Source organism: Pseudomonadales bacterium, from assembly GCA_024234615.1.
Lineage (GTDB): Bacteria > Pseudomonadota > Gammaproteobacteria > Pseudomonadales > IMCC2047 > JAJFKB01.
This window is the reverse complement of sequence record JACKNY010000001.1, coordinates 1,385,243-1,615,928: the sequence shown is the minus strand read 5'-3', so window position 1 is coordinate 1,615,928 and position 230,686 is coordinate 1,385,243. Positions and strand designations below refer to the sequence as shown.

Sequence of the window (230,686 nt, the reverse complement as noted above, 5' to 3'; positions counted from 1 at the left end):
GGTCAAACCTATGGCTGGGGCTATGGATTTGGCTTGGCAGGTATTGGTATGCTGCTTGGACTGTTGGTTTTTATTAAAGGTAAACCGCTACTCGAAGGGAGGGCGGACTCACCTTGTTCTGCGCGCTTAAAAGAAAAGATTTTTGCTGGAATGTCGCGCGAAACCCTTATCTATTTGAGTGGTATCATCGGTGTTTTTATCGTTTGGCTGCTTATTCAAAACCAGGAACTGGTAGGGCAGATATTGATGGGCACGGAAGCTTTGGTGCTCCTGTTTCTCTTGGTGTATGCGTTTACCCAATGTGAGCCAGATGATAGAGATCGCATGCTGGTTTGCACAACGCTGATTGTGTTCTCGGTACTGTTTTGGTCTTTGTTTGAGCAGGCGGGCTCCTCTCTGAATATATTTGCCGATCGCTCAATTAATCGAAATGTCCTTGGCATAGAAATCCCCGCATCGATGTTTCAATCACTCAATGCTTTTTTTATATTCACGTTAGCCCCGTTATTCTCAATTCTCTGGACTTGGTTGGCACGGCGTGGCTGGGAACCGTCGACGCCAATAAAATTTGGTTTGGGTATTTTGCAGGTTGGATTCGGCTTTTTGGTGCTGGTGTTTGGCTCAGAATTTTCTGAAGGAAGAGGGCGGATAGGCATGGTCTGGTTGGTGCTGATCTATTTTTTGCACACAACGGGCGAGTTGTGCTTATCTCCAGTTGGCCTTTCAATGGTCACTAAGCTCAGCTTAAAACGGATTGTTGGTATGATGATGGGCGTCTGGTTTTTAGCTTTTGCCGCCGCTAATTATATTTCGGGGCAAATCGCAATGATGACAGGCGGCTCCGGTAATGCCAGCTTGGCAGTGGATCAGCAATCGTTGACAGCTCATGTTCTGGCTGTGTACGAAAACGTAGGCTGGCTTGCCGTGGGCGTCGCCGCTTTACTATTTTTAATAACGCCCGTGCTAAAAAAACGTATGCACGGCGTGCATTAGAAATTTCATTTCATAAGTAATCCATCGCTGAAGCGTAACCCATCAAAATCTAGCCTAATCCCTCTTTTAAAAGGAGGTTTAGGCTGCGCTCTTCATAAAATTCACCTTTGATCAGTGAGTTTCATTTTTTTATAGTGCCCTCTGAATATTAAAGATATTTAAAGCAATACAAATAATACCTTTAATTAATTGGCATTTCTTTATTTAAGCTAGAAAAATTGCATATAACCCGCCATATAGCTCAATAAAAGTAATTTTTATTATCAATATGCAGCCAATAAATAAATTATAATATTATTGAAATTTATATTTAATGGGGTTAAATTGCGGTTTGTGATGTTGAACTAAAATCATCACTACTCAATGTAGGCCACCAAACATGTGCTTATAAATATAAAGAAATAACTGCATTTAGCAGGTATTCGATAATAGGTTAAAACCATGAGGAGTAATGAATATGAAACCAAAACTATATCTGCTTTCATCAGCAGTCTTTGCTGTTAGCGGGTACACACCACTCATTCAAGCGGAAACGGTTACTCTAGAAGAAGTGGTTGTCACAGCCCAGCGGCGTGAGCAGTCGTTTCAAGATGTTCCTATCAGTATCACCGCTTTTAGTGCTGAACAGATCGAACAGAGTAACTGGAAGGGTGCTCGTGATTTTATCCAAATGACGCCAAATGTTTCTTTTTCTGAGAATGATTCTCAAGGTACAAAAAACGGGGATATTACCATTCGAGGCATTAGTGATCTGACTTCTGGGGCTGGTGAGCGGATTATTCAAACTCGTCCGGCCATAGGCGTTTTTGTGGATGACTTCAGTGTCTCCAGTGTCTCCAGTGGCAGTGCGAATCCGCCGCTTGGAGATGTTGAGAGAATAGAGGTGCTGCGTGGTCCTCAAGGAACCTATTTTGGGCGTAATGCCACTGGCGGTGCAATTAATATTGTGAGTAAGAAACCTAATGAAGAAAAGGAACTCCAGGTCAGTGCTGGATTAGGAAATTTTGGTACCTACTCGCTAGGGGCGGTTGCTAACACACCACTCACAGATAATCTATTTGTACGATTGGGCGTTAGCTATGAGGAAAGTGATGGTATTGTTGAAAACCTTTCACCCACAGGTAACGATGCAGATTATGAGAACACGAACATCCGCTTGGCATTGAGGTGGCAACCAGGCGACTGGACGTTGGATTTAACCGGGCAGTTTATTGACGAGGATGAAGGAAATTTGGGGAAAGTCCCGGTTGATGGCGGTCCAGGAACCTTTCCGGTGTTATTTATTCTTGGATTTGACCCAAATAATCTCAGTGCCACCTGTGGCAAAGGTGAATCTATTAATTTTGCGGATAATGATGATAGAAATTGTGAAAATGCTGATACCTACACGGAAGTAGAAAACAATATCATTACTTTTAAGGCGGAATATGAAGGTGATCGCTTTACCTTCACCTCTATTACCGGTCAGATCGATAGTGATTTCGGGCAATTTGAAGATCTCGATAATACTGGTTTGGACCTGTTTAATCGTCTAAATGAATATGAATCCGAATCATTTAGCCAGGAATTCCGTATCGCTTCAGCAGGCGAAAATATGGTCGATTGGACAGTTGGTGCGTTCTATTACAAGGACGAGTTTGAAGTAAACAATCGTATTATAACTGGGTTTGATACGGTGCCTGGATTTACAGGGTTTCTTACCGTGCCTGGAGACTACCCCAATGAAAATCAGCAATTTGTCGACCGGGAAGGTTGGGCAGTCTTTGCCGACATCGCTTGGCACATTAATGACCAATTAACTCTGAACATTGGTGGGCGATATTCCTATGATGAAGATGAACAGCACTGGGAAAATACCTATGCGTCATTTGCTTGTGGGACGAGAGAGGTTGTTGGCGGCGTTGCAGCACCTCTGGCGCCAGCCTGTGAGCTGCGACCTGATCAAACACTACCCTTACCTGTTTATGAAAGTGGTGGGATGCAGTATGTGACAGGAGGTCGATTACCTCAGCGGTTATTTACACAAAATGATACTGACGACAATGATTTCTCACCAAGGATAGCGTTAAATTGGAAATTTAGTGAAGACCATTCGTTATTCGCCACTATCTCGCAAGGCTATCGTCCGGCTGGGGTAAGAGTGGCACCTGATTCCGATTTTCTTGGGCCAGATGAGCAGTTAGGCTTGGCGACTCCGGTAGATACTCGCTCAGAGTTTGATAAGGAAAAAGTCACTAATTATGAGATTGGCTGGAAAGGGTACTTGAACAACCGCCGGACACGCGTGGAAGTGAGTTTATTCAGGATAGACTGGGAGGATATGCAGGTTCGAGTCGGGCGATTTATTTGCCGTCTGTCAGATGGCACGCCAGTTGATGCATCGTCCTCGGCATCAGTTGGATGTGTCACCGGTGTAACACCCGATAACCGAGTTGATAATGCCGATGAGGCTCGCAGTCAAGGTGCTGAATTGAGTGTTCAGACGCTAATCGGCGATCACATTGAATTAGCGGGTGCTATCGGCTATATGGATGCGGAATTTAAGGATTTCGACTCGTCAGATGGCGATCTGTCAGGCAAAGATTTGCTGAATGCCCCTGAGCTGACCGGTGCGTTATCCGGCCAATATAATTGGAGGTTTAACGATGGTAATGGCTACCTACGACTGGAAGCAAATTTTCGTAAAGGTGTCTGGACCCGACTTGGTGATTTAGTGGCATCTAACGATTTTCCGATGAAAACAGATGATTTTACCGTTGTTAATCTTCGCGCTGGAATTAACTGGTCCAACCAACGATTGGCGCTTAGCGTGAATAATCTACTTGAAGAGGATTATATCCTTGGGATTGATACCTTTGCGCCCAGTGCGGTGATATTACCGCACCCTCGCAGCTACAGTCTGACTTGGTCTATGTCGTTTAAATAACCAACTCATTCCGATGGGACGCCTCAGCAACAGGGGTGTTGTAAAAACGTCCCATCGGTTATCAACCTGTCATCCGTGAATATAAGTTTAGCGAAAACCAAACTTAGAGTAATTACTATGCGGCAATACCGTCTTTTATTGGCATTTTTAATGACTACAATATTGATGGTATTAAAGATGCCATTGTCTAATGCAGCTATTGATGCCCGCTTGCTGCGTTTCCCCGATGTCTCAGCCGATAAAATCCTATTCACCTACGCCAGCGATCTTTGGATTGCTCCGCTCAGTGGTGGCCGCGCCTACCGCTTAACCTCCGATGGAGGGAGCGAAAAACGTGGCAAATTTTCTCCCGATGGAACGCAGGTTGCTTATAGCGCCACCTATCAGGAAAACAGAAATATTTTCACCTTAGATGTTGAAGGTGGTATTCCAAAACAAGTGACTTACCACCCTGATCCAATGGCTATTTTGGATTGGAGCGCCGACGGCAAGCAGCTGCTATTTGCCAGCACCATGTATAGTGAACGTCCACGCTACAATAAATTGTTTCTGGTCAATGCGCGCGGTGGCTTACCGGAGCAATTACCGCTTTTTTACGGAGAAACGGCGGCACTGTCGGCGGATGGGAGCCAGCTTATATACACCTTCTACAAGGATTTTCAGGAAGAATCCTGGAAGCGCTATGAGGGAGGCCGAGCACCGGATTTGTGGTTGTTTGATAAAAACACGGGAATATCCAGAAAATTGACAGATTACGTCGGCCCCGATTCACAGCCGATGTGGGCTGGGGATATGGTGTATTACCTGTCCGAAAATGGTGCGCATCAACGTAGCAATATTTGGGCACTTGATTTAATGACAGGGGCAAAAAAGCAGATCACACATTTTATTGATTATGACGTACGTCATCCATCAATTGGGCCAAGCCATATAGTGTTTCAACAAGCCGACCGGCTTTACTTACTCTCTCTTGCCGACAATCAGGTGAAGCCTATTGATATTGATCTGGTGATTGATCAGCAGAGTCTAACTGAGAAACCCCAGTCAGTGGAAAAGCGTATTACCAGTTCAGCACTATCGGCAGACGCGAAAGCCGTTTATTTTGAAGCTAGGGGAGACATTTTTAAACTCGATGCTGAACACGGGGTTGCAACCAATCTGACACAAACGCCTGGAATTGCTGAGCGTTATCCCAGCCCTTCACCGGATGGTCAGAGCTTGGCTTATTTTTCTGACCAGAGCGGGGAGTATCAGTTGGTGCTGCATCAGTTGAATTCGAGCGCATCAAAAACGCTTACCCATTTCACCCAAGGCTATCGCTACCGCCCACAATGGTCGCCTGACAGCAAAAAAATAGCATTTATTGATAATGAGCAGGTGCTTCGAGTTATCGATGTCAAATCAGCAAAGATGACTGTAATCGATAAAGGTTTGAGGCGGGGCCATTATGAACTGGAGAACTTTCAAGTTTCCTGGTCGGCAGATAGTCGTTGGCTAGCGTTTTCAAGGCATCTGGAAAATTTGAACCAGGCTATTTTTCTCTATGAAGTGGCTTCCCAAAAACTGACGCAGGCAACCAGCGGTGACTACAACGATTTTGATCCGGTGTTTGATCCGCAAGGAAACTACCTTTACTTGCTTTCTCACCGTCAATTTTCTCCGATTTTCGGAGACATCGATGAAACTTGGACTTACGCCAATTCCACGACCATTGGATTGATACCTCTTAGGTTAAACACTTTGTCACCGTTCCATCCAGGTTGGCGCCGGTTGGAAGTATCGTCAAAGGTTGAAATTGATCTTACCGACTTTGAAAATCGCTTAGTGCTGCTACCGTTGAAGGCGGGACGCTACGTCAACCTGAGTGCTGTTCCAGATAAATTGATTTATCAGGAACAGCCAACGCAAGACCCCGATAAAAAGGATGGCGCGATACTTAAGTATTACGACCTCACAACAAAAACCGAGAGCAATATTATTGCTGACGTGAGTGGCTTCGAACTGTCCCATAGCGGCGAAAAAATACTATTACAAAAGGATGAGGTTTATGGCCTTGTGGAGGTTGCTAAAGATCAGGAATTGAAGGAAAAACTAGCGACTGCAAACCTAATCGCTGCACCTAACCTGAAGGCTGAATACCGACAAATGGTGAGCGAAGCGAAACGCTACGTCAGAGATTTTTTTTATGACCCCGGAATTCATGGTTTGGACTGGCCCGCGGTGGTCGATAGTTACCGACGCTGGTTACCCTATGTGAACAACGAAGAAGACATGACAGTGCTGTTGACCGAATTGGCCGCTGAACTTTCTGGGGGACATATTTGGGCGACGGCGGCAGATTCGCGTTGGCGCCCCAAAAACGAAACAGTTGGCCTTTTAGGTGTTGATTTTGAAGTAGCGGATAACGCGTACCGCATTAAGAAAATCTATGCCAGTGGGGCTTACGCCGATGCGCCTGTCTCACCGCTTGCAGCGCCGGGGCTTAATGTTAAGGTGGGTGATTATCTGTTGGCAGTCAACGGCACGCCTTTATCGACCCAGGATGATCCCTGGAAAGCCTTTCAAGGCCAATTTGAAAAAGTAGTACGGCTCTCTATCAGCCACACGCCTAAGCTTGAAGATGCCCGAGAGATTCTGGTCAAAACAATCGCCAGTGAACAAAAGTTACGTGAGCTGGATTGGGTTGCCTCAAATCGCAAAAAGGTGGCCCAAGCGAGTGATGGTAAATTGGGCTACCTGTACCTGCCTGACACCTCGCTGAATGGCCAAAATGATTTGATGCGCCAGTTTCGGGCACAGTTTCACAAACAAGGTTTAATTATTGATGAGCGTTTTAATATGGGGGGAGCGTTAGGTGATCGCTTAGTAGAACTGCTCAACAGACCGCCGTTAAATTATTTTAGTAGCCGTAACGCAATGGATTATGCTTTACCGACGATCGGCCATAATGGCCCGAAATCCTTAATTACCAACGGTTGGAGCTACTCTGGTGGGGATGGTTTTCCTTTCTTATTTAAAACAGCTCAGTTGGGTCCTCTGATTGGCACTCAGACTTGGGGTGGTTTGATTGGTCCAAACCTGCCTCTTAAATTCATCAATGGCGGCGCCATTTCAGCTCCTCCGCAACGGGTATATGACATTTGGGGTCATTGGGCTGAGGGTAATGAGGGAGTTCGACCTGATATTGTCGTAGAAAATGATCCAACCAGATTGTATTTTGGAGAGGACGCACAGCTCGATCGTGCTATTAGCGAAACCCTGAAAGCGCTAGAAACCCATCCAATAATCAAAGTACCTGAATTTCCCAGCGCTCGCATCAGGAGATAATAATATGAAGAATCTGTATATCTGGACACTTAGCTTCTTACTCATCATGACTAGTTTCTTAGGGCATGCCGACCAGTCCCAAGATGTTACCTTAATTTATGCCGGTAAAGTGCTATTAGAGGCGGGCAGAAGTCCCCAGGAAAAGGTCAGTATTCTAGTGGTTGGAGAGACGATTGAAAAAATCATTCCTGGATTTGTTGACCCTGCTGAGCTGTCTGCTGTTAACAAAGTTAAGGTTGTTAATCTTCAGGATAAGTTTGTTCTTCCGGGATTGATTGACGCGCACGTGCATCTTCTCATGCTTTACAAGGGTGATCGTGCGACTACAACCGAAGGACAGAATGCTTTGCATGGTGCTTATAATGCCAAAATGACCCTAGAGGCTGGCTTCACGACTGTACGCGATTTAGGCGCCCCTGACAGTTCAATTTTTGCACTACGCGACGAGATTAATGCAGGACGCATTGCCGGACCGAGAATACTAGCCGCTGGTGCTGCAATCGCTGTAACTGGCGGGCATGGTGACGATACAGGTTACAATGAAGAATTATGGCACGAAACCGCTAGCGGAGGTGTTTGTGATGGTGTTGCCGAATGTCGCAAAGCGGTCAGACGGCAGATAAAACGCAGTGCCGATGTAATTAAAATAACGGCCACTGGTGGTGGCGGTAAGCCCCAAGGGGGACCGGATGCGGAACCAGAATTTTTTGAGGATGAGTTTATCGCTGCTGTCGAAACGGCCCATCGTTTAGAAAAGAAAGTAGCCGTTCATGCGCATGGCACCAAAGGTATTCAACTTGCTTTGCGCGCTGGGGTGGATTCCGTCGAGCACGGGACTTTTTTGGATAATGACACCATCCAGTTATTTAAAAAAACAGGGGCTTTTTTGGTGCCCACGTTGTCGGTGCGTGACAACTTAAAAGCAGATATTGATGAAATGCCTGCTTATATCCAAGAACGAGCGAGATATATCGTTGAGATAACCCCTAAGTTGATGGGTGACGCCCATCGCAAAGGTGTCAAGTTTGCGCTGGGATCAGATGCTGGCGTGGTTGCTCATGGTAACAATGTGAGAGAGTTGGAATGGTTGGTTGAAATTGGCATGACCCCACACCAAGCATTAAAAGCCGCGACTCTTAACGCGGCGGAATTGCTTGATCTGAGCGATAAGGTTGGAAAAATAGCGATTGGGATGTCGGCAGATATGATCGCTGTCGAAGGCGATCCTCTAGCCGATATAACTGCGTTAAGGAATATCAGGCTCGTAATGAAGTCAGGTCAAATTTACCTCCAACACTAATTAGCGGTATCAGGCAGCGCAATTATTTGGAACCAGATCATATAAAGCTGAATTTGGTATTAACAGCGGGAGTAAAAGCAACATGTCGATAATAGCATCGGACAATGTTTTAGCACTTGGGACCGTGCTGTTCGCCTTGGCTTGGTTTGGTTTTTGGATGGATACCAACTCCATTGGCAAGAAGACCTCCGGTGTTATCTGGATTCTATGGGTAGCAATGGCGCTCTCTAATACAAACATCATTCCGCTTCAGGCCCCCACCTATGATTTTGTTGGCGGGACACTCGTTCCTCTAGCGATCCCCTTACTTCTCTTTAAGGCAGATTTACGCAAAATCTTTAGAGAAAGCGGTGTTGTGATGATCACATTTTGCCTTGCCAGCATGGCGACTGTTATCGGTGCAGTTCTGGGGTTTTACTTGCTTGAATTGGGTGATATAGGGCCAAAAGTGGCCGGTGTGTATTCTGGCGCCTGGATCGGAGGCATGGTGAATTTTCTCGCGGTATCCCAAGCGGTTGAAATGACGCCGGATGAGTTTAGCGTTGCCCTCAGTGCCAGTGCCGTAGTGAGTATTCTAGCGCTAATGATGTTGCTCGCCATTCCTTCGGTGCGCTGGATAACTAATCGAATACCCTCTGCCTTATTAGGCGATGAAATACTAGAGGGTGATCATCCTTTAAGTGCTGGAGAGAGTTATGAGGTTCGATTAAAACTGGCTCACGTCTGTGGTGCTCTGGCCATTAGCTTTGCGATCTGTGCGGTTGCTCAGTTGATCGCGCAGGCCTTGAAGATGGAGCATTACAGTATTTTGTTTATTACCGTACTGACGATTTTGGTAGCCAACCTATTCCCCACAATGATGGCAAATCTGGAAGGCGATTTTGAGCTAGGCATGCTGATTATGTATCTATTTTTTGTTGTTGCCGGAGCAAGTACCGATGCAACATCCTTTTTGGGCTCAGCACTGTATCTGTTTTTTTACGGTATGTGCATTATTTTCATCCACCTGGCATTGGTATTGACCGTCGCCAGGCTGTTTAAAGTTGATTTGGCCGAAGCAATTGTGGCATCGGGAGCGGCGCTGGTCGGGCCTGCAGTGACGGCAGCGATTGCAACTTCACGTGGTTGGAAAGACTTGGTTACCCCCGCAATAATGTGCGGAATTTTTGGCTATGTCATCGCCACATTTATTGGCGTAACAGTAACCAAAATGCTTACTTGATGGCAACTAATAACCTTTCTGAAAAAGATAGAAATATTTGATTTTTGAACGGATGGATTAAATGAAAATAGTAGATAGCTCGAAAGAGTCTCTGCGGTCGGCGCCTGAAAAATCAAGCCTGAACTGGCCAGGTGCGGGTACTCAACGCGTAGCCGCAATTGGCGAGTGTATGATTGAAATCACTGAACGTGAGGGCGTTGGGCTTTCCTACGGTTATGCTGGCGATACGCTCAATACTGCGGTTTATCTGGCGCGTGAATTTAACGATTGTGGCCATAAGGTCGATTACGTTACCGCCGTCGGAGATGATGATTTTAGTCAGCAAATGGTCAAACTTTGGATTGACGAAGGTGTTGGCACGGAACTGGTAACGGTTATCCCCGGCGAGCTACCAGGGCTTTATTGGGTTCGTACCGACAATAGCGGTGAACGCAGTTTTTTTTATTGGCGCAAGGAAACAGCTGCCCAAAAATTGATGGAGGCCACTCGCGCCTTCGGTTTGGCAGAACAACTGGCGCATTACAATATAATTTATTTGTCTGGTATTACTCTCGCTATTCTACTGAAGGAAAGCAGGGAATTATTACTCGCCATGCTGGATCAATTAAGGCGATCCGGAGTGCTGATAGTTTTCGATACCAATTATCGCCCCAAACTTTGGGGCTCCAAACAGGAAGCTGCTTTTTGGATCACCCGGCTAGCTGAAATTGCCCATGTCGCTACCGTCAGTTTTGATGATGAGCAAGCTGTTTTCGGAGATGGCTCCACTAAAGATACGATAGCACGCCTACACGCAACTGGCGTGGAAGAAGTGATTGTCAAGAATGGCGCAAAACCATGCATGGTCTCTGATACGCAAACCCTGATTGAAGTGCCGTTAAAAACCATTGTTAAACAGGTAGACACAACCGCAGCGGGAGATTCCTTTAATGCCGGTTATATAAACGCCAGAATTAGCGGTAAAGGACTTCAGGAATCCGTTGAATGTGCTCAAAAAATTGCGGCGATGGTTGTGCAATTTCCCGGTGCCGTCATTCCTAAATAGTATGCATTTCTATGCTTGTCTTTAATAGAACTTAGGGGGTTGTTCAGAGACTCCCAAGATTATTGAGAATTATCCAAAACATGGCTGAAACCGCTAACCTTCAACGCTTTACACTGATCGTAGTCTTAGCGATAACCAGCTCATTCGCGCCATTGTCGGTAGATTTTTTTGCGCCCTCTATGCCAAATGCAACACGGGATTTGGCGGTTTCGACGGAAGCGATTCAAAACACACTTTATCTGTTTTTTATTGGTTACGGGCTTGCGCCTTTCCTCTGGGGGTTGCTTGCAGATCGACTTGGTAGACGCAGGGTGATGTTAACCGGAATATTCGTTTACTGCACGGCCTCTATCGGCTGCTATCTTTCATCAGGGATTTTTGAGTTATCCATTCTCAGGCTGATGCAGGGCATAGGTGCCGCTTGCGGAGTGGTGGTTGCACGCGCAGTACTGAGGGACATACATGGACCCACGGGAGCGACCAAAGCGATTTCCGGTATGTTTCTTATTATGGTTTGGGTACCCATTTTAGGGCCCATCTTGGGGGGTTATTTGGCTACCCATTTTAGTTGGCGGAGCAGTTTTTTGATTATGACACTGACCGCTGGGATTACGATGTTGGGCTGTTTTCTGTGGCAATCTGAAACCCGCCCGGAAAGGGGATGCTCAGATAGGCAGCAACCGAAAAATAACTGGTACTTGGTATTAGCAAATCCAGCCTTTGTTAGACACGCGCTGGCTAACATGTTTTGCGTGGGTACCATGCTTTTATTTATTTCTAATTACAGCTACCTTGCCGAACAGCATTATCAGCTCTCGGCTAGCGCAAATGGTTATGTTCTGGCCGCCTTTAATGCGAGCATTTCTGTCGGCGTTTATCTGGTGCGATGGCTTGCGCCACGGTTGGGGGTCGAGCGAACAATCTACATTGGGTTATGGGTGGCGCTGGCTGGTTGGTCAATGCTCTGGGTGCTCTGTTTTAAGTCCATTCCAGGAGCGATACTTATTTTGTTACCGGTTGTGCTGGCCTGCCTTGGTACCGGTATGGTACTTAGCCTGTCTGTTGGGCAGGCACTGGTTCCCTTTGCTTATGCTGCAGGCGCGGCATCTGCACTTTTTGTTTGCGTGCAGTCGGCCGGTTCATCATTGATTAGTTATTTGGCAACACATTCTTCCGATAGCACTTTATCCGCAATAACAACAGTCTTGCTTATCTGTTCAGCGTTAGCCTTGTTTAGCATGAAATTTATTAATAGCGCAGTAAAACCATGATGACAAACTCAGTGGAAACCGTGGAACGGCCAAATTGCTAACTATGACTGTACTTATTTAAAGGTGAGATACAGCAAAAAAGTTTTTAAATCAGTGTCCTACAGGAGATTAGGCTATGGCGACAATATTAATTACTGGTGGTAACAGCGGGTTGGGGCTGGCGAGTACCCTTGCATTTGCACGTAATGGTGACCAGGTCTATGCCACCGTACGCGACCCAAACAAAGCAGCAGCGCTTCGACAAATCTCCGATCAAGAACAACTGCATATTCAAATTAAAACATTGGATGTCACACAACCAGCTACTTTCGCAGCGTTAGTCCAAAGTATCGTTGAAAAAACTGGGGGTATTGATGTGTTGGTTAATAACGCCGGTATTCTGCGGGCTGGTGCGCTTGAAGACCTTTCTGAAGATGCAATCCGGGAAGTCATGGAGACGAATTTTTTTGGACCAATGCTGTTAACCCGACAGGTATTGCCACAAATGCGCAAGCAACGCAGTGGTTACATTATCATGATCAGTTCCCTGTCCGGTGTTGCAGGGCTAGCCGGCGACGTTGCTTATACGGGCAGCAAATTTGCGTTAGAGGGAGCGACAGAGGCTTTGCGTCACGAGATAGACCGCTGGGGAATTAAAGTGGCGTTGGTAGAGGGTGGCTTATATGCAACCAATATCTTTAGCCCCAATTTATCTCAAAATGCGCTGTTGCCTGAGGGGTACCCACAAAACTCGCCTTACCGACCTTTAATAGAATCCAAATTAAAAGGGGTCCAGGAACGGATTGCTGATGCTTTGGAGCCAAGTATCGTCGGGGATTTGTTGGTAAAAATCGCCAACTCTGATGGTAGTCAGTTACGCTGGCCAGCGGATGATGTGGCAAAAATGGTGATTGGCGCAGTATTTGGCCATAGCGATGCGGATAGGGATATGTTTTTACGTGGCGCGGCCAATGCTGATTGGTGGAGCGAAGGTAAAAACAGCCCTACCGAGTAGATAAAATACCAATAGATTTTCTAACGAGGAGAGAAACAAATGGTAGTGCGACTAGCTCACCTGTGTATTGAGTCGAATAATTTGGAAGCCACCGAAACATTTTATGGATATCTTGGGATAAAGCGTCAGTTTGAATTCCGCAATAAACAAAATGAACTGATCGGTATGTATTTGAACTTTGGTAACGATACCTACTTTGAAATTATCAAGGTGAAAAAGCCGAGAGAAGAAGGGATTATCCGGCATTTTGCAATAGAGGTTGAGGATGTGGCGGCTGTGCGCGAAACCCTTCTAAAGCAGGGTGTAAAGGTAACTGAAAAGCGTCTCGGCGGTGATAATGCCTGGATGGTAACCTGCCACGACCCCAACGGTATATTTATCGAGTTCCATGAATACACTGAAAACAGTATGCAGAAAGTTGGTGGTACTTGCATTATTGATTATCACCCATAACACATTATCGAGGTTTTTCGTTTATGCCAAAACGTATTATCTTTCCGCAGAAAGGACAGGTTGTTTTAGAGGACTTTAGTTTGCCGCCGATGGGGGCAGGAGATATCCGAGTTCGCACTCTCTATAGTCTGATGAGCATCGGCACCGAGAACATCATCCTTCAGCAAAAATATGCGCCAGACACACACTTTGCAAAAATGTTCTCTTTCCCACAGCTAAAGACGGGGGTTCAGGCAGTTGCTGAAGTACAGGCGGTTGGCGAAGATGTCTCGGATTTTCAGCCGGGTGACCATATTTATATGCGCAAGGCACACGGCTCTCACCAAGTGGTTCCTGCCGCCAATTGTTCTCTGATACCAGAAGGCGTTGATCTTAAATCCGCCTGTTGGGCGGGGTTGGCGAAAACGGCATTTCGCGCTGCATGGGCCGGTCGCTTCGAGCTTGGTCAACAGCTTTTGATTATTGGCGCTGGGCCTGTAGGGCAGATGGCCGTGCGCTGGGCGGCTGTATCCGGGGTGGAAATGATTGCTGTGGTTGATCTTTGTGAGGAACGGTTAAAGCATGCGGAAAATGGTGGTGCAACACGGTTGTTTAAAGGGCAAGTATCACAGATGCTTGAAGAGATAAGAGCATTGAATGGTGGTAACGGCCCATCTCTGGTGGTCGATGTCACTGGGAATGCCGAGGTATTTAAGCAGGCGTTAGCGGCAACCGGGCGCTTTGGCAAGGTGATCCTATTAGGGGACAGTGGCTATCCGGCCGAGCAATGTTTGAGTTCGGATGTCATGGTGAAAGGGCTAACCATTCAGGCGACCCATGATAGTCATGACCGCGATGGCTGGACTCAGCGGCGTGTCGATGAGTTGTTTTTTAATTTAGTGCGGCGCAATCAATTCTCCTTATCCAGTTTAATAACACATGAGTTTCTACCGATAGATTGTGAGCAAGCCTACGATCTGGCGAACCGGCACAGAGATCAGACAATGGGGATTTTGTTTGATTGGCATCAGGCGAACTATGTCTAACAACCTCTACAGCATAAAGATAAAACGGGATGATACCTATGGCACTCACTGAAGTGAGCGAGCAACAAGTTGCGATAATAACAGGTGCAGGGTCGGGTATTGGCAGGGCCTGTGCTTTACGTTTTGCTAAAGCAGGGTATCAGGTTCTGGTTGCTGATTTAGATGAAGCGGCAGCAAAAGATAGTTGCCGTGAAATCACCTCACTAGGCGGCACAGCGATCAGTCATGTAACTGACGTGACAAGTTGGCAAAGCTGTGAGTCTATGGCTGAGCGGGCGCTTTCCGAGTGGCGACAAATTGATGCGTTAGTTGCCAATGCCGGTGTCCAAATAGGCGGCAGTTTGCTTGATTCAAAGGAGGCCGACTGGGACAAAATTCTGGGGGTAAACCTCAAAGGCGTGGCTTATTGCTGTAAGGCCGTGCTGCCGAGCATGATTCGGCAAGGCAGCGGTGCCATCGTCATAAACTCCTCGATTAATGCTTTGGTTGGTACGGCGGGAATGGCTATCTACGATATGAGTAAAGCAGGAGTGCTGGCTTTGGCTCGTAGCCTCGCCGTAGCGCATGGCCTCCAGGGAGTGAGAGTCAACGCCGTATGCCCAGGAAACACCATCACAGATTTTCATATCAATAATATGGCGAAACGGGGGATTACAGTTGACCAGCTACGTGAAATGACCCAGGGGTATGCGCTGCTTGGGCGCGCGGCGGAACCTATGGAAATTGCGAATGCGATCCATTTTCTGGCCAGCGACGAAGCCTCTTTTATTACCGGCCAAGCAATTTGTGTCGATGGCGGTTTTTCGGTAACAGGTAGAGGTTAAATTGTATGATTTCAGACAACAACATTCGCTGGGGTATTTTGGGTACAGGCGGCATGGCTCACAATTTTGCGGAGGCGCTAATGGAAGTTGAAGATGCTCAGCTCATCGCTATCGCATCGCGCTCGCAAAGCTCTGCTGAACAGTTCGGCGACCAGTTCAGCATTCCGCTGCGCTATGCCGGCTACGAAAAACTGATTACGGGAAATGAAGTGGAAGTGGTTTATATCGCCACGCCACATTCGCAGCACAAAGATCTGAGTATCCGTTGTCTGCAAGCAGGCAAAGCGGTTTTGTGTGAGAAGCCATTTACGCTTAATCTGCAGCAGGCGCAGGAAGTCATATCTCTGGCAAATGAAAAAAAACTTTTTCTCATGGAAGCGATGTGGACGCGTTGCTTACCTGCCATAACGAAACTAAATGAACTGTTGTCGCAGCAAGTTATCGGGGATGTGCAAATCATGCTGGCGGGTGGCGCCTATATGCCGGATTTTGATGAGGATTACTATCTATTCAATCCTGATCTAGGCGGTGGAATATTGTTAGATGCTGGTGTTTATTTAGTCTCCATGGCTTCGATGATTTTTGGGCCGCCTACAAAAATTCTGGCCGCCGGAGAACTCGGGAAAACCGGTGTGGACGAGCATGATGGAGTCCTGCTGACGCATGCAAAAGGAGAGATTGCTAACCTCTATGTTTCTCATCGCGCGAAAGCATCACCTGATTTAACCTTACTTGGCAACAAAGGAAAAATATACCTTCATCCTCCTGTTTTTTGTCCTTCAAAGATAACTGTCAGTGAAGAAGGCAAGGCGGACAAGGTGTTTGATTTTGCAGAAACGGGTAGTGGTTATCGTCATGAGATTATTGAAGTTAACCGATGTTTGAGGCAGGGGAAAATTGAAAGTGATTTAATGCCCCTTAACGAAAGCTTAACGATCATGCGGACCATGGATGAAATTCGCAGGCAGATTGGGCTTCGGTATCCTGGTGAGACAGCGTAAGAGAGCTATGCTGTCACCATTGCAGCTTAATCAATCCTCAGGCTGCTTAGCGATTTCATCTTCAATAATCGTACGATTTTGATCCAATAACTCAAGCGTAACGGTGCGTGCTTTTTTGGCATCACTGGCGGCAATCGCCCAGGCAATTTTGCGATGCCGTTCTAGGTTGTCTGATGCGGCGGAAGGGTGGTGGGCTACCACGCTGAAGTTAATCTTTAAAAAAGCCGTAATGGCATTTCTCATATTAGCTAAAACTGCATTATGCGTTGCCATTAATATGGCATCGTGGAAGCCGATATCGGCAGCCATGTAATCTTCAAAGTTGTTTTCTTTAACGCTCTTTTCCATACTTTCGTAGGCGGACATGATTTGCGATATATCGTGCCGTTCTGCACGCATGGCAGCCAATTCAGCTGCTTCAGGTTCGATAATGCGGCGCATTTCCGTAAGATCCAGTATGAATTTTGGTGAATTGATTTTACAACTTGCGTACCAGGACAATACATCAGGATCAAGCATGTTCCAGTCTTCCCGAGGTCTGACTTTAGTGCCACTTCTTGGTGCGGTTGACAGAAGACCTTTGCCAGCAAGCACTTTAACCGCTTCGCGCAATGCATTTCGACCAACACCGAGTATGGCCGCAAGCTCTGGCTCAATGGGGAGAGTATCGCCCGAATCATAGTCTCCAGAAATAATTTGCTTACCCAGACTCTGTACGACATAGGGCACCTGTCGGCGTGAATTGGGTTTTGGTTGTGTCTGCATGATGACGAATCCTTGAGGTGTCGGTAAAAAACGGTATCGACAATTAATTATGGGATTAATGATATAGTAACTTTTTGAGTGACGCCATTTGTTTCATGAAATAAGCGCCAATTCTAGCAATCTTGCCGATACGGTTTTGCCTATTCAATCGGTCTTAACTTCAAGTTTTGCGTAAACCCGCATAATTTTTTAGAGACTATTTTTTAAATAATCCCATTAAAAGAGCTTTTCAGGTATTGAATTTATTTAGAATATAGTGATAATATTGCTCCAGGTTTATGATTACGCGCCTTTGGTGGGCTGGTCTTCAAGAAATTTCACTTTTTGAATCCTCCACTAAAATCATCCCATATATTCAAAAAGAAAGCAGTTTACCTATAATTTTTATCCGTGGTGGGTCGAGCTGCTGTTATTAAAGGGTTAATTAAGTGAAAATCGTAGATGCAAAAGTTATATTGACCTGCCCCGGTCGCAACTTTATTACCTTAAAAATTCTTACCGATGAAGGCTTGTACGGCATTGGCGATGCAACGCTAAATGGACGTGAGCTGGCTGTTGCCTCCTACCTTAAGGATCACGTTATTCCCTGTCTGCTAGGCAGAGATGCAAGGCAGATAGAAGATATCTGGCAGTATTTATATCGCGGCTGCTATTGGCGTAAAGGCCCAGTTACCATGAGCGCAATCGCTGCCGTGGATACGGCTCTTTGGGATATTAAAGCCAAGGCAGCCAACATGCCCCTATATCAGTTGTTAGGTGGCAAAAGTCGAGACGGCGTTATGGTGTACGGCCATGCTAATGGCGTTGATATAGGAGAAACCACTGAAGAGGTGAGCAAGTATATTGAGTTGGGGTATAAGGCTATCCGGGCCCAAACGGGGGTGCCTGGTTTGGGATCCACTTATGGCGTCTCACAGGACAAAATGTACTATGAGCCAGCAGATGGAGCGCTACCAACGGAAAATATCTGGTCTACCGAAAAATACCTAGATCATGTGCCCAAACTGTTTAGTCGATTAAGAGAGGAGTTTGGGTATGAGCCGCATTTACTACACGATGTTCATCATCGTTTAACGCCGATCGAAGCCGCTCGGCTGGGTAAATCTCTCGAGGAATATCGCCTGTTCTGGCTAGAGGATGCCACACCAGCCGAAAATCAGGAAGCTTTTCGTCTCATCAGACAGCACACGATGACGCCTTTAGCGGTTGGGGAAATCTTCAATACGATCTGGGATTGTAAAAACCTAATTCAGGAACAGTTAATTGACTATATCCGCACTACGGTAGTTCATGCCGGTGGTATCACCCATCTCAGGCGGATTGCAGATTTCGCTTCGTTATATCAAGTGCGCACCGGCTGTCATGGCGCCACCGACCTATCACCGATTTGCATGGGGGCCGCATTACACTTTGATACCTGGGTACCCAATTTCGGCATTCAGGAATACATGCGTCACACCGAGCAAACGGATGAGGTATTTCCTCATTGCTACAGCTTTAAAGACGGTTATCTATACCCAGGTGAATCAGTAGGGCATGGCGTCGATATTAACGAAGAGTTGGCCGCAAAATACCCTTACCAACGCGCATACCTGCCAGTGAACCGTTTAATGGACGGCACCATGTGGAATTGGTAAACCCAAAATTAAGACGAAAATCTAAAAATACTAGAGGTAGTTGATGTCTGATTATGACGTGATTATTGCAGGAGGAGGGCACAACGCCCTAATTTGCGCCTCTCTGCTAGTAAAAAATGGCCTAAAAGTACTGGTCGCCGAGCGCAATGAATGGGTCGGTGGCGGCGTATTAACCCGCGAACTGACTTTGCCCGGCTATAAGCATGACCCCTTCGGATCATCCCATGTCTGGATTCATCTCAACCCTGATTTTAAAGAGCTTTTACCCGAATTTGAAAAGCATGGCCTCAAGTATATCTGGTCAGAGGATGCGATTACTGGTCACCCAAATAAGTACGAAGGTCAGGGTATTGTTGTTTACAAAAGCGTCGACAAAACCTGTGACACCATCGCTGAATACTCGAAAAAAGATGCCGTTCGTTATAAAGAGATTTACGAAGAATTTGGAGAGATTCAGGATGGTGTGGTTAAGGGCATGTTCGCCCCACCAGCACCGCCAAGCTATATGTACCAGGCTATGGAAAACAGCCCGGAAGGTTTGAAACGATTACGTGATTACCAGTTGAGCTCACGTCAATTTACCTTGGAAAATTTTGAAAACGAGCATGTGCGTGCCTTTATTTTAGGCTGGGCCATGGCTCCGCAAACCCTGCCTGATCAGCTCGGTACGGCGGCTGGCTTCTACGTCATGATTCCCAGTATTCACTATTACGGGCAATCTATTCCAGAGGGTGGTAGTGGCATGCTTTCAGTGGCAATGCAGCGTTATATAGAAGCCAATGGCAGTAAGGTTTTAACCAATGCAACCGTCCGTAAATTCATTATTGAAGGTGATACCTGTATCGGTTTTCGGCTGGAGGATGGCACGGAAATTACCGCTAAGCAGGGTGTGGTGAGTGCCCTCGACCCCTATCAAACCTATTTACATGGCTTCGAGGAAGGGCAGCTTCCCAATGATTTCACTAAGATGGTGAGGAACTTTCAGTTCGGTAATGTCACCATTGCTCGAGTGCATTATGCGTTAAATGAAGCCCCGAATTTTAAAGGCCATCCCGATATCAACAAAACCGCATTTCAGCGTATTTTTGGCAATGTTGCGGATATTGATCGGCAGTACAGTGAAATGGCCCAAGGTCTGGCACCTTCCGACCCTTTTTTGTGGACGGCAGCATGGAGCACCATGGATCCAACACGCGCCCCTGAGGGAAAACATACTTTAATTATGGATACTTTCGTGCCGGTTGACCTTACCAGCGGAGAAAATTGGGAAGAAATCGCACCGAGTTATATACGTAACACTTTATTGAAACAATTGCGCAATTACACCACTAATATGAGTGATGACAATATTCTTGGCGAATACGTTGAAAGTGGGCCCAGCCTAGCACGCGCCAACCTGTGTTTTTATAAAGGCGTCACTACCGGCGGTGAACGTACCTTGGCACAAATGGGCTCTTTCCGGCCATTCCCTAACTATTCCGATTACCGCGGCCCTTTTAAAAATCTTTATATGACCGGTCCGTCCTGTCATCCCGGTGGTGGTATCTGCGGCATGGGTACCATTGCCGCCAATGAGATTTTAGCGGACATGGGTTTGAAGGATGAAGACGATAAATTTGATTTTTAGTCATCAGGTTTCGTCTGATGATAAGTAATAAAGCGTAGACCGGTCCCTCCGATTGGTTGGGTGGGGTGGTTTGATAAATCCTTGAGCCACCTCATCCGATCAATTTTTTCTCGGAGAACAATGAATTGAGCATTTATCAGCTGAAAAGTTAATAAATTGATACGAAGTTAAACACAGTTAATAGGTGAAACACATGAGAAAACGAATCGAACCATACACCGCGCTGATCATACAGCCGGAAGTTACCGTTGCGAAAGATATGGCGGACGTCAGGAAGAATCTGGATCGAGTCTGCAACCTGATCCACTTTGGCGTCGGTTATTTTTGGGAAGTACCGGTTCGTTTGGTGGTATTGCCTGAGTATTTTATGCAGGGTGTAGGTACACCGGGCAAAGGCGAAAGCGGTATCGCCGATCAAATGAAGAAAGCGATTACTGTGCCGGGTCCTGAAATTGATATTTTGGGTGATATTGCCAAAGAGTATGGGCTCTACATCTGTGCTGGCGGCGTTGTTGAGCAGGTGCCTGAATTTCCGGACCGATGGTTTAATGCCAATATCATTGTCGGCCCAACGGGAGAGGTCATTCTTAAATATCACAAATGGCACATTCCAGCGACAGTCGGGTTGGGGACTAGCCCACATGACATTTTCGACGAATACTGTGAAAAACTTGGCGGCGATATCAAAGACCTGTTCCCGGTTGTTGATACCGATATCGGCAAGCTCGGCACCATGACCTGCCATGATGGCTGTACCCCGGAAGTATCGCGCGCACTGGGTTACAACGGTGTCGAGGTGATTTGTCACCCAGGTGCAATCCAGGAGGTGGAAGGGGTGTCTCAACCCTGGGATTTCTGGATGTTTACACGGCGAGCCAGAGCGCACGACAACATGGCCTACGTGCTGGGCTCTAACTGGGGTTCCGTGAATTACGAGTATTACCCCAAAGCCTTTTGTCCGGGGCATTCCTTTGCCATCGACTACACCGGCATGGTGCTGAGGGAAGCACCCTATCCAGCAGAGCAAGTGCTGGCAGTAACCATCGATATTGAAGCGTTACGTCACTATCGCTCGCGCACCAACCACAACACCTGGGTTGATGTGCGCACGGAAGGTTTTAAACAAATTTATGAAAACCCAATCTATCCGGCAAATCAATTCCCCTCTGGCAAGCCACCGCGCACATTGTCCGACAAAATAGATCTTTGCAAAGGCGTTTTTGACGACCTCTATGGTCGCGGGCAATTTACACCGCCAGCGGGTTACGAACCGGAAGAAATGTCAAAACTGTTGCAGGATCGGATAGATTACGCCCAAAAAACCGGTCGCTTGCGCAAGAGTTAGGAATGAGGAATTAGAATGAAAGTCAAAAGCAAACTGGCGGATATCGATTTTCAGTTTGGTGCCTTTGAATATAAAAAGGATCATCTGATTATCCACAGCGCTCCCGAGCAAAGGATGCAAACCAAGGTGTATGTCAGCCCTGATGATGTCGTGTCGGCGGCTGGGAAAGCGCTATCCAATCCCAGGGTATGGCTGTATTTAATAGGCTTCCCGTTTTTCCTGATCCGTTACCGCAAAAGGAAGAAAGCCAAGTTGGCAGCAAAGAAGCAGGGTGCCTGAGCGCATCGACTGAGAGATAAATTTTAAGAGGTGAGTATGACACAAATGACGGGCGCACAAGCCATCATTAAATCGTTACGTAACAATGGTGTTGATACGGTTTTTGGGTTACCGGGTGGTCAGTTAGATCATCTATTCGATGCCATGTACAAAGAAGGCGATGGCATACACCTCATCCACTCACGCCATGAGCAAGGCGTCGCTTATATGGCTTACGGCTATGCCAAATCGACCGGTAAGGTCGGTGTTTATACTGTCGTGCCCGGTCCGGGACTGTTAAATTCTACGGGCGCGCTGTGTACCGCTTGGGGCAACTATTCGCCGGTATTATGCGTATCGGGACAAATCCCTTCGACAGGCATTGGCAAAGGTTATGGTGATCTGCACGAGATCAATGATCAGTTAGGTATGATCCGTCATATCACCAAATGGGCTTCAAGTATTGATCATCCCGCGCAAACACCCGATATTATTCAGGAAGCGTTCAAACAATTGACCACCGGGTGTCCTCAGCCCGTCGAAGTGGAAATGCCGATGGATATTATGGGAATGCAATCCGAGGTTGAGTTACTTCCTGCCAAAACGGATTACCCGAAGCCGCCCATCGACTCAAGCCTGATTGATCAGGCAGTTGAAATGCTGACGAAAGCAAAGAAGCCCATGATCGTCATCGGCTCCGGCGCGCTCGAGGCCAGCGAACCGCTGCTTGCCGTAGCACAAGCACTGCAAGCTCCGGTAATGGCATGTCGTAGCGGTAAGGGTGTTATTTCATCTGAACATTATTTAAGTGCGAACTTCCCCATGGGACATCGACTCTGGGGCGAAGCCGATGCCGTGTTAGCGATCGGGACACGCCTGCACTGGCCGTTAGTGATGTGGGGCAAAGATGACGATCTTAAACTTATTCGCGTGGATATTGATCCGAAGCAAATACAGCGTATTTGCACACCAGAAGTAGGCATTGTTGGTGACGCAGCAGAAGTGCTCAAAGCCATTAGCACCGCACTCCAGAGTAAAGGACACCAGAGTGTTTCGCGTGAAGTCGAGCTCGCTGCGCTTAAGGCTGAAATTGACGCGGAAATTCGCGCCAAAGTAGGTCCGCAAATGGGTTACCTGGACGTGATTCGCGAAGAGCTGCCAAGAGATGGCATATTTGTCGATGAAGTCACTCAGGTTGGCTTTGTATCCTGGTATGGTTTTCCGGTTTACCAGCCGCGACAGCATATCAGCGCAGGTTACCAGGGTACGTTGGGCTATGGCTATGCAACAGCACTGGGGGTTATGGCGGGCAACATGGATAAAAAAGTGATTCAGGTCAGCGGTGATGGCGGCTTTATGTTCACCATGCAGGAGCTGGCAACGGCGGTACAATATCAGTTGCCACTGGTGACCATCATTTTCAATGACGGCCGTTTCACTAATGTACAGCGACAGCAAAAAGAGTGGTTCGATGGTCGAGTGATATGCTCCGACCTGCATAACCCTGATTTTGTAAAAATGGCAGAAAGTTTCGGTGCCGCAGGGTTTTCAGCCCATGATCCGGAAAGTTTAAGATCCGCTATCCGTAACGCCTTTGAGCAGAATGGCCCATCAATCATTGATGTTAAGGTTGATGAGTTTTTCCCGGCACCTTGGCCATTTTTGATGATGCCTCAAAATCGCAAATATTTGTGCAAGTAATATCAATACTATGGTCCCGTATAACAACGACATCACTACGAGGATGTCATTTGAAAATCATCCTCCATGACTTTTTCAATACCCGTTTGTTGGGTGTTATCAGCGATAGCAATTTAGTAATCCTACCGCTGATCAGGGCCGTTGTGTGGTTGAACAAGTAATGATTTTTTATAACAGAGAGGATTGAATGAGTTATCCGCAACCCAAACCTGGCGTATTAAAAATAGGCCGTTATGTTCAAGGACAAAGTGAAATTGCCGGTATTGAAAACCCTATAAAGTTATCCTCCAACGAATCTTCTGCTGGTCCCAGCCCCGCTGCTGTGGAGGCTTATCAACGTGCCGGGCAGCAGCTAAACCGTTATCCCGATGGGGCACAAACCCGCCTACGCCGGGCAATTGCTGACGTATATAATCTTGATGTTGAGCGGATAATCTGTGGTAATGGCTCTGATGAACTATTAGCGCTCTTTATTCGTGCCTATGCGGGTGAGGGAGATCAGGTATTATTGAGTGAAAATGGCTTTGTTATGTGCCGTATACACGCGACTGGGCAGGGTTCAGAAGTGGTAATCGCTCCCGAACGAAATTATCTTATCGACGTGGATGCGCTTTTGGACCGGGTCACCGATAAAACCCGTGTTGTCATTATTGCCAGCCCTAATAATCCTACAGGCACTTACCTGCCAAGTGACGAATTAAAGCGTTTACACGAGGGTTTGCCCAAAGATGTGCTGTTCATTATTGACGGTGCTTACGCTGAATACGTGATGCGTGACGACTATGAAGATGGATTGGCGTTAGTTGATAAGTTTGAAAATATCGTGGTCACACGTACCTTTTCAAAAATCTATGGGTTACCTTCGCTACGTATTGGCTGGGCCTATTGCCCTGAAAAAGTGGTTGATGCAGTGCAGCGTATCAGAACACCCTTTAATACCAATGGCCCGGCACTAGCTGCGGCCGCAGCTGCCGTTAAGGATACTGTCTATACCAAGCAACTCTGTGAGCAAAATGCTCACTGGTTAGAGCGTATTGCAAGTTGTCTCTCTGAACTGGGCTTATTTGTTGTGCCCAGCGTGACTAACTTCTATTTGATTCGTTTCCCCGGCAGTCAGAATAAAACTGCCCAGGGTGCAGCGGCCTATTTGCAAAGCCAAGGTATCATCCCTCGACCTGTTGGTGGAGAAGGCGATAATCATCTACGTATTACCGTAGGTTTAGATCATGAAAATGAAGCGGTCTTACAGGCACTAACTGAGTATATGCAATCATAACCAGGCGAATCAGGGTGGTTAGAATAATGACTTACAATATGTCCCCAAAAATAAAACAACGGCTGGCTCAACCACAGCGGCTTTTAATCGATGGTCAATGGTTATTAGCCTCAGATGGTAATTCCAGTGCTGTTTATAATCCTTCTTCAGGGGAGGTTATTGGCAACGCCGCAAGTGCTACCGTCGCCGATACGGAACATGCGGTCGCCGCTGCTCGCCGTAGTTTTGATACTGGCGCCTGGACGGGTTTAACCCCTGCGCAACGGGGTAAAATTTTGTGGCGAATAGGGGATCTGTTGGAACAATACGGTGATGAAATTGCTGAGCTGGAAATGCTTGATGCAGGAAAACCCTTTAATGGTACGCGTCATGGCGAAATTCCCTTCGCCGCTGATTGCTTTCGCTATTACGCAGGCTGGTGCACCAAAATTGAAGGAACCACTAAACAGCTTTCCACGGTGCCCAACCAGGACTTCCATATTTATACGCGTCGCGAACCGATTGGCGTAGCCGCCTTGATTGTGCCCTGGAATGGGCCATTGGTGCAGGCGGCGTGGAAAATTGCTCCCGCTTTGGCGGCAGGCTGTAGCTGTGTGGTAAAACCCGCCACACAGACGCCCTTATCCACTGTGCGTTTAGGAGAGCTTATGATTGAAGCGGGAGTGCCCGCTGGGGTCATTAATATACTCCTGGGTAGTGGCTCCACCATCGGTCAATTGCTCGCCGAGCATTCTGATGTGGATAAGGTTTCGTTTACCGGTTCCACTGCTGTCGGAAAGCGTATTATTGACGCTGCCAAAGGGAACCTGAAGAAGGTTTCTCTAGAATTAGGCGGCAAGTCGCCGGTGATTATTTATGAAGATGCCAACCTCGATGAGGCAATTGCAGGAGCTGCTCAAGCCATTTTTTCCCATGCCGGACAAGTCTGTGTCGCTGGCTCCCGGCTGTACGTGCATGAAAGTATTTATCAGAAGGTCGTGGAGGGCATCGCGGATATCGCCAGTAAAATGAAAGTAGGGCCGGCTACGGAGCCTGGCTTTGATATGGGGCCCTTGATATCAAAAGGACACCTTAATGGCGTCTTTCAAATGATTGAAACGGGCCGGAAAGAGGGAGCACGAGTTGCTGCGGGTGGACAATTGCTGGAAGGGCGAGGTGGTTATTTTATGGCACCGACGGTCCTGGCCGATACGAGCCACGGGATGAGCGTCGTCAACGAAGAAATTTTTGGCCCGGTGCTGGTAGTGATGCCCTTCAAAGATATGGATGAGGTCATAACCATGGCTAACGATTCGCAATATGGGTTGGCAGCCAGCATCTGGACGCAGGATATTAGTAAGGCCCATAAAACGGCCGCAGCGATTAAAGCGGGTATTCTTTGGATTAACTGTCATGCTATCCCTGATATGGCGGTTCCCTTCGGTGGCTATAAACAGTCAGGCTGGGGTCGTGAAAATGGCTACGAAGCGTTGCTGCAATATACGGAACTCAAGTCTGTGATTGCAAAACTATGAAAATAACATCATTAGAGGCCATACTGAAAAGTGCATATCCGGTAATGCCCGTAATAGTTATCGATGAGCTAAAATCGGCAATACCTTTGGCGCAGACCCTAGTCAACGCAGGTGTAAAGGTACTGGAGATTACTTTACGCACCGAATGTGCGCTTATGGCAATCGAACAAATCAAGACTGCTCTGCCAGAATTGATAGTAGGCGCCGGGACATATACCGAAATCAATCAACTTTCGGCCGTCATCAAGGCAGGTGGTGATTTCGTCGTAAGCCCCGGGATTCATCCAAAACTACTTGATGCTGCTCAGCAGAATGAGATGCCCATTTTACCTGGCGTAATGACGCCTTCGGATATCTTGCTCGCTATTGAATATGGCTTGAATGTTGTCAAATTATTCCCCGCAGCAAGCGCTGGTGGGGTGGACTACTTAAAGGATTTGCAAGGACCGTTCCCAAAATTAAAGTTTTGCCCGACAGGTGGTATCAATAGTAAGAATTACTCTGCCTACCTGGCGCTAGATAATGTGATCTGTGTGGGTGGCAGTTGGTTAGCCCCGTCTAGCTGGATTAAGCAACAGCGCTGGAAAGAGATTGGGCAAATGGCAAAATTAATTGTTGCTGAGTAAGAAATGAAAACGCCCGACATGTAATAGCATGTCGGGCGTTTGGTTTTGTATCTAGATTTTATTAGCTAGCGATTTCAATTAATTTTGAGACTCCAGAAACGCCGGTTAAGCCATCCCAATTATCCTGTCTACCTTCTCGCCACCCCATCAGCCATTGTTGTTTTTCCGGATCTTGATGAAGTGGGCAAGAATCTTTTGCTTTTCCGTGTATTCCGGCTTGATAACCTTTTTTATAGGCACGAATAGTCGTATCTCGTTTCTGTGTCTTCATAGGTGTTGCCTCTTGTTGATTGGAGAAGTTACCTTTGTAGAGTCTGTGTTATGCGATATGTTTCTATCTTTTAAGGTTAAGGGTGTCAGGGAATTGAAGAGTGGTATTAACCAAACTACCAGCTTTTAAGTAAAGCCAAATTAACCAGCATTGTCGACTAATAATTTCTTATATAAGCATGCCTTTTTATATGAATTAGTCATGCCAGCTAACCGATTGATAAATAACAAAAATAATATTGTGCGGCGCATATATAAAATAGATAGTTACAGTTGACAGTTAATGTATAGAGTACAAATAAGTTTGTAACTTAATGATTTATTTATATATGAAAAAATAAATAGGATTGCCCTTAAAGTTGGCTATGGGTGTTCAGATGGAATAGTTCAATATCAACTTAAAAAGCACATTAAAAACGGCTGCGGCTGTACTCCACTGAGCTTGACTGGCACAATTGTTGGTAAATTTTGTCATAGCAGTTAGTGCTGAATATAAAGGTTTATACGTAATAATTGCTAACCCATTGGCAGCGAGCAGGTGACTATTAAAATGGTAGAGTTAGTACAGCAGTTAGTTAATATTGTTGGTGAAAATGCCGTGTTGACTGGCGATCAAGTATCGAGCCGCAACACGAGTTATTGGGATTCTTCACCGATGCGTGCCAAAGTCTTGGTTCGTCCTAAAAGTACTGAAGAAGTGAGTGCGGTCTTAAAACTTTGCCATGAAAATGTTCAAACGGTGGTTACTCATGGGGGGCTGACTGGTACGGTTGAGGGCGCCAAGGCGACTGAGCAAGATATTGTGTTATCGCTAGAGCGCATGAACCAAATCGAACATATCGATCCGTTGAGTCGGGTGGCTACGGTACAAGCGGGCTGTGTACTGCAAACCTTTCAAGAAGCCGTCGAGAAGCATGGTCTGTTATTTCCGCTTGACCTAGGTGCGCGAGGTTCCTGCACAGTCGGAGGCAATGTCGCTACCAATGCCGGAGGCATTAATGTTATTCGTTATGGGGTGATGCGTGATCTGGTCTTAGGCCTCGAAGTGGTGCTGGCTGATGGTACAGTGCTATCTTCCATGAATAAAATGATCAAAAATAACGCCGGTTACGATTTAAAGCAGCTCTTTATTGGCTCAGAAGGCACTCTGGGTGTGGTAACCCGCATTAATGTTAAACTTAAGGAGCTGCCGGTTAGCGCCAATAGCGCACTAGTGGCGATGGATAGCTTCGAGCAGGTTGCTGACCTGCTTAAATACCTCGACAAATCCTTCGGTGGTCATTTAACCTCTTACGAGGTCATGTGGGGTAACTATTTTCGCTGTGTGACAGAGCCGGGGTGGCATGAAGCACCGCTTTCGCGAGACTATCATTTTTATGTCGTATTGGAAGCAGAAGGCGTTTCCCCAGAGCATGATAATATTGAGTTTGCACGGATCATGGAGGAAGCTTTCGAAAACCAATTAATGGTGGATGCGGTGATCCCCAAGTCAAAATCGGAAAGGGACAGGGTTTGGGCAATCCGAGAAGATTTTGAAGCAATGCTCCAGCACAGCCCTAAGTTCGTTTATGACGTCAGTTTGCCGATTAAGGATATGGATCAGTACGTCAAAGGACTGGAAGAGGCATTTGCGCAACGTTGGCCAGAACATTATTTTTATGCGCTGGGACATATTGGCGATGGAAACCTACACTTCTTCGTCTCACCGCAAAATCAAAATGATATAGATTTACACCACCAAGTGAATCAGATTGTGTATCAACCGTTAGCAGCCCTGGGTGGTTCAGTTTCAGCGGAGCATGGTATTGGCCTGGAAAAGCGGGCTTATTTGGATATCGCCCGTAACACAACGGAAATTGAGCTAATGAAAACTATCAAGCGTACCCTTGACCCTAAAAACTTGTTAAACCCAGGAAAGATTTTTTCAGTTTAAGCGCTTGGTTGCGCTCGGGTTTTCGCAGAAACAGTATCAATTTTCATAAATTTATGATTAAATTTACGCTTAAATTACACATTGACGCGTTATGGCTAGGCAGCGCAGAAGCATTGTCATTCCTATCGTTACGCTGAAATGCTAAAATGTTAAGCCCATTTTGTAGCAGGAAGAGCATCAGCCACGATCAAATGATTGTTGTTTGTTGCAGAATAATGAAGCGAAATTCATGAACCAATTTACACACCTAGATGAGCAGGGCAAGGCGCAGATGGTGGATGTCGGGGACAAGCCAGAAACCATGCGAGTTGCTGTGGCTGAAGCCTTTGTGCGGATGCAGCCGGAAACACTTAGGGCAATTTTAGAAGGTGGTCACAAAAAAGGCGATGTATTTGCCACAGCCCGCATTGCCGGCATCCAGGCGGCAAAAAGATGTTGGGAACTAATTCCACTTTGTCATCCTCTTATGCTGACATCTGTTAAAGTCGTTCTAGAAGCTGTCCCCGAAGAATCAAAAGTTCGGGTTGAGGCCACCTGTAAAGTAAACGGGCCAACGGGAGTCGAAATGGAGGCACTAACTGCGGCCTCTGTTACCGCCCTGACAATTTATGATATGTGCAAAGCGGTAGATCGTGGCATGATTATCGAACAGGTACGCTTATTAGAAAAGAAAGGTGGTAAATCCGGCCACTGGCAAGCGCAGGAGGTATAGCGCTTCATGATTAAAATTCTTTATTTTGCACGCTTACGCGATCAGCTTTCATGTGCAAATGAAAGTTATGAACTGTCCACAAATGAAAGTTCCGTTGCTGAAATCAAACAACAGATCGCCTCACGCGGGGAACCCTGGACGGAGGTGATGCAGGATGCAAACTTGTTGGTCGCGGTTAACCAGGTTATTGCGACGCCTTCGACGCGAGTGAAGGCTGGTGACGAGCTGGGCTTTTTCCCTCCGGTCACGGGCGGTTAATCCCTATGATCAGCATCCAGCAGGAAGACTTCAGCCTAGTTGTTGAGTATGAAAAACTAAAAGCTGACGCACCCAAGATTGGAGCCATTGTCACTTTTACCGGTTTAGTACGAGATTTGAATGACGATGAAGAGGTAACGGGTCTGTTTCTGGAACACTATCCTGGTATGACCGAGAAGGTATTGGCGCAACTGATCGAAGACGCCAAACAACGCTGGCCGATTCTTAACGCTCGTATTATCCATCGGGTCGGGGCATTAAAAGCGTCTGATCAAATTGTTTTTGTAGGCGTTAACAGTGAACATCGCGAAGCCGCTTTTGCTGCCTGCGAATTTTTGATGGATTTCTTAAAAACTAAAGCACCATTTTGGAAAAGAGAACAGAGAGAAAGTGGTGATACCTGGGTGGATGCTAAAACCACTGATCAAGAGAGAGCAACACGTTGGCACAGTTAATCGATCGTTTTGGTAGAGAAGTAACCTATTTGCGCATGTCGGTCACAGACCGCTGTGATTTTCGTTGTGTCTACTGTATGTCAGAACACATGACGTTCCTGCCACGTGCTCAGGTGCTGACCTTGGAAGAGCTAGCTTTTATTGGCGAGACCTTTGTTGAACTGGGCGTTAAAAAAATACGTTTAACGGGTGGTGAACCGCTAGTCAGACATAACGTAGAACAGTTGTTTGATCACCTCGGTGCGTTGGCAGGCCTCAACGAACTCACCTTTACCACCAACGGTTCTCACCTAGCCCAGTACGCAGAGCGCCTTAAAAATGCGGGCGTGAAACGAATCAATATTAGTCTGGATAGCTTAAAACCGACACTTTTCAAAGAATTGACACGCATTGGCGAATTGAGTCAAGTTCTGGCTGGCATTGAAAAGGCCCGAGAAGTTGGTTTTCAGCGAATCAAACTGAACGCCGTTATTTTAAGTGGGCGTAACGATAATGAAGTGTTAGATTTATTACGTTTTGCATTGGAACGAGGCATAGATATTTCCTATATCGAAGAAATGCCGCTAGGCGCCATCACTGAGCATAGCCGTAGTGAGGCGTTCTGTTCTAGCCAAGTTCTACGCGACCGAATCAGTCAGGAATTTGAGTTATTGCCTACTAGCGAAAATACCGGCGGGCCCTCAAAATATTGGCGTATTCCCGGTTATGATTCCAGAGTGGGTTTTATATCGCCGCATAGCGAAAATTTTTGTAGCACCTGCAATCGAGTACGTCTGACAGTGGAAGGGCGTTTGCTGCTCTGTTTGGGGAATGAACACTCCATCGACCTACGTTCTGTTATTCGGAGTCATCCCGGTGATAAAGAAAAACTTATCGAAGCCATTATGCAAGGCATGAGCATTAAGCCAGAAAGACATTATTTTGAATTAGATAATGATCCACAAATTTTGCGTTTTATGAATACTACCGGTGGTTAAAATAGAACTCACACTAATTATTCAAACAATAAAAAATGAGGAAATAATATGAGCGACCACGTTTATAAAAAAATTGATGTCGTTGGGTCGTCCAAAGTCAGCGTCGAGGATGCAATTCAAAGTGCTGTCAAAAAAGCATCCCAAACGATTGATCATGTAGAGTGGTTCGAGGTTGATGAAATTCGCGGGCATGTAGTTGATGGTGAAGTCGGACACTATCAGGTTGTTATGAAAATCGGATTTCGGTTGGACGATTAGTAACGCTCAATATTGTCAATATTTGCCATGAAGGGTAGGCCTCAAAGCATAAGGATCTCATAGAGGCAATGGTAGCAACAGCTCACTCAGAAGCTGAGAGAATTTGATGATGGAATGTTGAATCGGGCTGAAGCAACTATTGCTTCAATATTGCTCCAACCCTTGAATCGAGTAAATGCCTAGGGATTTTGCAGTTTGTATATCACGCTTCGAGCAATAGAATTGGCATATTCTTCAGCGTTTTCATAGTTCTTCTTTTGTGCGTAGGCGACCAAGTCAGCGACCATTTTTCGAGTTTCGGCAACTTCGGCATGGGTTCTGCCACAGCCTTCACAGTTGGTGCCTTGGTCGGTGCATTTTCCGTTACAGGGACTAAATATCATGGGCTTTCCTCTCTTTAATTAATTAATCCGAAGACAGAACCCGAACCATCAAGCAAACAGTAATAGAAGACTATTCGGATTCATAAAGTGCGCGAATTATAAATAGCACAAGTTGCCAATAGCAAAGCCTAATCGGGACAGCCGTGACCAGGATCAATCAATTGTTGATTATTCGCGTATTTACCTTCACGTTACCTGCTCGAAAAATTTTAAATATTAAACATCTAGTTATGTAAGATCAGTAAGCGTGCTGTTATCCTTAACATTTGCCAAATTTACATTGGGATTGGTCAATGTTTTCAGAAAAACAGCGTGGTAAGCCTTCTCACCCCGGCAAAGGTAAAGGTCTTGCGCGAAAATATAATCGTGGTAGGCAGGTCGATACTGCGGCATTGAACGAGGTAAAAGCTCTCCTCGCTGATCGCTCACGACAAAGAGACTTGTTAATCGAACACCTCCACCTGATTCAGGATAAGTATCACCATATTTCAGCGCGCCATCTTGCCGCGCTCGCTTTGGAAATGAACATACCACTGGCCGAGGCATACGAAGTGGCAACCTTCTATGCTCATTTTGATATAGTTAAAGAAGATGAGCCTGTACCACCCGCTATCACGATTCGGGTCTGTGATAGCTTGAGCTGTGAGCTGCAAGGTGCAGCTGACCTACAGCAAGCGTTAAAGCAATGCGTGGATCCGAAGCAGGTTCGCGTGGTGCGTGCTCCCTGTATGGGACGCTGTGATACCGCGCCGGTCGCCGAAATTGGACATCGGCATATTGATCTGGCAACAGCCGATAAGGTAATGGCAGGGGTTTCTGCTAAAGACTTTTCGCCTAAAATCCCCGTCTATCAAAGCTATCAGGAGTATCTTGATAAGGGTGGTTACCAGATTTATAAAGATTGCCTGAATGGTAAAAAAACCTACGAACAGCTGAATAGCATTTTGGCAGAATCCGGTTTGCGTGGGCTTGGCGGCGCCGGCTTTCCCACTGCCACCAAATGGAGCTTTGTCCGTAAGGAAGCAAAACCTAGGTTGTTGGCAGTCAACGCCGATGAGGGTGAGCCAGGCACCTTTAAAGATCGCTATTACCTGGAGCGCAAGCCTCACCAATTTCTCGAAGGTATGCTGATCAGTGCGTGGGCGGTTGAAGCGGAAACAATCTATATCTACTTGCGCGATGAATACCCGGCGATACGAGAGATATTACTCAAAGAAATTGCGCTGCTTGAAACCGAACAACTGATCACTCCAGGATATATTCGCTTGCGACGTGGAGCTGGCGCCTATATCTGCGGCGAGGAATCCGCCATGATCGAATCGATTGAAGGCAAGCGAGGTTATCCGCGGCAACGGCCACCCTACGTCGCACAGGTTGGCCTGTTTAACCGGCCAACTCTGGTGAATAATGTGGAAACACTTTATTGGCTGCAGCCGATTTTAGAGCAAGGCCCGGAATTGTTGACCAAAGAAGGGCGTCATGGGCGCACCGGGTTACGTAGTTTTTCAGTTTCAGGACGTGTGCAAAAACCCGGTGTCAAACTGGCTCCGGCCGGCATCACCATGAAAGAGCTGATCGATGAATACTGTGGTGGCATGGCACCAGGGCATCAATTCAAAGGCTATTTGCCCGGAGGGCCATCCGGCGGCATTTTGCCCGCGCATATGGATAATATTCCGTTAGACTTTGGCACTCTCGAAGAGTACGGCTGCTTGATTGGTTCGGCGGCGATTGTGGTGCTTTCCAACCAAGATAAAATCCGTGATGTCACCCTTAATTTACTGCGCTTTTTCGAGGATGAAAGCTGCGGCCAATGTACACCCTGTCGAGTTGGCACTGAAAAAACCGCGCAATTACTGGAACAGGATACCTGGGATGTCGAACGTCTAAACCAACTGAAGCAGGTCATGTGTGATGCCTCAATTTGTGGTCTGGGGCAGGCCGCGTCGAACCCGGTGAGTACGGCATTGAAGTACTTTAACGACGAGATTATTACAAGGGGTTAAGCAATGGACGAAGCACGCGAAACCATTTCCTTTACCTTGGATGGTAAGCCAGTGGAAGCGCTGGTGGGAGAGAGCATTTGGCAGGTTGCCAGCCGTCACCAGGAGCATATTCCACATCTTTGTTACTCTCCTGAGCCGGATTATGAAGCGAACGGTAACTGTCGCGCCTGTATGGTAGAAATTGCAGGAGAGCGTACTCTGGTGGCGTCCTGTATGCGTAAACCTACTGCGGGAATGAAAGTGAAAAGTGCCTCCTCCGAACGCGCCCAGCAGTCTCGCAAGTTAGTGCTTGAATTGTTACTGAGCGATCACCCTGTTCGAAACCAAGCACATGACAAAAACGCTAAAATTTGGCATTGGGCCGAACAATTGTCAGCGCGACCAGGACGTTTCCCGGCTAAAGCGAAAATTAAACCCGATACCAGTCATGCTGCCATTGCGGTGCATATGGATTCCTGTATTAGCTGCCAACTCTGTTTGCAAGCCTGTCGCGACGTTCAGGTTAATGATGTCATTGGCTTAGCACAGCGTGGTGCACGTACGGAAATCGTCTTTGATTTTGCCGATCCTATGGGGCAGAGCACCTGCGTTTCCTGTGGCGAATGTGTACAGGCTTGTCCAACGGGCGCCTTAACGCCTGCGAAAACACTGGACAGCTCCGGAGTAGGTATATTTGAGCCAGAGCAGAAACCCGATCGCCAGGTGAGTAGTGTTTGCCCCTATTGTGGCGTCGGCTGTCAGCTCACCTATAACATCAAGGACGACAAGATTCTTTACGTCGAAGGCGCGAATGGCCCCGCTAATAAAAATCGACTGTGCGTGAAAGGGCGCTTTGGTTTTGACTATATCGACCATCCAGATCGTATCACCACGCCGTTAATCCGCAAGCAAGGCAAAGTAAAAATAGCCAATGACGAATTTGACCCGGAGAACCCCTATACCCATTTTCGAAAAGCCAGTTGGGAGGAGGCTTTAGCTGTTGCCTCGCAGGGTCTTTTGTCTATTCGAGATAATGCGGGAGGCTCAGCATTGGCAGGCTTTGGCTCAGCAAAATGCTCCAATGAAGAAGCCTACCTGTTCCAGAAGTTAATACGCACTGGTTTTAGAACCAATAATGTCGATCACTGTACTCGACTTTGTCATGCTTCATCGGTTGCTGCATTACTTGAAGGTGTTGGATCCGGCGCGGTTTCTGCTTCCTTTATGGAGGCAGACAATGCTGAAGTCATCGTTGTCATCGGCTGCAACCCGGCCTCCAACCACCCTGTTGCAGCAACCTTTTTTAAACGTGCGGCCAAGCGCGGCGCCAAACTGATTATTATTGATCCGCGCGGGCAAGTGTTGAAACCTTATGCGACGCACATGTTGCAATTTAACCCCGGCAGTGATGTCAGTTTGCTGAATGCCATGATGCATGTGATTGTCGAAGAGAAACTGTATAAGCAAGATTATCTTGATCAGATGGCTATTGGCTTTGATAAGCTCAAGCAACACCTGCGTGAATATCGGCCTGAAGAGATGGCCGCCATTTGCGGGATTGATGCTAATACGATTCGTGAAGTCGCCCGGCTTTACGCTAAAAGTAGCGCGGCAATTATCTTTTGGGGTATGGGCGTTTCTCAGCACATACATGGCACCGACAATGTCCGTTGCTTAATTTCCTTAGCCTTAATGACCGGGCAGATCGGCCGACCTGGAACCGGCCTACACCCGCTGCGCGGTCAAAATAACGTCCAGGGTGCGTCCGATGCCGGTTTGATTCCGATGATGTATCCAGACTATCAGAAGGTTTGCAGTGAGCAGGCTCAAACTAAATTTGAGCAGCTCTGGCAAACCGAATTGAATCCGCAACCCGGCTTAACCGTAGTCGAAATTATGGATGCCGCTGCACAGGGTAAAATCAAAGGCATGTACATCATGGGCGAAAACCCGGCCATGTCTGACCCCGATATTAATCACGCCAGGGCTTCGCTGGCGGGTCTTCAGCACTTGGTGGTACAGGATTTGTTTTTAACCGAAACGGCAGTCTATGCAGATGTGATTTTGCCCGCCTCAGCCTGGCCGGAAAAAAGCGGTACGGTGACCAACACCAACCGTCAGGTACAGATGGGACGGCAGGCCGTGCCGCTACCGGGTGAGGCTAAGCACGATTGGTGGATCATTCAACGGATCGCTCAAGGCATGGGGTTAGATTGGCATTATCAGGGCCCACAGGAGGTTTTCGAGGAAATGCATCAAGCCATGCATTCGCTGAGCAACATTAGCTGGAGTCGCCTGCTCAGTGAGAATAGCGTGATGTATCCCTGTCATGCGCCGGATCAGCCGGGTCAGGACGTCGTTTTTACCGATAAATTTCCAACTGAATCGGGCAAGGCCACAATCGTACCCGCAGCCATAGTCCCGCCTGACGAGCAACCTGACAAAGACTATCCAATGATTCTTTCGACCGGCCGGTTATTGGAGCATTGGCATACCGGTTCAATGACTCGGCGTTCAGATGCTTTGGATGACCTGGAGCCGGAAGCCATTATTACAATGAATTCCAGAGATATGCGTAAGATGGGTATTCAGGCGGGCGACCATGTCCGTGTATCAACCCGACGCGGCGCCATTAACGTGAAGGTGCGACAAGATTCCGATGTTGCCGAAGGGTTGTTATTTATGCCGTTTTGCTTTTCCGAAAGTGCTGCCAATTTTTTAACCAATCCAAAACTGGACCCTTTTGGTAAAATTCCCGAGTTTAAATACTGTGCCGCTAAAATCGAAAAAATGCCGGTGACGGAGCTCTAGCGGGTTATGATGCTCGAAGATATAAGGCCGATAGTCGGCGTGGTCATGGCGGGAGGATTATCACGGCGGATGGGCGGCGGCGATAAGTGTCAGCTCATGCTAAAAGATAAAACCCTGTTAACCCGAGTGATTGAGCGCGCCAGCCCGCAAGTCGATACCTTAGTGCTCAATGTGAATGGTGACTCAAATCGCTTTCAATCCTACCGATTACCTATGGTTGCAGACAGCGTAGAAGGTTACGCCGGGCCGCTTGCCGGCATTTTAACCGGCATGAAATGGGCAAAAGAAAATTCTCCCGATTGCCAGTGGCTAGCCAGTTTCGCAAGCGACACACCTTTTTTTCCGCTGGATTTGGTCGAACGTTTAGCCCAAGCAATAACGGATCAAAAAGCTGAGCTAGCCTGCGCTAAGAGTGGCGGTCAAAAACACCCTGTGTTTGGCTTGTGGCCCATCCGTTTATATGAGGATTTACATCGTGCGCTGGTGGAAGAGGAGCTGCGAAAAATGGGGGCTTGGTTAGATCGCCACCGCTGCGCTGAGGTGATTTACGAGACGGAGCCCTTCGATCCATTTTTCAATTTGAATAGGCCAGAGGATCTAGCACAAGCAAAGAGGTTAGTTTAGTGGTGGCAGAGGGGAATAGTTCTTTTCTAGAGATAGTATTATCACTTTTTCAATGGCACAGTCAGCTGTGGGATATGATATTAATATCTTTACGCATTAGCCTAGTTTCACTGGCGATCGCGGCTTTCATCGGACTGCCGTTAGGTGGTATGTTAGCGGTGAAACGATTTCCTCAAAGACCTGCGCTACAGCGATTGCTTAACGCTTTTTGCGGACTACCTGCAATGATGGTTAGTCTGGTCATTTATTTGCTGCTGTCCCGGCTTGGTTCCTATGGGATTTTTGGCCTACTTTACCAACCAACCGCGATCATTATTGCACTATCTATTCTCATTACGCCCATTATCATGGCGCTATCCATCGAGCACATAGAATCCGAGTGGAAACGCTTGCAACCACAACTACGCTCCTGGCGAATGAATGCACAGCAAGCGTTGCCTACTTTATTTTGGCGTGCGCGGATAGCGCTGATAACGGTAATTTTGGTCGGATTTGGGCGAACGACAACAGATATCGCGCTAGTCTTGCTGGTCGGCGGTAGTCTGGAATTTTTAATCCCGGCAATGTCAGCGCCAGTTCCCTTTATCATCAATCAGAGCCATTTGCCGTTAGCTCTCGTTCTAGGGCTGATTTTTTTATTAATATCCCTTGTGACAATTGTTCTTGCGCGTCTTGCAAGTCCAAACAGGATCGGCATCTTTCAACACTAGTAGACGCTTTGCCCGAGCAGTATAACTTTCCGGTTGGCTCTGGTGCCAAACGATTACCAAGATAGACTTTAAATGCAACGGTGTTTTGGCCTTTGCGTAGCGGAGTTAATGTATAATGAGGTCTGTTCTTGTTAATGCTCAATAGCTAAGTTTCTTCCAGGTAAGTTCTATTCCGCGAGTAAAAAGACTTTATGAAAAAAGTATTCGGTATTACGGGTTGGAAGAATTCCGGTAAGACCACCTTGGTGGTGAAGCTGGTTGAGCACTTCAGCGCGCAAGGGTTAAAGGTCGCTACCATCAAACATGCGCATCATGATTTTGATATCGATATTCCAAATACCGACAGCTACAAGCACCGTAAGGCAGGTGCCGCAGAGGTTATCGTCACCTCTGATCTGCGTTGGGCCTTAATTCATGAACTTGAGGGCAAGCGAGAGCCCAGTTTAACGGAACTGATTGAGAAGTTAAGCGACGATGTCGATTTGATTCTGGTCGAGGGCTATAAGATCGAACAGCACCCGAAAATTCAGGTTATTAGAACTGAAAATGAGAAATCAAATCAGCCGATGCCTGATAATATTCCCAGCATCGTTGCATTTGCAGCAGACCAAAAACTCGACCCTCTCAAATACGGCAGAGACTGTCCTTTACTGGATTTAAACGATACTTCACAAATTGCGGATTTTATTTTGCGGTATTTAGAGTCTGCCTAAAAATAACCACTTGATTAGAGGTAAGCATAATGGACAAACAAACACAGATTGAACTTGAAGCGGCGGCGTTTCGGCGTCTTGTTCAACATCTTGACGAACGTAAGGATGTACAAAATATTGACCTAATGAATTTGTCGGGCTTTTGCCGAAATTGTCTTAGCAAATGGTATCTTGCTGCGGCGCAGGAAAAAGGGCTGACCATGGATTACGACCAAGCCCGCGAAGCTATTTACGGCATGCCGTATGAGCAATGGAAGGCAAAATATCAAACCCCTGCGAGTGTGGATCAGCTGGAACAGCTGCAACACAATCACGATTAGTGTAGAGGAATGGCAATGATCCAGGTTAGCGGTCTATTTATTTATCCCGTCAAAGGGTTGCGTGGCACCACGCTCAATCAGGCGACCCTAACCCCAAGGGGGTTGGCCTATGATCGTCACTGGATGGTCGTGATGCCGAATGGACGGATGGTGACACAACGCCAAAAACCGATGTTAGCCACGCTGGTGCCGAGCATAACTGCAGACGGCTTAACCATTTCAGCGCCGGGGCATGAGCCGCTTCATATTACCGCCGAAGGAGCCAAATTAGAAAGCACCGAAGTCAGTGTCTGGCGTGATCAGTTTGTTGCCCTTGATGAGGGTGAAGCGGCGTCAGGTTGGTTAACGGAAGTACTGCAATCGAATTATCCGTTACGGCTGGTCAGAATGGACGACAACGTGTTGAGACCACAATCGAATCCTGGTTTGCTGGGTGAACACTGCTCAACACAGTTTGCGGATGCGGCACCATTTTTAGTCACTAATGAAAACTCACTTGCTGATCTCAATGAAAATCTACTCCGACAAGGACACCAGACCATCGGTATTGAGCGATTTCGCCCAAATATTTTGCTCAGTGGTATGGGTAAATACGAAGAGTACTCGAAAGCCTCACTGCAAGAGGAAGGTGGGCGCTATTCAATCAGACTATGCTATCCGAGCGAGCGCTGCGTGGTGGTCAATACGGATCAAATTAGCGGCAGCGTTAACAAGGAGTCGCAACAGCCGCTGAATACACTCAAAGAATTAAATACGGCTCCCGCTCTTAAGGGCGCCTATTTTGGACAGAACTCGGTGCTAGAGCGGGGGCAGAACAAGCTAATAAAGATAGGCGACCGGTTATTGCTGCTAAACGAGTAAATTATTTGTCTTTTTTAGCAAACTGAGTCGGGTCGAGAAACATTAACTTTTGTCCGATAACGCCTGCTGCTTGTTGTACAACACCGAGCACCAGGATGTTTACCTGCCCATCGTTTTCGACAAAGCCTGGAATATGGAACACCAATTCACCGTTATCTTCGTTGGTGAAAATATTAAGGTCTTCTTTTTTGTTGATCTTGTCAGCGATGCGCTTAACCATTACCTCAAGTGCAGCACGAAACGCGCTGTAATTTATTTTGCCGACAAACTCAGTTTTATCCAGACTCAGCTTACCTTGAATTTCCTGGCCGTTGGCTATTTTCATCACATAAAGCGAACAGGTTTTACCCTTTTCCAGCTCTTTGAATATTTGCTTGGACTGATCTCTGGCGGTTTCAAAAAAGGTCTTATACAGCGCTTGTGCGGAGATCGAAAGGAGTTGTTCGGGTTTTAACGATACAGATGCTTTGCTTGTCATAGCGCAAGAGTTTCCATGGCACAGTTTAATTCGCGGCCAAGTATAGAGCTTTCTCCAATGGCTGACCAGCGTTCAACAACCCGCTATAACATACAATCGAGTAGCTTGGACTGCTACTCATCCGAGGCATGATGATGCCGAGGCGAAATCAACTCAAAATTTATTGGCTCATTTATTAAGTTAGTAAAAAATATTTGCTATGATTTACGCCTTCGCATCGGAAGCTAGATAATTCTATAAAAATAATGAGTTTTCCTAATGTTAAAATTCACCTGTAAATACCTGACCTTCTCATCTTTAACGCTATTACCAAGCCTGGCGTGCGCAGAATCAATAGATAGTTTAAATTCGGGTAATAGCGCTTGGATTCTCACCGCTACAGCACTGGTGTTATTTATGACGATACCAGGTTTATCGATGTTTTATGGCGGATTAGTACGCTCTAAAAACGTGCTGAGCGTTTTAATGCAGTGTTTTGCAATTACTTGTCTCGTATCAATCCTTTGGTTTGTCTGTGTATATAGCCTTGCCTTCAGCGAAGGTAGTGGGCTTATTGGTGGTTTTGACAAATGGTTCTTGCAAGGCGTATCTGTCAACGCCATGAGTGGCGATATACCTGAATCTACTTTCTCTATGTTTCAGCTCACATTTGCGATTATAACGCCAGCTCTGATCGTGGGTGGGTTTGCGGAAAGAATGCGATTTTCTGCAGTACTTGTTTTTTCGGCCCTGTGGGTCATTTTGGTTTATGCCCCTGTCGCTCATTGGGTCTGGGGTGGCGGTTGGCTAGGACAGCTGGGGCTATTGGATTTCGCCGGTGGAACCGTGGTGCATATTACCGCAGGCGTGGCGGCAATTGTGACGGCAGTAGTGCTCGGAAATCGCAATGGTTTCCCTACCCAGGCAATGCCGCCACACAATATGACCATGACCGTCATGGGCGCAGGTATGCTCTGGGTTGGTTGGTTTGGCTTCAACGGAGGCAGCGCTCTTGCCGCCAATGGTAACGCCGGAATGGCCATGTTAGTTACTCATATCTCCGCTTCCGCTGGTGCGCTTACCTGGATGTTCGCCGAGTGGGTTCGGTTCGGCAAGCCTAGCGCTTTGGGCATTGTTACTGGCATGGTGGCTGGACTCGGCACTATTACCCCTGCATCCGGTTATGTTGGTCCGGCGGGCGCTCTAATTATTGGTTTAACTGCCGGATTCGTTTGCTTTATTGCAACCATCTGGATTAAGAGGGTATTAAAGATTGACGACTCCCTCGATGTTTTTCCAGTACACGGTGTTGGTGGTATTCTGGGTACGCTGTTTGCCGGTTTTTTCGCGTCAGATCAATTGGGTATTTTTAGTGGCCAAGGCTTCGCTGAAGGTATGAGCATGAGTAAGCAGCTTGGAGTGCAGGCAATTGGGGTTATATCAACACTGTTCTATACCGCTGTAGTTACCGTCGTTATTTTAAAACTGATGGCGCTCGTTATGCCGCTACGTGTGAGTGGTGAAGAGGAAAGGGAAGGTTTGGATTTAGTTTTGCACAATGAACGTGGTTACGATTTATAGGGTGCTTTGCATAAAGAATTTCAAATCATAAGCAATTAACAATAGCCTGGATATTTCCGGGCTTTTTGTTGATTAGTTCAAACTTATCTATTGCGTTCAATTTAGGAAACCGAATGCTGAATAGCCAGGTCCTGTTCACCGTCGATCCAACGTACTAACGAGTGCCACTGAATTGAATCTTTTTGCGCGCTTTTATGGGATAGTTCCTGAACGCCTAGGCCTTCTTCCGCAGCACGCACATAGTTTTGGGTATCTCTCAAGCTTGTTAGAAAGGGGATATTGAGATCTTCTAAAAATTTTTGCAACTTAGCGTAGGCTTTAGTGTTTTTTCTGACGCGATTACCCAGCACAGCAATTCTACGATCAAGACGCCTAAATTCCGAGTCCTTCATTAAGCTTTCAAGAAACTGAGTTGCAGCGCGTATATCTATTGCCGAGGCTAACACGGGAATCAAGATAGTATCCGCCTCTTTGATCAATTTCGACGCGGTAATGGTGTCAAGGCGGGCGGGGGTATCAACAACAACGCGGGTGGTCCCCTGCGGAACATTCAGCTGCCAGGTTCGGGTCATTTGGCCTTTATGTTGATAAGCAGAAATACTATGAATTGATGGCATGTGGGCAGGTCTTGCCTCCAGCCAACAGGTACTGGAAGCCTGGGGGTCATAATCAACTAACGCTGTTATTTGATTCTCTGTAGCAAATTGGCAGGCTAAGTTGGTTGCTATAGTCGTTTTTCCGCAACCACCTTTGGCATTTAAAATAAGAACTCTATGTGCTTTTGTATTTTTGATTATTCTCATAGTGAATGAATCTTTATAATGAGTTAAAGCATCCTTATTTTCAAAATTCCCTCTAGTAAGATGAGCTGCTAACTATTAACCTTAGGCTCATTTGTAGTAGCCATTTCGCAAATCGTTTAAATTCCACTAAAATGGAACGATATTCTAAACAGTTATTTATGAAAATACCATAACTTGTTAATTCTTGAAGAGATTTAAAAAATCAATCTCTAATTAGAAATTTTACATTTCAATTTGGCTATTGCGAATCTGTTCAATTAGTCATACCAGATAAGGAGACAGTTCAATAATGAGCCAAACAAAAGTCGCGGTTCTCGGTGGCGGAAGTTTTGGGACAGTGCTAGCCAATATCGCCGCAGAGAATGGCCATCAATCTCAGCTTTGGCTGCGAGATTCCGCAACAGCGCAACAAATAAATGAGCGACATGAAAACAAACGCTATATGCCCGGCTATTCACTGAAACCTGGTTTGATAGCAACAACAGATTTGAAAAAAGCGATTGTCGATAGTACGGTCATTTTCGTCGCTATCCCCAGTAGTAGTTTTCGTTCGGTTATCCAAAGGATTAAGCCGGATCTACAGCCAGAGCAAATACTGGTGAGCACTACTAAAGGGTTTGATGCTGACGGTTTCATGCTGATGAGTGAAATTATTGCCGCCTATACCGATAACAAAAAAATCGGTGTGCTGAGTGGGCCAAATTTGGCTAAAGAAATTTCCCAACGTGTTTTAACCGGCACAGTAGTCGCCAGTGAATATCCAGAGGTTAGGAATACCGTACAATCGCTATTAGCCAATGAGTATTTCAGAGTGTACAGCGGCAGCGATATGTATGGTGTTGAATTGGCTGGCTCACTTAAAAACATCTATGCGATTATTTCTGGTTTGGCGGCAGCGCTTGGCATGGGTGAGAACACCCGGAGCTTGTTAATCACTCGTAGTTTAGCGGAAATGAGCCGCTTCGCCGTATCCTTAGGCGCAAATCCGTTAACCTTTATTGGCTTAGCTGGAGTAGGTGATTTAATCGTTACCTGCATGTCACCCTTAAGTCGCAATTATCGTGTAGGCTATGCCTTGGGAAAAGGTGAGTCACTAAAGCAAGCTATCGCAAGCTTGGGTGAAGTGGCGGAGGGCGTCAAAACCCTCGAACTAGTAAAACACAAAGCAGATGAAATGGCTGTGTATATGCCTTTAGTGAATGTGCTCTATGACGTAATATATAGTGGCCTTTCCATCAGTCAGGCCATTAAAACACTGATGATGGGAGCCCAAAACACAGATGTCGAGTTTGTATTGTCCGATAAGCTGAAAGTTAATTCATAAAGCGGGAGCCAACCATGAGTGATATAAATGAAAATATAAAATCGGAAAAGCAGTGGCTGCGAGGGTTGTTCATGATTCTTTTCTTGGTCGTTTATGAAATCGCTGAAATGGTTCTCGTGGCGGTAACGCTAGTTCAGTTTTTGTTTTCAATTATCACTGGAAGCAATAATGCTAATTTGAGGCAATTCGGAGACAGCCTCGCGCAGTTCGCACAACAAACTATCGCTTTTCTGACCTATAACAGTGAAACCAAACCCTTTCCCTTCGCTGACTGGCCGCAAGCGAGCAGAAGAATTGCTGAAGATGAGCAAGATGAGCAGCAAGCACCGCCAACAACGGGCTCTTAACTTTCTCAATGAGCGCCTTCAACTTCTACCTATGGCTGTTTTACCTGTTATCCGCATCTGGACTACTGTACCTTTGGTGGCGATTGATGCGCAGACTGAATCAGTTTTTTATTCGTGATGCCTTGTTAGGCCTACTCATCATATTGCTATTTACTCCTTGGTTTGCCCAACCGGAACAGGCCGAAATTGCACCTGCTATTTTCGTACTGCTGCATGAGTTGCTATTTAATGGCGCCGATAATACTTCGCGAGTGCTGATTCCGCTTATCTTAGGGTATTTGTTATTTATATTCTTGCTCACGCTCAGTTACTGGATAGTTCGTCGATTCCGACTAAACTCTAAACAGCCAAAGACAATGGATGACACAGCTACAGTGCAGGATCAGTAAAACTAACGCTAACAGTTAAAACAGGCCACTGTTTCTTCTTTCACATACCCACACGAATACCAAAATGCGTCAGATACTCCCATCATTTTTTTTAGCGATTTTACTTCTCAGCGGTAATCAGCTTGCACTGGCAGAGAGTGAACCGCTTGACCTGCGCATCCTTATCGACATATCACGAGAAGTAAAAACAGCCCAGCCTAGTGCTCAATATCTCGACGCGCTCCATCTCTTCGTTACCCAACTACCAGAAAACAGTCGGGTCGGAATTTGGACCTATGGAAAATACGTCAACTATTTGGTCCCGCAGCAAAGGATCGACTCATCGTGGCATGACAATGCCATCAGCAAAATTCAATCGATTCGACCAGTTGCTGCGAACCGCAATATTGGCTTAGTACTACGCAAAGCCAGTTACGATATAAAACTGGAGGATCAAGCACCTCGCTCAATATTACTGATTAGCGCGGGGGGGGTATCTACCGATGATGAAGCAGGGGGCAATGAACGAGAAAGTCGTCGGATTAAGGAGACGCTCATACCAAAACTGAGAGAAGCAGGGTACCTTATTCACACCATCGCACTCTCCAAGACGGCGGATACGGGTCTATTAACCACGCTGGCAAAAGAAACTGGCGGTTTTTCTATCATATTAAACCAAGCCGATGACATATATTCTGCTCTGGAGTTGCTAGCGCAACGGATACAACAGTCCAACAGTACGCCCATCCAAGATCAGCAATTTGCCATTGACGTCGGCGTCACCGAATTCATCGCACTGCTAAGACATGAGCAAGGTCTGACGATGAGCCTGCAATCACCAAGCGGCAATGATATTAATCAACACAATGCCGCTACGAATAACCAAGTTCAATGGATACAGGGTAAACAATTTGTCCTAGTTAAAGTGTCCAACCCCGAATTAGGACGCTGGCGGCTTTCTGATGGCTTTCATGAGGAAAACAGAGTCTTTATTCGAGGCACGCCATTAATCAATCTGAATAAATTTCAGAACGATTACTTCGCTGGTCAAAACCTCGAACTGAGTGTGGCTTTGCAAACATTGGAGGGTTCGAGTAATCCCCGCGTTAGTGTTGAGCTAACAGAAAGAGAATCTTTCAATTATGAGTTAGAAGCACAACCAGACTCGAGCGGACTCTATATTGGTCAGATTAACGGCTTTTATCAATCAGGCCTATACAAAATCAAAGTGGTTGCTGAAGCGCTTAATTACACACGTGTACTTGAACTTCCATTTCAGGTGCATGACCTACTAACAATGCATATCAGCAAGCAGCAAGGTGAGAACAGCGACGAATACTTGGTCACCATAGAGCCAATGGATGATGATCTTGACCTGAATCAGTCAACCATTGTCGCAACCATTACAGACTCTACGGGTGAGTGGACGGTGAGCAGTGTTAATCTTAATGATGCCAATCAGTGGGAACTGTTAATCAAGGATGATGGTAAAAGTACAGAATACCAAGTAAAACTGGATTTTAAAGGTGTGACTCAAAGCGGACGGCAGCTACATTTTCAACCAAAACCACTGGTCATTACAGCCTCTCGAAAAGACATTAGTACAGAAAACAAACTCATTGTCCCTTTTCATAAATCGATTGGCGAAAATACCAAAAAGGCGCCGATTCAACCTCATGTTGAAACACTTGAGAAAGGTGAAAAGCCGCTAACCCTTATCATCGTTGCGATAACCAGCGTAAGTCTAGGCCTGCTTTTACTTGGGCTGTCTTTCTTCAAAAACTATGGTAAAAAAGAGCCTCTCGCACTCTCGACTCAGGAAGCCAAGACAACAAAATCTGTCGAGGCTGAGGATACTTTGTCAAGCCCAGAAGTAGTCGCTATCCTCGACCCTGAAATTCCCGTTGTTGAGCCCGCTCAGGTAACAGCTCTTGACGAGGAGGGCGATACCAGAGAAAAAGACAGCGCTGATATTGAAATTAAACTTAATCTGGGTGATAAATCAAAACGTAGCGAAGCTCCGGCATTGAGCGAGCCTAAGGAGCCTGCAGCCAATTCACCTGACGCTAATGATCTTGATTTGGCCTTGGATGATGGTAGTCCTTCCGAAATCGAAATCGAACTAGATTTTAATGACGAGGCAATCGTAGAAGGAACCGAGCTTGCTCCGGAATGGAGCGAGCTGGATGCGAAAAGCAATATAGAAGCGCCGGTTAAGAATGCTGGAGTAAATCACGGTGAGGCCGAAATTGAGTTTGAGTTCGATGATGATGTTATCAACGAAGCAGAAAAAAAGTCGGACTCGCAGGACACATAAACAGAATTCTATCTGCGTAAAGTGCTGCTAATTTTGGCTAAGCCTGCATACAAAATATCCTTCGCCAGCAAAATGATTGTTCTTAATCAAGGCTTAGCAACAGCGCACTTTACCTAAACTCGCTGCCACGTTACTCTAGATATTACTCAAGTGGAAACCCAGCCAGTTAGCGCTTGCCTAGCGGTAGTGGGCAGACCTCTGCACAACAATTTATTTTCGGATTTAATTATGAGATTTAATGGCACCGACGAATACGTCACCACTGACGACCTTACCATGGCAGTAAATGCCGCAATTAACCTCCAGAGACCTCTGCTGATTAAAGGCGAACCAGGCACTGGCAAAACCATGCTAGCCGAGCAAGTGGCGAAATCGTTAGGGCTTAACCTCATCCAATGGCATATCAAATCCACTACCAAGGCACAACAGGGCTTGTACGAATACGATGCGGTTTCTCGTTTGCGGGACTCACAGTTAGGTGATGAAAAAGTACATGACATCGCCAACTACATTGTCAAAGGCAAGTTGTGGGACGCTTTTGAAGCCGACCAGCCGACCGTACTGCTGATTGACGAAATCGATAAGGCAGATATCGAATTTCCTAATGACCTGCTATTGGAGCTTGATCGCATGGAATTTCATGTCTACGAGACGCAAAAAACCATCAAAGCTAAACATCGGCCAATTATTCTAATCACCAGTAACAACGAGAAAGAATTGCCCGATGCATTTTTACGCCGTTGTTTTTTCCACTATATTAAATTTCCTGACGCGGCTACGATGAAGGAAATTGTCGACGTGCATTTTCCGAAAATCAACCAAAAACTAGTCACTCGCGCATTGGAAACTTTTTTCGAAGTGCGCGACGTACCGGGACTAAAGAAAAAACCTTCCACCTCAGAACTTATCGATTGGCTCAAACTACTCATGGCCGATGATATTCCCGAAGACATACTGCACGATAAAAATAGTAAAAATGCGATTCCGCCGCTCTACGGCGCTTTGTTAAAAAATGAGCAAGATGTTCATCTATTGGAGCGCTTGGCCTTTATGAACCGTCGTGAAGCTTAACTGAAACGGATCAGGCCATGTTAATAGGTTTTTTTCAGGAACTGCGAGCAGCTAAGGTGCCCACAACACTAAGAGAGCTGTTGGATTTATTGGCGGCCCTAGAGCAGGATATGGCCTTTGTTGATATCGATGCGTTTTACTACCTCAGCCGGACAATTCTGGTCAAAGATGAAAAATATTTTGACCGTTTTGATAAGGCTTTTGGTCGATACTTTAATGGTCTTGCCGAGTTTGAGGACTTGCTGGCAGCAATTATTCCGGAAGATTGGGTTCGCGATGCTTTTATTTCCTCGCTTTCCGAGGAAGACAAGGCGAAGATTAAATCTATCGGCGGTCTTGAAAAACTTTTGGAGGAGTTTAGAAAGCGGCTAGCGGAACAGAAAGAAAGGCATCAGGGCGGTAGCAAGTGGATTGGTACTGGTGGCACTTCGCCTTTTGGCGCCGAGGGCTATAAGCCGGAAGGGATACGTATCGGACAAGACGGTAACCGTAATTTTAGCGCGCTTAAAGTGTGGGATAGACGCGACTACAAAAATCTGGATGACTCGGTAGAATTAGGTACACGCAATATCAAAGTAGCTTTGCGTCGGCTCCGACATTTTGCGCGCACAGGAGCGCAGGATCAGCTAGACATGGATGACACCATACGTTCGACCGCGAAAAATGCCGGATATCTCGATATCAAGATGGTGCCTGAACGGCATAACGCGGTTAAGGTTCTATTGTTCATGGATATCGGCGGCTCCATGGATCCACATGTTAAACGTTGTGAGGAGTTATTTTCCGCTTCGCGCACTGAGTTCAAACACCTGGAATACTATTATTTCCATAACATGGTGTACGAATCTCTTTGGCAAAACAACGAGCGACGCTGGTCAGAAAAAACACCAACCTGGGATATCCTGCATAAGTACGGCAGTGATTATCGTGTCATCTTTGTCGGCGATGCCAGTATGTCCCCCTATGAGATAAGTTCTCCGGGAGGTAGTGTTGAGCACTGGAACGATGAGGCAGGGAATGTCTGGATGAAACGCTTTAAAGAAACCTTCGATAAAGTGATTTGGCTGAATCCGAAGCCACGTGAAAGTTGGGATTATAGCCAGTCAATCAAAATAGTTGATCGACTGGTAGGCGGGCATATGTACCCACTCAACATAGAGGGGCTCGAAGCGGGGATGAAGTACCTGAGTAAATAAGTCCATAGAACAAAGCTAAAAGGCTAAGGAATATCCCTCAGAGACTCGCGCGGGTAATATCGACATAAAGCTTTAACGATTGCCCAGGTTGTAAATATTTATGGCGACTAATGCCATTCCAGGATTCGATGCTAGCAATACTCACATTGAATTTCTGTGCTATGCGAGCCAATGAGTCGCCCTGTCTCACGCGATAACCTACCTGACGGATAATTTCGCGATCAGCGGCGGGGGAGGCACTAGAGGCTGTCAGCTGCGGCTTCTGCCAAATCACCAGCTTTTGCCCGACACGCAGTTTGTCGGTGGTTCCCATACCATTCCAGCGAGCTATTTCACGCATTCCCGCACCATATTTTCGGGATAGGTCCCAAAAACTATCACCCGCTCGGACAGTATGTACCTGCTTGGTTTTGCCACGAGCAGCCGGGCGCTCTTGCTTTGCCAATAATCGCTGAGCTGCACTTAGCGCATAATGTTCAGAGCCTTTACTCGCAACCGGAATAAATAGAACATTTCCTGCGCGGATATGATTGTTTTTTAGCTGGTTAATCTGACTCAGGGTCTTGGTTGTTGTCCGGTGATGTTGTGCAATAGTGCTAAGAGTATCACCACTTTTAATTTGGTAGCGTATCCAACTGACCCGTTTCTCGGGTGGCAACTTTGCTAAGTTAACTTGAAACTCAACTGCATTTGACATCGGCACATTAAGTCGATGAGGACCATCGGGCGATGTTGCCCACTGATTGTAGCCTGGATTGAGTAAATATAACTCATCCAAATGAATATTAGCCAACTCGGCAGCCTGCGCCAAATCAATCTGTGAGCCAATCTCAACTTGTGCAAAATATGGCAGGTTAGGCAGGGGAGTTAAACTAATGCCATAGGATTCTGGGTCAGCGATTAACTGCGCTAGCGCAATTAATTTAGGCACATAATCTCGTGTTTCTTGGGGTAAATCGAGCGACCAAAAGTCTGTGGGTTTATTGTTTTTCAGGTTCTTTTTAATTGCATTCCTGACGTTGCCGCCGCCCGAATTATAGGCGGCTAAGGCTAACAACCAATCGCCATCAAAGCGCTCATGGAGGTAAGACAGATAATCTAAAGCCGCAGTGGTCGAAGCCACCACATCACGTCGCCCGTCGTACCACCAGTTTTGTGGTAAATTAAAGCGCTTGCCGGTTGCGGGAATAAATTGCCACATACCGGATGCCCGTCCATGTGAATAGGCGAACGGGTCGTACGCGCTTTCCACTACCGGGAGCAACGCCAATTCCAAAGGCATTCCACGCTCTTCGATCGCATCAATCACATGGTAAAGATATCTATTTGCCCGGTTCGTGACACGCTCGATGTACCGCTGATTATTAGCATACCAATTACGCTGAGCCCGAATACGTTTGTTATGAATATCAATGTCCAGGGTAAAACCTGAGCGCATCCTGGCCCATAAATCAATGATAGGGACTGGCTTTTTAGTGTATTGAGGAATATCAAAGAAAATCAGCTCAGGTACAGTAACCACCTCAGCCGTCGCCAATTGGGATGATTCGGCATTAGGGGTTTGTATGGCATTGCCGACTATGTGTTGTTCCTTCTGCGTATTAGGAATGCTACAGCCAATAAGCAGCAGGCTTACCAGTAGATTAAAATATACAGTTTTTAGGTTAAAAAGTGCTTTTAACATCTTGTTTTATCTTTATTTATTTTTTTAATAGGCATGTTTATCAACCAAAGTTCAAGAGAGATAGAAGTGAGCCTTTTCAGCTAACAGAGTAGGTTGCTGCACAAATCAGCCGATTATCGAAGTAAAGTACATTACTCTAATATAGCCGTTAAAAATTATCTTTCCATTCTCTTGTTACTCGAAACACCTCGACTGGGTCGTCTAACTGCTCTCCAGAATATGCTTCCGCTGCCGCTTTCACGCTTGCCTGCTTACTTCTTAAAAAGGGATTGATGTCAAGCTCCTTGGCGATGGTTGATGGCAGTGTCGGAGTATTCTGGCGGCGCAGCTCTTCACATTCAGCAACATAGCTCTCGAGTGCTTCACGCTCGGGCTCAACCACCTGTGCAAAACGTAAGTTCGACAGACTATACTCATGTGCGCAGTAAAAGACGGTATTGCCAGGAAGGCTCGCTAATTTACTCAAGGATTCGTACATTTGAGCCGCAGTTCCTTCAAATATTCTGCCACATCCCGCAACGAATAATGTGTCACCACAAAATAGAGAGGGAGCGGGCGTTTGATCTGTATAGAAGGCAATATGGTCAAGAGTGTGTCCGGGTACCTCAATGACGTCAAAACCAACACCCAAGACTTCCAGACGGTCTCCTTCTTTTACGTATCGTGAGATATATGGAATTTTATCGTTATCAGGCCCGATCACTGAAACCCCCATACCTGCATAGTCCAATAATTTTTCCACGCCACCTACATGGTCGGGATGATGATGGGTGAGGAGAATGCCCGCCAGGGTTAATTGATGCTCTTCCAAATACCCGATTACCGGGTCAGCGTCACCGGGATCAACGACAAAGGCACGCCGGGACGCATGCGCTGAGCTGGTAATCAGCCAAATATAGTTATCGCTAAAGGCAGGTATTGGGACAATCGACAACATTTGTATCTCTCACTCTAACAACGAAAGGGCTATAATAAACCAAGTGACACTTATACGGCTAGGTTAAGCCGATGAATGACAGCATTGTCATTCAAGCCTTGCTTCTTTTTAACCAGAGGAAAAGCTCTCGTTATGGGATTGTTTTCAAAAAAAACACCCTCGATTATTCAAAGTCAGCATGAATGGAGAAAATGGGAAGCGTCTAATATCGCGCATCACTTGGCAGCCCTTGAACAGGCGATTATCGATCCTCTGATGGAACGAACATTCGGCCATCAACTACTTCAAATTAGCATTGCTGGATCACCGTCGTTGCATCAAAATTCTCCTATCGCCAATAAAGCCATTTTACACTTTAGCTACCCGGTCCAAGGACTGGGGCATGCTCTTATTTCGGAGCCAGAGTATTTGGCCATAGCAAATGAACACGTAGATGTTTTGATATTGCACCATGTCTTAGAGTTTTCAAACAACCCGCACCAAGTGCTCAGAGAAGCTCAGCGTGTATTGTCTGCTGGCGGATACTTGTTTGTTGTCGGGTTTAATCCCTGGAGCCTATGGGCGCTTAAAAAAGCTTTTGCACTAGCAAGGAAAGCACCCTGGAACGGGAATTATCTTTCCTACGGAAGAATTTCCGACTGGATGCGATTACTGGATTTTAACCTTCAAAATACCCAGTTTGGTTTCTTTAAGTTCCCAGCTAGCAACGAGCAATTTATGGCCAGTTGTGATTGGCTTGAGCAAGCCGGGCAAAAATACAATTGCTTTTTTGGCGGATTTTATGTCATGGTGGCGCGCAAGCAAATTTTGGGCGTGACTCCGTTAAGAAGCATAAAGACTAGGCGTCGAATTATCCCTTTCCCAGTAACCGAACCAACAACCCGGAGTAGCCGATTTAGTGACTGAAAAAGTCGAAATGTTTACCGATGGAGCCTGTAAAGGAAACCCGGGGCCTGGCGGTTGGGGCGTGCTATTGAGATATAAAAATAAGGAAAAAACGCTTCATGGCGGCGCCGCCAACACCACCAATAATCGCATGGAGTTGATGGCCGTTATCGAGGGTCTGCGAAGCCTAAAACGTTCCTGTGGTGTTGTCATTACCACTGATTCTGTCTATGTAAAAAGTGGTATTACTGAGTGGATACAGGCCTGGAAAAAACGTGGCTGGAAAACGGCAGCAAAAAAACCCGTGAAAAATGAAGACTTGTGGCGACAATTGGACAAGGAAGTCACTCAGCATGATATTGAGTGGTGTTGGGTTAAAGGGCATAGTGGACATCGTGAGAATGAAATTGCGGATGAATTAGCCAACCTAGGCGTTGCGCAGTATTTAGCAAAACACCAGAGCTAGAAGGGTATTATGCGTCAGATTGTTCTTGATACGGAAACGACAGGACTAGAGGTCTCTCAGGGTCACCGCATTATTGAAATTGGCGGTGTGGAACTGGTTAATCGCCGTTTAACCGGCAGGCATTTCCATCAGTACATCAACCCGCATCGAGATATTGATGCGGGCGCCATGGAAGTACATGGCATTACCAGTGAGTACCTGGCTGACAAACCGAGCTTTGCCGATATTGCCGAGCAGTTTCTCGATTTTATTCGCGGTGCTGAGTTAATCATTCACAACGCTCCTTTTGATATTTCATTTATCGATAACGAGTTCCGGCTGGTTTCTAAGCAATATCCGGGTACCCGCAAAATTTGCTCTGTGATCGACACTCTGGTGACGGCACGGAAAAAACATCCTGGGCAAAAGAATAACCTAGATGCTTTGTGCAAGCGCTATGCTGTAGACAACTCACAACGGGATTTACATGGGGCGCTATTAGATGCCGAAATATTAGCGGACGTTTATCTGGCCATGACAGGTGGTCAAACTGCGTTAAGTTTGGGCGGCAAAGAAGAAGCCAGCAATAACCAAGAAAGCCTTGCCATACAGGCCATTAGCCCAGATCGAAAACCGCTTAAAATCCTATTTGCAAATCAAGAGGAAATAACTGCCCACAACGAGCAGCTACTTCGTATAAAAAAAGCGAGTGATGTCTGTATTTGGCTAGATAAGTATCAAGGGTTATCTGATTAATTCTTTAAAGAGTCATTTGATTAAAGCAAATAGCTCACACCGATATACCCCATACCCCCTAAAACGACAGTATAGGGTAATGCCATAATGACCATGCGCCCATAAGATAATCTAATCAAAGGCGCAATAGCCGAGGTTAAGAGGAATAGGAAGGCTGCTTGTCCATTGGGCGTTGCAACGCTAGGGAGGTTAGTACCCGTGTTAATCGCAACTGCCAGAATATCAAAATGTTCTCTGGATATATTGCCTGCATCCAATGCAGTTTTCACTTCGTTTATGTATACAGTGGCGACGAAGACATTGTCACTGATCATGGATAAAAGCCCATTTGCAATAAAAAACATACCCGGCTGTGCATCCAGTTCCATGTTCAACACATAGTCAATGACCGGGTTAAACAGGTGTTGCTCATGAATAACAGAAACAATAGCAAAAAATACTACCAGTAGCGCCGTAAAAGGCAATCCCTCTTCGAAGGATCGGCCAATTTGATGCTCGTCTATAACACCATTAAAAGCAGTTTGCAGCACGATAATGGTTAAACCGATCATGCCAACTTCCGCGACATGAAATGCCAATCCAAGCACAAGAAGTATGGCGACAATACCCTGTATGATTAAGCTCGCTACCTGCTTGTGTGTCCTTTCTTTATCGTGGGTTTTATCGACATCCTCAAGAATTTTCCTAACCTGCTCAGGTATTTTCTCCCCATAACCGAACCAGCCGGTTATTTCGAGCAACAAAACTGTCAATAGACCGGCGCACAGCACCGGCATGGTGACAGGCGCCATGCGTAAAAAGAATTCAGCAAATTGCCAACCGGCAACCTTAGCAATCAGTAGGTTCTGCGGTTCACCAACTAGGGTGCAGACGCCACCCAAAGCGGTGCCAACGGCGCCATGCATTAATAGGCTACGTAAAAACGATCTGAATTGATCCAGATCTTCGCGATGGAACTCGTGAATACTCGAGTCGCTGCCATGATCATGTTCGTTCTGTACCGGCTTACCTGAAGCCACTTTATGGTAGATAGTATAGAACCCGATGCTGACGCTAATCAGCACGGCGGTTACCGTTAAAGCATCCAAAAACGCAGAAAGAAAAGCTGCTACGAAGGAAAATAGAAGTGAAATAGCTATTTTAGATTTGACTCGAATGAGTATTTTGGTAAAGACATAGAGCAGCAGATCCTTCATAAAATAGATGCCAGCTACCATGAACATCAATAGAAAGATCACCTCAATATTATTAATCGCTTCCGTAAATACCGCATGGGGAGAACTCATGCCTAAAAGAATCGCTTCAAGAGCCAAAAGCCCACCGGGTTGGAGAGGATAGCATTTCAAGGCCATTGCTAAAGTGAAAATGAATTCGAGAATAAGGAGCCAGCCCGTAACAAAGGGTCCTAATGAAAAAAGAAAAATCGGATTAATTATGAGAAAAAGGATGATAGTTTGCTTATACCAACTAGGTGCAGCTCCCAAAAAATTATGCGCGAACGCCTGAGCAATACTTCGTGACATTATTTATCCCTTGGTATTTGGCCTAAATAGAAAAGGCTCTGTATTATTGGACTAGGTAGAAAATCCGACGTTTTATTATCGGCAAATCTTCTCTTTTCGGCCCGCTAATATAACCTAGCCGATTAGCTGGGTGCAATCTAATCGGGAGCCTTCAATATTTTAATTTTGTTGCCTCAATAAATCCTGGTAGAGCCCCACCAATATTCCCGCCGTGACACCCCAAATATGGTGATGTTGATAATAGGCCGAATAATATCGCCGCCGGAACTCAGCATACTGATGTTCTTTAAGCTGGAACACATTGGGATCCATAAGATAATTTAATGGCACATGAATTATTTCTGCCACCTCCGAAGGGTCGGGAACGAGGGATACTGGCGATCGAATCAAACCTATCACCGGTGTCACTCGAAATCCACTTATCGTATAGTAGTCGCCCAATTGCCCAATCACATCTACCTGTTCAATCGATAAATTAATTTCTTCCTGAGCTTCTCTAAGAGCCGCCTCGACGCATGTCTCGTTTGGCCCTTCCAAGCTACCGCCGGGAAAGCTAATTTGGCCAGCATGACTGCGTAAATGATCTGCGCGACGAGTAAGCAACAACTGGAGGCCCGTAGGCTTTTCCAGAATCGGAATCAGCACAGCTGCTGCTTTATTAGTTTTTTCGCACATACTTTTGAATAGTAAAGAGTCGTCTTGATACTGAGGAAGAGGAGAGGGATTCTGCCTACCCAAAAAATGCTTCCGCAGAAACGACAAGGACAGTTCCGGCACAGGGCTCTGATTATACCGGTGATCGCTCACTTAACGACTCCGTTACTCTGTAGCACGTTAAGAAGGTTGCTGACTTTAATATAGCTCTCCTGGTATTCGTTATCGACATCAGAGCCAGCCACAATACCACCTCCACCCCAGCAATAAATGCGCTGATTGTGACAAACCAAGGTTCGAATGGCGATATTGGTATCCATATTACCGTTAAAATCCAAATAACCAATACTGCCACAATAAGCACTGCGGCGTTGCGGTTCAAGCTCTTCAATTATTTCCATGGCGCGACGTTTTGGTGCACCCGTTATTGAACCACCGGGAAATGAATCGCGTAAAAGATCGGCTGCATCGCGCCCGGGTTTAAGATTACCTCTGATCGTGCTGACAAGATGATGCACATTGGAATAACTTTCGATGGCGAAGAGTTCGGGCACTGTGACACTGCCCAGTATGCAGTTTCTACTAATATCGTTTCGCATCAGATCAACAATCATTAAGTTTTCCGCTTGATCTTTTGAACTATTGCGTAGTAATTGAACGTATAGCTGATCCTGTTGCGGAAGCACTCCACGCGGTCTTGTACCCTTAATGGGTTTTGTTTCTACCTGATTATCGCGTACCAGAATAAATCTTTCTGGCGACAAAGAGAGTAGGGCATAATCCTTTGTCTGCAAGAATGCACTGAAGGGAGCGTCGGTATGGGCTCGCTGCATTAAGTAAGCCTGCCACGGATCCCCTTCATAAGGCGCATCAAATCTCTGTGAAAAATTGATTTGATAACAATCACCTGCATAAATATATTCAAGTATTTTTGCATAAGATTCAGCATACTTTTCCGCACTTGTATTCGACTTGAATGGTTCTAGTAATTTAAAGCAAGCTGTGTTGTTACGATCTAAATTTGTTAAGATTAGCGTCAGAATTTCATGACAATCAAGCTCAGTGCATTCCGGCCTGGCGATAAAGTATAACTTCCGATTAGCATGATCACGGATAATCGCCCATAGATAAATTCCAATATCCATTTCCGGTAAATCGATATCACGTACAGCAGTTGTTGGGAGTTGGCTTATTAAACGGCCAAGATCGTAACTAAAAAATCCGATTGCACCACCGGTAAAAGGCAACAATTTATCATTAGCGCAGGGCGCATAACTTTTAAGCTGTTCTTTTAATACACTAAAAGGGCATGTTTGCGTTGCAGTGCTTTGATCAAATGACGCCACCGTTGTTGTTTTACCCGAAGTCGTGATAGTCATGCAGGGTGCCGCTGCAATGATGTCAAAACCTATATTATTAAAATCAGCGTTGCTATCTAAAAATACCGGTCTTCGGAGATGCCTAATACGCTCAAAAATTGTTTGATTTGAAATTTCATAAGGAATTGGTTCAATGGTAAGCGGCAAACTATTCATTAATATACTTTAGATAAAACACATAACTAATTGTTTAAAAGGGTTTTAATTGTTTGTTTTTACCGGATCGATGACGTTCTCGCATTTCAACGTCAATATACTTATCCGTGATAGCGCTGGAGCCGTGACCCGCATCATCGCGCACATGCTCACGCGGTCTATGCTTAACATCATCTGAGATGCCCGTGTGTCGGAGCCAGTGAACAGTTGCTGCCTTTAGAAGCTCGGCATCCTGTTCAAAACCGTCCTTAAAGAGGCGCTCTACAGCCGCGTCGAAACATTTCTGTACAATATTACGAATCTGTCGTGTGCTATTAATTGCTCCGCGACCTCGTGTTTTCGAGATAAGCGGTAAAGATTCACCTGGTGCCGGAAGAGGTGATAATCCAGAAAACTGGCGATAGCGCTTAAAAGCCGTCAGCATTGCATCACTAACAGAAATATCCCGCTCCTTATTCCCTTTGCCGACTGTTGTGAACCACCAATTACCATCCATATCCATATGAAAATCACCCATTTCAGGGGTCCAACGCGGACTTGCGGCCAGCTCTGAAATTCGTAAATACATACCATACAAAGCCTGAATCACGAACAGAGTGCGCTCGTGTTCTTCAGGATTAAGCTGAGCTAATAGTTCCGCTGTATCAACAACATAGCTCCATTGTAATTCTGTCAATCGTCTAATTTTTGCCTTTTGCTGATGCTTTCTCAAGTACTTACTTTTTTGTCGAATTAGCGCTATGGGATTGCTATCTATGTATTCTTCCTGAACTAAATAAGTAAAAAAACTACTCAAAATAGAGAATACCGCCTGTAGTGCTTTAGACGAAAGACTAAAATCTTTTTGCCTTGGCTCATTCGCATGCAGACTTGATTTAACGATATAAGGACGCCAAAGTGGATTAACAACCCGTAAGCCATCTTTATTCAAATACCTAGGTACCGTTTTGACGCCAATCCATTCCAGCGGTGGTTTTTGACAAAAATCGATAAAGTGCTCTATATCTAGGCGTTTTAGTTGGCTCAGGCTGGTTTTGTTGATAAACCAAGACCACTGCAATAGTCTTTCAACTTCTCGTCGGTAGGACGCAAATGTATCTTTGCTGCCACGATAGCTGTAGAGAAACTCAAGTGCGTGTCGATAATCCTCTTGCGCTTTGCCAATTCCAGAAGAAAGAATGTATAACGATATCTGATTATTAGTTTGTCCTAAGGTAATTTTTAGATTATCCAAAGTATCAAATAAAGGTTGTGGTGGTAGTATGTTATTCGACATAGTTAAGTGTTTACTTCAAGCTAAAATGATTATTTATTATTTCCTGTAATAAAGATTACAGGAAATAAGGTAATGTACACAACCCTGTCCACAGTATTATTAACATCACATTTTTATAAACGTGAATCCCACTGGGACAATAACGAATCAATATCATCTACATTGGCATCAGTCAAAGCCCACGATCTCCTCAAATGTAACAACGTATTCAGTAGCTGCTCTTTGCTTGCTTTGTTACGATTAGCCAGCCACCAGTGTACTACTGACAACAACATCCCTATTTCTGCGCGAGCGCCAATTTCGGGATGGATGCCATGATTGATGTGCCCGTCTTTAATACCCTTTTTTAGCTCCGTCATACGAATGTCAATCAGAGGCTTAAAGAGATCTGACTTATCAGAAGAATCCGGTGCGGCCGTGTCCAAAGCAATACGCAGATAGTCTTTATTCTGTTCGGCAAACTCAATTACTGCTTCGATTTCCGCTCTATCCGAATTACCCTGCCCGCCGTTATAGTTGTGCGCAGCAAATATACTTGAAGCTAACTTGGCTGTGGCTAATCTTGCGATTTCGTTATAGAGGGCTTTTTTATCCTTAAAGTGGAGATAATAAGTTCCGTTTGCGACACCAGCATCCCTAGCGACAGCAGCTATTTTCATTCCATGGAAACCGAATTCCGAAAACGCTCGAACACCGGCGTCAATTATTCTTTGTCTAATCTCATCCTTTAGTTGTCCCTTAAGCGGCTTTTTGTCTTCGCTGTAGTCTATGGCCATATGACATCCTATAAATAATATTCTTTATATGAGGGAGGTCTCATATTATGAAAAGTGTCTCATCATTATTAGATGAGATTTCTCTCACAAAATATGATATCTCTCATTAATAATCAATAAAAATTACTGGTGTGAGTATTTACTATGGTTATATCTTAAGATTGGTAAAGTTTTAAATTAAAGAAATTATCTTAGAAAAATCGCACGAAACGCTGCGCAGCGCTATTTTGTCGTGTTATATCGGATAATATTGAGAGATACTTTTCCTCGCACACACAAAAAGAAAACATAGTAGCGAATGAAGGTTTACAGCTATCGACGTGCATCGGTATGTGCAATCACTTAAACTGATCAGCAGTAGCTAATGTACGAGCAAAGGCTACTGCCCTCCTGGTTTTAAATTGAGTAACGGAACAAAGTGTAGCTATGGGATTAGAATCAATTACCTTTTCTTTCTTTTTAATTTTTACTGGGGCAGCAATATTGGCTTCACTGGCGCTTTATACGCGACAGCCTCTATTGGTTGCCTATATTGTACTTGGTGCTTTGTTAGGCCCTTCGGGGTTTGCATTTATCAACAATACCGATCTATTGTCGGATATTTCACATATCGGCATTATCTTTCTGTTATTTTTGTTGGGGCTGGATATGCAGCCTAGCAATTTGTACCACATGCTAAAGAAAGCTACTTTTGTCGCACTGATTAGTTCCGCAATTTTTGCTCTCATTGGCTACGGTATTGCCATAATTTTTGGGTTTTCACACCCAGAAAGCCTGGTAATAGGTATTGCCATGATGTTTTCCAGCACTATCATCGGCATAAAACTCTTGCCAACAACAGTATTGCACCATCGTCATACGGGTGAGTTGGTCGTTGGACTACTGCTGCTGCAGGATTTGATTGCAATTTTCGTGCTTTTAGTACTCTATACCAACGAGACTGGTGACGCGTCTTTTAAGAGTTATGCGACGACAATCCTCGCTCTTCCCCTTTTGATATTCTTAGCAATCGTGTTTGTTCGCTTGATACTGTTAAGGCTCATCCAGAAGTTCGATCGTTTTCAGGAGTACATCTTCCTCGTGGCTATCGGTTGGTGTCTCGGCTTATCTGAGGCAGCTCAACTCATGGGCTTATCTTCAGAGATTGGTGCGTTTATAGCCGGCGTCACGGTAGCGACCAGCCCTATTGCTCAGTTTATTGCCATTAGTCTTAAGCCGCTTCGAGATTTTTTCCTTATTCTCTTTTTCTTTTCTATCGGGGCAAGCTTTAAATTAGCATTACTCGATGAGGTATTGGTCCCCGCGTTAATTCTGACGACGCTGATGCTAACCTTAAAGCCCACTGTGTTTCGATTACTGTTGACGAGAATCAGTGAGACCAAAGATCTCGCCTGGGAGATTGGTTTTCGACTTGGCCAAATCAGCGAGTTCTCGTTGCTAATTGCCTATATCGCTACCGGCATCCATATGATCGGAGAAGAGGCCTCACATTTAATTCAGGCAACCGCTATTCTTTCTTTCTTGTTCTCGTCGTACCTTGTCGTGCTGAGGTATCCGACACCCATTGCCGTTTCGGATAAATTAAGAAGGGACTAAAGGCAAGTCACGAAAACCCAAGCTTAATCTATTCTTTATCAATGCGTTAGGAGTAAAACTTAAAGTTAGACAACCTTTCCCACCAAGTTAAAATCAGCCGGTCACAGGCTGAATGTGCCGCCATGGATAGGCGATCCTGCAAGGTCTTCTTGTGTACATAAGTTACCTTATAGACCTCAGCTTGTGCACATGCCGACATTAAATAGTCATCACTTGTACCCAACTCATCAATCAATTTTTTAGCCAATGCGCGTTTGCCAAACCAAACTTCTCCGGTTGCCACTTCATCAATATTGAGCTGAGGTCGATTCTCAACAACAAATGCCTTGAACAGACTGTGAGTGTCTTCCAATTCTTCCATGAATTTTTCGCGTCCTTTGTCCGTGTTTTCGCCAAAGAGTGTTAGGGTGCGTTTGTATTCACCCGCAGTCATGAGTTCGAAATCAACGTCGTGCTTTTTGAGTAATCGATTAAAATTGGGTAATTGCGCAACCACACCAATCGAGCCGAGAATAGCAAAAGGCGCTGCGATTATCTTATCCGCAATACAAGCCATCATATAACCACCGCTGGCCGCGACTTTATCTACACATATTGTTAGAGGTATGTCCCGATCACAAATGCGTTGAACCTGGGAGGATGCGAGTCCGTAAGTGTGTACCATGCCACCACTACTGCTCAGCTTTAGCACCACTTCATCCTCTTTTTTTGCTATGGACAAAATACTGGTGATTTCTTCACGTAAAGACTCCACCGCAGAGGCCTTGATGTCCCCTTCAAAATCCAGCACATAAACTCGTTTCTTATGGCCACCCTCCTTCTCCACCTTAACTCGGTCTTTCTTTTCCTGCTTGGCCTGTTTTTTCTCATTCTTCAGTTCTTGTTTAAGTACATCCTTATCCAAAGCGACGCTTCGAATTGCATCCGTCATCTCCTCCAGTTCATGGTTTAAATGGGTCACTTCAATATGGCCCGCAGCCCCCTTCTTGGTGCGCATTCCAGCGGACACGATAGTACCAATAATTATCATCGCAGCGACGACGATAGTGATTGCTTTGGCCAAAAATACGCCATATTCAGCTAAAAATTCCAACGTCCTATGCTCCCTCGAGGTAATAAGTGGTCGCTATGATAATTCACTTGACCAAAGAGGGGTAATTTTTGTTTGATCAAGCCAAGCAAAATGGGCGATCATGCACTAATATTACTAATCTTGCTTTTACTCGTTTCAACGAACGCCAGGGAGATAATCAATGCGGATTGGGGCCAGTTTATTAGGAATATTTCTGCTATCTATAAACCTTGCTGCACCTGCGGCTGAATCCTATCAACGTAAGTGCGAAGTAGTTGATGGTGTAGTCGTCTGCCAATCCCTCGCCGACGAATTGGCTAACTTACCCGCAGAGGAAAAAGGTACTCGCCTTTACCAAGAGGCAGATAAACGTCACGGTCCTCTCATGGGATATGGCAGCCCCGGCTATGGCGATAGCCAGTCAAAATTTATTGCGGTAATTAAAGAAGCTGACGGCACCCAGAATACCAGAGAGATTCGCCTCAAGTATCTGGAGAACTCTCCCGACGGCAATAAACGACTGATGATTTTTGATAAACCGAAAGACCTAAAACGCCATGCTATGCTAACTGTTTCGCACAAAGATGGCGCAGATGAACAATGGGTATATGACCCGGAAAATAATCAGGTCAAGCGTATTCTCTCCAATAACGCGTTCACACCTTTCTCCGGTACTGAAATCACTTTTGAGGATATCAGCTCTCAGGATATCACTAAATATGACTATCAATATGAACGTGATGCACAACTGGATGGCACGCCTTGTTACGTCATTAACCGTTTTCCCAAAGGCAAATATTCAGGCTATCAGCGCTTAGAGACCTGGATTGATAAAGCCACTTATCTAGTGAAAAAAATTGATTACTATGACCGCGGAGGCAAACTATTAAAAACCTTGGTCATGGGTAATTACCAACAATTTAATGATAAATACTGGCGCGCAGGTGAGATGCTTATGGAGAACCACCAGAGTGGCAGAAGTACCCAGCTGGTCTGGTCTGAGTACCGTTTTAATACCGGCTTAACTGAGGCAGACTTTAGTTTGAATAGTTTAAAGAATGTAAATTGAGCATCAGCGTAGTTGGAACTGATGGGGTTATAGAGGCTAACTTTTTCGTGACAAGTTATTAATATTTTCGAGAGATAAGTCTTATCTAACGGGTATCATCCTTCATTTTCCGGGCTGCTCCGTTTCAGGCAAAGTTTCTGAATTACCCAAAACATAACCCTCGGGAATATCGGATAAACGCACAATACGACCTCCATGCATTTCGACAAACTGGTTTGCCTGTGCACCTTCACGAAATGGAAAAGCTTCCATCGCACCCATGCCTCCACGCAGGTTACTGTCAATAACATAGAGTGCCCAGTCAGCCTGAATCCAGGCATCAGGGGACATTTCAGGGTGAGCTAAATTAAACTCTGTCATGGTATCAATCGCAGTGACATAAAGCATCGCAACGCCTTGGGATTCTTCCGGAAGTTTGGTATAGGCTATGCCATCTCTCACCGTGGTAAACCATAAGGGCTCGGATTTCCCGCTAAGGTGAATTTGGCTTTTTGGTCCCTTATGCTCATTAACCAGCATATTACAGAAATAGCCGACCGCTTCTGCTGTCGGTAACTGTGGTTTTGGCGGTGCTGTTTTTTTGTCGGCTTGGCATGCCACCAGGAGTATGATAACTCCCAATAAAAGAATACCTTGCAGGTTACTTTTCATGTCATAGCTCCTTACGGCTAAACAGGTATATGGCGGTTGATAGAAGTAACATTACCCATCCGCACATCAAACCGAGCAGAACATTGGCGTCGAAAGAGTTAGCCATGTTGGTGACACCAGACACCATGCTTGCAGCTTCGGATCCGGCCAAGTTATAAAGTCGATAAGCGTCCGCAGGATTAAGTAACACCAGCACATCAAAAATCGCTGGTAATAATTGTTGCTCTTTATCCGCCAATATCAGTCCTAACAGAATGAGATCATAAAGTACTAACAAAAACAGCCAAACCCCGACCGCCGCCCCAATGGCACTCGCACGTACTTTGCTGAGCAAACTAATCAGGCATCCGATGCTAATGAATACTGCTCCTAGCAAGAGCGAACTGCCCATCATTTGGCCGTAGCTAACCCAGTCGCTTAATACCGAACTTTCTAAGCTCGCCAAGTATATTCCTGCGCTTCCGTAGCCCAACACAATGGCCAACATAAGCACAGCTAAATGGCCCACAAACTTACCCAATATAATTTGCCAACGCGATATCGGGTAGGTCAATAATAGTAATAAAGTACCCTGCTCCTGCTCACCAACAATGGCGTCAAAGGAAATAGTCAGCGCCACCAGTGGAATAAGATACAGGCTCAAACTGGAAAGGCTAACGGTAGTAATACTCATTAGGCTGGCGCGGGAATCACCGATTGGGGTAGAGCCCAGGGCAACTAAAGAGAAGGCTAAACTTGCAAGCAATATCACTGATGACAAAGCCCAGCGGTTACGTATAGAGCGCTGAAATTCGGCGAGAACGATAGTGATAATTGCGTTCATCCGCGACTTTCCTTACCCACAAAATGGGAATACAGGTCATCCAGCCGTGGTGGAATAATTTGTACATCCTTAATGTTGGCTTGTTGATCCATAATCTGCTGCATTAATTCCATTTTTTTATCTTGTTGGCATTGGAAGGAAAAGGTATTAAAGCTATCTTTACCATTAACAGCATAACTAGACTGCTGCTGAAACGCCTTAAAGGCAAGCTCTTTGCCAGGCAAGCTAATCACGCGAATTTGGGTGGGTAACTTCGCCGCATCACGCAGTTGTTCTAAGCTTCCCTGAATAACCACAGCCCCCTGTTTCATGATTAGGATTTTGTCGATCTCCCCTTCTATCTCTGACAGTGCGTGCGAAGATATCAAAATAGCCGTTCCCTGAGCCTGACAGCCACGTAATATTTGATAAAAGTGACGTCTGAGAAAAGGGTCCAAGCCAGTTGTCGGCTCATCCAGCACGAGTAATTTTGGCTGTCCAAGCAGCGCCTGAGCTAAGCCCAAGCGTTGTCTCATGCCTTTTGAATAGGTTTTGACACGAGCATTAGCCGCTTCGCTTAAACCCACTAGCTGCATTAGTTCAGCACATTGGTTTTGTGACGCGTGCTTTAACCGGGCATAGAACCTCAGCACTTGGTTACCTGTCATCTCCCCTTGAAAAGATACGGTTTCCGGAAGAAAGCCAATATCGCTATGTGGGTTTTTACCGGTTTCTGTTGAAATATGCAGTATTCCGGAACTGGGTTGCGCCAAACCTAGAATAAGCTTCATCAGGGTGGTTTTACCGGCTCCGTTATGTCCGATAATCGCCACACTTTCACCAGCAGATACGGATAAATCCACTTGCTGGACAACGGCTTTGTTACCGTAATATTTGCTAACCTGGGAAAGTTTAATCATAGTGTGCTTTTTAGGGTGTCATAGCACATGGCGGCGCATGAGAGGCGCACTGTCTTGCACGCCACCGGGATGCAGCGCGGGGAATTGAGATTGCGCCCATTGCAGCAATTGCAAAGCCGGGCTATTCAACAGAATTTTGGCTGCCGGGTGGCGCCAGATAATTTGATCAACGATGGTATTTGGGCGATAGGGTTTGTCAGCGATGCCATCACCATTCATATCAAAAGCCAGATGATCACTCCAAAAATTACCTTGCTCTGCTTTTGACCACTCCAATTCTCTGGTACCCACGTATTTCACCTGAGTTCGGTTAGCTACAAAATTATTGCCCCAGATTTCGTTTTGCTCTGACCCGGCGGTGAAATGAATACCTATCAAACAGCCTTCGAAATGATTTCCAACTATTTGATTCATATTTGAATTATAAATAAATGCACATTTTTCGGCACCACCTTCAACGCGGTTGTTGGTAATCTCTGAGCTGTTCGCAAAATTAAAAAAAATACCGCGGTCTCTGTCGCTTTTAGAAACGTTGCCCTTTACGACTAAGTGCGAAGAGTACATCAAAGCAAAACCAACATGGTTGCCCTCAGAGATATTATTCGAAATTTCACTGTGATTGGTATACATGTAATGTACGGCAAATCTCAAATCACTAAAATGATTATTGCTGAACCGATTATCTTTGCTGGTGGTGGCAAAGATACCATCCCTGCCAGACTCTATACGATTGCCAATAACGATAGACCCCGGGCTGTTCCAGAGCTGAACACCATTACCTCTTTCGTTAACTCTAAGGCTACTCAGGCCAACAATACTGTTTGAGACCACCTGAGCATTTTTTGGTCCCTTGAGATAAACGCCAATCAGATTATTCTGCAAATGGTTGTTGCGTATTACCGCATCACCTGCTTTTTGAGTGATAAAGATACCGCTGTGCTCTTCCGAGAGCAGCTGTCCCGAATTTTCAATCCTAAGACCTTCTATGCTAACCGACGGCGCATCAACCAAAATAACGTGGCCTATACCACCACCATCAATAATTGCACCCGGTTCTCCTTTGAGCGTAATTGATTTTTTGATGATTATTGGAGCTTGATAGCGTCCGGCGCTTAGTTCAATGGTGTCACCATCCTTCGCTGCCGCGATACTATCCAGCAATACATCAGCCTTCGGCATTAACCGGTAGGTTTTTGCTTGGCAATGACCACTTGCAAAGGACAGCGCGGCGGAGAGAAACCCCACCGCCGCACAGTTAAAAGATATCATATCGCTAAGTTTAACCTAGGCAGGCTTCACCAGCATACGTCCTCGCATTTCCATGTGCAGCGCATGACAGAACCATTGACAGTAATACCAATGGACACCAGGACGATCAGCCTTAAAGGTAACCGAAGCCGTCGCTTGTGCGGCAACCTCAAAGGCTACACCGTAGTTCGCCAGTGTGAAGCCATGGGTCAGGTCATCGATCTGATCTATGTTAGTAACGAAGACTGTTACTTCGTCACCCTGGTTAACAGTAAAGTCACTCATGCTGAAAGACGGCGCCATTGACCACATATAAACGCGAACCTTATTGCCATCACGTATGACCTTGCTATCAGATTCGAGAGTAACACCATCTTTCTTGGCCCAAGCACGAGCATCGGCGAATATCGGGTCGTCCCGCGTCCAGACCTTGTTTGGATTCACAATGTCTCCGCGCACAATAATACAGTCGTGCGGTTCGGCAAAGGTCGGTCCGTCATGTACTATTTTCATTTTGCTACCGGCAATATCAATGAGCTGATCATTTTCAGGCTTTAACGGGCCGACATTAATGAAACGGTCTTTGGAAAACTTATTCAAAGATACCAGCCATTTACCATCCGCCTCTTTAGTTTCACCCATTGAGGTGTGGTTATGCCCAGGCTGATACTGGACATCGATTTTTTCAATAATTGGATTTACTTTTTCACCGTTATAAGCACGAACAGCTTTGTCTATATTCCACTTCACTGCCTGGCTATCGAGGAATAATGTTGTGAAAGCGTTGCCTTTGCCATCAAAAGCCGTGTGTAATGGGCCAAGACCAAGTTCAGGTTCAGCCACTACAGCATCTCTCGGTTTAATCTTGTCTTTAAACATATCCGGGAATTTTCTCACATCAAGCACAGTTACCGTGGGTGACAACTTCCCGTTAACCACAATGTATTTGCCGTCAGGAGCGGTATTACAACCGTGTGGACTATTTGAGACAGGGATATAACGCGTGTACTTAGAGCCTTTGCGGCCATCCAAAACAGGAACTCCGGCAATGCGCTTGAAATCACCTTTTTTAACGCCGGCTTCGATCGCTTTGATATCAAATACAACCGCCCAATCCTGCTCGCTAGCGGTCATTTCTGCCAGGGTTACCCCGCCTTCACTGTTGTAACAGGTTGAAACAGCGTACAAACCTTGATAATCAGCATCGCAATTATCCAGGTTGCCATCCACCATAACCTGCCAAGCCACTTCCATTTTATCGCCATCAATAGCGCTGAAAATCGCATGATATTTATCGGGTTCGTCCAGTATAGAACCGTCATTTGGGATTGGAACCCGATGCTCACCGTTGGCGAACACATAACCGGTACGAGGATATTTTTGTGGCCGTAGGCCGTGAATATCAGAGGCGTTGGGAATTTCAATAATTTTGTCACATTTCATTACATCAATACGAATGCGGGCCACACGCGTGTTCGCTTTATCGTTGATAAACAAATAGCGGCCATCATAGGTGCCATCAGTAAAGGACATGTGGGGGTGGTGTGCGTCGCCGTTATGCCAAACACCGCCCTTGTCTTTGAGGAATTCTTTGGTTTCAGGCAGTAAGCCTTCGGTTAGTATTTTGATACTTTCATTGGTTTGGCCCCAACCGGTTGCGCTACAACGATTAAATACTGGAATACGCATTAATTCGCGCATCGAAGGAACGCCCATAATGCGCACTTCTCCCGCCTGACCGCTACTCCAAAAGCCATAGTACTCATCCAAATCGCCCGGCACCACATGAGCATTATTGTCACTGGCAGCATTGGCCGTTTGCGGCGTCAGCGCGGATAATCCACCCATAGTGGCAGCGCCTAAACCAGCAACTGTAGCAATACCGGCGGAGCGCGATAACAGCTCACGCCGAGAAGAGCCCTTAGGGTCAAGTAGTTCAGCTGGTTGATCTTTTTTCTCACTCATTATTGTTCTCCTTCAAGATAAGGGATATGCCTGTTGGATGTCCCAAAAATACCAGCATTAGGCGTTAAATGCGGTTTAATGCCTAATACCTTATTTACCTTCTTTTTCTTCACGAATATCGATCAGAATCTGTTTAGCAAGTTCGGCAGAATTACCTGAACTCATTGCTTGTTGGCGCTCGAGGCGGCCACGTTTTTTAACGACAACAGGACACACCTGGTCGTCATAGTAACGTTCCTGACAGTGCAGGCAATAAAGGCATTCATTCGGATTAATCTGCCCTTCCGGATGAATAGCCTGCACCATACACTCGTTAGCACAAACCTGACAGGGGTTGCCACACTGCCGTCGGTAGCGTTTCAACCAATCAAACATGCGAATTCGTGCGGGTATTGCCAAGGCTGCGCCCAATGGACACAAATAACGACAATAAAAACGCTCGACAAAGAGACAAGGTGCTAACAGCGCTAATGCTAATAGCACATAAGGCCAGTCACGAATAAATTTAAGCACTATGACTGTTTTAAAAGGCTCAACTTCCGCAAGTCGCTCCGCCAGCTCCAGCGAATGTAACGACACACCAAATAAAATCAGAAAGATTATATATTTGATTGGCCACAGCCGCTCATGTAAGCCCCAGGGCAAAACCCATTGAGGGATACCCACTTTTTTGGCGAACCGTGTAATAAATTCTTGTAATGCACCGAAAGCACATAGCCAACCACAAAAGGCACCCCTCCCCCAGAATAGCAACGCCATCGCAACACTACCCCAAAGGATAAAAATAAAGGGTTCCATTAGGAAGTATTCCCAGCTAAAACCACTGACCAGCGCATTAAATACCGTTAAAATATTGACCACAGAAAGCTGTGCGGAGGCATAGAAACCTATACCAAACAGTGTGAATAGTAAAAATCCTGTTCTAATTCGTTGTGACCAAACCGGGCGTCTGACCAACCAATCCTGAAAAAAGAAAATCGCTGTGAGTATGCCTAATGCAGCAAGTAGGATTGACGACTCAAGCCACTTGTCCTGCCAAAGCTGTTTCCACAAAACAGGCTGCTCGTAGTTATCCACTGCATCGATTTCTGTTGCGCTGAGAGCAGGTGCGGCTTCAAATTTAAGGTAGTGCGCGGGAATTTGATAATCCAAGTGAAAGGTTCTAAATACTTTTTCCAGTGCCTCAAGTTCACGTCCAACCAATAATTGCAGTTTCCAGGGCTTTGCCGGATCAAGTGTGCTGTCACCCGGAATCATGAACAGATCGACTTCCTTGAAATCTTCTGGCGCACCCTCGGCATTAATTTTTCTCAGTTTTTTGTGGTGCAAATCCCGGAAGCGGATAATATCGTCACCCTGGACTAACTCAAACCGGTCAAAAATACCGCCTCGCACATAGCCCGAACCTTTAAAAGAATATTCGCCCTTAGCAGCCACCATAATAGCCTGCTTACCCGGTTTAAGTTTACGCGTTAGGTTTTGGTATTCCGCTGCACCTAACAGACTGACGCCAATACTGGGCACCGATACCTGTGCGACATACAGGTCTATAAAAGTATCATCGGAATGAATCGTGTTAGACTGTGTTCCGTCTTTGAGTTGCGATCCAGCAAAGGCTTTATCAATTTGCCCGGCTGTCAATTTCAGTCGTGTTACTGATTTTTCGGCAACCAGATCAGTCCAGTCTTTTAGCTCCTGTTGCTCCGTATTAACCGAGGCTTTTGGCCCTGCAACCTGGGAGCGCACACCACCCAAACCATAAGCACGTGCCACCTTGATTGCTGAGCGAATAATGCTGTCATCAATAACTCGAATGGTGACTGTAGCACCGCTAATAGCGTCAAAACGGGGATTATCATTTGGTTTTTTTAGAAAAGAAATCAAATCAAAACCAATGTAACCATCCATTAATTGCGTGATTTCTGACTCAGGGATACCGATAAGCACAATGGGTTCTGAATGCTTTATCAACCGAACTGTCTTGATAATCCCTTCAGTATCCAAGCCAACCAAAACATGGATCGGTTTGCCTGAATAGCCAACGGAGTTCACCAACTCTGAATTAAGGAATAAAAATCCGAGACGCTTGTCACCCTGATAAACAGGCACCGCAGAAGTGGATGGGTCAATTTCTCCGTATCGTGTCGAACCTTCAAATAACTCAGCACTAGAGTGCTTCTGGATAAGCTCAAGCAGTGTCACATTCGCTTGAGCACTATTGAGTGTTGCAAAAAATAAAAAGGAGAGAAGTAGAGCGACTCTGAAGAACAGATAGCGAGTTTTAAAGAATAACTGATGGAACGTTCTGACCCTTTGAACCACTGGAAGGGTATACATTAAATATCCTTAAAAATTACCGAGTAATTATACCTTGATCTGCGGGCTATCTTATTTGATCTGTCCCATTCATTCAACAGGCGTAGATGGGATCGGCCTTGATGCCTAGAAATCCCCACTACCTTTTGCGTTGCTGATTCCATTACAATGACGTTTCTTTTCAAAGGAGCGCTTCGTTGAACACAAAAAAATTTATTAGTGCGGAACAACTGCTCCAAGACTCATTCCAGCTCGGTGCCGCTATACTTAACAGCGGTTTTACTCCAAATTTCATTGTCGGCGTCTGGCGCGGCGGCACACCAGTTGGCATTGCCTTGCAGGAACTATTGGATTACTGCGGTGTAACGACAGATCATATCGCTATCCGCACCTCTTACTATACTGGCATCAACCAAACAGCCGAGCATGTTCAAGTGCATGGGCTAAACTATATAGCCAACAGAGTTACCAACAAAGACCGCTTACTCCTAGTCGACGATGTGTTTGACACTGGCGCCAGTATGCAACAAATAATCCTTCATCTTCGTCGTGAATGTGGTGAAAATATTCCTGAAGTCCGCATTGCAACGCCTTATTTTAAGCCGGAAAACAACGTGACTAATTTAATCCCTGATTACTATTTATACGAAACCAGCCAGTGGCTGGTATTCCCCCATGAGCTGAAAGGTTTAAGTAAACAGGAGCTATTAAACGAGAAGCCCGGGATAGAGGCGATCAAAAATTTATTGTTAGAACATTTACATAGCGCTACTTAACGCCTTATCTATGCCTGAGTCCGAGAGATATAGCATCATTTTTAATGGTAATTTGCATGCCGGAACGCGACGCCACGAGGCTTTGCAGCAAATATCTTTGATGACTAATGTCGATGTTGACGAATTGCTCGATGCTCTATTTTCTGTTAAGCCCGTCATTATCAATCAGGTGGAAGACCGGGTGCTTGCTGAAACCTACCTGGACGCGTTTCAAAAAGCTGGCCTAGAGCTTTACATCGAACTCTATTGTGCTGAGCATGACGACATCACTAATGCCGAAATTTTATTTAGTCATTACGCTCCCATTGCCCGTCAGGACGTTGAGCCCAACTACTTGCTTGACGACCCGACACAAAAAGAACAACCCATTAAAACCACCGCTGACGTAGTATCCGAATCAAGCCACTATATAATTTTTAATGGTCGGCTGAACCCTGGTGTCACTAAAAATGAAGCCATAGAGAACATTTGTAACCTTACCAAATCAGAACCAGAAGAAGTCATTGAGCAAGTATTTTCAGTGGTGCCCGTCATCCTGATTGAAACCACGGACATCAATTTTGCACAGGCTTGCCAAAGGGATTATACACACTGCGGACTCCAGGTGGTATTTAGCGAAACGCTGGAAAATAAAGAGACATTGGCGGTAAGCCAATTGCGTGTGCGCGAAGATATCCCCCCGTCAGCGCCGAAAAGAAAGGTGCCTGGCTTTGTCTTGCTACTATTATTCTTAACGCTACTCGGCACGCTGTTCTGGAGCACCATTTATCTGTTTAATAAAGGCTACTTTGAACAGGACAGCGTCCAAACCTTGGATATCAAACTCGAATACGCAAAAGTTGCACCGGTTAAAATAACAGCACCGAGCCAACCTGAACAATTTGCTAAAGATGTTATTCCTAAGCCAATCAAGGAAATTATCCCTCCGAATATTAGGAAAAAACCCATTGCGCCACAGCGCAAAGAACAATCTAAATTGCCTGAAGAACCAGCATTTTCTGAGCCAATACCAACGGCTAAACCCAACGCCAACCAACAAAAACTTCCAAATAAAGAAGTAACAACGCACTTGCCCCCCTCCCAGCTGGCACAGCTCGAACAGGACTATTTTTTACAATTACTAAATTGGTTCGCTCGTCCTGAGCACCAAAGCTACGACAAGGAAACTCGCGGACAAAATCTTGAGGGTGAAATAAAAGTTAAAATTAGCATCTATCGCAATGGCAAAATTAAGGACGTTACGATACTGAGCAGCAGCTCAGAACAACTGACTCAAGTGACACAACAAAGTGCCTTCAAGGCAAGTCCCTATCCGCCGGTTCCCAAGGAAATCACAGGCGAAAACTATAGCTTCACATTACCACTGAAATATACTTTGGAAGGTAAATGATGTGACGGAAAAAACGCTTATCCCTGGATGCTGTTATTCAACAAGTCTTGGTTCCGATGCCGCAACGAACCCCCCGTTAGCATTCAAACGAATCGCTTGCGTCGCGCCCATATAGTTGCGAATCTTTAAACTATGGCCGCGGGCCTTAAGTTCCTCTTGTTCAGCCTTCGGCATCGAGGCTTCGGTCAATAACACATCCGGCCGCCATTGGTGGTGCACCCGTACGGCGGCCAATGCTGCAGGTAATTCCATTTCAAGATCAACAGTATTAACCAGCGCTTGAACCACTTGCGTAATAATCGTTGGTCCGCCAGCAGCGCCTAAAGTCATCACTGGCTTATCATCCTTTAGTAAAATGGTTGGGCTCATACTTGAAAGTGGTCGCTTTCCTGGTTGAATGCTATTTGCTTCAACCCCTACTAGCCCGAAAGCATTGGGTACGCCGGGCTGTATACTAAAATCATCCATTTGATTATTCATCACTACTCCCGAGCCAGGAATGACCACCTTTGACCCGAAAGAGGTATTGACCGTAGTCGTAATGGCGACCCAATTACCATCTTTGTCCGCCGCGGCAATATGGGTTGTATGTTTACCGAAAAAATCTGTCTCGACATTTGGCGGGGTGCCCTGTTGAACCACTGGATTTGATTTACTCATCGTAATTTTTGCCGCCAGACTTCTTGCATACTCAGTGCTAGTTAAGCCTTTCGGTACGTTAACGAAGTCAGAGTCCCCTAGCCAATAAGCGCGATCAGCAAATGCCAACTTCATCACCTCAACAAGCAGATGATGGCGGTCAACATCGGAGAGCCTGCTCACTTCGAACGACTCCAACATATTTAAAATCTGGGCGACATGAATTCCTCCAGAGCTTGGTGGTGGGTAACCCACCAGGGTATAACCACGATACTGAGTAAGTAGCGGCTGCCGAAATTTCAATTGATAATTTGAAAAATCCTCTCGGGTAATGATGCCACCGTTCGCTTTCATCCAGGCATCAAGCTGAGTAGCAAACTCCCCCTGATAAAAATAGTCTGCGCCCTGCTTTGCCAGTTTACGGTAGGTCGCTGCCAAATCTTTTTGTACGAGAATATCCCCAGCCTGAAGTGTTTTTTTCTGGTTATTTAAGAAAATTTTTGCAGAAGCGGGGAATTGTTTTATGCCAGCACCAGCCCAATTCAAACGCTGTGCGTAGAGCTTATTGACTTCAAATCCTTTCTCCGCGAGCAAGGTGCCCGCTTGTAATGCCTGCGCCAGCGATAGTTTGCCACCCTTTTTGATGACGTAATCGTAGGCGGCGACCGAACCAGGAATGCCGATAGCAAGCGCACCCACTTTACTCAGGCTTGCATCAACAGCACCATCGCGTAGATACATATCACGATGTGCGGCGGCTGGCGCCATTTCGCGACCGTCAATCGCCTCAATCCGACCATCAGCCCAACGTATCAGGATAAAGCAGCCACCACCAATACCGGAGTTATAGCCGTCTACTACACCCAAAGCAAGTGCTGCGGCAACGGCTGCATCTATGGCGTTACCGCCCTTTTGATAAGCTGTCAATGCTGCTGCTGTAGCTTCTTGATTAACTGTTGCGATGGCCCCTTTGCCGTCTTGGGTAACCGCAGAATAATTGGTTGGCGCTGGTGAAGCCGTCGCTAAACCGACCAACAACGCCATACTAATGACAATTATTTTTAATATTAAAAGCGGACAATTCATAGTCAACCAACACTTTTTCAAAGCAACAAAACCGCAAACCCACTGACAGGGCGAGCGGCACAAAACCAGCATGTTACCTGCTCCGCGACCAGGAAGCGAGCCCATAAACAAGCCTACGTTTACTTTGATTACGTTTTAATAATCTTCATTACCCCCCCCCATGGGGGAAGTGATATCTGGGTATACTGATATCTTAATTCAGATACTAATTATGCGATCTACTAATTTTTTTGAATTTGTGGTTCTCATCGAATTCGATACAAAAAGAACCATTGATGCCATTGTGGCTTACGAAAGGTCTTAGAATTTTGGCCGGGAAGCGTACCGTTCTGCCGCTGCGGTCTTTTGCAACAACGTCTTTTGCAACCCCTTGATAGAGGGCCAGATAGTCATGTGAAGAAATGACAAGGTCAATGAAAATTTCTGACATAAACGAGCCGAGTTGTATTCTGTGCCGGTTTATCATTATCCGACCGAAGTCGAACCAGCCTATGCCGGCCCGACTTGCCGCGAACGGTATTACTCTCCTTGCTCCATACGCATCAACTCCCTGATGGCTACGGTGAACATAGCAGTATCCACCTGCGGCGCATCACGCAGCTCTTTTTGCATGGACTGCCAACGACTCAATAATTCCTGATGTCCACTGACCCAGAAATCAACACGAGCTGCAGGTTCCTTAGGTGCTGCAGAGCCCATTTTTATAACTGCTTTGGTCAGATTGCGCAGCTGTAAATCCAAGTCATCACGGAAGGTGTCTCGTACAGCGGCATGCCAGCGATTATCGACATCAAGCAGAATGATTTGTTGTCGGAACCAATGCAGGTTAAGACAGTTAGCGAGGTTAAAGAAGATGTTGGCGACCTGCTCTAATTTAGTTCCAGTAGCCGCGGTCGCTTCGATAATGTCCAGTGCAAAGTAAATCGCACTGCAGCTCGCGATATCAGCCGCCAGAGATTCCGGTACGCCGGCTTTTTGAAGCTGCTCATTTGTTGCTTGCCACTGCTTAAGTGGTTCACCACAGAGTATCCCCGGCATGCCTTGACGCAGCTTTTCAATACCTGGGCCAAAATGTTCGATGACGGATTTAACATCACCATAATCGCGGCGATGCCGGATCAACCAGCGTGCGCCATGTCGTACTAACCGCATCAACGAGAACATCATATCAGTTTGCACCTTGGCGCTGACTTGGTTATCCAATGCTTCGATGGCTTTCCAGATTTTCGGCATCTGAAAAACGTCGCGGGCAATCACATAGGCCATGGCGATTTGTTCATTCTGCGCGTCGGTGGAATTCCGCATGCGGTTAACAAAGGTAACGCCCATGTGATTAACAATGTCATTCGCCAGCTGTGTAGCAATAATTTCTCGGCGCAGCTGATGCTTATGCACGGCACTTTTATATTTCTTCGTGAGAATTTTCGGGAATGCAGTCTCTACCGCCTGCGATAGATAGTTGTCGTCTGGGATACTGGTATTGACAAGTATCTCTTTCAATTCGGCTTTACTGTATGAAACCAGAATAGACAGCTCAGGCCGCGTTAAGCTTTTACCCTGCTCATCACGCTGTGCTAGTTCTTCATCTGTTGGCAAAAATTCCAAGGCTCGATTAAGTTTGCCAGTTTCTTCCAGGTAACTGATGTAACGGCGGTATTCGTTCATGTATTCATCGGCACGCGATTGCGCAATACTAATTGCCTGCACCTGCTGGTAGTTATTTTCCAACACCAGTTCCGCCACATCGTTGGTCATGGTGACCAGTAGTTTATTGCGTTGTTTCTCTGTTAACTCACCCGTCGCGACCAGTTCGTTCAGTAAAATTTTGATATTGACCTCATGGTCTGAGCAGTCCACACCGCCTGCGTTATCAATAAAATCCGTATTGCTTGCGCCGCCCTTCAATCCAAATTCGACTCGACCCAGTTGCGTCATACCCAGATTGCCGCCCTCGCCCACAACCTTAGCCTGCAAGTCGGCACCGTTAATGCGGATGGCGTCATTGGCTTTATCACCAACATCAAGGTGCGATTCCGATTTTGCTTTGACATAAGTGCCAATACCTCCATTCCAGATCATATCTACCGGTGCTTTTAGCAGTGCCGTTAACAGATCATTCGGGGTCAGGATAGCCGCTTTAATCGCAAAGCGTTGTTTCATTTCGGGAGAAATAGGGATAGCTTTGACGCTGCGCAGAAAAATACCACCGCCTTTGGAGATTAGTTTTTTCTCGTAATCCGCCCAGCTGGAACGTGGCAGTTCAAACAAGCGTTTACGTTCGACGAAGCTCTTTGCCGCATTAGGGTTGGGATCGATAAAAATATGCATATGGTTGAATGCCGCGACCAGCTGTATGTGCTCCGACAGCAACATTCCATTACCGAAGACATCACCCGCCATATCACCAATACCAACGACAGTAAAATCGCTAGTCTGCGTATCATGACCCTGTTCACGAAAGTGTCTTTGCACCGACACCCATGCGCCGCGCGCGGTAATGCCCATACCCTTATGGTCGTAGCCTTGGCTGCCGCCGGAGGCAAAGGCATCGCCCAGCCAATAGCCATACTCCTTGGCAACGGCATTGGAGATATCAGAAAAAGTGGCGGTGCCTTTATCTGCCGCCACCACCAAATAAGGGTCATCTTCGTCGTAACGCACCACTTTCTGAGGCGGAACAACTTTACCTTTCACTAAATTATCGCTGACATCCAACAGACCACGGATAAAGGTTTTATAACAGGCGATCCCTTCCGCCATATAGGCTTCTCGATCCGTTATTTCAAAGGTCCGATGGGCAACAAAACCACCCTTCGCTCCTACGGGTACAATCACCGCATTTTTAACTTGTTGCGCTTTGACTAAGCCCAGCACCTCAGTGCGGTAATCTTCCGCTCGGTCAGACCAGCGCAAGCCACCACGTGCAACCTTACCACCACGCAGGTGTACGCCTTCCATACGATTTGAGTAGACAAAAATTTCGTACATCGGGCAGGGCAAAGGAATATCCGGTATTTGCTTAGAATCAAATTTAAAGGAGATGTATTCTTTTGACTTACCCCGCGCATCGGTCTGAAAAAAGTTAGTGCGCAACATAGCTTTGTTGAGCTCAAGATAGCGACGCAACACGCGGTCTTCGCTCAAACTCTCAACCTGATCCAGCATACTCAGGTACTCGCTTTCAATTTTATCGAGGTCTGTCTGCCGGGCTTCACTACTGAGCTTAAGTTCAGGATCAAACTTGGTGTTAAAATATTGAACAATCAAACGGGTAAAGTCCATGTGCCTAAGTAACGTGTCAGCAACATAGTCCTGACTTAAACCCAACCTGATTTGTTTGAGATAACGGCTACAGGCGCGTAAAAAAGTAATGGCACGCCAATCCAGCTGTGCTGCTAGAACGAGACGGTTAAAGCTATCGTTCGCAGCCAAACCCCGCCAAACACTATCAAAAGTCTGGGTAAAGAGTTGGTTCGTACTTTCGGCATCAACTTCGCCATCAAGGCGGTAGATCAAGTTAAAATCATGATTCCAAGCCACCTGCCCTTCTTTATCCACTATTTTATAGGGGTGCTCACCGATAACTTTTAACCCCATGTTTTCCAAAATGGGGATGATATCAGATAAAGGTAATGGCTCTTCGCGATGATACAGACTGAAGTGAACCTCCTCCTCGTCTTCCGCGTACTGATAAAACCAAGTGGTCATCGGATTGTCATCGGTCAGCGAGAGAATATGGTGCACGTCGGTAACGCCGACCCGGGGCGGGAAGTTGTCACGAAAGCTGGATGGAAAGGCATTATGAAAACGTCGTCCGTAGAGAATACCGGCTTCTTCACCGTACTTATCCACCAATCCTTGTAATAACTCGTCCTGCCAGGAACGGGTTACATCAACTATTTCTTGCCTTAACGCCTCTAAATCATAGTCGTAAGTCTGATTGGGATTTGTGCGTAAGACGAAATGTGTTCGCACCAAAATGGATTCACTGAAATAAGTGGTAAATTCAACATTGAGTGCTTTAAAATTTTGGCAAAGAATTGCCTGAATTTTCTTTCTTGTGTCCGTGTTATAACTTTCCTTCGGCATATAGACAAGACAGGAAAAAAACTTGCCGTAATGGTCTTTGCGCACAAACAACCGAGTCTGCTGGCGTTCTTTAATTTGGGCAACACGGGTAATAGTGTGAAAGAGTTCATCAATATCCGTTAGAAACAGTTCTTCACGGGGAAAGGTATCGATGACTCGTGCTAACTGTTTACCCTCGTGACTATAGGGGTACAATCCCGAGCGTTGAATAATCTGCTCAACTTTCTTTCGCAGCACCGGAATTCGTTGTGCTCTTTCGGTATAGACCGGCAAACTATAGAGGCCTAAAAAGCCATGTTCACCAATAACTTCACCCTTGTCGTTAAATTCTCGCACCGCAATGTAATCGGGGTAAACCGGCCGATGCACACGTGCCATGCTGCCGGATTTAGCGAAACTAAGAAGCTGTGGTTTTTCAATATAGGATTGCAGGTCGGGGCTGAGTTCATCGAGGTATTTATCCGTCGAAGATTTACGCTTGCGCTTCACCAACCCAAGTTCTTCACTCTCCAAATATTTAACTAATTTCTTGTTGTTATCACCAATTAAGACGTACTTTTTATAGCCTAAAAAAGTAAAATTCTGATCTAACAGCCAGGTTAAGAAGGTTATAGTTTCCGCCAGTTCGTCAGGGTTGATCGGCGGAGGGTTATCCGTTAAAGAAGTAATAATGGTGCTAACCCGTGCTTTCATCGGTTCAAAGTCATCGACCACCGCAGCGACATCACCCAACACGTCTTCCAAGTCCGCTTCTAATTTGGTCAGGGCCGCTTTGTCCGCCATACGATCAATTTCAAAGTACATTAAGGCTTCGGTTTGATAGCCCTTCATATCGATGCGGCAGCCATCCTGATAATTACAAATCGAACGATCCTGAAAAACTCCCTTAGCATTGCGCTTTACCTGCGAAACAATGCTTTGTACCGCATGAATATTGATCTCTTGGTGAGACAGTTCCATTCGCACCGAATCTACCAAAAAAGGCATGTCGGATTGCAATACCATGACAATGGTATGGCTGGACTGCCAAAAGTGCTGTTCATAATCGGGGTTAAAGACCTTAATTTTGGGTTTTTTAGCATTGAAATCCTGAATGAATTTCCACGCGCTAAGGGTTTGTCCGTAGACATCCGTGACATTTTTTCCAGACAGATCGTCAACGGGTACATTCTGAAAGTAATTGCGCGCAAAGGTGGTGACTTTTTCCAACTGAGTTTTACTCAGTTTGCTCTTAAATTCCTTTTCCAATTGCAACATACATTTATTCTTATCGGCCAGCATGACGCCTTTCATTTATGCGATCCTTTGAAATTTGGTGAATGATTAACCCTGTTCAATGCCTTATCCTGTGCAAGTGCTTTACAATAACCTAATTGTTCAACTACCGATAAGTATAGTTAAGAAAAAAATAGCATGACGCTTTCAGCCCCTGAAAATCAGCATAAAATATTAAAAAAATGGCAATTTTGGGTAGATCGTGGCGGCACCTTCACCGATGTTGTCGCGCGAACACCCGAAGGCCGAATTATTACTCGAAAACTGTTATCTGAAAATCCAGAGCAGTACGCAGATGCCGCGCTTCAGGGGATCCGCAATATTCTCAAAATTAAGTCTGCTGATGTCATTCCTCACGAGCTGCTTGAATCTGTAAAAATGGGTACTACCGTGGCGACCAATGCGCTGCTGGAGCGGACAGGCACACCGACAGTGCTCGCGATCACCCGCGGTTTTAAAGATGCGTTGCGTATCGCTTACCAAAATCGCCCCAAGCTTTTTGAACTGGATATTACCCTCCCACAATTGCTTTACCAGGACGTGGTAGAAATCGAGGAACGCGTCAGTGCTCAGGGCGATGTTCTAGTGCCTTTTAATAGCACTGTCGCAACAGAACAATTAAAACAAATTTTTAATCGTGGCATTCGCGCTATCGCTATCGTGCTGATGCATGGTTATCGTTACCATCATCACGAACAGCAACTAGCCGAGATTGCAGCGGAAATTGGATTTACACAAATATCTCTCAGTCATCAAACCAGTCCGCTAATGAAGTTGGTCAGTCGCGGTGATACCACTGTCGTGGATGCCTACCTGTCACCCATTCTGCGTCAATATATCGATCAGGTTGCTGCCGAACTGGGTGGTACACAACTGATGTTTATGCAGTCTAATGGCGGACTGGTCAGTGCCGATTTATTTCAGGGTAAGGACAGCATCCTTTCCGGGCCTGCCGGTGGTATCGTTGGGGCAGTAAAAACCTGCCAGCAGGCAGGTTACGGACGTATTATCACTTTTGATATGGGTGGCACTTCTACTGATGTTGCCCATTTCCAGGGTGAGTATGAGCGCACCTTCGATGCACAAGTGGCCGGTGTTAGAATACGTGCTCCTATGATGCAAATTCATACAGTGGCTGCTGGCGGTGGTTCCATTCTCAGCTTTGCTGGCGAGCGGTTTCGCGTCGGCCCAGAATCTGCAGGTGCTAACCCGGGCCCCGCCTGTTATCGGCGCGGCGGGCCACTGACAGTAACAGATTGCAACCTGTTATTGGGCAAACTCAACCCAGACTTTTTCCCAAGTGTTTTTGGTCAAAATGCCGACCAACCATTGGACAGTCTGGTTGTTGCACAAAAGTTTGATCAAATGTCTCACGAAATTGAACAACAGACAGGTCGTAAGCTAACGCCATTTACCATCGCTGAAGGCTTTCTCAAAATTGCCGTCGATAATATGGCAAATGCCATTAAACAGATATCTACACAACGCGGATATGACGTCACTGATTACACCCTTTGTAGCTTTGGTGGCGCCGGTGGTCAACACGCCTGCTTGGTAGCGGACGCTTTGGGTATGAAAAAAGTAATTCTGCATCCTTTCGCCGGAGTACTGTCTGCTTATGGCATGGGTTTGGCGGATATGCGCACCATCCGTCAGCAGGCGGTAGAACGCCAACTATCAGCCAGTCTCATGCGTGCCCTACAATCAAATTTAATCGAGATGGAAATCGACGCTCGTAACGAACTTATACAGCAGGGAGTCACCAAACAGACAATTCAATTTCTACGTACCGCCTATATTAAATACGAGGGCACCGATTCGAGCCTGCCGATTCCTTTTCAAAAATACGAGGAAGAATACCAGCAGATTATTGCCGCCTTCGCGTCAGCACACCACCAACAGTATGGCTTTAGTGTATCCGCTAAAGCACTGGTTCTGGAATCCATCTGTGTTGAGGCAATGGCTCCGGGTTACAATGAGGACAGCACTCCTCCAACTTTTAGCAACAGACCAGATGGCTTGAGTTCTATTGCACAAAGCTGTTTTTTTAGTGACGGCCAACATCATACTGTGCCGGTCTATAACCGATGTCATCTTCGCCCCGGCGATTATATCGACGGCCCCGCCATGGTTATTGAGGATACTGGCACTAATATCGTCGAAGCGGGTTGGCAGGCACACCTGAGTAAGCTGGGTAATCTGATGCTTGAACGTGTTGTCCCATTGCCCGACCGCGTCACTATCGGTACTCAGGCGGACCCTATTATGCTGGAAGTGTTTAATAATTTGTTTATGTCCATTGCGGAGCAAATGGGAGCGGTTTTAGAAAACACCAGCGCTTCGGTCAATGTGAAGGAACGCCTGGATTTTTCCTGTGCAATTTTTAATGACCAAGGGGATCTGGTCGCAAATGCACCACATATGCCTATCCATCTGGGCTCAATGGGCGAGAGCGTTAAAGGCATCATCGCCAAGTTTGGACAAGAGATTTCGCCCGGTGATAGTTTCATCAGTAACGCGCCCTACAATGGCGGCACTCATCTGCCCGATATAACGGTGATCAGCCCGGTATTCAATCTGAGTGATAGCGAAATACTTTTTTTTGTCGCATCCCGCGGACACCATGCCGATATCGGTGGTATCAGCCCTGGGTCAATGCCACCCAACAGTGTCACAGTTGAGCAGGAAGGAGTGTTGTTCGATAACATTCGCCTAATACAACAGGGTGAATTCAGCGAAAGCTTAATACGCAGGCTATTAACTACTGGCCATTATCCGGCACGTAATCCAGATCAGAACATTGCCGACTTGAAAGCCCAGATTGCTGCGAACAATAAAGGCATCAACGAAATGTGGCGCATGATCAAACACTACGGCGTGGCTGTGGTTAAAGCCTATATGCAACATGTGCAGGATAATGCCGAAGCCTCCGTACGTAAGGTTATAGCTGGTTTAAAAGAGGGTGAGTTCAGCTATCAGATTGATGATTTCGCCACCATCAAAGTCAAACTGACCTTGGACCAAGTCAACGCCAGCGCCGTGGTCGACTTTACCGGCACCTCAGCGCAACTGCCAAATAACTTCAATGCTCCATCGGCGGTATGTAAGGCTGCGGTACTCTATGTCTTCCGTACGCTGGTCAAAGAAGATATCCCCATGAATCAAGGTTGCCTCAAACCGATTCAGATCATTATTCCGTCAGGCTCAATGTTGAATCCATGCTACCCGGCGGCAGTGGTCGCTGGTAATGTGGAAACGTCCCAGTGGATTGTCAATGCGCTCTATGGCGCACTGGGTGTGTGCGCAGCGGCACAGGGCACGATGAATAATTTCACCTTTGGCGATGACACCTACCAATACTACGAAACCATTGCCGGTGGCATGGGAGCTGGCGCTGATTTTGATGGGGTGAGTGCGATACAGTCACACATGACAAACTCACGATTAACAGATCCCGAAGTGCTAGAATGGCGTTTTCCGGTGCTGGTGGATGATTTCTCCATTCGCAAAAATAGCGGTGGCCAAGGCAAACATTGCGGCGGTGATGGGGTGGTTCGCAAGATCCGATTTTTAGAACCTATGTCGGCGGCGATATTGTCGTCCCACCGCAAAACGGCACCCTTTGGATTGGCTGGTGGCCAGCCGGGGGCGCGGGGTAATAACTACGTGCAACGTGCTGACGGAGAGAGAATAAATTTAGAAGCAACTGCCCAAGTGTCGGTAAAAGGCGGTGACACCTTCGTGATAGAAACGCCCGGCGGTGGCGGTTTTGGTCTATCGACAGAGCAATAATGAATATTTTTAATTTGAGCCAGCATGATTTCTGAGCAGGAAATTATTCTTACCAAACTTCTTCCGCCGACCAACAGTGGACGGATGATCCATCGACCACAGTTCGACCAGCTGATAAGTCAACCGCCGACATGCCCGGTAACGCTGATTTGCGCTCCTGCGGGTTATGGCAAATCCACACTCATGGCGGAATGGCATAAAAACCTGAGTGAGCAAAACGAGGTCACCTCATGGCTCTCGCTGGAACAGGACCAAAGCAGTGTTATCGCATTGCTTACCTACTTGATTAGTGCGCTAACCCAGGTGAACGCGATTTCTGGCGCATTGACTCGGGGCCAATTGGTGAACTGGAGTATGGATAGGTCTGCGGCGATTATTGCCACCCTGATGAGGGAGATTGCCGAGCAACCTAAGGCCACGATGCTGTTTATCGATGACTACCACGCAGTTGATACACCTGACATCGCCCAGATTATGGAAATGCTGATCAACCTATTGCCGGATAATCTGTCGCTCATTATTGCCAGTCGCAAACGTCCGCAGTTTTCCGTAGGCAGTTTAAAGGTTCGCAACCGCCTTAAGGAAATCAACACCAACAATCTCAGGTTTAGCGAGCGCGATGTTGCAGCGTTTATCGGCCAACAACTAGGCATAGAGTTCGATGACTCGACTATCCTCAAAATCACACAACAAACCGAAGGCTGGCCGGCAGCAATTCAACTAGTCACTCTGGCTTTGTTGGGAACGTCGAATCACCAGGAAATTCTTAATAAAATATCCGGTAACGTGCTCGACATTGCAGATTATCTTGCTAAGGATGTGCTGGGAAATCTGGCACCTGAAATGCAGCAGTTTTTATTAAATACCTCTGTGCTAAACCGCTTTCAGGCGGAACTCTGTGACGCCATTAATCCAGGGCAAAATAATCGTCAACTCATCAATCAGTGCTTACAGCAAAACCTATTCCTAATCCCCCTGGATCAAACCCGGGGCTGGTATCGTTATCATTATTTGTTTCGTGAATTTTTACTCAATCAACTGGCCATTAATTATCCTAAAAAATTACCAGAACTACATCGATATGCCAGTCGTTGGCTTGCTGAGCAGGGACTGATTGATGATGCCGTATCGCATGCTATCGAAGGTCAGGATTTCCCTTTCTTGGCTGAATTGGTTGAACGCCACGCTAAAAAGTTCATTACCCGTGGTCATATGACCCAAGTCCTGGAATGGGCTCGTCGTATTCCTGCCGAGTTGATTGCTGATCGACCCACTATTCCAGCCTATAAATGCTGTGCGCTCTTTCATATGCGACGACCGACGGAAGCCGCGGAAGCTTTACGCGAAGCCGTACAACGACTGGATGCGTTGGAGGCGCGTGGTGAATCCATCCCTGGGCTGCGCGGCGAACTAAATGTTTATCGTAGTGGCACCGCTGTTGCTGCTGATGATGTCGCTAAGGCGAAAGCTATTGCCATGGAGCCATTAGGTGCTGATGTTGAACCCTTCATCCATGGCGCGCAACAAAATATCCTTGGTTATTGCTATTTTGCCGAAGGTGAATATCAGTTATCACGAGAAGCGCTGGCGCGCGCAAACCATTACCACGCGCAATGCAATTCCACCTACGGCGTGGTCTATTCGCAATGTTTTTCTGCCTTGGTAGAAATGGCTATTGGCGATTTATCCCGGGCCGAGCAGCTATTCAGCCTAGCGGAAAAAACTGCTGAACTGGAAGAAAGCTGGCGCAGTTATATCTCCGCCGAGCCCTCACTTTATCGTGGCTGCATTTTATATGAATGGAATCAAATAGAGGATGCGCGTGAACTACTCGAACAAAATCTCCCCTACGTGGAGCAATGTTCACAGGCCAGCGCGCCGATACTGGGTCATATCGTCATGGCAAAATTGTGCTGGCGTGAGGGAAATCGCTCCGAGGCCTATGCCCATCTGGAGCGGGCACAATCAATCTGCCAATCCGCCAATCTGAAGTATCAACGTCTGCTGGTGGCAAATGAGCAAATTCGATTATTGATTGTAGAAGGACAGATTTACCGCGCTTTGGCAACGGCCAATCTGCTGGGTATTCAGCCCCATTCCGAAACGCCCGATTTAATTCCACAACGCTGGGAACGCGAATCGGGTTTTAAATTGCTGATCAAATCCCGGCTGCTTGCTGGGTTGGGCGAATATACGGAAGCATTGCTCCTGATTGATCAGCTATTAGCCTTGGTGGAGTTAACCGAGACACGCAGGCCGCAGATACTGCTACACATCATGAAAGCACATGCGCAATTGATGTTAAAACAGCAACAACAAGCCCGTCACAATATTTATATCGCCATCGAGAAAGCGCAAAGCGGCCCCTATTTCAGCTTACTTTTAGAGGAAGCACCCTTTGTTTTTGAGCTGGTTAATGGCCAGGAAAACCCAGATGAGCTTTCAAACGATGCACGACACTTTCTGAGCCTGTTAAAAAATCCAAATATTATCAACGAGAGTATTCCCAAGGCCAGTTCTGAATCGGAAAAGCTGAGCAGTCGGGAAATCGAAATCCTGCTACTAATTTCGCAAGGGAAAACTAATCACCAAATCGCGGAGATATTATTTATTGCTGACAATACCGTGAAATGGCATTTGAAGAATATTTTCGACAAACTCAAGGTACGCAACCGTACTTCAGCTGTGTTTGTTGGCAAGGATATGGGTTTAATCAAATAATTATCCATGCTGAACCGACACGAGAGAATAACCTTATTCGGATTGAAACAGCTTACTGACAATAAACCACTTACCTGCCGTTTTTAATAGCTGAAAACTGTTGGTAAAGTTCATCCCCCAGTAGTTCTTTTCCTTGAGGATAACCGTTGCGGTTTGCTCAGTCGTTGCCGCAGAACTGAGTTCGGCTTGATAAGGTTCTCCTGATGATGCCGGACTAGGCGCAGTCGCTACCGCCTGATAAAAGATATCCGGTGTCCCGGTCATCAACTCTCCGTTTAAATAGCCGTACATGGCTGCCTGCTTATGAAATAGCTGCCGAAGGCCTTCAACATCCCCCTGTCGGCAGCACTCGACGTAGGCATCAATGGTGGCCGTTGGTGAACTTTGATCGATCATAAGAGTTTTCCTGTATAGCATACTGGGTTAGCGTTTCGACATATTATGCCGTTAACAGAGTTTATTCACCAATTGTTGAGCCGCTGCGATCACCTGTTCCTGATGTGGTTGTAATTGTTGTCCACCCAGCCCTGCCATCATCTCTAAAAAAGGATCTTCAACTGACGTGCGAATACCACTTAACTCTTCCAGTATCGCCAGCCCCATGAAAGGTAGGGTATCGTCATCATAGCCGCCTTCATGACACATTAAAATACGACCGCCACAAACCTCATCCGCAACACTCATTAACTTTTTAGTTAAAGAACGATATCCACCACTGTGCATCTGCATTCGTCCCAGCGGATCATAAGCCCCGGCATCTAAACCGGAGGGAACGATTATCAACTGTGGTCGATAAGCTTTTAATGCGGGAATAACGACCCGATCAAAAGCCGCCTCATAGGCGCCCACCCCGGAACCGGCGGGTAACGGAATATTGATATTAAACCCTTCGCCCTCGCCTTCACCGTTTTCATGCAGGTAGCCAGAGTTTGGCGGGAAGCAACAATCTTGGTGTATGGAGATAGTCAGCGCGCGGGGATCGTTATAGAAGCCACTTTGTGTACCATTTCCATGGTGGACATCCCAATCGACGGTGGCAATACGTTCTAAGCCATAAGACTCTAACGCATGTTTGCCAGCGATGACGGCATTACCAAAAAGACAGAAACCCATACCCTCATTAGCGAGCGCATGATGGCCCGGCGGGCGCACCAAGGCATAAGCATTGCTCACTGCACCGGACATAATGGCTTCCAGCGCTGCTAGCAGGCCGCCCGCAGAGAGACGCGCAATCTCATAGCTACCGGCCCCCATGGGGGTATAAAATCCGGCATCACCACCACCGCTAGCACTGAGTGCTTTTATTTTTTCCAAATAATCACGGGTGTGAAAGCGTAGAATTTCCTCTTCTGTGGCCTCCCGTGCTGTAATTGGCTGTAACTGCTTCAACAGCCCAGACACTTCCAATAAATTACGAAAACGCCGCTTGGTTTCCGGGTTTTCCACATGGGTACCGGGTTGCACTGGATTGCCATAGGGCATCACACCGGCATAATTGCCCGTGTTATGCCACATATAAATTTCGTGCCATACAAAACCTGTCTTTTTACTGCTCATAGGTATTCTCTTTTATCAACAATGGGGCCGCTGTGACGACATTGTAAAAACTGCTTAATTTTATTCTACCCGCTGGTAGACAGCTTTACCTCTAAACAATGTCATTTCAACCTGAGTATCACTAATTTTTTCAGCTGGAATCTCAAACAGGTTTTGATCCAGCACTATCAAATCAGCCAATTTTCCTTGCTCGATAGAGCCAGTCTCATTATCCAGTCGCAATGCTTTTGCGCCACCGCGCGTATAGATTTCCAGGGCTTGGGTAAGAGTGATTGCCTGTTCCGGCCAAAATGTACCCGGAAACTCATCGCGAGGGTCGGCACGGGTTATCATGGCTTCGATACCCACCCAGGGATCCATCGTCGGCACAGCCGCAGGCCAATCGGAACCGGCCGCCAGCGGTGCGCCGGATTCGACCAAGTCTTTGATCGGCCAATACTGTTCACCGCGCGGGCCTACAGCACCTAGTACCGAATCAATAATGGGTGATGGATGCCACAAATAGGGTGATAGATCGGCAACGGCATTAAGCTCAGCAAATCTGGGCAAATCGACTTCATCAATATAACCGGCATGCGCTAACTCATGACGCAACCCACTATCGCCATTGGCTTTCCTAGCCTGCTCGATGGCATCAAGGGTAACTTGCACCGAACGATCCCCAGCGGTATGTATCTTGACGGTAAAACCCGCTTTATCCATTGCCGTAATCATCTCAGCCAGTTTTTCCAGATCAAAATGAAGGCCGCCATTATGGCTATGACCGCCACTTCCGGCGGGCAGATAATTGGCTAACATGGCTGCCGTACGCGAGGATGTCGGCACACCGTCCATAAATATTTTCACAAAGCGCGTATCAACTTGATCAGCACTGTATTTATCTCTTAACGCCTCTAGCTTGGAAACATCAAATACAGCTTTATCAAGCCCATACTTGACGTCGATTGCAGCGGCCAAATGTAAGGTCACCGCGTTGGCGTCTCCCAGTGCTTTAAACGCAGCCAGCGCACTTTCTCCGGTCCAGGCATCCTTGAGGCCGGTAATGCCATACTGATTGGCGGTTTTCATCGCATGGATTGTGGCTGCTTTATACTGCGCCAAAGACCAGTCTGGCACTAGCTGTTCAACCAACTGATTAGCATGCTCGAGCAGTAAACCGTTAGGTTCCCCGCTGACAGCATCACGCCCTATCACGCCACCCTCGACTGCCGGGCTGTCTTTGTTAATTCCCGCCATTTCCAGAGCTTTGCTGTTGGCCCAGCCATCATGCCCAGAGTCTGAACTCAACAACACCGGTTTATCCGCTGATACGGCATCCAGCAGTGCTTTCGGAGAATCTATCGGATACTTAACAAAAAGATCACTGTCCCACTGGCCGCCGATAATCCACTCAGCATCGGGATTATCCTTCACGCACTCGGACACAGCCGCAACAATTTCTTCGGGGGTTGCGGTAAAGGGAAATACGCATTGGTAGAGCATCTTTAGTCCGCCCATTTCCGGATGTTGATGGGCATCGTTTATTCCCGGCATTGCCATCTTACCCTGCAGGTCAAACAACTGGGTTCGCTTGCCTCGATACTGTTCAGCGGCTTTCATATCGCCAACATAGAGATATTTGCCATCCTTAATAGCCACGGCTTCTGCCCATGGCTGTTTAGCATTGAGCGTGTAAATTTTACCGTTAACCAGTAGCGTATCAGCAGTGTCGATACTCGCCTTCTTGTGTACTGACGACGAGTCACAGGCTGAGATTAATAATGTGAACAATATGAGGAAAGCTGTTTTTTTAATCATCTTAGGTTACTCGCTGACAGGCTCATTTGTTAATAAATAATCGGTTGTTTGGACAACCTTGGTTAAGGGTGAAAAAGGCCCGGCAAAACCGGGCCGAATCGACTACGACAGAGGGAGTCTATTTGCCTAGAAGTTGTAGTTAACGGTGACACCGTAGGTTACTGGCATGCCCATACTGCGGACGTAAGGGCCATTGCCTCCGGCGTAAGCTGCCGGATAGTAATCTTCATCCGTGATATTGCGTCCCCAAAGCAAGGCACGCCATTTACCATCGACGTCTTTAATGCCGATGCGCGCGTTGTAAATGCTGTAGTCGTCCGTTGCATCTTCGGGTTTGGCGCCACCGGAGGTTTCATCGGTAAAGTTGAAATCGGCACCCACTTCCATCATTAGCGCATCTCCTAGCGCCCATTCATAATGAGCCATTGCGTTGTATGTCCACTCCGGCGATTGTGCTAATTCACGGCCAGAAGCGTCAAAAGTAACGATGGTTGGCCAAACGCTGGTATTTGAGGTGGCGTTCCATTTTTCAACTAACGTATCCAGGTACGCAACCCCAAGGTTGATGGTCAAACCCTCCAGCGGAACCCACTGCATATCCAACTCAGCACCGTTAATGCGCGACTCTGGCACATTGGTTAAACCGCCGATATTGCCGACGAAGGCGACCGCCAAATCCTGCTCTTGTTTATCTTCATAGTCATACCAGAACGCCGCAAAGTTCATTTGCATCGAGCCATCCAGCAAAGTGCTTTTAATCCCGATTTCTAAGGCAGTTACCTCTTCCTCTTTGTAGGGTTTGAGCTGTAACGTGGTGTTCGAATTGGCACCATTAAATCCACCAGATTTAAAAGCGTTAGAGTAGGTCGCATAAACCAACAGGTCTTCTGTAATGGCGTAATCAATACCGAGTTTGCCCATCCATTTTTCCGTGCTGATACTGTCCTTGTAAACGTGGAAAGCGTCGTTGACATTGGGCCCGCCAATCAAAGCAAAGATATAGGTCGGCGAATTCGGATCATCATCGATGGTGCCACAGTCTCCCGCGCCGACAGTGGTGCCAAACTGGGCGTTTAAAAAGCCCGCTAGACTGCCGTCATTAGCAACAAAGGTACAACCCTGCCAATCGCGCTCTTCTTCGGTATAACGCAAGCCGACAGTTAGGCGCATTTTGTCGGTGAACTGCCATTCAACATGCCCAAACACTGCTTGTGACTCTGTTTCCTGAGAGTATTTGGTGTCCAGTTCCAAAATTGGCGTGCCTGCAAAGAGACCAACTCCCCAAGGGATCGAACCTAAGCCAAATACCGAATCCGACATGAAGTAATGGTAGTACTCATCCATTTCATCTTCGGAGTAATACAGCCCGGCGATCCAAAGTAGTTTATCGGTCTGGCCTGACAGGCGCAGCTCCTGCGAAAACACCTGTAAATCCGTAGTGTTAATATTGCTAGAATCATTAAAGAAACCGCCATCCCAATCGTTCGATTCTTGGCGCTCAAAATCGTCATAACCCGTAATTGAAGTGAGCGTCATATTCCCTAAGTCCCATTCCAGTTTCAGCGACAGCCCTTTCAGCTCATTGTCGCGTTGTGGCCGGATGTCCCAGGTTTTACCGGTGACTGGGCTGGTATAACTATTGGTCCAGTCCGCTGCCCGGTTGTCCCCGGTGGAATACCAAGGTGGTGTTTCACCAAAATTCGAGCCGGTCGGCAGGAAATAATTCTCCAACGGTGTATAAGGATTATTAAATTCCGCGAGACCAGACAGCGTACCGTTATAGGCTGTGTTTGCCTTGTTGTCGGACTGATCTTCCACATAATGCAAGTTGAGTAAGGCACTTAGTGTATCGGAGAGATTAAAGTTAAACATCGCCCGAATAGCATTGGTGTCTTTTTCGCCCAGCTCATCATTTCTGGTCTGGCTTTTCTGCCAGCCTTCACTGGATTGGCTGGTTTTAAAGGCGACGCGTGCCTGCAAGGCATCCGACAAGCTGCCATTGATGAAACCCTCTAAATCCAACTGATCGAAACGGCCATAGCTGGCAGTCACACCGGCGGCGAATTCTTCCGTTGGCTTCTTGCTGATAAAGTTAATTTGCCCGGCGGTAGTATTACGGCCATAGAGATCCCCTTGCGGTCCCTTTAATACCTCAATGCGCTCCACATCGAATACCACCCCTCGGCTCATAACGGTGTAGGGAATCGCCACTTCATCAAAATAGAGACCTACGGTCGAGGACGCGGCAGTTGAGTAGTCCTGAAAACCAATGCCGCGAATCGTGTAGAGCGGTACACCGGTCGCCGCCGTTTCATTAACCGTCAGACCAGGGGTAAATTGCGCGATATCTTCAGCTGAAGCGACACCAAGATCCTTTATAACTTCTCCGGAGAAGGCATTGACGGTAATACCTACGTCATTGATGCTTTGCGCATGCTTTTGTGCGGTGACAACAATTTCCTCTAATACTTGGGCCGCATCGGCTAAAGAGACTAAACCAAGACTCAACGAAGCAACACTCACCGCCGATAACAGCGCATTTTTCTCGAACCCTTTAGACATTATTTTTTTCATCACTCCCCCCTTCCACTTATTAGTTATTAATGTGAAATAAATAGTAGAGAATACGCGTACAAATAATAACCGCGCGAAATAAGTGTTTTGATTCACCCGCTACCCACCCGAAAGTAGGGGTGTAATAATTGGGCTGTAACGTATTTTGAAAAAGGTTCATTGAACTTTATTTTTTATTATTCTCTAATAGCCTGCATGCGTTCAGCCATAAAAGGATATCTGCTATGTCAATAATCGGTTTTAAAACTACCCTGCATTCCACGTTAATTGCCTTTCTGCTCTCCATTGTTTTCCAAAGTACTGCCCTGCAGGCACATAGCGACAATAAAGAGCTCTTAAACCAAATCATCAATGGCGACCATCGCGACCCTAACAATAAAGCTCGTGACGCTGCCAGGCACCCATTGGAAACCCTCATGTTCTTCGGCGTCACCCCGGAAATGACAGTGGTTGAAATTTCTCCCGGCGGCAGCGGTTGGTATATGGAATTGCTCGCGCCCTATCTGCGAGATCATGGTAAATACTATGCCGCAAGCTACGATCAAAGCTCGAAAACTGATTACGTGGTACGTAACTTGGTCGCTTTTAACAAAAAAATTAAGGCACGCCCAGATGTCTACGATCGAATTAACGTTACGGAATTTTCACCACCGACAAAAGTTGCTATAGCCCCTGCCGGCAGTGCAGATATGGTGCTGACATTTCGCAATGTACATAATTGGGTCGGTAGTGGCTCCGCCGATGCGGCCTTCACTGCTTTCTATACTACCTTAAAACCAGGTGGTATTTTGGGTGTGGTAGAGCACCGCGCCAGTAACGATCAACCTCAGGACCCCAAAGCGCAAAGTGGTTATGTGCGTGAAGACTATGTGATTGCTTTGGCAGAAAAAGCTGGCTTTAAACTGATTGGACGATCCGAAATAAATGCCAATCCTAAAGATACCAAGGATTATAAAAAAGGCGTGTGGTCGCTTCCTCCTTCGCTGCGAGCCGGTGACGGCAACGAGCAGAAATATCGGGATATTGGTGAGAGTGATCGCATGACATTAGTCTTCATGAAACCCTGATTATCTATGAGCGATATTTGGTGTCAGTGTTAAAACTCTGAATGTCAACGGCAAAAGCACGGCAGTGCTTGCGTCTAAATGGCTGGATTTTGCACTGCCTCCAAATGTCCTTGGATCGACTCCTCCGCTTCGACAAGTTATTCATCATAACAATTGCTCAGCCTTGCACTCCCACTATTACGATAACTCAGTTCTCGTAGCAAAGAACCTAACGCAATTGGTTTTACTATTCGATGATATTAGCGATTTTTATGCCTTTCCCTGTCTAACCAGCGAACTTTTAGACAGCGTTTGTATCTATAATCGCTTCAATACTGGACGAAACTTTCTGGTTAGATAAAATCACCACTTTTCAAAAGGCTACCCTCTCAACAAATGGATACGAAATTAGCATTTCAACAATTAAAACAGGGCTTATCGCAGCAAATCATCGGACAGGAGCATTTGGTTGACCGCTTGCTGATCGCACTACTAGCCGATGGCCATTTGCTGGTGGAAGGTGCGCCAGGTTTGGCCAAAACCCGTGCCATCAAATGTTTATCCGAAGGTATAGAGGCGGATTTTCACCGCATTCAATTCACCCCGGACCTGCTACCCTCTGATATCACCGGTACAGAGATTTTTCGTCCTGAAGACGGTAGTTTTAATTTTCAACAGGGCCCTATTTTCCATAATCTGGTATTAGCGGATGAAATTAACCGGGCCCCAGCCAAGGTGCAGTCGGCTTTACTTGAGGCCATGGCAGAACGCCAGGTGAGTGTTGGCCGGGTAACTTACCCTTTACCTGAATTATTTATGGTGATGGCTACCCAAAACCCGATTGAACAAGAAGGCACCTACCCTTTGCCAGAAGCACAGCTCGACCGTTTCTTAATGCATGTAACTATCGATTATCCGGATATAGAGACAGAGCGCCGGATCTTAAAATTAGTCAGAGGCGAAGCCTTGGCGCAAGCCATCACAGGAAGTACAACCGTACTCTCCCAGGAAAGCGTTTTTAGCGCGCGCAAAGAAGTGTTGTCGATCCATATGTCCGAGACGGTTGAGGAGTATATTGTGCAGCTGGTGATGGCAACGCGCGAGGCGCAGGCCTATAACCCGGAGTTGGCGAATTGGATCGAATATGGCGCCAGTCCACGCGCCACCATTTCCCTGGATCGCTGTGCACGAGCCCATGCCTGGTTGCAGGGTAAGGATTTTGTGACGCCTGATGACGTACAAGCCATTGTTCACGATGTGATTCGGCATCGCATTATTCTCAGCTTTGAAGCTGAAGCTAATGGCTATCGCAAAGACAGCATTATTGACTCGTTATTAGATTCAGTTCCCGCGCCTTAAGTTATGACACCTGAAGCAGCACTGCATAACGCTTCCGATGAAGACAGCAATGTCTATGCGACGTTAGAGAATCTGCTGCGCTGCCGGTTAATGGCGAGAGATTTAAAACTATCAAAGCAACGTAAAATTCTCAGCTTGCAGGCGGGCATGCATTCCTCAACGTTTAGGGGTCGGGGTATCGATTTTGCCGAAGTGCGCGCCTACCAGGCCGGTGACGATATTCGCACTATCGATTGGCGCGTTACCGCTCGTACCGGGCGCCCCCATACCAAGCTCTATACCGAGGAACGCGAACGTCCGGCACTGGTAATTGTGGATCAGAGCCAATCAATGTTTTTTGGCAGCCACGTTGCCTTCAAATCTGTTGTTGCTGCACGCGCCGCAGCCCTACTCGCTTGGTCCGCCCTAGCACGCGGTGATCGGATTGGCGGTATTGTTTTTGCCGATGCCCAACACCGTGATATTAGGCCTAGGCGCAGTTATCATACGGTGTTGCAGCTGACAGAAACACTCCTTGAATACAACCATGCGCTAAACCTAAAAAATACACCCAAGGTTAGTTATACTCTCGCGGACAGCTTGCAGCAGGCACGTCGGATACTTAAGCCTGGCAGCGAGTTATTTGTCATTAGTGACTTTGCTGATTTTGATGAACCTTCCCGAAGTCATCTCTATCAGCTCTCAAAACATAACGATGTCGTCTGTGTATTGATCTACGACCGCTTAGAGGAACAACTGCCTCCACCAGGTACCTACGCTATTAGTGATGGAGCTCAGCGCGCGCAAATTAATCTACACGACGAGCAGGTCAGAGCAACCTATGCACAAATTTTTGGAGGGAAAATCAACCTGCTTCAAAGCCGGTTAGATCAGCTCAAAATACCTTTAGTCAAACTACGCACAGACCAAGACCTATTAACCGGCCTGATGTCGGGGTTAGGTATTAGGGAGCCTTTGAACAAGCCATGAATCCGACGGATCCACTTGCGCAGCTCAGAGAGATACATCTGCCGGCACCAGTCTCCTTTTGGCCTCCCGCGATAGGTTGGTGGATACTGGCTATTTTTGTGCTGTTTTGCTTAATTGCTCTGGCCTATTTCATACACCGCCAAGTCATAAAAAAACAGTATCGTCGACTTGCACGCAAAGAGTTAAACCGTATTTACTTAGAGTATCAAAGCCAAAAGAATACAATAGAGTATTCAAAAAAAATCAATAGGTTATTAAAACAAGTTTCGGTAGTTTGTTATGGTAAAAATTCAGTGGCGCGCTTAACCGATTCTGCCTGGTTGGCGTTTTTGGATGAGCGTGGAAATACACAAGCGTTTTCCCAAGGAGTAGGCAAAGTGTTGATTTCCGCCCCTTATAGCCAAGAGCTGTCGTTTAGCGATAGGGATGCGAACGAGCTCCAGCAATGTGTTGCTCAATGGATAAGGAAGCACCAATGATTGAGTTAGCCTGGCCATTAGCATTATTGCTGCTGCCCTTACCGCTACTGGTTTATTATCTACTGCCAGCAGCGCGAAGGGATGATGCCGCTTTGCGCGTACCCTTTTACCAACAGCTGGCCAGTCTTGCAAACGGATATTCCCCAACAAACAAGGGTATTAAGCGGGCCTTCAATATTGTACATATTTTGCTTCTAAGCGCCTGGGTTGCCTTAATTATTGCGGCGGCAAGACCAGAGTGGATTGGTGACCCCGTCAGTTTACCGACCAGCGGTCGCGATCTAATGATAGCTGTGGATATATCGGGCAGCATGAAGCGCGAAGATTTAACTCTCAACAATAAGCCAGTGACGCGCTTAGACGTAGTTAAAGAAGTTTTAGGAGATTTTATTGCGCAGCGCAAAGGTGATCGTCTCGGGCTGATATTGTTTGGCACGCAGGCCTATTTGCAAGCACCCCTCACCTTTGACCGGCACGCAGTTGAAACCCTCCTAAACGAATCTCAGATCGGTTTTGCCGGTGAACAAACCGCCATAGGCGATGCCATTGGGCTGGCCACCAAGCGGCTTCGTAACCGCCCTGAAACCAACCGGTTACTGATTTTGCTTACTGACGGTGCGAACACAGCGGGTCAAATCACACCAGAAAAAGCCACTGAAATTGCCCTCTCTGAACAGGTAAAAATACATACTATCGGCGTCGGTGCCAGTGAAATGGAGGTATCGAGTCCCTTCGGTGGATTATTTGGCCGTAGAACGATGAACCCCTCAGCAGATTTAGATGAGGCTATGTTGCAACATATTGCTAAGCAAACTGGTGGCCAGTATTTTCGTGCTCACAACACGCAGGAACTGCAGCAGATATACGCCCTATTGGATCAAATCGAACCTATTGAACAAGAAGCCGAAACATTTAACCCAGTGCGCTCTCTATTTATCTGGCCCTTATCCCTGTTTCTGCTGTTAAGTCTGGTTATTAGCCTGATTAAATTTTACCCTCTTGTGAAACACAAATTAGGGAAACCCTCATCAGAGGGGGTGCTCGATGTCTGATTTTATTGTAGAACTATCCCAGTTCCACTTTCTACGACCGTATTGGCTGCTATTGCTACTGCTGGTTCCGGTCATCTATCACTGGTCAAAACATTATCACGAGCAAAGCTCCAGTTGGGCGCAGGCAATCGATCGGCACCTGTTAGGCTACCTGCTCGAACAACAAAGCGTGAAAAGCAGCCGGTTACCCTTCTATCTCGTTATTATTAGCCTTTTGTTGACGGCCATTGCTCTGGCAGGGCCCGTGTGGAAAAAAATTCCGCAGCCTGTACACAAGAAAGAAGACGCGCTGGTGATTCTGCTGGATTTATCACTCTCCATGCAGTCTAACGATATTCCACCCTCACGGTTGATAAAAGCACAGCACAAGTTAATCGACATCCTGGATCAAAGAGATCAGGGCCAAACGGCATTGGTTGTCTATGCCGGTGATGCCCATATCGTTGCGCCGCTCACCGACGATACCCACACCATCAAGGCCATGGTGCCAGCGCTTTCGCCCCTGCTCATGCCAGCCCTTGGCAGCCGCCCTGACCTTGCTCTCAAGCTCGCGCAACAATTGCTAAAAGATGGTGGCATTAACGAGGGGCGTATTCTTTTGATCACCGACGGCATCAGCAGTGAAGACGCCAATGAGCTATCCGATATATTAAAGACACATCATTTGAGTGTGTTGGCGGTAGGCACCCCAGAGGGTGGGCCAATTCCCATACCCGAACAGGGGTTTTTGAAGCAGGGCCAGGAAATCGTAATTGCAAAAATGGAGTTGGAACCCATGCAAGAACTCGCCAGAATGACGGGCGCCCGCCTTGCTCAGCTGCAAATCGATGATAGCGATATCCATTATCTGCTGAAGAATGAAATCCTTAACCTTAATGCCACCTCCCGTCAGGTCGAGCGAGAATTCGATCAGTGGCAAGAAATGGGGCCCTGGTTACTGTTACTGCTCGCGCCGCTGGCAGCACTATCCTTTCGGCGCGGCTGGCTATTATCTATAGGTCTTATCTTTTTGATTGACCCCTCCCCCGCCTTTGCCTTTGGCTGGAATGATCTCTGGCAAACACGCGATCAACAGGGAGCCGCCGCATTACACGAAGGTGACGCAAAACGCGCTGCTGAATTATTTGATTCCAAGGCCTGGAAAGCAAGCGCTGCCTACCAAGCGGGAGATTATCAAAACGCTGCTAAAAATTTTGCCACGCAAGATACTGCCAACGGCCATTACAACCGCGGCAACGCACTGGCAAAAGCGGGTCAGTTAAAAGAGGCGATTGCGGCGTATGAACAGGCGTTAGAAAAAGCACCGCAACATGAAGACGCCCGGTTCAATAAAAAGCTGGTGGAACAATTGATACAACAACAGCAGCAAAACCAGGAGAATGGGCAAAATTCTGAAGATGATCAACAAAACCCGCAGGATCAAGCAGCTAATGATCAGCAACAGGGAGCTCAAAACTCCCCGCAGCAGTCTGACCAAGATCCGCCAAACTCAAGCCAACCTCCAGAACAGCAAAATGCTGAGTCAGGCGAAGACACTCAAAACTCAACACAGCAAGCTGATTCATCTAGCCCAAACGATACTGAATCAACACGAGAAAATACAGAGAACTCCGCTAAACAAAGCCAAACGGAAAAGCAACCCGAAAGCGCACAAACTGAACAACCAGAGGCCGAAGCGGATAAAACCGCAATGATGCAAGCTGACGCCCAATCCGATGAGCAACACCAAGCGATGGAACAATGGCTGCGCCGAATACCGGAAGATCCCGGTGGCTTGTTGCGTCGTAAATTTAATTATCAGTACCAGCAACGTCAGCTGGAAAATCAATTTCAACCGCCACAGGAAAATCAACCTATATGGTAGTACAGGCTCGCTCGCTACTAACTCAACCCCAGCTCAGAGGGTTTATATGTTTGCTAACGCTGGTGGCGGCATTTTTGGCACCCTTAGCACAGGCAAAAATTACGGCATCGGTGGATAGAAATACCATTTCGGAGCAGGATATTATCAGCCTCACCTTACGTTCCGATAGCGGCTCTATTCCAGACAACCTTGACTTAAGTGCATTGGAGCGGGATTTTGAAATTCTTAACCGTCAGCAGAAAAGCGAAATCAGCTTTATTAATGGCCAACGTAGTGCTAATTACGACCTTATTTTTGTGATAGCCCCCAAGCGGGCTGGTAAGCTTACTGTGCCTTCGTTCCTGGTCGATGGAGAAACAACCACCCCTATTCAAGTAAGAGTAACGCCGGGGGCAACGGACCCGCGTGCGGCCAAGAGTGAAGTTTTTCTCGATAGCGCAGTCAGCAAACAGGAAGTTTATGTACAGGAGCGCTTTCTCTACCGCTTAAAGGTCTACCATTCGGTCGGCTTGGACAATGCGAATATTACCCCAATCGATATTGAAAATGCGCTCGTTAAACAAATTGGCGGACAACAAAAATATGAAACCATTATTGATGGGGTGAGATATTCCGTGATCGAAATCAAATACTCGGTGGCACCGCAAAGTAGCGGGCGGCTGATTATTCCCGAGCAGGTTTTGACGGCAACCGCACTGACTTTACACGGCAGTATTTTTCGCTCCGATAATCGTAGAATTCGTAGTAAGTCACCCACTCAAATCATCAATGTACTCCCTAAACCGGCCAACTATCCTGCTGATCAACCCTGGTTGCCGACGGAACAACTTACTCTGGAAGATTCCTGGGCGGACAGAAGCATTAAACTCCATCTTGGCGCCCCCCAAACCCGTACTATCAGTATTAAGGCGATAGGATTAGACTCCGCACAATTGCCTAGCTTCGAATACCCAGAAAGCGAAGGTTTAAAAATTTATCCTGACCAACCGGTATTAAACGATCAAGAAACCAGTACGGGGGTTAATGGCGAACGCAGCCTGTCAGCTGCCTTGGTACCCAACCGGGAAGGGCCGGTTGAACTACCGGGTTTTGCTGTTACTTGGTGGAACACTAAACTGAACCGCCTGGAAACGAGTCGGATTCCTGCAACCACAATGTCAGTCCTTCCGGCAAAACAGCCGAGCAGCAACAACCTTTTGCCTCCGCTTACCATCGATGACACGCAGAGATCATCCGAAGCCCGACAAGCCATTTCTTCTCCCAATCCAATTTGGCCATGGATCAGCGCCCTCTTCGCACTACTCTGGATAGTGACTCTATGGCTATGGTGGCAAGCACGCAAAACTCAACCCAAGATCAGCTCGAATAAAGCGGAAGACAATTATAGAAACCGGATTGAATCACGATACCAAGCTCATAAAGCACTACAAAAGGCTGTCAAAGCGCATGATCCGGCGGCGGCTCGCCCTGCGCTGATAGCCTGGTTTAACGCCGTCTTTCCTGACCGTTCTATTAATAATTTGGATGAGATTCGTCAGCTCAATTGCCACCCGGAATTAAACCCTTTGGTGTTGGAACTGGAAAACCGTCTTTACGGTAAATCTGCTGATGCGGCAAGCTGGCAAGGTGAAGCTCTGCTGCCCCTGTTAGAGCAAATTCGTCGTGCCCAGAAACGGCAAACAGTAGCGCCCAAAGAATCGGTATTAAAGCCGCTCTATCCGCTTTAATACGGTTTGATAGCGGTATCTTCCTTCTCATCTTTAAAGCTGAAAGCGAACTTTACCAAAGCTCCTGTTGGGCATTAAGTCAGCTAGGTGCTTTAACCAGTGACAGCATATTCTTTTTGACGCTTTTACAGAGCTCATGCAATTTTCGAAACTGAGCATTATTCTTCAGGTAGAGATTTAAGGGTTGTAGCGGTAAGCCTGCGTAAAAACCAGGCTTAGTAATGTCTTTGGTGACTCCAGCGCGGTGAAGCAATACCGTATCACTACAAACATTAACGTGATCAATAATGCCTGTTTGCCCACTCGCCATGACCCTGTCCCCCAGTTTGCTGGTGCCCGCAATACAGAACATAGAGGTTAACAGGCAGTTCTCGCCAATCTGTACATTATGGGCGAAATGACAGAGGTTGTCGGTTTTAGTGCCAGCACCGATACGTGTCGTTTTATAAGTCGCTCGGTCTATACAATTATTTGCACCAATACGAACCGCTGTTTCAATCACTACATTTCCGGTGTGGGGAATGCGATAGCTTTTACGGTTTTCGTCCTGTGCGAAGCCAAAACCCTCAGAGCCAACAATCGTACCCGCACCGATATCCACAGCATTTTCAATGACACAATTGTAACCAATCACCGCATTGGAGTGGATGATGCAATCATCGCCGATCTGCGCGCCTTCTTCGATGACAACACCCGCTAGAATGCGAGTGCGCTTACCGATAACCACTTTCTGCCCGATAGTAACGTTAGGTGAAATAAAGGTATCTTCGCCAATGACTGCGGATTGGTGAATAATTGCAGAGGGATGTATCTTGCCCCATTGTTCGTTGATGAAGTCGCGGTCAGAATAGGCTTGTTTTATGACGGCGTGTGCAAGCAATACATTTTTAGCGATGAGGACACCAACGCCTTTTTTAGATAAGAAATCACAAGCTAATGCTTCTGTTGTAATAACGCAGAGAGCTGCGCTATGTAATGCGGGTTCAACAAATTCCTTCGAAGCGACAAAAACCAAATCACCCGCGACTGCGCCCTCAATAGAAAAAATCCTTTGGATTTCCGCATCAACACCAAGTTGATCCGTGATTAATTCTGGAAAAGCCTGCTGAATACTCGACAGTTTCATTGCCAGCGTCATATTAGATTCTCACTATATTGGTTTAAGGAACCTTTGCCACGCTCCTCAATTGGGTTCATAAACGATCAAATGACGCAATCTCCGCTACTGCAGCGTAGAAACTTATGGATAATCGACTTTGTACAAATATACGCGATTGATTGCTTTTTCGCATTAGCTTTATAGTTGGAATTCACTATACAAACTCCTGCGTTGATTAGATTTGTAATTTAAGCGAGTATGGCGTTTTACTATTTTGATACCATTCCGATTTCGACACTTTGATGATAAGGAAACGCAAGAGAACGCTTTCGCAAAATATCTATGAATAGTTCCATTCAAACCATTCCTTTGATTAACCTCGCTATTTCATTTGCACCGGTATTAATTGCGCTATTAATTCTTGTTAAATGGTCGCTCAATGCTGTTAACGCCTTGTACGGTGTTGTCAGAATGCTAGCTCAACTACTCTTGATCGGTTATTTTTTAGCCTTCATCTTCGAATCCGATAGTGCGCTATTCATCCTCGTCATTCTGGCCGTTATGGTATTCGCCTCCAGTTGGATCGCGCTGGGTACCGTAAAGACTCGTCAGCGTGGCTTATACACCCGAGCTTTTGCATCAATCATGCTCGGCGGTGGGTTGACTTTAGCCCTAATAACTCAGGCGGTCCTCAACCTCGACCCCTGGTATCGGCCCCAATATATGATCCCTCTGGCAGGTATGATTTTTGCGAACTCCATGAACAGCGTCAGCCTCGCCGCAGAGAGGTTTTATGCTGAACTAGCGCGCAATGTCCCCTATCAAGAGGCCCGTAACATTGCCTTCCAAGCCTCATTAATTCCAGTGGTTAACTCTCTGTTTGCAGTCGGTTTAGTTTCCCTGCCCGGCATGATGACCGGACAGATTCTTTCCGGGGTATCGCCATTGATCGCCGTGCGCTATCAAATTGTGGTGATGTGCATGATTTTTGGATCGTCGGCCGTCACTACCGCTTGTTTTCTTATCTGGATCAAACCACTTTACGACAAATATCAGGTACAGCAATAACCATGCTCAGCATCACCGTTCTTAATTTAAAGCTACTTTATATCTTCATCTGGCTTAGCGGCGGCCTAGTGCTGTTAGCAAAAAGTTATGCGCTATTCACTGCCGCCAGTAAAATTCAACCTGATACTCTGAACATAAGCGTTGCCGTTGCGGCAGGTTTGCTCATTGGATTACTGAAAATTATTTTTATTTTCAGTAATAGCTGCCGACGTAATCTCAACCGAATTGAGACTCTGACTCAACCAAAAGTTTGGCAGGTTTTAAGACCAGGATTTATGCTATTTTTAATTTTGATGATTATTTTGGGAAGTACTGCTTCGCACTTCGCCTTAGGAAAATATGTTTGGCTAGTTACCATCGGTATCGTCGATCTTTCTTTGGCTGTTGGGCTCTTAGGCAGTAGCTATGTGTTTTGGCAGAATAAAGTCTTCAAATAGAAACAACCCTAATTACTCCTTTAGTTGATATCCCGCTGCTATGATCCAATCTACCAAACCCAGCACTCACCAAGCCATGCAGCAGATGATCAATGATGCCAGAGCAGCTATTCCATTCGACCTCACTGAAGCAGAACTTTGTTCTGGTATATGCCACGGCTGCTCAAAAAAATTGTTGAATTTTCTGGAAATGGAACTGCAAAGCTGGGAGTACCGACTCAATCAAGGTGAAATCCCTACTTTTGGCGATCTGCAGCGTCTCGCCAAAACCAGCCGGAAGATCTTTACTGCTTTATCTAAAAGTGGACTAATTGAAAGCCGCCCTTAGCGCTTTGGATCATGACATTGCGCACAGCTACGCAGCGGCCCCGCTTTTTCTCCTTTGTGTCTTTCCTCTAGATGACAATCGCGACAGAAATCATGAAACATTTCCTCCATATGCAGGTTAATGTCGGGGCTGTACTTATGACATGAATAGCAAGTGCCACTACCGGTATCATCCGTAAAGTTGTGATGACATTTTGCGCAAGCAACTTCTTTGTGGTCCATGTGTTTAAAAATGACAGGCAGCATTGGCTGCTGCCGGATGGCGGCCGGACGATAACCTAACGCGAAATAGCCAAGTAAGACAGCAGCAACAAACAAACCGACAAAACCTAGCAGAGTTAACTTACTCATTTGCCGTTAAAACACCTGTTAGCAAAACCAACAAAAGAGACGCAATTAACATCACAAGTGATATGCCAAAGCTTAGCATTACCGAAGCCGAGGTATTCCCTCTCTCTCGTGGCATCTCCTTTGAACCATAATATTTAGGCTGTTTTCTATTTATCCCGTAGTGAACCAGTACAGAGCACCCGGTCAGAATAAGCAGTAACTGTTTCCAAAGACTATTGATGTAATATCGACTGCCTAAGAGATGGATAAACAGGAATAGAATAACACCCAGCGAAATGAGTAAATGGCGCTGACGAAAGATGCGGTAATCAGGCCAAATTTCTTTACGTAGATTCGGTAGGGAGGAAAATACCAGCGCCAAGAGTAAAATTGCAGCCACTAAGCCAGACAACATATACCAAGGTGCTGTTGGTTTCAGGTGTTCTATTAAAAGTGGTTCGTCAATCAACAAGACGCCAATGTGGATAGCCGTAAAAATTAACGCCAAATAACCCAGATCACGGTGCAAGTTGATAAAAAACCGACCGTTAAAAGCTGGAACTGGCTGAGGTTGACCCCGATAGAGAAAAAGTAAAATTAACAATGCAGCGGCAAGATAACCGACTGCATTGGCCCAGTCCCAAAGAAAAGTTGCCGTCGGCAGAGGCGCTATTCCCCAGAGCAGAATTAAGGGCGCCGCGAGATAAAGGCAAAGGCGCAAAAACAGGTGGTTAATCGAGCTTTCGGCTACCCTGCTGCGCCGCGTGAAAAGGTTTGTTCTCAATGGTAACCTGGGCTGATGCACATCATTACTCGATGCCGCCAAGCAGGTATTCTATTACGACTGGGATACCTATCCGTATTTTTGGGGCCATTTTAGAGTGCGAAAATCTTTTAAACGCGCTCGAAGATAGTTGCTATTCCCTGCCCCAGTCCGATACACATGGTGGCCAGACCAAGAGTAGCATCTTGGTTTTCCATAATATTTAACAAGGTGCCGCAAATTCTGGCCCCTGAACAACCTAAAGGATGTCCCAATGCGATTGCCCCGCCATTCAGATTGACTTTTTCATCAAAATCATCGGCTAATCCTAAACCCTGAATCACGGCAAGTGCTTGCGCCGCAAAGGCCTCGTTCAGCTCTATCACTTCAATATCTGCCATATCTAAACCAGCTTTGTGCAGCGCTTTTTGTGTTGCCGGCACCGGGCCGTAACCCATAATCGCTGGGTCAATTCCGGCCACAGCCATCGCTCGAACCTTCGCTATAGGCTCCAAACCCAGTGCTTGTGCTTTGGCGGCTGACATCACCAACATGATAGAAGCGCCGTCAGAAAGTGCCGACGAGCTACCCGCAGTGACGGTGCCATTGACAGGGTCGAAAGCCGGTCTCAGCTGTGCCAAAGCTTCAAGGTTAGCATCAGCACGGATAACTTCATCCGCTTCTATCAATGTTTTAAAGCCCTGTGCATTATGTCCCTCAATGGGAACCAATTCATTACGAAAGCCACCATTGGTTGCTGCCTGATGGGCACGAAGATGGGAGCGAAGACTAAATTCATCCTGGGCTGAGCGAGAAATTTTATGCATTTTCGCGAGCAGTTCTGCAGTGAGCCCCATCATGGCAGAGCCCTTGGCGACATATTTATTTAACGCGGGACTAATATCTGCCCCGTGCGCCAACGGCACATGTCCCATATGTTCAACACCGCCGACAATAAAACAATCGCCATTATCAGACTGAATCGCCTGTGCAGCAGTATGCAAAGCTGCCATAGATGAGCCACAGAGTCGATTGACGGTTTGCCCGGGACAGCTATGGGGCAAATTTGCTAACAAAGTGATCATGCGGCCAATGTTAATACCCTGTTCCAGGGTTTGGTTAACGCAGCCCCAGATCAGATCATCAATCAGATGAGGATCAAAATTAGGTTGGCGTTGCAGCAAAGCATTCACCAGATTGGCAGACAAGGTCTCCGCCCGCACGTTCCGAAAACCACCATTTTTTGAACGTCCCATGGGGGTGCGCGCGCAATCAATCACAACTGCATCTCGTGGGGATAAACTCATACTTGCCTCCAGTCTAATCGGCCTGTAATTCAGTTTGCTTTAAAAGTATTTGCTTCCATTTTGGCTCATTAATCTTAAGCCTTTTGGTACTTCATACAACTTACCCAATGCTGCGTATTGATCGGCTAATGCACAAAATTTATCTGCCCCGATAGTATCGATATAACGTAAAGCCCCACCCCTAAATTTTGGAAAACCTAGGCCCATAATCAACGCCATATCAGCTTCTGCAGCAGAGGCCACAATACCTTCCTCCAAACAGCGCGCCACTTCCAGACACATAGGAACCATTAAGCGAGCAATAACTTCTTCCTGACTAAACTCCTTCGTTTGTGGCTGAATTTTGCCGATGAAGCCGAGAATATCCTCATTAAAAGTTTTTGCCGGGCGACCTTTGGCATCCGGTTCATAATGATAAAAACCTTTGCCATTTTTCTGACCATAGCGAGAGGCTTCATAAAGAAGATCAAGAATAGAGGTTTCTGCAAACTTCATACGCTCTGGAAAACCTTCTTCCATCACATCAATGCAGTGGTGACAAGTATCAATACCCACCACATCCTGCAAATAGGCCGGCCCCATTGGCCAACCGAAACGCTCCATTATTTTATCGACTTGGCGAAAATCAGCGCCATCTCTAATCAGCAAATTAAACCCTAGAAAATAAGGAAACAGTACGCGGTTTACTAGAAAACCAGGGCAATCATTAACGACTATGGGTGTTTTTCCGATAGCCGTTGCATAGGCAACCACCGTAGCAATAGTTTCGTCACTTGTTTTTTCACCACGGATAATTTCCACCAAAGGCATTAATGGAACCGGGTTGAAAAAGTGCATGCCGCAAAAGCGTTCAGGATTTTTTAGAGCCGTGGCCAGATAATCAATAGAGATCGTTGAAGTATTGGAGGTGATTATGGCACCTTCACCGACCGTATTCTCCACTTCCTCCAAAACCGCCAATTTGATTTTGGGGTTTTCTACGACAGCCTCAACCACGACATCAACCGTTTTAATATCACTCATTTCCAGCGTGGGTTTGATGCTACCCAGTATTTTTGCCATCTCTGCCGGTTTCAAGCGGCCCTTTTCTACACTTTTGTTAAGCTGCTTGGTCGCCTCAGAAATGCCTAAATCCAGCGCCTTGTCCGCAATGTCACGCATGACCACGGGGATTCCTTTTAAGGCGGATTGATAAGCTATACCACCACCCATAATACCAGCACCAAGCACAGCACTTTGCTTAACTGGTTTCGCTAACTGGAGCGCGGTGCCAGCAATTTTTTTCAATGCCTGACTATTGAGGAACAACCCAACCAACGCTTTACAGACATCCGTTTTAGCGACCTGAATAAGGGTTGCGGCTTCAACCTGCAATGCTTCAGCCCGCGCCATATGCGCCGACTTTTCAATCGCCTCAATTGCCGCAAAGGGGGCTGGATAATGCGGCCCTGCCAGTTTCATTATCATGCCTTTGGCGGATTCGAAGGCCATCGTTCCCTCAATGGGACGTAAAGTCAGGGGAGACTTTTTTGCTTGCCGATTGCTAAGCTGATCCAGCTTTCCAGCATGACATTGTTGCAACAGATCGAGCGCAGATTCACGTAATAGAGCGGCATTAACCACGCTATCCGCCACGCCCACTTGCAAGGCGGCATTTGCGGATTGCGATTTACCTGAGGTAATCCACTCTAAGGCATTTTCAGCACCGATTAATCGTGAAAGACGAACACAGCCGCCAAAACCCGGAATAATTCCCAGATTAACCTCAGGCAACCCTACCTTCGCATTGTCCGCTATAACTCGAAAATCTGTGCTTAGTGCAAGCTCAAAGCCGCCACCTAGTGCCTCACCATTAATTGCGGTGACCGTTGCATAGGGGAGATCTTCAATATCGTTAAAAATGCTATGGGTGAAATTGAGGTTGGCCAGTAGTTCTTCATGCGGCAATGCAAATTTGGTGAGAAATTCGTTGATATCGGCACCCAGAATAAAGCTATCCTTAGCACTGCTTATTAACAAGCCTTTGATATCACCTTGACTCTTAATGGCATCGACAGCAGCACGTAGCTCCTGAAGCGCACCTGTATTGAGTATGTTGACTTTGCTTTCTTTTGCATCGAGAACCAGCTCGGCAAAACCCTGGTCCGTTTTTTCGACCTGAATGGTATTACCCTGAAAAATCATTTTTTACTCCAATTAAACTTCATGCAATAAAGGGCGCGTTAACTACCTTTGTTTTGAAATTCCGTGAAGCGGAACTTTGGTCGATCTAAATACATATGTCAATGCTGATAAAGTCAGTTAATCAAAGTTGCTGCACAGACTCTAATACCTGGAATATAGTTTCAACATCTTCACTCTGGCCTTTTTCACGCCAATAAACGCTGACAGCTCCTGGTGTTAATTCAAGCGCAATCGCATCCTCTGGCAAACGTGCTAGCAACGGTTTCAAACCTTCCAAATACCTTGTTTCCGGCCTGGGTGCTCGCGCGCCAAAGCCCCAGCCCCCAATTTCAGGATTTCGCGTAATCGTTTTCCCATAAAGCAACCAAGATTTAGCACCTTTTTCAACCTGTCTGTGTGGTAAACGATAGGCAACACAGTGTATTTTCTCGAAAGGATTACTCGGGTCCTCCAGCTTACTTAGTTGCACTTGAATACCCATACGCATAGCCTGTCTGCGCAACACTATTTGTTGCCGCTCTTTCGCGGAAGGCAGCACCCAAAGCATGGAACCTAACACTAGGCAAACCGCCAAAACAATGACCAATATAGACATTGGCAAGCCCTATAATACGCCAACGATCAGGCGCTAATTTTTAATTGCCTTCTATCATATAGATACTGCTTGGGCTATGCTATTGAGAAATTGCGGTAAAACTGAGTTACTCATCTTAAGCCTACCAATGACAATATAAGGGGTCTTAACCTATGGCTAATTATCAGCATATTTTACTTGCGGTCGATCTTACTGAGGAATCAAAGCCGATTGCGGATAAAGCGGTCGCCCTAGCGCAACAAACTGGTGCTAAATTAAGCATTATCCATGTCATAGAGCCGATTAACTTCGCATACGGTGGTGATATTCCGATGGATTTGACCGCCATTCAAGACCAGCTTGACGAACATGCTCGACAAAAACTCATTACGTTCGCTGAGCCCTACTTGATACCCTCTGAACGACAGCACACGGTTATCGGCTTGCCGCAAAATGAAATTCATCGTATTGCACAGGAACAAGATGTTGATCTCATTGTTGTTGGTAGCCATGGGCGTCGTGGCCTGTCGCTATTATTAGGTTCCACGGCAAATGGCGTGCTACATGGCGCAAAATGCGATGTGTTAGCTGTTCGTGTGGGGTGACACCAACTAGGTCAGGAGCTTTTCATCCACGCACATCACTATCAAATTTTTCATTATTGCTTGAACACCGAGGTAATTGTACATGACGCGTAATCGCCTGTGGCGGGTCTGTGTAATTGGGCTGATATTTTCCTATTTACCCATTCAGACGCTATATGCAAGTTCGCCATCCATTACGCAAGACCCTTGGGTCGATGCTCGTAGCCAGTACGTTGAGGCGCTGAAAGCGTTAGAAAGAGGTCAAACAAAACAATTCAACCAGATTAGAGAACAACTCAAGGACTATCCGCTCTACCCCTACCTCGATTATGCCTATCTTCGTGTCCAAATGAAGCGTCACACGCCAAGTCAGGGTGTTGCTGAGTTTTTGGCCGAACACCCCAATACTCCTCTCGCACCACAACTTAAACATTACTGGTTACGCACACTGGCTAAACGAGGTCAATGGCAACGATATCTGGCGTTTTACGATGATCAGATCAACAGCGTTGAGTTGAAATGCTATGCTCTTTGGGCCGAATACAAAACGCTTGATACCGCTGAGGCGCTAGCAAAAGTCGAACCATTATGGCTAGTTGGGTATTCTCAGCCGAACGCCTGTGAGCCTATTTTTAAAGTCTGGCGCGAACAGTATTTAACTGATGAATTAACTTGGCGGCGATTCTCGCTGGCAATGGCGGCGAGAAAAACCCAGTTGGCACGATATCTGATTCGCTATATGTCACCGGAATTACAAGCGCAAGCGAAGCTTTATCGCGAAATCCATTTCTATCCTGAGCGCTTACAGCGTAAAAATTTTGAGGAACTGGATGCTAAAAGTGAAGAAATATTACTCCATGGTATTAAACGGCTGGCCAGGAAGGACGCTTTGCTTTGCCATTCAATGTGGGAAGCATTCCGAGCAAAGTTCAATTTCAGCGTAGCCATCAAACAAGAAGTCAACCACAGCATTATTCTCAATCTTGCCAAACAGGGCCACACCGTCGCCTTTTCTCAGGCTTTAGCCGACTACCCCTACCCCAATGATACGGCTCTGCTTGAAGCTGGCGTTGAAATGATGATTCGTCAGCAACGATGGGAAGCGGTTATTCAGCTCATCGATTTACTGCCCGCCCCATCTCAGCAAATGCCACAGTGGCAATATTGGTATGGCCGTGCCATGCAATATGCGACTCCGACGGTAAAAGATATTAGCAGTGAAGCAATATACACCCAGCTTGCAAAAACCCGTGATTATTATGGTTTTCTCGCGGCTGATCATTTAAATATCGACTATGAGTTAAGCGCGCAGAGCTATTCGTTGAAAAACAATTTTATTGAGCAATTAAATCAAAGTCCGGGAATGGTGCGCGCGAAAGAATTATTTCTATTGGGCTATACAACAGAGGCTCGACGCGAATGGGTTTGGGCCAGTAAAGCATATGACGCTGACCAACATTACGCAGCGGCATACTTTGCACAGCAATTGGGTTGGAACAGCCAAGCAATTCAATCCGCAATTAGTGCTGAGAGATGGCATGATCTCAACTTGCGCTTTCCTTTAGCGTACCAGGAAGCAATGGACAATGCCGCCACTGACCGTCAGTTGGATGTTAACTGGTTGCTAGCAATAGCCAGGCAGGAAAGCGCGATGAATAGTGATGCTCAATCACCAAAAGGTGCTAGCGGATTAATGCAAATAATGCCGTCGACCGCAAAAAGTTTAAGTAAAAACCACGGTATCAAGTACCGCTCGACTTATGATCTTCTCAATCCGATGAAGAGTATTGAGCTAGCCAGCGCATACCTCAAAGACTTGTTGGTTCAATTTAAGGGTAACAGTATTTATGCGACTGCCGCCTATAATGCCGGCCCTCATCGTGTCAGCGGATGGCTAAAGAAAAACAGTGATCAGCCAATTGATATTTGGATAGAAAGCATTCCCTTTGCCGAAACCCGCCAATATGTTAAAAATGTCCTGGCCTATTCGGTAATTTTTGCTAAGTTAAGACAAGAAGAAGGGTTTCGAATGGCAACAGCGCAATATCTCTCTAATCTATCGCCTCAATTGGCGGCAACGGCAACAAAAACCAATTAAGTAATGCCAAGAGCGCATAGCTTCAATTAAGGAATTTTAATAACCCGCAGGGGTTTATCATCCAAGGAATTTATATAGGCTCATGGCTAGAAAAGACACACTGCTCGCCCGACAACCCATCTATGATACGAGACTAAAAATCTTTGCGTATGAACTACTCTTTCGAGCAAATCACCAACTGAAAGGCGAAATTGATGGCGATAGTGCAACTTCGCTGGTAATGCTTAATGCTTTTTCCGAAATAGGCATGCAAAATCTGGTTGCAAATAATAAGGCCTTTATCAACTTCACCAGAAACCTCATATTAACGCCACCGCCCTTCAGTAGTGCGGATGTGGTGGTAGAAGTGCTTGAAAATATTGAGCCTGATACAGAAGTCATCGAGGGCTTAAAAAAGCTTCGTCAATTAGGCTATACCATTGCTTTAGATGATTTTGTCTACGCGTCTCGGCTGCTACCAATGATAGCGCTGGCAGACATTATTAAAGTCGATGTACTAGCATTCTCTGACCAGCAGTTGGAGGCGCAAGTAAAAACTCTGAAACAGCATCCCGTTAAGTTATTAGCTGAAAAAGTTGAATCACAGGAAATGTATAATCGTTGTAAAGACTTGGGCTTTGACCTTTTTCAAGGTTATTTTCTGTCCAAGCCCGTCATCGTTAAAGGTCGAGTGACGCCCGCAAACAAGTTGGTCGTGATGCAACTGATATCCGATTTACAATCACCCGAAACCAGTAATCCTGAAGTTTTACACAAAACCATTTCTCGTGATCCCAGTTTAAGCTTTAAATTGTTACGCATGATAAATTCCGCCGCCTTTCGGCGGCTCAATAAAATTGAATCGCTTTATCGAGCGATTTTGCTCATCGGTCCCAAAAATATAAAACATTGGGCAAGTCTATTAGCACTTTCCAGCATGGATGATAAACCCCATGCCTTGCACGAACAAACCATGCTACGGGCTAAAATGTGCGAATTTTTAGGTGAAAAAATTCGCGCCGAGCAAAAAGACCTGTTTTTTACCGTTGGCATGTTTTCTATGCTTGACGCCTTTTTTGATACTCCCATGAAAGACTTGCTTGCCTCCATCTCCTTATCCGATGAAATAAACAAGGCATTATTAACGCAAGAAGGCGTTCTCGGTATCGTGTTACAGCTCTCCATTGCCTACGAGCAGGGTCGCTGGGGAGATATCGACTGGCAAGGCATGTCCAAACACGGTCTTTCTATCGAAGATGTAAAAGACGCCTATCTAAAAAGTTTGCGCTGGTCTATGGATGCAAGCAATGCCCTGTTGTCGTCAAAATAAGTCTGTAACGATACTATGCTCGATATTGGCGTAAACCTCACCAGCTCAGCGTTTGATAGTGATCGCGAGCAAGTATTAAACCGAGCCTGGCAAGCTGGTCTAACGGCACTCATCATCACTGGATCCAGCGTTGAAGATAGCGAGAATGCCCTTCAGCTATCTCGCATCCACCCTAACTGTTTTTGCACCGCAGGTGTACATCCCCACCATGCCAGCACCTTTGGCAACAAGACATTAATCCAGCTGAGCCAGATTCTCGAAAATAAACAGGTGAAGGCCGTAGGCGAAACCGGACTGGATTTTAACCGTAATTTTTCTTCAGAAACTGCGCAAGTGCACGCTTTTGAACAGCAATTACAACTCGCTTGCGAAAAGCAATTACCCATTTTTTTGCATCAGCGCGATGCTCATGCCACCTTCTATCCAATGATAAAAGCCTATCGAGACCAGTTGCCTAATGCAGTGCTTCATTGTTTTACTGGCAGTAAAGAGGAGTTGTTCGACTATTTAGACTTGGACCTGCACATAGGCATAACCGGTTGGATTTGCGATGAGCGCAGAGGTGAGGAACTTCAATCGATCATTACAGAAGTCCCGCTCAATCGATTAATGCTGGAAAGTGACGCTCCTTACCTGCTACCGCGCAATATGTCGCCGCGGCCAAAATCACGTCGCAATGAGCCTGCTTATCTGCCATTTGTGTTGGAAAAAGTATCGGAATGTCTGAGTTTGCCGGCTCATCAAATTGCCGAAAAGACAACCAAAACAGCTAGAATTTTTTTTAATATAGATAATTAAACTATTGATTTATCTATCTGATTTTAAATGCTAATTTATCAGCAAGCATTCATGATTTTTAAGTTTTCGAATGGATGCTGTAATAGCAAGCGCCTCGCTTCCGTTTCGGGTAGTGGGTGACTGAAAAAGAACCCCTGCATTTCAGCACAACCTTTATTACGCAAATAAGCCACTTGAGTTTCGTTTTCTACGCCTTCGGCAATCAAATTTAATTTTAGCCCCCGCGCCATCGCGATAATGGCATTAACAATACAGGTTTCATCATCAGCATTTTTTATTTCGTGCACAAAAGCACGATCAATTTTCAGCGTATGGATAGGGAGGCGTTGCAAATAACTCAGCGATGAGTAGCCGGTGCCAAAATCGTCGATAGCAATTTTCACACCGCGATCACTGAGTTGCACCAGTTTTTTAATCGTGTTCTCCATATCTTGCATAATAAGATTTTCAGTGATTTCAACTTCTAGATTATCACCTATCAAACTGTGTTCTTTAATGACTTCCATAATGAAGTTAACAAAATTCTTATGTTCTACCTGTAGCGCGGAAAGATTAACCGCCATCCGGATATCGATTAAACCTGCGCTTTGCCAAGCTCTTAGAGTTGCACAGGCGGTACGCATTACCCACTCACCAATTTGTAAAATAAGCCCTGTCTCCTCGGCAATACCGACAAATTCAGAGGGTAAAATTAAACCGCGCCCTGGTTGTTCCCAGCGCACCAGCGCCTCCATTGCGACGATTTTACCCGTTACCGCATCAACCTGAGGTTGGTAATGCAAGACAAATTCGTTGTTATCCAGCGCCTTGCGCATGTCTCTTTCCAGGGACAACCTGCGTACAGACACTTCATTCATATCATTTGTAAAAAACTGATATTCGTTACTACCACGGCCTTTTATACAGTACATAGCGATATCCGCATTTTTAACCAAGGCATCCATGGTCGTTCCATCATGCGGATACATAGAAATTCCTATGCTAATAGTGACATAGAGCTCATGACCCTCAATAAAAAATGGATCTCGCATTTTAGTAATGATCTTTTTCGCAATTGCCTCAGCATCCTCCGGCCCGTATATCTGTGGCAACAGCAACGTAAACTCATCACCACCGAAGCGCGCCAGCGTATCCCCTTCACGCAAACAATCTTGCAGCCTATGGCTAACGGCCTGTAGCAACTCATCTCCGCAAATATGACCTAGCGTGTCATTTACCAATTTAAATCGGTCCAAATCCAGAAACATGACAGCAAGCCGCTGCCCGGAGCGTTTAGTCTGCGCAAGGGCGAGATTTAATCGATCTTTAAACAGTGCACGATTGGGCAATTGAGTTAATAAATCGTGGTAGGCCTGAAAATTAATAGTGCGTTCCGCTTCTTTACGTTCGGTCATATCGCGCGCAACACCGTAAGTCCCTAAAAATTCTCTATTTCCCCCCTGTTCCTCACTATAAATACCCGTTGCGCTAAGCTCTATTGGAATAGTGTTTGTTTCAAAATGTTTCGGTGCGCGATCAGCATCTTTACATTTAAGACGCAACTCCACATTACGCGGTACTCTATTGTCGGTACGACGCTCATTGAAAACATAACGAGCTTGCTCCATATCTTCGAAGTAGACAATTTCAGAATGATGTTTGCCGATCAACTCTTCTTTTACATAGCCTAAAAGCTGGACAATACGATCATTCACAAAGGTAAAACAGCCTTTCTCATCAAGCATATAGACGATGTCAGGCGAACTGTTCACCATATAGCGATGGAGTCTCTCAGAGGATTGTAACTTATTGTAAATTTCCCGATTTTGCTGCTGTAGTCGACGCTGATCTAGCGCATTCTCGACCGTTTGTAAAAGCTCATCCGGCGCGTAGGGCTTTTTAATATAGTCATAAGCGCGACGTCTTAATACCTGTGACATGGAGTCAAAAGACGTTTCACCGCTCACGACAATCACGGTTGTTTCAATTCCTTTTTCATCAAGATAGTCCATTACCTGATGACCGCTGAAGCCAGGCATTTTAAGGTCAAGCAACATCAGATCAACCGATAAAGTCTTTAACCTCGTTACTGCTTCCTGCCCGCCTAACGCAGTAACGACTTTGTAGCCACTTGCCACCATTAGATCCCGCAGGCTTTGCAGCATGCGGGGTTCATCGTCAACGAGTAAAATGGTTGGTTCTACGAGTTGCTTCATAGTATTCCTATCTGATTTGGTCTTAAGCCAAATTTAATCAAGTCTTGTTGCCCACATTTTAATTATCTATAGCTCGAGGAATGAGTATCTCAAAACGCGTTCCGCTTTTAGTGCCGCTCCGGCAGCTAATCGCACCACCCATATCATCGAGCAAATTTTTGACAATGGTTAACCCCAGACCAGCGTGCCCCTGCCCTTTAGTTGTTTCAACGGGTGAAAACAATTTGGTCTTGATTGCATCTGGAATACCGGGACCATTATCAGCAATTACAATTTCGATATAATTTTTACCGTTGTGGTTTACCAGCCTCTGTGTGCTCACACTAATACGGCCCGACTCTGGCATAGCTTCAGCCGCATTTTTAATGATATTGGTAACAATTTGTTTAAGCGCATTTCTGTCAACAACGATCGGCTCCATCTCTTCGTCAAACTCCACCACCGATTCTATCTGGTGAGTGACGAACAATGAAGAACGAAACACACGTAACAAATCAGAAATCACTGTATTGACATTGACTAACTCATCACCTGCGGAAGTTGTTTGTTTTTCCGCTATGCCCGGCAGTCTCAGCAAAATATTGCCGGCACGCTCCAATTCTTCCTTAATAATGCTGATATCGTCCTGCACGACATGCGATTCATCCAGCTTTGTACTAAGAATATGCACATAATTATTGATGATGCTTAGTGGGTTATTGACTTCATGCACAATTTCTCTGGCGCGCGAGTGATAATACTCCCTATTTTCTTCCTTTCTTTGCTCTTCCGCTTCAGCACTTTGCTGATGAATTAGCATATGGTTAGCCGCTTCATTGGCAAACATACGAAATAAGCGTTGTTGTCTGTCAAGACGCTCCTGCGCGATTTGATCAAAGCCAATAACCAGAACGCCAAGCTCATGCTTGTCGATGACCAGTGGCAAACATAGTATGCCGTCATTGCTCGTCAAGTTGATGACTTGTCGATCAACGACACTGGCGGGCTCGTTTTCATCCAGTCGGAATGAGCTTATGACCTCTCTATTATTAAAACAACGAGCGATCAAACTAGTATCTGAACCTATAGGAATATTGAACTCTTCAATTTTTAAATCTGGCTCTCCAGAAGCTTTACCAGAGAGAGCATTCTGTTTTTGATTTAATAGGAAAAAGAAGCTAGTGCGGGCAGAAAACAAAATATTCAGCCCCTGCTTAATGGTCTGTAGCACCGCTGCTTCGCTTGTCGCCCGTGTTAATTGCTGACGTATGCCATCCATTAAAGCGACATTTCTGACTCGATCCGCTAGCTCCACCTGTTTGATTTCATCGGCGCTGAATAGTTGATCTTGATTAATTGCGGCATCGAGCGGCTCTTCGTCGATTTCAATATCCATCGCCTTCGCAGCTTCTCGCACTTCTTCATGCGCTTTACTCACCACATCCTTCACCAAAGCTTGGTCGAGATCGAAAAGTCTTTCGGCAGTAAGCAGGGCTTGATCATCTGGACGGTCAACAAAATCACAGAGTTGATTCGATAAATAAATAATTTTGACCAAATGATGTGCGTCTATTATTTGATCAACGCTTTCGGACTGATACATGATTGCGTCAGCCATAAAGGAGTCAATTCCCCAGCCGGCAATTAACCAAGCACCCGCCTGGTAACGGTCTCCACCGAAGCGTTCACGCTCTCGCAGAGTTTGGGCTTCTTTGCTTTCTACATCCTCTATAATGGATGTGTATTCTTCATGGAAGTTATTAACAAAAATAAGCTCACCAATGTTGTGCATGAGACCAGCGAGATATGCCTCATCACCATAGGCATAACCGGTCAGCTTAGCAATGGATTTAGCGATAATCGCGCAACTCAGTGAGTCATGCCAAAAGTGCTTCAGACGCCGTGAGCTAGCGGAGTCAAAGCGAGAAAAAAACTGCTGTACAGAGGCTGTGATTGCGATTGTTTTAATCGTGTCCAGCCCCAAGAGCACAAGAGTACGCTCAAAGGTAAGGTTCTTACCCTGACCACCATAATAAGCGGCATTAGCAGCTGATACGACTCGGGCAGCCAGCGCAGCATCCTTTTTGATTAAATCGGAAAGCCGGTCAAAGGCAATAACTTCCGTGTGTGAAGCATCGAGCAGCACTAATAAAACATGCGGCAACGAAGGGAGTTTATCGGCATCGACTTCCGCAAATAGAGTATCAAGCGAATTGGACATTAACCCGTCTTTTGGTGAATTTATTTGTGACAATATACAACCGTCGCTCAGTTAAAAATATCAATAACAAAGCCCATCATCCTGCCGTTTCCCTTATTAAAACCACTCCTTAATTTTGACGAGGGAGTCGAGACCGATTCTTTTTATTACCCTTAAGGAAAAGTGGTAGATTAACTATAGCCACAACAACGCCTTTGTCAAAGCGAAAAAGCGGCAAATTACACATAGACAGCAGATTGCAATGAAGCTCATAAGTTAAAATAAAAGCCATAATTCCTCTTCTGAAAAAAGAGAAAATTTTCGCTTACCTGGAAACTCGGCTATGATTGCAAAATACATTTTTATGTGTCGAAAAAGGACTAATTAGGTTGGTAATGAACAACATTAGAACAACAGATAATGAGGATAACGGACACGAAGACAAAGATATTCCGTCACATCCAGCCATTACCATTGCAATAAGCAGTGGCAAAGGTGGCGTCGGGAAAACCAATATCTCCACAAACCTTGGTATTGAATTAGCTAAAACCGGCAAGCGGGTTTGCATTTTTGATGCAGACACCAGCCTTGCAAATATTAATATTTTATTGAATCTAAATCCGACCCACACGCTCGAACATTTTTTCCGTGATGACTTAAGCATCGATGAGATTATGATGACAGGGCCGGAAAATCTTAAAATCATCCCGGCAGCAACCGGTATTGCGGACTTTATATTACTGGACCAGAAACAACAGACCAAACTGGTCAAGGCATTGGAAAGTCTGGAAAGAAGCTTTGACTACCTGTTAATTGATACTGCAGCCGGCATTAGTGATTCCGTCATACAGTTTATTCAGTCAGCTCAATACGCAGTCATTGTCATCTCCCCAGAGCCGACTTCTCTGACGGATGCCTTCTCTTTAGTGAAAGTGCTAAAACGCAAAGGGCATAAACAGCCTATCTATGTATTAGTCAATATGACCGACAACTACGCGCATAGTATGGAGATTTACCGACGCTTCGCACATGCGGTCAGTAAATATATTCAGACCAAGGTTCGCTACCTTGGCTACATTCCTACTGACAAAGCAGTGCAAACGGCCATTTTGTCACAAATACCCCTCAGCATATCCGCACCTGACTCTCCCGCTGGGCGTTGTATCACGTTATTAGCCAGTATCTTAGTGAAACATTTCAGCCCGGATAAGGCGGCAACACATAAAATAAGCCATTTTTGGCGCTCCATAGCACAGCTTGATGATGTTTCTACTGAGAATCATTCTAAAGATACGGCAACGCCAACCACAGCAGCAGAAAATACCGATGTCACTGAAAGACAAAAGACACGCATAATAGATGAAACAATGACGCAACAAGAAGCGGAGTCTCTATTGGCGGATTTAATTCAATTTTATCTTGGTGAATTTGGCACTTTACCGGAACAGGCAATAGACCTGATAATGCAAGCTTATGTGCAGGAACAGCTTTCAGATACGAGTTTAGCGCTTTTGCAGCAACAGACTTTGACCAGTGACTCCAGTGCCAATAATCAAAGCAACCCGTCGTCCCAACCGAGTAACCTCAAAAAGATAGAAGCCCAAATCGACAGTCTGGTAGCAGACGCAGAACAAACAAAGCAACAATTAACTAAACTGGCAGATCATCTGAACACCAAATTCCGCCAAATATACAATCGTGATATCAGTGTTTCCCGCTCAACAGTTCGCGCCATTAACAGCCAAAAAAAACACCAAGAAAGCCTTAATATTCAAAGGGATGCTGACTCTTTATATCAAAGCTCATTATATGCCGCAGCTGTTGATAGACAGCCTGATAACTCCTGAGACTAAAGTGATTTTGGGTCAAAGGCTTCCTGAATAATTTTGCCTTGATAAAAATCCGTCAACGCCAATGCAAATGTCTGCGCACGGCCGGGCATTCCTACTTTTAAGTAATTAAGAACCTGCTTAGATAGATTGTTAGCAAATAGCGGTCGATTAAAAGCCTCCCCTCCCAGGTTATCAATGCTCATGTGAAATCGGTGCTTAGCAGCAACTGAAAAAATCCATTCTAAAGCCTGGGGTTTGATTTCGACCTGTTCGAATTGCATTTGCTGGGACTCGGAACGACCGTCCGGCAAATACCAATAACCGTAATCGAGCTGGGCTCGTCTTTGCTCCCCTGCAATACACCAATGACTAATTTCATGTAATGCGCTTGAGAAATAACCATGTGCGAAAATTATTTGGTGGTACGGTGCATCCGACCCCGCTGGAAGATAAAGCGGCTCGCCACCGCCTTTTACTAATACGGTATTGTAGGTGTCGCGAAAGAGGTTGTTAAAGAGACGAATAAGATCGCTATACCGATGTAACTGTCCAGTCATTAAAACGTTATCACTTTTTAAACATACTTAAAATTCTGCAAATACTGACGTCGGGGCCATAACAATCCATACTGACCAAAAAGAACGATCTCCGCACGAGCAGGTCTGACTTTATATGAAACATTAAGCTTATTGCAAAACCAAAAACTACCAGGTTAGTTGATATGCCTAATAATATTTCGAAAAAAACCTCAAATGTTATTGATATTTTAAGTAAAAAACCTGTTATAAAAAATTATAACTTACAGTTGATTCGTCTTGCACAGGAAACAGATGGTGTTGTGATGCTCTATGCTAACGACGCCAATCCCGGCAAATTATTTAGTCTGAAAATTATGGGATGGGGACTACAATCGAATGGTGAAGTTGTTGGCTTAGTGCCCTGGCTCAATGAGGTCGTAACCTGCCCGGAACTTAGCGACCCCCTCAACGGCCATTGGGAGGGTTACTTCAACCAAACAACTGGCGATGTATTTTATGTCGCACCGGATCACAAAGCTGTCGAATTAAGGGCTGCTCAGCAATATTATCAAGCGCTGCCAGAGGCCAGCAACCCAACTTATGTACAGGAAATACCCGACGCCATAGGGACTCATGCCATTCTTGCCGCTACCGACGGCAAAAGTTTAGAAATGGCCGAAATATTTAGCTGGCGTCTCACCCCAGAAGGTGACATTCAGGCCATGCTGGTCAATCCTTCGAAGGTTAAAACAACGCCAATACTATTGGGCGATGAGAGTTTATATCCGCTTCAGTCTGAACCCTCATTTAAGTACTATTTTCAATATCGTATTGCTAACAGAATTAAAAACGAAGACCCTGACGCGATAAAAGCGATTGCACTACTGATGGGTCATTAGCACCCGCTAATCAGCGCCTTTGCGTATCAGATAATAAAACTTACTATCTTGCTCTATGGCTTCAACTAAATCATGCCCTAAAAAGCGGCAAAACTTTGGTACATCGCGTTGGGTAGAGGGGTCTGTGGCCACTAAGGATAATAAATCCCCTATCGCAATTTCTGCCATTTTATTATGCAGTAGCATCACCGGCTCTGGGCAATACAATCCACAAGCATCCATATAATGATCGGCTTGTATATTTAAACTCATGGTCACCAAAAACAAAGTATCAATTTAATGGGCCGCAAGTATAGCACCTTCTCGAACGAGGCCAAGACTCTGACTCCGCACGCCATTAAGCCTAAAGATTGATTTTAACTCAGTTTCGCACTGCAAAAAATTGTTGATGGTCTGTAAAATTGGGTTAAACTAGCGCCGTTTTGATTTAAATCAATTGTTACAATTGTAATCAACTTATATCATTTTCAATTCACTTTTCCGTCAAAAAATAATTGGGCCTTTCATGAGTAACGCTATAGATCATCCTACTTACAATTACGACGTCGTACGAAAATTCGCTATTATGACGGTTGTTTGGGGAGTGGTCGGCATGTTAGTGGGTGTGATTATCGCCTCTCAACTAGCCTGGCCGAGCATAATGTATACGGATTTGCCTTGGCTAACTTTTGGTCGGCTGCGTCCCTTACATACCAATGCTGTCATCTTTGCTTTTGGCGGGTCGGCTTTGTTTTCCACCTCATACTATGTAGTACAGCGAACTTGCCACACAACATTGTTTGCCCCGCTGTTAGCCAAGTTTACCTTTTGGGGCTGGCAGCTTGTCATCGTTTCTGCTGCCATCACTCTGCCCTTAGGATTCACATCTTCCAAAGAGTATGCCGAGCTGGAATGGCCTATCGACATCCTTATCACCCTGGTTTGGGTTGGTTACGCAGTAGTATTTTTTGGCACTATTGTTAAACGCAAGACATCCCATATTTACGTCGCCAATTGGTTTTTTGGCGCGTTTATCATAACAATCGCTGTGTTACATATATTCAACAATCTTGAGATACCTATTAGTCTATTTAAATCTTACTCTATCTACCCAGGTGCTATCGACGCGATGATGCAATGGTGGTACGGGCACAATGCGGTAGGATTTTTCTTAACAGCAGGATTTCTCGGTATCATGTATTACTTTGTTCCCAAACAAGCGGAACGTCCTGTCTATTCCTACCGGCTGTCAATCGTCCATTTCTGGGCACTAATTGCGATCTATATTTGGGCTGGACCACACCATTTACACTACACCGCGCTACCCAATTGGACCCAAACTCTGGGCATGGTGATGTCACTTATTCTGTTAGCGCCGTCCTGGGGAGGTATGATCAATGGCGTCATGACTTTATCCGGCGCCTGGCATAAGTTACGCACCGATCCGATTTTAAAATTCCTGGTGGTCTCTCTTTCCTTCTATGGCATGTCGACCTTTGAAGGTCCGATGATGGCGATTAAAACTGTAAACGCCCTCTCTCATTACACAGACTGGACAATAGGTCACGTGCACTCCGGCGCGTTGGGTTGGGTCGCCATGGTGTCTATTGGCGCAATGTATCATTTAATTCCTATTATGTACGGACGTAAATATGGTGACATGCATAGTATTCGCCTGATTAACGTTCACTTCTGGCTGGCAACTATAGGTACCGTACTTTATATCGCCTCAATGTGGGTTAACGGCCTCATGCAAGGCTTGATGTGGAGAGCGTTCAATAACGATGGGACCTTAACTTATAGCTTTGTCGAATCGGTAGAGGCTAGTTATCCCGGATACATAATTCGCGCAATTGGTGGGGCTCTTTTCCTGATCGGCATGTTAATCATGGCTTATAACACATGGAAAACGATGAGAGCTGATGCCCCCGCTGAATTAACCGCCGTTGAACAACCAGCCTAAGGACTAACGCCATGAATCATGACATCGTAGAAAAAAACCTGGGTATCATGTTTGCTTTGATAGTCGTTGTTATCTCCTTCGGCGGATTAGCTGAAATTGTCCCTTTGTTTTTTCTTAAACAAACGACTGAGCCCGTAGCCGGATTAAAGCCATTAACAGCGTTACAGTTAGAGGGACGTGATATCTATATTCGTGAAGGCTGCAACACCTGTCACAGTCAAATGATACGTCCATTTCGCTCAGAAACTGAGCGTTACGGACATTATTCAGTCGCTGGTGAAAGCGTTTACAATCATCCCTTTCTGTGGGGTTCCAAACGCACCGGCCCTGATCTAGCGCGTGTGGGTGAGCGTTATAGCGACGAATGGCACCGGGCGCATCTCTACAACCCTCGCGATGTAGTGCCAGAATCCAACATGCCTAAATTCCCTTGGCTATTTGAAAATAAACTGGATGGTAAGTACACCGCTAAAAAATTGGCCACATTACAGCTATTGGGTGTTCCCTATAGCGATGATGAAATCGCGGCGGCATCTGCGCAGGTACAGGGAAAATCTGAAATTGATGCCCTCGTCGCCTATCTTCAGCAACTGGGCACTGTGCTAAGAGATAAACGCTAATATGAGCATTGTTGATATCCGCGGTATTGCCACACTGCTCGTCATGATAGCATTTATCGGTGTTTGTATTTGGGCCTTTAGCTCAAAACGCAAAAGCCGCTTTGACGAGGCAGCCCAGCTACCCTTCAGTGACGAAGAGCCACCACAAAAAGATACCGGTAAGGAGAAGAAACATCATGAGTAGTTTCTGGAGTATTTGGATTATTATCATCACGCTCGGGTCAATTTTTGCGTACTGGTGGTTGTTACAATCCAACAGCAAAAGTGAAGCCGGCACTGATGGCGAAGCTCCGACAACCGGGCATGTCTACGACGGTATTGAAGAGTACGATAATCCTCTGCCTCGCTGGTGGTACATAATGTTCATTGTCACGATTGTGTTCAGCTTAGTGTATCTAGCCTTGTATCCAGGGCTTGGTACTTTTAAAGGCTTTCTAGGCTGGTCGCAGGAGGCCGCATGGGAAGAGGAAACACAAAAAGCCGATGAAAAATACGGGCCCATCTTTACTGCCTATGCCGCTACCAGCATCGAAGACCTGCAATCGAATAAAAAAGCCTTGCTCTCTGGACAACGCATATTTGCTAACAACTGTGCGGTGTGTCATGGCTCCGCCGCCACCGGTAGCTATGGTTTTCCCAACCTGACCGACAACGATTGGCTCTACGGCGGTGACCCGGCAAACATCAAGGCAACTATTCTAAATGGTCGCAAGGGCGCCATGCCTGCGTGGGGTGCCGTATTAGGTGAGGATGGCGTTAATTCGGTCGCCGAATATGTAATGAGCTTAAGTGGGCGCAATGTTAACCAAAACCTGTTAGCCGAAGGCAAAACCAAATACGATGCCACCTGCGCAATGTGTCATGGTGCCGCAGGCGAAGGGAATATGGCCTTGGGCGCACCAAACCTGTCTGACTCTACTTGGCTATATGGTGGATCCCCTGAACTAATCAAACACTCTATTCGTAACGGGCGAAATGGCGATATGCCTGCTCACAAAAATGTACTTGGCGAAGATAAAGTCCATTTGGTTGCAGCTTATGTCTATAGTCTCTCTACCAAGAATTAAACCATCGCAACTATAATTTGTATGCGCGAAGGTTTGAGTTGAACTGTCAGGATTTACATATCTAAATTTTACTGTTAAATTTACCTTTAAATCTAAAGTATATTGTTGGATTATATCAGCTTTGGCTTGGCACGATTAATTCAGGGCACCATATTCTGACGCAAAAGAGTCTCGATTACGTAATGAGTGACGAAATTCCAGTAAAAAATCTAGCCCAACCCACCGACGACTCGGTAGAGGAAGCGCGACCGGAGTCTTTTAATCTTTATCAAAAACGCGAAAAAATATATACCCGCAAAATTGAAGGCTTTTACCAGCGCCTGAGGCTGTTTACAGGATGGCCTTTACTGATTGGATACTTTTCTCTTCCCTGGCTGAATTGGGACGGACGACAATCAGTACTTTTTGATCTCCCGAACCGGCAGTTCCATATTTTTGATATTACATTTTGGCCGCAGGACTTTATGCTGCTGGCCTGGCTTCTCATCATCGCCGCCTTCGGCTTATTTTTTGTGACGACATGGCTCGGAAGAATATGGTGTGGTTATAGCTGTCCGCAGACAGTCTGGACCAGCATCTTTATGTGGGCCGAACAGGTCACCGAAGGGGATCGGAATGCCCGTGTCAAACTTGACCGTCAACCCTGGAGCATCAATAAAGTCATCAGGAAAACTTTAAAACATGCCATCTGGATTGGTGTTTCTGTCTTCACTGCCCTCACTTTCGTGGGTTACTTCACTCCGATCAAAGAGCTTGTTGTCAGCCTCGTATTTTTTACGCTTGGCCCCTGGGAAGCCTTTTGGCTATTGTTTTTTACGCTAGCAACGTACGGCAATGCTGGTTGGCTGCGCGAACAGGTTTGTATGTACATGTGTCCCTATGCGCGTTTTCAAGCCGCGATGTTCGACCAGGACACCCTCATCGTTTCTTATGACCCCAAACGCGGCGAACAGAGAGGCTCTCGTAAAAAAGGCGCCGCATATAAAGAAGAAGGGTTGGGCGATTGTATTGATTGTCAGCTTTGCGTACAGGTATGCCCAACCGGCATTGATATACGTGATGGCTTGCAGTACGAGTGTATTAACTGCGCTTTATGCATCGACGCCTGCAACAGCATGATGGACAAAATGGAATATCCGCGCGGCTTAATACGCTATACCACTGAGCATAAACTCGAGCATGTAAGTGGCGGGATCATACGCCCAAAGTTGATTGGTTATGGTTTGGCATTGCTGTTGATGAGCCTGGCCTTCTCCTACGCCATTAGCAACCGTACCCCTTTGCAACTGGATATCATCAGAGACCGCAATCAACTTTACCGCGAAACATCTGAGGGTTTAGTAGAGAATACCTACACATTAAAAGTACTCAATATGAGCCAACAAAGTATGCGCTATAGTATCAGCGTTGCAGGGATCGATGACTTAAGGCTCAAGGGGGATACCGCAATAGAATTGGCTGCAGGCGAAGTATTAGCCGTTCCTCTTCGCGTAGAAATAGACCCCGCATTACTACAGAATATCAATATGCAAATTGAATTCAGAGTGGTCGCCACAGACCAAAGTGTTAGTGCTTCAGAACAAACCCGATTTTTAGGGCCTCGAATCCATTAATCAAGGAAATTCAGTATGCATGAGGCCGGTTTAATTAAACCTTGGTATAAGCAATTTTGGCCCTGGTTTCTAATAACCCCGCCGCTTACCGCCGTAATTGGGGGCATAATTACTATCTGGCTCGCCGTGAATAACGATGCCGAGCTCGTCACCAATAATTATTATCAAGACGGCCTGGAGATCAACCAGCGACTCAAGAAGGAGCAGGTTGCGGTAGATATGAGTATTCACGCAACGCTACTGTTTTCGGACACGGATCAGCAGCTGACTCTTTTTTTACAGGGCAATATGCCTGTTCCTAAGTCCCTGGTGCTCAAATTAATGTCGCCACTCCAACAGAAAAAAGATATTTCCTTCCGCCTTACCAAAGTAAATCAAAATCTATTTCGGGCCGAGTTTATCAAGCCGTTAGCGGGACGGTTTTACATTGATTTAGCCCCAGAAAATAGTCTCTGGCGTCTGAAAGGTGAAACTAATTTACCGAATAAAGAAGCCATCGTTATTTCCAGTACGAGTCACCTGACACGTGAATAGCTAGCTACCCCATGCAGCAATCAAGAGCCTGCTATCATTGCGGTTTACCGATACCCAAAGGCGTAAATTATGAGGTATTGATTGAAGGTTCGGCGCAACCTATGTGCTGTCCTGGCTGTCAATTCGTGGCCAAAACCATTATCGAAACAGGTTTGGCAGACTACTATCGCTACCGAACAACTCCCGCCATGCCCGCCGCCCTGATGAAAGAAACCCTGGCAGAGGAATTACGGCTTTACGATCGAAAGGACATACAAACCGATTTCGTCGCTTATTCAGAACAGGATAAAGCTGAGGCAATATTAATTATCGAAGGTATCACCTGTGCGGCCTGTACTTGGTTAATTGAGCACCATGTCAATAAGTTGAATGGCCTGCAAAGTTGCTCAGTAAACCTGAGCAATGGTCGCGCCCGTGTGGTCTGGAATACAGACAGCCTAAACTTGAGTGATATATTGCAAACTATTTACCGGATTGGGTATCAAGCCCACCCCTACCAACCGGCAAAACAAGATGCCATCATCCAGTCCGAAAACCGCCATTTTATCCGCAGGCTAGGTGTTGCTGGCATCGGGATGATGCAGGTAATGATGTACGCTATTGCTCTCTATGCTGGTGCATTTGATGGCATGGCGATTGAGCATCGTAATTTTTTACGCTGGGTTAGTTTGCTAATAACAACACCAGTTGTGCTGTATTCGGCACAACCTTTTTTCTCCTCTGCTCTGCGCAACCTAAAAGCTCGACATCTAACGATGGACGTTCCAATCAGCCTCGCAATAGCTACCGCCTATAGCGCTAGCATTTGGTCGACCATTAGTGCAGGTCAGGATGTCTACTTTGATTCCGTCTGCATGTTCACCTTTTTCTTGCTTTTGGGCAGGTTTTTAGAGTTTCGAGCACGTCGTAAAATGGATCAGGTCAGCCATGCGCTAAACCAACTATTACCGACCAGCGTTCTGTTGGTGAAAACATCCGGCTATGAAGTTGCTTCACTGCGGGATATTAAGCCAAAAGATCATATATTAGTAAAAGTCGGCCAGACAATCGCCGCAGATGGGATGATCATTACAGGGCAAACCAGTATTAACGAAGCGCAGATTACTGGCGAATTTCTGCCAATTCGAAAACAACCCGGAGATCGGGTCATTGCCGGTAGTATTAATATTGAAAATCCCATCACAATTGAAATCACTGAGGTTGGTCAACAGACTCAGTTATCTGCCATCTTGCGCATGCTCGATCAGGCCAGAGCTGGCAAGCCTCCTATCACTCTGCTTGTCGATAAAGTGGCACAATATTTTGTCGGGCTGGTATTGCTGCTCTCAGTTATAGTGGCTGTCAGTTGGTACTTTGTCGATCCTCGTCAAGCCTTTTGGGTTACGCTATCAGTGCTAGTCATCACCTGCCCATGTGCGCTTTCGCTAGCAACACCTACAGCCCTGACAGCTGCCACCAGTTTTCTGCTTAAGCGTGGTTTTATGATCACCCACAGCCACACACTGGAAGGCTTAGCCCAGGCTACCCATATTGTTTTTGACAAAACTGGCACGCTCACTCAAGGTCGTTTTGTGTTACAACAAGTGATACCTATTAGTACCATATCCAAACATCAATGCCATAGTATTGCAGCTGCTTTAGAGACTCATTCTGAACACCCGATTGCACAAGCCTTTGAGACCAGCTTCCTCAGCGCAACTGCCGTTCAATGTGCAACTGGTGCCGGGATTGAAGGTAAGATTGGAGATGAGGTTTACCGAATAGGCAATCCAGCCTATGTTATGGATCACTCAGGTCAGCAGCTTAAAGCAGTATTGCCGCCTGAGACTCTATCGATAGGACAATGGGTTTTGTTAGGCAACAGCCGAGAATTGCTGGCCTGGTTTCAACTGAGCGACCAGCTTCGTCCAGACGTGATATCAGTCATTAGAGAATTAAACCACTTGGATTTAAATATTGAGTTGTTGAGCGGAGATTATGCACCAAATGTGCACTACCTAGCTCAACAACTCAATATCGATAAAGTTATTGCCGGCGCATCCCCTGGCGACAAGCTAGAGCACATCAAACAACTACAGGCCGCCGGAGCAAAAGTCATCATGGTCGGCGATGGTATTAACGATATACCAGTACTAGCGAGCGCCGATGTATCCATTGCTATGACCAACGCATCCGATCTGACTAAAACCACAGCCGATGCCGTGCTTATGTCGGGCCAGTTAGGGCATCTAATCGACGCTATACAGTGCGCCCGCAAATGTCGTCTTGTGATCAAGCAAAATATCAGCTGGGCCTTATTCTATAACCTCATGGCTCTACCTCTAGCGGCCTTTGGTTTTGTGCCACCCTACTTAGCGGCTATCGGAATGTCTACCAGTTCGCTGCTTGTGGTTTTGAATGCCTTGCGTTTAAATACTGCAACTGATACTAACCTGGAAACTTCTCACAACTAATGGATGTTATTTATTTACTTATTCCGATTGCCCTTGTACTGCTAATAATCGGATTAAGCTTATTTTTTTGGGCTGTAAAAAACGATCAATTTGAAGATTTAGACGGCCCTGCCCACAGCATTTTATTTGACGACCCCGAGCCTAAATCCCCACCAACTCCGCCGCGCACTAAAGCTGAGCAGCAGGATGAGCCATGATGCATGAGCCCATCAGCTACTCTGCTGCATTTCTAATTGGCCTACTCGGTGGCGCACATTGCATCGGGATGTGCGGCGGCATTATGGGCGCGCTGGCTTTCTCTGTTCCTATCAATAAAAGACCAATAACTAAGATAGTTCCGATACTGCTGGCTTTTAATCTGGGGCGAATATTGAGCTATACCTTGGCGGGTGCATTCGTCGGCATTTTAGCTTGGTTAGTGACAGATCAGTTTCATCAGGCGAGTTTGATATTGCGTTATCTGGCCAGCCTAATGCTCATTCTACTTGGGCTCTATTTGGCAGGCTGGAGCGGTCTCCTGAGACGCCTTGAGCATATCGGCGGTAAACTTTGGTCACTTTTACAGCCAATAATGAAACAGCTAATGCCCGTAAACACCCCGCTACAAGCCATACCTATTGGCATGCTCTGGGGCTGGGTGCCCTGTGGTTTGGTCTACAGCACACTGATCTGGGCTGCTACCGCCGAAGAGTGGCGACAGTCCGCCTTGATCATGTTTTTCTTTGGTTTAGGAACACTACCAACCTTAATGACAACTGGGTTGTTATTGGAAAAAGTGAAATGGCTTATGCAGTCACATGGATTTAGACGCAGTGCTGCTGTCTTGATAATTATTTTTGGTATTTGGACGATACCCATTCACTGGCGAGACAGCGGGGAGCAACCGATAACTCCCCACATGCATCACTCTTTAAAACCTGCGCCGGATTGGGATACAATACTTAGCGTCTATTCGAGATACCAGGACACCCAACCATCAGGTTTGTGGCAACACTTGGCCTTTGTTCGTGTTCTCGATAAGGGAAAAATGCACAAATAAATGATGATTAATTATTGGCTGCCGTAACAATAACCATGGGTGATATCCGATATTTCATGCTAGCCACCGCTTGTTTTATTGGTATAGCGGGAATAAACTGCTGCAGACAGCGCAACGAGTTTATACAGAGGTAGGCGTCGCATTGAATAAATCAGAGTCTCAAGGCATAAAACTTCACTCATTTCGTGAAACTACCTGTCAAAGTTGTAGCTTGCGATCTCTCTGTCTCCCGTTATCATTAGATTTTAGTGATATTGACCGCTTGGACTCCATTATCAATCGAGGTCGACCACTTAAAAAAGCCGATTTTCTTTTTCGCCAAGAAGAAAATTTTAAAGCGCTTTATGCCATTCGTAGTGGTTGCATTAAAACCTATTCCTTGACGGCTCAAGGGGAAGACCAAATAACCGGGTTCTATTTGCCCGGTGAATTGATCGGTCTTAGCGGCATCGCTACACAAAAGTATCCTGTGAGTGCGGTCGCTATCGAAACGACTACGATTTGTGAAATACCCTATTCTCGCTTCGAACAGCTTACCGACCAAATGCCGGACCTAAAGAGACAGTTTATTAAATCTTTAAGTAAAGAAATCCGTAGCGATTTACAGATGATGCTGTTGCTCAGTCAAAAGAATGCCGAAGAGCGCGTTGCCAACTTTTTGATGGATCTATCTGCGCGCATCCAACGTCGCGGTTATGCCGCTGACTTTATCTATCTGACTATGTCTCGTAATGAAATTGCTAATTACTTAGGTCTTGCGGTTGAAACGATCAGCAGAGTGTTTTCACGACTGCAAAAAGCAAACATTATTTCCGTTAATGGTCGTGCCGTTGAAATAACCCATCCAGACGCCCTCGAAGAAGCCGCAGGTGCCTGCGTCATCAGCGCCGCGGACGGGACTGCGAACTAAAAAGCTTCCGCCCTCCCCATTAGCCCTTTGATTAATATTTACAATAGTCTGCTAATCCTGTACAAAGCGCGGGTCTAAGCTTAGTTGATTAAGCCAGCAACGAAATCGATAGGGCTCACCATGCAGAATCTTGCCAGAAAAGAAAAATTAGAATTCAACAAACTACAGAAAAGATTACGCCGAAATGTCGGAAATGCGATCGTAGATTTTAATATGATTGAGGCTGGTGACAAGGTGATGGTCTGTTTGTCCGGCGGCAAAGATTCTTACACCATGCTGGATATTTTACTTAATCTACAAATCCATGCCCCAATTCAATTCACTCTTGTTGCGGTTAATCTAGATCAAAAGCAACCTGGCTTTCCAGAGGATGTGCTACCAAGATATCTTCAGCAACTTGGTATTGAATACCATATTCTTGAAAAAGATACCTACAGCATCGTCCAAGAGAAAACCCCCGAAGGCAAAACCACCTGCTCGCTTTGCTCACGCTTACGCAGAGGTAGTCTCTATGGTTTTGCCAGTGAAATAGGCGCGAACAAAGTCGCTTTGGGGCACCATCGTGATGATATTATGGAAACGCTTTTTTTAAATATGTTTTACGGCGGCAAACTCAAAGCAATGCCACCGAAGCTGTTAAGCGACGATGGCGCCAATATACTGATTCGTCCCCTCGCTTATTGTAAGGAAAGCGATATTATCAAGTACGCCAAAACTAAAGACTTTCCCATCATTCCCTGCAACCTATGTGGTTCGCAGGATAACCTGCAACGTCAGGTCATTAAAGAAATGCTACAAAGCTGGGAAAAACAAAATCCAGGCAGGCTTGATATCATTTTTAAAAGCATCACCAATGTGGCTGCTTCCCATTTAGCCGATACCCGTCTGTTTGATTTTGCCAACCTGACACGTCGAACTACGGGAGATCATCGTAGCAACCAGGTACGGCTGGTAAATCTATAATTCTTAGTTACTTAAAATGGATTCTGAAATTTCAAAATAGCCAACCTCGGCAATTAACCTTTACTTGGCATTAAAAATCCCAGCCGATACCAAAAATATAGGATGAGTCTTCCTTCTCCGCATTATCCGCCGGAGTTTGATCCCAATCAAAAATCACTTTCGCTTCCACAAAAAGATGACCATTTAATTGGGTACGGATACCTGTCGTCGTCTTTACTAGCTGATCTTCGGCGTTCTCTAAACTTGGAATCCATTTCCCCTGATGAATGAAGGTGGTTGCCGGTGAAAAGGCATGGCTATAACGCCAGCCAAAACGGGCCGCTATGTAGTCGTTGTCTTCAGACTGGTCAGAAAAACTTTCATTAACCCAACTCAAGCCGGTTTCAATATCGAACTGGGTCACATCCGTATTGATCCAGCGATAACCGCCACCCGCACCAATGGTCAGCCTGAGGTCAAGGTTTGCGGTAGATTCCTTCTCAGCATTGGTATCGCCATAGACGTAATATTTTGGTGATAGGAAATAATCATAATGCGCGCTCAGGTCATAACGGCGTTTGCTGGTATTTTCCTCGCCGGTGTCAGGATTGGTTTCACGTTTTTCGATAAAACCCAAATCAAGAATAATACGATCGGTCTTCGTCTCGCGGCTAGTATTCACCAGCATTTGCATATCCTGTGATTCACTATTGCCACGGTCAATAACAATCCCACCAGAAACTCTCCCTTTCCATTCTACCGGCGCTTCCGGTGGTGGGTTTATTGTCGTCAGTTGCGACAGCGGCACCGTTGCGGCATTAACCACCGCGCTTGGCTCTAACTGGATTGCGCGCCCCTCAGCCAGTTGGACTTTTTGCTTAAGCACCGTGCCATCTTTAAAATGTAGCTCGGCACTATCATCGACGGCAAAGCTATCCACCTGATCCAGTGCAATGCTGACTTCTCCCAGCACACTAGAGTCTAATTTCATTACGCCATTTTGCATGGAAACTATCCTTCCCTGTAATTGATCACCGTTTTGAAACTTGACGATGTCCGCCCAGCTAAGTTGTGATAAAACAAATTGTGAAGAAATTAGCGCGCAAAAGAGCGGTAGGCTTCGTGGTTTGAACATAAAAAACTCCCCATGACAATACGTATCCAGGCAGCAGGCCTAGCCATGCTAACGAACTGAAAATGAGGGGCAAATCTACAGAATTACTTAATTATAATCAAGAAGGTAGTCGCGACTGCCTACCGTAAAAAGCTTTAAACGTCGTATTTTTGAATAATGGTTGGCGGGGCTCACGGGCGTATTAAATAAATAAATCCTGCCAGTCCCCCCAATCAGATTCTTCGCCGTTATCAATCAGTTCGACACCACAGATAAAATCTTCACCATTCGCACGACACCATTTCACCTTGCCGGTAAGCAAAAATTTTCCTGGGCAGCCTCGGATTTCAACCCATAATTCTAGCAAAGTCCCCGCTGGCACCTCTCCTGACAAAACTAGGCGCATCCCGCTAGCTGAAACATCTAAAGTGGAGCTGGATAGCGTTGTGTCCGTGACTTCTGGGTTAACCTCACAATCCAGCACTTTCACGAATAGCCGTTCTTCTCGAACACCTCGTAATTCTCCCCTGCGTTCGTCAGCACTCATGGCATCATCTCCCCACAAAATTAATCGTTAGTTGGCTGGATATTGGGTTAAATAAACTCCCACAAGCTCCCCACGTTAAGCCCCCTATCCACGGGTTAATATTGAACTTGTGTTGAGGATATATCAACCGTAATTACTAACACGGCCATTACCAACCCATTATCTCTTTAATAAAGGGAATCGTTAGTCTTCGGTGACTGGAAAGCGATGCTTTATCTAGCCTAGAGAGTATCTCTATCAGCCTTATCACACTACGTTCTGCGCGATTTAGAATATACAGCGCCGATTCTTCAGAAAGTTCAAGGCCCATTTCCTTAGCGCGTTGCTGTAATAGAATTTTTTTTCCATTATCACTGAGCGCCTGAACTTGATATATCATGCCTGATGCAAGCCTTGAAACTAAGTCTGGCAGCTCAATGCCTATTTGTTGTGGTGTAGAATTGGCGGCAATTAGGAGGACTCCATTATTTTGCTGAAGTTGGTTAAAGAGAAAAAATATCGCCTCTTGCCAAGACTTGAGGTTATGGATAAGTTGTATGTCATCAATACAAACCAAGTCTAGAGTCTCAATACCTTTCAATAAATCGGGATTAAAATTGACAACCTCCGTCATCGGCAGATAAATAGAGGTTGCGCCTTTCTCTGACGCGTGCTGACAGGCGGCTTGTAACAGATGGCTCAAACCGACACCGGATGTCCCCCAAAGGTAAATATATGGTTCACCACTATTGGTAAGCTGATTTTTTAAACCGCTCACCACATGCTGATTACCATCCTCCACAAAATTCGCGAAAGTGTCATCTTTTCGAATTTTAATATTCAGTGGCAGCTGCGGATGTGAAGTGCGATAACCCACGGTATCCTTTCCCATATTAATCTTGATGATACGCGGCAATCGCCTTACGCCCCCATCTAATGACATAATCCACGCCACTGACTGAGCTAACAACAAATACTAACCAAATACCACCGGTTATCAATTGATCTGGAATATTAACCAAAGCCAAGTCCAATAGCCTAAGAAGCACTAACACGAACTGCAAAGAAGTGCTCAGTTTGCCAAGCAAGGACGGCGCGAATTCATATTCTCCAAATAAAATATGGTAAGTGGTTGCGCCAGCGACAATGACCAAATCTCTACCAATAACAATGCTGGCCAACCAGATTGGCAGATGTCCCGTGTACGCCAGCAGTATAAAAGTGACCATCAATAGGAGCTTGTCCGCCACTGGGTCAAGAATAGCGCCGAAACGACTAATCCAATTGTAACGTCGAGCTAAGAACCCATCCACACCATCGGATATACTGGCGATAGCAAAAATAGCCAGGGTCCAGCCAAACTCATGCTTTAGAATAGTAACTGCCACAGGTACCACCAACAATAACCGCATGAGTGTAATTAGATTAGGGATAATGGCTAATTCCAAGTGATCTCCATGTGCTTTATTTTCGCTCCCGTCAAAGGAAGATAGCTTCACTTCAGCACGCCGTGCCCAGCGTGCTAGCGCTGATACCACCGATAGTATAGCTTGCTAGCAGCTGCAGTTTGATCGGTTTTTTGGCGGGGAATTAACCTGTGATCCAGCGCGATAGCTTCCACCAGTTTTTCCACTTCGCCTTCAACCATTAACGCTAGGGTTAGCCTATCCTGCTCGACCGCAACTGTCTGTACGCTGCTGACTGAGGTTAAAAGCTCTAGGTAGGCTGTTACTTCTGCATAGGCTTCAAGGGAATGAATGCCATCAACTTGAAACAGAACTCGTCCCGCATCGACTGTATCCGTATTTACTGCATAATAACTGCCCAGCTGATCAGCCGCATAGTCAATTGCCGATTCGGCGTAGGACGTCAAATCAGGTGCGTTGGTATTAAAGCTCTGTACCTGCCCATTAAAAATAAATTGCCAACGCCCGGTCCATTGCTCATTTGCATCTTGATAAAGGCGTCCGGCAAGTATCGCTTCTGGTTGATACCTTTTTGACGCGTTTTGCAGTGGTTCCTTAAACATCGCCCAGGCTTCTACAATTGGCAGTGCCACCTCATCATCCAAATCCATCAATGGGAACAGTACCGGAAGGCCTCGAAGCTTGGCATGATCAATAATGCTTTGACGCAGCAGCGACTCTTCTGTTGCGCTGATAATATGTCGACCCTGCCCATCATCTATTGTGATCCAAAGCAGTAAGTTTGGCCGATTATGCCCCCAGATCGGTAAGCGTGCTTGCCTGAGCAAATCATTAATCAAGGTCGGATCAAAATACATCTGTAACACTAGTTGATCAACAGTGTCGCCATTGACCCTTTTGATTTCTCGTGTTTGATAACTAAATTGCTGCAGGTACTTATCAGATTTCTTTAATGCTGCTTGTATATTTTCGTGTTTAAGCACCTGCGGTGTTCCCGACACTCGCACCAGAACTTCCTGCATCCCCAGCCGCATTAGCTTTACTTTATCGCTGAGGCCTGCTTCTTGCACCAGCGCTTCAACTTGATAGAGGCCTTTGACTTCCACCGCAGGCAGATCAAGGTTTACAAGAGAGCACAATATCATCACAAGACTTCTAAAAATTGGTAACCCTTGAATAGCCAACGCCGATGGATTTTTGCGAAAAGTCTTTAGACAAAAACGTCTGATGTGCTTTGAACTAACTAAAATTGCGTCTGACACAAAAATTATTTCCAACAGATAGAGAGCCTTTTGCAGGTAGCTTATTGTATGAATGAATGCCAAAAATGGCCAGATATTATGCCTGTTTTCATCAATGTCATCCTGCCCCACAACTTATTTCTCTTGTTCAAAATTATTAGTTAACAGGTACAACCCCCTGCTGTAGAATAGCGCCCTCAACGTTAAAGACCGCTAGACAATCTCTGAATAAGCCATGCGTTGTTCAGCAATTGCCTAGGCATAGCGTAATTTTATTACTGACTTATAGGACATTTCCGTGTCATCCAACTCAGCCAAGCCAACAGCTCTTAGTTATAAGGACGCAGGCGTCGATATCGACGCAGGAAACCTCCTGGTAGAGCGCGTTAAAGGTATCGCCAAAGCCACTCGTCGCCCAGAGGTCCTGAGCGGTCTCGGCGGGTTTGGTGCCCTCTGTGAGATTCCCAAAAAGTACAAGGAACCAGTCCTGGTTTCTGGTACTGATGGCGTAGGCACCAAATTAAGGCTGGCAATGGATTTAAACTTGCATAGCAGTATTGGTATAGATTTGGTCGCCATGTGTGTCAATGATTTGATTGTCGGAGGCGCAGAACCGCTATTTTTCCTAGACTATTACGCAACAGGAAAACTTAATGTTGACGTGGCTGCCGATGTTATTCAGGGTATCGGTGCAGGTTGCCGCTTAGCCAACTGTGCATTAGTCGGCGGTGAAACCGCAGAGATGCCCGGTATGTATAACGGCGAAGATTATGACTTAGCAGGCTTTTGCGTCGGTGTTGTCGAAAAATCAAGCATCATTGACGGCAGCAAAGTTAAGCCTGGTAACCAACTGATCGCTCTCGCTTCCTCCGGGCCTCACTCAAATGGCTACTCCCTCATACGTAAGATAATCGAAGTCAGCGGTGCCGACCTGCACGCTGATTTTCATGGGGAGACTTTAGGGAAAACGCTGCTCGCCCCTACCCGTATTTACGTTCAACCTTTGCTCGGCCTGATGGAACAAGTCGACATTTTAGCAATGAGCCATATTACAGGCGGCGGCTTTATCGAAAATATACCCCGTGTCCTGCCTGAAGGTGTTTATGCCAAAATTGATCTTAGTAGCTGGCAGATACCCCCTATTTTTCAGTGGCTACAGCAACAAGGAAATATCACCGAGGCAGAACTTTTTCGAACCTTTAATTGTGGCGTCGGCATGATTCTTTGTGTCTCCGCTGAGCAGACCCAAACGGCTTTAGCTTTCCTCAGACAGGCTGGTGAGCAAGCCTGGTTAATCGGTTCTGTCGAGTCAATGGATGCCGATCAAGCAAGGGTCATGCTATTAAAATCTTAAGGGTATCTCTAACAACGATCTTTTTCCGCGATTGCTGCGACAGCTCCGCGCTGGAATCGTCCACGCAATGAGTTCTGCCACCCCTCAAAAAAACACGACCGACAGAAAATTTTCTCTGGTGGTGCTTATCTCTGGTGGTGGAAGTAATTTGCAAAGCATTATTAATGCCTGCCAAACCAACCAAATTCCTGCGAAAATAAGTGCCGTCATTAGCAATAAGGCAGACGCTTTTGGCCTGGAGCGCGCAAAAAAAGCAGGTATTCCTCAGCATGTCATCAAACACCAGGACTTTAATAGCCGTGAGGCCTTCGATACTCAATTGGCTATGACAATCGATCAATACCAACCTGACCTGGTAGTGCTAGCCGGTTTTATGCGTATACTTTCCAAATCCTTTGTGGAAAGATACCTTGGTAAGCTCATCAATATCCACCCCTCTTTGCTCCCTCGTTACCCAGGACTCCACACGCATCAGCGCGCTCTTGATGGTGGTGATACAGAGCATGGCGCCAGTGTTCATTTTGTTACCCCTGAGTTGGATGCTGGCCCCGTTATTATTCAGGGAATTATCGCCATCACTGCGACCGATAATCCTGAGTCGTTGGCAGAGAAGGTTCTTATCAAGGTAGAGCATCAGATTTACCCTCAAGCGATAGAGTGGATAGCAAAAGGCCGCATTGAGTTGAAAAATAGATTAGTATACCTCGACCGGGAACCTTTACCCGCCTGCGGGCATCAAACTCACTATTAAGCGCCCCTACAACGATAACTCTATTGACAGGCTAAGCATATGAAGAATAGTCGCAAATATTTATGGGGGCTGGTTTCCTACCTGATACTTTTTCCTCTTTGCCAATCTCTGTACGCTGCCGACTCCTTCATTAAACCTTATCGCACAGCTTACGAAGCCAACTATCGCTTTCTTTTACCCTTTAGCGGCTCCGCAACCCGTGAACTAGTCCAAACCGAGGATGGCCAATGGCAGCTCCTGCACAAAGTCAGTTCTCCCATGATCAAACTTGAAGAGTCGAGTTTATTTTCATGGATCGACAATCAAGCCAAGCCCATCAGCTATCATTACCGACAAAGCAACCTCACTAAGAAGCGCGAAATTTCTTTAACCTTTGATTGGCCAAACCTGCAAGCCATTAGCGCCATCACTGATGAGCCTATTCAAATTGACATAAAGCCAAACTGCTTTGACCAGCTGAATTATCAACTCCAATTGCGTTACGATCTGCAAGTTCTTGGCAAACCCAATCCCTATGACATTGTTGACCGCAAACGGCTCAAACAATACCGCTTTGAACTTCTCGGAGAGGAGCTGGTTGAAACGCCAATAGGCAAGTTAAACACCGTCAAACTTAAACGCTTACGCAAAGAAGGCTCGCCGCGAGAAACTATTATTTGGCTGGCAAAAGATTGGGATTTCCTATTAACCAAAATACACCAAAAAGAAAATGGCAAATCCTATGAGATTGTTTTATCGGAAGGAGAGTTAGCCGGTAAACCAATTACCGGCTTATAAGAGTATTCGCTTTAAGTTTTCGGCAAAGTAACGCCGGTTTGACCCTGATATTTTCCACCACGATCTTTGTAGCTGGTAGAGCAAATTTCGTCCGATTCAAAAAATAACATTTGCGCCACACCCTCGTTAGCATAGATTTTGGCAGGCAGCGTCGTGGTATTCGAGAACTCCAAAGTGACGTGCCCTTCCCACTCCGGTTCTAGCGGAGTGACATTTACTATGATACCGCAACGCGCATAAGTCGATTTACCCAAACAGACGGTCAATACCGTGCGTGGAATGCGGAAGTATTCTATCGTACGCGCCAATGCGAAGGAGTTAGGAGGAATAATACAAACATCTCCTTTGACATCGACAAAACTTTTTTCATCAAAAGCTTTGGGGTCTACAGTCGCCGAATGAATATTAGTAAATACTTTAAATTCATCGGAGCAACGAACATCGTAGCCGTAACTGGAGGTGCCGTAGGAGATAACGCGGTTATTTCCGTGCATCCTCACCTGCCCTGACTCAAAGGGTTCGATCATCTGATATTGCTCCGCCATACGGCGAATCCAATTGTCCGATTTAATACTCATTTAATAGATATCCAGTCACTTTTTATCATAAATTAATCGGCCCGCATCCTGCCATAAGTATGCAAATATCGCCAGATATTTTGTTGGCTTTTCTCCAGCAAGTGTTGGGTTACTTTATTAACGAACCAGCAAAACCGCCCTAACTATTTGTTAGGTGAAATTTTTGATACTCCGAGCCTCTATAATCAAAACTTCACGCAGACGGATCACTGAGAGGACTCCAGACAAATCGACAAGGCAATTATTATTATCGGGATGGGCAAGGTGGCGTCGATGGCGCCACCGCAAAAAGACAATATAAAGCGAGATGGCGCCCTGCTTGATGCTGTTATGACCGAGAGTCAGGAACTGTTACTTAAAGTGGCGCCCAAGCCTTTGCAAAAGAACTACCGTACTGTTCCATTGCAACCAGTCCAACAAAGTCAATTTCTTAATCGCTGTACATGACTATATTTGGTTTCTTGAAACCTTGAGATTTATGCTTTTTGTCCAATTCGGCCGCCAATTTACGCGCCAGATCACGATAGATTGCAGCAATATCACCGTCTGGATCGGCCGCGACAGTTGGCAGTCCATTATCCGCCTGTTCTCTAATGGATAGATTGAGCGGCAGCGATGCAAGCAACTTGGTATCATACTGAGCAGCAATTTCCTCACCACCTCCAGCGCCAAATAGATGCTCGACATGGCCGCATTCAGAACACACATGGACGCTCATATTTTCTACAACACCTAACACCGGTATCTCAACTTTCCGAAACATCTCGATACCTTTTCTAGCATCGAGTAGAGCGATATCCTGAGGTGTTGTTACAATCAGAGCACCAGCTACGGGCACTTTTTGTGATAAGGTTAGCTGTACATCCCCTGTGCCAGGCGGCATATCAACGATTAAATAATCAAGGTCATGCCACATGGTTTGATTGACCATTTGCTGTAATGCGCTACCCGCCATAGGCCCACGCCAAACCATGGCCGTATTTTCGTCTACCAAGTATCCCATCGACATTGATTGTAGGCCGAGGGCTTTGACCGGCATCCAAAACTGCTCGCCTTTAACTTCAGGGCGCGTACCCGGAGCAATGCCCAGCATAATTGACTGACTTGGCCCATAGATGTCAGCATCCAAAATTCCCACACTCGCGCCTTCCGCTACCAGAGCCAAAGCCAAATTGACGGCCGTCGTTGATTTGCCAACACCGCCTTTACCAGAGGCCACCGCTATCACATTTTTCACGGTAGTAAGATTTTCAACATCTTTTTGTGCGGCATTAGCCGCTATCTTCCAACCAACATTGACGGTTATGGAACGGCCACCCGCTACCGAAGATAGCTGCTCTGTGATCGCTTGTTGAATTTTGGTTTTCACTCCGGCCGCGGGATATCCCAACTCTAGATCAACATTAATGCTCGCGTCATTAATGTTGATAGCTTTAACCGCTTTTGCCGCGACATAATCAGTTTCTAAATAAACATCTTGATAGCCAGCGATTGCCTGCTCGACTTGTGCTTGTGTTAATTCTGACATCGGAATTCCTCGGAATTGAAATACTCCCCTATTATGGGGATATCTGTTCAAAAACAAAGGGACGATAGAGTAATTTCATTAAATAATTAGTTGTATACAGACATTTCCTTTGCTTAACAGTAAATTTGACTGAGATGCCTATCGCATATTGCGTTATTGTAAGAAATAGCGCTGAACCCTAGAAAAACACTGCAAAAAACCGGCACCTACTGTTATAGTTGCTCGCTTATTATTGACCTGGCTACTGTTTTATCTGACATGACAAATACTGCAAAAAAAGCTCCACGAAAAATTCTCGTCACTAGTGCACTCCCCTACGCCAATGGCCCAATTCACTTGGGGCATATGCTTGAATACATCCAGACTGATATATGGGTTCGATTTCAAAAACAGCGTGGTGAAAATTGTATTTATGTTTGCGCTGATGACGCCCATGGCACCGCCATTATGCTTAAAGCCGAGCAGCAAAACATCACTCCTGAAGCGCTGATAGCGCGAGTGCACAAAGAGCACCTCGAAGATTTTGAGAACTTTAGTATCGATTTCGATAATTATTATAGTACCCATTCTGAAGAAAATAAGGCCTTAAGCCAGCAAATCTACTTAGCCTGTCGTGACCAAGGTTTTATCGCTGAGCGTGAAATCACCCAGGCATTCGATGCCGAAAAGAATTTGTTCTTAGCGGATCGCTTTATTAAAGGAACTTGCCCACGTTGCAAAACACCAGACCAATACGGCGATAACTGTGAAGCCTGTGGTGCCACTTACACCCCGGCTGAACTTATCAGTCCACAGTCCACACTATCTGGCGCTACACCTGTAGAACGCCAATCGACTCACTACTTCTTCAAATTACCTGAATTTGCAGACATGCTAAAAATCTGGACTCGCAGCGGCACACTGCAAGAGCAGGTCGCGAACAAGCTATCCGAGTGGCTCGACGCAGGTTTACAGGAGTGGGATATTAGTCGCGACGCCCCCTACTTTGGTTTTGAAATCCCCGATGTTGAGGGAAAGTATTTCTATGTTTGGTTAGACGCTCCAGTCGGCTATATGGCTAGCTTTAAAAACCTTTGCAGCCAACGTACCGACCTCGACTTCGATGAGTATTGGGGTAAAGATGCCAGTACCGAACTCTATCATTTCATCGGTAAAGATATTATTAATTTCCACGCATTGTTCTGGCCAGCAATGCTATCTTGCGCCGGTTTTCGAACGCCTACGGCGATATACTCCCATGGATTTGTTACCGTTAACGGTAAAAAAATGTCGAAGTCGCGGGGTACTTTTATTCGTGCCGGCACTTATCTCAGCCATCTCAATCCAGAGTATTTGCGTTATTACTTCGCCGCAAAACTAAACAACACCACAGAAGATCTGGATTTAAATCTGGATGATTTTTTGACCCGAGTTAACTCAGATTTAGTTGGTAAAGTGGTTAACATTGCCAGTCGCTGCGCCGGCTTTATCAATAAAGGCTTCAACGATCAGCTATCCGCTCAATGTTCCAATATTGAGTTATTTGAAGAGTTCGTTGAAGCGGGAGAACTCATCGCTGAACACTTTGAAAACCTTGAAATTGGCAAAGCAGTTAGGGAAATTATGGCGCTCGCAGACAAAGCCAACCAATATATTGATGAACATAAACCCTGGGTACTAGCCAAGCAGCCGGATAAAAAGCTGGAAGTGCAGTCAGTTTGTTCTGTCGGATTAAACTTATTTCGTGTTTTGATGGTATACCTGCGACCGATCATACCCTCAACCGTTAGCCATGCTGAACGGTTTCTCAACGTGCCGCCCTTAACCTGGGATATACGCGGGCAACTGCTGCTGGACCACCGGATCAAAAAATTCCAGCCTCTCATGTCACGTGTAGAACAGGATAAAATCGACGCCATGTTGGCAGCAACAGCTGAAGAAGTGGCACTGGAGTCTTCGAACACAACATCGACCACTCAAGCTGCCAATGTAACCACCGCCACACCAGACTCAGTCCAGACTGCTGTAACAAATACGAATCAAATCGAATTAGAAGATTTCACTAAAGTGGATCTGCGCGTCGCCCGAATTTTACAGGCAAAGGAAGTTGAAGGTGCTGATAAGCTGCTACAACTCACGCTCGACCTCGGCACAGAGTATGGCCCAGACCATATACGCACCGTTTTTGCCGGTATTAAAGCAGCTTATAAACCTGAACAATTAGAGGGTCGTCTGACCGTGATGATTGCAAACCTGGCCCCTCGTAAAATGCGCTTCGGGATCTCTGAAGGAATGGTGCTAGCGGCGGGACCGGGAGGTTCGGACATTTGCCTGTTGACACCGGATGAAGGTGCCCGACCCGGTATGCGTATCAAATAAATTCGGCTTCATAAGCATATGCAATAAGATACTAATGGTCTTAAGTTTTAGATTATTTCTTTTGATATAATTCGTGGGCTCAAACAAACCTTTCTTGCTCCGATGGACCTATAAATGACTGAGTATATTTTTATACTTTTGAGTACGATTCTGGTTAACAATTTTGTTCTGGTTCAATTTCTCGGCCTCTGTCCCTTCATGGGCGTCTCCGGAAAACTGGAAACCGCCATGGGCATGTCGCTGGCCACCACCTTCGTCTTAACCCTCTCATCGGTTTGCAGCTACCTGGTTTACACCTATCTGTTAACGCCTTTTGAATTGGCCTACCTAAAAACCATTACCTTTATTTTAGTCATTGCGGTCATGGTGCAATTTACTGAGATGGTGGTGCGTAAAGTAAGTCCCGTATTGTACCGAGTACTGGGTATTTTTCTTCCACTCATCACCACCAACTGTGCTGTATTAGGCGTTGCCTTACTCAATCTAAAGAAAGACAACGGGTTTATCGATTCCTTATTTTACGGATTTGGCGCCGCACTCGGGTTCTCGCTGGTGCTTATTCTTTTTGCCGCATCGCGAGAACGAATAAATGCTGCCGACGTCCCCAGGCCATTTAAAGGTTCCGCAATAGGGATGATTACAGCCGGACTTATGTCACTAGCCTTTATGGGCTTTACCGGTCTTGTACCTAATTAACTCCGTGAACCTGAGGCCATCACTGAAGTGTCTGTACTAAGCGCCATTCTTATTCTTTTAGCCCTCGCGCTGATTTTTGGTGCGGTGTTAGGCTTTGCCGCGATTCACTTCCGAGTGGAAGAGGATCCTATCGTTGACCAGATCGATAATTTACTCCCGCAAACTCAATGTGGCCAATGTGGTCACCCTGGATGCAGGCCCTATGCTGAAGCCATCGCCAATGGCGAAGCCATTAACAAATGCCCCCCTGGCGGAGAAACAACTATTCATGCTCTTGCCGATCTGCTCGGCAGGGATTTTGTTCCCCTCGATGCAGAGCATGGGGAAGAGCAAGCAAAAACTGTTGCCTATATCCGCGAAGATGAATGCATCGGCTGTACTAAATGCATCCAAGCCTGTCCGGTTGATGCCATTTTAGGTGCTGCAAAACTAATGCATACAGTCATCATCGACGAGTGCACGGGTTGTGATCTTTGCGTTGAACCTTGCCCGGTTAACTGTATCGAAATGGTGCCATTAGAAAAAACTGCGAAAGACTGGTATTGGCAAATACCTGTAGTCGACATGCAAACTCCCCACGCTGACATCATCGTTACCGATCGTCCCAAAAATACCACGGATAAGGATGAGGCAGCATGAGGCGTAAAGTCTGGAATTTTCATGGCGGCATCCATCCCCCTGAAAACAAGAAAATCTCGACACAAACACCCATTGAAAAAGCGCCCATGCCGAGCAGACTGATATTACCTTTGCAGCAGCATGCGGGACAGCCTGCCAATCCAATTGTCGAGGTTGGCGACAGTGTCTTGAAAGGTCAGCTAATTGCCGAACCTTCTGGCTACGTTAGCGCCGCTGTCCATGCGCCGACCTCAGGAATTGTGATAGAGATTGGCCAAAGAAATATTCCCCACCCTTCCGGGTTAACCGGGCTCTGCCTAGTCATCGAGCCAGATAATCAGGACAAATGGGGTGACCGTCTTACCCCCATTGACTACGAAAAAGCCGAACCCGCCGAGCTATTGCAACGTATTCGTGATGCCGGCATTACTGGACTTGGTGGTGCGGGATTCCCTACCTCCGTCAAACTGAACCCCAGCACTGAAAATACTATTGTTACCCTGATTATCAACGCCGCAGAATGTGAACCTTACATCACCGCCGATGACATGCTAATGCGTGAAAGAGCTGAGGAGGTGATTAAAGGCATACAAATTATTGCGCACATGCTAATGCCCGTTGAATGTCTGCCCGTCGAATGTTTGATTGGCATTGAAGACAATAAGCCAGAAGCGATTGCTGCGCTTGAAAAGGCAACACAGCAGCTCGATACCGAACATCAGATAAAGGTCGTTGCCATTCCGACCAAGTACCCCTCTGGTGGAGAGAAGCAGCTAATTCAAATCCTGACAGGCAAAGAGGTTCCCAACGGCGGCATCCCGGCAGATATTGGCATCGTTTGCCAAAACGTTGGAACGACAAGCGCAGTATATCGTGCAGTAGTGTTGGGAGAGCCTTTAATTTCTAGAATTACCACGCTGACGGGAAATGCGCTAGTTGCACCGAAGAACCTGGAAGTCCTGCTCGGGACGCCACTGAATGGACTGTTGAACTATTGCGGTTTACTTGACAGCAAACTCAATCGTTTGATTATAGGTGGCCCCATGATGGGCTACACACTGACCGACTTAGATGCACCCATTATTAAGTCCACCAACTGTATTCTTGCCGCAACGGAAGAGGAAATACCGACTCCAGCACCTGAACAAGCCTGTATTCGCTGTGGCATGTGTGCGGAGGCATGCCCTGCAAGTTTACTGCCGCAACAGTTGCTTTGGTATAGCAAAACCAAAGATTTTGACAAGGCATTAAAATACAACTTGCTCGACTGTATCGAGTGCGGCGCCTGCTCATATGTCTGTCCCAGCAACATTCCTTTGGTGCAATACTACCGCTTTGCCAAAGGTGAAATTCGCGCACTGGAACACGAACATACCAAATCGGAACATGCACGGCAGCGGTTCGAATCACGTCAACAACGACTCGACGCCGAAGCGGCTGAAAAAGAGGCGAAGCGTCAGGCTCGTGCCAAAGCAGCTGCCGAAAAGCAGGGGAAAAAGCTAGCCGCTGAGACAAGTAAAGATGATTCAGGAGGTTCGACAGAAACCGATACCGCAGACACTAAAGCCGCCGTTATCCAAGCTGCTTTGGCAAGAGTCCAGGCCAAGAAAGAAAAACAACAAGCTAACGCGGTTAAGGTCGAGGCGACGATTTCCGAGCCCATTTCCTCTAACAGCGATAAAGGAGAGTAACAACCAATGGCATTGCTTAGGGTAACTTCTCCCCACCTGATCCGCCCGGGTAAAACCGGTGACGTTATGCTCTTGGTCATTCTCGCCACTTTACCTGGGTTGACCATGCTGACCTATTATTTCGGCTGGGGCAATCTCATCAATATCGTCTGGGCGGCAATTGTTGCTCTATCAAGTGAAACCATCGTGCTTAAACTGCGTGGCCGGCCGCTGGGATTTTATCTCGGCGATTACAGTGCCCTCGTAACAGCAGTTCTTTTGGGGCTGGCACTACCGCCCTTCGCACCTTGGTGGCTAACGTTGATTGCCACCAGTTTCGCCATTGTGATTGCGAAACATCTCTATGGTGGTTTGGGCAATAACCTTTTCAATCCAGCCATGATTGGCTATGCCTTGGTGCTGATTGCATTCCCACTTGAAATGACCTCTTGGTCCGCGCCAAAATCCCTTGCTGCATTACCTGAAGAAATCCCCAGTTTTATTGACAGCTTAGTAACGATTTTTCCAATTTTTAAGACCAATGGTTTCGACGCTATTACTATGGCAACGCCTTTGGATGCCTTTAAACATAAGGGGGCATTAAGTGCTCTTGAATTGTGGGCTAAAGATCCGATACTCAGCCCTAAGTCCTGGCAAGCCTGGCAATTTATCAGCCTTGGTTATTTCATTGGCGGCTTATATCTCCTCTATCGCAAGATTTTTACTTGGCACGCGCCCCTCAGCATGCTGGCTAGCATTGCCATAATGTCCGCGTTATTTTGGTGGTATGACCCTAACCAATACGCATCTCCACAACTGCACCTGTTGGGTGGAGCCACTATGCTTGGGGCCTTCTTTATCATCACCGATCCAGTAACCTCAGCCACCAGTATCAAGGGCAAACTATACTATGGTGCGGCCATTGGTGTTCTGGTGTATACCATCCGCACCTGGGGTAATTATCCGGATGCGGTAGCGTTCTCAGTATTGTTAATGAATTTCGCCGCACCCTTTATTGATTTTTACACACAGCCGCGCACATACGGCCACCAGACCGGTAAATAGGCAAGCATATGCTAGGACAGTCCATACGTCAGAACACTCTGGGTTTAGCTCTTTTTGCAGTGATGACTGCCGGTTTGATTGCCTTTACCCAACTCGAAACTAAAGCACGTATTACGGAAAATGTACGATTGGCTAAATCCCAGGCTTTACATGAAATTATTACTCTCGACATGCACGACAATGAACTGCTTGATGATACAGTTAAAGTCGAGGACCCTCGATTAGTGCTTGATGAAGGTCCACAGGATGCTTATATCGCACGTAATAAAGAAAAGGCCGTTGCCGTCATCTTGCCTACTATTGCGCCTGACGGCTATACCGGCAAAATCAAAAGCATTGTTGGCCTGTCCGCTGATGGCACGATTATCGGAGTTAGGGTGCTAGAACACCAGGAAACTCCTGGCCTGGGTGATAAGATCGAAATCAAAAAATCAAACTGGATAAAACAGTTTAACGGTAAGTCTTTAAACTCACCAGTGCACGAAAAATGGGCGGTAAAAAAAGACGGCGGCTATTTCGATCAAATGACAGGTGCAACTGTTACACCTAGGGCCGTGGTTAAATCGATACATCAAGCACTGATATACTTCGAAGAAAAGCGAGCAATGCTGCTCACCGACAAAGCTCGCAACGACTCAATTCCGAAAGTAACGTCGACGCAACAGGGTCAACAAGATGAACACTAAAGGTTACATTGAAATCACTAACGATGGTCTTTGGCACAATAACCCTGCGTTAGTACAACTGCTCGGCCTCTGTCCTATGTTGGCTGTTACCGGAACTGTTGTGAATGCATTGGGGTTGGGTATGGCGACCACGCTGGTGTTAGTTGGTTCAAACTTATCGGTTTCGTTGATCCGCAATTTTGTGCCCGATACTGTACGCTTGCCCGCCTTCGTTATGATTATCGCTGCTCTGGTTACCTGTGTTGAACTACTCAGTCAAGCCTTTACTTATGATCTCTATTTGTCTCTCGGAATTTTTATTCCCCTGATTGTTACCAACTGCATTATTCTCGGTCGCGCCGAAGCTTTTGCACGAAAAAACCCCATTCTACCCTCCATACTAGATGGCCTGATGATGGGCTTGGGTTTCATGTCCGTGCTGCTCATTCTAGGTGCGATGCGTGAAATTATCGGTCGAGGTACGCTGTTTGCCGATATGCACCTTTTACTGGGTCCAGTTGCCAGCACCTGGGAAATCACCCTGATTCATGATTACCGTGGATTTTTATTTGCCATACTCCCTCCTGGTGCTTTTGTCGGCATGGGTTTATTGATCGCGGCCAAAAGCGTCATCGATACCCGAATCAAAGAACGACAGGCCGCTCGCACAGAGAAAACAGAATCTCGCAGCAAGCGCGTCAGGGTCACAGGCGAAATCAAATAATTCACCACGTCCCAACCAATGAATGCCAAAAAGCGTTTTCAGATTTTCGCTCGCCTTCGAGCACAAAACCCTGAACCTACGACAGAGCTTGCCTATCAATCACCCTTTGAGCTACTCATCGCTGTCATACTCTCAGCACAAGCGACCGATATCGGCGTAAATAAGGCAACGGCAAAATTATTTCCGATGGCAAACACCCCAGAAGCGATTTATGCGTTGGGGTTGGACGGCCTTAAGCAATACATTCGCACCATCGGTTTGTTTAATAGCAAAGCCGATAATATTATTAAAACCTGCCGTATCCTTATCGACAAACATCAGTCGACAGTGCCTACCACTCGTGAAGCCTTGGAAGCGCTGCCCGGCGTCGGCCGAAAAACCGCTAACGTAGTGCTCAATACTGCTTTCGGTCAACCCACAATGGCCGTCGATACGCATATTTTTCGGGTGTCGAATAGAACAAAACTTGCGCCCGGTAAAAACGTGCTTGAGGTCGAGCAAAAATTACTCAAGCATGTGCCTAAGGAGTTTCTTCATGACGCTCACCACTGGCTCATTCTGCACGGTCGCTATATCTGTGTAGCTCGCAAACCACGTTGCGGCGCCTGTATCATCGAAGACCTTTGTGAATATTCAGAAAAAGCCAGTGACTAACCCCTCAGCAAAGTCACTATCAATAACCACCGCCATGCTGGATTGGGATCAAGACGGGATACCTGTATCAAGCCAGTTTGGAGATATTTATTTCTCAAAACAAAATGGCTTGGCGGAAACCCGTTATGTCTTTCTCGAAAAGAATAACCTTAGTAAGCGACTGAACCAGTTAGCTCAGACCCCATTCCCACGCCTTTGTATTGGCGAAACAGGCTTCGGTACTGGTCTTAATTTTTTAAGCGCTTGGCAATTACGTGATGAAATTGTTCCAGAGTGTCGGCTTCACTTTGTCAGTGTTGAAAAGTATCCCTTAAGCCGGGATGACCTAATTAAAGCCCTTTCTTTCTGGCCTGAACTCAACATTTATGCTGAACGCCTAATCTCAGATTATCCAGCATTAACCGCTGGCTGGCATCATGTCAGCTTTTATGATCACCGGGTTGAACTAAATCTCTTTTTAGGGGATGCGCTGGAGGGCTACTCAGACTATCAAGGCACCATTGATGCCTGGTTTTTGGATGGTTTCGCGCCAGCAAAAAATCCTCCTATGTGGTCTAACACTTTGTTTATGGAACTCGCCCGCTTGAGCCATGAGGGCACTAGTTTTAGTACCTTTACTGCGGCTTCGGCTGTGCGCGAAGGACTTAAGAAGGCGGGTTTTGAGGTTAATCGAACGCGAGGTTTTGGACGTAAGCGTCATATGCTAACGGGAGTTCTGCCCGTCTCGGCGCAACCACATGAAACCCAACTTAATACCAGACAAGTTGCTGCACCCTGGTTTGCAATCAATAAGAATCGTCAAAGCGACATTGGCAACGCAGTGGTAATTGGTGGCGGCCTTGCAGGAACATCCGCAGCAGTTAGTCTTGCGCGTCGAGGATGGCAGGTGGTCTTGTGCGAAGGTAACCAACAACTGGGAAATGAAGCATCCGGAAACGAGCAGGGCATCCTTTATAACAAACTGTCCGCCGAACCAAGCATCAGTTCAGACTTTTATACCGCCGGTTATCTTTATTCACAACGACAATTCACGCAGCTTCAGACAAACCACGAAAAGTTTTGGCACGCCTGTGGCGTGTTACAACTGGGCTATAACGCCGAAGAGGAACGACGTCAAGCTAGATTCATGGCAGGTAACCCGCAGCCCCGCTCCATGGTTGTGCCAGTGAATTCGCAACAGGCAAGCAAGATCGCTGGAATTACGCTCACCACCGGCGGACTGTTTTTCCCTTCCGGCGGATGGGCCGCGCCAAATGTTATCTGCAAGCAACAGGCCAGTCATGCCAATATCGAACTTAAACTCGGCGTACAGATAGCGCAGATTCGGCGAGATAATGATGCATGGCTATTGTTTGATGACCACGAACAACTCGTCGCTAGCACCAAAGTACTCATCGTCGCCAACGCCCACGGCGCAAATCGATTTGAAGTCATTCAAGAATTACCCCTCAAGGCTATCAGAGGCCAAACAACCAATATTCCTGCAAACCCAAATATCAGTTTGAACACTGTACTTTGCGGTAAAGGCTACATTGGACCAGCCATTGCGAGTCGCCACCACATGGGGGCTACTTTTAATCTTGATTGCGCTGAGAAAGAATGCCGGACAATTGACCATCAAACCAATCTTACACAGCTTGCTGAATTGGCCCCAAGCCTAGCTGCTGATCTAAATCTGTCGGCATTGAGCGACCGGGACATAAGTGGCCGCGTTGGCTTTCGCTGTACAACACCTGATTATCTTCCCCTCGTTGGCCCAGTCCCTGACCGCTCTGCTTTTCTTTCCGATTACGCTTCATTGCGCAAGAATGCCCTGTTTCAAACCACAGTAAGAGGCACCTATTTGCCAGGTCTTTATCTTAGTGTGGGACACGGCTCTAAAGGACTTACCTCCTGTCCTTTGGCTGGCGAGTTAATTGCCGCTTATATCAACCAGGAACCGTTCCCAATTTCCACACAACTCACGCACGCATTAAACCCTGGGCGCTTTCTGATTCGAAGTTTAAAACGAAATAAAATCTAAGAAGACTCTTCTAATGTTGTTTTTAACCTGACTTCGCGCAGTTGCTTTGATTCAGCGCGACGTTCTCTAGCGGTCATTAAAAACGAACTGAGCACAACCATACCTGCACCATAGAGGGTGTAGTTATCTGGCACCTCTGACCATAGAAAGTACCCTAATAAGATTGCCCATATCATTGAAGTATATTCGAAGGGTGAAACCACGGATGCTGGAGCGTAACGAAAGGCTTGTGTAATCGCCCAAAACCCTGCCAATCCAAACAATCCACAACAAACCAACAAAGTCCAATCGAATATATCCGGGCCGACCCATACCTGTGGCGCCATAACCCCCGAAGCAACAATGGAAACAGGCAGCATATAGAAAGTTAAAGAAATACTATTTTCAGTTTCCGAAAGCAACCGCGAAGAAACTGCCACTACCGCATAGAGAAAAGTCGACACGAAAACCACCAGCGCTGCTGGATGAAAGGCCTCCGAGCCAGGCCTCAATATTACCCAAACACCCGCCAAGCCAACCAATATAGCTAGCCAGCGCCAAGCATCAACTCGTTCTCCTAAAAATAAAATAGAAAGTAACGCAACCAAGCTCGGCGCGATAAAGGTAATCGCCAACACATTGGCTAATGGTTGATTGGCGAGAGCATAAAAGAATCCAAAATTAAGTAAAAAGGCAAGCACAGAGCGTACGAAATGCCAACCTTTCCGGCTGGTTTTCAATTGACCAAATTGATTACGGAACGCCAGCAGAATAAAAACAACGCCCATTGCAACTGAATTACGAATAAAAAGAACCTGATACACGCTGTATCGTGCAGACAGCCATTTGACGAGTGCGTCCAGACAAACCATGAAGAACACTCCCGCCAGCATCCATAAAATACCTCTGAGCTGACGATTTATCATTGGTGGCCATATCTATTTAGCGGTTTATACCTAGTCATTTTTTAATTGTATATCACAGGTTTCCAACTTCTCATCATAGCGAATTACCGCTTCTCCCGAAGCGAGCTTTAACTTCACTTGCCTCACTTTTTCTTGCAGGCTCACTTCGGTATCGCCATAGTCGGTACCATCGCGCGTTACTAACTCTTGGATGAGGTTATTTAACGTATCAGGACTCAATGCTTGATAGGGTATTTCCATTAGAAAAGTCCTGTCATGAAAACAGCCGACGCAACCAGCCGGCATCCAACTTCTTTTTGCATGAGTTATATTGAGCGCCGTAGCGGCTAGCGCGAGAATTCACCTTCGCCGCCACTGAGACTAACCATGTTTTCTTCTTATAGGTGCCACGACGATAACCACCCCAACCTTCATGATAGTTTAGGTACTGCGCGTGGGCATCCCATTTGGAAACCTTATTCACTTTATGGGTCTTATAGATGAACCACCCCATGAAATCGATAGCATCGCTGAAATTATCCCTGTTTGCCCAACGATTACCCGTTTCCCGAACATAGTCGTCCCAGGTCCCTGTTTTTGCCTGAGAGTAACCAAACGCAGAACTTTTACGGCCCCACGGAATAACACCCAAGATATAATTCTTCGGTGGCTTGGCATTACTAACAAAACTTGATTCCTGATACATCATTGCCATCGGCACCTGGATTGGCGCACCCCATTTTTTCTCTGCATGCTTGGCTGCCTTATACCAATGCCGCTTTTCTTTAAAAATTTTACAAAGATTATCCACCTCCTTTGGCGGCTGACTTGCACAGCTCATCAACACACAGAATATCGTCGGCAGGAGTGAAATTTTGAAGATATTTTTTCCACATTTTCTGTGGATAAGTCTGGGCATATAATTTGGGTAAATAGCTAAAATAGCGCCATACTTGGCGTTGGTAGCAAATTGCTTAAATTTTGAGCAAAAAATATTTTTTTTATTCATTTCAGTACGTTACAACTTGTCAATAGGCTTTGGGGGGTTATATTGACTATTTTTTTAATGTGCAGTGCAAAATTATAACTCTTGTGCATAAATCGCCAATACCTTGACGCTTGTCAACGCGTCAATAAACCGAATCATATCTGTTTAGCCTCAAATAGCTAGCTTAGCTTATTAAAAAAATGTCTTAATTAGATTCGTTAACCCCTTTAATTCCCAGCATTTTTAGTCAACTCCTTTCCCCCAAACTAGAGCAGAGCCTACAATAAGGTTATTGACAGCCTGAAATAATCCCCCTAAGTTTGCGCCCTAGGTTACATTTTAGATCGACCTATTCAACCTTATATCTTGGTGCGAACAATTCATTCTATATTCGGTCTAAATTGTTGTCCGTGACTCAGGGAAAAATATCTGTGAAATACTTACCCATTTTTATTGCCGTGGTTTCGTTACTGTTATCAGCGCCATCGCAATCAGTACAGCCACCACAAATCTCCAGTTTAACTGCCGAGGAAGAGTCTAGGTTAGAGCGCCAGCGTACTGTCGTGGCAAATATAATTCGAGATAGCTTCGGCTACGTACGACTCGAAGGTTCGCTTTCGGAAATATATTACCTGCAAAAGATTATTGATCGACAGTTAATCCCCGAAAGTGAGAAGTTTGATCTACAGGCGCTGGGTGTAGTACTAGGAGATATTATGGCTCGAAATTTAGGCCTGAGATGGGTGAAAGTCGAGGATCGTTATGGCCATAGCCGAGCATTACAGTTTGAAAATACCCAGAATTTATTTTTCCCGGTCACGATGATTTCTCGTCGGATCAAATCAGGAACCCCCATCAGCGTACAAGCACTTTACGACGACACCGAAAAAGGTGTGAAAGCGCTAATCTATGAACGCAGTAAATATCGACAGCTACCAAAACCAAAATACACCTACTAGCTTGCATAGCAAGCTGCCAGCCCACTAGCACATATCAGAATAAGGGTTTGTCAAATCCAGATTGATGGCATTTTGATAACCTTGAATACGTATCTCCCGCTGGCTTAAAGAGATATCCTCATCCTGTTTAACATTCTCGCCGAAATAATAAATAGGCAATGCCTGCCCAGTTAAACAGGCTTGATCATAAGCGTTTGCTTGCTCAACTACTTGCTCATTCGCTTTGGTATAGGATGCTAACTTATTCGCACCATGTTTTTTTTCTAACATCGCACGCACACAATGCGGCGCGAGAATACTTGCTGAAGCATTGTTGCCACCAAAGCCCTTGGAGTTGATGATGGCAGCATTCATCCCTTCTCTACCAACCTCAAGATGATCCATCAGAATATTTAGATGACTGGCCTCTACGTCTTCCGCAAGATGATCTATGGTTTTGATACCGGGAATATGGCCGTAACGCCATACCCCTAAACTGGCAACGAGCTGATCTGCCGCTGCGGCACCGATGGAATGCCCAACATAGCTCTTTATCGCCGCTACCGGCCATTTCTCAAGTCCAAAAGTTTTACTCACTTCATTGAGAATACGCGATTCCGTAACCCTATTTTGTGGTGTGCTGGTGCCATGTGCTTGTACATAGGTATTACGAAGTGCTTGCTCTCCAAGAATCGCACGTGTCGCCGCCACAGCTTTCGCCATCGTCACATAGTTTCCCACACCCGGACTCGAAATCGATTTCTTAAAGCCATCGGCATTGACAAACACATCGCCAACTCCGCCGTAGATAGTCGCACCTAATTCTAGTGCTAAAGTATCATCGAAAAGCACTACATAGTGCGCCGCCTCCGCAAGGGTAAAGCCGCAATTATTAGAAAAAGGCCGGCAGGCTCTTCTAAAATCAGGAGCCACTGAACCAGCCTCTAACGCTAATAATTCGTCATCCTGAGCCAAAGCGCCCATCGTCCGATAACCCTCTATCACTTCCGGTGTGATCGGTGCTTCACTGGCACCAACAATGACTACACGCTTGTGGCCATTTCGAATATCTTCCATACCCTGTTTTAGGTTATAGAGAAAAGTGGCGCAAGCGCCAATATTGGCTCCAGTTCCGCCCACACTACCAATAATATAGGCATTAACAAAATCAGCAGGCATTTCTGCAAAACCTAGTGGGCACTGTTTAGAGGTGACGCGCTTACCAAGCAGACTGGCTTGTAGCATACCGCCTGTGCCATTTTGATCAAGTTGACTCATTGCCGCGCTGGAATAGACCCCAATTTGATCAGGAGAGACATGCGACATCACCTCTTGCCAATCAATCCCTATGGACTTGATAGCATCAGATGCGGCATACACCGTCATTTGTAAGCCACGAGGATGATTGCGCGAGGGATAAAGTTGGCCCGGCCTAAACCCACTAGGCAATTGTCCTGCGGATTTGACCAATGATTCACGCACATCAGGCAGCAGCGCGATTAAATCACCGGTTATAAATACTTTAACCTTACTTGAGTCATCCGCGAGCGTTTGCACTGACCAGTTTTCAGGAATACTTTCTGGCAGATGTCGAGAACTCACGATAAAACTCATCGGCTCTCCTGCCACCGGAGACATTCTTGACAAAAGGTGTTTCGGTATGGCGTAAGGGTCAAACAGATTATTTTCTAGCTTTCGAACCAGCGTTTTTAGATTAAGCTGTTGTTTATTCGATGTGAGCCAATCTGACAAGTCTAAAGATTCGCCGTCTGCGGTGCTATAAATACCATTCTTGTAGACCAATAAATTCATTAACATTGACAGGTCAGTATAGGTTTCCCTTGCACTCACCGTATCCAACACATCGACGACCATACGCCGATAGGAATGGTGAAAGGATGACCTGCCAGCGGGATTAATCCCGCCAAATCCAACAATAACCGGTAATGAAGACAAAATGTTCCCCTAATGACTTTTAAGCGATGACGGACTACCTAAAGTAGATGTCTCCAACTGCTCTTGGCGTACATAAGTATGGCAAATGTTACCGTTTTAACCTTGACACAATTAGAGTATATTAGCCATTTATATTGATTTTTTAGCCAAAACAAGCAAATAAGTGACCAATGAGACATGTTACCGTACTTGCTATCCCGCGTGCGCTTGGGACCAGCATCACTTTACCCGTAGAAATGTTGAATGCAGCCGATACAATCATGCGCATGCAAAGTCCAATTCATACGAAACTAGAAATCGAAATCGCCAGTATCGACGGTAACCCCATTGAGATAACCGGAGGAATTGAAATAAGACCTCACAAAAAGCTGGATGCGATACAAAAAACCGATTTGGTAATGATCCCAGCACTATGGGGCAACCCAAAACCCGTGATTCGTCGCTACCCCTTTATTATCGAGTGGATTAAGGCTCAGCATGAGAATGGCGCACTGATTTGTGCTACCGGCACCGGTTGTTGTTTCCTGGCGGAAACGGGGCTGTTAGATAATAAACCAGCGACGACGCATTGGTATTATTTCAAACAATTTAAAAAGAACTATCCGAAAGTAAAGTTGGAGACGAAAAGGTTTATCACCAGCACAGACAACCTATTCTGCGCTGGACGTATCAACTCTATTACTAATCTCATGATTCATTTCATTGAACAGTTTTACTGCCAGGATGTTGCCCGACAAATCGAACGGCATTTTGCTCACGAAATTAAGCAATCCTATGAGAGCATATTTTATTCTTTTGATGAGCAGTCGGTACATCACGACGAGGCTATCATTCAGGCACAACAATGGATGCTTAGAAACTACCCCAATGAATTTAAACTACAGACAGTTGCTGACCAGTTTGATATGAGCCTAAGGACGTTCAATCGACGCTTTAAGCTGGCTACGGGCAATACGCCAATAGCGTATCTGCAAAAAATCCGGATTGGCACAGCAAAAGATCTATTACGGGAAAGCAACCTAGATATTGCAGAAATTAGCGTGAAAGTTGGCTTTAATGACCCTGGATACTTTGCATCGTTATTCAAACAACGTGTATCATTGTCGCCGCGGGAATACCGCAAGCTCGTTCGTGCAAAGCTGTTTAGCGTGACTCGCCCCTAAACCCATTTAACCTTTCTCCCTATTGACGGGAAAATCTATTCGTACATGAACCGTTTTATTAAAGGCTACAAACGTATTTCCCGTTACTCAACTATTGTTCTCGCCGTAGCGACTTTTGCGACAGGCGCTTATGTCTGGACAACTCGAACGAAAATATATTATGAAAGCTATTGTAAGGAACCTACCGAATTGGTATTTGAGCAACGCTATGAGAATAGCAACGAGTGCGATACGGCGATATTTAATTATCTTTCCGAACCAGAAAATAGTTGTGTAAAAGCGGGTTGCCGGCGCGTCATAGAGTAATTATAGAGGCCTCTGCTTAAATATCTTTGGTCAGATCACCCCAGGCGGCCCGCAGATAGACAAACATCGACCAAAGTGTCAAAACGACCGCCAAGTAAAGTAATACTAAGCCAAGCTTGGCGACTAATGAATTCGGGTCATCCAGCAACAAAACAATAATAGCGGCCATTTGCAAGGTGGTCTTCAGTTTGCCGACAAAGGATACCGCAACACTCGTGCGTTTACCCAGTTCCGCCATCCACTCGCGCAACGCAGAGATCACAATTTCGCGGCCAATAATCACCATTGCGGGAATGGTTAACCAAATCGATGCATGTTCTTCAATCAACAGGATCAGTGCAACCGCCACGATTAGCTTATCTGCGACAGGGTCAAAAAAGGCACCGAACTCAGTATGTTGGTCCCACTTACGGGCAATATATCCATCCAACCAATCAGATATACCCGCTATGATAAAAACTAGAGCTGCCGCCAAGTGTCGCCATTCGAAGGGCAGATAAAAAATCAACACCAAAACGGGAATGAGGATAACCCTTAGACTGGTGATGATATTAGGAATACTCATACAGGCTTAACCAAAACTAGCAATAACAAAAAGTGCATCATGATACTGGATAGCTCATGATTATTCGAGCCTTTAGCTGCCTTCTTCAGCTATATTCTAGTCACTATGCAAACTGGTATAAATTTCTTCCGCCATGGCTTTGCTAATAGTCGGGACGCGCGCGATTTCTTCTGTACTTGCGCGCATGATTTCCTGGAGCCCACCAAAAAAGCGTAATAATTCTCGCCGCCGTTTTGGGCCTACGCCGGGGATCCGTTCAAGCATCGAAGTGGAACGCTTTTTCCCACGGCTTTGGCGATGACTACTAATCGCAAAACGGTGTGCTTCATCGCGAATATGCTGTATTAAATGCAAGGCAGCCGAATCGTTCGGCAGTACAATTTCGTCACCGCGACCCGCGACAAATAGAGATTCCAAGCCAGGCTTTCGCGCGGAACCCTTCGCTACTCCGACTATCATGACGCCTTCGATTTTCAAATCAATTAAGACATCTTCTGCCATGCGTAATTGCCCTTTACCACCATCAATAAATAAAATATCGGGTAGCTTCCCCTCTCCCCTTTTTAAGCGTTCAAAGCGACGCTTAATGGCTTGAGTCATTGCCGCGTAGTCATCCCCGGCGTTAACATTTTCAATATTAAAGCGTCGATAGTCGCTACTGAGCGGGCCCTTCCGATCAAACACCACACAGGAAGCAACAGTTGACTCTCCCGATGTATGGCTGATATCAAAACACTCCATTCTCTGTGGCAAACAATCTAAATTCAGTGCTTCCTGTAAAGCCTGCAAGCGACCTTGATAATCTAATTTTCCGGCATGATGACCAAGCAAATTTTGATCAGCATTTGCCATCGCTAACTTCAGCCAGTGCGCGCGCGCGCCTCGCACATTGTTAGTGATTTTCACCTGCTGTCCTGAATGGAGCGTCAACGCTTCAGCGATAAGTTGTTGCTGTTGGAGCGATTCATTGAGAATAATTTCTTTAGGTATCGGATGAAGAGAACCCTGAGTCAGATAAAATTGGGGAATAAATCCAGAAAGCAACTCTTCTAAAGAAACGATCATATTCACTTTTGGATAATAGGTTTTACTGCCTAAAACTCTACCCCCCCGCACAAATAAAACTTGAACACAAAACCCTATGGGTTTCACCAGCCCCGCAAACACATCGACATCGCCACTCTTTCCGGTGATATGCTGCTGCTCCTGTATCCGTCGTAAATTCACTAACTGGTCTCGAAGCTCGGCGGCTCTCTCAAAAGCTAGCTGCTCTGAGGCACGATCCATTTCAAGCTGTAGCTCCGCAATAATTTCATCACTTTTTCCTTCCAAAAACATTTGCGTATGTCTCACGTCTTCCGCATAAGCTTGCTCAGAAATAAGCTTGACACAGGGCGCGGCGCAACGATGAATTTGGTATTGTAGACAGGGCCTAGTACGATTACGAAAGTAACTTTCATCGCACTGCCGCACACGAAATGATTTTTGCAGTAAATTAAGCGTTTGACGTACCGCCAGACCACTTGGAAACGGCCCATAATAGCTCACCGCTTTTTTTCGGGCACCTCTATGCATTCCCAAGGCCGGAAATTGCTCGGCGGTGGTCAAGTAGATAAAAGGGTAGGATTTATCATCCCGCAGTAAAATGTTATAGGGTGGCTTTTGGCTTTTTATAAGGTTCTGTTCAAGCAGCAGCGCTTCCGTTTCACTACCGGTAAACGTCACTTGAATATCAGCCACCTTTTCCATGAGTGATGCATTTTTTATGCTAAGCGAACCAGCACGAAAATAGCTAGCAACCCGGCTACGCAAGTTTTTCGCTTTACCCACGTAAAGCACCCGTCCAGTATTATCTAGCATTTGATAAACGCCTGGACGCTGCTTTAAACCAGCTAGAAAATTTTTATGATCAAAGTCAGACAAAACGAAGGTTACTAAGAAAAACTGACAGCGTTCGCCAACTCGCTTCAGCCTGAAGAAGGAAGAGAAACCGCTTCGGAGGCATCTAAAAGGCCATAGCGCACTGCCATTAACACTAACTCCACATCACTATTAATACCCAGCTTATTAAAGATACGGTAGCGATATGTATTGACCGTTTTCGGGCTTAAACACAGACTTTCGGCAATTTCATTTACTCTATTACAACCCATGATCATCATCGATATCTGTAGTTCACGTTCTGACAACTGATCAAACGGCAATTTATTTGAAGCCTTACCGAATGATTTTAACGCCAATTTTTGTGCGATATCGGGGCTAATATAACGCTTCCCAGTATGCACGGTTTCAATGGCCTTTAACATTTCTTCTACATCAGCCCCTTTCGTTAAATACCCAGAGGCGCCAGCATTGAGTAAACGCGATGGATAAACATCATCATCACAAGCCGTCACTGCAATAACTTTAATTTCCGGGTCAAAATGGTGAATCCGACGCGTAGCTTCTAGGCCACCCATACCTGGCATCAGTACGTCCATTAAAATTACGTCTGGTTTAAGCTCTCGTGTTAACTTAACCGCTTCTTCGCCACTAGCGGCTTCACCGACAACATTAATATGCGGCATATCCGCCAGAATTCGCGTCAACCCATAACGAACAAGGTCATGGTCGTCAACGACGAGAGTATTAATCATCCAAGCAATCCTCTGCTATTTATCTTATTTATTCCTAACGCTTATCCATGACTAGGATGTTGAGCAATCTCCAATACAGCCCGAAGGATATCCCTCTGGCTAATCTGCCCTACCAACCGACCATCCTCAATAACGGGGAAACGCCGTTTTCTCTTTTTATTAAAATCTATGGCAATATCAATTATATCTTCATCAGGCCCAATAGTTTCCACCTCCGTACTCATATACTCTGAAACCCTACCTCCGGCTTCTTCGTAATAAATATCTTTGATGATGGCATTCAGGCAATCTCCCTCCGATAGCACCCCAATAAGGTGGCCATTTTCATCCACAACCGGCGCACCAGAAATACGGTTTTTTTGTAATAGAGATATCGCCTCAAAAAGCTCCATATCAGGTTTTAATGTAATTAGCCCCCGAGTCATATAGTCCCGTACTTTGATTGATTTTAACATTACCTTTATCCCTTATTATTCTTTAATTACTGACAGGTTTTTACGACAACTCCACTTTTACCCCTATTGATCTAACCAGTCAAGTCAGTCAATCAACGTGTCTTGGGCATATCTATTTGTCCATTAACAAAAAATTGCCTGCCGACTTTTTGTTCATTAGTTTTGCAGTGCCCCTTGAAAGGCATTATTCGCTCTTTGATTGCTATAAATCAACTCCAAAGACCGCATATTCTTCATTTATTACACCAGAATGTTTTCAAGTAGGAGCACATAGTTTAATCTATTAAACCAGTTCGTTTTATTCTGAAATTAGTTTGTAGGGCTATTTGATATGTCAACATTGATGAAAGTATTCGCCATTATCGACCCAACCAAAGACAACCAGTTGGTTTTAAAAAGAGCAGAGAGAATTGCAAAGATAAGGGGTGCAAAAATCTTGGCGCATTGCTGCATCTATTCAAATGCAAGCTGTGAAGACCCAGAAGCGCTCAAACGTGCAGAAACAAAACGCTATGAGCTTTGGCTGGAATACCTGATTGCGCCACTTAAAGCTGCCGGTGTAGATATAGAATATCAAGTGCAATGGGATCCGGAGTGGCGCGACAATTTAGGAATAGCCGCCAATGAGTCGGGCTGCGATCTTATTATCAAAGCCAGCAAAACAAAAAGCCTGCCTGGTCGTTTACGTAAAACTGCCGATTGGCAGTTGTTACGCACCGCCAATGCCCCCGTGTTTTTGATGAAACGACAAGAGTCCCTGGAAACAGCCAAAATCCTTGCCGCTATCAAATCCGATGAGTCGGACGCCATTCATAGAAAAATGAATGACAATATCATGAAGCTAGCGAATGAAATTGTCCGACCTTATGAAAATGGTGAAGTCCACGTCGTCAGGGCTTATAAGGATTGGGAAAACTTTATTAACCCCGCTGATTTGGCGAAGAGATGCGGTGTCGAGCGCACACATGCACACAGCGCAACAGGTGTCCCAGAAGAAGCCATTCAGGAGATCGCCAATGAAATTGGAGCTGAACTAGTGGTTATTGGCGCAGTCGCTTCTACCGGTGTTAAGGGTAAAATATTCGGCAACACTGTTGAACGATTGCTGGACAAATTGGAATGTGACGTTGTTACATTCCTCGCCACAAAATAGCTGGCTCACACAACAGCAATCGTTTGATTTTCAGACGATTGCTGTTTCTTTTAGCGGATAAAAGCGAAGTAGATGTACAGTAGCGCAAAGCCAGCCAACAAAACCATTCCAGCCAAACTCCAATAATAAAGAAACCTACCCGGTTTTGCCTCAACGCCTACCTCTGCACTGAACATCGCCCGATGATTGAGTATTGCAAACAAAGGCGCCCCTAAGAAAGCGGCAGTCGCTCCAAAATCTACAAAGCTCTTAAATTTTCCTTGGAAGAAAGCAAGAATAACCAGTGCTCCCAACACCATGACCAGCATTGCTCCCCAGTAGTATCTATGGCGTCTCTTAGCTAAGACAACATCCTCATCAACAACTTCCTCTCGCCCTTGCAGCAAAAGGAGAAAGTTAGCGAACCCTCTGGGATAACCGTCAAAGATCGCAAGCAAGGTTGAAAACATAACGGCAATCGCAGCAACGCCGACAATAGAACCACTCCACTTACCCAATGCCTGCTCGTATAAACCAATAACCTGTGCTGCGAATGCCGCCGGACTCGCCTCGAAGCCGTTGCCAGAACTGTGCATTACCGCAGCACCTAATATCACAAAACAGAAGGCTAACAGTAACGTGGATATATAACCGACATGGAAATCGAGATTAGCCTCGCTCAGGTGAGGCTTATAACCAGTATCGCGAATCTTCGCAACCGTCCACTGCGATTGCCAAACAGAAACATCCGAGGGTGTCGGCATCCAGCCCACCAAGGCAGCTAAAAACAAAATGGTCACCAAATCAAACTCAGACGGCCACCAGACACCCGAAATGGTCCAATCAATCATCGGTAAAGCCATTAAAGTCGCGGCAATAGTCGCTAGGGTTAAAAACGCCATAAGCACCCGCATCACAATATCCAACCAATGATAATGCCCCGCCACCAGCAAGCTCATACCTACCGCACTGATAACAGCAGCAACGCCCACCGGACTGGTATCTAACTCAAATACCGCCATTAACAATCCTGAGGTGACCAACAGATTCGCAGCGGCACCAATAAACATGCTCACAATAGTCGAGAGTCCGTAAAATCCCATCGCAAACCATCCCTGTTGACGATAGCTGGCCAAGACCGATCTACCAGTCGCCGCTGAATAACGAGGCGCAAACAAAAAACTGGGATATTTTGCAACAAAGGCTGCGATGATAAAGATTACCAGTGCCATACCATACATCGCACCAGCTCGCGTGGATTGTACTAAGTGAGATACTCCTACCGCCGAACCGGCAAACAGAATACCTGGGCCAATAACCTTGGCCAAAGAATTAGGTCTTTGCGTCACAGACACCTCGTTCGTTGTTATTATTGTTCTTTGAAGTTGAGCATACTAAACGAATTGATGAGTGAGGTTCAATGTCAGCAACGAAAGAAGCATAAACAGTCATTGGAAAGCGGTATTAAACCAGTGAAAAAGGAGGAAATTGTTATGCCTGGCTAACTCTTTGATTTTATTGGTGGGCCGTCAGGGGGTCGAACCCTGGACAAATGGATTAAGAGTAAGCTCAGGAAAATTATTTTATTTATTTATCAATAGGTTATATGGACGTTCGTAGCGGCTTTTGTATAACTCAGCATAACGAAGTAGTACACAACCACGTAAAAATCACGCAGGCTAAGATTTATTACTATTAGTTCGTCCCTCTGGACTTGGCAAAAACAGTGGCAATATCACGCTGATATTGGAAGTTTGTCGGGAAATTATTCCCACTTCAGCCAATTGGTTAGTTACTAACTGATTCTAGTTTTACGAATTCTTATTTAGAGTTATTGGGAACGCTGAACAACAAACTAGCACTTCCTACCTGGCCGCTGAAGCCGGATATATTTACCGTTAGAACATGCTCGCCCGGGCCGAAACGCCTAGGATCGAAATTCCACGTAAAGGGAACGTAACCCTGCTCTTCTTCTGAAACAAATTCTCCATCCACGAAGAAACCGACCTCAAAAAGACTCTCTTCTAATACTTTTTTATCGGCTTTTGGTATATCAACCATGACAGTGGTCATGTCAGTGGCAAGCCCCTGGTATTGTAGACACCTGATAGCGTTATAATAAACGCAAAAATAAGGTGTCAGATATGAGCAGTAAACGCTATCCAGAAGAATTCAAAATAGAGGCCGTTAAACAAGTTACTGATCGTGGCTACAAGATTGTAGAGGTTGCCGATCGATTGGGGGTTACGACAAAAAGCTTACATGATTGGATCAAAAAATACGGTGATCAGGGTTCCCAGTATCAGACGATTACTGGCCAACAGGAGGAACTCCGTCACCTAAAAGCGGAGCTACGCAGGGTGACAGAAGAGCGAAATATCTTAAAGGAAGCCGCGGTATTTTTCGCCAGCGAGTCAAAGAAAAATACAGGTTCATAAAGTCACGGCTCAAGAAGTACAGGGTTGCTGCTATGTGTCGGGTGTTAGAGATACACCCCAGCGGTTTTTACGCCTGGCTCAAACAACCACAAAGCCGCCGGGCTATTGAGGATAAACGTTTACTAGGACAGATAAAGCAGTTTTGGATGGAAAGCGGTTTTGCTTATGGCTACCGTAATATCACGATGGATATGAAAGATCATGGTGAAACCTGTGGCAAGAACCGGGTTCATCGAATTATGAGAGAAGCAGGCATACGCTCACAGCGCGGATACAAAAGACACCGAGGCTTCAAGAGTGGTGAGCTCAGTCACGTTGCTCCGAACGTCTTAGATCGAGAGTTTGAAGTTGACCAACCCAACCAGTCATGGGTGACCGATTTTACTTATATCCGTACCCATGAAGGCTGGCTATATCTCACAATCGTGCTGGATCTGTTCTCTCGCCAGGTAGTGGGTTGGAGCATGAAAAGCAGCCCTAAGGTAGATTTAGTCATAGACGCCTTGCTGATGGCTCTCTGGCGGCGAAAGCCGGAAGGTAAGGTGTTGATACATTCAGATCAAGGTGTTCAATATACCTGTTCTGACTGGCGCAAGTTTGTTAGTGCTAACAATTTGGAGTTAAGCATGAGTCGCCGGGGAAACTGCCATGACAACGCTGTGGCTGAAAGCTTCTTCTCCTTACTCAAGACAGAGTGGATAAAACGCAGGATATTCAAAACCAAGAATGAAGCGAGATCAGAGATTTTTAATTATATCGAGTTCTTCTACAACCAGACTCGCCGTCATGGTAATAATGGAGGCTTGTCACCAGTTGAGTATGAAAAACAGTATTTTAAGAAGCTATTAAGTGTCTAGAGAACTCGGGGCTTGCCACCCTCTTAACTCAGTTCGCCTAACACATTTGTAACTATGCTAGGAGTTTCTCTATAACAATCAACCATATGATTGATATAATCATCTACAGTTTCAATAACTAATGATCCACTATCAAGTTTTGTTAACGTTTTACGATTTGCAACATCTCGAATATCATCTAGTACAACATCAAATTCGTTCCTCTTAAATATCGAAACAGATCTTGATTCGAAATCTTTACTGAACGACATTTCCCCTCTCAGCGTTTCAACAGGAATCTTAAAAATCTGAGAAAGCCGCAATAACGCCTTTTGACGAATAGACTCATTAATATTATCCATCTATCACCTTTAACTAAGTTTACTCTGCCCCAAAATACTTCTCTAATTTATGGGGGGCCAAGATTTGCTTTAAATCTTTACGCCACTCTTTCCACGAAACACGACCTGTTTGCGCAGGAGAATCTGGCCACTTCGTTGATTTTGCTATAGAAATCAGCCTTGCTAATTCGGCTTCCGCGATAATCTGATGCCCAAGCATAGAGTATATTTTCAGTTTTTCACTTGAGAAGAAAAGTTTTGCCGCCACTGGCTGGCCAAGATTAAAAAATCTTTTCCAGCTTTGCTTGTAACACGACGGCATAAACCATAACGTCAGTGTTTCTCTTGCAATATTACTATCATGCCATTGCTCTTCATCATCTTTCCATTTTAAAGAAACTGGCATCCCGCCTTGTAGTACAATCTTGTAACCGCGGACTCCCTCATAATTTAAATTCCAGTAATGCCCATAAGGTATTTCTTGCTCTTTTTCCATAGATATGTGCCACTCTTTGGGAAGACTACCGTGAAGTTCCTTCACGATTGAGTTCTTAATACTATGTAAGTTATCCATTTCTAGCTTTTTACATTCCGCCACACAAAGCGAGCTAAATAAGAGTACTGTGTGAAAAAAGATATATTTCACAGGAATATCTTAGTGAGGTTTTCCAAATCGTCCACCTGGTGCTCCAGGATAACTCACATCCGAGTTTTTGACCGCATCCTTTACTGCATTATGACAATCATTTAGCATAGGTATCCACACACCGTTATTTTTATTCTTAGCCAAGAAATCCATAATCTCTTTTTCTTTACCCTTACTTCCTTCAACAACATTACATGAATCTCCACTTGGTCCTTTTTCGCCTGAACCATCAAGACCTTTACGTGAACTACCACGCATACTATCTGAAGTGTTCGTCGATGAATCCCAAGCATAAGCGTGGTTACCAATATACGGAAAACCACTAACTTTCCTGTTACAAACGAAGATTTCTAAGCCCAATGGATCGAAATACCCAACAGGGTTTTGGAACACATAACTATAAGTATTCAACCCACCCAACAACCCAATCGGATCACTCTGTATATACCTGCCGGTTATCGGATCATAATCCCTAAAGTAGTTGTAATTCAAATCCGTCAGATCATCCAGATACTGCCCCGGAAAACAAATCTTGGTGGCTTTAACCCCCGTCTCACTTTCAACCATCCCATAGGGAGATCGTAATTGACTCCAGACTTCTGCGCCCCCTTTTTCCCAGCGTCCCTTTTCTTTCTTTTCCTCTACCTTTTTTCTGAAGCATAAACTATAAAATCAGGGCTATTAACCTCAGAGTCGGTAAAATCCTTAAAATGTTCGTGCTCCCAATCCTTATCAGTAACCATTTCTTGTGCACATTCAATCAAAAAATCTGCAAGCTTTTTTAATTCTTCGGGGGAACCCTGAAGAGTTACCTCGTTTAGAAGATAAAGATCTTCTGAACCAAATTTATATCCAAATATCTTCATAATATTTACCCAAACTTTATACCTGATTTTCTCCCTAAGCTAAGGGGCATTGGTTATTCTCTATGATACACCCAGGAGCATATGGATTTTGCTCACAGTAAGACTTCCTAACTTTTTCATAAGGAGGAATTATTGTGCAAAGTGGGCATCGTAAGTTAAACCCTCTCTTCTTTAGAAAATCTTTAACTTTTTTATTCATGTTATCAAGGCTTCCTTTATTTTTATGGCTTTGTGTACCATCTAGATTTACGACACCTTGGCCTTTAGGTGTTTCAAAGTGGCCATGTTTTTGCTGTCCTGGCACATGAGGATTATCGATCCTTACTTTGGTACCCCCACCTAAATTCGTCGTTTCTCCAGCTAAACCATAAGGATCAAAGTAAAAGAGAGGATTGCTTTCAACATAAGTATAGGTATTCAACCCACCCAACAACCCAATAGGATCACTCTGAATATACCTGCCGGTTATCGGATCCTATTTTCCCAAAAGCGGACAACTAATGTGCTATAAAACCGGACAGTTCTATTTGCTACCAACAGCAGTCAATTAGACAGTTGCTTGTATACCCTAAACCAATTTAGCTCACGTTGACCGAATTCAAATTCAAAGCCAGAGGTAACGTCAAATATCTTATTTTTCTCTGTGCTTGTTTGGTCTTCATATCTGTACGCATAAAACGATTGACTATGAAAAGTTGGACTACCAAGGTTTTTCTTAACATCATCAATATTCAAATCCAACGACAAGCCATTAACTTGCATTTTCTTACGATCAACCAATGTAGACTCAGCGCATTTCGATTCATTAACAAAATTGGCTTTTCCAATCCAAATTGCGGTTACAATTTTCCATCCGCCCAAAGGTCCAGACTGAAAAACGACAGTAGTGTCATCATCTACTGACTTGTAACAAAGTAAATTTGGAGAGTAGTTCTTTTTATCAGGCTCATACAATGTAGACTTTCCAAAAATACCCACAATCTGATCAAACGTCGTAACTCCTATAGTGACCTCAGATAACGTCAAATAGCTATCGTCTACAATTTTCTTTTCGCTCGAATCCCACCCTTTTTCTGAAAATGGAAATGTTGCACCCGCAATAGTTCCACAAGAGATTAGAAACAAAAATAAAACGCTTAATATTTTTTTCATCAACTCATCCACTTATTGAACCGTTAGAGTACCACCACCAGCGGCATCAATCGTATTCCGAGTATTTCGCGAACAGATTATGCAGCCCTGCGAAGCAGACTGATTACCTTGAGAGTTGTCTCCATGCATTAAGAAAGAGTTTGGATCACGCGTATTAGGGAACTGATTGTTGTTAGCGGTTGGAATTAAAGGTAGCGATTGTGGTCCAGTTGACCTGCTCCCCGAATTGACTACCAGGTTGATCTAAGTAAAGTCTGCTTTCAAGAGGAGAAAGCAGCAATGAAAAAGCGTTATAGCGAAGAGCAGATTATCGGTTTTTTGAGAGAGGCGGAGTCAGGGATCCCGGTCAAGGAATTATGTCGCAAACACGGTTTTAGCAATGGTTCATTTTATACTTGGCGCAGCAAATACGGCGGCATGGATGTCTCAGAAGTTAAACGCCTCAAGACCCTGGAGGATGAGAATGCTCGGCTAAAGAAGTTACTAGCCGATACAATGCTGGACAAGGAAGCGCTGGAGGTAGCGTTAAGAAAAAAGTACTAACCCCAACAGCAAAGCGTGAAGCCGTAGATGAAATGCTGGCGTATACTGCCGTTTCAGAACGCCAAGCCTGTCAGCTGGTGGGGATCTGTCGTAGTACCTATCGCTATCAGTCAAAGCGGATCGAAAAGGATGAGATGCTATCGTACCGAATCATTGAACTGGCGCAACAAAGGCGCAGATTCGGTTACCGGCGCATTCATGCCCTGTTACGTCGGGAAGGCCATGAGGTGAACCACAAGAAAGTGTACCGACTTTATACGGAAGCCAAGCTGGCGGTAAAGCGCCGAAAGCGGCGTAAAGCCTTGGTCGTACCCAGAGAGTCGTTGATTTTACCGACACGGCGTAATGAGGTCTGGTCAATGGATTTTGTCATGGATGCTTTAGCTAGTGGTCGACGGATAAAGATCCTGACGATTGTCGATGATTGCACCAAGGAGTCGGTTGATCTGATTGTGGACTTTGGTATATCGAGTCGATATGTCACCCGGATACTGGATCAAGCCGCTCGATTCAGGGGCTATCCGAAAGCCATAAGGACAGATCAAGGTCCAGAGTTTACCGGAAAAGCATTGGATCAATGGGCTTATGAAAACGGGGTTGAATTAAAACTTATCCAGGCTGGTAAGCCGACACAGAATGCATTTATTGAATCATTCAATGGCAAGTTTAGAGATGAATGTTTGAACGAACACTGGTTCCATTCTTTGGCGCATGCAAGAGCGATTATTCGTGAATGGAGAAGAGTTTATAACGAGTGTCGGCCACACTCAATGCTGGGATATAAAACCCCAGTTGAAATGGCTGAAGAATTAAACCAACATGCAGACTGAACTCAGATGCTGTGGTAGTAATACTGGGGGCAGGTCACCGGCGCACAAACGAGCTGAAGACTTAGTGCTGGTACGTACAAACGGATTCTGAGAACGAACAACTCATGGGGAAGGTAGCGCTGCATCCATGGGTGTAGAGATACTTTCCTTATCCATTCTCTAAACTTCAGCTAACTAAACTGGAAAGGAATGCTACCCTCCTCAGAAGTTATGTCAATATTTTTTACACTAAATTTTTGTTGCAACTCGCCTAAGCGATTGTGTAGCTTGGTCAAAAAATCTGACTTAAAGCAGCCGGAAGAGACCGTCAAGTTTGTGCTGCCAGTCCTCCCACCGACCCAACGCTTTGACTATGATGCGTGCAGTCAACCGATGCCGGTATTTGCTTGCTGGTGTTATGGTATGGATATGGATATTGAAGTACCACTCTAAGTGGCTTAGACGATACTGGTAAGGCCCCACCTGAAACTGCCTGTAGAGTGCATCTGCTATTTGTAGCGCTCTTTTCGTATGTTCTTTGACCTTCGTAGCACGACGGCCAGGAATTTTTCTGCCGAGTAGTTTTCTCATTTGCTGCTGCGCTTGCTCTGAATTGGCCGGGCGCATGCTATTTTGCTGATCCAACGTAGGCTACTAGGATATTTGTTCGATTGTGGCCCAGCTCAAGGGCGATAATGGCACGTGCCTGGCGATCCAATGCTTTTGTGGCTACCCTGCTTCCCGTAACCACTGGTGCCGGGCTGCCGGTAATTTGTTGGTAACGTTCACAGGCATAGGCCGCTCGCAGATCGTGAAATCCCTTGATGCCCGTTTCTGTTGTGGCTAACCGCCACTGGCTATAGGCGTGGTTGCGCCATTGGATATAGTTGTTCTGTGTTGGAATCAGGTTCTTGCGGCTACCGAGTTCTCGGTGTATGCGTGTCAGTAGTTCTGTTCCTTGTTGCGTGACGGGTACCCAACGATCCGCATGTTTACCTCTACCGCCTTTGGTACCAGCAGTGATATTGATCCGCCCGTCTGTTCTTGACTGTTTTAGTGCTCTGGGAAGGTTTAATAGCGAGGCTTCCTTAAAGCGCAGTCCAAATTCCCGACACAGAGAAGCGAGTAACAGGACGCGCCTTTCATTTTTTGAAGCTAGGTTATCGAGCACCTTGGAGAGTTGGGTTTGATCGATTGTTTTGGGGCTGTGTTCACGAACCACTGTTCGTTCTCCCACTAACTGGGACGGTGAAACGGTCAGTTTGGTATCTCCCCGTAAACCAGAGAGTACGACATTAATGGATGAGAGTAGATTTTGTGCGTAGGCCACTTTCATGGTCTTTGAGTCGACCTGTTGTTTTAGCTGATTAGCGTAGCGCTTAACGTGCTCTACGGTGACATCACGCGCATCTTTAACGCCTTCTTCAGATTTCAAATAACGGACAAAACAGTTCCAGCGCTCCAGATGGGCGGCAACGGTGCCATAATGACCCGCACCATAGCGATCATTTAGCGCATTCTTGCCTGCCCATGCGAGTTTCTTACCGTAGCCATAATTTCTTCCACCACCGACTTTGCTCATCCTGAAAACCCTGAAATTGGTTAGTATTACAATCGAATAGAGCGTCGACCGCGCTTGACGAGTGCGTCTCGTCCAACGGCTCCCTTAAAAGGAGCTGAGCAAATCACTGTTAGTACTCGGCACTTCTGAACTGACAAGGTTTTCTTGTCAGCGGGTTAAGTGCGCTCAAACATGACGACAAATGAGTCTTCTTGATTGAGCAGTACCGACAGTTTGTAGCGGTTTGCAGCAGCGAATCCGACCGTAAAGGATTGGCAGGATTGGCATTCGTCCTGGCTGCGGGTTCGCGTCTCTGTGTAGCTGACGCTAAGACAGAGACACGAACCTTCCTGGTTATTACCTTTGTTTGGGTGGCATCACCTCCTGGTTTTGCGTTTTACTGCTGGGTTAGTGTTGTGGCTGTGCCTGGACCTTTGAGGGATCCTGGCACGGCCGCCCGTATAAGTGCTTCGTCATTGCGATGACTCCACACTTCTGCCTTTATCGATAACACGGATAAAGGGCCTTGCTTTTGCGACTAGGTCTGCAGTCGCCACAGAGATTGCGGCCACTACATCACAACCGATAAACCGGCACGATAAAAAACCAATCCAAGTGGTGCAGTGGTTTTTTTGTGCACTTTTTATTCAAGCAGATTATGTCTTGGTTTTTTGCAGGGTGCTGACAATGTCAGCACTTTGAAAGCATGACACTGTAGTAATGCTTTCGAGGGAATTCCCGATAAAAAGGCAATAACTGATAATCGGATTATTGGTTGTTTCCATTACTTTGCTTAAAAGTCATCTAAAAATTCTTTGTTCTGTGTACGCTTTTAACCTTTTTTAATTTTTATCCCGTCTTAGCATAAGCGCCAATGACACATTCTGGAAAAGGCCCTTATAAACCACCGGTCGCGCAACCGCGATTGATTCGGCTGCGCGATGCGCCCGCTTATCTAGGTATGGACAAGAACCGCTTTAACTGTGAGGTCAGGCCGAAGTTGATGGAAATACCTATTGGAACACAGGGAATTGCTTTTGATCGACTTGAAATGGATGCCTGGGTGGAGCACTATATCTCGTGCTACGGACGTCCCAATCAGATTAAAGGAGAATTGATATGGGACAGAAAAAAACACCAGGGCTCGTCAAGCGCAATAGTATCTGGCACGTCGACAAATGCATCGACAGACGGAGAATTTGCAAAAGCACTGGAAGTGCTCGCCTTGAAGAGGCGGAACGCTTCCTTGCAAGATTAAGGGAAGAGGCCCGGCAAGCTGAGATATACGGCGTACGACCAACACGGACGTTTGAGCAAGCCGCAACAAAATATGTTCTGGAAAATCAGCATAAACGTAGTATCGACAGTGATGTAGGAAGGCTTAAGCAATTGATTCCCTGGATTGGGTCGTGCCCTTTGGAGCGGTTACATCGAGGTTCGCTTGAAACCTGGATTGAGCAACGAAGAAAGGATGGCGTATCCATAGGCACAATCAATCACGGGCTAAAGGTGGTCAGGATGATCATGAATCTGGCAGCAGCAGAATGGATGGACGAACATGGTTTGACCTGGATACAGGCTGCGCCAAAGTTCAAGTTGCTGCCTGACGTGAATAAGCGACAACCTTACCCCCTATCGTGGGACGAACAGGCACAGTTATTCAAACTGTTGCCGGATCACCTTGCGACGATGGCGTTATTCACTGTCAATACCGGTTGCCGGGATAGCGAAGTCTGTAATCTTCAGTGGGATTGGGAAGTTGCAGTTCCCACAATGGAGACTTCAGTCTTTATTATTCCAGCTACCCGAGTTAAAAATGCTGATGAACGACTGGTTATCTTAAACTCCGTCGCTCGCTCAGTAATATCTGAGCAGCGCTGCAAGCACCCGAAATACGTATTTGTATACCGGGGTAAGCCTATTCAGCATATGCTGAATAACGGATGGAGAAAGGCCAGAGAAGCCTTAGGCTTACCACAGGTTAGAGTGCACGATCTAAAACATACCTTCGGCAGGCGATTACGAGCTGCGGGTGTGAGTTTCGAAGATCGGCAGGATCTGCTGGGGCATCGGTCAGGACGTATTACGACGCACTACTCCGCAGCTGAACTACCCCGACTGATAGAAGTGGCTAAGATGGTCTGTGAGTGTAACGGAAACAAACCTGAGCTTGGGGTTCTGCAGCGGCTAAATATTGCTTAAACTCCCGCAAAATTCACGCAAAGAAAAAGAAGGAAACTGTTAGGCCAAGCTAACTCTTTGATTTAATTGGTGGGCCGTCAGGGGGTCGAACCCTGGACAAATGGATTAAGAGTCCACTGCTCTACCAACTGAGCTAACGGCCCGGGCCGCTAGGTTACCAAAGCTCATCCTCGAGTGCTAGCTAGCTTTGGTATTTAATAACCAAGAATTCAGTGCGCCATCCTTATCGCAAGGTTTCTGCAAGACAAGTACTATTCTCGATTACTAAAAGGCAAGTCATAAAATTGTGGTTCAGTTATAAAACAACAATATCCCAGTGAAATACGTTGCTTCGGCGACACCGCTTAGCCATTAATAAATAAAGAATCAAATCACCACAAACCAACAAATATTGGTGATTTAAGTCAGCCATCGCCACCGCCAAACAGTAAGATAATGCTGTCCGGCAGATATCTATCTGCGGACTATATTGCCGCCAGGCCGCGAGATAAGTCCACTTTAATATCTTCTATATCTTCAAGGCCAACGGCAACTCTGATTAGGTTGTCGGTAATGCCGCTAGCCAGCTTTTCCTCAGCGGTTAATTTTCCGTGAGTCGTGGTTGCTGGGTGTGTAATCGTTGTTTTAACATCACCGAGATTAGCCGTAATCGACAGCATTGCTGTTGCATCGATAAAGCGCCATGCCGCATTTTTATCTCCAATCACCTGGAAAGATAATACGCCACCAAAGCCGCGCTGTTGTTTACTCGCTAAGCCGTGCTGCGGGTGACTAGGCAATCCGCTATAGTAAACCTTCTCAATCGCTGGCTGCGCCTCAAGCCAATGTGCTATGTTCAGCGTATTATGGCTATGGGCGTCCATCCTCAATTTTAATGTTTCAAGGCCCTTTAAGAAAACCCAGGCATTAAAAGGGCTCATACTCGGACCGGCAGCCCGTAGAAACCCGAAAATTTCTTCCGCAATTTCGTTCCGAGCCAGCACTGCTCCACCAACACACCTTCCCTGCCCGTCTAAGTATTTAGTTGCCGAATGTACGACGATATCTGCGCCAAATTTAAAAGGTTGTTGCAGTGCTGGCGTACAGAAACAATTATCCACTACCAACAATGCGTTTTTGCTGTGCGCAAGATCAGCCAGCCACTGAATATCGGCCACTTCACACAAAGGGTTTGAGGGTGTTTCGACCAGCAGCAGTTTAGTTTCTGGGCGCAACGCTTGTCGCCATTCTTCCTGAGCGGTTAATTCCACGAATGTGGTAGTAACGCCGAATTTAGACATAAATTTATTTAGCAGCGTAAAAGTTGTACCAAACACACTACGAGAACAAACCACATGATCGCCGGATTTCAGCAAGGCCATACAGGTGGACATAATAGCTGCCATACCGGAAGCAGTGGCGACGCATCGTTCTACCCCTTCCAGCGCAGCCAAGCGTTGCTCAAAATTTCTGACGGTGGGATTGGTAAAGCGCGAATAAATATTTCCCGGTATGTCACCAGCAAATTTTGCTGCTGCTTCAGCGGCACTGGAAAATACGAAGCTCGAAGTCGGGAAAATCGGTTCACTATGCTCCTGCTCACCAGTGTGAGGATGACCACTACGTATCGCTAAAGTCTCTAATCGATAACTTGCCTCAGCAGTTTCTTTTAATGTGTCTTGCTCTGACATAATGGAATTTACCTACAGAATCATTTATTGTTGTGCAAATCGATGGCAATATTATCATCATGCCGCGAGTCGCTAAGTTGTAATGGTTTTTTAGCTTGATCACTGCGCATCGCGTCTAGTCTATCCAAGTAGGCCTGATCGATATCACCAGTTACATAGACACCATCGAATACTGAGCATTCAAACTTCTTAATTTTTGGATTGCCTTCGCGCGCGCTCTCCACCAAATCTTCAATATCCTGATAAACCAGCCAATCTGCACCAATTATTTCAGCAATCTCTTCGTCCGTACGGTTGTGTCCTATTAGTTCATTTGCGGTTGGCATATCGATGCCATAGACATTGGGATAACGTACTGCTGGTGATGCTGATGCAAAATAGACTTTATTGGCGCCAGCTTCACGCGCCATATCAATAATTTGCTTGCAGGTGGTGCCGCGAACAATGGAGTCATCCACCAGCAGCACATTCTTACCTTTAAACTCCAACCCAATCGCATTGAGTTTCTGCTTGACTGATTTTTTACGTTGGCTTTGTCCCGGCATAATAAAGGTACGACCAATATAGCGATTTTTAATAAAGCCTTCACGAAACTTCACGCCCAGCAGATAAGCTAATTGAAGTGCCGAGGTACGGCTGGTATCAGGGATTGGAATTACGACATCAATATCGTTATCCGGATACACGCGCAGAATTTTTTCTGCCAGTTTTTCTCCCATCCGCAGCCGTGCCTTATAAACGGAAATGTTGTCTATGATGGAGTCGGGACGCGCCAGATAGACGTGTTCGAATATACAGGGAGATAACTGTGGATTTTCAGCACACTGCTGAGAGTGCAAATTACCCTCGACATCAATATAGATCGCTTCACCCGGCGCTAAATCCCGCTCAAGCGTATAACCCAGCGCATTTAATGCCACACTTTCAGAAGCAATCATGTACTCAACGCCCTGATCGGTATCTTTTTTACCAAACACAATAGGACGTATGCCATTAGGGTCCCGAAAGCCGACAATACCATAGCCCGTAATCATCGCGATAACCGCATAGCCGCCACGGCAACGTTTGTGGACACGCTTTACGGCAGTGAAAATATCCTCCGGGGCGGGCTGCAATTTACCAAGGCGATGCAACTCATGAGCAAATACGTTAAGTAAAACCTCCGAGTCAGAATTGGTATTAATGTGGCGCAAATCCGAAGTAAATAACTCTTCTTTAATCTCTTCAACATTGGTGAGATTACCGTTATGCGCCAAGGTAATACCATAGGGAGAATTAACATAAAAGGGCTGCGCCTCGCTAGAACTAGCTCCACCGGCCGTTGGATAACGGACGTGGCCGATACCCATATTGCCCACTAGCCTTTCCATGTGCCTTTGGCTAAAGACGTCGCGCACCAAACCATTATCCTTACGCAGTACGAACCGTCCCTCATGACAGGTCACCATTCCGGCAGCATCCTGACCACGATGTTGTAATACGGTTAACGCATCATAAAGCGCTTGATTGACGTTTGATTTCGCAACAATACCGACTATACCGCACATGCGTTATTCTTCTCCCCATAATTGAATTGGCATTGAAAAATCTGTAGCTACCGACCGCTAAAATTTAACAAATAATTTGCCCACTGCTTAAATAAATTAAATGACCATTCTTCCAGCATTAAAAATTGCGGTATCAAATAGGAGTCCCGCCACCATTGATCAGCTGTCACGGGGGTATGTTTCACCAGAGCTAACATCACTACGATAATGAGTCCGCCACGCGCGAGACCAAACACCATCCCCAATATTCTATCTGTGCCACTCAAGCCCGTGGCACGCACCAAGGCGCTGACCAAATAGCCAACTAACGCCCCCACAATCAGGGTTGCCGCAAAAAGAAGAGCGAAGGCTGCAGCCAGCCTGACAGACTGCAGTTCTATGTATTCGACGAGTAGTGTCGCCATACTAAAACTAAAAGTACGCGCAATAACAAAAGCCGTTATCCAAATAAAAAGTGACAACGCTTCTTTAACAAAGCCTCGTTTCACACTTATTAAAGCGGAAAGCGCAATAATACCAATGATCAACCAATCAGCCCAGTTCATGAGGGAATCACATCCATTGTTAACTGGCTTGCTGTATCAATATTTTCCATCGTACGCATTAAGGTAAATATCTCACTATAAAACCTTCGAGTTTAAATTCCTTTTTCAGCGCCACCGCGAGGCGCTCAACCTCCTTGCGATCCAGTTCCGGCCCTACTAGCACTCGCGCCATCGTATCTGTCTGATCTGGACGATAAGCTACGTAGGATTTATATCCCGCCTTGCGCAATCGATCACGCAACGCCTCCGCGTTTTTGGGTTCTTGAAAACTTGCTAACTGCAGCACCCAGCTGACTGGCAGGTTCCCAGGCTCTTGCTCAGTTACCTCTTGCTTTACATTAACACCTGCCACCTCTTCAACGTTTAAACTTGGCTGGGTTGGCTTAATCAATTGCGGTGGAGGGGGTTCTGGTCGAGCGGGAATATCTACCAGGATATCGCCTGCCGGGTGATCGGCATCATTGAATATCATCGGAATAAAAATAATGGCTGCTGCGACAATAATAATTGCCCCGATCAATCTTTGCTTAAGCCCATCATCCATGGATTAGCCCCTTGATTCCAAATAGGTTAATGCTTCGCTGACCGTATAAAATGAGCCGAAAATCACTAACAGATCCTCCTGTGTAAGCGTTTCGCAGAGATGTCCGAGGGCGCTGGATACGGAAGAATAGGATTCAACCGCGGCCCCCTGTTGTTGAATGACCGAGGCAAGCTTTTCACCGCTTAGTGCACGCGGTGTAGGTAAGTCGCTGACAGACCAATAGTCAATTATCGGTATCATTACTTGAACCATTGTGTCGTAATCTTTATCGGCCAAAATGCCAACCAATGCATGCACACAGCCTTTTACCGACTCCCTTTTCAATCGCTCTGCTAAATAGGAAGCCGCATGTGGATTATGGGCTACATCCAAAATAATTGGAACGGGCTTGTCAATCCGCTGATAACGTCCGGGCAATCTGGTTCGTAATATTCCTTGCCGTAAATGCACCTCGTCAATAGGCAGCTGCAGCCGCATTAAGGTCTGAATAGCGGTTGCAGCATTCTCTATCGGTATTTCAGGAAGAGGTAGACCGAAAAACTTTATTTGTTCTTTATTATTTTGCCCCCACCAATTCCAGGATGTTACTTTGCCATCCTCACTACGGGTAAGCTCATATCCAAATTCCCGTCCGCTGCAATCGAGATTAACAGCCAGTGACTCTGCATACTGCAATAGCGACAAAGGTGGATTTGGATCACCGCAGATGGCAGGCAATCCTGGCCGCATTATGCCTGCTTTTTCATAACCAATCGATTCCCTGCTATTACCAAGCCATTCTTGATGATCCAAGGCAACAGAGGTAACTACCGCAATATCTGGATTCAGAATATTAGTGGCATCCAAGCGCCCGCCTAAACCCACCTCTAACAATACAATATCTAAATTGGCTCTGGCAAAAAGGTCGAACGCAGCCAAAGTGCCAAATTCAAAATAGGTTAAAGGTATATCTCTGCGCGCTTTATCCACTCGGACAAAAGCATCGCACAGCGCCTGATCTTCGACAGGTAGCCCCTCAATTAGCACACGTTCGTTATAGTGGTGAAGATGCGGAGAAGAATAACAGCCCACTTTCAATCCAGCATTTGATAAAATATTAGCTAACAATCGAACCGTCGTTCCCTTGCCATTGGTACCCGCGACGGTAATTACTCTATGTGCAATCTTCGTTACCGGTAGCTGCTGTGCTACTTTGGCTACACGCTCTAACCCCAACTCGATTTCTTTCGGATGGAGCAACTCTAGCCGTTGTAACCACTCACCCAGATTCATACTGCGCACTTGGAAGGTGACGACAAAATCTATGGTGCTCTGATAACGTCAATTACTCTGTCACTTTGCTGGAGCTTAAATCGATTTGATTGCTTGCCAACTCCAATTCACATTGATTGGAGGCATTGAGGTGTGAACTTGACGGGACTAATTTCGATAGAATATCCGAAAGCCTATCCCTCATTTCGTAACGATTGATGATCATATCAATGGCCCCATGGTCTAATAAAAACTCGCTACGCTGGAAACCTTCAGGTAATTTTTCACGAACGGTTTGCTCAATCACTCGAGGTCCGGCAAAACCAATCAAGGCGTTAGGTTCAGCAACATTCAAATCACCTAGCATCGCAAGGCTGGCAGAAACACCACCATAAACCGGGTCTGTCAGCACGGAGATATAGGGAACGCATTTACGCTTCATTCTTTCAATGGCAGCACTAGTTTTCGCCATTTGCATTAGCGAAATTAAAGCTTCCTGCATACGCGCACCACCACTGGTGGAAAAGCAAATCAAGGGTAACCTTTGTTCAAGACAAGTATTAACCGCCTTTACAAAACGAGCACCAACAACAGCACCCATTGAGCCGCCCATAAAGTTAAACTCAAAACAAGCGACAACCACTGGAACCCCTTTCACTGCGCCTTTCATTACGATCAACGCGTCTTTTTCTCCGGTCGCCTTCTGAGCGGCAGATAATCGATCTTTATATTTTTTTGAATCCTTAAACTTGAGCTTATCTTCCGGTTCCAGCTCTGAGCCAATTTCTTCTCGTTGATCCGGATCGAGAAACAAATCCAGTCGCCGACGGGCACTAATGCGCATGTGGTAATTACACTTAGGGCACACATCATGATTATTCTCTAATTCAGGACGGTACAGTACGGCGTCGCACTTAGGGCATTTCTCCCACAAACCTTCTGGAACGCTACTGCGCTTCTTTTGGTTGGAGCGAACGACGGAAGGAACAATTTTCTCTAACCAACTGCTCATTTTTTGTATAACCCTTATCTGATATCAAGAAACTCAACAATGCCTCGGAGGCTCTTGCAAGAACAGCCGTATTGTACCCATATCAGCTCATTGCGTCGCCTAAGGATACAATTTTTTTAGTCTCGCTAGAGCAAGAAGGGTAAGTCGATAGTTGATTTGGGGATTGCAAAATGTTCTGGATAATCGATAGCCACTAAATACAGGCCGCATGCCGGGGCGGTTACACCGCCAAGTGCTCTATCTCTCGCTGCTAAAACCTTTTTCGCCCAGGTTACATCTTCCTTGCCGCAGCCAATCGCCATAAGCACGCCTGCAATATTGCGCACCATATGGTGTAAAAACGCATTAGCATGGATATCCATGGTGACCAGTTCACCACGCCGTTCTACTACAATGCGATGAACTGTCTTGACCGGACTCTTTGCTTGACAATGCACGGTACGATAAGAGGTGAAATCGTGCTCTCCCACTAAACTCATTGCGGCAATTTGCATTTTTTCCACATCGAGCGGCTGGCATTGCCAACTGAGTAGAGACGACATAATAGCAGGTCGTACAGCCCTATTATCAATAACATAGCGATAACGTCGTCCCGTGGCACTAAAACGTGCATGAAAGTCTGAACTGACAAATTTAGCCCAGCGAACACGAACATGTTCTGACAATTGCGTATTGGTGCCCAATACCCATGCGCGCTCATTGCGTGGTTCTTGAGTATCGAAATGTATTACCTGCGCCGTTGCATGCACACCAGTATCGGTTCGACCTGCGCATATAACACGAATTTGTTGCGCAGCAATTTTAGAAAGAGCACGTTCTAACTCCTGCTGAACAGTTTTTGCATCGTGCCCTTGAATTTGCCAGCCGTGATAGGCACTACCATCATATTCAATACCCAGTGCGACACGCACACCCAACTCGGTTTTAGTCTTTATCGTGGAATCGGGGGTAGTGAAATCAGGAGCACTCAAGAGATTTTTGCCGATAGTAATGAATTACTGATGATTAAAATTGATGAGGCGCCCATTGGACGCCTCAGTTGTCGCTAGGGTTTATCCCAGCATCCTGTCTTCAAAATTGATTTTACGCAATGCTCTCTAGCAGTTTTTTTGCCTCATCTCTTTGTTCTTCATTGCCGCTGTCTATTACTTCGTTGAGAATTTCTATTGCTGCATCCTTGTCCGCCATATCGATATACGCACGCCCCAATTCTAATTTTGTCGCCGCTTCATCGGTATCACCAAGAAAATCCAAATCATCCACTGAGGACGCTATGTCGTCGGCAACATCTGCTTCGTTCTCATCAGATCCAACGTCGTCAAGCGTAAACTCAATGCCCTCTTCCAAATCAGTATTTTTCTCTTGTTCCTCAATGTTATCGACATCATCATCGGCAAGATCAAACTCGGTTTCTTCGACGTCGCCACCAGAATCAATCGCATCAGCCTTGGCAACGGCTGTTTCTGCTTTGAGTTCCTCTAGTTTTGACAATGCCTCATCATCTCCGATGGCTTGTAAATCGGCCTCTTGCTGAGACAACCCCGCCACATCACCCGTAGCGAGGAATACTTCCACCAATTTAAGACGCAAGATAGCATTGGTCGGATTCTTATTCACCGCAGGACGCAACATTTCCAACGCGCGCTCATAGCGGCCATACGCAATATAAATATCAGCTTCTTCCACTAATTTACGGATTTCTGCTTCATTTTGAAGTGTCGCTGAGTCCTGTTTCGGTTGCTTTTGCTGGACTGCTGGCTCGACCGTGACATCGTCTTCAAGCTCGCTTTCCAAATCCTCCGGCAATTGCACATCCGGCTGAGTATTACCACCGATGGCTCGTTGAAGATCCTGCGGATACTCAGTCTCCTCGTTTCGTCTTCGAGAAACCGCACCCAGAATAACCAAACCAACCAAAATCAACAGAATAATCAAACCAATATAAATAGGATTATTCAGCAAAGTCGCAATGAGCCCTTGTTCTTGTTTTGGCGTGGATGGGTTCGTCTGCTTGCTATCGCTTTGACTCGCTGTCACAGAACCCTCATTTGATGTGCTGAGAGCCGCGGTATCTTGGTTTGTAACACTTAGCCCTGCAGCGGCTTGATCTGTACCAAATGCACCACCTGTGCTAGCGGTTTTCGCCTGTAGTATAGCTAACTGTTGATCCTTTAAGGTTAACAGCCGTTTTAAACTGTCAATCTGTCCTTGTAAATCATCAACATCCGTAGAGGAAATATTCGAAGAGACGCCATTATCCATATCGCTGAGTTCACCGGATAGTGCAGAAACATTATTGGATTCGCTTGCATCGTCATCACTATCACCCTCAAGTGAAGCACCAGAAGCATTTGCTGCCAATTCATCCGCAGATTCTGGTGCATCATCCGTTAGCAGTTTTAATTGGCCTTGGGGGACTGGAGTGGGCTCTTCTACATTGTCTTCAGAATGAATAGCTGAATCTTCTTCTTGGGTAGCATCTATGGTCCGGTTACCACGCCAAGCTTCATTTTGTCGCGCAATTTCCTCCTGCACCTCGGTTGCCGAAAGTGCTCGGATTTGACTGACATTGGGAATTTTTAGAATCTGACCAGCTTTTAGTAGATTGATATTATTGCGGATAAAGGCTTGTGGATTATGCCGTTGAATCGCCAGCATTGTTTGTCGAATAGTGACTTCGTTGCTGGGCCTGTTCTCTTTCGCTATACCCCACAGCGTATCGTTCTTTTTTACACGAACAGGGCTCCCATCTGTCCCTGAACTTGTACGAGTTTCACTTGTTACTTTTGATCTTGAACTTTCGTAGGAAGGCCTATTAACGCTTATTTCAGTCTTTTTTTTAGAGTTTGGTTTTGGGCTGCCGGATCCGTCTTGAGATCCGGCCGAAGCCTGACGTACGTTACTTGCGGGAGCCTCGGAAAAGATAGGTGGGTCTAGCAGTACCGTGTATTCCCTTAAAATACGACCACTTGGCCAATGCAGCTCAACTAAGAAATTGAGAAAAGGCTCACGAACGATTGTATCCGTTGTAACCTTAATGTAGGCATCTCCATTCTTCTTAAAACGGACTTCAAACTTCATTCCGGTTAGGAAAAATACACGTTCGACACCAGCACGGGCAAAATCTTTGTGATTTGCTAGATTTGGCAGAAGTTCATTCTTGGACAAATCGCCCACATTCAATAATTTGATTTCAGCTTCAAATTTTTGATTGAGCGCCGAATTAAGCTTTAACTCACCCAAACCCACAGCGTTCGCTAAGTTACTGCCCAGAGCGCCCATAAAAACTAACGCCACTGCAAGCTTGCGCATCATAAGACCCATCCTTTTTCTCCGTTATTGAGCCATGCCCACATACAAATCAGCTCTGGCCAAGATGATTCCCGGCTCATAATCGTACAATTCTGATTATTGGAAAGCTTAGTCTAATCTATGCAGAGTTCCAATAATTAGATCACAATTTATCCGCTATTAGCATTTCTGCAATTTGGATACTATTAAGTGCCGCTCCTTTGCGCACATTATCGGAGACAACCCAGAGATTTAGGCCTCTTGGATGTGAAATATCTTCACGTATACGACCAACGTATACAGGATCTTTGCCTGCTGATTCCGTGACCGCAGTTGGATACCCACCGTTTGCTCTCTTATCCATTAATTTAACACCCGGCGCCTTTTTCAATAATTTGTGGGCTTGTTCAACACTGATTTTTTCCCGTGTCTCAATATGCACGGCCTCAGAATGACCATAGAAAACGGGCACGCGGACACAGGTTGGGTTGACATCAATAGCATCGTCGGCAAATATCTTTTTAGTTTCCCACACCATTTTCATTTCTTCTTTGGTGTAGCCGTTTCCCATAAACACATCAATTTGCGGCAATACATTAAAAGCAATTTGCTTCGGATAAACACTCGATTTTGCTGGCTGTCCATTTAATAAAGCGGCAGTCTGGGTTGCTAATTCTTCAATTGCTTCTTTACCCGTACCCGATACGGCCTGATAGGTGGCAACATTAATACGCTCAATACCAACCGCATCATAAATAGGCTTGAGTGCAACCAACATTTGTATTGTCGAGCAGTTTGGATTGGCAATGATATTGCGTTGCTTATATTGATCCAGCGCCCAAGCATTAACTTCAGGTACGATCAGGGGTATATCGTCGTCATAGCGAAAGTGCGAAGTATTGTCGATAACCACACACCCTGCGGCTGCGGCTTTAGGTGCAAATTCTTCGGAAATGCTGCCACCAGCAGAAAACAGTCCTATTTGAGTTTGGTTAAAATCAAAATCTGCAAGATCTTGAACACTATATGACTTGTTTTTAAAGACAACCGTTTTCCCAGCCGAACGACTGCTCGCCAAAGGATACAAATTGCCCACCGGAAAATTACGCTGTTCCAGAATTTCGATCATTGTTTCGCCGACAGCGCCAGTTGCGCCAACGACTGCCACATCATAAAGTTTTGTCATATTTTAAATTACCCGTAAAAAATTCTGCCAGCAATACCGTACAGAAATATTCAATACACTCAGGAATTCACCTTTTACCTGAACAGCCTACCGCCCTTTAGCTGGATAGCAAGCAATTCATTACGAATGACTAAAGTATTCGCCGTTTCTTAAATATTTCTATAACAATTTGAATAAAAACAAACATCCGGGCGCTTGGAAACAGCGCTCGCAGCTGCTTATCATGAGATCGATTTTAGAGCAAAATGATTAGAACAATAAACAGTTTTGTACAAACTTTTATTGTAGCGCTTTAACAACCGCATCGCCCATCGCCGCTGTACCAACTGTTTCACTCGCAGCACCGACAATATCTGCCGTTCGATAGCCCTGATCCAAGACACTGTTGACGGCCCCTTCAATGGCATCAGCGACATCGGCACGATTAAAGGTGTAACGATACATCATTGCAACCGACAAAATGGTAGCCAGGGGGTTGGCAATACCCTTTCCGGCAATGTCCGGTGCTGTGCCATGAATAGGCTCGTACATACCTTTGTTTTGGCTGTTGAGTGATGCTGAAGGCAACATGCCGATTGAACCGGTCAGCATGGCAGCCGCGTCCGATAGAATATCGCCGAACATATTACCCGTCAGCATTACATCAAACTGTTTGGGAGCTCGCACTAACTGCATGGCGGCATTGTCCACATACATATGAGTCAACTCAACGTCGGGATACTCCGCCGCAACTGCCGCAACAACTTCTCGCCAGAGCACGGTAACTTCTAAGACATTCGCTTTGTCAACAGAGCACAAGCGTCCGCCACGCTTTTGCGCTGCTTGAAACGCGACATGGGCAATACGTTTGATTTCACTTTCAGAATAGACATAGGTATTGAAGCCTTCACGCTCTCCATTTTCGAGCGTGCGAATACCACGTGGTTCACCAAAGTAAATGCCGCCCGTTAATTCTCTGACAATCAACATATCCAGGCCGGCGACCAATTCTGGCTTTAATGAACTGGCTTCGGCAAGCTGGGGGTACAGCCTGGCGGGGCGAAAATTTGCAAACAAATCCAACCCTGAGCGCAATCCCAACAACCCCTTTTCAGGCCTGAGTGAACCATCAACGCTAGACCACTTGGGGCCACCGACAGCACCGAGTAAAATTGCATCCGCCTCTCTTGCCTTTGCCATAGTAGCATCAGGCAATGGTGTCCCCGTCGCATCAAAGGCAGCCCCACCGATTAACGCTTCGGAGAGCTCAATATCCAATCTGAATTTAGCTTGAACCGCAGCGATTACCTTGAGCGCTTCATTTATAATTTCCGGGCCAATACCATCGCCCTTTAAAACCAGTATCTTTTGTGGCATAAATCATTCCAATCAAATAGTTAGCAATAAAAGTTAAACATTTTTATTAAAAAGCCAGGGAGAGGTCTGCTTGCGCTTTTCTTCATAGGCACTAATGGTATCAGCATCCTCCAAGGTAAGACCTATATCATCGAGCCCATTGAGCAAGCAATGTTTGCGAAATGGATCGACCTCAAAGAGATATGACACTCCCGATGGTGTCATCACGCTTTGTTTTTCAAGGTCAATGGTTAGCTCATAACCAATTTTGGCTTCCACTTCTATATGCAGCTTATCAACTATATTTTTTTCTAAAACAATAGGTAACAGTCCATTTTTAAAACTATTATTAAAAAATATATCGGCAAAACTGGGAGCAATCACACAACGAATCCCGTATTCTAAAATCGCCCAAGGCGCATGCTCACGACTCGAACCACAGCCAAAATTGTCCTGCGCCAATAAGATACTTGCGCCTTGGTAGCGTGGCTGGTTAAGCACAAAATCCATGTTTAGCTGCCTCTTGCTGCTGTCTTGGCCGGGATAACCCTCATCCAAATAGCGCCATTCGTCAAATAGGTTAACGCCAAAGCCCGTGCGCTTTATCGATTTTAGAAACTGTTTAGGGATAATCTGATCGGTATCCACATTGGCTCTATTAATGGGAACAACAAGACCTCTATGCTGAATAAATTTTTCCATTTTCTTTCTCTTATATTGCAGATATCAAATAGTATTTTGAGTGACCGATACTAGTTATTCTTGTTGTTGCGACACATCAACAAAATGCCCAGCTATCGCCGCTGCCGCAGCCATCGCAGGGCTAACCAAATGAGTTCTCCCCCCCATACCCTGGCGACCTTCAAAGTTACGGTTTGAAGTCGAGGCACAGTGCTCCCCCGCGCCTAATCTATCCGCATTCATCGCCAGACACATAGAACAACCCGGGGCACGCCATTCAAACCCTGCGTCTATAAAAACCTGATCCAAGCCTTCTTCTTCCGCCTGCTGTTTAACCAGCCCCGAGCCAGGAACCACCAACGCCTGCTTAATAGAACTGGCTACTTTGCGTCCCTGAACAACCGCTGCCGCAGCGCGGATATCTTCAATCCGCGAATTTGTGCACGAGCCAATAAACACACGATCAAGCCAGATGTCAGTGAGCGGCGTATTCTCCTTTAACCCCATATACTGTAATGCTCGCGCATAACCCGTTTGTTTAATAGGGTCATCTTGCTGAGCCGGGTCGGGAATCAACTGATCAATAGGTAACACCATTTCCGGAGAAGTACCCCAGGTTACCTGAGGCTTAATATCATCACCGCGTAAGACGATAGTTTGATCAAAATGAGCATCCTCATCACTAACCAACTGACGCCATGCGGAGACGGCCTGTATCCATTCATCACCTTTTGGTGCAAAGGGCCGACCCTGAATATAGTTGATGGTAGTGTCGTCTACTGCAACCATACCAGCTCGAGCACCTGCCTCTATCGCCATATTACAAATAGTCATGCGCCCTTCCATGCTCATATCGCGAATCACCTCACCCGCAAACTCTATCGCAAAGCCGGTGCCACCGGCGGTGCCAATCTTACCGATAACCGCTAGTACAACATCCTTGGCGCTGACACCGGGTCGTAACTTGCCGTCAATTCGAACCAGCATGTTCTTCATCTTTTTCTGAATAAGGCACTGTGTCGCCAGTACATGCTCCACCTCAGAGGTACCAATGCCGTGCGCCAAACATGCTAACGCGCCATGGGTTGAGGTATGGGAATCACCACAGACTAAGGTCATACCGGGTAAAGTCGCGCCCTGCTCCGGCCCGACCACATGCACAATACCCTGACGGATATCACGAATTTTGAATTCTAATATGCCAAACTCGTCACAATTATCATCTAATGTCATGACCTGGATTTTTGAGACAGGGTCTTCAATACCATCAATTCCCTGCTCACGCCCTGTCGTAGGCACATTATGATCAACTGTGGCTAAATTGGCATCGATTCGCCATGGTTTACGACCAGCCAAGCGCAGCCCTTCAAAGGCTTGCGGAGAAGTGACTTCATGCAGTAAATGCCGATCAATATAAATCAGCGCAGTGCCATCGGCGCGCACTTTTACCAAATGATCCTGCCAAAGTTTATCGTAAAGGGTTTGACCCGCCATGCATTCTACTCCTATCTAATGCTTGATCCGTCCGCGAGAAACCAACAAGCCTATTTCACACAAGAAATACATATGCTACATTCCAACTTCAGATAACACAAATTCATATTTTTTATAGTTTTGATTCCAAATAGGAATTAAATTATTTATACAAGCGAAGAACCGAAGAGAGAATCTAACACCACATGGATATTCATACTCTCAACGCCTTTATTCAGGTCGCCGAAACCGGATCTTTTTCGCTAGCGGCTGATCTTCTCCACATTACCCAACCCGCCGTCAGTAAAAGAATCGCGATGTTAGAAAATCAACTCGGTCTGCGCCTGATAGACCGGATTGGGCGTCGCGTCGCTCTGACGGAAGCAGGTGCCAACCTACTACCTCGCGCCATTACAATTTTAGCTGACATTGAGGATGCCAAACGCAGTCTAACCAATCTGTCGGGCACAATAACAGGCGTATTAAATATGGGAATCAGTCATCATCTGGGGCTGCACAGACTACCGCCCGTGTTAAAGCGCTTTTCTGATCTATACCCAGAGGTCAGCCTAGATATCCGCTTTCTAGCGTCAGAGACTGCCTATGACGAGGTATTACAAGGCAAAACAGAGCTCGCTTTGACCACGCTTGCGGAGGAGCCTGTTGATAAGATCAAAACACAAGAGGTCTGGCCCGATCCCCTGTATTTCGTTGCTGCTCTGGATCATCCTTTAGCAAAAAAGCAAAAAGTAACGCTCAGAGACTTTGCGATGTATGGCGCTATTCTCCCTGAGCTGAACACCTTCACAGGTGCTATGACAAAAACACTATTTGAGGAAAACCACGTCCAGCTAAGGGTTAGTATGTGCACTAATTACTTGGAAACCATCCATATGATGGTCAGTATTGGCTTGGGCTGGAGTCTGTTACCGCTTACCTTGGTCGACTCGAAACTGAAAATATTGGAAGTAGAAGGCGTTTCTCTATGCCGAAACCTAGGCGCCATCTACCACCGAGATCGCACCCTCTCCAATTCAGCTATCGCTTTTTTGGAACTCTTGCGTTCGGAAACTGATGAAAGCAATGACTAACGCTAGCAGACAAACCGCCGTTGACATAGCAAAGGTTCCTCTTGCCCCCATATTCGCCCATAAGTAGCCACTTAACACAGCCCCAACCGCCGCACCAGCACCGAAACTCGAGGAGCTATACAAAGCTTGTCCCTGCCCTTCATGACCTCCGCCGAAATAACGATGCACCACTTCGATGGCGGCCGCATGCAAAGCGCCAAAACTAAAGGCGTGGGCGCATTGCGCCAGAATCACTAACCCTAAATACTGGGTGCAATAAGCAATGATTAACCAACGCATAGCGGTAATAAAAAAACTAATGAGAAAAATAGTGCGTAGGCTGTAGCTCCGCATGATTCGGTGCATATAAATAAATATCACAACTTCTGCCAACACCCCCAAGGCCCACAATTGCCCGATGAGTGCGCGGCTGTAACTATATTCCTCTAAGTGGATACTGAAAAAGACATAATAAGGCGCGTGTGATATCTGCAACAAAAATGAAACAAGAAAAAATGCAACGACCGCCGGTTGCTTAACAATTTCCCACAACCCCTGAGTTGCTTCCAAATCAGTCTGAGCCGGTCTCTCTTTTACCCAGACTGTACTAAGCCAAATCATCAGCATAAAAAAAGCAATCGCGTGGGGTAAATACCTAATATTAAGGTAGTCAAAAATAACGCCCATCAACGCAACAGCTCCAATAAAGCCAATAGAGCCCCAGAGCCGGACATGGCTGTAAGTGCTGCGCTTATCAGCCAAGTGTGTCAAGGTGATCACTTCGAACTGAGCTAATATGGCATTCCAAAAGAAACTGTAGCAAAAGATAACTATGGCTAACCAAATAAAACTATGAGAGATAAAAATGCCGAGGAAGAAAAGAAACCCTAAACTGGCACCAACACGAATGATGTAAAGCCGTTGATTAGTTTTGTCGGCCAGCCAACCCCAAATATTTGGGGCCACAATACGCGTACAGGACATAACGGCGATCAGCCACCCAATCTGTTTCGCATCAAAACCTAAATCTTTGAGAAACAGGCTCCAATAAGGCAGCATTGCACCAAGAGCCGCGAAGTAAAAAAAATAAAAGCGGGAAAGCGGCCAATAGGGCACCTTGTGCCCTGTGGAGGAGGCGTCACATCCTGGCATGAGTTATTGATCGGTTGAGGACGGAATAACCGGTGCGCCTGGCGTTACATCGCTGTTTTGCCCTCTATTGCGAAGCAGGTGGTCCATCAGCACAATAGCCAGCATTGCTTCAGCAATGGGAGTGCCACGAATGCCGACACAAGGATCATGGCGTCCTTTTGTGACGACTTCAACGGCATTGCCATTGAGGTCAATGGTGCGACCTGGGATGGTGATGCTGGATGTCGGCTTTAGGGCAATGTGAGCGACGATATCCTGACCTGTCGAAATTCCGCCTAAGACACCTCCTGCGTTATTAGACAAAAAGCCTTGCGGCGTCATTTCATCTCTGTGCTCGGTGCCCTTCTGCGCTACCGATTTAAAGCCCGCGCCCAGCTCCACGCCTTTCACCGCATTAATGCTCATGAGGGCGTGAGCGATATCGGCGTCAAGGCGATCAAATACCGGCTCGCCTAACCCCGGAGGTAAACCGCTGGCAATGACCGTAATTTTTGCGCCCACAGAATTACCTTCACGGCGTAATGCATCCATATATTTTTCTAACTCAGGAATTTTATCGGCATCCGGGCAGAAAAAAGGATTGGTTTCAACTACACCCCAATCCACCTTATCCATTGTGATAGGGCCCAACTGCGATAGATAACCACGCACGCTAACGCCTAGTTTTTCGGCCAGATATTTTTTCGCAATGGCTCCAGCGGCAACACGCATTGCCGTTTCTCGTGCGGAGGCACGACCACCGCCTCGATAATCCCGAAACCCATATTTTTGTGTATAGGTGTAATCGGCGTGACCAGGGCGAAAACGATCCATTACTTTGGAATAATCAGCCGAACGCTGATCCGTATTTTCAATGACCATCCCTATCGGTGTTCCTGTGGTTTTACCCTCGAACACACCAGATAGAATTTTTACTTCATCAGCTTCTCTGCGCTGAGTCGTAAAACGCGATGTACCTGGTTTGCGTCGATCCAAATCCCGTTGTAGATCTGCCGCTGAAATTTCCAATCCAGGTGGACAACCATCCACAATGCACCCTAATGCAGGACCATGGCTTTCACCGAAGCTGGTTACTGTAAATAATTTACCTATCGTATTACCGGACATAGATTTCCAAAACTATTTGCTGATACTGTTTGTTAAAAAAGTGACTTATATTGTTTTAATTGAGCCGCCGTGAGCACAAATACACCATGCCCTCCCCGCTCAAAATCCAACCATAAAAACGGCACACCTTCACAGGCTTTGCGCAATGCGGCCTCAGAGTTACCTACCTCTGCAACCAAAACGCCATATTCGGTTAAATAGTCACCAGCTTTTCTTAAAATTTCTCGAATACAATCCAAGCCATCAGCGCCAGCAGAAAGACCGAGCTGTGGCTCGTGTTTGTATTCTTCTGGCATGTCGGCAAAATCCTGTGCGTCCACATAGGGCGGATTACTAACAATTAAATCATAGCCTTTCAGAGGAAGCTCATTAAACAAATTTGACTGGTAAAGCGACACGCGTTTTTCCAGATGATGGTTGCGGATATTAATTCCGGCCACCGCGAGCGCATCCTCAGACACATCGGAAAGGTCAACCTCAGATTCTGGGAAGGCCATGGCACAGGCAATTCCGATACAACCGCTACCGGTACAAAGGTCCAAAATCTGGTGTACCTCATCACCACATAACCAAGGCGTAAAACCACGCTCGATGAGTTCCGCGATGGGCGATCGCGGAATCAACACCCGCTCATCAACATAAAAGGGCAAGCCAGCAAACCAGGCTTCATTGGTCAGGTAAGCCAGTGGTATTCTTTCGTTCACTCTTCTTACGACAACACGACAGATATTTTCTTTTTCCTGCCGTGTCAGTCGCGCATCCATCGCCGTATGATCTGTGTCCCAAGGCAGGTGCAAACAACCAAACACTAGCAGAACCGCCTCATCCCAGGCATTATCAGTGCCGTGCCCAAAAAACACCTTCGCCTGATTAAAATAACTAGCGGTCCAGCGAATATAATCACGCAAGGTGTGGAGTTCATCGAGCGGGAAATTTGGTTGATTTTTTGTCAGGCTCACTGGGCATCCAAGGTAAGAAATGTCCAGCAATTCTAACCAATCTCGTTACAAATATCCTGCTTATTGCATGCAAATTAATAAACAATCGAAATAAAGCGCTTTACCTGCCTGCTGCCATGTCGTAGGGTAATATTTTTGACTAAACAGGATTTATTGATGGAAGAGCATTTTGCAAAAATCATCGAGTCAATAGGCGAAGACCTAACGCGAGATGGCTTAAAAGACACCCCCGCCCGAGCAGCAAAGGCCTTCGCCTTTCTCAACCGCGGCTATACCCAAAATATTACCGATGTGGTAAATGGCGCGTTATTTGACTCAAATTCCGATGAAATGGTGATTGTACAGGATATCGAGCTTTACTCTCTGTGCGAACACCACCTGCTGCCCTTTATTGGTAAATGCCATGTTGCTTACATCCCACAAGGAAAGGTGTTGGGACTATCGAAAGTAGCACGCGTGGTTGATATGTTCGCCCGCCGTTTGCAGATTCAGGAAAAGTTAACCCAGGAAATTGCAGAAACAATCAAACAGGTCACGAATGCTAAAGGTGTTGCGGTGATTATTGAAGCCCAACACATGTGTATGATGATGCGTGGGGTTGAGAAGCAAAACTCTGTCATGAAAACATCTGCGATGCTAGGCGCTTTCAGGAATAATGCGTCGACTCGCAGTGAATTTCTCGCTTTGATCAGCTAACCGTCTAATCGCCTTGTAACACTAACTCAATACGGCTGGGCTCTTTAGCGGCATTGCCCATTGGCGCTAACGGCCCGATGCCGCGCGCTTCTAGTCTGGCTTCTTCGATACCCAGACTCGTCAACGCCTGCTTCACTGAGACGGCACGTTTGAGTGACCTTGCCACCAAGGTATCCAGCGTTCCGGTTGAATTGAGGTGTCCGACCACATAGAGCTTCAGACGAATATTTTTATTCAACGCTTTAACCAAGGTATTGAGCGATGCAACTGACTCCTGTTCCAACTCATCCTGTTCATTAAATACCAATTCGACAAGGGATAGGTGTTTGTTTTGCCGTAGACTTTTTAACAACGCATCCGGATTGATACTCAAATCTTGCGTTCGGTTTAATTTTGTTTCTAACAAATCCAAATGGACATAGACACGCTTATTACCGCGCATAATGCTATAGAGAACAACCAACAACTCTTTATCATCCAGCTTAATTCTGAAGACCGAGTAATGCTGATCATGATCAGGCCCATAGAGTATTGAAATTTTAAAAATCTCATTTGCCCAGTAACTGCTGCTTCCACACTCTCTAGCAGCGCAATTAAACAACAGTTCCGCTGACGCCAGTTGACTGGCGTAATACTGAAAGGCCGCCAGTGACGAGTATCCTTCTGGAATTCTATAAGTGATTCGGGTAAGTCGTCCGTTAAGATGTTTGACATACTCCGGTGCTAATTCATTGTTCACCCTTTTTAATTTGCCCAATACCAAAGCGTAATTAACCTGCTGGGAGCTGCTATACTGCTCAATTTTAGCGCCTGGGTAGCGGTTGATTCCTGCATAATCTGAGGCCCCGGCCACATCTTCGGACAGGTCAAAAGCAGCCAACATTTGATGAAAGAATAAACCAATGAGAGAGATAACGAGTCTAACTGCGAGCGTTTTTGTCATAGTAGATTAAATTGCGCCGATGTTGCCAAAGTTCATGACGCATTTCTAACACAGATCGCAGCGATAACCAAAGACTAGAAGAAAAAACCGCATATTTTATTGAAATCTATCCAGACATCCGCGCACTAAAATCCCAGGAAGTAAGCCAAGTCGGCTCTATCCGGATGGCAAGCTCCTGATCAACACGGCTTAACAGCCAATTTCTGAGTTTCTGGTTCTTTTCAGCCAAATATCTATCAATCAAATTTGGCAGCACAATGCCAGCTTCATCGTGCAATAAACTCACTACCCCTTGACCACGAACGCCTTTATAGGGCATTTCATTTGACGCTACTTCAAACGCACACTTGGCATTGTAAGAAAGTAATTTGCAGACTTTTGAGTTTTTATGAACCGCGCACCAGAAATAACCATCGCGATAGAGATACCAAAGCGAACACACCAGTGGAAACCCATCCCGATCATTACAAGCGAGCCTGATTGGAATAACGGCTGAACTCAAATAGGACTGAATTTTATCGATAGCCCAGGCGCTGGTATGACAAAGCGGAAGCGGATGTTCTCTGTGCATTGCATACTCCTATTTTATTAGTCTCTATATTAATCGCTAAGAATATTTCAGCTCATCAGGGACGTAATACTGCTTTAATGACCTTACCCTGTTCTGAGTCAGCAACCGCCTGATCTATCTCTGCCAATGAGTAAAAACTGATTAAGCGATCAATCGGGAAAACACCTTCAAGATACAGCTCCACCATTTTAGGTATAAACACATCAGGAATACTATCTCCTTCGATAATTCCTTTCACGGTGCGACCAAACATAATGCTGTTCATATCGAGAGAAACTTCCGTCCCCATCGGCGCGGCGCCAACTAATCCACAAACACCTGTCACACACAGACAATCCACGGCCTGCCGGAAAACCTGCGGGGAAGCGGTGCATTCGAGTGAATAATCAGCACCACCGTTAGTAATATCAACAACTTTTTCGACTACATCAACTTGCATTGGATTAATGCTATGGGTTGCCCCCAAGGAGAGCGCTAAAGCGAGTCTTTCTTCATTTAAATCCACTGCAATAATCGGTTCGCAACCCTCTATTTTTGCCGCCATTACCGCCGACAAGCCAACTGAACCACAGCCAAAAACGACCAGACTCTCCCCTGCTTCCGGTTGTAGCGAATTCATCACCGCGCCCGCGCCGGTCTGAATGCCGCAGCCCAATGGACCAAGCAGTTCCAGAGGTGCAGTTTTATTAACCTTAATGGTGTTCGCTTCAGTTGCTAAGGCGTAACTCGCAAATGAGGATTGCCCAAAAAAATTGCCGTGCAAAATTTCACTACCCTTATGCAAAGTACAGGAACCGTCATCACGCGTACCAGAAAAATTACATTCGAATATTCTTAGACAATGGCTGGGATCGTCCTTCTGACAATTACGGCACTCACCACAGGAGCGGTAACTTAAAACCACATGATCTCCGGGTTGTACCTTAGTCACATTTTCGCCGACGGCCTCAACAACACCGGCACCCTCATGCCCGAGCACCGAAGGGAACGGCACCGGATACATTTGATCGCGGCAGCTCAAATCCGTATGACAAACGCCAACACCCACGATACGCACCAGCACCTCATTGGATCGAGGTGCTTCAATTTCTAACGCCTCCACTTCGAATGTTCCAGACTTTTCTCTGACTACTGCTGCCACGATCTCCATAAATCCTCCTCAAGGTGTTATGCGATAAACATCTCTCGCATTGATAAAAGCTACGCCTGACACAAGAGAAAACTGTGCTTGCTGAAGCCAATATATTACTGCCAGACTAAAACATCATCCCAATGCACCGATATCAAACTCACGCCAACACTAGCCCAATTCCGCAAAAGATTGCGTTTTGGTAACGATTATTGCATCCTTTTAGGCTACACCTCTACCAATAAGGGATAGAGGAGGTTAGGATTATGACGATTAACCTAGATTCATCAGCCCTCGCACAAACACCCAGCTTCGAGATCAATGATCCCGCCAGCATTAGCGCTTATATGTCAAACGCTTTTCGTCCTAACCAAAGTATCGTTCGAGGGAAAAGTCTTCCAGTTGCCTTCCGGCACAATAGCCTGCAATTCGGTACCACCACCATCAATCTAGTACGCTACGGAACGGCAGCACGTGTGGAGGCGCCACCCGCAAAAGAAATATTTCTCGCCATGTTTACCCTTGCCGGAAAAGCTCGGGTCGATCAAGGTGACCGACAGTTTATTGCGGATTCAGGTACCTTCTGTGTGCTGAATCCAAACCGGCATTTAAACATCGAACTTTCAAACGACTTTGAGCAATTAACTATAAGGATTGCTGATGATGCCGTCCGCCGCTCACTGTTACAGCTAAGTCATCGCGAATTAAAGCAACCGTTGGAATTCGCTCCTGTCGCTTATTTGATCAATGGCCAAGCCGCAAGCTTCGCCCGTTTAGTAAAAACCATCTGTGAAGATATGCGCAACCCCTTACAGGGCTTAGCTCATCCGGCCGTATCGAAACACTTGGAAGAAGCCCTGGTTAACCTCCTGTTAACCGAGTTCAACCACAACCATTCTGACAAGCTTGAAAGTCCCCTTGACAGGCTTACGCCCTATTTTTTAAAACGCGCCCAAGAATACATTCATGCTAATCTTGAACAACCTATCAGTATTTCGGAGATAGCTACCGCCAGCGGAGCAAGCGTAAGGTCTTTACAGAATGCCTTTAAACATTATCTCAATACCACCCTCACCCTCTATCTTCGTCATCAGCGTCTTTATAAAGTCCGGCACGCCTTGCTGAGCGCCGCTGCCAATGGTTTAAGTGTCACCGATATCGCTCTTGCCCATGGCTTTACTCACCTCAGTAAATTTTCCCACTACTATAAGACATTGTTTGGTGAATCGCCTTTACAGACAAAAACAGGACAACGTTAGCTCAGAGGCTCCCTCTTACAAAGGCTTTATCGCTTCACCTTTAATCATGTATGCGGCAAAAGGAGGCGACATTTTAGGGTTTCGGTATCGCTCAATATTTTTGAATTCAAAACCCGCTTTACTGAAAACGGCTTCCGTATCTCTATTTAGGTGACAACCACAACCGAACACCTTCCAGGCAGGATTAATAAATTCCTGTACCCGCTGCATTCTGCCTTCCGGAAATCGGACATGCTCAAAAAACAGTAATTTCCCACCCGGCTTAAGCACCCGAAAGACTTCTTTCGCAGCGCTCTCAGCATCGGGAATGGTACAAAAAACTAAACAGGCGATTGCCGTATCAAAGCTGTTATCCTCAAACGTCATACTTTCACCACCGCCAATCACAAACTCGTAACGATCAACAGCGATTTTTAAATTACCCTGATCGGCAATTTTACCGAGTCTTTTTTTCGCTTTCTCAACCACCGCCACACAGGGCTCTAAGCCAACTATTTTTTCCGCTGCTTCTGTATAGAACGGCAAATTACTACCGTTGCCAACCCCTACCTCTAATACCTTCCCTGTAGCACGCCTGACCATCTCTTCCCGCTCTTCCTTAAGACCGGCAAGCGCGATGTCCATAATCGCGGGTAATATGTGATCTTCATGAATACCCATACTTTTGTTCTCCTCAATCCACAGTTCTATTATGATTCCTCAACCGTTATTAACCGCTTCACGAGACAGGAATATAACTAATATTACCGTAAAATTATAACTATAAACAAAAAAGGCAGCCGAGGCTGCCTTTTTTGGATCATAAAGGGTGCTGATTGTTACCAGCCAGTTATCTCCGCCAAAGCGTCACCAATTTGCGCTAAGCTTCTGACGGTTTTAACACCAGCATCTTCCAACGCTGCAAACTTTTCGTCGGCGGTACCCTTGCCACCGGAAATAATAGCGCCTGCATGGCCCATGCGCTTGCCCGCAGGAGCGGTAACACCGGCAATATAGGAAACCACTGGTTTGGTCACATTGGCTTTGATGAAGGCTGCCGCTTCTTCCTCTGCGGTGCCACCAATTTCACCAATCATCACGATTGCTTCGGTTTTATCATCGTCCTGGAAGAGCTTCAAAATATCAATAAAGTTAGAGCCTGGAATTGGATCGCCACCAATACCGACGCAAGTAGATTGCCCGAAGCCGTGGTCTGTGGTTTGTTTCACTGCTTCATAGGTCAGTGTGCCTGAGCGCGAAACAATTCCGACCTTACCAGGCAAATGAATATGGCCAGGCATAATTCCGATCTTGCACTCTCCGGGTGTAATGACGCCAGGACAGTTAGGGCCAATCAGGCGCACGCCCAACTCGTCACACTTAACTTTGGCATCTAGCATATCCAGAGTTGGAATACCTTCGGTAATACAAACGATCAATTCAACGCCAGCATTAGCCGCTTCCAAAATAGAGTCTTTACAAAATGCAGCCGGAACATAAATCACAGACGCGGTGGCACCAGTACCAGCCACGGCTTCACTTACTGTATTGAACACTGGTAAACCAAGATGTGTCTGGCCACCTTTACCGGGCGTCACACCACCTGCCATTTGCGTACCGTAGGCAATGGCTTGTTCTGAGTGGAAGGTACCCTGCGATCCAGTGAAACCCTGGCAAATTACTTTGGTGTTTTTGTCGATTAAGATACTCATTATTAATTCCCCGCTGCTTTCACGGCTTGCTCAGCCGCTTCAGTTAAACTATTCGCAGCAATAATATTCAAACCACTTTTTGCCAAAAGCTCCGATCCTTTATCGGCGTTATTGCCTTCCAAACGCACAATAACCGGGACTTTCACGCCTACTTCTTCTACTGCACCGATAATGCCTTCGGCAATCAGATCGCAACGCACAATACCGCCAAAGATGTTGACTAGCACCGCTTTAACATTGTCGTCTGAAAGAATGATTTTGAACGCCTCAGTGACCCGCTCCTTAGTCGCACCGCCACCAACGTCTAGAAAGTTTGCGGGAAACCCACCATGCAGCTTGACGATATCCATAGTCCCCATCGCCAAGCCAGCACCATTGACCATACAGCCGATGCTGCCATCCAAGGCCACGTAATTAAGATCCCATTTGGCCGCATTGGCTTCTCGCTCATCTTCCTGACTGGGGTCGTGCATCTCTTTGATCTTTGGCTGGCGATACAGCGCATTGCCATCCACATTGATTTTAGCATCCAGACAGTGCAGATTACCTTCTGTAGTAATGACTAGTGGATTTACTTCGATCAGCGCTAAATCTTTTTCTTTAAATAATTTGGCAAGGCCCATAAAAATCTGGGTGAACTGCTTAATCTGAACACCTTCAAGACCAAGCTTGAACGCTAATTCTCGTCCTTGGTATGGCTGAGCACCAACTAACGGGTCGATAACGGCTTTTAAGATTTTTTCTGGCGTTTCATGCGCAACTTTCTCAATTTCCACGCCACCTTCGGTCGACGCCATAAATACGATACGGCGGCTAGCACGATCTACTACCGCACCAAGATACAATTCCTGCGCGATATCAGTACAGGTCTCCACCAAGATTCGGCTTACCGGCTGACCATTGGCATCTGTTTGGTAGGTTACCAGTCGGTTACCTAGCCATTTACGTGAGAATTCTTCGATTTCTGCTTTGCTGGTCACCAGCGCCACACCGCCAGCTTTACCACGTCCACCGGCGTGAACCTGGGCTTTAACCACCCATTTATCGCCACCGATAGTTGCCGCTGCCGCTACGGCCTCCTGAACAGTTTCCGCTGCTATACCCTGAGATACAGGCAAGCCATATTCGGCAAACAGTTGCTTGCCTTGATACTCGTGTAAATTCATATTTCTCTACCAAGTTTAATTAACACTAATGAAAATCCTAGCTGATTGCGAGCTGATGATTAGCAATACCTTTGCCTACACCATCCGCAAGCTTGAAAATTCAACCTCTAAAAATACTTATATTACAGAACGTTACAGAAAATACTTAACGTTTTTTACGATTAGGCATATGAATCGCATGTCCGTTCGCTGCGAGCGCTGCCTCATGTACCGCTTCAGATAATGTCGGATGCGAGAATACCATTAAACCAATATCTTCCGCGCTAGAGCCGAACTCCATGGCAATAACACCCTGCTGAGCCAAATCACCTGCACTGGGCCCCAAGACATGCAGACCAAGCACACGATCTGTTTCTTCATGAGCAATTATTTTCACCATGCCATCTGCATCGTTGGCGGCAAGCGCTCGACCACTAGCCGCAAATGGAAACACGCCTACTTTATAGGGCACGCCTTCCTGCTTCAGCTGTTGTTCCGTCTTGCCAACCCAAGCGACTTCGGGGTGGGTATAAATCACCGAAGGAATCAGGTCATAGTTGATCTGGGCCTTTTTACCCGCGATCAGCTCCGCCACCATAACCCCCTCTTCCGAGCCTTTATGCGCTAACATCGGGCCTCGTACCACATCACCAACAGCATAAACACCAGCGACTGCAGTTCTACATTGTCCATCCACAACCACAAAACCACGCTCGTTCAGCTCAACTCCAGCATCTTGCGCAAGCACATTCGTGGTAAACGGACGACGGCCGACCGATACGATTAACTTATTAACGCTTAATTCCTGCTCACCCTCAGCATCGGTGTACTGAATCGTAACAGAATCCTTACCCGCTTTGGAGCCAGTAACGCGAGCACCCAAACGAATATCCAACCCCTGTTTTTTACAAATTTTTAGTGCTTCTTTGGCGATTTGTTCGTCGACCAAAGGTAAAAACTCCTCCATTGCCTCCAGGATAACCACCTCAGAACCAAGTCGCTTCCACACGCTGCCCAACTCCAGACCGATAACTCCCGCCCCAATCACACCGACTTTGTCCGGCACTTCCTGGAATGCCAGTGCGCCTTCATTATCAACAATAGTATCGCCATTAATAGGTGTTGGCGGTATTGCCACCGGCACAGAGCCCGTGGCAATGATGATATTCTCCGCTTCCAGAATCTCAGCATTACCTTCATGCGGTGTAAATTCGACTTTTTTGTCCGCTAACAGTTTTCCGGTACCGGCCAGACTAGTCACCCCGTTGGCTTTAAACAGGCCACTAATACCTGTGGTGAGGGTGCTAATTATTTTTTCCTTGCGCTTTATCATAGCGGGCACATCAATAGTGACGTCCGCTGTACTAATCCCATGTACCTGCAAACCGACTTTGGTCTCATGATATTTATAGGATGAGTCCAACAGCGCCTTCGAGGGTATACAGCCCACATTTAGGCAAGTACCACCCAAAACTGGTTTACCCTTTGCATCTAACCATTTATCGATACAGGCCGTGGACAACCCCAACTGGGCAGCACGGATCGCACTGACATAGCCAGCTGGCCCACCACCGATAACGATCACGTCATACTTTTGTGACATTAGAAAACTTCCTCGATTTCTGTTTTAGACTTGTAACAAGATGCGTGCTGGATCTTCCAGCAGTTCCTTAATCGTGACTAGGAACTGCACCGCTTCACGCCCGTCTATCATACGGTGATCATAAGACAGCGCCAAATACATCATCGGTAAAATTTTAACTTCACCCTCTACCGCCATAGGGCGTTCTTGAATTTTGTGCATACCAAGTATCGCGGTTTGCGGTGGATTCAGTATCGGTGTCGACAACAAAGAACCAAATACACCACCGTTTGAAATGGTAAAGGTACCACCAGTCATTTCATCGATTCCCAACTTTCCTGCCCGGGCTTTTTCTCCATAGGCGGCAATACTGGCTTCAATATCTGCCACTCCCATGGTTTCAGTATTGCGTAATACTGGCACCACCAAACCCTTTTCAGTAGAAACAGCCACACCGATATCCTGATAACCATGATAGACAATCTCACTGCCATCAATCGACGCATTCACCGCAGGAAAACGTTTCAAGGCTTCCACCGAGGCTTTGACAAAAAACGACATAAAACCTAGCTTGACGCCATTGTGCGCCTTTTGGAATTCGTCTTTATATTTTGTCCTAAGCGCCATTATCGGTTGCATGTTAACTTCATTATAGGTGGTCAACATCGCCGCTGTTTGCTGCGCCTGTACTAGCCTAGCAGCGATGGTCGCACGTAGACGCGTCATAGGCACACGCTTTTCCGGACGTTCACCTTGCGGCTCGGCAAGTGCTTCCGATGCGCTCGTTTGCGGCTGGTTTAAATGAGTAAGTACATCTTCTTTGGTGATGCGTCCAGCTTTGCCCGAAGCAGAGATACTGGAGGGCTCCAAGTTATTCTCACTGATTAATTTACGTGCAGCGGGACCCGCAACCGCTTCATCAATGCGTGCTTCGCTCTTAGCGACTTCCGGCGTTACTGCAGCGGCAGCGCTAGCCTGCACTTGCGGCGCCTCCGATTTCGCTGCACCTTCACCCTTGGCAAATTCGGCGATCACTTCGTTACTTAATATCGTGTCACCCTCTTCTTTAAGAATTTTTGATATTTGCCCATCGGCTGGCGCTACCACTTCCATGACAACTTTGTCCGTTTCTATATCAACAATCAGTTCATCTCGATTGATCGCTTCGCCAGGACGCTTGTGCCAAGTAGCTATCGTTCCTTCAGCGATGGATTCGGGAAAAGCGGGAGCTTTAATTTCAATAGTCATTTTTAGTTCGTCCATTCTTTAAATGTTTATTAAGACCTAAGTGCATCAGTAATCACTTTTTGTTGTTGCTGCTGATGTAGCGACATATGGCCAACAGCCGGCGAGGCTGATGCTTCACGGGCTACCTTAGTCAACTCAACATCATTCTTGAGCACATCGATGACATTACGCATGTGGTGATTACAGTTGTACCAAACGCCTTGATTCAATGGTTCTTCTTGCACCCAGGTCAATTCATTTAAGTTCGGATACGCGGAAAGTGCCTCAGCCAAATCATCTTCAGGAAATGGATAAATTTGCTCCACCCGCAAAATCGCCACGTCATCTCGACCATCTTCCTGGCGTTGATTGAGCAGTTCATAGTAAATTTTACCGCTACAGAGGATTACCCTTTTTACCTTTTCAGGATTAAGTGCCTCAACTTCCGGCAAAATCGTTTGGAAAGTACCATCAGCCAGCTCTTCTAAGGAAGAAATAACATGCTTGTGTCGCAACAGACTCTTTGCAGTCATCACGATCAGCGGCTTACGTAGCGGGCGTATAATCTGTCGACGCAGCATATGGAATACCTGGGCTGGTGTCGTTGGCAGACAAACCTGAATATTATGCTCGGCTGAGAGTTGTAGAAAACGTTCCAAACGCGCCGAGGAGTGTTCAGGCCCTTGCCCTTCATATCCATGCGGTAAGAACATGGTAAGCCCGCACAAACGACTCCATTTGTGCTCGCCGCTGGTAATGAATTGGTCAATCACCACCTGTGCATTATTCGCAAAATCCCCAAACTGGGCTTCCCAAATGACTAAACTCTTCGGCGAAGTCGAGGCATAACCATACTCGAACCCTAGCACCGCCATTTCAGAAAGTAGCGAATCGTATATATCAAATACCGGCTGACCCTCAGCGATATTCTGCAACGGCACATAAACCGCACCATCCTTTTGCGAATGCAACACCGCGTGGCGGTGTGAGAAGGTGCCCCTGCCCACGTCCTGCCCAGTCAGACGAACCGGGTGCCCACTATTGATTAAGGTTGCATAAGCCAGCGCCTCTGCACAGCCCCAGTCAATCAGGATTTCTCCTTCTATCATTTGCATACGATCTTTATAAATTTTCGCTACCTGACGCTGTACCTTGATGTGCTCCGGCACAGTATTAATCAGCTTGCCTAGCGCACGCAGGCGGTCTATATCGACGCGCGTATCGTGCTTCGCGGTCCATTCTTTATTGAGGTAGGGGGTCCAATCGACAAACTTAGCGAAATCCGGCTCACTCACCCAGTGCTCTACCAAATGACCACCGGCATCCAACGTATTGCGATACTGCTCCATCAAAGCATCACTTTCCTCCACAGAGACAACACCTTCTTTTGCCAATCGCTCGGCGTAAAGCTCTCTGGTAGTCGGGTGCTTTTTGATAACTTTATACATCAGCGGCTGCGTTGCGGATGGCTCATCCGCTTCATTGTGCCCACGCCTCCGGTAACAGATAAGATCGATAACAACATCTTTCTTAAATTCATTCCGGTAATCCATGGCCAACTGCGTAGCAAACATAACCGCTTCTGGATTGTCGCCATTCACATGAATAATGGGCGCTTCGATCATTTTCGCCACATCGGTACAGTATTCTGTTGAGCGCGCATCTTCGCGCCGACTGGTGGTAAACCCAACCTGATTATTTAAAATAATATGAACGGTACCACCGGTGTGATAGCCGCGTGTTTGCGACATCTGGAAAACTTCCATTACCACACCTTGGCCGGCAAAAGCAGCATCACCATGAATCACGATGGGGACAACCGCAATTTTATCCAAGTCTTCACGGCGATCCTGACGCGCCCGCACCGAGCCTTCGACAACCGGAGAAACAACTTCAAGATGGGATGGGTTAAACGACAGCGCTAAATGCACCTCTCCACTTGGAGTAATCCAATTGGAGGAAAAGCCTTGGTGATACTTAACATCGCCTGAGCCATTTATTTTTGACTTACCTTCGAACTCTTCGAACAGCTCTGCGGGTTTCTTGCCAAGAATGTTCACCAGTACATTGAGCCGCCCACGGTGGGCCATGCCAATCACAATTTCCTGCGCACCATAGGCAGCACTACGATTGATCATTTCCTCAATCATTGGTATCAGGCTTTCACCACCTTCAATACCAAAGCGTTTGGTACCGGGATAACGGGCCCCCAAATACTTTTCCAGGCCCTCAGCCGCCGTTAGCGAGAAAAGGATATCTTTTTTGACTTCATGACTGTACTCAGGCTGGCCACGAACCGGCTCAATACGCTGCTGAAACCACCTTTTTACACGAGTGTCGACTGCGTGCATATACTCAAAGCCGATGCTGCCACAGTAGGTTTTTTCGAGATCACGTACGATTTCATGCAAAGGCGCAACGTTGGGGCCAAAAAACAAAGAACCTAAACGAAAGCCGGTATGGTGGTCGTCGCTGGATAAATCATGGAAGGCGAGATTAAGATCAGGTACCTCTTCCCGGCGCATCAACCCCAAGGGATCAAGGTTTGCTCGTTGATGACCACGAAAACGATAGGCGTGTATCATACTTAATACCCGTACCTGCTTCTTTTCGTGCTCTATGCTGACTGAATCAGTAATTGCGCTGCCAGCGGCGCGCGTCTGTTTACCGATCGCAAGAAACTGTTTTTCGATGGTCGCATAAGAAGGTTCAGGCTGAGCCGAACCATTCGTCTTAGGCAACGCATCAAAATAGTCACGCCACTCTTGCGAAACAGCCTGGGCATTTAACAAATAGGCCTCGTAGAGCTCCTCCACATAAGCCAGATTGCTGCCCTGCATATGTGCGGATTGCCACATACGCTTCATATTTGTGTCGTGCACGGATCACCCCTGTCGTAAATATTTATCGTTAGCACATAGACTAGTACATCTACGGCCTCCCCACCACTAACGACGATACTATCAATCGCGCACCTATGAGAGATCTTTATTTTTATTTTAATTTGACCGGCTTGTTATTTTTAAAAGGTTTCTAAACACCCAATTTAAATATTCCATATTTGTTGCGAATACTTTTTTCCGAAACCCTAGGTTGCCTGATGCAACAACATTTCACGGATATGCCCAATCGCTCGTGTCGGGTTTAAACCCTTTGGGCAGACCGCCACACAATTCATAATTCCTCGACAACGGAACACGCTGAATGGGTCATCCAAATCAGCCAGTCGCTCCTGCGTTGCGGTATCGCGGCTATCAGCCAGAAAACGATAGGCTTGTAACAAACCAGAAGGCCCAACAAATTTATCTGGATTCCACCAAAAAGAAGGACAGGCAGTTGAGCAGCAGGCACAAAGGATACATTCATATAATCCATCCAGCTTCTCGCGCTCTTCTGGCGACTGCAGTCTCTCGATGGCTGGTGCCGGTGTATCGTTAAGCAGGTAGGGCTTAATCTTCTCATACTGTTTGTAAAAGATAGTCATATCAACCACCAAGTCTCTTACCACTGGCAAGCCTGGTAGCGGTCGCAATACCAACTTATTATTCTTAACCGTTTCTGACAAGGGTGTGATACAAGCTAAACCGTTTTTGCCATTCATGTTCATGCCGTCAGAACCACACACGCCCTCGCGGCAGGAACGCCGGTAAGCAATGGTTTCATCCTTCGCCTTTAACAATTCGAGCACATCCAATACCATCAGGTCCTTACCGCCGGTATCCAGCTGGACATCCTGCATGTAGGGCGCGGCATCAGTTTCAGGGTTATAGCGATAAATACTAACTGTTAACATAACAATATGTTCCGATTATAAGTCTGCTTAGACTGGCTATAAAAGTTTCGATTAATAGGTACGTTCTTTCGGCTCAAAAGGTTCTACTGTTTTCGGGGCAAAGTTAACCGCACGTTTGGCAACAGTTTTCTCTCCAGGGAAGTATAACGAGTGGCACAACCAATTTTCATCATCTCGCGTTTGGTAGTCATCACGAGCGTGCGCACCGCGGCTTTCTTTACGCTCTTCAGCAGTAATAGCCGTTGCTTCCGCCACTTCCAATAAGTTTTGTAATTCTAATGCTTCGATCCGTGCGGTATTGAAAGCATTACTCTTGTCACTGAGCTTGACATTTTCGATACGCGGACGCAGGTCAGCCAGCTTCTGAATACCAGCCTGCATAAACTCACCCTTGCGGAACACGCCAAAATGATTCTGCATAATGGATTGCAGTTCAGTGCGCAAACTCGCTGCATTTTCGCCATCATTGGTATTATTCAGTCTGTCTAAACGGCTCAGGGCTTGCTCGATATCTGACTCGCTGGCATTACGCAGCTCGATACCTTCGCGCAATGCTTTTTCAATATACAAACCGGCAGCACGACCAAACACCACTAAGTCCAACAACGAATTACCGCCTAAACGGTTGGCCCCATGCACCGAAACGCAGGCCACTTCGCCACAGGCGAACAAACCATCAATTACCTTATCGTTACCATTACCGTCCGGCGCCAACGCCTGACCGTTTACGTTAGTAGGAATACCGCCCATCATGTAGTGACAGGTGGGCACAACCGGAACAGGTTCCTTAACCGGATCGGCATGGGCAAAGGTTCGTGACAACTCACAAATACCCGGCAAACGGCTTTCCAGGACTTCCTCACCTAAGTGGTCGAGTTTGAGATAGACGTGATCCCCATTGGGCCCACAACCTCGGCCTTCGAGAATTTCCAGCACCATGGAGCGCGCTACCACATCACGGCCAGCCAAGTCCTTCGCATTGGGTGCATAACGCTCCATAAAACGTTCGCCATCTTTGTTAATGAGGTAGCCGCCTTCACCGCGACAGCCTTCCGTCACTAATACTCCTGCGCCATGAATACCGGTCGGGTGGAACTGCCACATTTCGATATCCTGCACGGGGAAACCAGCGCGCAACGCCATACCCACGCCGTCACCGGTATTGATATGCGCATTGGTAGTGGAGGCATAAATACGCCCTGCACCACCGGTAGCCAGCACCGTTGCTTTAGATTTGATATAAGCTGTTTCGCCGGTTTCCATGCAGATAGCAATAACACCGATCACCGCGCCGTCCTGGTTTTTCACCAGATCAGTGGCATACCATTCGTTTAAAAATACCGTTTCATTCTTTAAATTACCCTGGTAGAGCGCATGTAGCAACGCATGCCCCGTTCTATCCGCTGCCGCGCAGGTACGTGCCGCTTGGCCGCCACGGCCGAAATCTTTGGATTGCCCACCGAAAGGACGCTGGTAGATTCGGCCCGTTTCCGTTCGGGAGAAAGGCAAGCCCATGTGCTCAAGCTCGAAAACAGTCTCCGGGCCGACGCTGCACATATATTCAATGGCATCCTGGTCACCGATATAGTCAGACCCTTTAACAGTGTCATACATATGCCAGCGCCAATCATCATTCGGGTCTGCACTGGCTATCGCACAGGTAATCCCGCCTTGAGCCGACACAGTATGAGACCGTGTTGGAAATACTTTAGTAATAACCGCTGTTTTATAACCCGATTGTGCCAACTGTAAAGCCGCACGCATGCCTGCACCGCCGCCGCCGACAATAACGCCGTCATAACTGAGTGTTCTTATATTTGTCATGTATTAATTACCCCACAAAATATCGATACCCCAAACCAAATAGACAAACAGCGTGATGACACAGGCGCATTGCACCAGGAATCTCACAGCCGTTGCGTATTTGCCCAAGGACAGCGGCGTCAAATAGTCTGTTGTTATCGTCCACACACCGACCCAGGCGTGTGTAATCAGTGAAAGCAGCGCCAACAGTGAAAAAATGCGCATGCTAGTACATTGGAATAACTCACTCCACTGCTCATATTGAACCTGTGGATGCTGCGCAAACCAATAAACCAGAAACAAGGTATAGACGGCTAAAATGACAGCGCTGACTCGCTGAACAACCCAATCGGACAGCCCGCTACGACCAAAGCTTGTTACGTTAGTTACCATATCGTTACCCCTGCCAAAATAATTAAGGCCGCAGAGACCGCGATGGTGATTTTCGCGCCCATCCGTCCTCCCTCTAAGGTCTCGCCAATTCCAAAATCCATCAACAAGTGCTTAACTCCAGCCACCAGATGATAAATCAAGGCTGACAAAACAGCCCAAACAACAAATTTTACAAACCCGCCGGAGAGCGTTTCCTGTAACGACAAGAAGCCTTCTTTGGAGCTTAACGACTGATCCAAGGCACAGATTAACAGCGCTGCAAAAATAAAAAGCAGCAACCCAGAAATTCGGTGAATAATGGAAGCTATCGCAGGAAGGGGTTGTTTAATAGTAAGGAGATCAAGGTTGACCGGTCTATTATCTTTCACGGTTAATTTTGCCTTAGCTGGTTATCGGGAATTGACTACTCAATCGGTTTACGGAAACCACTGCAAACGGGGCATGTATTGTAGTGAAGCACTAGTCAATGCTCAAGCGTATTATCGGGCAATTGATCATATTAAAATTGTTTCTCCCAATAATTCCGTACAATGTGAGCGGGAAAGCCTTTAAACGCTGATCTTCGCCATGTATTCAAGCAACAAATAAGCATTGTTTATGTCAAACATTCACTTGAGTTATTAAGGGTTACCTACAACAATAACGTCTTGTAATTCTCAGCATAAAAGACAATAGAATTATTGCCGCCGATCAATTAATCCCGCTTCTAGGTTTGACAAATCAAACTGGGCCAATTAACTTGTTCACCCGCGAATTGATACCATCTATCTCCGCGTCCGTTTTACTAATCCAAGAAAAACAATGTACGCAGATATGAAAGAGAGAACTCATTTATGACTGACAAGAAGGCCTACCTTACTATTGAGGGTCAAGACCCTATTGAGCTGCCAATTTTATCAGGCACACTCGGTGCCGATGTAATTGATATCAGCAACCTAGGCTCGCATGGTTATTTCACCATTGATCCAGGCTTCACCTCCACCGCCGCCTGCGAATCTGCCATCACTTATATTGATGGCGCCAAAGGCATATTGCTGCATCGTGGCTACCCAATCGAACAACTTGCCGAAAAGTCTGATTTTCTAGAGCTTTGCTACCTGCTATTTTACGGCGAATTACCAAATGCCGAAGAAAAGAAAGAGTTCATTACAACCATTGGCACCCACACCATGGCCCATGAACAGCTGAGCTTCTTTTTCAGAGGCTTCCGTCGCGATGCCCACCCAATGTCAATTATGTGTGGGGTCGTCGGAGCTCTATCCGCCTTCTATCATGATGCGATGGATATTACTGATGCTCGGCACCGTGAAATTACGGCCAACCGCCTGGTTGCGAAGATCCCGACACTGGCTGCGATGTCTTATAAATACTCGATAGGCCAACCTTTCGTTTATCCCCGCAACGATCTCGATTATGCCTCAAATTTCTTACACATGATGTTTGCGACACCCTGTGAAGAATACAAGGTCAGTCCAATTCTGGCGAAAGCCATGGATCGTATTTTTATGCTACATGCGGATCATGAACAAAACGCCTCCACCTCTACGGTACGTTTAGCTGGTTCTAGCCAAGCCAACCCCTTCGCCTGTATTGCAGCGGGTATTGCAACGCTTTGGGGCCCGGCACATGGCGGCGCCAATGAGGCTTGCCTGCAAATGCTCATGGAGATTGGTGATGAGTCTCGCGTCGATGAATATGTAGCACGAGCAAAAGACAAAAACGATCCTTTCCGCTTAATGGGTTTCGGACACCGTGTTTACAAAAACCACGACCCACGCGCAGTCGTTATGCAGAAAACCTGTGACGAAGTGCTAGCGGAATTAGGTATCGACGATGAACCACTTTTCCGAATTGCCCGTAAACTCGAAAAAGTAGCATTGGAAGACCCTTACTTTATTGAGAAGAAGCTCTACCCGAACGTAGACTTTTATTCAGGCATTATTCTTCGAGCAATAGGCATTCCAACCAGCATGTTCACCGTAATCTTTGCACTGGCGAGAACAATTGGCTGGATCAGCCACTGGAACGAAATGGTCAGCGAGCCCTATCGTATTGGCCGCCCACGCCAGCTATACACAGGGCACCCACAGCGGGATTATCCTGAAAAATAGCCGCCTGAGTTAGGCGCAAACATAAAAAGGCCAAGCAATTGCTTGGCCTTTTTCGTTCAACCCGACAACAGCGTGAATGGCTACTAAAGCCGGGATACCTGATACCTGTCCTGATCTTTTAACTTACTCACCTGATCCGTACCGGTAATAATGGCAACACTCGCCTTTTCCGGTATTAAATAGGTTGAACCAACACGTAACAGATCATCAAGCTTCACTTCCAAAATTCTCTGACGAAATGCCACTCGTTGTTCCGGCGTTCGACCAAACAGCGCATTATGGAACGCCTGCTTCGCCTCGCCAGCCGGAGAACCCGGTTTATCAATAGCGCTGACTACCCCTAATATGGCCTCCTCCAACAATCGAGCTTGGTGCTTTTCATTCATCAACCACTCCAGCGCAGCATCCATATCATCTAAGGTTTCTTGCAAACGAGGGTCACGATACGAACTAAAACGAAAGGCTGCGATCGCAGAATCCTGGTTTGCACTAGAACCATAAGCACCACCCTGCTCTCTGATAGTGCGATGCAAATAACCATTCTTCAAATATTCACCCAAAACGGTTAGTGCAACCGCATCCGGATGTTCAGTTGGTACTGTCGGATAGGCTTTCGCACAAAAATTAACCTGCGTGCTGGTAGTCCATACTTGATGCACCTGCTCACGCATTGACGGCAAAGCTAGCGCTACACTTCTATCGGCGGAATGCCTCTCCTTGCCTCCCCAAACCCGTGCAATATCTGGCAAAAATATCTCATCCGCACCAGGTTCCCCAATCAGCAAAAATTGTTTTGGCGAAGCGGCTATCTGCTGGTGAATTTGCGCTAATTGATCTGCTAACGTCTGAATCGCCTGTTTTCCCTGTGCGCCACCTTTAAAACTCTCATCTAGCGCTTTCAACGATTTTATCCCCGCCAAGCCGGATAAGCGATGATTGAGCGCAGCAACCGGGCTCATGCCACTACAGGCGGCAGCCATTGCCAGCATATGCCCACTGCCAGTAACACTTTGTTCAGCATGCGCCCGTTTTTGCGCGACGATATCTTGAATACGATCCAACTCATCAAATCGTGGAGTCTGCAAGGTTTTATAAACCAGCTCGCAAAGCCCAGCATGATTACGAGTCAACGCCTTTGCCGACAAGGTAAAATAGCCTGTTACAGTTTGCTCGTCATCAACTGCCCCACGTATCTGACTATGTGCATGAATACCGCCGGAGACACTTGATTGCCATTCTTGCACCTTGAGGTAATCCAGCTCACCACAACCCAGCTCCGTGAGGCAGCTGGTGTAATAGGGAACCAAACTTTGTAATCCTTGGTCCAGTTGTGGCAAATCATAAATCACCTGCTGATAGACCAAACCATTGGTACCCTGCGCATAATAGGTCAGCGGTTGCCCCGTAATTTTCGACGTCTTTACCGGCCTGGGAATTTTCATGCTAACCGGAATATCCGCAATCCCTACTTTTGGCAAAATCTCCGCACTATCTTCCTGCACTTGGCGCTCCGCCAGAGCGGCGGTTTGGTCAATAATGGCTTGTTTTTGCGAGTCGCTCAGGCTCGCCTTGATGCCTGCCAAACGCGTTGCTTCGGCCAACTGCTTGCGTTGGCTCAACTTCATGTCTGGCACCAGAGACAAACGTACGCGGTGATAATTATCCAGCAATAACTCTTTAACCAATCCCTTTATATACTCAGGATCTTTAATTTGCTCACGAAGACTTTCAAGCACTGGATCCAAATTTAGAATCGCAATCGGATCACCGCGATGGATCGCAGTCGGCAATCCGGAAAGAATAAGCTGTAAACCATAGGGAAAACCATCACCACGGACCTCGCGTTGACTCAGCTCAAGCTGATGCAGCACGGCTTCAACACGGTCTTGCGCTACCCCATGCTCAGCCACATCCAGCAGCACATTTTCGACCAGCTGCTCAAACTCCTTAGCTTTGTCCGCCTCGCTTCCTTCCAAGCCGCAGACAAAACACATCTCACGATTAGAGTCTTCAAGCCCACACAGAGGAGAAGGCGCACTGCCGATATCCGTAGTTTCCAGCGCCTTTCGCAACGGCGACGCACTATCATTGAGCAAGACATTGGATAACAGGTGTGCCTCCAATTGCTTCTGCAGGTCGATACTCTGCCCTAACAGCCAACCCAACACTAGGTGAGTTTTACCACCTTCTTCCTCATCCGTTGCATAACGCTCTTCCACCACAACTGGCGCGTGATAGCGCTTTTCATCCAAGACGCCGATGTGCATATCCAGCGCATCAAAGCGCTTTAAGGCGCTATCATGAATACGTTGCTGCAATTCAACCGCCGGAATATCACCATAGGTCATGAACACCGCATTACTCGGATGATAATGGGTGCGGTAAAAGGCCATCAATTGGTCGTAACTTAAATCGGGAATATCGTCCGGTTCTCCACCGCTGTTGAAATGATAGGTGGTGGTTGGATAAAGATATTTCGATAAGGTCTGCCATAAAACGGATACGGGAGAACTCATGGCCCCCTTCATTTCATTGAATACAACCCCTTTGTAAACCAAGTCAGAATTGACATCACCTGCCTCAGCAAACTCGATACGATGACCTTCCTGAGCAAAATCCAAGGGATCCAGGCGTGAAAAAAATACAGCATCCAAATACACATCCAGCAAATTGTAAAAGTCTTTCTGGTTTTGCGAAGCGAAGGGATAGGCCGTCCAATCGGAACTGGTAAAAGCGTTCATAAAGGTATTAAGTGAACGCCGCAACATCATAAAGAAGGGGTCGCGCACAGGATATTTTTCACTACCGCAAAGCGCTGTATGTTCTAAAATATGAGCCACACCGCGAGAGTCCATCGGCACGGTACGTAGCGCTACGAGAAACACATTTTCGGGGTTGTCCGCCGCTAAATGGTAATGTAGAGCGCCGGTTTTTTGATGCTCAAATGCCTGTACTTCCAAATTTAACGATTGAATATGTTGATTACGCAGCCAGCGAAAGGATGAATGTGCGGCTGGCGCTTGTATGGCGTTATTCTGCTGAGTTGTCATTACGTGGTTTTACTTCCTTTGCGTTTTGGTTATCACAGTGTGTCATCGTCAGTCTGTTTCTGCTCAGGCTCCAACACCAATGATGCAGAATTAATACAATAGCGCAGCCCCGTTGGTTGGGGGCCATCCTCGAAAACATGTCCGAGGTGAGCATCGCAGGTATTGCATAGCACCTCAGTGCGCTGCATATACAAACTACTATCATTTTTTTCCGCCACATTAACCGTATTAATCGGTTGCCAAAAACTGGGCCAGCCTGAGCCCGAATCGTACTTAGTCGCGGCATCAAACAATTCGGCTCCACAACAGGAACAGCGGTATATACCCGGCGTTTTGCAGTTATTGTATTTACCTGAAAATGGCCGTTCAGTGCCCTTTTTGCGGCAGATATTAAATTGTTCAGAGTTTAATTCGGCAGCCCACTCTTGTTCTGACTTAATGATCTTATCCATCTTTTCCCCTGTTTAGGTTCAAAACTATATCAGTCGCATACGGCTTCGACCATAGTCTGCATAAAACGATCGCTAGATTAGTTTGTTCGACACTTAGGGAACCTCTGAATAACTCCTTGATATCTCTGGCTCACAGAGCGTTTGTAGATCAAGGCGGCTTTGTGCAGAAATGTCCAGACCTTGCAAACAAAGCCAACTCAGAGCTACGAATGCTCTGTAAGCCCCGCAGGGCAAGGCCTGAAAGCTTCATCTGCGGCGTTAGAAACTTTGCTAAGGCAATAAGCATTAGCGGCAGTTCCTGCCTTGCAGCTAAAGCTTTCAGGTCTCGCAGAGACATTAAGGAGTTATTCAGAGGTTCCTTAGCTTGCAGTTAGATCACCGGATCAAATTTATAGTGCAAAACTTTTAACGCTCGGTCGGAATCAATGTCGGCAAACTCTTTAGGGTTCTCAAGCCGCTGTTGGAAAACCAGCTCGTCGGCGTTAGTTTCAACCATCTCTTTCAAATAGACTTCTCCTCTGGCCGGATCATTAAGACAAAATAGCACCTCTGCCCCCTGGGTTAGCATATCCGGTAGCCGCCGGACTATGCGAGCATAGTCATTTTCTGTTACGAAACTACCAGGCTGATAGGCTGGCGGATCGACCACCACCAAATCATAAGGTCCTTGACGTTTAAGCTTGCCCCAGGAACGAAAAATATCGTGAGCCAGAAAAGATACCCTGTGCAAATCCTGCTCATTCAAACGATGATTCTCCCGCCCTCTCGCTAACGCCCTGCTGCTCATATCAATATTAACAACAGAGAGCGCTTGGCCAGCCAATCCGGCGATGGAAAAAGCACAGGTATAGGCAAACAAATTAAGTATCCGTTTCCCAGCGGCGTGCTCACGCAACCACTGGCGCGCGCAAGCCATATCTAAGAACAGCCCGGTATGCATACCCGGGTTAAAAGCTAGCTGATATTTAAGATCGCCTTCCTCAACGACCAAGTAATTCACAGGAGCGCCAACCACTGTTTCAAAAACGGCAGGCTTGCTAAAACGTCGCTGCACGACAACAGACGAAACCCTGTCGTTTGAGCAGACAACAAATTCATCAATTAACTGCCGCAAAGTGAGTTCTTCCCACTCTTGGTAAAGGGTGATAAGAACTACTGGTGGCAGCCAATCAATGCTGATTGTTTTTAGTGGTGCTTGACCCTGTCCACGACCATGAAAAATCCGGCGAGGCTCCCTAGCAGACCAATCGAATTTCTGTATAATAGCAGACAACATATTCAAAATATTAACAATACAATTATAACAAAATCAAATAGTTATAAATTTAAATTAATCTAAATTAGATTTTATTTTAACTTATTTTTGTTCAACGACTGATTACGCACTATACTTTTCATGTATCTATTTTTTTGTCACTTTCCGGATTGCTCTAGCTATGACGCAACAAAATAAAGACCATCAAACAAAGGAAGAAGCCGCACACGAAACCGACTTCAATGGCGCCGCACTGATAGACGAAAACGGCAATGAAATCCCCATTACCGAAGAAATGATTCAAAGCGCCTGCGAAGAACTCGATAGCACTGACAAATAAAACTATTGAAGGCCTAGCACCTCAAGCTTTAGTCTTAGCTCTGGCTGGATGGCACTACTGATAATTTTGGTTTGATTGAACTCTCGACGCAGGGGATATACCTTTCTTAATCGATCAAACTCAACACCTATCTGCTCCGGGCTATATTGTGTTAACGATTTAAGAGCTGCACTATCCCGGCCAATATCGTAACAAGCCAACATCATGCGATAAACTATTTCCTCCCAACTTTCATCCTGTCCCGCTACAAATAACACTTCTTTATATGGCGGAAAGAGATTGATAAATTCTTGCTGCGGATAACCGAAAAAATCACAGGCGCCCCGGTACACCATAGCAGTGCCTTGTAGCTTGCCCTCTAGACTGTAGCCCGCAATATGCGGTGTCGCTATTTGTACTTGTTTGAGTAAATCCGGCGCAATTGTCGGCTCCGACTCCCATACATCCAACACGGCGCTGATATCCCTGCGCTCCTGTAAAAGCTGACTTAGCGCCTTATTGTCCAACACCTCACCACGCGCACTGTTAATCAAAATAGCATTATGTTTAATCTGAGCAAGACTCTTGCTATTAAGCAAATGATAAGTGGCATCCTCACCGTCGAGAGTTAAGGGGGTATGCAACGAAATAATATCAGCTTTCGCTATCAGCTCAGCTAGCGGTATGAGCCCTTTCTGCCCCTGTCGTTGCAATATCGGGTCGCAACAAATACAAGTCAGCCCTAAGGCTTCAGCACGTATTTTCAGCCGACTTCCCACATTGCCAAGGCCAACAATGCCAAGTGTTTTAGTCGCCAAACAAATACTCTGCTCCAACGCCAGCGTAGCCAAGGCACAGAGTACGTAATCTACTACCGCATTGGCATTGCACCCCGGTGCGCTGGCGAAGCCAATGCCTTGACTCCGCAGGTAGTTTTGATCAATATGATCCATACCAATGGTGCAGGTGCCAACAAACTTAACCCTACTCCCAGCCAACAAGGCTTTATCGACTTTGGTTACCGAGCGGACCAATAGCACATCCGCTTCTGCCACGGCGGCGGTATTGATTACTCTGCCTGGCATAAGCTGGACGTCACCAAAACCAGCAAAAAACTCTTTAACGTTACTGATATTTTCGTCAGCAACTATCTTCATCGCGTTACCTTAGTCATCGTTGACAGCCCTTCCATCGTAATATTTGGTTGCTTAATAGCCCGAGGGGCTGCATCCTCGACGGGACACTAGCATCCTGGCAACGAGCTGCCTAGTATTGCGTGATAATTTTTCTCAACCGCTCAGATAGGAAAATAGCTGGGCTAATAAAACACCTCAGTATGAGTTCCGAATCTGGCTAGTTTTTGTTCTCAAACTTATTACAATGCGCTTATGATTGACGCACAACAAAGTGATAGTTATCAAAAAGCACGCCTATCCCGAGATGCGCGATTCGACGGTCTTTTCTTTATCGCAGTTAAAACCACCGGCATTTACTGCCGCCCAATCTGTCCGGCATCCCCACCAAAGGAGCAAAACGTTGAATATTTCCACACCGCTGTACAGGCGGCAACTGCCGGTTATCGCCCCTGCTTGAGATGTCACCCGGATAGTGCGCCAAACTCCAATCGTTGGCAGGGCGCTAAAACATCTTTCCAGAGAGCGATAAAGCTAATTGACCAAGGCGCACTGCAAACCGGTTCCATTGAGCAACTGGCGGATCGACTAGGCATCTCAGATAGATATCTTAGAAATTTATTCCACAAGCATTTGGGTATTTCACCGAAAAGCTATGCGCTCTACCAACAATGCTTATTCGCCAAACAACTACTGCACCAATCTCATTTATCTGTCACAGAAATTGCGTTGGCATCTGGTTTTAACAGCCTTCGCCGTTTTAACGACTGTTTTAAAAACTCGATGGGAATGGCACCCTCAAAGGTACGCCGAAGTAACGAGTCATTGCTCCCACCGGAGCTTACACTTAAACTATATTTCCGCCCTCCCTTCAACTGGCAGCTGTTGTTGCAATTTTTACGGCAAAGACAAATCGAACAGCTAGAGTGGTGCCACGAAAACACCTACGGCCGCACCATCGAACTCGGTACCAGTACAGGATATTTTGAAATTTCTCCGCAACCTACTGTGCACTACCTTAATTTAAAACTGCATCTAAACGCTTACCAAAACCTGAATATTTTACTGCATCAGATACGACGATTATTTGATCTCGACACCAACAGCCAGCAAATCGACCAACAGCTTGAGCCTCTTTTTTTTGACCCGTTCACCTATCACCATGGACTGCGACTGCCGGGCATATGGACCCTATACGAAGCTGGAGTACGAGCGATTTTAGGACAGCAGGTTTCCGTCAAAGCGGCCACTAATTTGGCCACTGCTCTCGTCTCTAATTTAGGCCGCGTGCTAGATCAGAATAAACGACTATTTCCATCCCCTGAATCCATCGCCAACAGCGAATTGGCCTTTCTAAAAATGCCACAATCTCGCAAGGACACCCTGATTCGCTTCTCGCAATGGTGGACGCAAACTTCAAACCAGGAAGATTTAGAGCAATGGCTAAGCATCAAAGGTATTGGGCCGTGGACCGCCGATTACGCAAGAATGAGAGGTCTCGGTGATCCTGATGTTTGGCTTGGTTCAGATCTTGGCATAAAAAAACAACTTAGCGGACAACCCTGGCAGACAGAAAAAGCCGCACCCTGGCGTAGTTATATGACCTTACAACTTTGGCATCAATAGGAACCAGTATGTATCAAGATTATTTTGAAAGCCCTATCGGAATAATTGAGATAAAGGCGAGCGAAAACAACATCATTGCACTCGATTTCTGCGAAACACCCAGTTCATCAACACCCAGTCCAATTTTGGATAGCGCTAAATTTCAGCTTAATGAATACTTTAAAGGAACAAGGCAACTATTTGATTTAAAAATAAAATTATACGGCACAGATTTTCAGAGATCTGTTTGGAAAAAATTGTTAAACATTCCCTATGGGCAAACCTGCTCGTACCATGATATTGCCAAACACATTAACAATCCCAAAGCCGTGCGCGCTGTCGGCGCGGCCAACGGCAAAAACCCCATCGCACTCATTGTGCCCTGCCACCGGGTCATAGGTAGCAATGGCACTCTCACCGGCTACGCAGGAGGTCTTGAACGAAAGGCTTGGCTACTAGCACATGAAGCAACTTACGGTTATCAAAACCCCAACCCTCAGTTATCAGGCTTTTAACAACCCAGAGGGCTATTTTTCTTCCTATTTCTGTATCTAAATTTTACATATCGCATGCCTAGCAGCTTGATGCTAAAACATTAGGTAATTTTATCTAATTGAAAAATAAGGATAATTTTGTTTTTCAAAATGTTGGCTCGGGTTTTGCTTTATTAAGATTCGAGGGTATTGTTAGGATATTCTTTTTTGTGGGATAAGAAATTCCAAAATGAATCAGTCCACCTCAAATTAATTAACTTGGAAAATTCGGAGAAATTCAAATGAGAAAAATTACCTTAATCGCAGCAGCTGTTGCTATGGCGGTGGGCTTCACAACTGAGGTGAATGCTGGAGCTAACGATACCGCTAAAATTAATGCGACTGTACCTCCTTCCATCACTATCGGTGGTGGTTCTACTGGTGGTGGTACTGCTCCTTCTGGAAGCCAAAGTGATGCGGCGAATGATCCAGGCAGCAACTCCAATGGTGGAACGATGGGCGGAATCGTTTATGGCCAAACTTATGGCGCAACCCGTTCTGCGGATGGCAGCGCTTTCTGGGCAACTGGTCATTGGCTGATTCACTCTAACGTTCAGGTTAATAAGTTCGCTTGTGCTGGAACTAGCCTGTACAAAGGTGGTGTTAACCCTGCAGTACCCGGTGACTTCAACACCTTACCGATCCCTCTGGATACTGCTAAGCCAGGCACTATCACTGCAAGTCTGTCACAAGATTCAAGTGGCGGTGGCGGTTCTGCAGCGTACTCTGGTGTGTTGCTACAAGACGGTAACTGGGAATTCAAACAAACCAATTTCGTTTCTTTCCACGCCGGCACTCAAGAGCCTACTCAGTGGGTAAGCTGTAAGCTGCATTGGACCAACACGGATCCAGAAAAAGCTCAAGGCGATTACATGGGCTTTATGCGTGTTTATGCAATGTACGGTGGTAATGGTGCATAAGACACAGACAGCTGTTTAGCTCATTAAACAGCTTGGCGAAAACCTGAAGGAGTCCAGTGCCAATTCAACACAGCATTGGGCTCCTTTTTTATGCTGAACCAATACCAACCCCTCGATTTAAAACTGTGACTCCGGCAGACGCACAACCAATCCATCCAACTCATCGGAAACGGTAATCTGGCAACTTAAACGGCTATTGGGTTGACGTTCCATGACGCAATCCAGCATATCATCCTCCACTTCTCCTGGCTTGCCAACTTTGTCCGTCCAAGCGTCATCAACGATACAGTGGCAGGTTGCGCAGCTACAGCAGCCACCACACTCAGCAACGATACCGTCAATCATATTATCCACAGCACCTTGCATCACAGTGCTGCCCTTCTCCACATGTACCTCGTGCTCTGTGCCGTTAAATTCGATATATTTAATAAGCGCCATATTTTACTGCTCCAAATTTAAGATTGTAATAATTCTTTCATTGCTACGCCGGTATCGACGAGCCGGTATTTATCCACCGCTATTTTGTCAGTGATCAGCCGTTTACCTAACATAAACTCTTGTGGCTTATTCACAGCATTTACTGCGATCACAAAACCCTGCTTTAGGTAGAACACAGCAAAACTTCGACTGCTTTCAATATTTCCTCGTATCACGACTTCATCATGGCCTTGCGATAAACCTGCAATCTGTAGTTTTAGATCATATTGATCCGACCAAAACCAAGGTAGCGCATGGTATGTTTTCGGCTTACCACAAAGAGTAGCGGCAGCGATTTTTGCCTGATCAACCGCATTTTGTACAGACTCCAGACGAATCAGACGATCATAAATAGGGTTATGATGCACTGTGCAGTCACCGGCTGCGACAATATCTGAGTCGCTGGTTCGAGCCTGCTCATCCACTAAAATTCCATTATCCACCGCCAAACCCGCCTCTGCGGCAAGCTCCATATTGGGCAAAACCCCCGCTCCTATAATGACCAGATCAGCTTCAATCTCAGTACCATCATCACAAATGACATGCTCAACATGCTGATTACCAGCTAGTGCCTTTACCGTAACTTCGGTATGTATCTGCACGCCTTCTTCGGTATGAACACGGGTAAAAAATTCAGACAATTCCGGTGTAGTGACCCGTTGCAATATCCTTGGCATCATTTCGAGGATTGTGACCTGCATCCCTTGTTGTCGCAGGCTTGCAGCAGTTTCCAGACCGATATAACCACCGCCGACAATAACGGCTTTCTTGCCGGCACCGACAAATCCCTTAATCTGCTCGACATCACTAATGGTCCGCATATAAAAGACACCGGGCAATTCAACGCCAGCCAGCGGTAGTTTTCGCACCCGTGATCCGGTCGTTAACGCCAGTTTGTCGTAGTGCAGCGACTCACCATTATCCAGGGTCAAGGTTTTGTTTTCTCGATTTATCGACTCAACCCGCACACCCAAGGTGAAATGAATATCTGTTTTTTCATAAATCGCAGGTTGGCGAATCAGCAATTCATCCATCCCCTTTTTGCCCGTCAGAAAATCTTTCGACAGCGGTGGACGGTGGTAAGGCAGGAAAGGCTCATCACCGACAATCAATATATGTCCCTTCCAGCCCTCTTGCCGCAAACTCGGCGCAAGTTGTGCTGCCGCATGGCTGCCACCAACAATAATGCAGGTTTTTTCTTTCATTCAAACTCTTCCTCAATCCCGTTTTTGATGGGCATTTATCACCCTCTTTCTATTTTTATTATGGGTCGTTATTTTTCTAGCTTGGCGATCAGCTCCTTTAAAAGTTGTTGAAACTCATTTTGCTTGGTAGAACTAAAGCTCCCGAACACAGACTTTTCATGTGCTTTGACCAAAGGTGTCAATTTCTCAATCATACGTTGTCCTTTGGCTGTAATACCAATAAAGACATTACGGCGGTTAGCAATATCCTTTTTGCGCACAATGAGGCCAGCTTTTTCCAGCTTATCCAAAGCCTTGCTTAGGGTAGGTTGATTCAGCATCACCATTTTCGCCAACTTACCAACACTCTGCTCTGCCTCACTCACAGCGGTCAACACACGCCAAGTGCTGATCGGTGTATCAAACTCCTTGAAGTATTCATTAATACCTTGGCTTAACAAATAACTCGCTTTAGCTACCAAATAGGGCAGGTAATCTTCGGAGAATGCCTTATCACTCACACCATTGTCTTCAACTATATTGTCTTTAACTATAGAGCTATTCTTCATTGCCCGAAGCCAGAAAAAGGTTTATTTTAGACCAGAACTTATTCCTTTTCATGTATTTTATGCTAATATATTCCAATTCATATGTCAGACCTAACGAAAACAGGTATTGAATCCAATCCACTCGAATAAATCAACCTATGACGACTGTATATCAGGCATTTCTCAACAGCTTAGAAAAGTACCCAGAACATACTTTTTTAAATATCCCCTCAGCCGCAACCCGTGGTTATCAGAACACCGCGGTTAATCTGAGCTACTCAGCCATCGCAGACTGGATAGACCAACTCAGTCAAAACTATAAAGCCCATGGCTACGGTTTAGGCTTGCGCGTGGCGCTTTTACTAGAAAACAGAGCCGATTTTTTTGCGCACTGGCTAGCACTTAATAAACTGGGCGTCAGCGTTGTGCCTGTGAATGGCGAAATGCAAATTGATGAAATCGCCTACCTGCTGGATAACAGCGATGCCTGTCTTGTAATTAGCATTCCGGAAAAGCAAGCCAAACTTGAACAGGCTACGGCACAGTTAAGTCGAAAAATACCTATTATCGCAACTGATGAATTTGCCAGCCTCCCTGATAGCCCGCTCAGCCCTACAGAAGCAACACCAAACGAACAGAGCGAATGCGCCATTCTTTATACCTCTGGCAGCACTGGCAAACCCAAGGGTTGCATGCTGTCGAATGAATACTTCCTCGAATGCGGCCGCTGGTACGTGAATTTGGACGGCCTATGCAAACAAGAACCGGGCAAAGAACGTATTATTACGCCGCTACCTCTAGTACACATGAACGCCATGGCTTGCTCTTCCATGGCGATGTTAATGAGCGGTGGTTGTATCGTGCAACTGGATCGTTTTCACCCGAAAAGCTGGTGGGCTTCAGTGCGAGAATCGAAAGCGACCATCATTCACTATCTTGGCGTGATGCCCGCTATTTTACTCAATATGCCACCATCACCGGATGAGGATTTTAGCCAGCAAATTAAGTTTGGCTTTGGCGCTGGCGTTAATCCGGAACACCACGCCCCGTTTGAACAGCGCTTTGGTTTTCCTTTGATAGAGGCCTGGGCAATGACTGAATCGGGAACGGCTGGCTGCATTATCGCCAACCACGAACCGCGCTCGGTCGGCACCAGTTGTTTGGGCAAGCGCTCAGATCAGGTAGCCATCAAGCTGGTCGACGACGAAGGCGTTGAGGTTAGCCAAGGGCAGCCCGGAGAACTGCTGGTGCGAGCTGCCGGGGACAATCCACGCAAGGGGTTTTTCTCCGGTTACTACAAGAACGACGCCGCGACGCAAGAAGCTTGGGAAGGAAACTGGCTGCATACCGGCGATATACTGCGGCAGGATCAAGAAGGCTACTTCTATTTTGTCGATCGCAAAAAAAATGTAATTCGGCGTAGCGGTGAAAATATTTCAGCATTGGAAGTGGAAGCTGCGCTGGTCCTTGACAGCCGGGTTGATCAGGTTGCTGTGACGCCCGTACCAGATGAAATTCGCGGCGACGAAGTCATGGCCTGCATTATTCTAAAAACCGGAGCTGAAGCTAGCCAAGCAACTGCAACTTCCATCTTTGAACGTGCCATGCAATCACTGGTCTATTACAAACTGCCCGGCTATATTGCCTTCGTCGAACAACTTCCGCTCACCGCGTCACAAAAACTGCAGCGCGGTGAAGTCAAACTACTGGGAAGAGAGCTGTTATCGAAAGGAAATTGTTTTGACTTACGCAAGCTTAAACGCAGACCACGCTGAGCCAATAAATCCCACGAGCTAATGATCTATGAATAAGAACCAACCGCAATCTTACGCAGGCGTCGCTCTGGTCGCACCCACCAGTTTCGGTTATAGCCGTCAAAGTGAGCGTGGCGCGAATTGGTTTATCGGGCGTACCCTGGCGCAAATGTTAAGTGCCTCAGGCCTCGAAAAAACAGATATTGATGGCATGGCCATAACCAGCATTACCCTCACCCCTGATTCTGCCATCACCCTGACCCAACACTTTGGTATGACGTTACGTTGGCTGGATCAGATTTCACTCGGTGGCGCATCCGGTATTGCCGCCATGCAGCGCGGCGCTCGAGCGATACAAGCCGGTGACGCTGAAATTATCGCCTGCATTGGCGCAGACACCTCGATTAAAGGCGGTTTTGGCGAACTGATTAGCAACTTCAGTCGTTTTACTATGGATGCGTCCTATCCCTACGGAGCCGCAGGCCCCAATGCCGCTTTTTCACTGATCACGCAACGCTATATGGATCAATATGGCGCGACACGGGAAGACTTCGGGCGCATCGCTGTCTCTCAGCGTTATAACGCACAACATTATGCGCCTGCGCTACTGGGCCACAAACCGCTGAGCATGGCAGATTATCTTGCCGCCCGCCCGGTCGCAGGCCCATTACACCTGTTCGACTGCGTCATGCCCTGTGCGGGCGCTGAAGGCTTTCTGCTGATGAGTATCGAGCGAGCCAAATCATTGAATGTGCCTTACGCAACCATTGCCGCTATTGGCGAACTGCATAATGCCTTTCCAGATGATCCCGTGCAGATTCGCGGTGGCTGGGCTGCTTATCGCGACAACCTTTACAACAGTGCTCAAATAACACCTAGCGATATTGATCTGCTGGAAACCTATGATGATTACCCGGTTATCTCGATGTTGCAATTTGAAGGTTTAGGCTTTTGCCCAGAAGGAGAAGCCAGCCAGTTTGTTCGCGTAACACCACTGACTTTTGATGGCGACGGCTTACCGCATAACACCTCCGGTGGCCAACTTTCCGTTGGCCAAGCAGGTTTTGCTGGCGGTTATCTCGGCTTGGTCGAAGCCATTCGGCAACTCAACGGAGAGGCCGTGGATAATCCAGTTGAAAATGCTCGGCATGCGATGGTTAGCGGCTACGGCATGATCAACTATGATCGTGGCCTGTGTAGCGCCGCGGCCATTCTGAGGAGCGCCAACGCATGAATCAGCCTATCACCCCACCCAAACAGCGCACCGAACTGGGAGAAGCCCTCACCGCAGCGACTGTCGATGGCGAACTCGTACTTCAGCAATGCCAACAGTGCGACAGCGTGCAATACCCTCCCCGTGAGATTTGCCATCACTGTCTGAGCGACGAGCTTGCTTGGCAAAGTGTCGATCCCCGTGGAAAAATATTAGCAACGGTTGAGCTTCATCATAGTTATGAAGCATTTTTTAGTGCGCATTTACCCTGGGTCATTGCTTCGGTCCAGCTCAATTGCGGCCCGATAGTTTTTGCGCATATCGAAAAAAAGACATCCGCAACAGGAACGCCGGTAACTTTGTTTGCGCATACGGACCGCTCCGGGCAAAGCGTATTAATCGCCGCGACTGAACAGAACAGCAAACCGGATTATCCGGCTTTATTAACACGGCTGGTGCTCAACTAAAACCGGTTATGACATTCAACTTTTCAAGCAGGTGATGATAGATATGACAAACAAAACCGCTCTAGTAACCGGAGGCAGCACCGGTATTGGCCGAGCAATCTGTGCGCGCTTTCTAGAACAGGGTTATCAGGTAATCAACCTAGCACGACGTGCGCTGGAACTCGACCATGATCAACTGCACAATATATCGGTCGACCTTTCCGACATTGAGGCCACCAAGGCTGCCGCACAAGAGGCTGCCGAAAAATTCAATATCACCACGCTAGTACACAATGCCGGATTAATTCGTCCCGCACTATTGGAAGATGTCGCCATTGAAGATCTTGACTATTTAGCGCATATCCATATCGGTGCCGCGATCAGCCTGACCCAGGCGGTTTTGCCAGCGATGAAACAGGCTAAATTCGGACGCGTAATACTAATCACTTCACGTGCGGCGCTAGGATTAGAAACCAGAACCAATTATTCCGCCACCAAAGCCGGCATGATGGGGATGGCACGCACCTGGGCGCTGGAACTGGGCAAATACGGCATTACCGTCAACACCGTCGCCCCCGGCCCGATCGAAGCCACAGAAATGTTCCACAATGTGATCCCAGCAGGCGACCCTAAAATTCAGAAAATTGCCGACAGCATCCCGGTCAAACGGGTCGGCACTCCAGATGACGTCGCCAACGCCGTTAACTTCCTGGCCTCGCCCGATAGCGGTTTTATTACCGGACAAACGCTCATGGTTTGCGGCGGTGCAAGCCTTGGCGCCTTGTCACTTTAGGGTAAAAATAGCATTGAGTAGAGACGTTAGCAGAGGTATTAGCACCATGAAATACAGTAACCAAGCGTTAAGCCAATTGATCGAGCCAACTCGCGTACATCGCAAAGTCTATCTCGATCCAGACATCTTTGACTTGGAAATGGAGCGAATCTGGGGCAGCGCCTGGATTTATATCGGCCATGAAAGTCAGGTGAAAACGCCGGGCGAATACGCCACCGCGATCATCGGCAATAAAGTACCGGTAATTATGGTGCGCGATAAGGACGGCAAAGTGCATGTCCTTCACAATCGTTGCGGCCACAAGGGTGCCAAACTGGTCGATCAGGCCAGCGGTAAAGTCAGCGCCTTCCGCTGCTGTTATCATGGCTGGACCTATCGAATCGATGGCAAACTGGTCGGTGTTCCCAATATGCCCGGCTATGAAGGCACCGGCTTTAATAAAAACGATCCCCAGTACAGCATGCAAAAGGTCGCGCAATACGGCAGCTATCGCGGCTTTGTGTTTGCCACGCTCGATCCGAACGCGCCCGACCTGAATACCTGGATGGGTACTGGCATGGCCGAATGTATTGATAATATGTGTGACCGTTCTCCCGAAGGCGAAGTGGAAGTGGTCGGCAAGCCCATGCGCTATGAGCATGATTGCAACTGGAAAATGTTCACGGAAAACTTAAACGACGGCATGCATCCGATGGTGGTGCACCAGGGCGTTGTCGATGCGGCGTTACAGTACATGAAAACGGTACCGGAAGACTCCGCCGAACGCACTGAGGCCGAAATTATCCCGCCCTTTGGCGCATCCTACGAGCATTTTGAAAGCACTGACCTATTCGCCTACCCGTACGGCCATCATTACGACGGTGGCCGCACCAGCATCCATGCGGCCTACTCCGTACCTAAGGATTATGAAGAGTTAATGATCGCGGCCTATGGCGAGGAAAGAACGCGGGAAATACTTACCTTTAACAGCCACAACACCATGTACTACCCTTCCCTCACCACCAAAACGGCGGTGCAGAACATTCGGGTGGTGCGCCCTATTTCAGTCAATAAAACCATTATTGAAAGCTGGTCATTCCGCCTCAAGGGTGCCCCAGAAAGCATGTTGAAAAGAACTATTCTGTATTCGCGCCTGATCAACTCTTCCTTCGGCATGGTAGGCCCAGACGATTTAACTGCCTACCATCGCGTGCAGAACGGTCTCGAATCCAATGGCTCAGAGTGGGTGGAAATGCATCGTCATTTTGGCCGTGATGAAGACAAGGGCGACCACTTTCATGGTTTGCTGACCGGTGATCTTGATATTCGCACGCAGTATAAAGCCTGGAAAGAATACATGACCAAAGATCAACTCAGCCAGGAGGTGGCCTAGATGACTGCCGTGGTAACCTCAAACCATACCATTCGCGAAATCGAACAGCTACTGTATCAAGAAGCTTCTTGTTTGGATAAACCGGATTTAGATAGCTGGATTGAACTCTATACCAAAGACGGTACCTATTGGTTGCCGGCCACCGAGGATCAGGAGAGTCCGGATTTTGAACTGTCCCATATCTACGATGACCACGTCATGATGGAAATCCGCCGACGTAACTTCGTCCATCCACGGGCCGCATCCAAGGATTACAAAATTCGCTGTTCTCATATTATCAGCAATATCCAGATCACCGAGCTGAACGCTGACAGCGGCAATTGTACGGTAACCTCTAACTTCCACGCGCTGGTTAACTATATGGGTGAACAGCGCATGTACGGCGGCACCTATACCCACCAGCTCAGCAAAGACGATGGCCGTTATAAAATTCGCCACAAGCGGGTGGACTTAATTAATTGCGAAGAACCGCAAAAGTCCATGGTGATTTATT

Annotated in this window: 206 protein-coding genes and 1 tRNA gene (2 of these 207 cut by a window edge); 110 read left to right on the top strand and 97 right to left on the bottom strand. The window is 46.2% G+C overall.

Features of this window, described 5'->3' with window-relative positions; genetic code table 11:
• From H6995_07395 to H6995_07340, 12 genes are all read left to right on the top strand, one after another.
• Nucleotides 1-993: the 3' portion of a peptide MFS transporter gene (locus H6995_07395; GenBank protein ID MCP5214815.1), read on the top strand. The gene continues 552 nt to the left of window position 1, outside the view; the window shows 993 of its 1,545 coding nt (coding positions 553-1,545); the start codon falls outside the window, past its left edge; it ends in the stop codon at nucleotides 991-993.
• 457 nt (nucleotides 994-1,450) lie between these two features.
• Nucleotides 1,451-3,919, top strand: coding sequence for a TonB-dependent receptor (locus tag H6995_07390; GenBank protein MCP5214814.1), 2,469 nt, complete (start codon nucleotides 1,451-1,453; stop codon nucleotides 3,917-3,919).
• 150 nt (nucleotides 3,920-4,069) lie between these two features.
• Entirely contained in the window at nucleotides 4,070-7,246 is a 3,177-nt protein-coding gene (locus H6995_07385) for a PD40 domain-containing protein (GenBank protein MCP5214813.1), read from the top strand.
• A 4-nt stretch (nucleotides 7,247-7,250) separates the two neighbouring features.
• Nucleotides 7,251-8,546: an amidohydrolase family protein gene (locus H6995_07380; protein MCP5214812.1), complete on the top strand. Its 1,296-nt coding sequence runs from the start codon at nucleotides 7,251-7,253 to the stop codon at nucleotides 8,544-8,546.
• Nucleotides 8,547-8,628: 82 nt separating this feature from the next.
• Nucleotides 8,629-9,768, top strand: coding sequence for a DUF819 family protein (locus tag H6995_07375; protein MCP5214811.1), 1,140 nt, complete (start codon nucleotides 8,629-8,631; stop codon nucleotides 9,766-9,768).
• Nucleotides 9,769-9,829: 61 nt separating this feature from the next.
• Nucleotides 9,830-10,813, top strand: a complete 984-nt coding sequence (locus tag H6995_07370) for a sugar kinase (GenBank protein MCP5214810.1) — start codon at nucleotides 9,830-9,832, stop codon at nucleotides 10,811-10,813.
• Between the two features lie 80 nt (nucleotides 10,814-10,893).
• On the top strand, nucleotides 10,894-12,084 hold the full coding sequence (locus H6995_07365) for a multidrug effflux MFS transporter (protein ID MCP5214809.1): 1,191 nt from the start codon (nucleotides 10,894-10,896) through the stop codon (nucleotides 12,082-12,084).
• Nucleotides 12,085-12,199: 115 nt separating this feature from the next.
• Nucleotides 12,200-13,078: an SDR family oxidoreductase gene (locus H6995_07360; protein MCP5214808.1), complete on the top strand. Its 879-nt coding sequence runs from the start codon at nucleotides 12,200-12,202 to the stop codon at nucleotides 13,076-13,078.
• 39 nt (nucleotides 13,079-13,117) lie between these two features.
• Entirely contained in the window at nucleotides 13,118-13,531 is a 414-nt protein-coding gene (locus H6995_07355; protein MCP5214807.1) for a VOC family protein, read from the top strand.
• Between the two features lie 23 nt (nucleotides 13,532-13,554).
• The gene (locus H6995_07350; GenBank protein MCP5214806.1) at nucleotides 13,555-14,556 is read left to right on the top strand and encodes a zinc-binding alcohol dehydrogenase; all 1,002 of its coding nucleotides are present in this window, start codon (nucleotides 13,555-13,557) and stop codon (nucleotides 14,554-14,556) included.
• A gap of 38 nt (nucleotides 14,557-14,594) precedes the next feature.
• Nucleotides 14,595-15,380, top strand: a complete 786-nt coding sequence (locus tag H6995_07345) for an SDR family oxidoreductase (protein ID MCP5214805.1) — start codon at nucleotides 14,595-14,597, stop codon at nucleotides 15,378-15,380.
• A 5-nt stretch (nucleotides 15,381-15,385) separates the two neighbouring features.
• The gene (locus H6995_07340; protein ID MCP5214804.1) at nucleotides 15,386-16,381 is read left to right on the top strand and encodes a Gfo/Idh/MocA family oxidoreductase; all 996 of its coding nucleotides are present in this window, start codon (nucleotides 15,386-15,388) and stop codon (nucleotides 16,379-16,381) included.
• 30 nt (nucleotides 16,382-16,411) lie between these two features.
• Here H6995_07340 and H6995_07335 read toward each other — a convergent pair whose 3' ends face one another.
• Complete coding sequence (locus H6995_07335; protein ID MCP5214803.1) at nucleotides 16,412-17,146, bottom strand: FadR family transcriptional regulator; 735 nt, start codon at nucleotides 17,144-17,146, stop codon at nucleotides 16,412-16,414.
• A gap of 428 nt (nucleotides 17,147-17,574) precedes the next feature.
• On the opposite strand from H6995_07335, the gene H6995_07330 reads away from it, so the two are divergent.
• From H6995_07330 to eda, 8 genes are all read left to right on the top strand, one after another.
• A complete protein-coding gene (locus H6995_07330) occupies nucleotides 17,575-18,783 on the top strand; it encodes a D-galactonate dehydratase family protein (protein MCP5214802.1) in 1,209 nt (402 codons plus the stop codon).
• A 43-nt stretch (nucleotides 18,784-18,826) separates the two neighbouring features.
• On the top strand, nucleotides 18,827-20,410 hold the full coding sequence (locus H6995_07325) for an NAD(P)/FAD-dependent oxidoreductase (GenBank protein ID MCP5214801.1): 1,584 nt from the start codon (nucleotides 18,827-18,829) through the stop codon (nucleotides 20,408-20,410).
• A gap of 193 nt (nucleotides 20,411-20,603) precedes the next feature.
• Nucleotides 20,604-21,755, top strand: a complete 1,152-nt coding sequence (locus H6995_07320) for a nitrilase (GenBank protein MCP5214800.1) — start codon at nucleotides 20,604-20,606, stop codon at nucleotides 21,753-21,755.
• Nucleotides 21,756-21,770: 15 nt separating this feature from the next.
• Nucleotides 21,771-22,034: a hypothetical protein gene (locus H6995_07315; protein MCP5214799.1), complete on the top strand. Its 264-nt coding sequence runs from the start codon at nucleotides 21,771-21,773 to the stop codon at nucleotides 22,032-22,034.
• A gap of 36 nt (nucleotides 22,035-22,070) precedes the next feature.
• Nucleotides 22,071-23,714, top strand: a complete 1,644-nt coding sequence (locus H6995_07310; protein ID MCP5214798.1) for a hypothetical protein — start codon at nucleotides 22,071-22,073, stop codon at nucleotides 23,712-23,714.
• Between the two features lie 187 nt (nucleotides 23,715-23,901).
• Nucleotides 23,902-24,990, top strand: a complete 1,089-nt coding sequence (locus H6995_07305; GenBank protein MCP5214797.1) for a histidinol-phosphate transaminase — start codon at nucleotides 23,902-23,904, stop codon at nucleotides 24,988-24,990.
• A gap of 26 nt (nucleotides 24,991-25,016) precedes the next feature.
• A complete protein-coding gene (locus H6995_07300; GenBank protein ID MCP5214796.1) occupies nucleotides 25,017-26,504 on the top strand; it encodes an aldehyde dehydrogenase family protein in 1,488 nt (495 codons plus the stop codon).
• Nucleotides 26,501-27,130, top strand: coding sequence for a bifunctional 4-hydroxy-2-oxoglutarate aldolase/2-dehydro-3-deoxy-phosphogluconate aldolase (gene eda / locus H6995_07295; protein ID MCP5214795.1), 630 nt, complete (start codon nucleotides 26,501-26,503; stop codon nucleotides 27,128-27,130). Before H6995_07300 ends, eda begins: the two co-directional genes overlap by 4 nt.
• Before the next feature lie 61 nt (nucleotides 27,131-27,191).
• On the opposite strand, the gene H6995_07290 is transcribed toward eda, so the two are convergent.
• Entirely contained in the window at nucleotides 27,192-27,401 is a 210-nt protein-coding gene (locus H6995_07290; protein ID MCP5214794.1) for a ribosome modulation factor, read from the bottom strand.
• Between the two features lie 549 nt (nucleotides 27,402-27,950).
• On the opposite strand from H6995_07290, the gene H6995_07285 reads away from it, so the two are divergent.
• From H6995_07285 to H6995_07260, 6 genes are all read left to right on the top strand, one after another.
• A complete protein-coding gene (locus H6995_07285) occupies nucleotides 27,951-29,333 on the top strand; it encodes an FAD-binding oxidoreductase (GenBank protein ID MCP5214793.1) in 1,383 nt (460 codons plus the stop codon).
• Between the two features lie 229 nt (nucleotides 29,334-29,562).
• Nucleotides 29,563-30,045, top strand: a complete 483-nt coding sequence (moaC, locus tag H6995_07280; protein MCP5214792.1) for a cyclic pyranopterin monophosphate synthase MoaC — start codon at nucleotides 29,563-29,565, stop codon at nucleotides 30,043-30,045.
• 6 nt (nucleotides 30,046-30,051) lie between these two features.
• Nucleotides 30,052-30,303 carry a molybdopterin converting factor subunit 1 gene (gene moaD / locus H6995_07275; GenBank protein MCP5214791.1) on the top strand — a complete coding sequence of 84 codons (252 nt, stop codon included), beginning with the start codon at nucleotides 30,052-30,054 and terminating at the stop codon, nucleotides 30,301-30,303.
• Nucleotides 30,304-30,308: 5 nt separating this feature from the next.
• Nucleotides 30,309-30,758 (top strand): molybdopterin synthase catalytic subunit MoaE, encoded by a 450-nt coding sequence (gene moaE, locus H6995_07270; protein MCP5214790.1) that lies wholly within the window; start codon nucleotides 30,309-30,311, stop codon nucleotides 30,756-30,758.
• Nucleotides 30,759-30,793: 35 nt separating this feature from the next.
• Entirely contained in the window at nucleotides 30,794-31,735 is a 942-nt protein-coding gene (gene moaA / locus H6995_07265; protein ID MCP5214789.1) for a GTP 3',8-cyclase MoaA, read from the top strand.
• A gap of 48 nt (nucleotides 31,736-31,783) precedes the next feature.
• Nucleotides 31,784-31,993, top strand: a complete 210-nt coding sequence (locus H6995_07260; GenBank protein ID MCP5214788.1) for a dodecin family protein — start codon at nucleotides 31,784-31,786, stop codon at nucleotides 31,991-31,993.
• A gap of 179 nt (nucleotides 31,994-32,172) precedes the next feature.
• On the opposite strand, the gene H6995_07255 is transcribed toward H6995_07260, so the two are convergent.
• Nucleotides 32,173-32,376, bottom strand: a complete 204-nt coding sequence (locus H6995_07255) for a DUF1289 domain-containing protein (GenBank protein MCP5214787.1) — start codon at nucleotides 32,374-32,376, stop codon at nucleotides 32,173-32,175.
• 293 nt (nucleotides 32,377-32,669) lie between these two features.
• Between H6995_07255 and H6995_07250 the strand changes: the two genes are divergently transcribed.
• The 7 genes from H6995_07250 to H6995_07220 all read left to right on the top strand — a co-directional run bounded on the left by H6995_07250 (nucleotide 32,670) and on the right by H6995_07220 (nucleotide 40,400).
• Entirely contained in the window at nucleotides 32,670-34,382 is a 1,713-nt protein-coding gene (locus H6995_07250) for an NAD(P)H-dependent oxidoreductase subunit E (protein MCP5214786.1), read from the top strand.
• A gap of 3 nt (nucleotides 34,383-34,385) precedes the next feature.
• Complete coding sequence (gene fdhF / locus H6995_07245) at nucleotides 34,386-37,172, top strand: formate dehydrogenase subunit alpha (GenBank protein ID MCP5214785.1); 2,787 nt, start codon at nucleotides 34,386-34,388, stop codon at nucleotides 37,170-37,172.
• 9 nt (nucleotides 37,173-37,181) lie between these two features.
• Complete coding sequence (gene mobA / locus H6995_07240) at nucleotides 37,182-37,796, top strand: molybdenum cofactor guanylyltransferase MobA (protein MCP5214784.1); 615 nt, start codon at nucleotides 37,182-37,184, stop codon at nucleotides 37,794-37,796.
• Between the two features lie 74 nt (nucleotides 37,797-37,870).
• On the top strand, nucleotides 37,871-38,506 hold the full coding sequence (locus tag H6995_07235) for an ABC transporter permease (GenBank protein MCP5214783.1): 636 nt from the start codon (nucleotides 37,871-37,873) through the stop codon (nucleotides 38,504-38,506).
• Between the two features lie 191 nt (nucleotides 38,507-38,697).
• Nucleotides 38,698-39,219: a molybdopterin-guanine dinucleotide biosynthesis protein B gene (mobB, locus tag H6995_07230; protein MCP5214782.1), complete on the top strand. Its 522-nt coding sequence runs from the start codon at nucleotides 38,698-38,700 to the stop codon at nucleotides 39,217-39,219.
• A gap of 29 nt (nucleotides 39,220-39,248) precedes the next feature.
• The gene (locus tag H6995_07225; protein ID MCP5214781.1) at nucleotides 39,249-39,539 is read left to right on the top strand and encodes a DUF1244 domain-containing protein; all 291 of its coding nucleotides are present in this window, start codon (nucleotides 39,249-39,251) and stop codon (nucleotides 39,537-39,539) included.
• Between the two features lie 15 nt (nucleotides 39,540-39,554).
• Nucleotides 39,555-40,400 carry an MOSC N-terminal beta barrel domain-containing protein gene (locus tag H6995_07220; protein MCP5214780.1) on the top strand — a complete coding sequence of 282 codons (846 nt, stop codon included), beginning with the start codon at nucleotides 39,555-39,557 and terminating at the stop codon, nucleotides 40,398-40,400.
• A gap of 1 nt (nucleotide 40,401) precedes the next feature.
• On the opposite strand, the gene H6995_07215 is transcribed toward H6995_07220, so the two are convergent.
• Complete coding sequence (locus tag H6995_07215) at nucleotides 40,402-40,878, bottom strand: hypothetical protein (protein MCP5214779.1); 477 nt, start codon at nucleotides 40,876-40,878, stop codon at nucleotides 40,402-40,404.
• Nucleotides 40,879-41,136: 258 nt separating this feature from the next.
• Between H6995_07215 and H6995_07210 the strand changes: the two genes are divergently transcribed.
• Entirely contained in the window at nucleotides 41,137-42,438 is a 1,302-nt protein-coding gene (locus tag H6995_07210) for an ammonium transporter (protein ID MCP5214778.1), read from the top strand.
• Between the two features lie 101 nt (nucleotides 42,439-42,539).
• Here the strand turns inward: H6995_07210 and H6995_07205 are convergent, their stop codons facing one another.
• Complete coding sequence (locus H6995_07205; GenBank protein MCP5214777.1) at nucleotides 42,540-43,241, bottom strand: AAA family ATPase; 702 nt, start codon at nucleotides 43,239-43,241, stop codon at nucleotides 42,540-42,542.
• A gap of 289 nt (nucleotides 43,242-43,530) precedes the next feature.
• Here H6995_07205 and H6995_07200 point away from each other — a divergent pair, with 289 nt between their 5' ends.
• From H6995_07200 to H6995_07175, 6 genes are all read left to right on the top strand, one after another.
• Nucleotides 43,531-44,565, top strand: a complete 1,035-nt coding sequence (locus H6995_07200) for an NAD(P)H-dependent glycerol-3-phosphate dehydrogenase (protein ID MCP5214776.1) — start codon at nucleotides 43,531-43,533, stop codon at nucleotides 44,563-44,565.
• 14 nt (nucleotides 44,566-44,579) lie between these two features.
• Nucleotides 44,580-44,912: a DUF4389 domain-containing protein gene (locus tag H6995_07195; GenBank protein MCP5214775.1), complete on the top strand. Its 333-nt coding sequence runs from the start codon at nucleotides 44,580-44,582 to the stop codon at nucleotides 44,910-44,912.
• A gap of 86 nt (nucleotides 44,913-44,998) precedes the next feature.
• Nucleotides 44,999-45,301 carry a hypothetical protein gene (locus H6995_07190; GenBank protein ID MCP5214774.1) on the top strand — a complete coding sequence of 101 codons (303 nt, stop codon included), beginning with the start codon at nucleotides 44,999-45,001 and terminating at the stop codon, nucleotides 45,299-45,301.
• A 64-nt stretch (nucleotides 45,302-45,365) separates the two neighbouring features.
• Nucleotides 45,366-47,597, top strand: coding sequence for a VWA domain-containing protein (locus tag H6995_07185; GenBank protein ID MCP5214773.1), 2,232 nt, complete (start codon nucleotides 45,366-45,368; stop codon nucleotides 47,595-47,597).
• Nucleotides 47,598-47,825: 228 nt separating this feature from the next.
• A complete protein-coding gene (locus H6995_07180; protein ID MCP5214772.1) occupies nucleotides 47,826-48,668 on the top strand; it encodes a MoxR family ATPase in 843 nt (280 codons plus the stop codon).
• 17 nt (nucleotides 48,669-48,685) lie between these two features.
• Nucleotides 48,686-49,864, top strand: coding sequence for a hypothetical protein (locus H6995_07175; GenBank protein MCP5214771.1), 1,179 nt, complete (start codon nucleotides 48,686-48,688; stop codon nucleotides 49,862-49,864).
• 37 nt (nucleotides 49,865-49,901) lie between these two features.
• On the opposite strand, the gene H6995_07170 is transcribed toward H6995_07175, so the two are convergent.
• Both H6995_07170 and gloB read right to left on the bottom strand, forming a co-directional pair.
• Nucleotides 49,902-51,548 (bottom strand): LysM peptidoglycan-binding domain-containing protein, encoded by a 1,647-nt coding sequence (locus H6995_07170; GenBank protein MCP5214770.1) that lies wholly within the window; start codon nucleotides 51,546-51,548, stop codon nucleotides 49,902-49,904.
• A gap of 148 nt (nucleotides 51,549-51,696) precedes the next feature.
• Nucleotides 51,697-52,485, bottom strand: a complete 789-nt coding sequence (gloB, locus tag H6995_07165; protein ID MCP5214769.1) for a hydroxyacylglutathione hydrolase — start codon at nucleotides 52,483-52,485, stop codon at nucleotides 51,697-51,699.
• A 75-nt stretch (nucleotides 52,486-52,560) separates the two neighbouring features.
• On the opposite strand from gloB, the gene H6995_07160 reads away from it, so the two are divergent.
• From H6995_07160 to dnaQ, 3 genes are read left to right on the top strand one after another with little or no spacing between them, the layout of a single operon-like run.
• Nucleotides 52,561-53,391, top strand: coding sequence for a methyltransferase domain-containing protein (locus H6995_07160; GenBank protein MCP5214768.1), 831 nt, complete (start codon nucleotides 52,561-52,563; stop codon nucleotides 53,389-53,391).
• A gap of 10 nt (nucleotides 53,392-53,401) precedes the next feature.
• Nucleotides 53,402-53,836: a ribonuclease HI gene (gene rnhA / locus H6995_07155; protein MCP5214767.1), complete on the top strand. Its 435-nt coding sequence runs from the start codon at nucleotides 53,402-53,404 to the stop codon at nucleotides 53,834-53,836.
• A 9-nt stretch (nucleotides 53,837-53,845) separates the two neighbouring features.
• Entirely contained in the window at nucleotides 53,846-54,571 is a 726-nt protein-coding gene (gene dnaQ, locus H6995_07150; protein ID MCP5214766.1) for a DNA polymerase III subunit epsilon, read from the top strand.
• Nucleotides 54,572-54,591: 20 nt separating this feature from the next.
• Here dnaQ and nhaB read toward each other — a convergent pair whose 3' ends face one another.
• The 5 genes from nhaB to H6995_07125 all read right to left on the bottom strand — a co-directional run bounded on the left by nhaB (nucleotide 54,592) and on the right by H6995_07125 (nucleotide 60,335).
• Nucleotides 54,592-56,094, bottom strand: a complete 1,503-nt coding sequence (nhaB, locus tag H6995_07145) for a sodium/proton antiporter NhaB (GenBank protein ID MCP5214765.1) — start codon at nucleotides 56,092-56,094, stop codon at nucleotides 54,592-54,594.
• A gap of 159 nt (nucleotides 56,095-56,253) precedes the next feature.
• The gene (locus H6995_07140) at nucleotides 56,254-56,739 is read right to left on the bottom strand and encodes a CoA pyrophosphatase (GenBank protein ID MCP5214764.1); all 486 of its coding nucleotides are present in this window, start codon (nucleotides 56,737-56,739) and stop codon (nucleotides 56,254-56,256) included.
• Nucleotides 56,740-56,897: 158 nt separating this feature from the next.
• Nucleotides 56,898-58,283 carry an aminodeoxychorismate synthase component I gene (pabB, locus tag H6995_07135; GenBank protein MCP5214763.1) on the bottom strand — a complete coding sequence of 462 codons (1,386 nt, stop codon included), beginning with the start codon at nucleotides 58,281-58,283 and terminating at the stop codon, nucleotides 56,898-56,900.
• 34 nt (nucleotides 58,284-58,317) lie between these two features.
• Nucleotides 58,318-59,559, bottom strand: a complete 1,242-nt coding sequence (locus H6995_07130; GenBank protein ID MCP5214762.1) for a tyrosine-type recombinase/integrase — start codon at nucleotides 59,557-59,559, stop codon at nucleotides 58,318-58,320.
• Nucleotides 59,560-59,672: 113 nt separating this feature from the next.
• Nucleotides 59,673-60,335 carry a TetR/AcrR family transcriptional regulator gene (locus tag H6995_07125; protein ID MCP5214761.1) on the bottom strand — a complete coding sequence of 221 codons (663 nt, stop codon included), beginning with the start codon at nucleotides 60,333-60,335 and terminating at the stop codon, nucleotides 59,673-59,675.
• A 426-nt stretch (nucleotides 60,336-60,761) separates the two neighbouring features.
• Here H6995_07125 and H6995_07120 point away from each other — a divergent pair, with 426 nt between their 5' ends.
• Nucleotides 60,762-61,931 (top strand): cation:proton antiporter, encoded by a 1,170-nt coding sequence (locus H6995_07120; protein MCP5214760.1) that lies wholly within the window; start codon nucleotides 60,762-60,764, stop codon nucleotides 61,929-61,931.
• 46 nt (nucleotides 61,932-61,977) lie between these two features.
• Here H6995_07120 and sohB read toward each other — a convergent pair whose 3' ends face one another.
• A complete protein-coding gene (sohB, locus tag H6995_07115) occupies nucleotides 61,978-63,024 on the bottom strand; it encodes a protease SohB (GenBank protein ID MCP5214759.1) in 1,047 nt (348 codons plus the stop codon).
• A 160-nt stretch (nucleotides 63,025-63,184) separates the two neighbouring features.
• Here sohB and H6995_07110 point away from each other — a divergent pair, with 160 nt between their 5' ends.
• Entirely contained in the window at nucleotides 63,185-64,072 is an 888-nt protein-coding gene (locus tag H6995_07110) for an outer membrane lipoprotein-sorting protein (protein ID MCP5214758.1), read from the top strand.
• Between the two features lie 102 nt (nucleotides 64,073-64,174).
• Here the strand turns inward: H6995_07110 and H6995_07105 are convergent, their stop codons facing one another.
• From H6995_07105 to H6995_07080, 6 genes are all read right to left on the bottom strand, one after another.
• Complete coding sequence (locus H6995_07105) at nucleotides 64,175-64,723, bottom strand: nitrous oxide reductase accessory protein NosL (protein ID MCP5214757.1); 549 nt, start codon at nucleotides 64,721-64,723, stop codon at nucleotides 64,175-64,177.
• A gap of 1 nt (nucleotide 64,724) precedes the next feature.
• Nucleotides 64,725-65,546, bottom strand: coding sequence for an ABC transporter permease (locus tag H6995_07100; protein MCP5214756.1), 822 nt, complete (start codon nucleotides 65,544-65,546; stop codon nucleotides 64,725-64,727).
• Nucleotides 65,543-66,445, bottom strand: coding sequence for an ABC transporter ATP-binding protein (locus H6995_07095; GenBank protein ID MCP5214755.1), 903 nt, complete (start codon nucleotides 66,443-66,445; stop codon nucleotides 65,543-65,545). The genes H6995_07100 and H6995_07095 overlap by 4 nt, the downstream gene beginning before the upstream one ends.
• Nucleotides 66,446-66,463: 18 nt before the next feature.
• Nucleotides 66,464-67,714, bottom strand: a complete 1,251-nt coding sequence (locus tag H6995_07090) for a nitrous oxide reductase family maturation protein NosD (GenBank protein MCP5214754.1) — start codon at nucleotides 67,712-67,714, stop codon at nucleotides 66,464-66,466.
• 15 nt (nucleotides 67,715-67,729) lie between these two features.
• Nucleotides 67,730-69,658, bottom strand: coding sequence for a TAT-dependent nitrous-oxide reductase (nosZ, locus tag H6995_07085; GenBank protein MCP5214753.1), 1,929 nt, complete (start codon nucleotides 69,656-69,658; stop codon nucleotides 67,730-67,732).
• Between the two features lie 90 nt (nucleotides 69,659-69,748).
• On the bottom strand, nucleotides 69,749-71,995 hold the full coding sequence (locus H6995_07080) for a regulatory protein NosR (GenBank protein MCP5214752.1): 2,247 nt from the start codon (nucleotides 71,993-71,995) through the stop codon (nucleotides 69,749-69,751).
• A gap of 176 nt (nucleotides 71,996-72,171) precedes the next feature.
• Here H6995_07080 and H6995_07075 point away from each other — a divergent pair, with 176 nt between their 5' ends.
• Both H6995_07075 and H6995_07070 read left to right on the top strand, forming a co-directional pair.
• Nucleotides 72,172-72,750, top strand: a complete 579-nt coding sequence (locus H6995_07075; GenBank protein MCP5214751.1) for a hypoxanthine phosphoribosyltransferase — start codon at nucleotides 72,172-72,174, stop codon at nucleotides 72,748-72,750.
• 10 nt (nucleotides 72,751-72,760) lie between these two features.
• Nucleotides 72,761-74,140, top strand: coding sequence for a TonB family protein (locus H6995_07070; protein MCP5214750.1), 1,380 nt, complete (start codon nucleotides 72,761-72,763; stop codon nucleotides 74,138-74,140).
• 33 nt (nucleotides 74,141-74,173) lie between these two features.
• Here the strand turns inward: H6995_07070 and ggt are convergent, their stop codons facing one another.
• The 3 genes from ggt to H6995_07055 form a co-directional block, all read right to left on the bottom strand.
• On the bottom strand, nucleotides 74,174-75,865 hold the full coding sequence (gene ggt / locus H6995_07065) for a gamma-glutamyltransferase (GenBank protein ID MCP5214749.1): 1,692 nt from the start codon (nucleotides 75,863-75,865) through the stop codon (nucleotides 74,174-74,176).
• Between the two features lie 205 nt (nucleotides 75,866-76,070).
• Entirely contained in the window at nucleotides 76,071-76,295 is a 225-nt protein-coding gene (locus H6995_07060) for a DUF2835 domain-containing protein (protein ID MCP5214748.1), read from the bottom strand.
• 89 nt (nucleotides 76,296-76,384) lie between these two features.
• Nucleotides 76,385-81,247, bottom strand: a complete 4,863-nt coding sequence (locus H6995_07055; protein MCP5214747.1) for an NAD-glutamate dehydrogenase — start codon at nucleotides 81,245-81,247, stop codon at nucleotides 76,385-76,387.
• Between the two features lie 120 nt (nucleotides 81,248-81,367).
• On the opposite strand from H6995_07055, the gene H6995_07050 reads away from it, so the two are divergent.
• Both H6995_07050 and H6995_07045 read left to right on the top strand, forming a co-directional pair.
• Entirely contained in the window at nucleotides 81,368-85,021 is a 3,654-nt protein-coding gene (locus H6995_07050) for a hydantoinase B/oxoprolinase family protein (protein MCP5214746.1), read from the top strand.
• Between the two features lie 24 nt (nucleotides 85,022-85,045).
• Entirely contained in the window at nucleotides 85,046-87,742 is a 2,697-nt protein-coding gene (locus H6995_07045) for a hypothetical protein (protein ID MCP5214745.1), read from the top strand.
• Nucleotides 87,743-87,775: 33 nt separating this feature from the next.
• On the opposite strand, the gene H6995_07040 is transcribed toward H6995_07045, so the two are convergent.
• The 4 genes from H6995_07040 to H6995_07025 all read right to left on the bottom strand — a co-directional run bounded on the left by H6995_07040 (nucleotide 87,776) and on the right by H6995_07025 (nucleotide 93,658).
• Nucleotides 87,776-88,138: a nuclear transport factor 2 family protein gene (locus tag H6995_07040; protein MCP5214744.1), complete on the bottom strand. Its 363-nt coding sequence runs from the start codon at nucleotides 88,136-88,138 to the stop codon at nucleotides 87,776-87,778.
• 51 nt (nucleotides 88,139-88,189) lie between these two features.
• On the bottom strand, nucleotides 88,190-89,299 hold the full coding sequence (locus H6995_07035; GenBank protein MCP5214743.1) for a class II histone deacetylase: 1,110 nt from the start codon (nucleotides 89,297-89,299) through the stop codon (nucleotides 88,190-88,192).
• Between the two features lie 60 nt (nucleotides 89,300-89,359).
• The gene (locus tag H6995_07030) at nucleotides 89,360-91,096 is read right to left on the bottom strand and encodes an amidohydrolase (protein ID MCP5214742.1); all 1,737 of its coding nucleotides are present in this window, start codon (nucleotides 91,094-91,096) and stop codon (nucleotides 89,360-89,362) included.
• Nucleotides 91,097-91,222: 126 nt separating this feature from the next.
• Nucleotides 91,223-93,658, bottom strand: coding sequence for a TonB-dependent receptor (locus H6995_07025; GenBank protein MCP5214741.1), 2,436 nt, complete (start codon nucleotides 93,656-93,658; stop codon nucleotides 91,223-91,225).
• A gap of 296 nt (nucleotides 93,659-93,954) precedes the next feature.
• Between H6995_07025 and H6995_07020 the strand changes: the two genes are divergently transcribed.
• From H6995_07020 to H6995_06990, 7 genes are all read left to right on the top strand, one after another.
• Nucleotides 93,955-94,737, top strand: a complete 783-nt coding sequence (locus tag H6995_07020) for a class I SAM-dependent methyltransferase (GenBank protein ID MCP5214740.1) — start codon at nucleotides 93,955-93,957, stop codon at nucleotides 94,735-94,737.
• A gap of 375 nt (nucleotides 94,738-95,112) precedes the next feature.
• A complete protein-coding gene (locus tag H6995_07015) occupies nucleotides 95,113-96,075 on the top strand; it encodes a MoxR family ATPase (GenBank protein ID MCP5214739.1) in 963 nt (320 codons plus the stop codon).
• Nucleotides 96,076-96,078: 3 nt separating this feature from the next.
• Nucleotides 96,079-97,044, top strand: coding sequence for a DUF58 domain-containing protein (locus H6995_07010; protein ID MCP5214738.1), 966 nt, complete (start codon nucleotides 96,079-96,081; stop codon nucleotides 97,042-97,044).
• Nucleotides 97,041-97,523 (top strand): DUF4381 domain-containing protein, encoded by a 483-nt coding sequence (locus tag H6995_07005; GenBank protein MCP5214737.1) that lies wholly within the window; start codon nucleotides 97,041-97,043, stop codon nucleotides 97,521-97,523. Before H6995_07010 ends, H6995_07005 begins: the two co-directional genes overlap by 4 nt.
• Nucleotides 97,520-98,575 (top strand): VWA domain-containing protein, encoded by a 1,056-nt coding sequence (locus H6995_07000; GenBank protein MCP5214736.1) that lies wholly within the window; start codon nucleotides 97,520-97,522, stop codon nucleotides 98,573-98,575. Before H6995_07005 ends, H6995_07000 begins: the two co-directional genes overlap by 4 nt.
• Nucleotides 98,568-100,439, top strand: coding sequence for a VWA domain-containing protein (locus H6995_06995; GenBank protein ID MCP5214735.1), 1,872 nt, complete (start codon nucleotides 98,568-98,570; stop codon nucleotides 100,437-100,439). The genes H6995_07000 and H6995_06995 overlap by 8 nt, the downstream gene beginning before the upstream one ends.
• Complete coding sequence (locus H6995_06990; protein ID MCP5214734.1) at nucleotides 100,433-102,166, top strand: protein BatD; 1,734 nt, start codon at nucleotides 100,433-100,435, stop codon at nucleotides 102,164-102,166. The genes H6995_06995 and H6995_06990 overlap by 7 nt, the downstream gene beginning before the upstream one ends.
• Before the next feature lie 79 nt (nucleotides 102,167-102,245).
• Here the strand turns inward: H6995_06990 and lpxD are convergent, their stop codons facing one another.
• The gene (lpxD, locus tag H6995_06985) at nucleotides 102,246-103,304 is read right to left on the bottom strand and encodes a UDP-3-O-(3-hydroxymyristoyl)glucosamine N-acyltransferase (protein ID MCP5214733.1); all 1,059 of its coding nucleotides are present in this window, start codon (nucleotides 103,302-103,304) and stop codon (nucleotides 102,246-102,248) included.
• A 303-nt stretch (nucleotides 103,305-103,607) separates the two neighbouring features.
• Between lpxD and H6995_06980 the strand changes: the two genes are divergently transcribed.
• The 3 genes from H6995_06980 to H6995_06970 are packed head-to-tail and all read left to right on the top strand — an operon-like array spanning nucleotide 103,608 to nucleotide 105,098.
• On the top strand, nucleotides 103,608-104,333 hold the full coding sequence (locus H6995_06980) for an ABC transporter permease (protein ID MCP5214732.1): 726 nt from the start codon (nucleotides 103,608-103,610) through the stop codon (nucleotides 104,331-104,333).
• Nucleotides 104,334-104,335: 2 nt separating this feature from the next.
• Complete coding sequence (locus H6995_06975) at nucleotides 104,336-104,770, top strand: hypothetical protein (protein ID MCP5214731.1); 435 nt, start codon at nucleotides 104,336-104,338, stop codon at nucleotides 104,768-104,770.
• A 40-nt stretch (nucleotides 104,771-104,810) separates the two neighbouring features.
• Nucleotides 104,811-105,098 (top strand): hypothetical protein, encoded by a 288-nt coding sequence (locus H6995_06970; GenBank protein ID MCP5214730.1) that lies wholly within the window; start codon nucleotides 104,811-104,813, stop codon nucleotides 105,096-105,098.
• Here H6995_06970 and H6995_06965 read toward each other — a convergent pair.
• From H6995_06965 to H6995_06945, 5 genes are all read right to left on the bottom strand, one after another.
• On the bottom strand, nucleotides 105,095-105,448 hold the full coding sequence (locus H6995_06965; protein ID MCP5214729.1) for a cytochrome c3 family protein: 354 nt from the start codon (nucleotides 105,446-105,448) through the stop codon (nucleotides 105,095-105,097). The genes H6995_06970 and H6995_06965 overlap by 4 nt on opposite strands.
• Nucleotides 105,441-106,211, bottom strand: coding sequence for a ferric reductase-like transmembrane domain-containing protein (locus tag H6995_06960; GenBank protein ID MCP5214728.1), 771 nt, complete (start codon nucleotides 106,209-106,211; stop codon nucleotides 105,441-105,443). The genes H6995_06965 and H6995_06960 overlap by 8 nt, the downstream gene beginning before the upstream one ends.
• A gap of 110 nt (nucleotides 106,212-106,321) precedes the next feature.
• Nucleotides 106,322-107,497: an acetyl-CoA C-acyltransferase FadA gene (fadA, locus tag H6995_06955; protein ID MCP5214727.1), complete on the bottom strand. Its 1,176-nt coding sequence runs from the start codon at nucleotides 107,495-107,497 to the stop codon at nucleotides 106,322-106,324.
• A 39-nt stretch (nucleotides 107,498-107,536) separates the two neighbouring features.
• Complete coding sequence (fadB, locus tag H6995_06950; GenBank protein ID MCP5214726.1) at nucleotides 107,537-109,681, bottom strand: fatty acid oxidation complex subunit alpha FadB; 2,145 nt, start codon at nucleotides 109,679-109,681, stop codon at nucleotides 107,537-107,539.
• Between the two features lie 121 nt (nucleotides 109,682-109,802).
• Nucleotides 109,803-110,276, bottom strand: a complete 474-nt coding sequence (locus H6995_06945; protein MCP5214725.1) for a hypothetical protein — start codon at nucleotides 110,274-110,276, stop codon at nucleotides 109,803-109,805.
• Between the two features lie 152 nt (nucleotides 110,277-110,428).
• Between H6995_06945 and H6995_06940 the strand changes: the two genes are divergently transcribed.
• From H6995_06940 to H6995_06925, 4 genes are all read left to right on the top strand, one after another.
• On the top strand, nucleotides 110,429-110,860 hold the full coding sequence (locus H6995_06940) for a universal stress protein (protein ID MCP5214724.1): 432 nt from the start codon (nucleotides 110,429-110,431) through the stop codon (nucleotides 110,858-110,860).
• Nucleotides 110,861-110,942: 82 nt separating this feature from the next.
• On the top strand, nucleotides 110,943-112,937 hold the full coding sequence (locus H6995_06935; protein ID MCP5214723.1) for a transglycosylase SLT domain-containing protein: 1,995 nt from the start codon (nucleotides 110,943-110,945) through the stop codon (nucleotides 112,935-112,937).
• Between the two features lie 82 nt (nucleotides 112,938-113,019).
• Nucleotides 113,020-114,246 (top strand): EAL domain-containing protein, encoded by a 1,227-nt coding sequence (locus H6995_06930; protein ID MCP5214722.1) that lies wholly within the window; start codon nucleotides 113,020-113,022, stop codon nucleotides 114,244-114,246.
• 15 nt (nucleotides 114,247-114,261) lie between these two features.
• Entirely contained in the window at nucleotides 114,262-115,044 is a 783-nt protein-coding gene (locus H6995_06925; GenBank protein MCP5214721.1) for a TatD family hydrolase, read from the top strand.
• A gap of 38 nt (nucleotides 115,045-115,082) precedes the next feature.
• Here the strand turns inward: H6995_06925 and H6995_06920 are convergent, their stop codons facing one another.
• Nucleotides 115,083-117,239, bottom strand: a complete 2,157-nt coding sequence (locus H6995_06920; GenBank protein MCP5214720.1) for an EAL domain-containing protein — start codon at nucleotides 117,237-117,239, stop codon at nucleotides 115,083-115,085.
• A 58-nt stretch (nucleotides 117,240-117,297) separates the two neighbouring features.
• Entirely contained in the window at nucleotides 117,298-119,439 is a 2,142-nt protein-coding gene (locus H6995_06915; GenBank protein ID MCP5214719.1) for an HDOD domain-containing protein, read from the bottom strand.
• Between the two features lie 326 nt (nucleotides 119,440-119,765).
• Here H6995_06915 and H6995_06910 point away from each other — a divergent pair, with 326 nt between their 5' ends.
• A complete protein-coding gene (locus H6995_06910) occupies nucleotides 119,766-121,265 on the top strand; it encodes a MinD/ParA family protein (protein MCP5214718.1) in 1,500 nt (499 codons plus the stop codon).
• Between the two features lie 2 nt (nucleotides 121,266-121,267).
• Here H6995_06910 and H6995_06905 read toward each other — a convergent pair whose 3' ends face one another.
• Entirely contained in the window at nucleotides 121,268-121,807 is a 540-nt protein-coding gene (locus H6995_06905) for an elongation factor P hydroxylase (protein ID MCP5214717.1), read from the bottom strand.
• A 164-nt stretch (nucleotides 121,808-121,971) separates the two neighbouring features.
• On the opposite strand from H6995_06905, the gene H6995_06900 reads away from it, so the two are divergent.
• Entirely contained in the window at nucleotides 121,972-122,667 is a 696-nt protein-coding gene (locus H6995_06900) for a hypothetical protein (GenBank protein MCP5214716.1), read from the top strand.
• A 6-nt stretch (nucleotides 122,668-122,673) separates the two neighbouring features.
• On the opposite strand, the gene tusA is transcribed toward H6995_06900, so the two are convergent.
• Nucleotides 122,674-122,919: a sulfurtransferase TusA gene (tusA, locus tag H6995_06895; protein ID MCP5214715.1), complete on the bottom strand. Its 246-nt coding sequence runs from the start codon at nucleotides 122,917-122,919 to the stop codon at nucleotides 122,674-122,676.
• A gap of 253 nt (nucleotides 122,920-123,172) precedes the next feature.
• Here tusA and ccoN point away from each other — a divergent pair, with 253 nt between their 5' ends.
• The 11 genes from ccoN to ttcA all read left to right on the top strand — a co-directional run bounded on the left by ccoN (nucleotide 123,173) and on the right by ttcA (nucleotide 133,808).
• Nucleotides 123,173-124,609, top strand: a complete 1,437-nt coding sequence (ccoN, locus tag H6995_06890) for a cytochrome-c oxidase, cbb3-type subunit I (GenBank protein ID MCP5214714.1) — start codon at nucleotides 123,173-123,175, stop codon at nucleotides 124,607-124,609.
• Nucleotides 124,610-124,620: 11 nt separating this feature from the next.
• On the top strand, nucleotides 124,621-125,229 hold the full coding sequence (gene ccoO, locus H6995_06885) for a cytochrome-c oxidase, cbb3-type subunit II (GenBank protein MCP5214713.1): 609 nt from the start codon (nucleotides 124,621-124,623) through the stop codon (nucleotides 125,227-125,229).
• A gap of 1 nt (nucleotide 125,230) precedes the next feature.
• On the top strand, nucleotides 125,231-125,413 hold the full coding sequence (locus H6995_06880; protein MCP5214712.1) for a cbb3-type cytochrome c oxidase subunit 3: 183 nt from the start codon (nucleotides 125,231-125,233) through the stop codon (nucleotides 125,411-125,413).
• Nucleotides 125,406-126,296 carry a cytochrome-c oxidase, cbb3-type subunit III gene (gene ccoP, locus H6995_06875; GenBank protein ID MCP5214711.1) on the top strand — a complete coding sequence of 297 codons (891 nt, stop codon included), beginning with the start codon at nucleotides 125,406-125,408 and terminating at the stop codon, nucleotides 126,294-126,296. Before H6995_06880 ends, ccoP begins: the two co-directional genes overlap by 8 nt.
• 182 nt (nucleotides 126,297-126,478) lie before the next feature.
• Nucleotides 126,479-127,909 (top strand): cytochrome c oxidase accessory protein CcoG, encoded by a 1,431-nt coding sequence (gene ccoG, locus H6995_06870; protein ID MCP5214710.1) that lies wholly within the window; start codon nucleotides 126,479-126,481, stop codon nucleotides 127,907-127,909.
• 15 nt (nucleotides 127,910-127,924) lie between these two features.
• Entirely contained in the window at nucleotides 127,925-128,443 is a 519-nt protein-coding gene (locus H6995_06865) for a FixH family protein (protein ID MCP5214709.1), read from the top strand.
• Nucleotides 128,444-128,454: 11 nt separating this feature from the next.
• The gene (locus H6995_06860; GenBank protein ID MCP5214708.1) at nucleotides 128,455-130,896 is read left to right on the top strand and encodes a heavy metal translocating P-type ATPase; all 2,442 of its coding nucleotides are present in this window, start codon (nucleotides 128,455-128,457) and stop codon (nucleotides 130,894-130,896) included.
• Entirely contained in the window at nucleotides 130,896-131,093 is a 198-nt protein-coding gene (gene ccoS / locus H6995_06855; GenBank protein MCP5214707.1) for a cbb3-type cytochrome oxidase assembly protein CcoS, read from the top strand. The genes H6995_06860 and ccoS overlap by 1 nt, the downstream gene beginning before the upstream one ends.
• The gene (locus H6995_06850; GenBank protein ID MCP5214706.1) at nucleotides 131,093-131,935 is read left to right on the top strand and encodes a sulfite exporter TauE/SafE family protein; all 843 of its coding nucleotides are present in this window, start codon (nucleotides 131,093-131,095) and stop codon (nucleotides 131,933-131,935) included. The genes ccoS and H6995_06850 overlap by 1 nt, the downstream gene beginning before the upstream one ends.
• A gap of 166 nt (nucleotides 131,936-132,101) precedes the next feature.
• The gene (gene fnr / locus H6995_06845; GenBank protein MCP5214705.1) at nucleotides 132,102-132,845 is read left to right on the top strand and encodes a fumarate/nitrate reduction transcriptional regulator Fnr; all 744 of its coding nucleotides are present in this window, start codon (nucleotides 132,102-132,104) and stop codon (nucleotides 132,843-132,845) included.
• Nucleotides 132,846-132,965: 120 nt separating this feature from the next.
• Nucleotides 132,966-133,808, top strand: coding sequence for a tRNA 2-thiocytidine(32) synthetase TtcA (gene ttcA / locus H6995_06840; protein ID MCP5214704.1), 843 nt, complete (start codon nucleotides 132,966-132,968; stop codon nucleotides 133,806-133,808).
• A 70-nt stretch (nucleotides 133,809-133,878) separates the two neighbouring features.
• Here ttcA and H6995_06835 read toward each other — a convergent pair whose 3' ends face one another.
• The 5 genes from H6995_06835 to H6995_06815 all read right to left on the bottom strand — a co-directional run bounded on the left by H6995_06835 (nucleotide 133,879) and on the right by H6995_06815 (nucleotide 137,999).
• Complete coding sequence (locus tag H6995_06835) at nucleotides 133,879-134,922, bottom strand: DUF481 domain-containing protein (protein MCP5214703.1); 1,044 nt, start codon at nucleotides 134,920-134,922, stop codon at nucleotides 133,879-133,881.
• Nucleotides 134,923-135,103: 181 nt separating this feature from the next.
• Entirely contained in the window at nucleotides 135,104-135,448 is a 345-nt protein-coding gene (locus H6995_06830; protein ID MCP5214702.1) for a PilZ domain-containing protein, read from the bottom strand.
• Nucleotides 135,449-135,596: 148 nt separating this feature from the next.
• Nucleotides 135,597-136,319: a DnaA regulatory inactivator Hda gene (hda, locus tag H6995_06825; GenBank protein ID MCP5214701.1), complete on the bottom strand. Its 723-nt coding sequence runs from the start codon at nucleotides 136,317-136,319 to the stop codon at nucleotides 135,597-135,599.
• A 1-nt stretch (nucleotide 136,320) separates the two neighbouring features.
• Nucleotides 136,321-136,875, bottom strand: a complete 555-nt coding sequence (locus H6995_06820; protein ID MCP5214700.1) for a CDP-alcohol phosphatidyltransferase family protein — start codon at nucleotides 136,873-136,875, stop codon at nucleotides 136,321-136,323.
• Nucleotides 136,876-136,949: 74 nt separating this feature from the next.
• Nucleotides 136,950-137,999 carry a DUF2066 domain-containing protein gene (locus tag H6995_06815; GenBank protein MCP5214699.1) on the bottom strand — a complete coding sequence of 350 codons (1,050 nt, stop codon included), beginning with the start codon at nucleotides 137,997-137,999 and terminating at the stop codon, nucleotides 136,950-136,952.
• A gap of 388 nt (nucleotides 138,000-138,387) precedes the next feature.
• On the opposite strand from H6995_06815, the gene purM reads away from it, so the two are divergent.
• From purM to H6995_06800, 3 genes are all read left to right on the top strand, one after another.
• Nucleotides 138,388-139,449, top strand: a complete 1,062-nt coding sequence (gene purM / locus H6995_06810; protein MCP5214698.1) for a phosphoribosylformylglycinamidine cyclo-ligase — start codon at nucleotides 138,388-138,390, stop codon at nucleotides 139,447-139,449.
• Nucleotides 139,450-139,516: 67 nt separating this feature from the next.
• Nucleotides 139,517-140,200: a phosphoribosylglycinamide formyltransferase gene (gene purN, locus H6995_06805; protein MCP5214697.1), complete on the top strand. Its 684-nt coding sequence runs from the start codon at nucleotides 139,517-139,519 to the stop codon at nucleotides 140,198-140,200.
• Nucleotides 140,201-140,239: 39 nt separating this feature from the next.
• Nucleotides 140,240-140,977 carry a DUF3108 domain-containing protein gene (locus H6995_06800; GenBank protein MCP5214696.1) on the top strand — a complete coding sequence of 246 codons (738 nt, stop codon included), beginning with the start codon at nucleotides 140,240-140,242 and terminating at the stop codon, nucleotides 140,975-140,977.
• Between the two features lie 11 nt (nucleotides 140,978-140,988).
• Here H6995_06800 and H6995_06795 read toward each other — a convergent pair whose 3' ends face one another.
• The gene (locus H6995_06795) at nucleotides 140,989-141,555 is read right to left on the bottom strand and encodes a dCTP deaminase (GenBank protein ID MCP5214695.1); all 567 of its coding nucleotides are present in this window, start codon (nucleotides 141,553-141,555) and stop codon (nucleotides 140,989-140,991) included.
• A 273-nt stretch (nucleotides 141,556-141,828) separates the two neighbouring features.
• On the opposite strand from H6995_06795, the gene H6995_06790 reads away from it, so the two are divergent.
• Nucleotides 141,829-142,002 carry a hypothetical protein gene (locus H6995_06790; protein MCP5214694.1) on the top strand — a complete coding sequence of 58 codons (174 nt, stop codon included), beginning with the start codon at nucleotides 141,829-141,831 and terminating at the stop codon, nucleotides 142,000-142,002.
• On the opposite strand, the gene apbC is transcribed toward H6995_06790, so the two are convergent.
• Complete coding sequence (gene apbC, locus H6995_06785) at nucleotides 141,986-143,083, bottom strand: iron-sulfur cluster carrier protein ApbC (GenBank protein ID MCP5214693.1); 1,098 nt, start codon at nucleotides 143,081-143,083, stop codon at nucleotides 141,986-141,988. The genes H6995_06790 and apbC overlap by 17 nt on opposite strands.
• Before the next feature lie 258 nt (nucleotides 143,084-143,341).
• Here apbC and metG point away from each other — a divergent pair, with 258 nt between their 5' ends.
• The 9 genes from metG to mnmC all read left to right on the top strand — a co-directional run bounded on the left by metG (nucleotide 143,342) and on the right by mnmC (nucleotide 153,556).
• Nucleotides 143,342-145,441, top strand: coding sequence for a methionine--tRNA ligase (metG, locus tag H6995_06780; protein MCP5214692.1), 2,100 nt, complete (start codon nucleotides 143,342-143,344; stop codon nucleotides 145,439-145,441).
• Between the two features lie 114 nt (nucleotides 145,442-145,555).
• Nucleotides 145,556-146,137, top strand: coding sequence for an electron transport complex subunit RsxA (rsxA, locus tag H6995_06775; GenBank protein ID MCP5214691.1), 582 nt, complete (start codon nucleotides 145,556-145,558; stop codon nucleotides 146,135-146,137).
• A gap of 27 nt (nucleotides 146,138-146,164) precedes the next feature.
• Nucleotides 146,165-146,776, top strand: coding sequence for an electron transport complex subunit RsxB (rsxB, locus tag H6995_06770; GenBank protein ID MCP5214690.1), 612 nt, complete (start codon nucleotides 146,165-146,167; stop codon nucleotides 146,774-146,776).
• On the top strand, nucleotides 146,773-148,446 hold the full coding sequence (gene rsxC, locus H6995_06765; protein ID MCP5214689.1) for an electron transport complex subunit RsxC: 1,674 nt from the start codon (nucleotides 146,773-146,775) through the stop codon (nucleotides 148,444-148,446). The genes rsxB and rsxC overlap by 4 nt, the downstream gene beginning before the upstream one ends.
• 6 nt (nucleotides 148,447-148,452) lie before the next feature.
• Nucleotides 148,453-149,490 (top strand): electron transport complex subunit RsxD, encoded by a 1,038-nt coding sequence (gene rsxD, locus H6995_06760; GenBank protein MCP5214688.1) that lies wholly within the window; start codon nucleotides 148,453-148,455, stop codon nucleotides 149,488-149,490.
• Nucleotides 149,491-149,498: 8 nt separating this feature from the next.
• Nucleotides 149,499-150,176 (top strand): electron transport complex subunit RsxG, encoded by a 678-nt coding sequence (gene rsxG, locus H6995_06755; GenBank protein MCP5214687.1) that lies wholly within the window; start codon nucleotides 149,499-149,501, stop codon nucleotides 150,174-150,176.
• Nucleotides 150,166-150,879, top strand: coding sequence for an electron transport complex subunit E (locus tag H6995_06750; GenBank protein MCP5214686.1), 714 nt, complete (start codon nucleotides 150,166-150,168; stop codon nucleotides 150,877-150,879). The genes rsxG and H6995_06750 overlap by 11 nt, the downstream gene beginning before the upstream one ends.
• Before the next feature lie 18 nt (nucleotides 150,880-150,897).
• The gene (nth, locus tag H6995_06745; GenBank protein ID MCP5214685.1) at nucleotides 150,898-151,533 is read left to right on the top strand and encodes an endonuclease III; all 636 of its coding nucleotides are present in this window, start codon (nucleotides 150,898-150,900) and stop codon (nucleotides 151,531-151,533) included.
• On the top strand, nucleotides 151,505-153,556 hold the full coding sequence (gene mnmC / locus H6995_06740; protein ID MCP5214684.1) for a bifunctional tRNA (5-methylaminomethyl-2-thiouridine)(34)-methyltransferase MnmD/FAD-dependent 5-carboxymethylaminomethyl-2-thiouridine(34) oxidoreductase MnmC: 2,052 nt from the start codon (nucleotides 151,505-151,507) through the stop codon (nucleotides 153,554-153,556). Before nth ends, mnmC begins: the two co-directional genes overlap by 29 nt.
• Here mnmC and H6995_06735 read toward each other — a convergent pair.
• Genes H6995_06735 through H6995_06725 form a run of 3 tightly spaced genes read right to left on the bottom strand, consistent with a single transcriptional unit; the run spans nucleotide 153,553 to nucleotide 155,347 of the window.
• Nucleotides 153,553-154,461: a DMT family transporter gene (locus tag H6995_06735; protein ID MCP5214683.1), complete on the bottom strand. Its 909-nt coding sequence runs from the start codon at nucleotides 154,459-154,461 to the stop codon at nucleotides 153,553-153,555. The two genes, mnmC and H6995_06735, sit on opposite strands and share 4 nt — an antisense overlap.
• A gap of 30 nt (nucleotides 154,462-154,491) precedes the next feature.
• Nucleotides 154,492-154,701 (bottom strand): YheU family protein, encoded by a 210-nt coding sequence (locus H6995_06730; protein MCP5214682.1) that lies wholly within the window; start codon nucleotides 154,699-154,701, stop codon nucleotides 154,492-154,494.
• A gap of 13 nt (nucleotides 154,702-154,714) precedes the next feature.
• Nucleotides 154,715-155,347, bottom strand: coding sequence for a hypothetical protein (locus tag H6995_06725; protein MCP5214681.1), 633 nt, complete (start codon nucleotides 155,345-155,347; stop codon nucleotides 154,715-154,717).
• A 512-nt stretch (nucleotides 155,348-155,859) separates the two neighbouring features.
• On the opposite strand from H6995_06725, the gene H6995_06720 reads away from it, so the two are divergent.
• Nucleotides 155,860-156,387 (top strand): DUF3806 domain-containing protein, encoded by a 528-nt coding sequence (locus tag H6995_06720; protein ID MCP5214680.1) that lies wholly within the window; start codon nucleotides 155,860-155,862, stop codon nucleotides 156,385-156,387.
• A 24-nt stretch (nucleotides 156,388-156,411) separates the two neighbouring features.
• Here the strand turns inward: H6995_06720 and H6995_06715 are convergent, their stop codons facing one another.
• Nucleotides 156,412-158,322 (bottom strand): beta-ketoacyl synthase, encoded by a 1,911-nt coding sequence (locus tag H6995_06715; GenBank protein ID MCP5214679.1) that lies wholly within the window; start codon nucleotides 158,320-158,322, stop codon nucleotides 156,412-156,414.
• 170 nt (nucleotides 158,323-158,492) lie between these two features.
• Between H6995_06715 and H6995_06710 the strand changes: the two genes are divergently transcribed.
• Together H6995_06710 and H6995_06705 are read left to right on the top strand one after the other, a co-directional pair.
• Nucleotides 158,493-159,485 (top strand): helix-turn-helix domain-containing protein, encoded by a 993-nt coding sequence (locus tag H6995_06710; protein ID MCP5214678.1) that lies wholly within the window; start codon nucleotides 158,493-158,495, stop codon nucleotides 159,483-159,485.
• Nucleotides 159,486-159,530: 45 nt separating this feature from the next.
• Nucleotides 159,531-159,791 carry a hypothetical protein gene (locus H6995_06705; protein MCP5214677.1) on the top strand — a complete coding sequence of 87 codons (261 nt, stop codon included), beginning with the start codon at nucleotides 159,531-159,533 and terminating at the stop codon, nucleotides 159,789-159,791.
• Between the two features lie 16 nt (nucleotides 159,792-159,807).
• Here the strand turns inward: H6995_06705 and pgsA are convergent, their stop codons facing one another.
• The 4 genes from pgsA to H6995_06685 form a co-directional block, all read right to left on the bottom strand.
• Nucleotides 159,808-160,356 carry a CDP-diacylglycerol--glycerol-3-phosphate 3-phosphatidyltransferase gene (pgsA, locus tag H6995_06700; GenBank protein ID MCP5214676.1) on the bottom strand — a complete coding sequence of 183 codons (549 nt, stop codon included), beginning with the start codon at nucleotides 160,354-160,356 and terminating at the stop codon, nucleotides 159,808-159,810.
• A 96-nt stretch (nucleotides 160,357-160,452) separates the two neighbouring features.
• Nucleotides 160,453-162,279, bottom strand: coding sequence for an excinuclease ABC subunit UvrC (uvrC, locus tag H6995_06695; protein MCP5214675.1), 1,827 nt, complete (start codon nucleotides 162,277-162,279; stop codon nucleotides 160,453-160,455).
• Nucleotides 162,280-162,323: 44 nt separating this feature from the next.
• A complete protein-coding gene (gene uvrY / locus H6995_06690) occupies nucleotides 162,324-162,992 on the bottom strand; it encodes a UvrY/SirA/GacA family response regulator transcription factor (protein ID MCP5214674.1) in 669 nt (222 codons plus the stop codon).
• 41 nt (nucleotides 162,993-163,033) lie between these two features.
• The gene (locus H6995_06685; protein MCP5214673.1) at nucleotides 163,034-163,447 is read right to left on the bottom strand and encodes a CBS domain-containing protein; all 414 of its coding nucleotides are present in this window, start codon (nucleotides 163,445-163,447) and stop codon (nucleotides 163,034-163,036) included.
• A 331-nt stretch (nucleotides 163,448-163,778) separates the two neighbouring features.
• Between H6995_06685 and H6995_06680 the strand changes: the two genes are divergently transcribed.
• Complete coding sequence (locus tag H6995_06680; protein ID MCP5214672.1) at nucleotides 163,779-164,600, top strand: universal stress protein; 822 nt, start codon at nucleotides 163,779-163,781, stop codon at nucleotides 164,598-164,600.
• A 50-nt stretch (nucleotides 164,601-164,650) separates the two neighbouring features.
• Here H6995_06680 and H6995_06675 read toward each other — a convergent pair whose 3' ends face one another.
• Both H6995_06675 and H6995_06670 read right to left on the bottom strand, forming a co-directional pair.
• Complete coding sequence (locus H6995_06675) at nucleotides 164,651-165,928, bottom strand: divalent metal cation transporter (protein ID MCP5214671.1); 1,278 nt, start codon at nucleotides 165,926-165,928, stop codon at nucleotides 164,651-164,653.
• Between the two features lie 472 nt (nucleotides 165,929-166,400).
• A complete protein-coding gene (locus H6995_06670) occupies nucleotides 166,401-166,652 on the bottom strand; it encodes an Ig-like domain-containing protein (GenBank protein MCP5214670.1) in 252 nt (83 codons plus the stop codon).
• 71 nt (nucleotides 166,653-166,723) lie between these two features.
• Here H6995_06670 and H6995_06665 point away from each other — a divergent pair.
• A protein-coding gene (locus H6995_06665) for an IS3 family transposase (GenBank protein MCP5214669.1) occupies nucleotides 166,724-167,874 on the top strand; the annotation gives its coding sequence in 2 pieces (ribosomal slippage) (nucleotides 166,724-166,958 and nucleotides 166,958-167,874; 1,152 coding nt in all).
• Between the two features lie 23 nt (nucleotides 167,875-167,897).
• Here the strand turns inward: H6995_06665 and H6995_06660 are convergent.
• The 6 genes from H6995_06660 to H6995_06635 all read right to left on the bottom strand — a co-directional run bounded on the left by H6995_06660 (nucleotide 167,898) and on the right by H6995_06635 (nucleotide 170,858).
• Nucleotides 167,898-168,215, bottom strand: a complete 318-nt coding sequence (locus H6995_06660; GenBank protein ID MCP5214668.1) for a hypothetical protein — start codon at nucleotides 168,213-168,215, stop codon at nucleotides 167,898-167,900.
• Between the two features lie 19 nt (nucleotides 168,216-168,234).
• Nucleotides 168,235-168,690, bottom strand: a complete 456-nt coding sequence (locus H6995_06655; protein ID MCP5214667.1) for a hypothetical protein — start codon at nucleotides 168,688-168,690, stop codon at nucleotides 168,235-168,237.
• Between the two features lie 159 nt (nucleotides 168,691-168,849).
• On the bottom strand, nucleotides 168,850-169,407 hold the full coding sequence (locus H6995_06650; GenBank protein MCP5214666.1) for an RHS repeat-associated core domain-containing protein: 558 nt from the start codon (nucleotides 169,405-169,407) through the stop codon (nucleotides 168,850-168,852).
• Nucleotides 169,408-169,481: 74 nt separating this feature from the next.
• The gene (locus H6995_06645; protein ID MCP5214665.1) at nucleotides 169,482-169,706 is read right to left on the bottom strand and encodes a hypothetical protein; all 225 of its coding nucleotides are present in this window, start codon (nucleotides 169,704-169,706) and stop codon (nucleotides 169,482-169,484) included.
• A 34-nt stretch (nucleotides 169,707-169,740) separates the two neighbouring features.
• On the bottom strand, nucleotides 169,741-170,175 hold the full coding sequence (locus H6995_06640; protein MCP5214664.1) for a hypothetical protein: 435 nt from the start codon (nucleotides 170,173-170,175) through the stop codon (nucleotides 169,741-169,743).
• Nucleotides 170,176-170,249: 74 nt separating this feature from the next.
• Nucleotides 170,250-170,858 carry a hypothetical protein gene (locus H6995_06635; GenBank protein MCP5214663.1) on the bottom strand — a complete coding sequence of 203 codons (609 nt, stop codon included), beginning with the start codon at nucleotides 170,856-170,858 and terminating at the stop codon, nucleotides 170,250-170,252.
• A 279-nt stretch (nucleotides 170,859-171,137) separates the two neighbouring features.
• On the opposite strand from H6995_06635, the gene H6995_06630 reads away from it, so the two are divergent.
• A protein-coding gene (locus tag H6995_06630) for an IS3 family transposase (protein ID MCP5214662.1) occupies nucleotides 171,138-172,231 on the top strand; the annotation gives its coding sequence in 2 pieces (ribosomal slippage) (nucleotides 171,138-171,387 and nucleotides 171,387-172,231; 1,095 coding nt in all).
• Nucleotides 172,232-172,516: 285 nt separating this feature from the next.
• Here the strand turns inward: H6995_06630 and H6995_06625 are convergent.
• Nucleotides 172,517-172,855, bottom strand: a complete 339-nt coding sequence (locus tag H6995_06625; protein MCP5214661.1) for a hypothetical protein — start codon at nucleotides 172,853-172,855, stop codon at nucleotides 172,517-172,519.
• Nucleotides 172,839-173,792, bottom strand: coding sequence for an integrase domain-containing protein (locus tag H6995_06620; GenBank protein MCP5214660.1), 954 nt, complete (start codon nucleotides 173,790-173,792; stop codon nucleotides 172,839-172,841). Before H6995_06620 ends, H6995_06625 begins: the two co-directional genes overlap by 17 nt.
• 1,098 nt (nucleotides 173,793-174,890) lie before the next feature.
• Between H6995_06620 and H6995_06615 the strand changes: the two genes are divergently transcribed.
• Complete coding sequence (locus H6995_06615; GenBank protein ID MCP5214659.1) at nucleotides 174,891-175,973, top strand: tyrosine-type recombinase/integrase; 1,083 nt, start codon at nucleotides 174,891-174,893, stop codon at nucleotides 175,971-175,973.
• 67 nt (nucleotides 175,974-176,040) lie between these two features.
• On the opposite strand, the gene H6995_06610 is transcribed toward H6995_06615, so the two are convergent.
• From H6995_06610 to leuC, 13 genes are all read right to left on the bottom strand, one after another.
• Nucleotides 176,041-176,116 (bottom strand) — tRNA-Lys (locus H6995_06610).
• A gap of 321 nt (nucleotides 176,117-176,437) precedes the next feature.
• Nucleotides 176,438-177,643 (bottom strand): O-succinylhomoserine sulfhydrylase, encoded by a 1,206-nt coding sequence (locus H6995_06605; GenBank protein ID MCP5214658.1) that lies wholly within the window; start codon nucleotides 177,641-177,643, stop codon nucleotides 176,438-176,440.
• A gap of 20 nt (nucleotides 177,644-177,663) precedes the next feature.
• A complete protein-coding gene (purF, locus tag H6995_06600) occupies nucleotides 177,664-179,190 on the bottom strand; it encodes an amidophosphoribosyltransferase (protein ID MCP5214657.1) in 1,527 nt (508 codons plus the stop codon).
• Nucleotides 179,191-179,237: 47 nt separating this feature from the next.
• Nucleotides 179,238-179,735 (bottom strand): CvpA family protein, encoded by a 498-nt coding sequence (locus H6995_06595; GenBank protein MCP5214656.1) that lies wholly within the window; start codon nucleotides 179,733-179,735, stop codon nucleotides 179,238-179,240.
• 58 nt (nucleotides 179,736-179,793) lie between these two features.
• The gene (locus tag H6995_06590) at nucleotides 179,794-180,279 is read right to left on the bottom strand and encodes an SPOR domain-containing protein (protein MCP5214655.1); all 486 of its coding nucleotides are present in this window, start codon (nucleotides 180,277-180,279) and stop codon (nucleotides 179,794-179,796) included.
• Between the two features lie 3 nt (nucleotides 180,280-180,282).
• Complete coding sequence (gene folC, locus H6995_06585) at nucleotides 180,283-181,560, bottom strand: bifunctional tetrahydrofolate synthase/dihydrofolate synthase (protein ID MCP5214654.1); 1,278 nt, start codon at nucleotides 181,558-181,560, stop codon at nucleotides 180,283-180,285.
• Nucleotides 181,561-181,603: 43 nt separating this feature from the next.
• Nucleotides 181,604-182,542, bottom strand: coding sequence for an acetyl-CoA carboxylase carboxyltransferase subunit beta (locus tag H6995_06580; protein MCP5214653.1), 939 nt, complete (start codon nucleotides 182,540-182,542; stop codon nucleotides 181,604-181,606).
• Between the two features lie 125 nt (nucleotides 182,543-182,667).
• Nucleotides 182,668-183,453: a tRNA pseudouridine(38-40) synthase TruA gene (gene truA, locus H6995_06575; protein ID MCP5214652.1), complete on the bottom strand. Its 786-nt coding sequence runs from the start codon at nucleotides 183,451-183,453 to the stop codon at nucleotides 182,668-182,670.
• Between the two features lie 172 nt (nucleotides 183,454-183,625).
• On the bottom strand, nucleotides 183,626-185,857 hold the full coding sequence (locus H6995_06570; GenBank protein MCP5214651.1) for a FimV family protein: 2,232 nt from the start codon (nucleotides 185,855-185,857) through the stop codon (nucleotides 183,626-183,628).
• A gap of 139 nt (nucleotides 185,858-185,996) precedes the next feature.
• Nucleotides 185,997-187,019: an aspartate-semialdehyde dehydrogenase gene (locus tag H6995_06565; GenBank protein ID MCP5214650.1), complete on the bottom strand. Its 1,023-nt coding sequence runs from the start codon at nucleotides 187,017-187,019 to the stop codon at nucleotides 185,997-185,999.
• Nucleotides 187,020-187,298: 279 nt separating this feature from the next.
• Nucleotides 187,299-188,375, bottom strand: coding sequence for a 3-isopropylmalate dehydrogenase (leuB, locus tag H6995_06560; GenBank protein ID MCP5214649.1), 1,077 nt, complete (start codon nucleotides 188,373-188,375; stop codon nucleotides 187,299-187,301).
• A gap of 33 nt (nucleotides 188,376-188,408) precedes the next feature.
• Nucleotides 188,409-189,056: a 3-isopropylmalate dehydratase small subunit gene (gene leuD, locus H6995_06555; protein MCP5214648.1), complete on the bottom strand. Its 648-nt coding sequence runs from the start codon at nucleotides 189,054-189,056 to the stop codon at nucleotides 188,409-188,411.
• A gap of 54 nt (nucleotides 189,057-189,110) precedes the next feature.
• On the bottom strand, nucleotides 189,111-190,529 hold the full coding sequence (gene leuC / locus H6995_06550) for a 3-isopropylmalate dehydratase large subunit (GenBank protein ID MCP5214647.1): 1,419 nt from the start codon (nucleotides 190,527-190,529) through the stop codon (nucleotides 189,111-189,113).
• A 185-nt stretch (nucleotides 190,530-190,714) separates the two neighbouring features.
• Here leuC and H6995_06545 point away from each other — a divergent pair, with 185 nt between their 5' ends.
• A complete protein-coding gene (locus H6995_06545; GenBank protein MCP5214646.1) occupies nucleotides 190,715-191,599 on the top strand; it encodes a LysR family transcriptional regulator in 885 nt (294 codons plus the stop codon).
• Here H6995_06545 and H6995_06540 read toward each other — a convergent pair.
• Genes H6995_06540 through prmB form a run of 3 tightly spaced genes read right to left on the bottom strand, consistent with a single transcriptional unit; the run spans nucleotide 191,543 to nucleotide 194,790 of the window.
• Nucleotides 191,543-192,730 (bottom strand): MFS transporter, encoded by a 1,188-nt coding sequence (locus H6995_06540; GenBank protein MCP5214645.1) that lies wholly within the window; start codon nucleotides 192,728-192,730, stop codon nucleotides 191,543-191,545. The genes H6995_06545 and H6995_06540 overlap by 57 nt on opposite strands.
• 3 nt (nucleotides 192,731-192,733) lie before the next feature.
• Complete coding sequence (gene aroC, locus H6995_06535) at nucleotides 192,734-193,837, bottom strand: chorismate synthase (GenBank protein ID MCP5214644.1); 1,104 nt, start codon at nucleotides 193,835-193,837, stop codon at nucleotides 192,734-192,736.
• A gap of 32 nt (nucleotides 193,838-193,869) precedes the next feature.
• Nucleotides 193,870-194,790, bottom strand: coding sequence for a 50S ribosomal protein L3 N(5)-glutamine methyltransferase (prmB, locus tag H6995_06530; GenBank protein MCP5214643.1), 921 nt, complete (start codon nucleotides 194,788-194,790; stop codon nucleotides 193,870-193,872).
• Between the two features lie 162 nt (nucleotides 194,791-194,952).
• Here prmB and folE point away from each other — a divergent pair, with 162 nt between their 5' ends.
• Nucleotides 194,953-195,492, top strand: coding sequence for a GTP cyclohydrolase I FolE (gene folE, locus H6995_06525; GenBank protein MCP5214642.1), 540 nt, complete (start codon nucleotides 194,953-194,955; stop codon nucleotides 195,490-195,492).
• Between the two features lie 4 nt (nucleotides 195,493-195,496).
• Here the strand turns inward: folE and H6995_06520 are convergent, their stop codons facing one another.
• The 3 genes from H6995_06520 to H6995_06510 all read right to left on the bottom strand — a co-directional run bounded on the left by H6995_06520 (nucleotide 195,497) and on the right by H6995_06510 (nucleotide 198,156).
• Nucleotides 195,497-196,435, bottom strand: coding sequence for a DUF4892 domain-containing protein (locus H6995_06520; GenBank protein MCP5214641.1), 939 nt, complete (start codon nucleotides 196,433-196,435; stop codon nucleotides 195,497-195,499).
• Nucleotides 196,436-196,541: 106 nt separating this feature from the next.
• Nucleotides 196,542-197,006 (bottom strand): pyridoxamine 5'-phosphate oxidase family protein, encoded by a 465-nt coding sequence (locus H6995_06515; GenBank protein ID MCP5214640.1) that lies wholly within the window; start codon nucleotides 197,004-197,006, stop codon nucleotides 196,542-196,544.
• 55 nt (nucleotides 197,007-197,061) lie between these two features.
• A complete protein-coding gene (locus H6995_06510) occupies nucleotides 197,062-198,156 on the bottom strand; it encodes an NAD(P)-dependent alcohol dehydrogenase (GenBank protein ID MCP5214639.1) in 1,095 nt (364 codons plus the stop codon).
• Between the two features lie 245 nt (nucleotides 198,157-198,401).
• On the opposite strand from H6995_06510, the gene H6995_06505 reads away from it, so the two are divergent.
• The gene (locus tag H6995_06505) at nucleotides 198,402-199,394 is read left to right on the top strand and encodes an AraC family transcriptional regulator (protein MCP5214638.1); all 993 of its coding nucleotides are present in this window, start codon (nucleotides 198,402-198,404) and stop codon (nucleotides 199,392-199,394) included.
• A gap of 15 nt (nucleotides 199,395-199,409) precedes the next feature.
• Here H6995_06505 and H6995_06500 read toward each other — a convergent pair whose 3' ends face one another.
• The 10 genes from H6995_06500 to sdhC form a co-directional block, all read right to left on the bottom strand.
• Entirely contained in the window at nucleotides 199,410-200,054 is a 645-nt protein-coding gene (locus H6995_06500) for a class I SAM-dependent methyltransferase (protein ID MCP5214637.1), read from the bottom strand.
• Between the two features lie 158 nt (nucleotides 200,055-200,212).
• Entirely contained in the window at nucleotides 200,213-201,085 is an 873-nt protein-coding gene (gene sucD / locus H6995_06495; GenBank protein MCP5214636.1) for a succinate--CoA ligase subunit alpha, read from the bottom strand.
• A gap of 2 nt (nucleotides 201,086-201,087) precedes the next feature.
• Entirely contained in the window at nucleotides 201,088-202,251 is a 1,164-nt protein-coding gene (gene sucC, locus H6995_06490) for an ADP-forming succinate--CoA ligase subunit beta (GenBank protein MCP5214635.1), read from the bottom strand.
• A gap of 145 nt (nucleotides 202,252-202,396) precedes the next feature.
• Nucleotides 202,397-203,833, bottom strand: coding sequence for a dihydrolipoyl dehydrogenase (gene lpdA, locus H6995_06485; GenBank protein MCP5214634.1), 1,437 nt, complete (start codon nucleotides 203,831-203,833; stop codon nucleotides 202,397-202,399).
• 24 nt (nucleotides 203,834-203,857) lie between these two features.
• Nucleotides 203,858-205,060, bottom strand: a complete 1,203-nt coding sequence (odhB, locus tag H6995_06480; GenBank protein MCP5214633.1) for a 2-oxoglutarate dehydrogenase complex dihydrolipoyllysine-residue succinyltransferase — start codon at nucleotides 205,058-205,060, stop codon at nucleotides 203,858-203,860.
• 29 nt (nucleotides 205,061-205,089) lie between these two features.
• Nucleotides 205,090-207,921: a 2-oxoglutarate dehydrogenase E1 component gene (locus H6995_06475; protein MCP5214632.1), complete on the bottom strand. Its 2,832-nt coding sequence runs from the start codon at nucleotides 207,919-207,921 to the stop codon at nucleotides 205,090-205,092.
• A gap of 206 nt (nucleotides 207,922-208,127) precedes the next feature.
• Complete coding sequence (locus H6995_06470) at nucleotides 208,128-208,832, bottom strand: succinate dehydrogenase iron-sulfur subunit (protein MCP5214631.1); 705 nt, start codon at nucleotides 208,830-208,832, stop codon at nucleotides 208,128-208,130.
• Nucleotides 208,833-208,883: 51 nt separating this feature from the next.
• On the bottom strand, nucleotides 208,884-210,656 hold the full coding sequence (locus H6995_06465) for a succinate dehydrogenase flavoprotein subunit (protein MCP5214630.1): 1,773 nt from the start codon (nucleotides 210,654-210,656) through the stop codon (nucleotides 208,884-208,886).
• Nucleotides 210,657-210,659: 3 nt separating this feature from the next.
• Nucleotides 210,660-211,028, bottom strand: a complete 369-nt coding sequence (sdhD, locus tag H6995_06460) for a succinate dehydrogenase, hydrophobic membrane anchor protein (GenBank protein ID MCP5214629.1) — start codon at nucleotides 211,026-211,028, stop codon at nucleotides 210,660-210,662.
• A complete protein-coding gene (gene sdhC / locus H6995_06455) occupies nucleotides 211,022-211,396 on the bottom strand; it encodes a succinate dehydrogenase, cytochrome b556 subunit (protein MCP5214628.1) in 375 nt (124 codons plus the stop codon). The genes sdhD and sdhC overlap by 7 nt, the downstream gene beginning before the upstream one ends.
• A gap of 465 nt (nucleotides 211,397-211,861) precedes the next feature.
• Between sdhC and gltA the strand changes: the two genes are divergently transcribed.
• Nucleotides 211,862-213,139, top strand: coding sequence for a citrate (Si)-synthase (gene gltA, locus H6995_06450; protein MCP5214627.1), 1,278 nt, complete (start codon nucleotides 211,862-211,864; stop codon nucleotides 213,137-213,139).
• 83 nt (nucleotides 213,140-213,222) lie between these two features.
• On the opposite strand, the gene H6995_06445 is transcribed toward gltA, so the two are convergent.
• The 3 genes from H6995_06445 to H6995_06435 all read right to left on the bottom strand — a co-directional run bounded on the left by H6995_06445 (nucleotide 213,223) and on the right by H6995_06435 (nucleotide 217,917).
• A complete protein-coding gene (locus H6995_06445; GenBank protein ID MCP5214626.1) occupies nucleotides 213,223-216,189 on the bottom strand; it encodes an insulinase family protein in 2,967 nt (988 codons plus the stop codon).
• A 32-nt stretch (nucleotides 216,190-216,221) separates the two neighbouring features.
• Nucleotides 216,222-216,641 carry a peptide-methionine (R)-S-oxide reductase MsrB gene (gene msrB / locus H6995_06440; protein MCP5214625.1) on the bottom strand — a complete coding sequence of 140 codons (420 nt, stop codon included), beginning with the start codon at nucleotides 216,639-216,641 and terminating at the stop codon, nucleotides 216,222-216,224.
• Between the two features lie 370 nt (nucleotides 216,642-217,011).
• Complete coding sequence (locus H6995_06435; protein ID MCP5214624.1) at nucleotides 217,012-217,917, bottom strand: class I SAM-dependent methyltransferase; 906 nt, start codon at nucleotides 217,915-217,917, stop codon at nucleotides 217,012-217,014.
• A gap of 160 nt (nucleotides 217,918-218,077) precedes the next feature.
• Here H6995_06435 and H6995_06430 point away from each other — a divergent pair, with 160 nt between their 5' ends.
• On the top strand, nucleotides 218,078-218,236 hold the full coding sequence (locus tag H6995_06430) for a hypothetical protein (protein ID MCP5214623.1): 159 nt from the start codon (nucleotides 218,078-218,080) through the stop codon (nucleotides 218,234-218,236).
• A 2-nt stretch (nucleotides 218,237-218,238) separates the two neighbouring features.
• Here H6995_06430 and pdxB read toward each other — a convergent pair whose 3' ends face one another.
• Nucleotides 218,239-219,372 (bottom strand): 4-phosphoerythronate dehydrogenase PdxB, encoded by a 1,134-nt coding sequence (gene pdxB / locus H6995_06425; protein MCP5214622.1) that lies wholly within the window; start codon nucleotides 219,370-219,372, stop codon nucleotides 218,239-218,241.
• A gap of 231 nt (nucleotides 219,373-219,603) precedes the next feature.
• On the opposite strand from pdxB, the gene H6995_06420 reads away from it, so the two are divergent.
• The 3 genes from H6995_06420 to H6995_06410 all read left to right on the top strand — a co-directional run bounded on the left by H6995_06420 (nucleotide 219,604) and on the right by H6995_06410 (nucleotide 222,406).
• The gene (locus tag H6995_06420; protein MCP5214621.1) at nucleotides 219,604-220,974 is read left to right on the top strand and encodes a helix-turn-helix domain-containing protein; all 1,371 of its coding nucleotides are present in this window, start codon (nucleotides 219,604-219,606) and stop codon (nucleotides 220,972-220,974) included.
• Between the two features lie 8 nt (nucleotides 220,975-220,982).
• Complete coding sequence (locus H6995_06415; GenBank protein MCP5214620.1) at nucleotides 220,983-221,468, top strand: methylated-DNA--[protein]-cysteine S-methyltransferase; 486 nt, start codon at nucleotides 220,983-220,985, stop codon at nucleotides 221,466-221,468.
• Nucleotides 221,469-221,728: 260 nt separating this feature from the next.
• Complete coding sequence (locus H6995_06410; GenBank protein MCP5214619.1) at nucleotides 221,729-222,406, top strand: hypothetical protein; 678 nt, start codon at nucleotides 221,729-221,731, stop codon at nucleotides 222,404-222,406.
• 117 nt (nucleotides 222,407-222,523) lie between these two features.
• Here H6995_06410 and H6995_06405 read toward each other — a convergent pair whose 3' ends face one another.
• The 3 genes from H6995_06405 to H6995_06395 all read right to left on the bottom strand — a co-directional run bounded on the left by H6995_06405 (nucleotide 222,524) and on the right by H6995_06395 (nucleotide 224,636).
• Nucleotides 222,524-222,844, bottom strand: coding sequence for a 2Fe-2S iron-sulfur cluster binding domain-containing protein (locus H6995_06405; protein MCP5214618.1), 321 nt, complete (start codon nucleotides 222,842-222,844; stop codon nucleotides 222,524-222,526).
• A gap of 17 nt (nucleotides 222,845-222,861) precedes the next feature.
• A complete protein-coding gene (locus H6995_06400; GenBank protein MCP5214617.1) occupies nucleotides 222,862-224,088 on the bottom strand; it encodes an FAD-dependent oxidoreductase in 1,227 nt (408 codons plus the stop codon).
• A 68-nt stretch (nucleotides 224,089-224,156) separates the two neighbouring features.
• Nucleotides 224,157-224,636 (bottom strand): MarR family transcriptional regulator, encoded by a 480-nt coding sequence (locus tag H6995_06395; protein ID MCP5214616.1) that lies wholly within the window; start codon nucleotides 224,634-224,636, stop codon nucleotides 224,157-224,159.
• Nucleotides 224,637-224,773: 137 nt separating this feature from the next.
• On the opposite strand from H6995_06395, the gene H6995_06390 reads away from it, so the two are divergent.
• The 6 genes in view from H6995_06390 to H6995_06365 are tightly spaced (at most 46 nt apart) and all read left to right on the top strand, a layout consistent with a single transcriptional unit that may run on beyond the window.
• Entirely contained in the window at nucleotides 224,774-226,390 is a 1,617-nt protein-coding gene (locus H6995_06390; GenBank protein MCP5214615.1) for an AMP-binding protein, read from the top strand.
• 28 nt (nucleotides 226,391-226,418) lie between these two features.
• Nucleotides 226,419-227,603: a thiolase family protein gene (locus H6995_06385; protein MCP5214614.1), complete on the top strand. Its 1,185-nt coding sequence runs from the start codon at nucleotides 226,419-226,421 to the stop codon at nucleotides 227,601-227,603.
• Complete coding sequence (locus H6995_06380) at nucleotides 227,600-228,049, top strand: hypothetical protein (GenBank protein MCP5214613.1); 450 nt, start codon at nucleotides 227,600-227,602, stop codon at nucleotides 228,047-228,049. Before H6995_06385 ends, H6995_06380 begins: the two co-directional genes overlap by 4 nt.
• Before the next feature lie 43 nt (nucleotides 228,050-228,092).
• A complete protein-coding gene (locus H6995_06375; GenBank protein ID MCP5214612.1) occupies nucleotides 228,093-228,821 on the top strand; it encodes an SDR family oxidoreductase in 729 nt (242 codons plus the stop codon).
• A 46-nt stretch (nucleotides 228,822-228,867) separates the two neighbouring features.
• A complete protein-coding gene (locus H6995_06370; GenBank protein MCP5214611.1) occupies nucleotides 228,868-230,193 on the top strand; it encodes a Rieske 2Fe-2S domain-containing protein in 1,326 nt (441 codons plus the stop codon).
• Nucleotides 230,194-230,686, top strand: partial view of an aromatic-ring-hydroxylating dioxygenase subunit beta gene (locus H6995_06365; protein MCP5214610.1) — the 5' portion only. 5 nt of this gene lie beyond the right edge of the window; the window shows 493 of its 498 coding nt (coding positions 1-493); its start codon is at nucleotides 230,194-230,196; its stop codon lies beyond the right edge, outside the window.

Coding starts and splice junctions, on each gene's coding strand:
- H6995_07370 (MCP5214810.1), top strand. CDS start 9,830: ATGAAAATAGTAGATAGCTCGAAAGAGTCTCTGCGGTCGGCGCCTGAA.
- sucD (MCP5214636.1), bottom strand. CDS start 201,085: ATGAGTATCTTAATCGACAAAAACACCAAAGTAATTTGCCAGGGTTTC.
- aroC (MCP5214644.1), bottom strand. CDS start 193,837: ATGTCCGGTAATACGATAGGTAAATTATTTACAGTAACCAGCTTCGGT.
- H6995_06970 (MCP5214730.1), top strand. CDS start 104,811: ATGATCCAATCTACCAAACCCAGCACTCACCAAGCCATGCAGCAGATG.
- H6995_07380 (MCP5214812.1), top strand. CDS start 7,251: ATGAAGAATCTGTATATCTGGACACTTAGCTTCTTACTCATCATGACT.
- fdhF (MCP5214785.1), top strand. CDS start 34,386: ATGGACGAAGCACGCGAAACCATTTCCTTTACCTTGGATGGTAAGCCA.
- H6995_06710 (MCP5214678.1), top strand. CDS start 158,493: ATGAGACATGTTACCGTACTTGCTATCCCGCGTGCGCTTGGGACCAGC.
- H6995_07005 (MCP5214737.1), top strand. CDS start 97,041: ATGAATCCGACGGATCCACTTGCGCAGCTCAGAGAGATACATCTGCCG.
- H6995_06470 (MCP5214631.1), bottom strand. CDS start 208,832: ATGTTAACAGTTAGTATTTATCGCTATAACCCTGAAACTGATGCCGCG.
- H6995_06565 (MCP5214650.1), bottom strand. CDS start 187,019: ATGACAAAACTTTATGATGTGGCAGTCGTTGGCGCAACTGGCGCTGTC.
- H6995_06615 (MCP5214659.1), top strand. CDS start 174,891: ATGGGACAGAAAAAAACACCAGGGCTCGTCAAGCGCAATAGTATCTGG.
- H6995_07210 (MCP5214778.1), top strand. CDS start 41,137: ATGTTAAAATTCACCTGTAAATACCTGACCTTCTCATCTTTAACGCTA.
- H6995_06605 (MCP5214658.1), bottom strand. CDS start 177,643: ATGTCAGAGCAAGACACATTAAAAGAAACTGCTGAGGCAAGTTATCGA.
- moaE (MCP5214790.1), top strand. CDS start 30,309: ATGATCAGCATCCAGCAGGAAGACTTCAGCCTAGTTGTTGAGTATGAA.
- H6995_06835 (MCP5214703.1), bottom strand. CDS start 134,922: ATGTTCAAACCACGAAGCCTACCGCTCTTTTGCGCGCTAATTTCTTCA.
- fadA (MCP5214727.1), bottom strand. CDS start 107,497: ATGAGTTTATCCCCACGAGATGCAGTTGTGATTGATTGCGCGCGCACC.
- H6995_06445 (MCP5214626.1), bottom strand. CDS start 216,189: ATGACAACTCAGCAGAATAACGCCATACAAGCGCCAGCCGCACATTCA.
- H6995_07160 (MCP5214768.1), top strand. CDS start 52,561: ATGACAGCATTGTCATTCAAGCCTTGCTTCTTTTTAACCAGAGGAAAA.
- rsxC (MCP5214689.1), top strand. CDS start 146,773: ATGAGGCGTAAAGTCTGGAATTTTCATGGCGGCATCCATCCCCCTGAA.
- H6995_06435 (MCP5214624.1), bottom strand. CDS start 217,917: ATGTTGTCTGCTATTATACAGAAATTCGATTGGTCTGCTAGGGAGCCT.
- H6995_07305 (MCP5214797.1), top strand. CDS start 23,902: ATGAGTTATCCGCAACCCAAACCTGGCGTATTAAAAATAGGCCGTTAT.
- H6995_06965 (MCP5214729.1), bottom strand. CDS start 105,448: ATGAGTAAGTTAACTCTGCTAGGTTTTGTCGGTTTGTTTGTTGCTGCT.
- H6995_07315 (MCP5214799.1), top strand. CDS start 21,771: ATGAAAGTCAAAAGCAAACTGGCGGATATCGATTTTCAGTTTGGTGCC.
- H6995_07225 (MCP5214781.1), top strand. CDS start 39,249: ATGGACAAACAAACACAGATTGAACTTGAAGCGGCGGCGTTTCGGCGT.
- H6995_06865 (MCP5214709.1), top strand. CDS start 127,925: ATGCATGAGGCCGGTTTAATTAAACCTTGGTATAAGCAATTTTGGCCC.
- gltA (MCP5214627.1), top strand. CDS start 211,862: ATGACTGACAAGAAGGCCTACCTTACTATTGAGGGTCAAGACCCTATT.
- leuC (MCP5214647.1), bottom strand. CDS start 190,529: ATGGCGGGTCAAACCCTTTACGATAAACTTTGGCAGGATCATTTGGTA.
- H6995_07310 (MCP5214798.1), top strand. CDS start 22,071: ATGACACAAATGACGGGCGCACAAGCCATCATTAAATCGTTACGTAAC.
- H6995_07340 (MCP5214804.1), top strand. CDS start 15,386: ATGATTTCAGACAACAACATTCGCTGGGGTATTTTGGGTACAGGCGGC.
- eda (MCP5214795.1), top strand. CDS start 26,501: ATGAAAATAACATCATTAGAGGCCATACTGAAAAGTGCATATCCGGTA.
- H6995_06650 (MCP5214666.1), bottom strand. CDS start 169,407: ATGGTTGAAAGTGAGACGGGGGTTAAAGCCACCAAGATTTGTTTTCCG.
- H6995_06990 (MCP5214734.1), top strand. CDS start 100,433: ATGGTAGTACAGGCTCGCTCGCTACTAACTCAACCCCAGCTCAGAGGG.
- dnaQ (MCP5214766.1), top strand. CDS start 53,846: ATGCGTCAGATTGTTCTTGATACGGAAACGACAGGACTAGAGGTCTCT.
- rnhA (MCP5214767.1), top strand. CDS start 53,402: ATGTTTACCGATGGAGCCTGTAAAGGAAACCCGGGGCCTGGCGGTTGG.
- H6995_07010 (MCP5214738.1), top strand. CDS start 96,079: ATGACACCTGAAGCAGCACTGCATAACGCTTCCGATGAAGACAGCAAT.
- H6995_07375 (MCP5214811.1), top strand. CDS start 8,629: ATGTCGATAATAGCATCGGACAATGTTTTAGCACTTGGGACCGTGCTG.
- H6995_07110 (MCP5214758.1), top strand. CDS start 63,185: ATGCGGATTGGGGCCAGTTTATTAGGAATATTTCTGCTATCTATAAAC.
- moaC (MCP5214792.1), top strand. CDS start 29,563: ATGAACCAATTTACACACCTAGATGAGCAGGGCAAGGCGCAGATGGTG.
- H6995_06595 (MCP5214656.1), bottom strand. CDS start 179,735: ATGAACTGGGCTGATTGGTTGATCATTGGTATTATTGCGCTTTCCGCT.
- H6995_06645 (MCP5214665.1), bottom strand. CDS start 169,706: ATGAAGATATTTGGATATAAATTTGGTTCAGAAGATCTTTATCTTCTA.
- H6995_07100 (MCP5214756.1), bottom strand. CDS start 65,546: ATGAACGCAATTATCACTATCGTTCTCGCCGAATTTCAGCGCTCTATA.
- H6995_07015 (MCP5214739.1), top strand. CDS start 95,113: ATGGATACGAAATTAGCATTTCAACAATTAAAACAGGGCTTATCGCAG.
- H6995_06510 (MCP5214639.1), bottom strand. CDS start 198,156: ATGGAGATCGTGGCAGCAGTAGTCAGAGAAAAGTCTGGAACATTCGAA.
- nhaB (MCP5214765.1), bottom strand. CDS start 56,094: ATGTCACGAAGTATTGCTCAGGCGTTCGCGCATAATTTTTTGGGAGCT.
- purF (MCP5214657.1), bottom strand. CDS start 179,190: ATGTGCGGTATAGTCGGTATTGTTGCGAAATCAAACGTCAATCAAGCG.
- ccoN (MCP5214714.1), top strand. CDS start 123,173: ATGAGTAACGCTATAGATCATCCTACTTACAATTACGACGTCGTACGA.
- nosZ (MCP5214753.1), bottom strand. CDS start 69,658: ATGAGTGAGAAAAAAGATCAACCAGCTGAACTACTTGACCCTAAGGGC.
- H6995_07195 (MCP5214775.1), top strand. CDS start 44,580: ATGAGTGATATAAATGAAAATATAAAATCGGAAAAGCAGTGGCTGCGA.
- H6995_07345 (MCP5214805.1), top strand. CDS start 14,595: ATGGCACTCACTGAAGTGAGCGAGCAACAAGTTGCGATAATAACAGGT.
- metG (MCP5214692.1), top strand. CDS start 143,342: ATGACAAATACTGCAAAAAAAGCTCCACGAAAAATTCTCGTCACTAGT.
- ccoG (MCP5214710.1), top strand. CDS start 126,479: ATGAGTGACGAAATTCCAGTAAAAAATCTAGCCCAACCCACCGACGAC.
- H6995_07095 (MCP5214755.1), bottom strand. CDS start 66,445: ATGATTAAACTTTCCCAGGTTAGCAAATATTACGGTAACAAAGCCGTT.
- moaD (MCP5214791.1), top strand. CDS start 30,052: ATGATTAAAATTCTTTATTTTGCACGCTTACGCGATCAGCTTTCATGT.
- H6995_06905 (MCP5214717.1), bottom strand. CDS start 121,807: ATGACTGGACAGTTACATCGGTATAGCGATCTTATTCGTCTCTTTAAC.
- purN (MCP5214697.1), top strand. CDS start 139,517: ATGAGTTCTGCCACCCCTCAAAAAAACACGACCGACAGAAAATTTTCT.
- H6995_06395 (MCP5214616.1), bottom strand. CDS start 224,636: ATGAAGAATAGCTCTATAGTTAAAGACAATATAGTTGAAGACAATGGT.
- H6995_06545 (MCP5214646.1), top strand. CDS start 190,715: ATGGATATTCATACTCTCAACGCCTTTATTCAGGTCGCCGAAACCGGA.
- H6995_07175 (MCP5214771.1), top strand. CDS start 48,686: ATGTTAATAGGTTTTTTTCAGGAACTGCGAGCAGCTAAGGTGCCCACA.
- moaA (MCP5214789.1), top strand. CDS start 30,794: ATGTCGGTCACAGACCGCTGTGATTTTCGTTGTGTCTACTGTATGTCA.
- H6995_06655 (MCP5214667.1), bottom strand. CDS start 168,690: ATGGAAAAAGAGCAAGAAATACCTTATGGGCATTACTGGAATTTAAAT.
- folE (MCP5214642.1), top strand. CDS start 194,953: ATGGAAGAGCATTTTGCAAAAATCATCGAGTCAATAGGCGAAGACCTA.
- H6995_07365 (MCP5214809.1), top strand. CDS start 10,894: ATGGCTGAAACCGCTAACCTTCAACGCTTTACACTGATCGTAGTCTTA.
- H6995_07350 (MCP5214806.1), top strand. CDS start 13,555: ATGCCAAAACGTATTATCTTTCCGCAGAAAGGACAGGTTGTTTTAGAG.
- H6995_06520 (MCP5214641.1), bottom strand. CDS start 196,435: ATGACAAAAACGCTCGCAGTTAGACTCGTTATCTCTCTCATTGGTTTA.
- H6995_06750 (MCP5214686.1), top strand. CDS start 150,166: ATGAACACTAAAGGTTACATTGAAATCACTAACGATGGTCTTTGGCAC.
- H6995_07260 (MCP5214788.1), top strand. CDS start 31,784: ATGAGCGACCACGTTTATAAAAAAATTGATGTCGTTGGGTCGTCCAAA.
- sucC (MCP5214635.1), bottom strand. CDS start 202,251: ATGAATTTACACGAGTATCAAGGCAAGCAACTGTTTGCCGAATATGGC.
- leuB (MCP5214649.1), bottom strand. CDS start 188,375: ATGCCACAAAAGATACTGGTTTTAAAGGGCGATGGTATTGGCCCGGAA.
- H6995_07385 (MCP5214813.1), top strand. CDS start 4,070: ATGACTACAATATTGATGGTATTAAAGATGCCATTGTCTAATGCAGCT.
- H6995_07285 (MCP5214793.1), top strand. CDS start 27,951: ATGGTAGAGTTAGTACAGCAGTTAGTTAATATTGTTGGTGAAAATGCC.
- H6995_06850 (MCP5214706.1), top strand. CDS start 131,093: ATGCATGAGCCCATCAGCTACTCTGCTGCATTTCTAATTGGCCTACTC.
- H6995_06735 (MCP5214683.1), bottom strand. CDS start 154,461: ATGATAAATCGTCAGCTCAGAGGTATTTTATGGATGCTGGCGGGAGTG.
- H6995_06590 (MCP5214655.1), bottom strand. CDS start 180,279: ATGGATGATGGGCTTAAGCAAAGATTGATCGGGGCAATTATTATTGTC.
- H6995_06920 (MCP5214720.1), bottom strand. CDS start 117,239: ATGAAGCAACTCGTAGAACCAACCATTTTACTCGTTGACGATGAACCC.
- H6995_06880 (MCP5214712.1), top strand. CDS start 125,231: ATGAGCATTGTTGATATCCGCGGTATTGCCACACTGCTCGTCATGATA.
- H6995_06795 (MCP5214695.1), bottom strand. CDS start 141,555: ATGAGTATTAAATCGGACAATTGGATTCGCCGTATGGCGGAGCAATAT.
- H6995_07055 (MCP5214747.1), bottom strand. CDS start 81,247: ATGAAAGGCGTCATGCTGGCCGATAAGAATAAATGTATGTTGCAATTG.
- H6995_07030 (MCP5214742.1), bottom strand. CDS start 91,096: ATGATTAAAAAAACAGCTTTCCTCATATTGTTCACATTATTAATCTCA.
- H6995_07090 (MCP5214754.1), bottom strand. CDS start 67,714: ATGATATCTTTTAACTGTGCGGCGGTGGGGTTTCTCTCCGCCGCGCTG.
- H6995_06370 (MCP5214611.1), top strand. CDS start 228,868: ATGAAATACAGTAACCAAGCGTTAAGCCAATTGATCGAGCCAACTCGC.
- H6995_06685 (MCP5214673.1), bottom strand. CDS start 163,447: ATGTTAAAATCAATCAAAGTACGGGACTATATGACTCGGGGGCTAATT.
- H6995_07120 (MCP5214760.1), top strand. CDS start 60,762: ATGGGATTAGAATCAATTACCTTTTCTTTCTTTTTAATTTTTACTGGG.
- H6995_06680 (MCP5214672.1), top strand. CDS start 163,779: ATGTCAACATTGATGAAAGTATTCGCCATTATCGACCCAACCAAAGAC.
- H6995_06975 (MCP5214731.1), top strand. CDS start 104,336: ATGCTCAGCATCACCGTTCTTAATTTAAAGCTACTTTATATCTTCATC.
- H6995_06515 (MCP5214640.1), bottom strand. CDS start 197,006: ATGCACAGAGAACATCCGCTTCCGCTTTGTCATACCAGCGCCTGGGCT.
- H6995_07190 (MCP5214774.1), top strand. CDS start 44,999: ATGCGCAGACTGAATCAGTTTTTTATTCGTGATGCCTTGTTAGGCCTA.
- H6995_06500 (MCP5214637.1), bottom strand. CDS start 200,054: ATGGGTATTCATGAAGATCACATATTACCCGCGATTATGGACATCGCG.
- H6995_07040 (MCP5214744.1), bottom strand. CDS start 88,138: ATGATCGATCAAAGTTCACCAACGGCCACCATTGATGCCTACGTCGAG.
- H6995_07320 (MCP5214800.1), top strand. CDS start 20,604: ATGAGAAAACGAATCGAACCATACACCGCGCTGATCATACAGCCGGAA.
- H6995_06375 (MCP5214612.1), top strand. CDS start 228,093: ATGACAAACAAAACCGCTCTAGTAACCGGAGGCAGCACCGGTATTGGC.
- ccoP (MCP5214711.1), top strand. CDS start 125,406: ATGAGTAGTTTCTGGAGTATTTGGATTATTATCATCACGCTCGGGTCA.
- H6995_06620 (MCP5214660.1), bottom strand. CDS start 173,792: ATGAGCAAAGTCGGTGGTGGAAGAAATTATGGCTACGGTAAGAAACTC.
- H6995_06670 (MCP5214670.1), bottom strand. CDS start 166,652: ATGACCACTGTCATGGTTGATATACCAAAAGCCGATAAAAAAGTATTA.
- H6995_06815 (MCP5214699.1), bottom strand. CDS start 137,999: ATGATATTGTGCTCTCTTGTAAACCTTGATCTGCCTGCGGTGGAAGTC.
- H6995_07130 (MCP5214762.1), bottom strand. CDS start 59,559: ATGTCGAATAACATACTACCACCACAACCTTTATTTGATACTTTGGAT.
- H6995_06705 (MCP5214677.1), top strand. CDS start 159,531: ATGAACCGTTTTATTAAAGGCTACAAACGTATTTCCCGTTACTCAACT.
- H6995_06465 (MCP5214630.1), bottom strand. CDS start 210,656: ATGACAAATATAAGAACACTCAGTTATGACGGCGTTATTGTCGGCGGC.
- H6995_06415 (MCP5214620.1), top strand. CDS start 220,983: ATGTATCAAGATTATTTTGAAAGCCCTATCGGAATAATTGAGATAAAG.
- H6995_07060 (MCP5214748.1), bottom strand. CDS start 76,295: ATGTCAGAAATTTTCATTGACCTTGTCATTTCTTCACATGACTATCTG.
- H6995_06860 (MCP5214708.1), top strand. CDS start 128,455: ATGCAGCAATCAAGAGCCTGCTATCATTGCGGTTTACCGATACCCAAA.
- H6995_06730 (MCP5214682.1), bottom strand. CDS start 154,701: ATGGAAATACCCTATCAAGCATTGAGTCCTGATACGTTAAATAACCTC.
- H6995_06390 (MCP5214615.1), top strand. CDS start 224,774: ATGACGACTGTATATCAGGCATTTCTCAACAGCTTAGAAAAGTACCCA.
- pabB (MCP5214763.1), bottom strand. CDS start 58,283: ATGAATAGTTTGCCGCTTACCATTGAACCAATTCCTTATGAAATTTCA.
- H6995_06385 (MCP5214614.1), top strand. CDS start 226,419: ATGAATAAGAACCAACCGCAATCTTACGCAGGCGTCGCTCTGGTCGCA.
- H6995_07080 (MCP5214752.1), bottom strand. CDS start 71,995: ATGTATACCCTTCCAGTGGTTCAAAGGGTCAGAACGTTCCATCAGTTA.
- pdxB (MCP5214622.1), bottom strand. CDS start 219,372: ATGAAGATAGTTGCTGACGAAAATATCAGTAACGTTAAAGAGTTTTTT.
- H6995_06540 (MCP5214645.1), bottom strand. CDS start 192,730: ATGCCAGGATGTGACGCCTCCTCCACAGGGCACAAGGTGCCCTATTGG.
- H6995_07000 (MCP5214736.1), top strand. CDS start 97,520: ATGATTGAGTTAGCCTGGCCATTAGCATTATTGCTGCTGCCCTTACCG.
- H6995_07200 (MCP5214776.1), top strand. CDS start 43,531: ATGAGCCAAACAAAAGTCGCGGTTCTCGGTGGCGGAAGTTTTGGGACA.
- H6995_06400 (MCP5214617.1), bottom strand. CDS start 224,088: ATGAAAGAAAAAACCTGCATTATTGTTGGTGGCAGCCATGCGGCAGCA.
- H6995_07170 (MCP5214770.1), bottom strand. CDS start 51,548: ATGTTAAAAGCACTTTTTAACCTAAAAACTGTATATTTTAATCTACTG.
- H6995_07125 (MCP5214761.1), bottom strand. CDS start 60,335: ATGGCCATAGACTACAGCGAAGACAAAAAGCCGCTTAAGGGACAACTA.
- nth (MCP5214685.1), top strand. CDS start 150,898: ATGAATGCCAAAAAGCGTTTTCAGATTTTCGCTCGCCTTCGAGCACAA.
- H6995_06505 (MCP5214638.1), top strand. CDS start 198,402: ATGACGATTAACCTAGATTCATCAGCCCTCGCACAAACACCCAGCTTC.
- H6995_06935 (MCP5214723.1), top strand. CDS start 110,943: ATGACGCGTAATCGCCTGTGGCGGGTCTGTGTAATTGGGCTGATATTT.
- H6995_06800 (MCP5214696.1), top strand. CDS start 140,240: ATGAAGAATAGTCGCAAATATTTATGGGGGCTGGTTTCCTACCTGATA.
- H6995_06900 (MCP5214716.1), top strand. CDS start 121,972: ATGCCTAATAATATTTCGAAAAAAACCTCAAATGTTATTGATATTTTA.
- H6995_07335 (MCP5214803.1), bottom strand. CDS start 17,146: ATGCAGACACAACCAAAACCCAATTCACGCCGACAGGTGCCCTATGTC.
- leuD (MCP5214648.1), bottom strand. CDS start 189,056: ATGGAAAAATTTATTCAGCATAGAGGTCTTGTTGTTCCCATTAATAGA.
- sdhD (MCP5214629.1), bottom strand. CDS start 211,028: ATGGTAACTAACGTAACAAGCTTTGGTCGTAGCGGGCTGTCCGATTGG.
- hda (MCP5214701.1), bottom strand. CDS start 136,319: ATGGGAAAGGATACCGTGGGTTATCGCACTTCACATCCGCAGCTGCCA.
- H6995_07070 (MCP5214750.1), top strand. CDS start 72,761: ATGCCTGAGTCCGAGAGATATAGCATCATTTTTAATGGTAATTTGCAT.
- H6995_06995 (MCP5214735.1), top strand. CDS start 98,568: ATGTCTGATTTTATTGTAGAACTATCCCAGTTCCACTTTCTACGACCG.
- H6995_06430 (MCP5214623.1), top strand. CDS start 218,078: ATGACGCAACAAAATAAAGACCATCAAACAAAGGAAGAAGCCGCACAC.
- rsxG (MCP5214687.1), top strand. CDS start 149,499: ATGCTAGGACAGTCCATACGTCAGAACACTCTGGGTTTAGCTCTTTTT.
- uvrY (MCP5214674.1), bottom strand. CDS start 162,992: ATGATTAATACTCTCGTCGTTGACGACCATGACCTTGTTCGTTATGGG.
- rsxA (MCP5214691.1), top strand. CDS start 145,556: ATGACTGAGTATATTTTTATACTTTTGAGTACGATTCTGGTTAACAAT.
- H6995_07215 (MCP5214779.1), bottom strand. CDS start 40,878: ATGACAAGCAAAGCATCTGTATCGTTAAAACCCGAACAACTCCTTTCG.
- H6995_07105 (MCP5214757.1), bottom strand. CDS start 64,723: ATGAAAAGTAACCTGCAAGGTATTCTTTTATTGGGAGTTATCATACTC.
- H6995_07300 (MCP5214796.1), top strand. CDS start 25,017: ATGACTTACAATATGTCCCCAAAAATAAAACAACGGCTGGCTCAACCA.
- H6995_06410 (MCP5214619.1), top strand. CDS start 221,729: ATGAGAAAAATTACCTTAATCGCAGCAGCTGTTGCTATGGCGGTGGGC.
- H6995_06570 (MCP5214651.1), bottom strand. CDS start 185,857: ATGATGCGCAAGCTTGCAGTGGCGTTAGTTTTTATGGGCGCTCTGGGC.
- pgsA (MCP5214676.1), bottom strand. CDS start 160,356: ATGAGTATTCCTAATATCATCACCAGTCTAAGGGTTATCCTCATTCCC.
- H6995_06980 (MCP5214732.1), top strand. CDS start 103,608: ATGAATAGTTCCATTCAAACCATTCCTTTGATTAACCTCGCTATTTCA.
- apbC (MCP5214693.1), bottom strand. CDS start 143,083: ATGTCAGAATTAACACAAGCACAAGTCGAGCAGGCAATCGCTGGCTAT.
- odhB (MCP5214633.1), bottom strand. CDS start 205,060: ATGACTATTGAAATTAAAGCTCCCGCTTTTCCCGAATCCATCGCTGAA.
- ccoS (MCP5214707.1), top strand. CDS start 130,896: ATGGATGTTATTTATTTACTTATTCCGATTGCCCTTGTACTGCTAATA.
- H6995_06380 (MCP5214613.1), top strand. CDS start 227,600: ATGAATCAGCCTATCACCCCACCCAAACAGCGCACCGAACTGGGAGAA.
- mobB (MCP5214782.1), top strand. CDS start 38,698: ATGAAAAAAGTATTCGGTATTACGGGTTGGAAGAATTCCGGTAAGACC.
- H6995_07355 (MCP5214807.1), top strand. CDS start 13,118: ATGGTAGTGCGACTAGCTCACCTGTGTATTGAGTCGAATAATTTGGAA.
- H6995_07185 (MCP5214773.1), top strand. CDS start 45,366: ATGCGTCAGATACTCCCATCATTTTTTTTAGCGATTTTACTTCTCAGC.
- H6995_07250 (MCP5214786.1), top strand. CDS start 32,670: ATGTTTTCAGAAAAACAGCGTGGTAAGCCTTCTCACCCCGGCAAAGGT.
- H6995_07390 (MCP5214814.1), top strand. CDS start 1,451: ATGAAACCAAAACTATATCTGCTTTCATCAGCAGTCTTTGCTGTTAGC.
- H6995_07235 (MCP5214783.1), top strand. CDS start 37,871: ATGATATTAATATCTTTACGCATTAGCCTAGTTTCACTGGCGATCGCG.
- H6995_07035 (MCP5214743.1), bottom strand. CDS start 89,299: ATGAGCAGTAAAAAGACAGGTTTTGTATGGCACGAAATTTATATGTGG.
- gloB (MCP5214769.1), bottom strand. CDS start 52,485: ATGTTGTCGATTGTCCCAATACCTGCCTTTAGCGATAACTATATTTGG.
- H6995_06790 (MCP5214694.1), top strand. CDS start 141,829: ATGGCGCCACCGCAAAAAGACAATATAAAGCGAGATGGCGCCCTGCTT.
- tusA (MCP5214715.1), bottom strand. CDS start 122,919: ATGAGTTTAAATATACAAGCCGATCATTATATGGATGCTTGTGGATTG.
- H6995_06830 (MCP5214702.1), bottom strand. CDS start 135,448: ATGAGTGCTGACGAACGCAGGGGAGAATTACGAGGTGTTCGAGAAGAA.
- H6995_06580 (MCP5214653.1), bottom strand. CDS start 182,542: ATGAGCAGTTGGTTAGAGAAAATTGTTCCTTCCGTCGTTCGCTCCAAC.
- H6995_07290 (MCP5214794.1), bottom strand. CDS start 27,401: ATGAAGACACAGAAACGAGATACGACTATTCGTGCCTATAAAAAAGGT.
- H6995_06930 (MCP5214722.1), top strand. CDS start 113,020: ATGGCTAGAAAAGACACACTGCTCGCCCGACAACCCATCTATGATACG.
- H6995_06940 (MCP5214724.1), top strand. CDS start 110,429: ATGGCTAATTATCAGCATATTTTACTTGCGGTCGATCTTACTGAGGAA.
- H6995_06915 (MCP5214719.1), bottom strand. CDS start 119,439: ATGTCCAATTCGCTTGATACTCTATTTGCGGAAGTCGATGCCGATAAA.
- H6995_07325 (MCP5214801.1), top strand. CDS start 18,827: ATGTCTGATTATGACGTGATTATTGCAGGAGGAGGGCACAACGCCCTA.
- ttcA (MCP5214704.1), top strand. CDS start 132,966: ATGCAGAATCTTGCCAGAAAAGAAAAATTAGAATTCAACAAACTACAG.
- lpdA (MCP5214634.1), bottom strand. CDS start 203,833: ATGTCACAAAAGTATGACGTGATCGTTATCGGTGGTGGGCCAGCTGGC.
- H6995_07045 (MCP5214745.1), top strand. CDS start 85,046: ATGATTTCTGAGCAGGAAATTATTCTTACCAAACTTCTTCCGCCGACC.
- H6995_07220 (MCP5214780.1), top strand. CDS start 39,555: ATGATCCAGGTTAGCGGTCTATTTATTTATCCCGTCAAAGGGTTGCGT.
- H6995_07255 (MCP5214787.1), bottom strand. CDS start 32,376: ATGATATTTAGTCCCTGTAACGGAAAATGCACCGACCAAGGCACCAAC.
- msrB (MCP5214625.1), bottom strand. CDS start 216,641: ATGGATAAGATCATTAAGTCAGAACAAGAGTGGGCTGCCGAATTAAAC.
- mobA (MCP5214784.1), top strand. CDS start 37,182: ATGCTCGAAGATATAAGGCCGATAGTCGGCGTGGTCATGGCGGGAGGA.
- H6995_06420 (MCP5214621.1), top strand. CDS start 219,604: ATGATTGACGCACAACAAAGTGATAGTTATCAAAAAGCACGCCTATCC.
- H6995_06405 (MCP5214618.1), bottom strand. CDS start 222,844: ATGGCGCTTATTAAATATATCGAATTTAACGGCACAGAGCACGAGGTA.
- H6995_07180 (MCP5214772.1), top strand. CDS start 47,826: ATGAGATTTAATGGCACCGACGAATACGTCACCACTGACGACCTTACC.
- H6995_07360 (MCP5214808.1), top strand. CDS start 12,200: ATGGCGACAATATTAATTACTGGTGGTAACAGCGGGTTGGGGCTGGCG.
- H6995_06945 (MCP5214725.1), bottom strand. CDS start 110,276: ATGTCTATATTGGTCATTGTTTTGGCGGTTTGCCTAGTGTTAGGTTCC.
- fadB (MCP5214726.1), bottom strand. CDS start 109,681: ATGATTTTTCAGGGTAATACCATTCAGGTCGAAAAAACGGACCAGGGT.
- H6995_06635 (MCP5214663.1), bottom strand. CDS start 170,858: ATGAAAAAAATATTAAGCGTTTTATTTTTGTTTCTAATCTCTTGTGGA.
- H6995_07025 (MCP5214741.1), bottom strand. CDS start 93,658: ATGTCTAAAGGGTTCGAGAAAAATGCGCTGTTATCGGCGGTGAGTGTT.
- rsxD (MCP5214688.1), top strand. CDS start 148,453: ATGGCATTGCTTAGGGTAACTTCTCCCCACCTGATCCGCCCGGGTAAA.
- H6995_06925 (MCP5214721.1), top strand. CDS start 114,262: ATGCTCGATATTGGCGTAAACCTCACCAGCTCAGCGTTTGATAGTGAT.
- lpxD (MCP5214733.1), bottom strand. CDS start 103,304: ATGACGCTGGCAATGAAACTGTCGAGTATTCAGCAGGCTTTTCCAGAA.
- H6995_07050 (MCP5214746.1), top strand. CDS start 81,368: ATGACGCTTTCAGCCCCTGAAAATCAGCATAAAATATTAAAAAAATGG.
- ccoO (MCP5214713.1), top strand. CDS start 124,621: ATGAATCATGACATCGTAGAAAAAAACCTGGGTATCATGTTTGCTTTG.
- H6995_06660 (MCP5214668.1), bottom strand. CDS start 168,215: ATGGATAATATTAATGAGTCTATTCGTCAAAAGGCGTTATTGCGGCTT.
- ggt (MCP5214749.1), bottom strand. CDS start 75,865: ATGAATTGTCCGCTTTTAATATTAAAAATAATTGTCATTAGTATGGCG.
- H6995_07205 (MCP5214777.1), bottom strand. CDS start 43,241: ATGAGAATAATCAAAAATACAAAAGCACATAGAGTTCTTATTTTAAAT.